Source organism: Ruegeria sp. H7, from assembly GCF_056532945.1.
This window is the reverse complement of record NZ_JBQFNZ010000001.1, coordinates 622,649-850,002: the sequence shown is the minus strand read 5'-3', so window position 1 is coordinate 850,002 and position 227,354 is coordinate 622,649. Positions and strand designations below refer to the sequence as shown.

The 227,354-nt window shown below is 57.5% G+C and carries 213 protein-coding genes and 5 tRNA genes (2 of these 218 running past the window's edge); 122 read left to right on the top strand and 96 right to left on the bottom strand.

Annotation, left to right across the window (positions count from 1 at the left end):
- Positions 1–115, bottom strand: the 5' portion of a protein-coding gene (locus ACR0AC_RS04020; protein WP_170622878.1) for a thymidine kinase. The gene continues 464 nt to the left of window position 1, outside the view; only the first 115 of its 579 coding nucleotides appear in the window; the start codon lies at positions 113–115; its stop codon lies beyond the left edge, outside the window.
- 359 nt (positions 116–474) lie between these two features.
- Here ACR0AC_RS04020 and ACR0AC_RS04015 point away from each other — a divergent pair, with 359 nt between their 5' ends.
- Positions 475–936 (top strand): hypothetical protein, encoded by a 462-nt coding sequence (locus ACR0AC_RS04015; RefSeq protein WP_170452637.1) that lies wholly within the window; start codon positions 475–477, stop codon positions 934–936.
- A gap of 141 nt (positions 937–1,077) precedes the next feature.
- Here the strand turns inward: ACR0AC_RS04015 and ACR0AC_RS04010 are convergent, their stop codons facing one another.
- A complete protein-coding gene (locus ACR0AC_RS04010; protein ID WP_170452635.1) occupies positions 1,078–2,202 on the bottom strand; it encodes a beta-ketoacyl-ACP synthase III in 1,125 nt (374 codons plus the stop codon).
- Between the two features lie 165 nt (positions 2,203–2,367).
- Between ACR0AC_RS04010 and ACR0AC_RS04005 the strand changes: the two genes are divergently transcribed.
- Genes ACR0AC_RS04005 through ACR0AC_RS03995 form a run of 3 tightly spaced genes read left to right on the top strand, consistent with a single transcriptional unit; the run spans position 2,368 to position 6,931 of the window.
- Positions 2,368–2,835, top strand: coding sequence for a MarR family winged helix-turn-helix transcriptional regulator (locus tag ACR0AC_RS04005; protein WP_480707756.1), 468 nt, complete (start codon positions 2,368–2,370; stop codon positions 2,833–2,835).
- On the top strand, positions 2,832–3,869 hold the full coding sequence (locus ACR0AC_RS04000; protein ID WP_170452633.1) for an efflux RND transporter periplasmic adaptor subunit: 1,038 nt from the start codon (positions 2,832–2,834) through the stop codon (positions 3,867–3,869). The genes ACR0AC_RS04005 and ACR0AC_RS04000 overlap by 4 nt, the downstream gene beginning before the upstream one ends.
- An 11-nt stretch (positions 3,870–3,880) precedes the next feature.
- Positions 3,881–6,931: an efflux RND transporter permease subunit gene (locus tag ACR0AC_RS03995; RefSeq protein ID WP_480872032.1), complete on the top strand. Its 3,051-nt coding sequence runs from the start codon at positions 3,881–3,883 to the stop codon at positions 6,929–6,931.
- A gap of 58 nt (positions 6,932–6,989) precedes the next feature.
- On the opposite strand, the gene carB is transcribed toward ACR0AC_RS03995, so the two are convergent.
- The gene (gene carB / locus ACR0AC_RS03990; RefSeq protein ID WP_480872030.1) at positions 6,990–10,334 is read right to left on the bottom strand and encodes a carbamoyl-phosphate synthase large subunit; all 3,345 of its coding nucleotides are present in this window, start codon (positions 10,332–10,334) and stop codon (positions 6,990–6,992) included.
- A 177-nt stretch (positions 10,335–10,511) separates the two neighbouring features.
- Here carB and ACR0AC_RS03985 point away from each other — a divergent pair, with 177 nt between their 5' ends.
- The 4 genes from ACR0AC_RS03985 (at position 10,512) to aspS (ending at position 14,762) form a co-directional block, all read left to right on the top strand.
- Complete coding sequence (locus ACR0AC_RS03985; RefSeq protein WP_170453143.1) at positions 10,512–11,639, top strand: aminodeoxychorismate synthase component I; 1,128 nt, start codon at positions 10,512–10,514, stop codon at positions 11,637–11,639.
- A complete protein-coding gene (locus tag ACR0AC_RS03980; RefSeq protein WP_170452619.1) occupies positions 11,594–12,241 on the top strand; it encodes an aminotransferase class IV family protein in 648 nt (215 codons plus the stop codon). The genes ACR0AC_RS03985 and ACR0AC_RS03980 overlap by 46 nt, the downstream gene beginning before the upstream one ends.
- Complete coding sequence (locus tag ACR0AC_RS03975) at positions 12,238–12,909, top strand: CPBP family intramembrane glutamic endopeptidase (RefSeq protein ID WP_480872028.1); 672 nt, start codon at positions 12,238–12,240, stop codon at positions 12,907–12,909. The genes ACR0AC_RS03980 and ACR0AC_RS03975 overlap by 4 nt, the downstream gene beginning before the upstream one ends.
- Positions 12,910–12,986: 77 nt before the next feature.
- Entirely contained in the window at positions 12,987–14,762 is a 1,776-nt protein-coding gene (gene aspS / locus ACR0AC_RS03970; protein ID WP_480872027.1) for an aspartate--tRNA ligase, read from the top strand.
- Positions 14,763–15,034: 272 nt separating this feature from the next.
- On the opposite strand, the gene ACR0AC_RS03965 is transcribed toward aspS, so the two are convergent.
- Complete coding sequence (locus ACR0AC_RS03965; RefSeq protein ID WP_480872025.1) at positions 15,035–15,754, bottom strand: response regulator; 720 nt, start codon at positions 15,752–15,754, stop codon at positions 15,035–15,037.
- Positions 15,755–15,889: 135 nt separating this feature from the next.
- Here ACR0AC_RS03965 and mce point away from each other — a divergent pair, with 135 nt between their 5' ends.
- A complete protein-coding gene (gene mce / locus ACR0AC_RS03960; protein WP_480872023.1) occupies positions 15,890–16,294 on the top strand; it encodes a methylmalonyl-CoA epimerase in 405 nt (134 codons plus the stop codon).
- 24 nt (positions 16,295–16,318) lie between these two features.
- The gene (locus ACR0AC_RS03955) at positions 16,319–16,591 is read left to right on the top strand and encodes a DUF1467 family protein (protein WP_170452611.1); all 273 of its coding nucleotides are present in this window, start codon (positions 16,319–16,321) and stop codon (positions 16,589–16,591) included.
- Between the two features lie 6 nt (positions 16,592–16,597).
- On the opposite strand, the gene ACR0AC_RS03950 is transcribed toward ACR0AC_RS03955, so the two are convergent.
- The 3 genes from ACR0AC_RS03950 to ACR0AC_RS03940 form a co-directional block, all read right to left on the bottom strand.
- Positions 16,598–17,296 (bottom strand): EI24 domain-containing protein, encoded by a 699-nt coding sequence (locus ACR0AC_RS03950; protein WP_170453141.1) that lies wholly within the window; start codon positions 17,294–17,296, stop codon positions 16,598–16,600.
- A complete protein-coding gene (locus ACR0AC_RS03945) occupies positions 17,293–17,871 on the bottom strand; it encodes a nitroreductase family protein (protein ID WP_170452610.1) in 579 nt (192 codons plus the stop codon). Before ACR0AC_RS03945 ends, ACR0AC_RS03950 begins: the two co-directional genes overlap by 4 nt.
- A gap of 221 nt (positions 17,872–18,092) precedes the next feature.
- Positions 18,093–18,341, bottom strand: coding sequence for a hypothetical protein (locus tag ACR0AC_RS03940; RefSeq protein ID WP_170452608.1), 249 nt, complete (start codon positions 18,339–18,341; stop codon positions 18,093–18,095).
- 121 nt (positions 18,342–18,462) lie between these two features.
- Between ACR0AC_RS03940 and ACR0AC_RS03935 the strand changes: the two genes are divergently transcribed.
- The 5 genes from ACR0AC_RS03935 to ACR0AC_RS03915 all read left to right on the top strand — a co-directional run bounded on the left by ACR0AC_RS03935 (position 18,463) and on the right by ACR0AC_RS03915 (position 20,417).
- Complete coding sequence (locus ACR0AC_RS03935) at positions 18,463–19,170, top strand: M48 family metallopeptidase (protein ID WP_170622885.1); 708 nt, start codon at positions 18,463–18,465, stop codon at positions 19,168–19,170.
- A complete protein-coding gene (locus ACR0AC_RS03930) occupies positions 19,167–19,535 on the top strand; it encodes a YigZ family protein (RefSeq protein ID WP_170622887.1) in 369 nt (122 codons plus the stop codon). Before ACR0AC_RS03935 ends, ACR0AC_RS03930 begins: the two co-directional genes overlap by 4 nt.
- Before the next feature lie 69 nt (positions 19,536–19,604).
- On the top strand, positions 19,605–19,856 hold the full coding sequence (locus ACR0AC_RS03925; RefSeq protein WP_170452601.1) for a DUF6455 family protein: 252 nt from the start codon (positions 19,605–19,607) through the stop codon (positions 19,854–19,856).
- Between the two features lie 13 nt (positions 19,857–19,869).
- The gene (locus ACR0AC_RS03920; protein WP_480872021.1) at positions 19,870–20,139 is read left to right on the top strand and encodes a DUF6455 family protein; all 270 of its coding nucleotides are present in this window, start codon (positions 19,870–19,872) and stop codon (positions 20,137–20,139) included.
- A complete protein-coding gene (locus ACR0AC_RS03915) occupies positions 20,139–20,417 on the top strand; it encodes a DUF6455 family protein (protein WP_480872019.1) in 279 nt (92 codons plus the stop codon). Before ACR0AC_RS03920 ends, ACR0AC_RS03915 begins: the two co-directional genes overlap by 1 nt.
- Here ACR0AC_RS03915 and ACR0AC_RS03910 read toward each other — a convergent pair.
- Positions 20,400–20,642 (bottom strand): CDGSH iron-sulfur domain-containing protein, encoded by a 243-nt coding sequence (locus tag ACR0AC_RS03910; RefSeq protein ID WP_170622891.1) that lies wholly within the window; start codon positions 20,640–20,642, stop codon positions 20,400–20,402. The two genes, ACR0AC_RS03915 and ACR0AC_RS03910, sit on opposite strands and share 18 nt — an antisense overlap.
- Positions 20,643–20,871: 229 nt before the next feature.
- Here ACR0AC_RS03910 and ACR0AC_RS03905 point away from each other — a divergent pair, with 229 nt between their 5' ends.
- A complete protein-coding gene (locus tag ACR0AC_RS03905) occupies positions 20,872–21,057 on the top strand; it encodes a hypothetical protein (protein WP_480872017.1) in 186 nt (61 codons plus the stop codon).
- 126 nt (positions 21,058–21,183) lie between these two features.
- Here the strand turns inward: ACR0AC_RS03905 and ACR0AC_RS03900 are convergent, their stop codons facing one another.
- Together ACR0AC_RS03900 and rimO are read right to left on the bottom strand one after the other, a co-directional pair.
- Complete coding sequence (locus tag ACR0AC_RS03900) at positions 21,184–21,534, bottom strand: hypothetical protein (protein WP_170622894.1); 351 nt, start codon at positions 21,532–21,534, stop codon at positions 21,184–21,186.
- A gap of 110 nt (positions 21,535–21,644) precedes the next feature.
- A complete protein-coding gene (gene rimO, locus ACR0AC_RS03895) occupies positions 21,645–23,033 on the bottom strand; it encodes a 30S ribosomal protein S12 methylthiotransferase RimO (protein ID WP_170622896.1) in 1,389 nt (462 codons plus the stop codon).
- A gap of 95 nt (positions 23,034–23,128) precedes the next feature.
- Here rimO and ACR0AC_RS03890 point away from each other — a divergent pair, with 95 nt between their 5' ends.
- Positions 23,129–25,081 (top strand): AsmA family protein, encoded by a 1,953-nt coding sequence (locus ACR0AC_RS03890; RefSeq protein ID WP_480872014.1) that lies wholly within the window; start codon positions 23,129–23,131, stop codon positions 25,079–25,081.
- Between the two features lie 30 nt (positions 25,082–25,111).
- Here the strand turns inward: ACR0AC_RS03890 and ACR0AC_RS03885 are convergent, their stop codons facing one another.
- The 4 genes from ACR0AC_RS03885 to ACR0AC_RS03870 are packed head-to-tail and all read right to left on the bottom strand — an operon-like array spanning position 25,112 to position 29,686.
- Positions 25,112–26,608: a phosphomannomutase/phosphoglucomutase gene (locus ACR0AC_RS03885; RefSeq protein WP_480872012.1), complete on the bottom strand. Its 1,497-nt coding sequence runs from the start codon at positions 26,606–26,608 to the stop codon at positions 25,112–25,114.
- Between the two features lie 15 nt (positions 26,609–26,623).
- Positions 26,624–27,457, bottom strand: a complete 834-nt coding sequence (kdsA, locus tag ACR0AC_RS03880) for a 3-deoxy-8-phosphooctulonate synthase (RefSeq protein WP_480872010.1) — start codon at positions 27,455–27,457, stop codon at positions 26,624–26,626.
- 5 nt (positions 27,458–27,462) lie between these two features.
- Positions 27,463–29,049 (bottom strand): KpsE/RkpR family capsule polysaccharide export protein, encoded by a 1,587-nt coding sequence (locus tag ACR0AC_RS03875; RefSeq protein ID WP_480872008.1) that lies wholly within the window; start codon positions 29,047–29,049, stop codon positions 27,463–27,465.
- Positions 29,027–29,686, bottom strand: coding sequence for an ATP-binding cassette domain-containing protein (locus tag ACR0AC_RS03870; RefSeq protein ID WP_170452578.1), 660 nt, complete (start codon positions 29,684–29,686; stop codon positions 29,027–29,029). The genes ACR0AC_RS03875 and ACR0AC_RS03870 overlap by 23 nt, the downstream gene beginning before the upstream one ends.
- A gap of 151 nt (positions 29,687–29,837) precedes the next feature.
- Here ACR0AC_RS03870 and ACR0AC_RS03865 point away from each other — a divergent pair, with 151 nt between their 5' ends.
- Together ACR0AC_RS03865 and ACR0AC_RS03860 are read left to right on the top strand one after the other, a co-directional pair.
- Positions 29,838–30,425, top strand: a complete 588-nt coding sequence (locus ACR0AC_RS03865; RefSeq protein ID WP_480872006.1) for a uracil-DNA glycosylase family protein — start codon at positions 29,838–29,840, stop codon at positions 30,423–30,425.
- Entirely contained in the window at positions 30,418–31,206 is a 789-nt protein-coding gene (locus tag ACR0AC_RS03860; protein ID WP_480872004.1) for an SseB family protein, read from the top strand. Before ACR0AC_RS03865 ends, ACR0AC_RS03860 begins: the two co-directional genes overlap by 8 nt.
- A gap of 57 nt (positions 31,207–31,263) precedes the next feature.
- On the opposite strand, the gene yghU is transcribed toward ACR0AC_RS03860, so the two are convergent.
- Positions 31,264–32,142: a glutathione-dependent disulfide-bond oxidoreductase gene (yghU, locus tag ACR0AC_RS03855; protein ID WP_170632048.1), complete on the bottom strand. Its 879-nt coding sequence runs from the start codon at positions 32,140–32,142 to the stop codon at positions 31,264–31,266.
- 239 nt (positions 32,143–32,381) lie between these two features.
- On the opposite strand from yghU, the gene ACR0AC_RS03850 reads away from it, so the two are divergent.
- Positions 32,382–32,900, top strand: coding sequence for a YHS domain-containing (seleno)protein (locus ACR0AC_RS03850; protein WP_170452571.1), 519 nt, complete (start codon positions 32,382–32,384; stop codon positions 32,898–32,900).
- Positions 32,901–32,959: 59 nt separating this feature from the next.
- Here ACR0AC_RS03850 and ACR0AC_RS03845 read toward each other — a convergent pair whose 3' ends face one another.
- Together ACR0AC_RS03845 and metF are read right to left on the bottom strand one after the other, a co-directional pair.
- Positions 32,960–33,610, bottom strand: coding sequence for a J domain-containing protein (locus tag ACR0AC_RS03845; protein ID WP_170453140.1), 651 nt, complete (start codon positions 33,608–33,610; stop codon positions 32,960–32,962).
- A 234-nt stretch (positions 33,611–33,844) separates the two neighbouring features.
- Positions 33,845–34,711, bottom strand: coding sequence for a methylenetetrahydrofolate reductase [NAD(P)H] (gene metF / locus ACR0AC_RS03840; protein WP_170622907.1), 867 nt, complete (start codon positions 34,709–34,711; stop codon positions 33,845–33,847).
- Between the two features lie 94 nt (positions 34,712–34,805).
- Between metF and ACR0AC_RS03835 the strand changes: the two genes are divergently transcribed.
- Together ACR0AC_RS03835 and ACR0AC_RS03830 are read left to right on the top strand one after the other, a co-directional pair.
- Complete coding sequence (locus tag ACR0AC_RS03835; protein WP_170452567.1) at positions 34,806–35,711, top strand: LysR family transcriptional regulator; 906 nt, start codon at positions 34,806–34,808, stop codon at positions 35,709–35,711.
- 98 nt (positions 35,712–35,809) lie between these two features.
- On the top strand, positions 35,810–36,595 hold the full coding sequence (locus ACR0AC_RS03830; RefSeq protein ID WP_170622909.1) for an inositol monophosphatase family protein: 786 nt from the start codon (positions 35,810–35,812) through the stop codon (positions 36,593–36,595).
- A gap of 7 nt (positions 36,596–36,602) precedes the next feature.
- Here the strand turns inward: ACR0AC_RS03830 and ACR0AC_RS03825 are convergent, their stop codons facing one another.
- Both ACR0AC_RS03825 and putA read right to left on the bottom strand, forming a co-directional pair.
- Positions 36,603–37,346, bottom strand: coding sequence for a rhomboid family intramembrane serine protease (locus ACR0AC_RS03825; protein ID WP_480872001.1), 744 nt, complete (start codon positions 37,344–37,346; stop codon positions 36,603–36,605).
- Positions 37,347–37,388: 42 nt separating this feature from the next.
- Positions 37,389–40,787, bottom strand: a complete 3,399-nt coding sequence (gene putA, locus ACR0AC_RS03820; protein WP_480871999.1) for a bifunctional proline dehydrogenase/L-glutamate gamma-semialdehyde dehydrogenase PutA — start codon at positions 40,785–40,787, stop codon at positions 37,389–37,391.
- A gap of 103 nt (positions 40,788–40,890) precedes the next feature.
- Here putA and ACR0AC_RS03815 point away from each other — a divergent pair, with 103 nt between their 5' ends.
- Together ACR0AC_RS03815 and ACR0AC_RS03810 are read left to right on the top strand one after the other, a co-directional pair.
- A complete protein-coding gene (locus ACR0AC_RS03815; RefSeq protein ID WP_170622915.1) occupies positions 40,891–41,376 on the top strand; it encodes a winged helix-turn-helix transcriptional regulator in 486 nt (161 codons plus the stop codon).
- A 30-nt stretch (positions 41,377–41,406) separates the two neighbouring features.
- A complete protein-coding gene (locus ACR0AC_RS03810) occupies positions 41,407–41,973 on the top strand; it encodes a tetratricopeptide repeat protein (RefSeq protein WP_170452557.1) in 567 nt (188 codons plus the stop codon).
- Here the strand turns inward: ACR0AC_RS03810 and ACR0AC_RS03805 are convergent.
- Positions 41,970–42,794 carry an IclR family transcriptional regulator gene (locus tag ACR0AC_RS03805; protein ID WP_480707766.1) on the bottom strand — a complete coding sequence of 275 codons (825 nt, stop codon included), beginning with the start codon at positions 42,792–42,794 and terminating at the stop codon, positions 41,970–41,972. The two genes, ACR0AC_RS03810 and ACR0AC_RS03805, sit on opposite strands and share 4 nt — an antisense overlap.
- 111 nt (positions 42,795–42,905) lie before the next feature.
- Positions 42,906–43,679, bottom strand: coding sequence for a FadR/GntR family transcriptional regulator (locus tag ACR0AC_RS03800; RefSeq protein ID WP_170622919.1), 774 nt, complete (start codon positions 43,677–43,679; stop codon positions 42,906–42,908).
- A 336-nt stretch (positions 43,680–44,015) separates the two neighbouring features.
- Between ACR0AC_RS03800 and ACR0AC_RS03795 the strand changes: the two genes are divergently transcribed.
- The 4 genes from ACR0AC_RS03795 (at position 44,016) to dld (ending at position 50,145) form a co-directional block, all read left to right on the top strand.
- Positions 44,016–45,065 carry a TRAP transporter substrate-binding protein gene (locus tag ACR0AC_RS03795; RefSeq protein WP_480871997.1) on the top strand — a complete coding sequence of 350 codons (1,050 nt, stop codon included), beginning with the start codon at positions 44,016–44,018 and terminating at the stop codon, positions 45,063–45,065.
- Between the two features lie 118 nt (positions 45,066–45,183).
- The gene (locus ACR0AC_RS03790; RefSeq protein WP_170622923.1) at positions 45,184–47,247 is read left to right on the top strand and encodes a TRAP transporter large permease subunit; all 2,064 of its coding nucleotides are present in this window, start codon (positions 45,184–45,186) and stop codon (positions 47,245–47,247) included.
- A gap of 12 nt (positions 47,248–47,259) precedes the next feature.
- Positions 47,260–48,411: an alpha-hydroxy acid oxidase gene (locus ACR0AC_RS03785; RefSeq protein ID WP_170452549.1), complete on the top strand. Its 1,152-nt coding sequence runs from the start codon at positions 47,260–47,262 to the stop codon at positions 48,409–48,411.
- Between the two features lie 18 nt (positions 48,412–48,429).
- Positions 48,430–50,145, top strand: coding sequence for a D-lactate dehydrogenase (gene dld, locus ACR0AC_RS03780; RefSeq protein ID WP_480871995.1), 1,716 nt, complete (start codon positions 48,430–48,432; stop codon positions 50,143–50,145).
- 263 nt (positions 50,146–50,408) lie between these two features.
- Here the strand turns inward: dld and gph are convergent, their stop codons facing one another.
- Positions 50,409–51,071 (bottom strand): phosphoglycolate phosphatase, encoded by a 663-nt coding sequence (gph, locus tag ACR0AC_RS03775; RefSeq protein ID WP_480871993.1) that lies wholly within the window; start codon positions 51,069–51,071, stop codon positions 50,409–50,411.
- Between the two features lie 224 nt (positions 51,072–51,295).
- Here gph and hemP point away from each other — a divergent pair, with 224 nt between their 5' ends.
- Positions 51,296–51,469 (top strand): hemin uptake protein HemP, encoded by a 174-nt coding sequence (gene hemP, locus ACR0AC_RS03770; protein ID WP_170452542.1) that lies wholly within the window; start codon positions 51,296–51,298, stop codon positions 51,467–51,469.
- Positions 51,466–51,942, top strand: coding sequence for a hypothetical protein (locus ACR0AC_RS03765; protein ID WP_170452540.1), 477 nt, complete (start codon positions 51,466–51,468; stop codon positions 51,940–51,942). The genes hemP and ACR0AC_RS03765 overlap by 4 nt, the downstream gene beginning before the upstream one ends.
- A gap of 41 nt (positions 51,943–51,983) precedes the next feature.
- On the opposite strand, the gene ACR0AC_RS03760 is transcribed toward ACR0AC_RS03765, so the two are convergent.
- From ACR0AC_RS03760 to ACR0AC_RS03730, 7 genes are all read right to left on the bottom strand, one after another.
- Positions 51,984–55,082, bottom strand: a complete 3,099-nt coding sequence (locus tag ACR0AC_RS03760; RefSeq protein WP_480871991.1) for an aminotransferase class III-fold pyridoxal phosphate-dependent enzyme — start codon at positions 55,080–55,082, stop codon at positions 51,984–51,986.
- A 69-nt stretch (positions 55,083–55,151) separates the two neighbouring features.
- Complete coding sequence (locus tag ACR0AC_RS03755; RefSeq protein ID WP_170452538.1) at positions 55,152–56,024, bottom strand: NAD(P)-dependent oxidoreductase; 873 nt, start codon at positions 56,022–56,024, stop codon at positions 55,152–55,154.
- A gap of 96 nt (positions 56,025–56,120) precedes the next feature.
- Positions 56,121–56,510, bottom strand: coding sequence for a Cu(I)-responsive transcriptional regulator (gene cueR, locus ACR0AC_RS03750; RefSeq protein ID WP_170452536.1), 390 nt, complete (start codon positions 56,508–56,510; stop codon positions 56,121–56,123).
- Complete coding sequence (locus ACR0AC_RS03745; RefSeq protein ID WP_480871989.1) at positions 56,507–58,978, bottom strand: heavy metal translocating P-type ATPase; 2,472 nt, start codon at positions 58,976–58,978, stop codon at positions 56,507–56,509. The genes cueR and ACR0AC_RS03745 overlap by 4 nt, the downstream gene beginning before the upstream one ends.
- 141 nt (positions 58,979–59,119) lie before the next feature.
- Positions 59,120–59,281 carry a hypothetical protein gene (locus ACR0AC_RS03740; protein ID WP_480871987.1) on the bottom strand — a complete coding sequence of 54 codons (162 nt, stop codon included), beginning with the start codon at positions 59,279–59,281 and terminating at the stop codon, positions 59,120–59,122.
- Between the two features lie 48 nt (positions 59,282–59,329).
- Positions 59,330–59,965 (bottom strand): pyridoxamine 5'-phosphate oxidase family protein, encoded by a 636-nt coding sequence (locus ACR0AC_RS03735; protein ID WP_480871986.1) that lies wholly within the window; start codon positions 59,963–59,965, stop codon positions 59,330–59,332.
- Complete coding sequence (locus tag ACR0AC_RS03730; protein WP_170632085.1) at positions 59,962–60,426, bottom strand: nuclear transport factor 2 family protein; 465 nt, start codon at positions 60,424–60,426, stop codon at positions 59,962–59,964. The genes ACR0AC_RS03735 and ACR0AC_RS03730 overlap by 4 nt, the downstream gene beginning before the upstream one ends.
- Positions 60,427–60,729: 303 nt before the next feature.
- On the opposite strand from ACR0AC_RS03730, the gene ACR0AC_RS03725 reads away from it, so the two are divergent.
- From ACR0AC_RS03725 to ACR0AC_RS03715, 3 genes are all read left to right on the top strand, one after another.
- On the top strand, positions 60,730–61,293 hold the full coding sequence (locus tag ACR0AC_RS03725) for a TetR family transcriptional regulator (protein ID WP_170452525.1): 564 nt from the start codon (positions 60,730–60,732) through the stop codon (positions 61,291–61,293).
- Between the two features lie 112 nt (positions 61,294–61,405).
- On the top strand, positions 61,406–62,563 hold the full coding sequence (locus ACR0AC_RS03720) for an acyl-CoA dehydrogenase family protein (protein ID WP_170452523.1): 1,158 nt from the start codon (positions 61,406–61,408) through the stop codon (positions 62,561–62,563).
- Positions 62,564–62,778: 215 nt separating this feature from the next.
- Positions 62,779–64,050: an NAD(P)/FAD-dependent oxidoreductase gene (locus tag ACR0AC_RS03715; RefSeq protein WP_170452513.1), complete on the top strand. Its 1,272-nt coding sequence runs from the start codon at positions 62,779–62,781 to the stop codon at positions 64,048–64,050.
- Positions 64,051–64,054: 4 nt separating this feature from the next.
- Here the strand turns inward: ACR0AC_RS03715 and ACR0AC_RS03710 are convergent, their stop codons facing one another.
- A complete protein-coding gene (locus ACR0AC_RS03710) occupies positions 64,055–64,759 on the bottom strand; it encodes an SDR family oxidoreductase (protein ID WP_170622931.1) in 705 nt (234 codons plus the stop codon).
- Between the two features lie 104 nt (positions 64,760–64,863).
- Between ACR0AC_RS03710 and ACR0AC_RS03705 the strand changes: the two genes are divergently transcribed.
- From ACR0AC_RS03705 to ACR0AC_RS03685, 5 genes are all read left to right on the top strand, one after another.
- Positions 64,864–65,715, top strand: coding sequence for a LysR substrate-binding domain-containing protein (locus ACR0AC_RS03705; RefSeq protein ID WP_170622933.1), 852 nt, complete (start codon positions 64,864–64,866; stop codon positions 65,713–65,715).
- A 162-nt stretch (positions 65,716–65,877) separates the two neighbouring features.
- Positions 65,878–66,744, top strand: a complete 867-nt coding sequence (locus ACR0AC_RS03700) for an FAD binding domain-containing protein (protein ID WP_170622934.1) — start codon at positions 65,878–65,880, stop codon at positions 66,742–66,744.
- The gene (locus tag ACR0AC_RS03695; RefSeq protein ID WP_170622937.1) at positions 66,741–67,220 is read left to right on the top strand and encodes a (2Fe-2S)-binding protein; all 480 of its coding nucleotides are present in this window, start codon (positions 66,741–66,743) and stop codon (positions 67,218–67,220) included. Before ACR0AC_RS03700 ends, ACR0AC_RS03695 begins: the two co-directional genes overlap by 4 nt.
- Entirely contained in the window at positions 67,220–69,475 is a 2,256-nt protein-coding gene (locus ACR0AC_RS03690) for a xanthine dehydrogenase family protein molybdopterin-binding subunit (protein WP_170622938.1), read from the top strand. Before ACR0AC_RS03695 ends, ACR0AC_RS03690 begins: the two co-directional genes overlap by 1 nt.
- Positions 69,468–69,713 (top strand): MoaD/ThiS family protein, encoded by a 246-nt coding sequence (locus ACR0AC_RS03685; protein WP_170521810.1) that lies wholly within the window; start codon positions 69,468–69,470, stop codon positions 69,711–69,713. Before ACR0AC_RS03690 ends, ACR0AC_RS03685 begins: the two co-directional genes overlap by 8 nt.
- Here the strand turns inward: ACR0AC_RS03685 and ACR0AC_RS03680 are convergent.
- Positions 69,710–70,417, bottom strand: a complete 708-nt coding sequence (locus ACR0AC_RS03680) for a DUF374 domain-containing protein (RefSeq protein ID WP_170622939.1) — start codon at positions 70,415–70,417, stop codon at positions 69,710–69,712. The two genes, ACR0AC_RS03685 and ACR0AC_RS03680, sit on opposite strands and share 4 nt — an antisense overlap.
- 142 nt (positions 70,418–70,559) lie before the next feature.
- Here ACR0AC_RS03680 and ACR0AC_RS03675 point away from each other — a divergent pair.
- Positions 70,560–70,635, top strand: a tRNA-Trp gene (locus tag ACR0AC_RS03675).
- A 482-nt stretch (positions 70,636–71,117) separates the two neighbouring features.
- Here ACR0AC_RS03675 and ACR0AC_RS03670 read toward each other — a convergent pair.
- Both ACR0AC_RS03670 and ACR0AC_RS03665 read right to left on the bottom strand, forming a co-directional pair.
- Positions 71,118–71,513, bottom strand: coding sequence for a hypothetical protein (locus ACR0AC_RS03670; RefSeq protein ID WP_170622941.1), 396 nt, complete (start codon positions 71,511–71,513; stop codon positions 71,118–71,120).
- Positions 71,514–71,933: 420 nt separating this feature from the next.
- Entirely contained in the window at positions 71,934–73,118 is a 1,185-nt protein-coding gene (locus tag ACR0AC_RS03665; RefSeq protein WP_480582521.1) for a hypothetical protein, read from the bottom strand.
- Between the two features lie 393 nt (positions 73,119–73,511).
- Between ACR0AC_RS03665 and lptF the strand changes: the two genes are divergently transcribed.
- Positions 73,512–74,651 (top strand): LPS export ABC transporter permease LptF, encoded by a 1,140-nt coding sequence (lptF, locus tag ACR0AC_RS03660; protein ID WP_480582519.1) that lies wholly within the window; start codon positions 73,512–73,514, stop codon positions 74,649–74,651.
- A gap of 2 nt (positions 74,652–74,653) precedes the next feature.
- On the opposite strand, the gene ACR0AC_RS03655 is transcribed toward lptF, so the two are convergent.
- Positions 74,654–75,481, bottom strand: coding sequence for a LysR family transcriptional regulator (locus ACR0AC_RS03655; RefSeq protein WP_480871981.1), 828 nt, complete (start codon positions 75,479–75,481; stop codon positions 74,654–74,656).
- Between the two features lie 100 nt (positions 75,482–75,581).
- On the opposite strand from ACR0AC_RS03655, the gene ACR0AC_RS03650 reads away from it, so the two are divergent.
- Complete coding sequence (locus ACR0AC_RS03650; RefSeq protein ID WP_480872218.1) at positions 75,582–76,172, top strand: HD domain-containing protein; 591 nt, start codon at positions 75,582–75,584, stop codon at positions 76,170–76,172.
- Here the strand turns inward: ACR0AC_RS03650 and speB are convergent.
- The 10 genes from speB to ACR0AC_RS03600 form a co-directional block, all read right to left on the bottom strand.
- Positions 76,169–77,011 (bottom strand): agmatinase, encoded by an 843-nt coding sequence (gene speB, locus ACR0AC_RS03645; protein ID WP_480871979.1) that lies wholly within the window; start codon positions 77,009–77,011, stop codon positions 76,169–76,171. The two genes, ACR0AC_RS03650 and speB, sit on opposite strands and share 4 nt — an antisense overlap.
- Complete coding sequence (gene nspC, locus ACR0AC_RS03640) at positions 77,008–78,177, bottom strand: carboxynorspermidine decarboxylase (RefSeq protein WP_480871977.1); 1,170 nt, start codon at positions 78,175–78,177, stop codon at positions 77,008–77,010. Before nspC ends, speB begins: the two co-directional genes overlap by 4 nt.
- A 76-nt stretch (positions 78,178–78,253) precedes the next feature.
- The gene (locus ACR0AC_RS03635; protein ID WP_480871976.1) at positions 78,254–79,465 is read right to left on the bottom strand and encodes a saccharopine dehydrogenase family protein; all 1,212 of its coding nucleotides are present in this window, start codon (positions 79,463–79,465) and stop codon (positions 78,254–78,256) included.
- 19 nt (positions 79,466–79,484) lie between these two features.
- Positions 79,485–81,374, bottom strand: coding sequence for a biosynthetic arginine decarboxylase (gene speA / locus ACR0AC_RS03630; RefSeq protein ID WP_170452481.1), 1,890 nt, complete (start codon positions 81,372–81,374; stop codon positions 79,485–79,487).
- Between the two features lie 100 nt (positions 81,375–81,474).
- Positions 81,475–82,560, bottom strand: coding sequence for a DUF1513 domain-containing protein (locus ACR0AC_RS03625; RefSeq protein ID WP_480871974.1), 1,086 nt, complete (start codon positions 82,558–82,560; stop codon positions 81,475–81,477).
- Between the two features lie 3 nt (positions 82,561–82,563).
- Positions 82,564–83,577: an imelysin family protein gene (locus ACR0AC_RS03620; RefSeq protein ID WP_480871972.1), complete on the bottom strand. Its 1,014-nt coding sequence runs from the start codon at positions 83,575–83,577 to the stop codon at positions 82,564–82,566.
- A gap of 1 nt (position 83,578) precedes the next feature.
- The gene (locus tag ACR0AC_RS03615) at positions 83,579–85,141 is read right to left on the bottom strand and encodes a di-heme oxidoredictase family protein (RefSeq protein WP_170622961.1); all 1,563 of its coding nucleotides are present in this window, start codon (positions 85,139–85,141) and stop codon (positions 83,579–83,581) included.
- Positions 85,101–85,586 (bottom strand): bacterioferritin, encoded by a 486-nt coding sequence (gene bfr / locus ACR0AC_RS03610; RefSeq protein WP_170452473.1) that lies wholly within the window; start codon positions 85,584–85,586, stop codon positions 85,101–85,103. The genes ACR0AC_RS03615 and bfr overlap by 41 nt, the downstream gene beginning before the upstream one ends.
- Entirely contained in the window at positions 85,534–85,827 is a 294-nt protein-coding gene (locus tag ACR0AC_RS03605) for a (2Fe-2S)-binding protein (RefSeq protein WP_170452471.1), read from the bottom strand. The genes bfr and ACR0AC_RS03605 overlap by 53 nt, the downstream gene beginning before the upstream one ends.
- A 134-nt stretch (positions 85,828–85,961) precedes the next feature.
- Entirely contained in the window at positions 85,962–87,233 is a 1,272-nt protein-coding gene (locus ACR0AC_RS03600) for an imelysin family protein (RefSeq protein WP_170622962.1), read from the bottom strand.
- A 270-nt stretch (positions 87,234–87,503) separates the two neighbouring features.
- Between ACR0AC_RS03600 and ACR0AC_RS03595 the strand changes: the two genes are divergently transcribed.
- Positions 87,504–88,040, top strand: a complete 537-nt coding sequence (locus ACR0AC_RS03595; RefSeq protein WP_480871970.1) for a ZrgA family zinc uptake protein — start codon at positions 87,504–87,506, stop codon at positions 88,038–88,040.
- Positions 88,041–88,111: 71 nt separating this feature from the next.
- On the opposite strand, the gene ACR0AC_RS03590 is transcribed toward ACR0AC_RS03595, so the two are convergent.
- The 6 genes from ACR0AC_RS03590 to ACR0AC_RS03565 form a co-directional block, all read right to left on the bottom strand.
- Positions 88,112–88,188, bottom strand: a tRNA-Met gene (locus ACR0AC_RS03590).
- 73 nt (positions 88,189–88,261) lie between these two features.
- Positions 88,262–89,248, bottom strand: coding sequence for an alpha/beta fold hydrolase (locus ACR0AC_RS03585; protein WP_480871969.1), 987 nt, complete (start codon positions 89,246–89,248; stop codon positions 88,262–88,264).
- 4 nt (positions 89,249–89,252) lie between these two features.
- On the bottom strand, positions 89,253–90,722 hold the full coding sequence (locus tag ACR0AC_RS03580) for a flavin-containing monooxygenase (RefSeq protein WP_480871967.1): 1,470 nt from the start codon (positions 90,720–90,722) through the stop codon (positions 89,253–89,255).
- Between the two features lie 133 nt (positions 90,723–90,855).
- Positions 90,856–91,095 (bottom strand): hypothetical protein, encoded by a 240-nt coding sequence (locus tag ACR0AC_RS03575; RefSeq protein WP_170632158.1) that lies wholly within the window; start codon positions 91,093–91,095, stop codon positions 90,856–90,858.
- A 10-nt stretch (positions 91,096–91,105) separates the two neighbouring features.
- Positions 91,106–92,260 (bottom strand): aromatic ring-hydroxylating oxygenase subunit alpha, encoded by a 1,155-nt coding sequence (locus ACR0AC_RS03570; protein ID WP_170452462.1) that lies wholly within the window; start codon positions 92,258–92,260, stop codon positions 91,106–91,108.
- Between the two features lie 99 nt (positions 92,261–92,359).
- Positions 92,360–93,265, bottom strand: a complete 906-nt coding sequence (locus ACR0AC_RS03565) for a LysR substrate-binding domain-containing protein (RefSeq protein WP_480871965.1) — start codon at positions 93,263–93,265, stop codon at positions 92,360–92,362.
- A gap of 451 nt (positions 93,266–93,716) precedes the next feature.
- Here ACR0AC_RS03565 and ACR0AC_RS03560 point away from each other — a divergent pair, with 451 nt between their 5' ends.
- The 5 genes from ACR0AC_RS03560 (at position 93,717) to ACR0AC_RS03540 (ending at position 99,886) form a co-directional block, all read left to right on the top strand.
- Positions 93,717–95,543: a BCCT family transporter gene (locus ACR0AC_RS03560; RefSeq protein WP_480871963.1), complete on the top strand. Its 1,827-nt coding sequence runs from the start codon at positions 93,717–93,719 to the stop codon at positions 95,541–95,543.
- 146 nt (positions 95,544–95,689) lie between these two features.
- On the top strand, positions 95,690–97,237 hold the full coding sequence (locus ACR0AC_RS03555; RefSeq protein ID WP_480626308.1) for a trimethylamine methyltransferase family protein: 1,548 nt from the start codon (positions 95,690–95,692) through the stop codon (positions 97,235–97,237).
- Between the two features lie 69 nt (positions 97,238–97,306).
- On the top strand, positions 97,307–98,410 hold the full coding sequence (locus ACR0AC_RS03550) for a mandelate racemase/muconate lactonizing enzyme family protein (protein ID WP_480871961.1): 1,104 nt from the start codon (positions 97,307–97,309) through the stop codon (positions 98,408–98,410).
- 13 nt (positions 98,411–98,423) lie between these two features.
- Entirely contained in the window at positions 98,424–99,155 is a 732-nt protein-coding gene (locus tag ACR0AC_RS03545) for an SDR family oxidoreductase (protein ID WP_170452454.1), read from the top strand.
- Positions 99,152–99,886, top strand: coding sequence for an SDR family NAD(P)-dependent oxidoreductase (locus ACR0AC_RS03540; RefSeq protein ID WP_480626307.1), 735 nt, complete (start codon positions 99,152–99,154; stop codon positions 99,884–99,886). The genes ACR0AC_RS03545 and ACR0AC_RS03540 overlap by 4 nt, the downstream gene beginning before the upstream one ends.
- A gap of 11 nt (positions 99,887–99,897) precedes the next feature.
- Here the strand turns inward: ACR0AC_RS03540 and ACR0AC_RS03535 are convergent, their stop codons facing one another.
- Genes ACR0AC_RS03535 through ACR0AC_RS03520 form a run of 4 tightly spaced genes read right to left on the bottom strand, consistent with a single transcriptional unit; the run spans position 99,898 to position 104,367 of the window.
- Positions 99,898–101,238: an NAD(P)/FAD-dependent oxidoreductase gene (locus tag ACR0AC_RS03535; protein ID WP_480871958.1), complete on the bottom strand. Its 1,341-nt coding sequence runs from the start codon at positions 101,236–101,238 to the stop codon at positions 99,898–99,900.
- Positions 101,235–102,731, bottom strand: coding sequence for an aldehyde dehydrogenase (locus ACR0AC_RS03530; RefSeq protein WP_480871956.1), 1,497 nt, complete (start codon positions 102,729–102,731; stop codon positions 101,235–101,237). Before ACR0AC_RS03530 ends, ACR0AC_RS03535 begins: the two co-directional genes overlap by 4 nt.
- A gap of 3 nt (positions 102,732–102,734) precedes the next feature.
- Positions 102,735–103,652: a dihydrodipicolinate synthase family protein gene (locus ACR0AC_RS03525; RefSeq protein ID WP_170622983.1), complete on the bottom strand. Its 918-nt coding sequence runs from the start codon at positions 103,650–103,652 to the stop codon at positions 102,735–102,737.
- 7 nt (positions 103,653–103,659) lie between these two features.
- A complete protein-coding gene (locus ACR0AC_RS03520; protein ID WP_480626305.1) occupies positions 103,660–104,367 on the bottom strand; it encodes a GntR family transcriptional regulator in 708 nt (235 codons plus the stop codon).
- A gap of 156 nt (positions 104,368–104,523) precedes the next feature.
- On the opposite strand from ACR0AC_RS03520, the gene ACR0AC_RS03515 reads away from it, so the two are divergent.
- A complete protein-coding gene (locus tag ACR0AC_RS03515; protein WP_170452443.1) occupies positions 104,524–105,474 on the top strand; it encodes a GlxA family transcriptional regulator in 951 nt (316 codons plus the stop codon).
- Positions 105,475–105,767: 293 nt separating this feature from the next.
- Here ACR0AC_RS03515 and ACR0AC_RS03510 read toward each other — a convergent pair whose 3' ends face one another.
- Together ACR0AC_RS03510 and ACR0AC_RS03505 are read right to left on the bottom strand one after the other, a co-directional pair.
- Positions 105,768–106,775 (bottom strand): endonuclease/exonuclease/phosphatase family protein, encoded by a 1,008-nt coding sequence (locus ACR0AC_RS03510; protein ID WP_480871954.1) that lies wholly within the window; start codon positions 106,773–106,775, stop codon positions 105,768–105,770.
- 265 nt (positions 106,776–107,040) lie between these two features.
- A tRNA-Thr gene (locus tag ACR0AC_RS03505) sits at positions 107,041–107,115 on the bottom strand.
- A gap of 83 nt (positions 107,116–107,198) precedes the next feature.
- On the opposite strand from ACR0AC_RS03505, the gene ACR0AC_RS03500 reads away from it, so the two are divergent.
- The 17 genes from ACR0AC_RS03500 (at position 107,199) to ACR0AC_RS03420 (ending at position 118,118) form a co-directional block, all read left to right on the top strand.
- Positions 107,199–107,354 (top strand): hypothetical protein, encoded by a 156-nt coding sequence (locus ACR0AC_RS03500; RefSeq protein ID WP_480871952.1) that lies wholly within the window; start codon positions 107,199–107,201, stop codon positions 107,352–107,354.
- Between the two features lie 6 nt (positions 107,355–107,360).
- Positions 107,361–108,629, top strand: a complete 1,269-nt coding sequence (murA, locus tag ACR0AC_RS03495; protein WP_480871950.1) for a UDP-N-acetylglucosamine 1-carboxyvinyltransferase — start codon at positions 107,361–107,363, stop codon at positions 108,627–108,629.
- Complete coding sequence (locus ACR0AC_RS03490) at positions 108,626–109,102, top strand: DUF2948 family protein (protein ID WP_170452417.1); 477 nt, start codon at positions 108,626–108,628, stop codon at positions 109,100–109,102. Before murA ends, ACR0AC_RS03490 begins: the two co-directional genes overlap by 4 nt.
- 40 nt (positions 109,103–109,142) lie before the next feature.
- Positions 109,143–109,619: a GNAT family N-acetyltransferase gene (locus ACR0AC_RS03485; protein WP_480871948.1), complete on the top strand. Its 477-nt coding sequence runs from the start codon at positions 109,143–109,145 to the stop codon at positions 109,617–109,619.
- 53 nt (positions 109,620–109,672) lie between these two features.
- Positions 109,673–110,974 (top strand): histidinol dehydrogenase, encoded by a 1,302-nt coding sequence (gene hisD / locus ACR0AC_RS03480; protein ID WP_480871946.1) that lies wholly within the window; start codon positions 109,673–109,675, stop codon positions 110,972–110,974.
- Between the two features lie 99 nt (positions 110,975–111,073).
- Positions 111,074–111,553 (top strand): UPF0262 family protein, encoded by a 480-nt coding sequence (locus tag ACR0AC_RS03475; RefSeq protein ID WP_170452413.1) that lies wholly within the window; start codon positions 111,074–111,076, stop codon positions 111,551–111,553.
- Between the two features lie 3 nt (positions 111,554–111,556).
- Positions 111,557–112,009: an arsenate-mycothiol transferase ArsC gene (locus ACR0AC_RS03470; RefSeq protein WP_170452411.1), complete on the top strand. Its 453-nt coding sequence runs from the start codon at positions 111,557–111,559 to the stop codon at positions 112,007–112,009.
- Positions 112,010–112,012: 3 nt separating this feature from the next.
- The gene (locus ACR0AC_RS03465; RefSeq protein WP_170452409.1) at positions 112,013–112,411 is read left to right on the top strand and encodes a ketosteroid isomerase-related protein; all 399 of its coding nucleotides are present in this window, start codon (positions 112,013–112,015) and stop codon (positions 112,409–112,411) included.
- Entirely contained in the window at positions 112,404–112,997 is a 594-nt protein-coding gene (locus tag ACR0AC_RS03460; protein WP_480871945.1) for a GNAT family N-acetyltransferase, read from the top strand. Before ACR0AC_RS03465 ends, ACR0AC_RS03460 begins: the two co-directional genes overlap by 8 nt.
- Before the next feature lie 167 nt (positions 112,998–113,164).
- Positions 113,165–113,428: a hypothetical protein gene (locus ACR0AC_RS03455; RefSeq protein ID WP_170452405.1), complete on the top strand. Its 264-nt coding sequence runs from the start codon at positions 113,165–113,167 to the stop codon at positions 113,426–113,428.
- A 126-nt stretch (positions 113,429–113,554) separates the two neighbouring features.
- Positions 113,555–114,430 (top strand): carbon-nitrogen hydrolase family protein, encoded by an 876-nt coding sequence (locus tag ACR0AC_RS03450; protein WP_480780246.1) that lies wholly within the window; start codon positions 113,555–113,557, stop codon positions 114,428–114,430.
- Between the two features lie 90 nt (positions 114,431–114,520).
- On the top strand, positions 114,521–114,739 hold the full coding sequence (infA, locus tag ACR0AC_RS03445; RefSeq protein ID WP_005978431.1) for a translation initiation factor IF-1: 219 nt from the start codon (positions 114,521–114,523) through the stop codon (positions 114,737–114,739).
- An 11-nt stretch (positions 114,740–114,750) separates the two neighbouring features.
- Positions 114,751–115,329, top strand: a complete 579-nt coding sequence (locus ACR0AC_RS03440; RefSeq protein WP_480780247.1) for a Maf family protein — start codon at positions 114,751–114,753, stop codon at positions 115,327–115,329.
- Positions 115,326–116,348: a ribonuclease E/G gene (locus tag ACR0AC_RS03435; protein ID WP_480871942.1), complete on the top strand. Its 1,023-nt coding sequence runs from the start codon at positions 115,326–115,328 to the stop codon at positions 116,346–116,348. The genes ACR0AC_RS03440 and ACR0AC_RS03435 overlap by 4 nt, the downstream gene beginning before the upstream one ends.
- Positions 116,345–116,527, top strand: coding sequence for a DNA gyrase inhibitor YacG (locus tag ACR0AC_RS03430; RefSeq protein WP_170452396.1), 183 nt, complete (start codon positions 116,345–116,347; stop codon positions 116,525–116,527). Before ACR0AC_RS03435 ends, ACR0AC_RS03430 begins: the two co-directional genes overlap by 4 nt.
- 79 nt (positions 116,528–116,606) lie before the next feature.
- Positions 116,607–116,681: transfer RNA gene (locus tag ACR0AC_RS03425), tRNA-Phe, on the top strand.
- Between the two features lie 372 nt (positions 116,682–117,053).
- Positions 117,054–118,118, top strand: a complete 1,065-nt coding sequence (locus ACR0AC_RS03420) for a hypothetical protein (protein WP_170622999.1) — start codon at positions 117,054–117,056, stop codon at positions 118,116–118,118.
- Positions 118,119–118,179: 61 nt separating this feature from the next.
- Here the strand turns inward: ACR0AC_RS03420 and ACR0AC_RS03415 are convergent, their stop codons facing one another.
- The 3 genes from ACR0AC_RS03415 to ACR0AC_RS03405 form a co-directional block, all read right to left on the bottom strand.
- A complete protein-coding gene (locus ACR0AC_RS03415) occupies positions 118,180–118,998 on the bottom strand; it encodes a hypothetical protein (protein ID WP_170623001.1) in 819 nt (272 codons plus the stop codon).
- Between the two features lie 69 nt (positions 118,999–119,067).
- Complete coding sequence (locus tag ACR0AC_RS03410) at positions 119,068–120,732, bottom strand: sulfatase-like hydrolase/transferase (RefSeq protein WP_480871939.1); 1,665 nt, start codon at positions 120,730–120,732, stop codon at positions 119,068–119,070.
- Positions 120,733–120,743: 11 nt separating this feature from the next.
- A complete protein-coding gene (locus ACR0AC_RS03405) occupies positions 120,744–121,949 on the bottom strand; it encodes a DUF3179 domain-containing (seleno)protein (RefSeq protein WP_480871937.1) in 1,206 nt (401 codons plus the stop codon).
- A gap of 491 nt (positions 121,950–122,440) precedes the next feature.
- Between ACR0AC_RS03405 and ACR0AC_RS03400 the strand changes: the two genes are divergently transcribed.
- Complete coding sequence (locus tag ACR0AC_RS03400) at positions 122,441–123,790, top strand: tetratricopeptide repeat protein (RefSeq protein WP_480871935.1); 1,350 nt, start codon at positions 122,441–122,443, stop codon at positions 123,788–123,790.
- 135 nt (positions 123,791–123,925) lie between these two features.
- On the opposite strand, the gene ACR0AC_RS03395 is transcribed toward ACR0AC_RS03400, so the two are convergent.
- The 3 genes from ACR0AC_RS03395 to ACR0AC_RS03385 all read right to left on the bottom strand — a co-directional run bounded on the left by ACR0AC_RS03395 (position 123,926) and on the right by ACR0AC_RS03385 (position 128,099).
- Positions 123,926–124,132 carry a type 2 periplasmic-binding domain-containing protein gene (locus tag ACR0AC_RS03395; protein ID WP_170452383.1) on the bottom strand — a complete coding sequence of 69 codons (207 nt, stop codon included), beginning with the start codon at positions 124,130–124,132 and terminating at the stop codon, positions 123,926–123,928.
- A 631-nt stretch (positions 124,133–124,763) separates the two neighbouring features.
- Positions 124,764–125,903: a hypothetical protein gene (locus ACR0AC_RS03390; protein WP_480871933.1), complete on the bottom strand. Its 1,140-nt coding sequence runs from the start codon at positions 125,901–125,903 to the stop codon at positions 124,764–124,766.
- Positions 125,904–126,407: 504 nt separating this feature from the next.
- Entirely contained in the window at positions 126,408–128,099 is a 1,692-nt protein-coding gene (locus ACR0AC_RS03385) for a glycosyl hydrolase 108 family protein (RefSeq protein WP_170452379.1), read from the bottom strand.
- Between the two features lie 265 nt (positions 128,100–128,364).
- Here ACR0AC_RS03385 and ACR0AC_RS03380 point away from each other — a divergent pair, with 265 nt between their 5' ends.
- The 9 genes from ACR0AC_RS03380 (at position 128,365) to ACR0AC_RS03340 (ending at position 142,304) form a co-directional block, all read left to right on the top strand.
- Positions 128,365–129,555: a helix-turn-helix domain-containing protein gene (locus ACR0AC_RS03380; RefSeq protein ID WP_170452376.1), complete on the top strand. Its 1,191-nt coding sequence runs from the start codon at positions 128,365–128,367 to the stop codon at positions 129,553–129,555.
- A complete protein-coding gene (locus ACR0AC_RS03375; protein ID WP_170452374.1) occupies positions 129,552–129,911 on the top strand; it encodes a DUF1304 family protein in 360 nt (119 codons plus the stop codon). Before ACR0AC_RS03380 ends, ACR0AC_RS03375 begins: the two co-directional genes overlap by 4 nt.
- Before the next feature lie 271 nt (positions 129,912–130,182).
- Positions 130,183–131,670: a patatin-like phospholipase family protein gene (locus ACR0AC_RS03370; protein ID WP_170452371.1), complete on the top strand. Its 1,488-nt coding sequence runs from the start codon at positions 130,183–130,185 to the stop codon at positions 131,668–131,670.
- A 24-nt stretch (positions 131,671–131,694) separates the two neighbouring features.
- A complete protein-coding gene (locus ACR0AC_RS03365; protein WP_480871930.1) occupies positions 131,695–135,081 on the top strand; it encodes a hypothetical protein in 3,387 nt (1,128 codons plus the stop codon).
- 439 nt (positions 135,082–135,520) lie between these two features.
- Positions 135,521–137,878 carry a hypothetical protein gene (locus ACR0AC_RS03360; protein ID WP_170452365.1) on the top strand — a complete coding sequence of 786 codons (2,358 nt, stop codon included), beginning with the start codon at positions 135,521–135,523 and terminating at the stop codon, positions 137,876–137,878.
- A gap of 78 nt (positions 137,879–137,956) precedes the next feature.
- Complete coding sequence (locus ACR0AC_RS03355) at positions 137,957–138,112, top strand: hypothetical protein (RefSeq protein ID WP_170452363.1); 156 nt, start codon at positions 137,957–137,959, stop codon at positions 138,110–138,112.
- A gap of 768 nt (positions 138,113–138,880) precedes the next feature.
- Positions 138,881–139,513: a tyrosine-type recombinase/integrase gene (locus tag ACR0AC_RS03350; RefSeq protein WP_050687576.1), complete on the top strand. Its 633-nt coding sequence runs from the start codon at positions 138,881–138,883 to the stop codon at positions 139,511–139,513.
- Between the two features lie 469 nt (positions 139,514–139,982).
- Complete coding sequence (locus ACR0AC_RS03345; protein ID WP_050687573.1) at positions 139,983–141,215, top strand: aminopeptidase P family protein; 1,233 nt, start codon at positions 139,983–139,985, stop codon at positions 141,213–141,215.
- A 135-nt stretch (positions 141,216–141,350) separates the two neighbouring features.
- Positions 141,351–142,304, top strand: a complete 954-nt coding sequence (locus ACR0AC_RS03340) for an IS481 family transposase (RefSeq protein ID WP_050687571.1) — start codon at positions 141,351–141,353, stop codon at positions 142,302–142,304.
- A gap of 7 nt (positions 142,305–142,311) precedes the next feature.
- On the opposite strand, the gene ACR0AC_RS03335 is transcribed toward ACR0AC_RS03340, so the two are convergent.
- From ACR0AC_RS03335 to ACR0AC_RS03285, 11 genes are all read right to left on the bottom strand, one after another.
- The gene (locus ACR0AC_RS03335) at positions 142,312–143,340 is read right to left on the bottom strand and encodes a GlxA family transcriptional regulator (protein WP_050687621.1); all 1,029 of its coding nucleotides are present in this window, start codon (positions 143,338–143,340) and stop codon (positions 142,312–142,314) included.
- Positions 143,341–143,367: 27 nt separating this feature from the next.
- A complete protein-coding gene (locus ACR0AC_RS03330; RefSeq protein WP_050687569.1) occupies positions 143,368–143,811 on the bottom strand; it encodes a nucleoside deaminase in 444 nt (147 codons plus the stop codon).
- Complete coding sequence (locus tag ACR0AC_RS03325) at positions 143,808–144,701, bottom strand: polysaccharide deacetylase family protein (RefSeq protein WP_050687567.1); 894 nt, start codon at positions 144,699–144,701, stop codon at positions 143,808–143,810. The genes ACR0AC_RS03330 and ACR0AC_RS03325 overlap by 4 nt, the downstream gene beginning before the upstream one ends.
- 4 nt (positions 144,702–144,705) lie before the next feature.
- The gene (locus ACR0AC_RS03320) at positions 144,706–145,791 is read right to left on the bottom strand and encodes an ABC transporter ATP-binding protein (RefSeq protein WP_050687565.1); all 1,086 of its coding nucleotides are present in this window, start codon (positions 145,789–145,791) and stop codon (positions 144,706–144,708) included.
- The gene (locus ACR0AC_RS03315) at positions 145,788–146,588 is read right to left on the bottom strand and encodes an ABC transporter permease (protein WP_171327813.1); all 801 of its coding nucleotides are present in this window, start codon (positions 146,586–146,588) and stop codon (positions 145,788–145,790) included. Before ACR0AC_RS03315 ends, ACR0AC_RS03320 begins: the two co-directional genes overlap by 4 nt.
- Positions 146,585–147,448, bottom strand: a complete 864-nt coding sequence (locus ACR0AC_RS03310; protein WP_050687562.1) for an ABC transporter permease — start codon at positions 147,446–147,448, stop codon at positions 146,585–146,587. Before ACR0AC_RS03310 ends, ACR0AC_RS03315 begins: the two co-directional genes overlap by 4 nt.
- Before the next feature lie 82 nt (positions 147,449–147,530).
- Positions 147,531–148,670, bottom strand: coding sequence for an ABC transporter substrate-binding protein (locus ACR0AC_RS03305; protein ID WP_050687560.1), 1,140 nt, complete (start codon positions 148,668–148,670; stop codon positions 147,531–147,533).
- Between the two features lie 147 nt (positions 148,671–148,817).
- Positions 148,818–149,702 (bottom strand): LysR family transcriptional regulator, encoded by an 885-nt coding sequence (locus tag ACR0AC_RS03300; RefSeq protein WP_050687558.1) that lies wholly within the window; start codon positions 149,700–149,702, stop codon positions 148,818–148,820.
- Between the two features lie 73 nt (positions 149,703–149,775).
- On the bottom strand, positions 149,776–150,708 hold the full coding sequence (locus ACR0AC_RS03295) for a ribose-phosphate pyrophosphokinase (RefSeq protein WP_050687556.1): 933 nt from the start codon (positions 150,706–150,708) through the stop codon (positions 149,776–149,778).
- A gap of 52 nt (positions 150,709–150,760) precedes the next feature.
- Positions 150,761–151,381, bottom strand: coding sequence for a phosphoribosyltransferase family protein (locus ACR0AC_RS03290; RefSeq protein WP_050687554.1), 621 nt, complete (start codon positions 151,379–151,381; stop codon positions 150,761–150,763).
- Between the two features lie 12 nt (positions 151,382–151,393).
- Positions 151,394–152,131, bottom strand: a complete 738-nt coding sequence (locus tag ACR0AC_RS03285) for a BtpA/SgcQ family protein (RefSeq protein ID WP_050687546.1) — start codon at positions 152,129–152,131, stop codon at positions 151,394–151,396.
- A 291-nt stretch (positions 152,132–152,422) separates the two neighbouring features.
- Here ACR0AC_RS03285 and ACR0AC_RS03280 point away from each other — a divergent pair, with 291 nt between their 5' ends.
- Entirely contained in the window at positions 152,423–153,106 is a 684-nt protein-coding gene (locus ACR0AC_RS03280) for a DUF1989 domain-containing protein (protein ID WP_050687544.1), read from the top strand.
- A gap of 717 nt (positions 153,107–153,823) precedes the next feature.
- Here ACR0AC_RS03280 and ACR0AC_RS03275 read toward each other — a convergent pair.
- Complete coding sequence (locus ACR0AC_RS03275; protein WP_480627416.1) at positions 153,824–154,162, bottom strand: winged helix-turn-helix transcriptional regulator; 339 nt, start codon at positions 154,160–154,162, stop codon at positions 153,824–153,826.
- 268 nt (positions 154,163–154,430) lie between these two features.
- Between ACR0AC_RS03275 and ACR0AC_RS03270 the strand changes: the two genes are divergently transcribed.
- From ACR0AC_RS03270 to ACR0AC_RS03235, 8 genes are all read left to right on the top strand, one after another.
- Positions 154,431–155,669: a hypothetical protein gene (locus ACR0AC_RS03270; RefSeq protein WP_480627417.1), complete on the top strand. Its 1,239-nt coding sequence runs from the start codon at positions 154,431–154,433 to the stop codon at positions 155,667–155,669.
- A gap of 7 nt (positions 155,670–155,676) precedes the next feature.
- On the top strand, positions 155,677–156,513 hold the full coding sequence (locus ACR0AC_RS03265; protein WP_480871927.1) for an Ig-like domain-containing domain: 837 nt from the start codon (positions 155,677–155,679) through the stop codon (positions 156,511–156,513).
- Positions 156,514–156,539: 26 nt separating this feature from the next.
- Positions 156,540–157,154: a glutathione S-transferase family protein gene (locus ACR0AC_RS03260; RefSeq protein ID WP_480627419.1), complete on the top strand. Its 615-nt coding sequence runs from the start codon at positions 156,540–156,542 to the stop codon at positions 157,152–157,154.
- A 2-nt stretch (positions 157,155–157,156) separates the two neighbouring features.
- On the top strand, positions 157,157–157,732 hold the full coding sequence (locus tag ACR0AC_RS03255; RefSeq protein WP_480627420.1) for a hemerythrin domain-containing protein: 576 nt from the start codon (positions 157,157–157,159) through the stop codon (positions 157,730–157,732).
- Positions 157,725–158,171 (top strand): SgcJ/EcaC family oxidoreductase, encoded by a 447-nt coding sequence (locus tag ACR0AC_RS03250; RefSeq protein WP_480871925.1) that lies wholly within the window; start codon positions 157,725–157,727, stop codon positions 158,169–158,171. The genes ACR0AC_RS03255 and ACR0AC_RS03250 overlap by 8 nt, the downstream gene beginning before the upstream one ends.
- Positions 158,172–159,001: 830 nt before the next feature.
- On the top strand, positions 159,002–160,351 hold the full coding sequence (locus ACR0AC_RS03245) for a site-specific DNA-methyltransferase (protein ID WP_480780265.1): 1,350 nt from the start codon (positions 159,002–159,004) through the stop codon (positions 160,349–160,351).
- Positions 160,344–160,709: a DUF5681 domain-containing protein gene (locus tag ACR0AC_RS03240; RefSeq protein ID WP_170449314.1), complete on the top strand. Its 366-nt coding sequence runs from the start codon at positions 160,344–160,346 to the stop codon at positions 160,707–160,709. Before ACR0AC_RS03245 ends, ACR0AC_RS03240 begins: the two co-directional genes overlap by 8 nt.
- Positions 160,710–160,797: 88 nt before the next feature.
- Entirely contained in the window at positions 160,798–161,202 is a 405-nt protein-coding gene (locus ACR0AC_RS03235) for a DUF5681 domain-containing protein (protein ID WP_480871923.1), read from the top strand.
- A 29-nt stretch (positions 161,203–161,231) separates the two neighbouring features.
- Here ACR0AC_RS03235 and ACR0AC_RS03230 read toward each other — a convergent pair whose 3' ends face one another.
- Both ACR0AC_RS03230 and ACR0AC_RS03225 read right to left on the bottom strand, forming a co-directional pair.
- Positions 161,232–161,609 carry a restriction endonuclease gene (locus ACR0AC_RS03230; protein WP_480871921.1) on the bottom strand — a complete coding sequence of 126 codons (378 nt, stop codon included), beginning with the start codon at positions 161,607–161,609 and terminating at the stop codon, positions 161,232–161,234.
- On the bottom strand, positions 161,606–162,199 hold the full coding sequence (locus ACR0AC_RS03225; protein WP_480871919.1) for a hypothetical protein: 594 nt from the start codon (positions 162,197–162,199) through the stop codon (positions 161,606–161,608). The genes ACR0AC_RS03230 and ACR0AC_RS03225 overlap by 4 nt, the downstream gene beginning before the upstream one ends.
- Before the next feature lie 88 nt (positions 162,200–162,287).
- Here ACR0AC_RS03225 and ACR0AC_RS03220 point away from each other — a divergent pair, with 88 nt between their 5' ends.
- Positions 162,288–162,491, top strand: coding sequence for a helix-turn-helix domain-containing protein (locus tag ACR0AC_RS03220; protein WP_170452299.1), 204 nt, complete (start codon positions 162,288–162,290; stop codon positions 162,489–162,491).
- A gap of 466 nt (positions 162,492–162,957) precedes the next feature.
- Here ACR0AC_RS03220 and ACR0AC_RS03215 read toward each other — a convergent pair whose 3' ends face one another.
- Complete coding sequence (locus ACR0AC_RS03215) at positions 162,958–163,320, bottom strand: hypothetical protein (protein ID WP_480871918.1); 363 nt, start codon at positions 163,318–163,320, stop codon at positions 162,958–162,960.
- 251 nt (positions 163,321–163,571) lie between these two features.
- Between ACR0AC_RS03215 and ACR0AC_RS03210 the strand changes: the two genes are divergently transcribed.
- The 7 genes from ACR0AC_RS03210 (at position 163,572) to ACR0AC_RS03180 (ending at position 172,302) form a co-directional block, all read left to right on the top strand.
- The gene (locus ACR0AC_RS03210; protein ID WP_170510936.1) at positions 163,572–164,666 is read left to right on the top strand and encodes a helix-turn-helix domain-containing protein; all 1,095 of its coding nucleotides are present in this window, start codon (positions 163,572–163,574) and stop codon (positions 164,664–164,666) included.
- A gap of 457 nt (positions 164,667–165,123) precedes the next feature.
- Positions 165,124–165,699 (top strand): hypothetical protein, encoded by a 576-nt coding sequence (locus tag ACR0AC_RS03205; protein ID WP_480627415.1) that lies wholly within the window; start codon positions 165,124–165,126, stop codon positions 165,697–165,699.
- Between the two features lie 103 nt (positions 165,700–165,802).
- The gene (locus tag ACR0AC_RS03200) at positions 165,803–166,363 is read left to right on the top strand and encodes a hypothetical protein (RefSeq protein WP_171208903.1); all 561 of its coding nucleotides are present in this window, start codon (positions 165,803–165,805) and stop codon (positions 166,361–166,363) included.
- 186 nt (positions 166,364–166,549) lie between these two features.
- A complete protein-coding gene (locus tag ACR0AC_RS03195) occupies positions 166,550–167,023 on the top strand; it encodes a LamG domain-containing protein (RefSeq protein WP_170521913.1) in 474 nt (157 codons plus the stop codon).
- 76 nt (positions 167,024–167,099) lie between these two features.
- Positions 167,100–168,248, top strand: a complete 1,149-nt coding sequence (locus tag ACR0AC_RS03190) for an efflux RND transporter periplasmic adaptor subunit (protein WP_480871916.1) — start codon at positions 167,100–167,102, stop codon at positions 168,246–168,248.
- An 8-nt stretch (positions 168,249–168,256) separates the two neighbouring features.
- On the top strand, positions 168,257–171,400 hold the full coding sequence (locus ACR0AC_RS03185; protein WP_480871914.1) for an efflux RND transporter permease subunit: 3,144 nt from the start codon (positions 168,257–168,259) through the stop codon (positions 171,398–171,400).
- Positions 171,401–171,819: 419 nt separating this feature from the next.
- Complete coding sequence (locus ACR0AC_RS03180) at positions 171,820–172,302, top strand: hypothetical protein (RefSeq protein ID WP_480627412.1); 483 nt, start codon at positions 171,820–171,822, stop codon at positions 172,300–172,302.
- A 249-nt stretch (positions 172,303–172,551) separates the two neighbouring features.
- Here the strand turns inward: ACR0AC_RS03180 and ACR0AC_RS03175 are convergent, their stop codons facing one another.
- Together ACR0AC_RS03175 and ACR0AC_RS03170 are read right to left on the bottom strand one after the other, a co-directional pair.
- Positions 172,552–173,604, bottom strand: coding sequence for a TRAP transporter substrate-binding protein (locus tag ACR0AC_RS03175; RefSeq protein ID WP_170624443.1), 1,053 nt, complete (start codon positions 173,602–173,604; stop codon positions 172,552–172,554).
- Between the two features lie 713 nt (positions 173,605–174,317).
- On the bottom strand, positions 174,318–175,157 hold the full coding sequence (locus ACR0AC_RS03170; RefSeq protein WP_170452289.1) for an alpha/beta fold hydrolase: 840 nt from the start codon (positions 175,155–175,157) through the stop codon (positions 174,318–174,320).
- 185 nt (positions 175,158–175,342) lie between these two features.
- Between ACR0AC_RS03170 and ACR0AC_RS03165 the strand changes: the two genes are divergently transcribed.
- Complete coding sequence (locus tag ACR0AC_RS03165; RefSeq protein WP_480871911.1) at positions 175,343–175,975, top strand: tyrosine-type recombinase/integrase; 633 nt, start codon at positions 175,343–175,345, stop codon at positions 175,973–175,975.
- Between the two features lie 351 nt (positions 175,976–176,326).
- Here ACR0AC_RS03165 and ACR0AC_RS03160 read toward each other — a convergent pair whose 3' ends face one another.
- On the bottom strand, positions 176,327–176,989 hold the full coding sequence (locus ACR0AC_RS03160) for a beta-phosphoglucomutase family hydrolase (RefSeq protein WP_170451108.1): 663 nt from the start codon (positions 176,987–176,989) through the stop codon (positions 176,327–176,329).
- A 137-nt stretch (positions 176,990–177,126) separates the two neighbouring features.
- Between ACR0AC_RS03160 and ACR0AC_RS03155 the strand changes: the two genes are divergently transcribed.
- Positions 177,127–178,284: a sugar-binding transcriptional regulator gene (locus tag ACR0AC_RS03155; RefSeq protein ID WP_170451110.1), complete on the top strand. Its 1,158-nt coding sequence runs from the start codon at positions 177,127–177,129 to the stop codon at positions 178,282–178,284.
- A gap of 51 nt (positions 178,285–178,335) precedes the next feature.
- Here the strand turns inward: ACR0AC_RS03155 and ACR0AC_RS03150 are convergent, their stop codons facing one another.
- From ACR0AC_RS03150 to ACR0AC_RS03125, 6 genes are all read right to left on the bottom strand, one after another.
- The gene (locus ACR0AC_RS03150; RefSeq protein WP_480871909.1) at positions 178,336–180,813 is read right to left on the bottom strand and encodes a glycoside hydrolase family 65 protein; all 2,478 of its coding nucleotides are present in this window, start codon (positions 180,811–180,813) and stop codon (positions 178,336–178,338) included.
- Positions 180,719–181,702: a carbohydrate kinase family protein gene (locus ACR0AC_RS03145; protein ID WP_170451114.1), complete on the bottom strand. Its 984-nt coding sequence runs from the start codon at positions 181,700–181,702 to the stop codon at positions 180,719–180,721. Before ACR0AC_RS03145 ends, ACR0AC_RS03150 begins: the two co-directional genes overlap by 95 nt.
- Positions 181,703–181,762: 60 nt before the next feature.
- The gene (locus tag ACR0AC_RS03140) at positions 181,763–182,746 is read right to left on the bottom strand and encodes a substrate-binding domain-containing protein (RefSeq protein WP_480871907.1); all 984 of its coding nucleotides are present in this window, start codon (positions 182,744–182,746) and stop codon (positions 181,763–181,765) included.
- Between the two features lie 167 nt (positions 182,747–182,913).
- Positions 182,914–184,074, bottom strand: coding sequence for a sugar ABC transporter permease (locus ACR0AC_RS03135; RefSeq protein ID WP_217354249.1), 1,161 nt, complete (start codon positions 184,072–184,074; stop codon positions 182,914–182,916).
- Between the two features lie 12 nt (positions 184,075–184,086).
- Entirely contained in the window at positions 184,087–185,619 is a 1,533-nt protein-coding gene (locus tag ACR0AC_RS03130; protein ID WP_480871905.1) for a sugar ABC transporter ATP-binding protein, read from the bottom strand.
- Positions 185,620–185,786: 167 nt separating this feature from the next.
- Entirely contained in the window at positions 185,787–186,836 is a 1,050-nt protein-coding gene (locus tag ACR0AC_RS03125) for a sugar ABC transporter substrate-binding protein (RefSeq protein ID WP_480627353.1), read from the bottom strand.
- Between the two features lie 641 nt (positions 186,837–187,477).
- Between ACR0AC_RS03125 and ACR0AC_RS03120 the strand changes: the two genes are divergently transcribed.
- The 6 genes from ACR0AC_RS03120 to ACR0AC_RS03095 all read left to right on the top strand — a co-directional run bounded on the left by ACR0AC_RS03120 (position 187,478) and on the right by ACR0AC_RS03095 (position 194,033).
- Positions 187,478–187,732, top strand: a complete 255-nt coding sequence (locus tag ACR0AC_RS03120; RefSeq protein ID WP_170452284.1) for a DUF3489 domain-containing protein — start codon at positions 187,478–187,480, stop codon at positions 187,730–187,732.
- A 5-nt stretch (positions 187,733–187,737) separates the two neighbouring features.
- Complete coding sequence (locus ACR0AC_RS03115) at positions 187,738–188,154, top strand: DUF2924 domain-containing protein (protein ID WP_170452282.1); 417 nt, start codon at positions 187,738–187,740, stop codon at positions 188,152–188,154.
- A complete protein-coding gene (locus tag ACR0AC_RS03110) occupies positions 188,154–189,782 on the top strand; it encodes a recombinase family protein (RefSeq protein WP_480871901.1) in 1,629 nt (542 codons plus the stop codon). Before ACR0AC_RS03115 ends, ACR0AC_RS03110 begins: the two co-directional genes overlap by 1 nt.
- Before the next feature lie 1,320 nt (positions 189,783–191,102).
- Complete coding sequence (locus ACR0AC_RS03105; RefSeq protein ID WP_480871899.1) at positions 191,103–192,506, top strand: hypothetical protein; 1,404 nt, start codon at positions 191,103–191,105, stop codon at positions 192,504–192,506.
- Positions 192,507–192,861: 355 nt separating this feature from the next.
- The gene (locus ACR0AC_RS03100) at positions 192,862–193,338 is read left to right on the top strand and encodes a hypothetical protein (protein WP_480871897.1); all 477 of its coding nucleotides are present in this window, start codon (positions 192,862–192,864) and stop codon (positions 193,336–193,338) included.
- Between the two features lie 59 nt (positions 193,339–193,397).
- The gene (locus ACR0AC_RS03095; RefSeq protein ID WP_480871895.1) at positions 193,398–194,033 is read left to right on the top strand and encodes a tyrosine-type recombinase/integrase; all 636 of its coding nucleotides are present in this window, start codon (positions 193,398–193,400) and stop codon (positions 194,031–194,033) included.
- Positions 194,034–194,240: 207 nt separating this feature from the next.
- Here ACR0AC_RS03095 and ACR0AC_RS03090 read toward each other — a convergent pair.
- The 3 genes from ACR0AC_RS03090 to ACR0AC_RS03080 form a co-directional block, all read right to left on the bottom strand.
- A tRNA-Gln gene (locus tag ACR0AC_RS03090) sits at positions 194,241–194,315 on the bottom strand.
- A 94-nt stretch (positions 194,316–194,409) separates the two neighbouring features.
- Entirely contained in the window at positions 194,410–195,399 is a 990-nt protein-coding gene (locus tag ACR0AC_RS03085; RefSeq protein ID WP_480871893.1) for an NADPH:quinone reductase, read from the bottom strand.
- Between the two features lie 116 nt (positions 195,400–195,515).
- Positions 195,516–195,980, bottom strand: coding sequence for an SH3 domain-containing protein (locus ACR0AC_RS03080; protein ID WP_170453126.1), 465 nt, complete (start codon positions 195,978–195,980; stop codon positions 195,516–195,518).
- Positions 195,981–196,175: 195 nt separating this feature from the next.
- On the opposite strand from ACR0AC_RS03080, the gene ACR0AC_RS03075 reads away from it, so the two are divergent.
- The 5 genes from ACR0AC_RS03075 to ACR0AC_RS03055 all read left to right on the top strand — a co-directional run bounded on the left by ACR0AC_RS03075 (position 196,176) and on the right by ACR0AC_RS03055 (position 203,626).
- Complete coding sequence (locus ACR0AC_RS03075) at positions 196,176–197,162, top strand: 2-hydroxyacid dehydrogenase (RefSeq protein WP_170453125.1); 987 nt, start codon at positions 196,176–196,178, stop codon at positions 197,160–197,162.
- 20 nt (positions 197,163–197,182) lie between these two features.
- Positions 197,183–197,557, top strand: a complete 375-nt coding sequence (locus ACR0AC_RS03070) for a GFA family protein (protein ID WP_170452277.1) — start codon at positions 197,183–197,185, stop codon at positions 197,555–197,557.
- Between the two features lie 113 nt (positions 197,558–197,670).
- Positions 197,671–199,464, top strand: a complete 1,794-nt coding sequence (ggt, locus tag ACR0AC_RS03065; protein ID WP_170452275.1) for a gamma-glutamyltransferase — start codon at positions 197,671–197,673, stop codon at positions 199,462–199,464.
- Between the two features lie 83 nt (positions 199,465–199,547).
- A complete protein-coding gene (locus tag ACR0AC_RS03060) occupies positions 199,548–200,954 on the top strand; it encodes an FAD-binding oxidoreductase (protein WP_480871890.1) in 1,407 nt (468 codons plus the stop codon).
- Positions 200,955–201,118: 164 nt separating this feature from the next.
- On the top strand, positions 201,119–203,626 hold the full coding sequence (locus ACR0AC_RS03055) for a GcvT family protein (RefSeq protein WP_480871888.1): 2,508 nt from the start codon (positions 201,119–201,121) through the stop codon (positions 203,624–203,626).
- 267 nt (positions 203,627–203,893) lie between these two features.
- Here ACR0AC_RS03055 and ACR0AC_RS03050 read toward each other — a convergent pair whose 3' ends face one another.
- Both ACR0AC_RS03050 and ACR0AC_RS03045 read right to left on the bottom strand, forming a co-directional pair.
- A complete protein-coding gene (locus ACR0AC_RS03050) occupies positions 203,894–204,538 on the bottom strand; it encodes a DUF938 domain-containing protein (RefSeq protein ID WP_480871886.1) in 645 nt (214 codons plus the stop codon).
- Positions 204,535–205,608 (bottom strand): NAD(P)/FAD-dependent oxidoreductase, encoded by a 1,074-nt coding sequence (locus tag ACR0AC_RS03045; protein ID WP_480871884.1) that lies wholly within the window; start codon positions 205,606–205,608, stop codon positions 204,535–204,537. Before ACR0AC_RS03045 ends, ACR0AC_RS03050 begins: the two co-directional genes overlap by 4 nt.
- 185 nt (positions 205,609–205,793) lie before the next feature.
- Here ACR0AC_RS03045 and ACR0AC_RS03040 point away from each other — a divergent pair, with 185 nt between their 5' ends.
- Complete coding sequence (locus tag ACR0AC_RS03040; RefSeq protein WP_170453124.1) at positions 205,794–206,192, top strand: hypothetical protein; 399 nt, start codon at positions 205,794–205,796, stop codon at positions 206,190–206,192.
- A gap of 3 nt (positions 206,193–206,195) precedes the next feature.
- Positions 206,196–207,428, top strand: a complete 1,233-nt coding sequence (locus tag ACR0AC_RS03035; protein ID WP_480582385.1) for an HlyD family secretion protein — start codon at positions 206,196–206,198, stop codon at positions 207,426–207,428.
- A 138-nt stretch (positions 207,429–207,566) separates the two neighbouring features.
- Here the strand turns inward: ACR0AC_RS03035 and ACR0AC_RS03030 are convergent, their stop codons facing one another.
- Together ACR0AC_RS03030 and ACR0AC_RS03025 are read right to left on the bottom strand one after the other, a co-directional pair.
- On the bottom strand, positions 207,567–208,736 hold the full coding sequence (locus ACR0AC_RS03030) for an acyl-CoA dehydrogenase family protein (protein ID WP_480625678.1): 1,170 nt from the start codon (positions 208,734–208,736) through the stop codon (positions 207,567–207,569).
- A 24-nt stretch (positions 208,737–208,760) separates the two neighbouring features.
- Complete coding sequence (locus tag ACR0AC_RS03025) at positions 208,761–209,405, bottom strand: TetR/AcrR family transcriptional regulator (protein WP_170452262.1); 645 nt, start codon at positions 209,403–209,405, stop codon at positions 208,761–208,763.
- Between the two features lie 62 nt (positions 209,406–209,467).
- Between ACR0AC_RS03025 and ACR0AC_RS03020 the strand changes: the two genes are divergently transcribed.
- The 12 genes from ACR0AC_RS03020 (at position 209,468) to ACR0AC_RS02965 (ending at position 224,073) form a co-directional block, all read left to right on the top strand.
- Positions 209,468–211,087, top strand: coding sequence for an acyl-CoA carboxylase subunit beta (locus tag ACR0AC_RS03020; RefSeq protein WP_480871882.1), 1,620 nt, complete (start codon positions 209,468–209,470; stop codon positions 211,085–211,087).
- Entirely contained in the window at positions 211,087–211,899 is an 813-nt protein-coding gene (locus ACR0AC_RS03015) for an enoyl-CoA hydratase-related protein (RefSeq protein WP_170622326.1), read from the top strand. The genes ACR0AC_RS03020 and ACR0AC_RS03015 overlap by 1 nt, the downstream gene beginning before the upstream one ends.
- Entirely contained in the window at positions 211,892–213,871 is a 1,980-nt protein-coding gene (locus ACR0AC_RS03010) for an acetyl/propionyl/methylcrotonyl-CoA carboxylase subunit alpha (RefSeq protein ID WP_480871880.1), read from the top strand. Before ACR0AC_RS03015 ends, ACR0AC_RS03010 begins: the two co-directional genes overlap by 8 nt.
- Positions 213,868–214,995, top strand: a complete 1,128-nt coding sequence (locus ACR0AC_RS03005; RefSeq protein ID WP_480871878.1) for an NAD(P)H-dependent flavin oxidoreductase — start codon at positions 213,868–213,870, stop codon at positions 214,993–214,995. Before ACR0AC_RS03010 ends, ACR0AC_RS03005 begins: the two co-directional genes overlap by 4 nt.
- Positions 214,995–215,780 carry a TIGR03084 family metal-binding protein gene (locus tag ACR0AC_RS03000; RefSeq protein WP_170523153.1) on the top strand — a complete coding sequence of 262 codons (786 nt, stop codon included), beginning with the start codon at positions 214,995–214,997 and terminating at the stop codon, positions 215,778–215,780. The genes ACR0AC_RS03005 and ACR0AC_RS03000 overlap by 1 nt, the downstream gene beginning before the upstream one ends.
- 26 nt (positions 215,781–215,806) lie before the next feature.
- Positions 215,807–217,618 (top strand): AMP-dependent synthetase/ligase, encoded by a 1,812-nt coding sequence (locus ACR0AC_RS02995; protein WP_480871876.1) that lies wholly within the window; start codon positions 215,807–215,809, stop codon positions 217,616–217,618.
- 69 nt (positions 217,619–217,687) lie between these two features.
- A complete protein-coding gene (locus tag ACR0AC_RS02990; protein WP_170523158.1) occupies positions 217,688–218,545 on the top strand; it encodes a beta-keto acid cleavage family enzyme in 858 nt (285 codons plus the stop codon).
- A gap of 159 nt (positions 218,546–218,704) precedes the next feature.
- Complete coding sequence (locus ACR0AC_RS02985; protein WP_170453123.1) at positions 218,705–220,279, top strand: lysine--tRNA ligase; 1,575 nt, start codon at positions 218,705–218,707, stop codon at positions 220,277–220,279.
- A 48-nt stretch (positions 220,280–220,327) separates the two neighbouring features.
- Positions 220,328–220,729, top strand: coding sequence for a DUF4864 domain-containing protein (locus tag ACR0AC_RS02980; protein ID WP_170452248.1), 402 nt, complete (start codon positions 220,328–220,330; stop codon positions 220,727–220,729).
- 137 nt (positions 220,730–220,866) lie between these two features.
- A complete protein-coding gene (locus tag ACR0AC_RS02975) occupies positions 220,867–223,152 on the top strand; it encodes a glycosyl hydrolase family 28-related protein (protein WP_480871872.1) in 2,286 nt (761 codons plus the stop codon).
- Between the two features lie 122 nt (positions 223,153–223,274).
- Positions 223,275–223,601 carry an antibiotic biosynthesis monooxygenase family protein gene (locus ACR0AC_RS02970; protein WP_170452244.1) on the top strand — a complete coding sequence of 109 codons (327 nt, stop codon included), beginning with the start codon at positions 223,275–223,277 and terminating at the stop codon, positions 223,599–223,601.
- Positions 223,602–223,665: 64 nt separating this feature from the next.
- Positions 223,666–224,073 carry a universal stress protein gene (locus ACR0AC_RS02965; protein ID WP_170452242.1) on the top strand — a complete coding sequence of 136 codons (408 nt, stop codon included), beginning with the start codon at positions 223,666–223,668 and terminating at the stop codon, positions 224,071–224,073.
- Positions 224,074–224,076: 3 nt separating this feature from the next.
- On the opposite strand, the gene ACR0AC_RS02960 is transcribed toward ACR0AC_RS02965, so the two are convergent.
- Positions 224,077–224,559 carry a pyridoxamine 5'-phosphate oxidase family protein gene (locus ACR0AC_RS02960; protein ID WP_170452240.1) on the bottom strand — a complete coding sequence of 161 codons (483 nt, stop codon included), beginning with the start codon at positions 224,557–224,559 and terminating at the stop codon, positions 224,077–224,079.
- Positions 224,560–224,679: 120 nt separating this feature from the next.
- Between ACR0AC_RS02960 and ACR0AC_RS02955 the strand changes: the two genes are divergently transcribed.
- Positions 224,680–225,096 (top strand): hypothetical protein, encoded by a 417-nt coding sequence (locus ACR0AC_RS02955; RefSeq protein WP_170452238.1) that lies wholly within the window; start codon positions 224,680–224,682, stop codon positions 225,094–225,096.
- Between the two features lie 24 nt (positions 225,097–225,120).
- Here ACR0AC_RS02955 and ACR0AC_RS02950 read toward each other — a convergent pair whose 3' ends face one another.
- On the bottom strand, positions 225,121–225,549 hold the full coding sequence (locus ACR0AC_RS02950) for a hypothetical protein (RefSeq protein WP_480625686.1): 429 nt from the start codon (positions 225,547–225,549) through the stop codon (positions 225,121–225,123).
- 695 nt (positions 225,550–226,244) lie between these two features.
- On the opposite strand from ACR0AC_RS02950, the gene ACR0AC_RS02945 reads away from it, so the two are divergent.
- Both ACR0AC_RS02945 and ACR0AC_RS02940 read left to right on the top strand, forming a co-directional pair.
- Positions 226,245–226,604 carry a hypothetical protein gene (locus ACR0AC_RS02945; protein ID WP_170452235.1) on the top strand — a complete coding sequence of 120 codons (360 nt, stop codon included), beginning with the start codon at positions 226,245–226,247 and terminating at the stop codon, positions 226,602–226,604.
- A complete protein-coding gene (locus tag ACR0AC_RS02940) occupies positions 226,597–227,124 on the top strand; it encodes a hypothetical protein (protein ID WP_170452233.1) in 528 nt (175 codons plus the stop codon). The genes ACR0AC_RS02945 and ACR0AC_RS02940 overlap by 8 nt, the downstream gene beginning before the upstream one ends.
- A 6-nt stretch (positions 227,125–227,130) precedes the next feature.
- On the opposite strand, the gene uvrB is transcribed toward ACR0AC_RS02940, so the two are convergent.
- A protein-coding gene (uvrB, locus tag ACR0AC_RS02935; RefSeq protein WP_170633691.1) for an excinuclease ABC subunit UvrB crosses the window boundary here: on the bottom strand, positions 227,131–227,354 show its 3' end. The gene runs 1,963 nt beyond the window's last position; 224 of the gene's 2,187 nt are visible here — the last part of the coding sequence; the start codon falls outside the window, past its right edge; the stop codon is at positions 227,131–227,133.

Below are 227,354 nucleotides of genomic sequence, written 5' to 3'. Positions count from 1 at the left end.
CGGCAGTCATCAGGTAGGTGTCCATGCCGCGCTCGCGATAATTGTGCGAGGCCTGCAGCAACACGGTCGATTTGCCCGCGTTCATAGTAGAGTAGTTGAAATACAGCTTTGCCATGCGCCGGGTCTAAAACGCATCCGCCAAACGGACAAGGGTTCAAAATGCCTGAAAAGAATCGACGTCGCCATTGCAGTTGCGAAGGCCGAGCACATGCTCTTTGGGGATGGAACCACCACTCTCACAACAGCGACGCCGTCGGCCAACATGCGGCCTTAACGGTGTGAGGCTAAACAATCCTGCCCCACGATCACTCATTACCGGCAGGAACTGCCGCCACTCACTCACAAAATCCCTCGCATATCTGAGGGATAGCCAATGTATGACATTTCAATTATGACTCTGTTATGGGAAATTTCCCGAGGCTTTCCCCCAACAACAGGGGTGGAACAGCGCGTGCAGGTAACAAAGGTAAAACAATGGCAGAGATCGGGGCTTATCTGAAGAAACACACCGAGGCGCTTGTCAAAGACGTCGGGATCGAAGCGGCGTGCGAGATTACGGGTAAATCAAAGGCGACTCTGGGCCGGTATTATTCTGACAATGCGGAACATGCCGACAGGTTCATGCCAGTTGACGCTGTGGCCCGGCTAGAGAATGCGGCGGCCTATCCGCATGTGACCTCGGCTTTGGCCGATCTCAAGAACATCACCCTGTCCTATGACGGGCGCAACACAGACAAGCCACGAACCGGCGGCGTGAATTCGGATGTCATTGCCCTGAGCCAGCGCTTTGCGATGCTGATGACAGAATATCAGGCCGCGATTGAAGACGGCATCATCACGGTGAACGAAGCCAAGCGTTTGCTGAAAGAGACCAGCCTGCTGCAACAGGTTCTGATCGAGATGAAACTGCATCTCGAGGAAGAAAGCGTCAGCTAAGGCTCAACCAATCGGGCGTTCATCTGCGCCTTGTCTCGCGCGCTTGCCGTTGGCCAAGTTGACCTGAGGATGCGCAGCGATCCTTTGGCGTCAGCGCATCATCCCGGAGTGCAAAAGGCACACGGCGCGCTGTCAGGCCAATCAAACGTGCCGCTTCACGATCACCGATCCGACCGAATAGCCAGCCCCGAAGGAACAGATCAGCCCGACGTCTCCGTCCTGCAAGTCATCCGAATACTTGGAGAACGCGATGATCGATCCGGCGGATGAGGTGTTGGCATAGTCCTGCAGGATGTTCGGCTGCTCACCGGCTTCCGGCTCGCGGCCCAGCACTTTCTTGCCAATGAAATCATTCATCGTCTTGTTGGCCTGATGCAGCCAAAGGCGTTTCAGGTCATCGCTGCTGACGCCCTCGGCGTCCATGTGGTCGCCGATATGCTTGCTGACCATCGGCAGCACTTCTTTGAACACTTTCCGACCGTTCTGCATGAACTGCATATCGCGACGGTCCACCATGCCTGCCGGGCGCGACCGGCGCAGGAAGCCGTTATTGTTGCGGATATTGTTCGAGAAGGCGGTGGCGCAACGGGTCGACAGGACCTCGAAATGCGGGCCTTGGGCGTCTTCGATCCGTTCGATCAGCGTGGCGGTGGCAACGTCGCCGAAGATAAAGTGGCAATCGCGGTCGCGCCATTCCAAATGGCCCGAGCAGATCTCGGGGTTGACCACCAGCGCCGCCCGGACCGAGCCGGACCGCACCATGTCCGCCGCCGCCTGAATGCCGAAAGTGGCCGAGGAACAGGCCACATTCATGTCAAACCCGAACCCGTCAATGCCCAGGGCCTGCTGAATCTCGATCGCAATCGCCGGATAGGCGCGTTCGTGGTTCGACGCGGCACAGATGACCAGATCCACATCCGCGGCCGTACGACCGGCCTGCGCCAGCGCCTTGTTGCAGGCGTCCACTGCCATCTCGGTCATGATCCCCGGCTCGTCATCGCTGCGCTGACGCAGGGCAGGGAACATCATGTCCGGATCCAGAACGCCGGTCTTGTCCATCACATAGCGGTTTTGAATGCCCGAGGCCTTGACGATGAACTCTTCCGAGGAATGCTGCATCGGTTCCATCTGACCGGCGGCGATGGCCTCGGCGTTTTCGGCATTCTGCTTATCGGCATAGGCGTTGAATGCTTCCACAAGCTCAGCGTTTGTGATGACGTTTTCTGGCGTGAAAACACCGGTACCGGTGATGGCGGGCGTATACATGACGGGTCCTGAAGGTTTCGAATCCGCCTAAAATGCAGTCACAGCGGCATTTGATCAAGAGTTGTTAACCTAAGGGAATACACTCGGAGGGGTCGATTTCAACTTCATATCTTGAATAGTTCAAATTTTGAAGTATATGGCCAGAAATCACGCAGGAGACGCACCGTGCAGGACGACATTAGCACAAGGTTGGGCCGCCTTAGCCCCGAGATACAGGCGATCATGGGCGTCTATGCGCTGTACTGGAAACTCGAAGAAGTCTTCGATTCGATGGAGACCGATCTGAGCCATCCGGAATGCCATATGCTGATCAAACTGGATCGGCCCAAGCGCATGGGGGTGCTGGCCACGGACATGCTGACCGTTCCCTCGACCATTACGGCGACGGCGGACGGTCTGGAAAAGGCGGGGTATCTGACACGCGAACGTGACCCGCAGGATCGGCGGGCCTGGTTGCTGGTGCTGACCCAACAGGGCGAAGATGCCCGCAATATGCTTGTGGCCGAAGCGGGGGCGCTGTTTCATCGCGCGTCTGGCCTGAACGAAGAAGAAACCGCTCAATTCGCGCATCTGGCGTGTAAGATACGTGACACCATTCTGAAAACGGGAATTCCCGAGGGATTGAAGAAATGAAACTGCTGACTTCTCTGGGCCTTGCTTTGGCTGTTCTGGCATCGCCGATGGCCGCGCAAGAGGTTGCAAAACCGGTCAAACTGATGCTTGTGCAGGAAACCACGCCGGGGTTTTCGCGCCAGTTCTTTGGCCGTGTGGCGGCGCGACAGACAGTTGATCTGGCGTTTCAGGTGTCAGGCCAGATTATCGAAATGCCTGTCACCGAGGGCTTCGTTATTCCCAAAGGCGGGCTGATCGCCCAGCTTGATTCCGAGCCGTTCCAGCTGCGCCTGGACCGGGCGCGCCTGCAAAAGGAACAGGCAGACCGGACCGAGGCCCGATTGTCGCGCCTGCGGGGAACCACGGCAAGCCAGGTCGCCGTGGATGACGCCGAGACCGAGGCGCAACTGGCCGCAATCGCCGTACGCGATGCGGAATACGAACTGGAACACGCCACGCTGACCGCCCCGTTCGATGCGCTGGTCTCCAGCCGTACGGTCGAGGCGTTTACGACCGTCTCTGCAGGCACACCAATCGTGCGCATCCACGATATGTCCGAGTTGCGGATCGAAGTGGATGTTCCTGAAATTTTGTTCCAACGCACCGGCCAGCAGGACGACATCACGATCACTGCCAAGTTTCCCGCCAGTGACGAGGTCTTTCCGCTGGAAATCCGCGAATTCGATGCTGAAACCTCCAGCGTGGGTCAGACCTTCCGCATCCAGTTCGGCCTGACCCCGCCAGAAGGGCTGCAGATTCTGCCCGGATCATCCGTCACCGTGAATGTACAGGTTCAGGACCAGCGCGTTGGCATCATCGTACCCACCACCGCCATCGTCGCAGACGCGGGCGGAGAGTTGGGCGTCATGGTCTATTCACCGGTTGGTGCAGAAGAGGGCACCGTTCGCCGCGTCCCCGTGACCATCGAGCCGACCCAGTTGGGTGGTGTTCGGGTGTTGACCGGCCTGTCTGGCGGGGAAGAGATTGTTGTCGCAGGTGGCGCCGCCTTGGCCGACGGTCAAACCGTGCGCCGGTTTTCCGGCTTTGGGAACTGAGGGGCTGAGATATGAACATCGCGCGCGCCTCGATCGACAGGCCACTATATACGTGGTTGATCATCCTGATTGCCCTGTTTGGCGGTATCTGGGGCTTTCTGTCTCTGGGTCGTCTCGAAGACCCGGCATTCACCATCAAGAACGCCGTCATCATCACCCAATATCCCGGCGCAACAGCTGAACAAGTGGCGCTTGAGGTCTCGGAACCGCTTGAATCCGCCATCCAGCAAATGGGCGAGGTGGACACGATCACCTCGGTCAACCAACCCGGTCGGTCGCTGATCGAGGTCGAGATCAAGTCCACCTATGACGGTGACGAACTGCCCGCCATCTGGACCCGTTTGCGCGCCCAGATCCGCGATGCGGCGCGCGGCCTGCCCTCGGGCGTCGGCCAGCCTTACGTGAATGACGGCTTCGGTGACGTCTTTGGCCTGTTCTACGCGGTGACGGCCGAGGGTTATTCGGACGCGGAAAAACACGAACTGGCTACGTTTCTTCGGCGTGAGCTGCTGACCGTCAGCGGCGTCGCCGATGTCGAGGTTCAGGGCCTGCCGCAAGAGGCGATCTTTATCGAGCCCGACCTTGCCATCTCGGTGAATCAGAACGTGCCGATTCAGGCAATTAACGAGGCGATCTCGAACGCGGATTCGGTGAATTCATCCGGCTCGCTGCGGTCTGCTGATGATCGAACCACAATCCTGACCGCCGAAGGTTCGGACAGTGTGTCCGCCATTGCCGGGCTTTCGGTCGGCTCTCAGGGGCAGGTGATCAACCTGTTCGATATGTCCAACGTCTACCGCGCGCGCCAGACCGACCCGGACATCATGATCCGCTTTGACGGGGTCGAGGCGTTCACCCTGGGCATCGCCGGATTGTCGAGCGAGAACATTGTCGAAGTCGGCAAGCGCGTGGATGCCAAGTTTGACGAGTTGGACACCGCGATCCCCTTTGGCGTCGAAATCCTGCCGATCTACCAGCAGCATGTGGTGGTCGAACAAGCCTCGACCGACTTTCTGGTGAACCTCGCCATGTCCGTGGCCATCGTGGTCGCGGTTCTGGGCCTTTTCATGGGCTGGCGTGCGGCGGTTGTCGTGGGTTCGACGCTGCTGTTGACGGTGGTCGGAACGCTGCTGTTCATGGCGATGTTTTCGATTGAGATGGAGCGGATTTCGCTTGGTGCACTGATCATCGCCATGGGGATGCTGGTCGATAATGCCATCGTCGTGGCCGAGGGGATGCAGATCGCCATGCTGTGCGGCAAATCCTCGCGCGATGCGGCGGAAGATGTGGCTTCGAAAACGCAAATTCCCCTGCTGGGGGCCACGGTGATCGGTATCATGGCTTTTGCGGGCATCGGTCTCAGCCCCGATGCAACCGGTGAGTTTTTGTTCTCGCTGTTCGCGGTGATCGGCATCTCGCTGCTGCTGAGTTGGGTGTTGGCCATCACGGTCACGCCGATGCTGGGGCACTACTTCTTCAAACAGGGCAAGGAAGGCGAAGTGGACGCCTATAGCGGCATTCTGTTCCGCATCTACGGCTCGGTTCTGCGCGGCGCGCTGCGGTTTCGCTGGCTGGTGGTTGTGGGGCTGGCTGCGGTTACGGTGGTTTGCTACGCGGGCTTCGGGCTGATGAAGCAGCAGTTCTTCCCGGACTCGAACACGCCCCTGTTCTTTGTGCATTACAAGCTGCCGCAGGGCACCACCATCGCCCGCACCGCCCAAGATATGGCCGTGTTTGAGGAGTGGCTGAATGACCGTGACGACGTTGTGTCGGTCACCACCTTCGTGGGGCAGGGCGCCACCCGTTTCATGCTGACCTATGCCGCCGAAGATCCGAACCCCAGCTACGGCCATATGATCATCCGCACCGAAACGCTGGACGATATCCCTGCTTTGCAGGCGGATCTTGAGGCGTTTGGCTCGGTGCAGTTTCCCGAAAGCGAGTTTCGCACCAGGCGGCTGGTCTTTGGCCCCGGCGGCGGCGATCCGATCCAGGCGCGGTTCTCGGGCAGCGATCCGGAAGTTCTGCGGCGACTGGCGGATGAAGCGGTGCAGCGCATGGCCGCCGCCTCGCCCAACGCGCTGCATGTCCATCACGACTGGCGTGAAAAGGAACTGGCGGTGCAGCCGATCTATGCGACCGAACGCGCCCAGACCGCTGGCGTGTCCCGCGAAGATATTGCTGCCACGCTGCAATTCTCGACCGATGGGATCACCGGCGGGGTCCTGCGCGAGCGTGACCGCCTGATCCCGATCATCCTGCGCCGCCCGGCGGACGGGGATTATTCAATCGTCGATCAGGTCGTCTATTCGGATCAATCGCAACGTTTCGTGCCCATCGAACAGATGGTGGACGGGTTTGAATACCAGGCCCTGAACACGCTGGTCCACCGGCGCGACCGGGTTCTGACCATCACGGTCGGAGCCGACATCCCGGCGGGCTTTACCGCCGCTCAGGTCCATACCGAGGTGCGCGCCGCGATTGAGGCAATCGATCTGCCGCCCGGCTACAAGATGGAGTGGGGGGGCGAGTTCGAAAACTCGCGCGACGCGCAGGAAAGTCTGGGCAGGCAATTGCCGCTAAGCTTACTGATCATGGTGCTGATCTCGGTCCTGCTGTTCAATGCGATCCGTCAGCCGATCATCATCTGGCTGCTGGTGCCGATGTCGGTCAACGGTGTGGTGATTGGCCTGCTGGGAACCGGCTTGCCGTTCACCTTCACCGCCCTGCTGGGCCTGCTGAGCCTGTCGGGGATGTTGATCAAGAACGGCATAGTTCTAGTCGAGGAAATCGATCTGGTCCGGGCCACCGGTAAACCCCTGCAAGAGTCGATCATCGAAGCCTCGGTCTCGCGTCTGCGCCCGGTCATGCTGGCCGCGATCACCACGATCCTTGGGATGGCCCCGCTGCTGACAGACGCGTTCTTCGTCTCGATGGCCGTGACGATCATGGGCGGTCTGGCCTTTGCCACAGTCCTGACCATGGTCGCCGCGCCAGTGTTCTACCTGCTGTTCTTCAGGCGGGAGGAGGCAAGGCAAATGGCCGCGCAATCCGCTGTTTAATTGAAAAACCCCCGGTCACGGACCGGGGGTTTTGCTTTGTTCCCTTTGGGGTGAAGGATCACCCCTGCAGCGACATCACCTCAACATCCCCTTCGGCCTGCGCCTTGATGGCCAGCGCGGCGGCGTGGCTGGCGGCGGCGGTGGTGAAGTAGGGGATCTTGTCATAGAGCGCGATGGAGCGGATGACCTTGCTGTCTTCGACCGCCTGCGCGCCTTCGGTGGTGTTCATCACCAGCTGCACCTGACCGTCTTTCAGCATGTCGGCCACATCCGGGCGGCCTTCGTAGACCTTGTTGACCAGATCGCAGGCAACGCCTTGTTCGGCCAGCCAGCTTTGTGTGCCACGGGTTGCCACAAGGACAAAGCCCTGCGCGGCCAGAACCTGTGCGGCCTCAAGCATCGCGGGGGTCTTGTCGGCATCTTTGATCGAGATGAACGCACGACCCGAGGACGGCAGGACCATACCCGCGCCCATCTGCGCCTTGAGGAAGGCGCGCGGGAAGTCGCGGTCCCAGCCCATGACCTCGCCGGTCGAACGCATTTCCGGGCCCAGGATCGTGTCGACGCCGGGGAAGCGGGCAAAGGGCAGGACCGCCTCTTTCACCGAGAACCACGGCATGTTCGGGTCGGCCAGCGTCATCTGGTCGGCAATTTTTGTATCCTGACCTTCCTGATAGGGCGGGCGCATCGGGAAGTTCGACAGCTTCTCACCCGCCATGACACGCGCGGCGATGGAGGCAATCGCGCTGTCGGTCGCTTTGGCCACGAAGGGCACGGTGCGGCTGGCGCGCGGGTTCACCTCGATCAGGTAGATCTCATCATCCTTGATGGCGAACTGTACGTTCATCAGGCCGACGACGTTCAGCGCCTTTGCAAGTTTGAACGCCTGATCCTTGATTTGTTCGAGGATCTCATCCGACAGCGAATAGGGCGGCAGCGAACAGGCCGAGTCGCCCGAATGCACACCTGCCTCTTCGATATGCTGCATGATGCCTGCGACGTGAACATCGGTGCCGTCGCACAGCGCATCCACATCCAGTTCCACTGCGCCTGCCAGATAACTGTCCAGCAGAACGGGGCTGTCGCCCGAGACCACCACGGCCTCGTTGATATATCGCCGCAGCTGATCCATATCGCGCACGATCTCCATCGCCCGGCCACCCAGAACGTAAGAGGGGCGGATCACCAGCGGGAAGCCGATCTCGTCGGCAATCTCCAACGCTTGCGCGTCGGTCGAGGCGATGCCGTTTTTGGGCTGTTTCAGACCCAGATCATTGACCAGCGCCTGGAACCGCTCACGGTCTTCGGCCAGGTCGATGGCGTCGGGCGTGGTGCCGAGGATCGGGATGCCTTCGGCCTCCAGCGCGTTGGCCAGTTTCAGTGGGGTTTGACCGCCGAACTGCACGATCACACCATGCAGCGTGCCGTTTTCCTGCTCTTTCGTCAGGATTTCCATGACGTGCTCAAAGGTCAGCGGCTCGAAATACAGCCGGTCCGAGGTGTCATAGTCGGTCGAGACTGTCTCGGGGTTGCAGTTGACCATGATAGTCTCATACCCCGCCTCGGTCAGTGCGAAGCAGGCGTGACAGCAGCAATAGTCGAACTCGATCCCCTGACCGATCCGGTTCGGACCACCGCCAAGGATGACGACCTTTTTGCGGTCGCTCGGACGCGCTTCGCATTCGACCTCGCCCATCATCGGGGCCTCGTAGGTCGAGTACATATAGGGTGTCTGCGCCTCGAACTCGGCGGCGCAGGTGTCGATGCGTTTGAAGACAGCATTGACGCCCAGATTGCGGCGGGCGCGGCGGACGTTGTCTTCGTCGCGGCCGGTCAGATTGCCCAGACGCGCATCGGTGAAGCCCAGCATTTTCAGCTTGCGGATACCATCCTCGGTCATGGGCAGGCCGTCTTTGCGGACCTGACGTTCAGCGTCGATGATCTCGCGGATGCGGGCCAGGAACCACGGGTCGAACTTGGTGACACCAAAGATTTCGTCGTCGGTCAGGCCGTGGCGCATGGCTTGCGCGATGGTGCGCAGGCGATCGGGCGTCTGCTTGCTGATCGCCTTGATCACGGCGGCCTTGTCGGTGGCCTCGTCCCAGACACCGACATTCAGGCCGGGGATTTCGACCTCGTCAAAACCGGTCAGCCCGGATTCCATCGAAGCCAGCGCCTTTTGCATCGATTCGTGGATGGTGCGGCCGATGGACATGGCTTCACCCACCGACTTCATCGCGGTGGTCAGGTAAGGTTCCGAGCCCGGGAATTTCTCGAACGCGAATTTCGGGATCTTGGTGACGACGTAGTCGATGGTCGGCTCGAACGAGGCGGGCGTGACCTTGGTGATGTCGTTGTCCAGCTCGTCCAGCGTGTAGCCCACTGCCAGCTTGGCCGCGATCTTGGCAATCGGGAAACCGGTCGCCTTGGACGCCAGCGCCGAAGAGCGCGACACGCGGGGGTTCATCTCGATCACAACCATGCGACCATCGACCGGGTTGATCGCCCATTGCACGTTCGAGCCGCCAGTTTCCACGCCGATCTCGCGCAGCACGGCAATCGAGTGATTGCGCATGATCTGGTATTCTTTGTCGGTCAGCGTCAGGGCTGGGGCCACGGTGATCGAGTCGCCCGTATGTACGCCCATTGGATCGACGTTTTCGATGGAACAGACGATGATGGCGTTGTCGGCAGTGTCGCGCACCACCTCCATCTCGTATTCTTTCCAGCCCAGCAGGCTTTCGTCGATCAGGATCTGACCCACGGGGCTGGCATCCATGCCCGAGCGGCAAATATGGATATAATCCTCGCGGTTATAGGCCACGCCGCCGCCGGTGCCGCCAAGTGTAAAGGCAGGGCGGATGATCGCGGGCAGACCCACCGTTTTCAGGGTTTCCAGCGCCAAGGCGACACCGGCATCCAGGTCTTTCTTGCCGTCTTCGTCCTTGGGGGCGGTCACGATCTCGGCCTTGGGGTTTTCGATGCCCAGCCGGTCCATCGCCTCGCGGAACAGGGCGCGGTCCTCGGCCATTTCGATGGCGTCGCGCTTGGCGCCGATCATCTCGACGCCGAACTTCTCAAGCACGCCCATCTCTTCCAGCGCCAGCGAGGTGTTCAGGCCGGTCTGTCCGCCCATCGTGGGCAGCAGCGCGTCGGGGCGTTCTTTCTCGATGATCTTGGCGACAACCTCGGGCGTGATCGGCTCGATATAGGTGGCATCCGCCAGACCGGGGTCGGTCATGATCGTCGCGGGGTTCGAGTTCACCAGAATGACCCGATAACCTTCCTCGCGCAGCGCCTTGCAGGCCTGAGCGCCGGAATAGTCGAACTCACACGCCTGCCCGATGACAATGGGGCCCGCCCCGATGATCATGATCGACTGGATGTCGGTTCTTCTCGGCATGGCCTTGTTCCTTCGATTGTCCGCGAGTCAGGGCACCGCCCCAGCGCCCAAATTGTCCTGCGTTATAGGGACCGCGCGAAAAGGTGCAAGAGGTATCGGAAACAGGTGCGAAATTGCCGCTTTCCCCTCTTTCCCTTGGCGGCGTATTCTCTATATCGCGCAGCACGGGTTATGAGGATGCACTTGCGTATTCGTTTCGATCAGGGGCCAGCCGGTCCGGGAACCCGGTTCGACCGGCCATCCCACATCATCCGCGCGGACACGGCGGACGAGGTGCCCCAGGCGCTGGCGGCATTGGATGAGGCGCGCGCGGCGGGTGGCTGGCTGGCGGGGTACGCCTGTTACGAGCTTGGTTATGCATTGGAGCCGCGCCTGTTGTCCCGTCTGCCGGGCGACCGGACACTGCCGTTGCTGTGTTTCGGGGTCTATGACCAACCGGATCATAGCGATCTGCCCAAAGCGTCGGGCGGCATTGCCCAGTTCCAGCCGCGCTGGGATGAGACCCGATACAGTCGGGCGTTTCAGGCCGTGCATGATGCCATCGGGGCCGGGGACATTTATCAGGCCAATCTGACCTTCCCAATCGATCTAAAGGTCGAAGGGGACAGCGTGGCGCTTTACGCGGCCCTGACCTCCGGTCAACCCGTGGGCCACGGCGCTTTGATCCAGCAAGAGGGGTTGCCCGATTTGCTCAGCCGCTCGCCCGAGCTGTTCTTCCGCACGGATGAATCCGGGCGCATCGAGACCCGACCGATGAAGGGCACCCAGCCCCGCAGTGAGGATATGGCCGAGGATGCCCGCCGCCGAAACTTCCTGTCCAGCGACGAAAAGAACCGGGCCGAGAATCTGATGATCGTCGATCTGCTGCGCAACGATATCAGCCGCGTGGCCTTGCCCGGATCGGTTCATGTGCCCGAACTGTTCAAGGTCGAAACCTATGCCACCGTGCATCAGATGGTGTCGCTGGTGCGGGCGCAGTTGCAGATCGGGGCCGGGTTGTCCGATATCCTGACCGCTTTGTTCCCCTGCGGGTCCATCACCGGCGCACCCAAGATCCGCGCGATGGAGATCCTGTCCGACCTCGAACCCTGGCCCCGCGACATCTATTGCGGCACGATCGGCTGGGCTGCGCCGGACGGGCGGTCCGAGTTCAACGTTGCCATCCGCACGCTGATGGTGGACGGTGCCGCTGCAACGCTGAATGTCGGCGGTGGGGTGGTCTGGGACAGCACGGCCCCGTCTGAATACGAGGAAGCCCTATGGAAAGCCCGCTTTGCCCACCAGTTGAGCCTGATTTCCGCCTGATTGAAACGCTGGGCTTCAGGCCCGGGCAGGGGTTTGTCCGACAGGACCGGCATCTGAACCGAATGGCGCGCACTGCCAAGACCTTGGACCTGCCCTTCGACCGATCTGCCGCTGTGGCGATGTTGTCCGAAGGGGCCAGTGAGGCCCCCTTGCGCTGTCGTCTGACCATGGATGTTGCGGGTCAGTTCGAATTGACCAGTGCGGCACTGGCCGACAGCCCGCCGATCTGGCGGTTGGGGGTGTCGGAGACCCGGTTAACCTCTGACGACATATGGCTGCGCCACAAAACCACCCGGCGTGATCTCTATGACACCGCCCGCGCTGCGATGCCTAAGGGTGTCGATGAATTATTGTTCCTGAACGAACGGGATGAGCTGTGCGAGGGCTCCATCACCAACCTGTTTATCGAAACGCGCGAAGGGCAACGGCTGACTCCGCCCCTGTCCAGCGGGCTTTTGCCGGGTATCCTGCGCGAAGAATTGCTGGAACAAGAAGAGTTTGCCGAGGCGGCTCTGACCTTGAATGATCTGAAAGAGGCCCAATCTGTTTTCATGGGAAATTCGTTACGCGGCCTGATACCGGTGGAGTTGGTGAACCTGTGAGCAAAGACAGCACGATGGTCGCCCCGCCGGTGGCGGCAGCGCGATTACGGATTGAGTTTGGCCTGTTTTTCATCATTGCCCCGCTGGTGATCGCGGTGCTTTTTCCGCCCAACTGGATGTTCCCGGCGCTGTTTGCCTTTACCGGTTTGGGCATCGTTCTGCTGCACGCAACGCCCGGCTTTCAGTGGGCGGAACTGCGATACGAATGGGCAAACTGGTCATTTTGTGAACTGGCGGTAATCACACTGGTGACCACTGCATTCTGTACCGTGCTGATCTACCTGACCCGGCCAGATGCGGCCTTTTTTCTGCTGAGAAACCGACCCGAGATGCTGGCCTTCATCTGGATCGGCTATCCGCTTCTGTCCGCCCTGCCGCAAGAGCTATTATTCCGCCCGCTGTTTTTCCGCCGCTACCACGCCATCCTGCCGGACGGGCGCAGGGCCGACCTGCTGAACGCGGCCATCTTCGCCTTCGCGCATCTGATGTATTGGAGCTGGATTGTCGCCATCATGACCTTTGTTGGCGGGTTGCTGTTCAGCTGGGCCTATCGCAAGCGCGGCTCGTTCTTTTACGCCGTTCTGCTGCACGCGATTGCGGGGAACATCATCTTTGCCGTGGGGCTGGGTGTTTATTTCTATTCAGGCAATGTGCAAAGGCCGTTTTGACGGCGCGACCTGCCTTGACTTTCCGGGCCTGACAGGGTGTATCGGCGCGACGAATTCTGCGCCCGAAGGGATATTCCATGCACGCCTATCGCAGCCACACCTGCGCCGCTCTGACCGCCGCCAATGTCGGTGAAACCGTTCGCCTGTCCGGTTGGGTGCATCGGGTCCGAGATCACGGCGGCGTGCTGTTCATCGATCTGCGCGACCATTTCGGAGTAACACAGGTATTGTGCGACGGCGACAGCGCGGCCTTTGCCGAGCTCGAGAAGGTGCGTTCGGAATGGTGCATCCGCATCGACGGAACCGTCAAAGCGCGTGACGCGGATCTCGTGAACCCGAAGTTGCCGACCGGTGAGATCGAGGTTTACGTGCGTGAATTGGAAGTGCTGGGTGCCGCCGACGAACTGCCGCTGATGGTGTTCGGCGATCAGGAATACCCCGAGGAAACCCGCCTGCGCTATCGCTATCTGGACCTGCGCCGTGAGGCGATGCAGCGCAACATGACGCTGCGCTCGGACGTTGTGGCCTCGATGCGCAAGCGCATGTGGGATCAGGGCTTTCGCGAGTATCAGACGCCGATCATCACGGCATCCTCGCCCGAAGGCGCGCGTGACTTTCTGGTGCCCTCGCGCCTGCATCCGGGCAAGTTCTACGCCCTGCCGCAGGCCCCGCAGCAGTTCAAGCAGCTGATCATGGTGTCGGGCTTTGACAAGTACTTCCAGATCGCGCCCTGCTTCCGCGACGAAGACCCGCGCGCCGACCGCTCGCCCACCGATTTCTACCAGCTTGACCTTGAGATGTCGTTTGTCGAGCAGCAGGACGTGTTCGACACCATCCAGCCCGTTCTGACCGGCGTGTTCGAAGAGTTCGGAGGTGGCCGGAAGGTTGACCAAGAGTGGCCGCAGATTTCCTACAAGGACGCGGCCTTGTGGTATGGCACCGACAAGCCCGACCTGCGCAATCCTATCAAAATGCAAGTGGTCTCCGACCACTTCCGCGATAGTGGCTTTGCGATTTTCGCGAAGCTGTTGGAGCAGGACGGCACCGAAATCCGCGCCATCCCTGCGCCGACCGGCGGCAGCCGCAAGTTCTGCGACCGCATGAATGCATTCGCCCAGAAAGAGGGTCTGCCCGGCATGGGCTATATCTTCTGGCGCGATCAGGGGCAGGGGATGGAGGCAGCCGGTCCGCTGGCCAAAAACATCGGCCCCGAACGCACCGAGGCAATCCGGCAGCAACTGGGTCTGGGTGTCGGTGATGCGGCGTTCTTCCTGGGCGGAAAGCCGAAAGCCTTTGAAAAGGTCGCAGGCAAGGCCCGCGATGTGATTGGCGAAGACCTTGGCCTCACCGAAAAAGACCGCTTTGCCTTTGCCTGGATCGTGGATTTCCCGATCTATGAACAGGACGAGGAAACCGGCGCGATCGATTTCGAACACAACCCGTTTTCGATGCCGCAGGGCGGTATGGAGGCGCTGCAGGGCAATCCGCTGGACGTGCGCGGCTATCAGTACGATCTGGCCTGTAACGGGTACGAGCTGGTCTCGGGCGCGATCCGGAACCACAAGCCGGAAATCATGCTGAAAGCCTTCGAACTGGCTGGCTACGGCGCGGATGAGGTCAAATCGCGCTTTGGCGCCCTGTTCAACGCGTTCCACTACGGCGCGCCGCCGCACGGGGGCTGTGCTGCGGGCATCGACCGGATCGTGATGCTGTTGGCGGACGAGGCCAATATCCGCGAAGTCATGATGTTCCCGATGAACCAGCGCGCCGAAGACCTGATGATGGACGCGCCCTCTGATCCGACCTCGGATCAGTTGATGGAACTGGGTCTGCGGATCATCCCGCAGGATTAAGCCCGTCGGTCGCGGCTTGCCGTTTGTCTGGTGATGAGCGCACGTATTGCGCGGCGCAAACCGTATGACGACTGAACCGTCCGCTACGCGCGGGCGGTTTGCGTTTGTCACCTGTGTCTAAGGCAGACCGGCAAACGCAACGTCAAGGGATTCAATCAATCCCTTTGCCCAGCTTCTGCCGGTTCACGCGAATGGATCGGGCGCTCTGCCGGGTTTGCCGGTACATCCACCCGAACACCAGGGATGCGGTGATGAAATAGGCGGTGGCCATGTCAGATCGCCTCCCGCTGTTCCAGCCGGTTTTGAACTAGCCCGGCAACCTGCGCGGCCTGAGCGGTGATCGGACTGCCTTGCGCCCGGGAGAGTGATAGTTTCCGCGCCGCATCCGCCAACACCGTATCGTTGGCCTCACGCGCAACGCCGTGAAGAAACTGGGCAGCATAATCCAGCATGCGCGGATCGGTCGGCCCTGCCAGAACGTCCGCGATATGGGCCATGTCGTCCTGATAGGCCAGTAGATCGGGGTGAATGACTTCGTCCCGAACGGCGTGCAACCCGCTGGGCCGACGGTCCTCGGGGAGTCGTTCCATAATGGCTTTTTGAAAATAAGACATGGATTTTAGGGGTTTGGGCAAAAAACCGTCAGCCCCGGCCCCAAAGGCCGCAGACTCGGTGCATGTATCACCGGACATCGCCAGAATGACACTGATCCGGGGCGAGGCCTGGGTCAGCTCAGCAATCAGATCGGCCCCGGACCCGTCCGGCAGACCCATATCCACAAGAATGACCGAGGGGCGATAGATCTGAAGGTGACGCCGCGCGGATTTCAGGCAATCGGCACGTCGGATCCTTGCCCCGCTGTGCAGGCACATCAGGCGGATCGCGTCGCAGGCATAGCGGCTGTCCTCGACAACCAGAATGGTCTGTCCCAGCAAAGGCCGCGTCGCTGTGGGCGTAGCGATAGTTGTGGCGAAAGGAACCGAATCGTCCATGTCAGATCTCCTATCCAGCAGATGCCTCACGCTAGGAACTTCTGGCTAACACAGGGTTAACGGGCGATTTGGCGCACTTGTCCTTTGCCGGAACTGCCCCCATAACCCACTCAACGTAGGACAGAGGAGTTTACTATGATCGGACGACTAAACCACGTCGCCATCGCCGTTCCGGATCTTAAGGCCGCATCCGAGCAGTATCGCAGCGCGCTGGGCGCCAAAGTGGGCGCGCCGCAGGACGAACCGGATCATGGTGTGACGGTGGTGTTCATCGAACTGCCCAACACGAAGATCGAGCTTCTGTACCCGCTGGGCGATGACAGCCCGATCAATGGCTTTCTTGAGAAAAACCCGGCCGGTGGCATCCACCATGTGTGCTATGAAGTCGAAGACATCATCGCGGCCCGCGACCACCTGAAGGAAAGTGGTGCACGTGTGCTGGGTAGCGGAGAACCCAAGATCGGCGCGCATGGCAAGCCCGTTCTGTTCCTGCACCCCAAGGATTTCAACGGCTGCCTCGTCGAACTGGAACAGGTGTAACGCCACAAGCTCGGAGGGCCCGAAATGACCATCACTGCCGCATTGGTGCTGTTTGCAGTCATCTGGTTTCTGACCCTGCTGATCGTTCTGCCCATTCGCATCAAGACGCAGGGCGATCTGGGCGAGATCGTTCCGGGCACCCATGCGGGTGCGCCGGAGGTGCATCACATGAAGAAGAAGATGTGGATCACCACGGGCATTTCGATCGTTTTATGGGCCATCATCGCCGGGATTATCCTGTCCGGGGTGATCTCGGTTCGGGATTTCGACTGGTTGAACCAGCTTGAGCCGCGCTGAGCCGTGTCAGGCCGCGCGGCCTGACACATTGTGATAGATATGGGTGAAGGTGGCGACACCGATAATCGGGATCACCAGATTTACCAGCGGAACTGAAAGCGGGATCGCCATCAGCGTCCCGGCAAGCCAGATAGTTGCCGTGTGTTTCGCACGCAGCTGGCGCGCACGCTCACGCCCCAACCTGCGCATCGCGGCCAGCGTGAAATATTCCCGGCCCAGCAGAAACCCGTTCATGCCCCAGAATATAAACAGAGCAAGGGGCGTGAAGATCGCATACAGGATCAGCGCCAGCAGGTTTGCCACGATCAGAACGCCCATAAAGCTGAGACCATCCTGAATGGACTCGCCAAGCGGGATTTTTGGGGCCGGGGGCAGGTGCGCGTAGTTTTTGTCTTCGACCGCCTGCGCGACCTCTTCCAAAAAGATCGACGTGATGGCCGAGGCGACGGGCACCATCAGGAACACCGGCAACACCAGAACCAGCAGGATGCCGGAATAGTTCAGCACATCGTTCAGCCACGACACGGTGCCAACAAAGGGCAGTGAAATCTCGTCACCGGACAGCGCATTGATGAACCAGATCGCGGCAGCACAGGCGAGGATCAGCAACAGGATCGTCAGACCTATGCCGCGAAACAGGACTGAGCGGAACTTGGGGTCTCCGATCTGACCAAGGGCCGCGAAGAACGCGTTCAGGATGATCATTCCGTGAGCCATTCAGTCAGGGCGGCAACGTCCGGCCGGGGGCGTTCTGGCGGGGCGGTCCCTTCGGTTGCGATATGGATCACGCCGGCCAGTCGTTCGTTTTCGGCCAACCCAAAAGCGGATTTGCAGAAATCCCGGTCATGCGATTGCCAGCCAGACAGCCAGTTCGCGCCCCATCCGGCGGCGAGGGCCGCGTTCAGCAGGGCCAGACAGACGGCACCGGCAGAGTAGGTTTGTTCAATCGCCGGGATCTTTTCCGACGGTTTCTGAACCTCGATCACGGCCACAGCCAGATGTCCCATGTCGAACTGGCTGCGGGCCTTGGCAATGTCTTCCGGCGATTTGTTCAGCGCCTTGCCACAGACTTCGGTCAGGTCAGCAAGACGCGCCATCGCGCCCTTTTCGATCACGATAAACCGCCAGGGTTCCAGTTTGCCATGATCCGGGCTGCGGGCGGCGGCGGTCAGCAAAGGCAAAAGCTCGTCCCGTGTCGGGGCCGGAGCAATCAGTGTTTTGGCCGGTCTGGACCGGCGCGACTGTAAAAACTCCAGGGCGGCAGGGTTTTTCAGGGACATATGTTAACTTCCTTTACATCGGCCATCTGTATCTTGGGCGGTACGGCTGGCGATTCAAGGGCGGGCCGTTGGATTTTTGGGGATCATTTTCATTCCGGCACGCCGGGTGCAAGCGCAATGACACTGGATGGGGGGCTTGGCGACTTACGAAAATTCAATAAACCATTGGTCACGGATTTTAGACTCCGCGTCGCTTGGCCAGAACCGCCACAGCTCGAACCCTACGAGCCCTGATCCTGCGTTTCGCGAATCTGATAGACACCTTCTGGCAAATCCAGCGCCGCAGCCAGATCGCGGACCTGTTCGGGCGACAGGGTGATCTTCTGGATCTGATCCGTGCGGGGGTCCATTTGTTCCAGCGTCACGCATTCGGCGAAGCTGTTGATCACCACATCCTCTTGCAAAGGCTTGGGGCCTTCATCCACGAGGGTAATGACTGTCGAGTCGAATTCATGCTCAATCGAAAACATGGGGCCAGAGTGCAGGCCACCGCCCGCCAATGCAACCCGTCACAGGCCGAAACCGCAGTGGTACTGCCCGGTTGGTCCGGCTATGTTGGGATCAACGCCTGATCGGCTAATAGGACCTTTGATGCGCCTTCTCTTATTTCTGGTTTTTCCCCTGCTTCTGTCGGCCTGTGCAACAGACAGATTGCGCGTGATTCCTGCAGAAGACTGGCGTGGGCTCACGGCAGAAGAAGCCGCCAGCGCCGCAGCTTTTCGCAAGGTCAGCCGCGAGGTCGGGCGCGAGGCGCGGGCCCAGTGTCTGAGGTCTTCCAAACCGCAAAGCTGCGATTTCAGAATTCTGGTCGATCTGAACCCGACCGCGCCTGCAAACGCCTTTCAGACTCTGGATGACAAGAAACAGCCCGCGATCATCTTCACGCGATCCTTGATCCGCTCGACCCGGAATGCGGATGAATTGGCCTTTGTGATGGGGCACGAGGCTGCGCATCACGTTTTGGATCACATCGGACGGCAAAGCGAAAACGCCCGTGTTGGCGCAGCCAAGTTTGGAGAGGCCGAGCGGCAGCGTGGCAAAAGCGACGCCGCTGTTGAAAAGGCGCAGAAACTGGGGGCAAAGGTGGCCGTGCAAGCCTATGCGAAAGACTTTGAGCTTGAGGCGGATCAGTTGGGAACCCTCATCACACACAATGCCGGATACAACCCGCTGATCGGTGCGAAGTATTTTGCCCGCATTCCCGATCCGGGTGACCAGTTCCTGGGATCGCACCCACCCAACGCGCAGCGGGTCGAAATTGTACAGCAAACCGCGCGAAAGCTGGGTGTCACAGAATGACTGAACTGGTGCGGCTGGGCGTGATTCTGACCGATCGCGGATCGAAATACGCGGTGTCTGGGGCAACTGTGACATCGCGGGATCAGGTTGACGCGGTGCTTGCCGAGCTGAAGACGGATAAAGCCTATGCAAAGGCCACGCACAATACCTGGGCGGCGACGTTGCCAACCGGGGCGCTCAAGGCCGACGATGGAGAAAGCGGGGCGGGCATGGTCATCCTTCGCATGATGGAGCGTGAGGGGTTAGAGAACCACGTCATCATCGTTACGCGCTGGTATGGCGGCAAAAAGCTGGGCGGGGACCGTTTTCGCCGCGTTCAGGACGCAACGCGTGCTTATCTCGACCAAATTGGGGCCTCTGCTTGACCTGAATCAAGGATTCCCCCTGTCCACCAACTACGCTCTGACCAAAGCGCGACAGGGAAAGGACAGGACATGCCCAGCCGAGAGACTTTGCGATTGCACGCCGGTTTGGTCGATGACATGGCGCGGATGCTGGATATCGATTTGCAGGAATCCGCCATCGAGGGTGCCGTATCAATCGACCAGATTTCAGACGCCGTGGTCCGGTGCACAGATTGCCCGAACCCCGGACATTGCCAATCCCTGTTGAAAGAAGCGTCTGCGCTTAGCCGCGCCCCGGAATACTGCCGCAACTACACTTTGCTGGAAAAACTCAGACCGTAAACGCGAGGGGCCTATGCCACGTCTCGGAGATATCATGACCCATATGCGTCTGGTTCTGCGAATGGGTCAGGCGACGGGCGCGGATATCGTTGCAGCACATCACGCTTGCCAACTGAGCCAGGAAGACTGGGCCGAGATGGTGCAGTTCTGTCGTGGTTGCGCATGGGCAAAGGACTGTCCCGAATGGCTGGATCAGCATCAGGCTATCGCAAATGCGCCTGAAACCTGCCCGAATCGGGCGCGATTCGCGGCCCTGAAATCCGCTCAGGTCGGGGGCGGTTGATGCCACAGGTCGCCCTTGGAGAGATCGAAAAATACTTTTGGCTGACGCGTTCAGTGGCCCGTTGCCTGGGTATTTCGCTGACCGAGGCAATGGCCGAGGGGCAACTTTCCGCCGAAGGCTATGCCGAACTCGTCACCCGATGCCGGGCGTCAAATTGCTGTGGGCAATGTGCGATCTGGTTGTCCCAGCAACAACAACTTGCCGATGCTGCCCCCGAGTTTTGCGCCAATGCCAAAGCCTTGAACCGGCTTCGCCGCCCGTCAAATTCGCGCGTGTGATCCGTCGCATAACGGCGCCTTGCCGGTGTGCTTGCAGCAGCAGAAGAACACTTTTTTACTTGCTTCAGCCGTGTATTTTAAGGGTTCAAAGTCGGTGTCTTTGTGCGACCCATCACAAAACGGCTGCTTCTTGGATCGGCCGCAAGCGCACCAGAAATAACTCTTTCCTTCGACAACTTCGACCGCCATGGGCTCTTTCTGGGCGATGATGGGGGCGTCGGACATGTGGCTTCTCCGTTCTTGGCTGATGTCAGGTCACGAGTTTAGGGCAATGCGCCAAAAAAGGTAGCGCGCGTCGCTGACGGTGCTGCGATCCAGGGCGTCCCAAGCGTGGTTTCGCCTTCGTTCACAAGGATGTGATCGATTCTGTTGCCAGATTGCCGATCAACCCGTATCCTGAACCCGGCCCCGAAAAACTGGGCAATATCAGAAAAGTAATAGAGGATTGACGGACATGAAAATCAAACTCGCTGCTGTTGGAGCCTTTGCGCTGATCCTGACTGCCTGCGCGCAGCCGGAACCCACCCCTGTTTATGTTTCGCCCAGCTATGACAAAGCCGGTACCCCAAGCTGTGCCGCCGGGTATGAACTGGCGACCACCGAAGCAGGCGAGACTGTCTGTAACCCGGTTGCGGGATAAACCCTTTGCAGGCGGTCCCGATTTGGGACCGCCTGCCCAAGATTTGAGAATGTGATGCCGCCCTAGGGGCGGTTTTTTTTGATTGCCGGACGCGTTGCTGCGAACCATTACATATAGGTCGGGCGTTTAGTGTTTTCTAAAGCGAAACCCGTGCCTGTATTTGAAGGCGTGATGCCTGTGCCCGCGGAAGGATCGATGCGGCTGGTACCTGTAAACCTTGCGTTTGTGACCCGCGTGGACATGCGGTTTGTGCGCCCTTTTGCGGTGTTTCTTGATGTGATGCCCGGATTTGGGCGCAAAATAGGGGCGGTGATGCGGGTGAACACCCCGGACATGGAAATTGAATTTCTTGCCGCCGACATAGACGATTTCAGCCGACGACCGGCCAAAACCCTCAGCGATAGCGGGGGTCGAAAGCATCATGGCCGACAGGGCGACCACCATGCTGCGTTTGGCAAAATGAGTTACTCGAAACATGAAAACCTCCGTTTGGCTTCATGTTCAAGGTGAGAGCGGGGGCGCCTGTTCTCCAATAAACTCGGGTCACGCTTTACCGATGGGCCGTGTTCCGACACGGCCCGAAGCGGTCAGGCAAGCTGTCCCCAGAGGTCGTAATCACCAGCCTCGTCCACGGTGACCGAGACGATATCGCCGGGTTTAAGCCCCTCGAATCCTTCGTCAATGAACAGGTTTCCGTCGATCTCGGGCGCGTCTGCCTTGGTGCGGCAGGTGGCGGCCTCATCGTCAATTTCGTCAACAATGACGTCAATCGTCTGTCCGACTTTGGCCTGCAGCTTCGCCTCGGAAATTGCCTGCGCCTTTTCCATGAAGCGATCCCAACGCTCTTGCTTGACCTCGGCGGGCACATGATCCGGCAGATCGTTCGAGCGTGCGCCATCGACGTTTTCGTACTGAAAACACCCGACGCGATCCAGTTGCGCCTCGTCCATCCAGTCCAGCAAGGTCTGGAATTCGGCCTCGGTCTCACCCGGATAACCCACGATGAAGGTCGACCGCAGGGTGATGTCCGGGCACACCGCGCGCCAGGCGCGGATTTCATCCAATGTTTTGGCGGCAGCGGCTGGCCGAGCCATGCGTTTCAGAACGTCCGGGTGCGCGTGCTGGAAGGGGATGTCGAGATAGGGCAGAATGTTGCACCCGGAATCCGCCATCAACGGGATCAGATCGCGCACATGCGGGTAGGGGTAGACATAGTGCAGGCGCACCCAGGCCTCCAACTGCCCCAACTCGCGCGCCAGATCGGTGATGTGGCTGCGCACCTTGCGGTCTTTCCACGGGTTCACATCGTATTTCCGGTCAAGCCCATAGGCCGAGGTATCCTGCGAAATCACCAGCAACTCGCGCACGCCGTTATCGACCAGCCTTTCGGCCTCGCGCAGAACTGCATGGGCCGGACGGCTGGCCAGTTTCCCGCGCATATCGGGAATGATGCAGAACTTGCACTTGTGGTTACAGCCTTCCGAGATTTTCAGGTAGCTGTAGTGGCGCGGGGTCAGTTGAACGCTGCTGGCGGGCAGCAGATCGACAAACGGGTCCGGGTCCGGTGGCACCGCTGTGTGCACCGCATCCAAGACCTGTTCGTATTGGTGTGGCCCGGTCACCGCCATGATGCGGGGGTGGTGTTCACGGATGTAGTCGGGCTCGGCCCCCAGACAGCCGGTCACGATCACCTTGCCGTTTTCAACCAGAGCTTCACCAATTGCATCCAGCGACTCGGCCTTGGCGCTGTCCAGAAACCCGCAGGTGTTCACGATTACGGCATCGGCCCCGGAATAGTCGGGCGAAATGCCGTAACCTTCTGCCCGCAGGCGAGTCAGGATACGCTCACTATCGACCAAAGCTTTCGGGCAGCCCAGCGAGACCATGCCGATGGTCGGCTGGTTTGCACGGGACGTCTCGGGCATCCGGGCGGCGGGCGCCAGGTCGGGGCGGAGATTTGGCGGGTTCGTGGTCATGGCGCGGCATATAGTGGGGAACGCTTCCCCTTGCAAATGTCACGGTGCGTTTGGATGATGATTTCAATCAAGCCAAAAAGGCGGAGAGCAGATAGATGAAATGGCTGATACGCATTCTGTTCATTGTGGTGGCCGTGGTCGGGCTGGTCATTGGGGCGTTGCTGCTGATGCCCGGGGACAAGCTGGCCGCGATCCTGTCTGAGCAGGTCAAGGCCAACACGGGGCGCGAGCTGACGCTGTCGGGGGACGTCAACCTGTCCTTCTGGCCGGTTTTGGGCATGGAAACCGGGCCCGTGACGTTCGGCAACGCACCATGGGCCGGGCCTGATCCGATGCTAAGCGCGGACAGTCTGGCTGTTGGTGTGGATGCTGCCGCAATGCTGGCGGGCGATCTGAAGATCAAGCGGGTCTTTGCGCAAAACCCGGTTCTGCGGTTGGAATTGTCAGAGGGTCGCGGAAACTGGGTCATGGGCGCGGCTGAGACCACGCCGTCAGCGGGCGCTACAGGCGGCGCGCCCTCGGGCGAAACCGGTGCCGTGACGCTGGAGCGGTTGGAACTGATGGATGCGCGGCTGATCTACGTCGAAAACGGCGTAACGCAGATGGATTTTGCGGGTGTGACCCTGTCCGCCAGTTGGCCGGACGTATCCGCGCCCATGGTGATGCAGGCCAGTATGGCAGTGCCGGGCGGTGCGATGCAGGTGGACCTGAAACTGCCCGATTTGCCCGCCTTTTCGTCGGGCGCTGTGACGCCGCTGGATGTGGCGCTGACCGCCCCGGGCGGAGAGATCGGGTTCAACGGCAATGTCAATCTGTCCGGCGAGATGGATGGCAAGATGCAGATCATCACGCAAAGCACGGAAATGATGTTGACCGCGTTTGGGCAAGGCGGTGTGGCGGTTCCCCACGGTTTGGGCCGGACGGCAAATATCTCGGGGCAGATGACCTATACCAAGGATGGCCGTGTGTCCCTGCGCAAAATGGTGGCGCAGCTTGATGACAATCGGCTGGCCGGAGAGGCCGACATCACCATCGCCGATCCCCCTCAGATCGTGGCGCGCCTGAATACCGATGCGCTGGACCTGTCGCGCGTGACCGATGCCGAGCCCGGATCGGGGGGCGGGACAGGGGCCGCGTCATCTGCGGCGGACGGGTGGTCCAAGGCACCGATTGATGCGTCGCCGCTGTCATTGGCCAACGGCAAAATCCGCCTGACGGCCAAGTCTATTGCCGTTCCGGGGATGCAATTCGGGGCCTCTGACCTGACGCTTGGTCTGGATCGTTCGCGTGCGGTGCTGGAAATGCACCCGGCAACGCTGTTCTCCGGCCAGCTCAACGGTCAGGTGGTTGCGAATAACCGCAACGGATTGTCGGTGGGCGGCGATCTGAAAGCCAGCGGCATCAACCTGAAGCAGGCGTTATCGACACTTGCAGATGTAGACCGTCTGTCCGGCACCGCATCCGGCGCGTTTCAGTTTCTTGGCGTCGGGCAGAGTGAAGACCAGATCATGCGCTCGCTCAGCGGCAAGGGGAATGTGGATGTCGGGTCCGGGGTGATTTCGGGCTTCGATCTGGATCGGCTGATGGGCCGGGGAACCGGGTCGGGCGGTACGACGGTGTTTGACAGCCTGACCGCAAGCTTCTCGATCGACAAAGGCGTGCTGACCAACTCTGACCTGCTGATGTCCCTGAAAAACTTCCGCGCCGATGGTGAGGGCAAGGTCAATCTGGGTGCGCGTACGTTGGACTATCTGTTCACGCCAACCGCGCTACGGGCGAATGCGGGGCAGGGAATTTCGGTGCCCGTGCGCATCCATGGTCCGTGGAGCAGCCCGTCGATCACGCCTGACCTGACCAAAGTCATCGAGGCGGCGGCGGAAGGCAAAGTCAAAGAGCTTGAGGATGACGCCAAGCAGAAGGTGCTGGACAAGGTCGGCAATGAGTTGGACACGACCATAACCGACAGCGATCAAATCGAAGACGCGCTGAAGAAAAAGCTTGAGGATGAGGCGAAGAAGGGTCTGCTGAAACTGTTTGGCGGCGATTGATGAAAGGGGCGTCCAGCGACGCCCCCTGGTTCAAATCGTCTGGTCGTAATCGCCAACACTCGGTTCGGTGCGGATAACGGCGTCGATATCGGCAAAGATCGCACGCATTTCCGCCTCGCTTTCACTGCTTTCGCACACCACCACAAGGTTCGGCGTGTTCGAGGAGGCGCGCACCAGACCCCAGCTGCCATTGTCCAGAATGACCCGCGCGCCATTGACAGTGACCACCTCTTTGATGGCGCGACCGGCAAAGCTTTCTCCTGCGTCCGCCTTGGCCACCAGTTTGTCGACCAGTCGCTGGAGTATATCGTATTTCTCGGTATCAGCCGCGTAGGGCGACATGGTCGGGGTGGACCAGGTCTTGGGCAGGGCCTTGCGCAGATCGGACATGCTTTGACCGGGGTTGCGGTCCATCAGCTTGCAGATCTCAACCGCGACCCGCATCCCGCAGTCATAGCCACGCCCGACCGGCTCGGCCAGGAAGTAGTGGCCGGATTTCTCGAACCCGGCCAGCGCGCCGATTTCCTTCACGCGCCGCTTCATGTGGCTGTGACCGGTTTTCCAGTAGTCGGCTTTGACGCCGAGGGCTTGCAGTTCAGGGTCGCTGGCGAACAGACCGGTTGATTTCACGTCTGCCACAAAGGTCGAGCCCGGGTGCAGCTTGGCCAGATCGCGGGCCATGATAACGCCAACCTTGTCGGCGAAAATCTCCTCGCCCTCATCATCGACAACACCGCAGCGGTCGCCATCCCCATCAAACCCAAGCGCCAGATCCGCGCCGCTGGATTTCACACTGTCCGACATGTCGTGCAGCATTTCCATGGCTTCGGGGTTGGGGTTGTAGTTGGGGAAAGTGTAATCCAGACGATTGTGGCTGGGTACGACTTCAACCCCGATCCGTTCGAAAATCTCGGGCGCAAAGGCCGAGGCGGTGCCGTTTCCCGTGGCGCAGACCACTTTCAACGGACGGGACATTTTGAAATCCCCGACCAGATCGTCGATATAGGCCTCTTTCACGCCATCGACGAATTCATAGGACCCGCCTTGATGCGGCTGGCCTTCGCCGTTCAGGACGATATCGCGCAGTTCGGACATCTCGTCCGGGCCGTGAGTCAGCGGACGCTCAAAGCCCATTTTCACTCCGGTCCAGCCATTTGGATTATGGCTGGCCGTCACCATCGCCACGGCGGGAACGTTCAGATGAAACTGCGCGAAATAGGACATCGGGCTAAGCGCGGGGCCGATATCCTTGACCTGAATCCCGGCCTGCATCAGCCCCAGGATCAGGGCGTTCTTGATCGACAGGGAATAGTCGCGATAGTCGTTGCCCACTGCGATGACCGGGTCAATCCCGCGCCGCCGCATCTGAGTGCCCAAACCCAGACCAAGTGCGGTCATGCCGGGCAGGTTGATCTCGTCGGGGTACTTCCAGCGTGCATCATATTCGCGAAAGCCCGTGGGCTTGATCATCGCGTCACGCAAAAAGCTCCAGGTGTTTGGCGTCACCTCGGGGAATGGTTTGGTCATAACAAGTCTCAATCGTTAAATCTGAATAGGATTCGCTTTCGCAAGCGCATCAAAACGCATCAATGTGTCAACAAGTTGGGGCATCTGGTCCAGCGGAATCATATTGGGCCCATCGGACGGGGCCGTGTCTGGATCCTGATGTGTCTCGATGAAAACCGCTCCAACCCCCAGTGAGACCGCGGCGCGGGCCATGACAGGCGCGAACTCACGTTGGCCGCCGGAAGACCCGCCCTTGCCGCCGGGCTGTTGCACGGAATGCGTCGCATCCATGACGACAGGGTAGCCTGTTTTGGCCATCTGCGGCAGGCCGCGCATATCCGCCACCAAAGTGTTGTATCCAAATGACGTCCCGCGTTCTGTCAGCAAGATGTTCTGGTTTCCGGTGCTCTCAACCTTGTCGACGATATTGCCCATTTCCCACGGCGCGAGAAATTGACCTTTCTTGACGTTAACGGCCTTTCCGGTCGCCCCGGCAGCCAGCAGCATATCCGTCTGACGGCACAGGAAGGCCGGGATTTGCAAAATATCAACAGCCTCAGCCGCAATGGCGCATTGGGCCTCGGTATGCACGTCGGTCAGAACCGGAACGCCGATGGTCTTGCGAATGTCGTCCAGAACCTTGAGCCCCGCATCGATTCCCATGCCGCGTTTACCGGACAGAGAGGTGCGGTTGGCCTTGTCATACGAGGCTTTGAATACATACTGCGCGCCCGCAGCATCGCAGGCTTCTTTCATGGTGCCCGCAATCATCTGGGCGTGGTCCGCTGTCTCAAGCTGGCAGGGGCCGGCAATAATGGTCAGCGGAAGATCGTTGCCGACGGTAACGTCGGAGATTTTTACATGTTTCATGGGTCTTATGAGGATACCTGTTCACGAAGGACCGACGCGGTAAGCGAGATCATCAGGTAGATACCAGCAAACAACAGGAAAGCCAAAATCGTATTTTCGAACTTGCGCGGATAGGACGGATCCTGGCTGGGAACCGGGTTCACCGAGACGGTCAGATACCGCACCTGCCTGTTGGCCTCGGTGCGCGTGGTTTCCATGTATTGCATAGCGTTTTGCAGCATCATGTCCCGCGCGACCAGATCGGCCTGCGCCATCTGAATCCTCACACTCAACCGCGCCAGCGAGTTTTCGCCTGCCGAAACATCCAGCATCTCGGCATTCAGGTTGTCCAGAACCACTTCCAGCCGTGCGATATCGGCTGTGACCCCGTCGACCTTGGCCTTGTTGGGCCGAAGATTGTCAAGAAGGGCCGCCAGCTCCAGGTTTTTGTCCTGCAACAGAATTTCGATTTCGTTGATCCGCCCGCGTAGCCCGGCGATCACATTTTCGGGGTCCAGAATCGCGCCCTGAAGCTGCAACTCGATCAGGTCTTCCTGCGCCTGACGGCGCGCCTGTTGCGCGGATTCAAAGCTTTCCAGCGCGTCACGCATCTGGTCGTCGCGCTTTTCACCCGACAGTTTGTTCACCCGACCTTCTGCGTAAGAGATCAAGCGATCGGAAAACTCGGCCGAGGTTTGCGGGTCAGGGGCAATCACCTCCATCCGGATGATCCCGTCCGTGGGGTCATAGCCGATCGTGACGATGCGGCTGTATAGCTTATAGGCTTCCTCAAGCGTGGCGTCGGCTGCCAGCCTTTGGATCGGATCAATCCAATCCTGTTGAAAGACTTCGGTAAAGCTTGCGTCATTGTCCAGCAGCAGCAACGCCTCTTTCGATTCCAGAAAATCCTGAACCGAGACCGAATCCTGTGCCGTGGCAAATTGCGTACCGGAGAGCAGGCCGCCGACGGCCCCACCCGCACTATCTGCCTGCAGGATCGAGAAGGACGAATTGCTGGCATACATCGGGGTCGCGATTCGATAGAAATAAAACCCCACAACAAAGGTGGGCAGCAGTACAAACGCTGCCAGCCGGGCGAACAGCGTGAACAGCTTGACGCGCCGCCTGCGCGCGATGTCCTTCTGGATTTGACCGATTTCAAGGTTTCGGCGTTCTGCCGGGCTCATCTCGGGGCCTGGCGGGCTGAATTCCTTGTGCTGGACGGTTTGTGGCAGCTGTATCCTGACCTTGTCCTTGGGCTTTTTCGACGCTGTGCCCCTTTGGGAGGTTTTGGCGGCGGCAAGGTCCAGCAGGTTTGTCCGCTCGAACGGGTCGATCCCCTTTTTCCGCAACAGACGAACGGCATCGTAATCGGACGAGGCCGCAAGCCCGTGTTTCTGCGCCAGCCGACGGGCAATGCGTAGCTGCCGACCGGTCAGCCCCTCACGCTTGATGTCATCCAGTTCGGTTCCGGGCTGCGGGGCGTTTGCGGCAGATGGTCCTTCGGTCGCGCTGCGAATGCGCGAGATCGCGTCCGCGCGCGCCTCGGCCGAGCCTTCGACCGGCTGCTTGCGGCGCAAGTTGTATTTTCTAACCTTGGGTTTCGTAGTCATATAACTGTTTTGCCTCTTCCAAGGTTTCAAACATGTAAAGCTGCCCGTCCAAAAGAACCGCGGCTTGCTGTGCAAATTTTTCCAGCGTCGATGGGCTGTGTGACACGATCACAAGGGTTGTCGTGCGCAGCCTTTCCCGCAGGATGTCACCGGCCTTCTTGTTGAATTCAACATCCGTGGACGAGGGCATCCCCTCATCAATCAGGTACATGTCGAAATCCAGCGCCAGCATCAGCGAGAAGGTGAAACGCGAGCGCATGCCGGAAGAATAGGTCGACAGGGGCTGGTTGAAATATTCGCCCAGATTGCATAACCAGCTGCAATACGCCTCGACATAGTCAGGATCCATGCCGTAGATTTTTGCGATATAGCGCGCGTTTTCCAGCGCGGACATCTTGCTGGAAACGCCACCTGTGAAACCCATCGGGAAAGACACCCGGCAATCGCGGCGAATGACGCCTTCATCCGGCTTTTCCAGCCCGGCCATCATATTGATAAGCGTGGTTTTTCCTGTGCCATTGGGCGCAAGAATGCCAAGGGATGTACCCAGTTCGACCCGGAACGAGACCCTGTCCAGGATCACCTTGCGGCGCGTCCCGGTCCAAAAGGATTTGCTGACATTCTCGAACTCAAGCATGGGTGGCCTGCTGCTCAATCCAGTTTTTGTGTCGCTCTTGTCGGGCGATGAGGGAGGGTGTTCCCTATCGGCCCATGTTGGCTACATTATGTCGAATTATGAAACAAATCATCAATATGCGCCAGCGGCAGGAAGGCTTACGTAACATTCCATGACCAGCCTGATGGAGGATATTCGATCCTGTCGCCTGTGCGCCGATCAGTTCGCACAGACGGCGACAGCGCATGCGCCGCGCCCTGTGGTCTGGTTTCAGCCGGGCACACCGATTCTGGTCGCGGGGCAGGCACCGGGGGCGCGGGTTCATGCCTCGGGGCGGCCGTTTACCGATCCATCCGGGGATCGCCTGCGTGACTGGCTGGGGATTGATGAGACTGTGTTCTACGACCGGGCCAGGCTGTCCATCGTGCCCATGGCCTTTTGCTTTCCGGGCTATGACGAAAAGAACGCGGACCTGCCGCCGCCGGCCCTTTGCCGGAAGACCTGGCATGATCGCGTCATGCAGGCCCTGGGGCAGGTACCGTTGACCGTTCTGGTCGGCGGTCACGCGCATAAATTCCACCTTGGTGTTCGCAGTTCGGTCACCGAGACGGTCAAAGACTGGAAAACCCATGCCCCGCGCGTCTTTGCCTTGCCTCATCCGTCGTGGCGGAATACGGCATGGTTGAAGAAAAACCCGTGGTTCGAGGCCGATCTGCTGCCGGTTCTGCGCGCGCGGGTGCAAGAGGTGTTGAATGACTGAGACAACCGCGCTGGATACAGCCCATGCCGCAATGCAGGCCGCCCCGCAGGACGACACCGCCCGGCTGAGGTTTTTCGAACGTCTGGCGGATAGTGAACTGTTCCTGATGCTGACCGAAGAAGCACGGGGCGAAAACATCTCGCCCGAGGTGTTTGATGTGGCAGACGGGCAGTTCGTCCTGGCCTTTGATCGCGAGGACCGGCTGGCGCAGTTTGCGAGCCGTCCGGTGCCCTATGTGGCGCTGTCCGGTCGGGTGCTGTCATCCATGCTTGCGGGGCAGGGGATTGGCTTGGGTCTGAACCTCGAAGTTGCACCTTCGTCGATGCTGATCCCGTTCGAGGCGCTGGGGTGGTTGGCGTCAACCCTTCAACACGCCCCCGAAGAAGTACACGAGAAGCTGGCCGAGTTTCTGCCACCTGCGGGCCTGCCTGATATGCTGTTGACCGCGCTGGACGCCAAGCTGGCCACCGCCGGGGGGCTGGCACAGGCGGCCTATCTGGTGGCGACCAAATCGCATAGCGGTGTGTCGGGTCACTTGCTGGGATTTGTCGGGGCGGTTGAGGGCGCAGAACCTGCGCTGGCCAAGGCCGCGTCCGAGGCGCTGACCTTTTCGGGGATCGAGGCCGGGGCGATGGATGTGGGCTTTTTTGCCACGGACGACGTGGCGGCAGGATTGCTGGCCAAAACCGGACTGAGGTTCGATCTGCCGCAGCCCGAGATGCCCGAAACTGTCCGGCCCATACCGGGAAGCGACCCGGCCAAACCTCCGATCCTGAAATAGGCCCCGCCCAAAAGGAAAACGCGGCGCAAACCAGCGCCGCGTCGTCTTTTTCGCCGGTTATTCGGCAGCTGGTTCCAGCTTGTCCTGCGTGCGGGTCTCGAAATCGCTGGCCTCGTGCCGTTCGTGAAGCTGCATATGCGGCTCGCCAAACGGGCGGTTGACCATGCGTCCCCGCAGCACAGCCGGGCGTTCGTCGATGGCCTTGGCCCAGCGCATGACATTCTTATAGGATTCGACATCCAGAAACTCGGCGGCGTCGTACAGACGACCCAGCACAAGCTGACCGTACCAGGGCCAGATCGCCATATCGGCAATCGTATAATCCTCACCCGCGATAAAGGTTTTCCCGGCCAGTTCCCGATCCAGAACGTCCAACTGGCGCTTCGCCTCCATGGCAAAGCGATTGATCGGATATTCCCATTTTTCAGGTGCATAGGCGTAGAAATGACCGAACCCGCCGCCCAGATAGGGCGCGCTGCCCATCTGCCAGAAAACCCAGTTCATCACCTCGGTCCGCTCTGGCCCCGATTTGGGCAGGAAGGCGTCAAATTTCTCGGCCAGATGGAACAGGATCGAGGCGCTTTCAAAAACGCGCACAGGCTCATCACCTGACCGGTCCCACAGCGCAGGAATTTTCGAGTTTGGATTGGCACCGACAAAGCCGGAACTGAACTGGTCGCCTTCGCCGATATTGACCAGCCAGGCATTGTACTCAGCCTCTTCATGGCCCAGGGCCAACAGCTCTTCCAGCATGATCGTGACCTTGACGCCATTGGGCGTGGCCAGCGAATACAGTTGCAGGGGATGGCGACCTACGGGCAGATCCTTGTCGTGGGTGGCACCTGCAATCGGCCGGTTGATATTGGCAAACCGCCCGCCGCTTTCGCTGTCCCAGGTCCAGACTTTCGGAGGGGTGTAAGTGGATTGATCGCTCATCTCGTGCCTTTCTGTCCAATGCCGGGGGTCCGCGCACCCAATCGTCTAACAGCTAATGTTGCAGTATCCAGAGTCCAACCCCGTGTTGTTGTAATAAATTCAGACAAACCTCTCACGTTTTCTCGTTCTTGGTCACAGCGGCGCGAGGGGGACTACGCAGCGCCAAAAAATAGCATATTGTCTCGACAGTCCCGCCAACACGGCACCCTTGGGCAGATGACTTGAAAAGGATTGACCACATGAAACGCTTTGCTTTGACCTTTGCCGCGGCCATGGCCCTGGCAGTTCCAGCTTTCGCTGGCCCGCAATATGTCGACGGCACCGGTTTTGCTGTCTCTGGGTATGACGTTGTTGCCTATCGCAGCCTGGATCAGGTTGCTGTTGGTCAGTCGCAACCCGAAGGTGTGCGCGGAAATGCAGACATCACCGCCGAATATAACGGTGCCACCTGGGCCTTCGCGACCGAAGAAAACCGCGACAAGTTCCTGGAAAACCCGGCCTATTACGCGCCGCAATATGACGGCCACTGCGCGTATGGCGTATCCAAGGGCGGTAAGGTTCCGGCCAACCCGAACCTGTGGCGCATCGTCGATGACAAGCTGTACCTGAACATCACCGATGTTGTTGTCGGTTTCTGGGAAGAAGATGTTCCGGGCAACATCAACATCGCCGAAGGCAACTGGCCGGGTATCGAAGGGGGTGACGCCTCCACCAGCGTCATTCCGAAGTTCACTTCGGAAGGCCCGATCACAAACTAAGGCCACTCACGACCCACAGCCCGGCTCTCACCCCCTCAAGAGCCGGGCTTTCCGCGCGGTTAACTCGCCAGCCAGTATTCGTTGCGAATGGCCTGATCGGCCTCAAACCGGATGCGCACACTTTTCGCCCCCGGAAATTTGCGTTCGCAGATTGTGTCCGGGATCACGACCTCTCCGGCCCCTTTGTCATTTGACTGGAAGCTCAGAACTTCGGTCTCGGTATTGCGCGAAGCGCTGAGGACAGAGGTCGGCAGAGCGACCCGATTGGCCCCCTGGCAGACCGGTGTTGTGACGAAATACGTCAGATGACGCCCATAACATCCAACCGCATCCGGAACGTGGTCGGACGCGACATAGTTGGACTCATCCCGCTGCGACATATGCGGCAGAGCGCGACCGGGATCCAGCATCGCCTGACAGGTTGCGATATCTTCGGGCGCAAGCTCGATGATGCGCTTTCTCAGGCGTGGCCGTTTCGGCTTGCGCGGTCCGGTATCGGCCTCTTTCGCGGTGTAGCCCTTTTTGCGCAGATAATCATAGGCCGCCTTGGCCCGCGCGAAATTTGTTGAATCCCCACCTGTGTGATCAGGATGGGCATGAAAGGCGATCCGCCGCCATGCGTCTCGGATGTCTTCTGAATCGGCGTCCGGGTCCAGTCCCAGATCCGCCAAAGCGTCCTTGCGAGCCTTGAACTCGTCGACGTGCTCCATACTCATTTCACTCTTTACAACCACACATCCTCAGTTTCCCGAGTGTCGTGTTTTTGTCAATTTTTACAGAGTATTGAGTTGGGCTGGGGTGACAATGCGAAGCCAGAATGCGGATTGTTCCTGATTTCGGGCGAACCTTTGGGTGCAGTGTCAGCACCAGCTTTCCGGCGGTTTGCGAACACAAAAAAGCCCGGGCCAGTTTTGGACCCGGGCAAGGTGCAATGAATGGTTGAATTAGGCGACGTTCTGCAATTCGGCCTTGGGTGTGATGCCCAGCGCAAAACACACGTCACGGGTCAGTTCCGGGCGGTTCAGCGTGTAGAAATGCAGCTTGTCCACGCCGCCTTCGATCAGGTCAGAGCACAACTCGGTGCACAGCGCCGTGGCCAGAAGATCTTCACGATCATCGCGAATGGCTTTCTCGAACGCCTGATCGATCCAATCGGGAACGTGGGTGCCGCAGCGCTGGGCAAAGCTGCGCGCGCCCTTCCAATTTTCGATCGGCAGAATGCCGGGGACGATGGGCTTGTCGATACCCGCTTTCTCACAGGCATCACGGAACCGGAAAAAGGTCTCGGCCTCGAAGAAGAACTGGGTCAGCGCCTCATCGGCACCCGCGTCCAGCTTGGCTTTCAGCCAGTCCACATCCGCTTGCGTATTGCGGGCTTCGGGATGTTTGTCTGGATAGGCTCCAACGCGGATGCTGAACATCTCGGTCTCGGCCAGTGCCTCGATCAGTTCCACAGAATGCGCAAAGCCGTCGGGGTGGGGGATGAACTTGTCCTGTCCTTTTGGCGGATCGCCACGCAGGGCAACGATGTTTTCGACACCGGCGCGGGCGAACTTGTCAGCGATCTCAAGCGTTTCCTGACGCGAGGCATCGACGCAGGTCAGATGCGCCGCAACCGGCAGGCCAGACGACTTGTGCAGCGTCGCAACCGCATCCCGCGTCAACTCGCGCGTGGTGCCGCCTGCGCCATAGGTGACCGAAACAAACCGGGGCTCTAGCGGGGCCAGTGTTTGCACCGTGTCCCAAAGGCGGAATGAGGCCTCAAGCGTTTTGGGCGGAAAGAACTCGAACGAAATTTCAGGTTTGGTCATCATGGCCTCACAGGATCAATTGAGCCTCTTGTGCCATGTGGGGCGATGTGAGACAAACTCATATTCTTCAAGAACAACATGAGGTGCGCGACATATGCACATCGAGTTCCGGCACCTGCGAACCATCAAGGCCATCCATGAATGCGGCGGGCTGGCGCGTGCGGCGGATCAGCTGAACATCACGCAATCCGCGCTGAGCCACCAGATCAAAGGGCTTGAGGATCAGGCTGGGGTCGAACTGTTCCTGCGCCGGTCGAAGCCGATGAAACTGTCCGCCGCCGGACTGCGCCTGTTGCGTCTGGCGGAACAGATTCTGCCGCAGGTCGAAGCTGCCCAGCAGGAGTTCACTTCGCTGCGTGACGGTCGCACGGGCCGGATGCATATCGCCATCGAGTGTCACGCCTGTTTCGAATGGCTGTTCCCGGTGCTGGAATCCTTCCGGAAGTCCTGGGGTGACGTGGATGTCGACATTCGCCCCGGTCTGGCTTTTGATGCTTTGCCCGCATTGCAGAAGGAAGAAGTTGATCTGGTCGTCTCATCCGACCCCGAAGATCTGCCGGGTGTCGAGTTTGTCGAACTGTTCGACTACAACGCGGTGTTTGTCGCCGCCTCATCCCATCCACTGGCCGAGAAGGATTATATCGAGGCCGAGGATTTTCGTGGTCAGACCCTGATCACCTATCCGGTTGAGCGCACGCGTCTGGATGTCTTCAGTCAGCTGTTGATCCCGGCGCGGGTCGAACCGGCCGCCATCCGGCAGGTCGAACTGACGGCGGTGATCCTGCTGCTGGTTGCGTCGAACCGGGGCATTTCGGTCCTGCCCGACTGGGTCGTGCGCGAGGTCAAGTACAACTCGGATTACGTCACCCGGCCACTGACGAGTGAGGGGATCACGCGCCGTCTATATGCCGCCGTCCGCTCGGAAGATCTGGAAAAACCCTTTGTGCAGGAACTGGTCAAACTGGCCCGCGACGAGGCGCGCAAGCTGCAGGCCCAGTAGCGGCGTTTTGCGCGGGGCTGCTATGCGCATCATTCCTCTTGGCAAGGGCGCATTGCATCAGTATACGCGCGGTTTGACCGGACAGGAGCCTTTTCACAATGGTTGGCAGTGCAAATCTCAACATCATGATCAAAGCCGCGCGCAAGGCGGGGCGGTCTCTGGTCAAGGATTTCCGTGAAGTCGAGAACCTGCAGGTGTCGATGAAGGGCGCGGGCGACTTTGTGTCCAAGGCCGATATCGCCGCCGAGGCCATCCTGAAAGAAGAACTGCTGGGTGCGCGCCCGACCTATGGCTGGCTGGCCGAAGAGGGCGGTTCGATTGACGGCGAGGACCCGACCCGCCGCTGGATCGTCGATCCGCTGGACGGCACCACCAACTTCCTGCACGGTTTGCCGCATTGGGCGGTGTCCATCGCACTGGAACACAAGGGTAAGATCGTGTCCGGTGTGATCTACGACCCTGCCAAGGACGAGATGTTCTTTGCCGAAAAGGGCGAAGGCGCATGGATGAACGATATGCGTATCCGCGTGTCCGGTCGTCACCGCATGATTGAATCGATCTTCTCGACCGGTCTGCCCTTTGGTGGCCGTTCCGATCTACCTGCAACCCTGCAAGACCTTGCGCGCCTGATGCCCGCCTGCGCCGGTGTGCGTCGCTGGGGCGCTGCCGCCTTGGACATGGCCTATGTGGCGGCTGGCCGCTACGAAGGGTTCTGGGAACGTCGCTTGAACGCATGGGATCTGGCCGCTGGTATGATCATCGTGAAAGAAGCGGGTGGCTTTGTGCAGCCTTTGAACCCCGAAGGCAGCGTGCTGGAAGACGGCGAGGTTATCTGCGCCAACGAGCCGATCTTTGACAGTTTTGCCAAGGTAATCCGGGGCTAAGACACGCCTACTTGCGCGGCACGCGCGGGATGCGTGATTGCGATAGCTTGTATTTCGTCTCGGGGTGTGGCGGATGGCCATGGGTGCGATCCCAGAACGCTGTGCCGCCGCGTTTCAGCCATAGCGGGATACACAGGATCAGCCCGACGACGAACCCTCCGGTATGGGCCCAATAGGCCACGCCGCCTTCGTCGGGGTTGCTGTTCAGGCTGCCGTAGAACTGCATCACCAGCCAGACGCCCAGCATCACAAAAGCCGGGATCGAAAAGACCCTGAAATAGACGATCAGGATCAGCAGAATATCGACGCGGGCCTTTGGGAACAGCAAAAGATAGCCGCCCATCACCCCGGCAATCGCGCCCGAGGCTCCGATTGTCGGCACCACCGAATCCGGCGCAGTAATGACGTGGATCAGCCCGGCTCCGATACCGGCAACGAGATAGAACAGCAAAAAGGGCAGGTGGCCCATTTCATCTTCCAGATTGTCCCCGAAGATCCAAAGAAACAGCATGTTCCCGGCCAGATGCATCCAGCCGCCATGCAGAAACATGGATGTCACGAATGTCTCGAACGCGTAGCCATCCGCGATGCGCGCGGGAATGATCGCGTAGTCGAAATAGAACCGCTGGATCAGTTGCGGGTTATCCATGATCCCCACATAGCTGAGGAAGATCAGGATATTCGCCGCCATCAGCGTGTAAACGACATAGGGCGTGCGCCCCGAGGGGTTATGGTCGCGGATCGGAAACATGGCGCGACGCTGGGCTTTTCAGGGCCCAGCGTCAAGGTCAGCTTATGCCGCACCGCCCAACAACGCGGCGTTGCCGCCTGCGGCTGTGGTATCGACGCAAACGTGACGCTCGCCCAGCACGCGGGCGCGGTCCGGCAGGCCGGGGATCAGCGGCAGGATCGGACCGTCGCGGCGGGACAGATGCTGTTCGACCTGACGTGCCGTATCCTCATCGCCCCACCACAGGACGCCTGAGATGTCAGTCAGGTTCTCAAGCCGGTGCAGGTCAAGCGAACCGGTTGCCTCAATCGCGGTTCCACCCAAGGCCAGAACCGCATCGGCCTGCGCGCGTGATGCTGTCGAACCGGGGCCAAGGCACAGGACCGGCGGTCGTGCAAACTCGGACAACCGGTTCGATTCCCCTGTCGGGCCGGGCAGGGATTGCGTCTGTACCGGGGCGGGTTTGCCTTTGGGTGCGGGCAACTCTGCCGGTGCATTCCAAGCCTCGGACGCCGTCTGACGATCCGGTGCGCAGAACCGGGCCATATAGTTGGGACCCCCCGCCTTGGGCCCGGTGCCCGACAGCCCCTCGCCACCGAAGGGCTGAGAGCCGACAATGGCCCCGATCTGGTTGCGGTTCACATAGACGTTGCCCGCATGGATCGCCTCGGTCACGTGCTGGACGCGGTCGTCGATACGGGTGTGCAGGCCGAAGGTCAGGCCATACCCTGTGGCGTTGATGTCCGCGATCACCTGATCGATCTCTTGCGCCTTAAAGCGGGCCACGTGCAGAACCGGGCCAAAGATTTCACGCTCAAGATCGGCGATGCCGCTGATTTCGATCAGGGTCGGGGCAATAAACACCCCCTCGGGCGGGGTACCGAGTTCCTTGAGAACGCGCCCCTCGGCCCGCGCTTTGGCGACGTGATCCGCAATGCCCTGACGCGCGGTTTCGTCGATCACCGGGCCGCAATCGGTTGAAATCAGCCACGGGTCGCCGACGCGAAGTGCGTCCATCGCGCCTTTCAGCATCGTCAAGACGTCGTCGGCGATGTCCTCTTGCAGATACAGGCAACGCAGGGCGGAACACCGCTGGCCTGCGGATTGAAACGCGCTTTCGATGATCGATTGCACCGCCTGTTCCGGCAACGCGGTGCTGTCGACGATCATCGCATTCAGCCCGCCGGTCTCGGCGATCAACGGCGTGCCGGGTCGCATGTTCTGCGCCATGGCCGAGCGGATTTTCAGCGCCGTTGCCGTCGATCCCGTGAAGGCCACGCCCGAGATGCGCGCATCTGAGGTCAGCGCCGCGCCCACCTCTGGCCCGCCGGGCAGCAGTTGCAGCGCATCACGGGGCACCCCGGCCTCGTGCAGCAGTTGAATGGCGCGATGCGCGATCAGCGGGGTTTGCGGCGCAGGTTTTGCCAGAACCGCGTTTCCGGTTGCCAGCGCTGCGGAAATCTGGCCGGTGAAGATCGCCAGCGGGAAGTTCCACGGGCTGATGCAGGTGAAAATCCCGGCAGGTTTGGCCGCAGGGATGTTGGCCGCATAGTAGCGCAGGAAATCCACCGCTTCGCGTAGCTCAGCCACCGCATCAAGCAGCGATTTCCCGGCCTCGCGGGCCAAAAGGGCGAACAGCTCACCGAAATGGGCCTCGTACAGATCAGCGGCCTTGTTCAGAACCTCAGTGCGTTGCGCGGCAGGGGCCTGCCAGGGGCTGGCCGAGGCCAAAGCCAGTTCGACATCTGCGGTGCTGGCGGGGGCAACCGCGCCGGGCTTGTCCTGAGGGTGCGCCGGATTGATCACAGGTTGATCCGCCGCGGGTTTGGCCTGTTCGGACAGCAGGGGCTGCGCATACCAGTGATGCGCCCGGAACCGGTCCCGCGCCGCGTCGATCTTGTCGAGCGTCGGTGTATGCCGCAGGTCAAACCCCTTGGAATTCGGGCGTTCCGGCAGAAACAGCTCCGGCCCGGTCGGAAGCGGTGTCGAGGCCGCCTGAACAGCGGTGAACGGGTCGGCGGCAACCTCTTCCGGCGGCACGGCCTCATCCACGATCTGGTTCACGAAGGACGAGTTCGCACCGTTTTCCAGCAAGCGCCGGACCAGATAGGCCAGAAGGTCACGATGCGCCCCGACGGGAGCATAGATGCGGCAGCGGGTCTTGTGCTTTTCCATGACCAGTTGATGCAGTGTCTCACCCATGCCGTGCAGGCGTTGGAATTCGAACGGCTGGTCCTCGGCGATATGAAGAATGGCGCTGACGGTGTGGGCGTTGTGGGTCGCGAATTGCGGATAAATGCGGTCGGTCATGCCCAGCAACTTGCGCGCATTGGCGACATAGGACACATCGGTTGCGGCCTTGTGGGTAAAGACAGGGAACCCATCGACCCCTTCGACCTGCGCACGCTTGATCTCGGTATCCCAATAGGCGCCTTTAACCAGACGGACCATCAGCTTGCGGTCATGGCGCTGTGCCATGTCATAGAGAGTGTCCAGCACCAACCCCGCACGCGGCCCGTAAGCCTGCACAACGATGCCGAACCCATCCCATCCGGCCAGCGCAGGCTCAGCCATGACCTCTTCGATCACTTGCAACGACAAGGACAGTCGGTCGGCCTCTTCGGCATCCACGTTCAAACCCATGCCAGCGGCTTTGGCCAAAAGGGCCAATGCGCGCAGGCGCGGCACCAGCTCATCCATGACACGCTCTTCCTGTGCCAATTCATAGCGCGGGTGCAGGGCGGACAACTTGACCGAGATGCCGGGGTTTGCGCGGATGTCGTCATGGGTGCACGCCTCGGCAATGGCGGCGATGGCGCGGGAATAGGATAGGTGATAGCGGGCGGCATCTGCCTCGGTGCGCGCTGCCTCGCCCAGCATGTCATAGGAATAGGTGTAGCCCTTGGCCTCCATCCCGCTGGCGCGGCCCATGGCGGATTGAATGGTCTCTCCCTGAACGAACTGCCGGCCCATTTCCTTCATGGCGCGGCCAACGGCCGTGCGAATGACCGGCTCACCCAGCCGTTTGATCGCCCCGCGCAGGGCGCTGACGGGGGACGCCTTGCCCTCATCCAGCACCTTGCCGGTCAGCATCAAAGCCCAGGTCGAGGCATTGACCAGCGAGGATGAGGACTGACCCAGATGCTTGCCCCAGTCCGAGGGCGCAATCTTGTCTTCGATCAGCGCGTCGATCGTGTCTGCATCCGGCACGCGCAACAGCGCCTCGGCCAGACACATCAGGGCCACGCCTTCGTCGGTCGACAGGCCGTATTCGGCCAGAAACACCTCCATCATCCCCGGCGAGGTGCTTGACCGGATGTCGCGGACAAGCTGGGCGGCGGCGGCGCAAATGACGGTGCGATCTGCGTCGGTCAGGTTTGCCGTGTCGATCAGGGACTGCAGCACAGATGACTGGTCCGCATAGGTTTGAGTGTCGATTAGGGTGCGCAGGCTGTGTGACATGAATCCTCCGGGCGTTTTTAGTAGTATATTCGTAAAAAATCAGGACAATCGCTTGAAGATTGAGATATCATGGGCCATTCGCCTGAAAATTGGGGTTTGAACGATGCAAATGCACTTTCCCGAACTGGATCGGTTCGACCGGTCCATCCTGCAAGCACTGGCCGAGGATGGGCGTATCTCGGTCGCGGATCTGGCCCGGCGGATCGGGTTGTCCAAATCTCCGACACAGGCGCGGTTGAAACGGCTTGAGGCGGATGGGGTCATCAAAGGCTACCGCGCGATGCTGGATCCGATCCGGCTGGGCCTGGATCACGTGGCCTTTGTCGAGGTACGCATGACGGACACGCGGGAAAAGGCGCTGGCCGAATTCAACGCCGCGGTTCGTAAGATCGCCGAGATTGAACAGGCCCATATGATCGCGTCGAATTTCGACTATCTGCTGAAGGTCAGGACCGGTTCCATGTCGGAATACCGGGCTGTTTTGGCCGAAAAGATCTCATCCCTGCCGCATGTGGCCAGCACATCGACCTTTGTCGCGATGGAGGCTGTAAAGGAAACCGGAATGCTGGGCGCACTGGACGCAACTTGACAGAACCTCATCCCGCGCCATCCTTGGATTATGCGACATCTACTCCAGGCAGCGATCATTGGGTGTGCGGTAGCGTCTGCGGCGACAGCACAGTCTTGCCCGGACGCGCCAGATCATATCGACGGCGTCAGTGACCTGATTGCGCAGACCCAAAAGGCCGGGTCCGAGACCGAGGCGCGCGTATTCTCCAGCCAGATGTGGGAGCTTTGGACCGATGCGCCCGATGCCAAATCCCAGACTATGCTGGATCGGGGCATGGCGCGGCGCGAGGCTTGGGACCTGATCGGGGCTTTGGACGAGTTGAACGCGCTAGTCGACTACTGCCCGCAATATGCGGAAGGGTACAATCAGCGGGCCTTTGTCAATTACCTGCGGCAGGATTACGGATCGGCGCTGCGCGACCTCGACATCGCGATTGAGCTGTCTCCGAACCATGTTGCGGCGATCAGCGGGCGGGCCTTGTCGCTGCTTGGCCTGAACCGGCTGGACGAGGCAAGAACCGCGCTAAAAGACGCGCTGGACCTTAATCCCTGGTTGTCGGAACGGGCCCTGCTGGCACCCGGCGGACCGTTGGACCCGCCCGGACAGGACATCTAATCAGGGTGCATCGGCCGCCCACCAACGGCGCGCGTGATTTCACGTGCAGCGGCTGAGACCAGATCGCCGAACCGATCAATCGTTTCCGAATTAAACCGCGCGGTTGGCCCGGACACGGACACTCCGGCGCAGGGCAGGTTTTGTTCGTTGAATATCACCGCGCCGATACAGGACATCCCAAGATAGCGTTCTTCGACATCATACGACCAGCCGCGCTGCCGGATAACCTGCAAATCCGCCTCAAGAGAGGCGACATCGCTGTGCGTGTGTTCAGTGAAGGCTTCGAGCGTTGATGAAGACAGCAGTTTCCGCACGCCATCGGGCTCCATCGCGGCCAGAATCGCCTTGCCCGTGCCCGAGGCGTACATGGGCGTCCGCGCACCCGGCGGAAAAAAGGCGCGGATCGGGTTCTTCGTCTCGATCTGGCCGACAAAGACCACGTCTCCGGCGTCTGGTACGGCCAGATTTGCGGTCTCGCCGGTCTCCTGCATCAGCCTGTGCATGATGGGTCGCGAGATTTCGACCACGTTGTTGCGTTTCAGAAAGGCGGCCCCGGCGCGATACGCCTCGATCCCGACCATCCATTCCTGCCGGTCTTCGTCAAAGCGCACAAAGCCGCGATTGGCGAGCGTGGCCAGTATGCGATGGGTGGTTGCGGTCGGCACGCCGGTCTCGCGGCTCAGATCCGTCAGAGTGCAGCGTTCCAGCCGGGCAACGGCGCTGAGGGTGCCAAGGGCGCGGTCCAGAGATTGCAGCGTCCCGGCCGAGCTTTCCTTGAACAGGGATTTCGGCCTGCCGCGCGGTCGTTTCGGTGTGTCCAATCCAGCCCCCTTATTGCGTTTCGGCAAAACCATAGGGGGCAGGCGGTATTTTTCATATAGTGGAAAATATTTTTATTTTTTGGTCGTTGAGTCGATCTTGGTCTCACTCAGTCACGTTGAGAGTATCCGCCGCTTTTCAGCCATCACCTCGCGCCGCTGTTGTTCGATGCCCAGCCGGAACGAGTCTTCCACGAAATCGATATGATCGAACGCGGCCTGTTCAGCGCGCTGCTCGTCCCCATCTATGACGGACTGACCAAGTTCCAGATGTTGGTCGAGCAGCTTCTTGCCCGAACCATCAATCGATTTCAAAAAGCTGCGGTTGTAGAAAACGCCCTGTTTGGTCAACTCGTAGATCGAGGCCATCATATGGATCAACGTGGCGTTCTGGCTGGCATCGACAATTGCGGCGTGCAGCGCAAAATCAGCCTCGCGCGATGCCTTTGCGTCATTCTCATGCCAGGCTCGTTCGTTTTCGGCCAGAATCTCGGCAATACGTTCCTTATCGGCCTTGGTCGCACGACGCGCGGCGAGACGGGCGGCAAAGCCTTCTTGCTCGCGCCGGTATTCCAGATAGTCGAAAAACGCAGGCTCGTGCCGTTCATAAAGGGCCAACAGGGCTGGCAGCATCGCTTGGCCGGTCAAAGCGGCAACAAAGGTGCCTTCCCCGTGTTGCGTGGTCACAAGGCCGCGTTCTTCCAGAACCGACAATGCCTCGCGCAGCTTCGGGCGTGACACGCGCAGCATCTCAGCCAGATCGCGTTCCGACGGCAGTTTGCGCCCCTGTTTCAGGATGCCCGAAGCAATCAGATCCTCGATCTGCGCAACCACTGCGTCAGCCAGCGATTCGTGTCCGACTGGTTCGAAAATCGCTTTGGTGGACATGCGTGTCGCCTCGCTTTGGGTGTAAAGAACGGGTCTATTGGTAAATAAATATAACCATCTGTTGGAAAAACTCAAGAAAACACGCTGTGCCTGATTTTTTGGGCGCAATTCATTCATTTAAATGCGATTTTCGGCGTGGCGGACGCTGAGGAAGCGCCCGTCGTCGATCAAATTAAATTGGGAAAGCTCCTGTAATTGCCTTGATGATCTTACCCACTGGTAAACAAAATTGTTGACTGGTTTGTAATGGTAAAGTTAGTTTACCACCGGAGAGGCGCTGGAAGAGCCTGCGCCGCTGATCGAGGCACTTGCCCGACCTACCCTGGAGGAGATTTCATGAAGAAGACCCTGACGAGCCTGGCCGTTGCTGCCAGCGTTCTGGCCGCACCAGCGATTGCCGCTGACAAGTTGTTGCTGAAAACCCCGATTGCCTTCTCGACCGAATTGCCGGGCCTGGGCTCGCCGATTCCGCGCGTGGCCGAGCAGTTGGAGCTGATGTCGGGCGGTACGCTGAAAATGAAGGTGTATGAGCCTGGCAAGCTGGTTCCGCCGTTCGAAATTCTGGACGCTGTGTCCACCGGCAAGATCAACTCGGGCTACACCACTGCTGGGTATTGGGCAGGTAAAATCCCCGCCGCGCCGCTGTTCTCGGCTGTGCCCTTCGGTCCCGAGGCAGGCGAATATATGGCATGGCTGTATTACGGCAACGGCATGAGCCTGTATCAGGAGATGTACGATCAGGCCGGCTACAACGTCCACGTCATCCCTTGCGCGGTTATTGCCCCCGAAACTTCGGGCTGGTTTGCGACCGAGATCAACTCGCCCGAAGACCTGAACGGTCTGAAGATGCGTTTCTTCGGTCTGGGCGGCAAAGTCATGCAGAAACTGGGCGTTGCGACCTCGTTGCTACCGGGTGGTGAGATTTTCCCAGCACTGGAAAAAGGCGCCATCGACGCGACCGAATTCTCGATGCCCGCGATCGATGCGCGTCTGGGCTTCCACAAGCTGGTCAAGTTCAACTATTTCCCCGGCTGGCACCAGCAGGCGACCGTGTTTGAGTTGATGATCAATAAGGACGTCTGGAACGAGACCAGCGATCGGCACAAGGCAATCATCGAAAACGCCTGTAAGGCCTCGATGGCGGACAGCTTTGCCGAAGGCGAAGCCATTCAGCACGCAGCGTTGATCGACAATGTCGAAAACAACGGTGTCACCATCAAGCAATGGTCGCCCGAGATGCTGGATACCTTCCGCGCGACCTGGGAAGAGGTTGCTGCTGAGGAAGCCGCAAACGACGCCTTCTTTGCCAAAGTCCTGGCCGACATGAACGAATTCCGTGATGGCTATGACCTGTGGAAGACCAACGCCTTCCTCCCGCGTCAGTAACCTTCCTGACTGACGCAACCGGGGCGGCGGCAACCGTGGCTCCGGTTCTTTGTTTCTGAATTTCGGACTTTCTAACCTTTCACCGCCCGCGCGCCGGGCTGCTGAGCGAGGAATGACCATGGCCACGCAAAAGAACCTCAACGATCCGGTCGAAGCCTATGAGGGCATCCTGGAACATCCCGAGACTGACCGCCAGAAAATCGCCGTGGCGATCGACACCAGCGTCAAGGCCGTAGGTCACGTGGTCATGTGGGCGAACGTCCTGCTGATGGCGGCGATCTTCTCTCAGGTCTCGCTGCGTTACCTGTTCAGCCAGAACTATCCCAAGCTGGATGAGATCCAGTGGCACTTTTACGGCATCGTCACGATGATCGGCATTTCCTACGCCCTGATCACCGACAGCCATGTGCGTGTGGACGTCTTGCATATGCAGCTGTCTCGCCGGGCGCAGCGGATCATCGAAGTGATCGGCATCCTGACCCTGCTGACCCCGTTCATCTATCTGATGATCGATCAGGGCTATGACTATTTCTACGAAAGCTTCCGCGTCAATGAACGGTCTGACAGCCCCACCGGTCTGCCTGCTCGTTGGGCGTTTAAGGCGGTCATTCCGATCAGTTTCATCCTGCTGGCGCTGGCCGCGCTGGCGCGGTTGATCCACGATGGACACGCGCTGCTTTATGGGCCGGCCTCGGAACGCAAAGGCGCGCCGCTGCGCCGTATTCTGCTGGTGCTGGCTGTCTTTGCCGCCGTTTGCGTGGGCCTGACGTTCCTTGTTGAGACGACCGAGGAAAAGCTGGTCATCGCGATGTTCCTGACCTTTATCGCGCTGCTGTTTACCGGCTATCCGGTGGCTTGGGTTCTGGCCGGTGTCGGTGTGGCCTACTGTGGTTTGGCCTACCTGTTCGACAATGATCTGATGTTGTGGACCGGATTGGAAAGCACGTTTACCGGGCTCGATTACCTGACCCTCGGCGCGGTGGTAAATCGTGTCTACGCGACCATGTCCAACGCGGTTCTGGTGGCGCTGCCGATGTTCATCTTCATGGGCCTGATGCTGGACGAATCCGGTGTGGCCGAGCGTCTGATGTCTTCGATGCAGCGCCTGTTCGGCACCGTGCGCGGAGGTCTTGCGATTACCGTGACTCTGATCGGGATCATCCTTGCGGCCTCGACGGGCATCATCGGTGCGTCTGTTGTGCTGCTGGGCGTGCTGTCGCTGCCGTCGATGATGCAGCAGAAATACCAGCCGACGCTGGCGGCGGGTGTGGTGTCGGCCTCGGGCACGCTGGGCATCCTGATCCCGCCGTCGATCATGCTGGTGATCATGGCTGACCAGATGGCCTTGTCTGTCGGAGACCTGTTCATGGCCGCTGTCTTCCCCGGCGTGATCATCGGTGGCCTCTACCTGACCTATATCTTCATCCTCGCGCTGGTGAAGCGCGACGCAGCCCCGGTGCCCGAGGGCGCAAAGGCCCCCGACTGGGCCGCCGTCAAGGACGTGCTGATCGCGGTCATCCCGACGCTGATGCTGATCCTCGCGGTTCTGGGGTCGATCTTTGCTGGTCTGACCACTCCAACCGAGGCCTCAGGTATCGGTGCGTTGGGTGCGACGCTGCTGGCGCTTGGCTATCGCAAGCTGAGCTTTGCGAAACTGTGGAACGTGCTGGTCTCGACCTTCAACACCACCGCCTATATCTTCGCGATCTTCCTTGGGGCGACTGTATTCTCCTACGTCCTGCGTGAATTGGGCGGCGACGAGTTGATCGAACACGTCGTGCAATCCACCGGGTTCGGAGCCAACGGCACCATCCTCTTCATCCTGTTCATCGTCTTCCTGCTGGGCTTTGTGCTGGACTGGATCGAGATCACGCTGATCGTGCTGCCCTTGATGCGCCCCATCGTGAACGGGTTGGGCATCGACATTCCCGGTTTTGGCGTTCTGGATGAACCGGCGCTGGTGTGGTTCGTCATCCTTGTCGCGGTGACGCTGCAAACCAGCTTTCTGACACCGCCGGTTGGCTTCGCCCTGTTCTACCTGAAAGGCGTGTGCCCGCCCGAGATCAAGCTGACCCACATCTACAAAGGCATTATCCCCTTTGTCCTGTTGCAGCTGACCGGCCTGGCATTAGTCTTCCTGTGGCCAACCCTAGCCACCTGGCTACCTTCGGTCGCTTACTAAGGAGCCTGCCTGATGCGCCTGACCCAATGTCATAACTTCCACGACTTCAGGCGGCTGGCCAAACAGCGGCTGCCGGGGCCGATCTTCAACTACATCGACGGTGGCGCGGATGATGAGGTGACGTATCGCGAAAACACCAACGCGTTCGACCGTTGCGACCTGCTGCCCTCGGTCCTGCGCGGGGTGAAGGACGTGGATATGTCGGTCACGGTGATGGGGCAAAAGCTGGACATGCCGGTCTATTGTTCGCCCACCGCCCTGCAGCGCCTGTTCCACCATCAGGGCGAACGCGCGGTGGCAGCGGCGGCTGAGAAATACGGGACGATGTTCGGGGTGTCCTCGCTGGGCACGGTCTCGCTTGAGGAGTTGCGGCAAAAGCACAAGAACCCGCAGGTCTATCAGTTCTACTTCCACAAGGATCGCGGGTTGAACTCGGCCATGATGCAGCGCGCCAAAGAAGCCGGTGTCGAGGTGATGATGCTGACCGTTGACAGCATCACCGGCGGCAATCGTGAGCGTGACCTGCGCACCGGGTTTTCCATCCCGTTCCGCCTGACGCTGGGTGGCATGATCCAGTTTGCGATCAAGCCGATGTGGGGGATCAACTATGTCACGCATGAGAAATTCCGCCTGCCGCAACTGGAAGAACACGTCGACATGGGCGGCGGTGCCAGTTCCATCGGCGGCTATTTCACCGACATGCTGGACCCGTCGATGAACTGGGATGACGTGGCGCAGATGGTGCGCGACTGGGACGGTCAGTTCTGCCTCAAGGGCGTCATGACCGTCGAGGATGCCAAACGCGCCGCCGAGATCGGCTGCACCGGCATCATCCTGTCGAATCACGGCGGGCGGCAACTGGACGGGTCGCGCACGCCGTTCGATCAACTGGCCGAGATTGTCGATGCGGTGGGTGACAAGCTGGACGTGATGATGGACAGTGGCATCCAACGTGGCACGCATGTGCTGAAGGCACTGTCGATAGGGGCCAAAGCTGTGGGCGTCGGACGGCACTATCTGTACCCGCTGGCCGCTGCAGGGCAGGCGGGGGTCGAACGCTCCCTTGGCTTGATGCGGGCCGAGATTGAACGCGACATGAAACTGATGGGCGTCACCAGCATCGATCAACTGAGCCGCGAGAACATCCGTTTTCGCAACGTATAGAACGGGCCGGAGGCTGCCATGACCAATGACGCGCTGATCAAACATTTCCGTTCCATCGTCGGATCGCGCCACGTCCTGACAGGCGAACGCGCGACCGAACGGTTCCGGCGCGGCTTCCGCTCGGGCGAGGGGGAGGCGCTGTGCGTCATTCAACCCGGTTCTTTGTTGGAACAGTGGAAGGTGCTGCAAGCCTGCGTTGCCGCCGACAAGATCGTCATTATGCAGGCGGCCAATACCGGACTGACCGAGGGGTCGACCCCTTCGGGCAGTTATGATCGCGATGTGGTGCTGATCAACACGCGGCGGATGGATGCTCTGGTACCCCTGAATGATGGCGCGCAGATCGTCAGCTTTCCGGGCGCCACCCTATTTGCATTGGAGAAACTGCTGGCCCCGCTTGGGCGCGAGCCGCATTCGGTGATCGGATCATCCTGTATCGGCGCGTCGATTGTGGGTGGCGTCTGCAACAACTCGGGCGGTTCGCTGGTTGAACGCGGGCCGGTTTATACGGAACTGTCCGTCTATGCCCGGATCACCGAACAGGGCGAGTTGGAACTGGTCAACCATCTGGGCATTGATCTGGGCGAAACGCCCGAAGAAATCCTTGCCAATCTCGATGCAGGACAGTTCGAGCGCAATCCGGGGGCGACGAACAAGCGCGCCTCGGCCAGCGACTATGCGCAGATCGTGCGGGACGTCGATGCCGAAACGCCTGCGCGGTTCAACGCCGACAAGGCCAAACTGTTCGAATCCGCCGGATCCGCCGGAAAATTGGCGGTGTTTGCCGTGCGTCTTGATACCTTCCCCAAGAACAAGGCCGAACAGGTCTTCTATATCGGAACCAACGACCCCGAGGATCTGGCAGACTTGCGTCGACATATCCTGTCCGAGTTCCAGTCTCTGCCGGTATCCGCCGAATACATGCAGCGTGAGGTATTCGACATCACCGCGAAATACGGCAAGGACACGGTGGTGATGATCGACAAGCTGGGCACAGATCGGCTGCCATTCTTCTTTGCCATGAAGGGGGCCGTGGATGCCCGTTTACGCCGCATTCCGTTCCTCAGCAATTTTACCGACAGGTTCATGCAAATGGCGGTGTCGATTTGGCCGCGCGTCCTGCCCAAACGAATGACGCAATTCCGGGACAAGTACGAACACCACCTGATCCTGAAGATGAAAGAGGGTGGCATCGCCGAGGCCGCCAGTTGGTTGCCGGAATTTCTGAAAGACCGTGATGCGGATTTCTTCGAATGCGACGCGCGCGAGGCCAAGATTGCCGGTCTGCACCGGTTTGCCGCCGCGGGTGCCGCCGTGCGCTATATGGCCATCCATGCCAATGAGGTTGAAGACATCATCGCGCTGGATGTCGCCCTGCGCCGCAACGATAGGGAATGGTTGGAAAAACTGCCCCCCGAGATCGAGGATCAACTGGTCCACAAACTCTATTACGGCCACTTCATGTGCCACGTGATGCATCAGGATTACGTGGTCCGGAAGGGGGCAGATCCCAAGGCGCTTAAGGCTGCGATGCTGGAGCTGTTCGATCAGCGCGGGGCGGAATACCCGGCAGAACACAATGTTGGTCACCTGTATAAGGCCAAGCCCGATCTGGCAGCACATTACACATGCTGCGATCCGACCAACTCGTTCAATCCGGGTATCGGGAAAATGTCGAAGGCAAAACACTATCAGGATCAACGCGGTGTGAATTCTGCCGCGCAATCGGACTAAGGCTCGCAGAAGTCGCGGAACGAGCGTGAACAGCATCCTGTTCGCCGGTTCGACCTGATTGATACTGCGGGACCGTCGCAGGTATCCAAAGCAGCCTTTTTCAACTTTTTTGTTTCTCTACGGGAAACCCCCAATTTCGCCGCGAAAAGGGATTCGTTAGAACGAACCCAACCACAGGTCGCGCGCGACCAAACAGTTTTTCCCCGATGAGGGGCTGGTCACTACCCCCTCGGCCGGCCCCTCAATAATTTTTGGGCGTGGGTTTACTGTGCCTTTTCCAGCATCCGAGTAACCAGCGCCGGCAATTCTGTTGCGCTGTCATAGGCAACGGTGTGCGGAATCTCCGCGACCGGCGATTTTCGGTAGCCTTGGGTAAACAGCAAAAACGGAATCCCCGCCCGGTCCGAGGTTTCTGCATCCACTTCGCTGTCCCCGACAAACAGGCGTGGCCCTGCGACGCCTAGCGCGTCAAAGCTGGCGAACAGGTGGCTGGGGTCGGGTTTTCGTGTGTTCAGAGTGTCGCCACCAAGGATCGCATCGAAGAAAGGTGACAGGTTCAGCGCATCCAGAATGTGACGGGCCGGGACCTCAGGCTTGTTGGTACAGACGCCAAGGGTGCATCCCATGCGTTTGAGGTCGTCCAACGCCTCGGGAATGCCATCATAGGGCACAGTCGTTTTGCTGGCCCCGGCATTGTAATGGGCCAGCATCACCTTGGTCAGTTCACTATGGCGGTCCATTGGCAGGTTATAGTGCCGGATCATGCGCTCGACCAGCTTGGGCAGACCGTTTCCGACGAATCGACCGATGACCTCTGTGGGCAGGGGCGGCAGGCCGACATCGTCCAGCGTCCGGTTCGCTGCTGCCACGATATCGCCGAGGCTGTCGACCAGAGTTCCGTCGAGGTCAAATACAACCGCTGCCATCACTGAATACCTACCTAATTGCTGAATTTGTCAAAGACTTATCGTGGCTTGGCGCTGGTCGCAAACCGGCAAATGCTCGCGCGTGCAAACAGGGCACTTGACATACCTTACTAAAATAATCAGATTAAGCACAGGAACAGAGAGCCAGCCCATTCTCGGGTCAGCCAGAGTAAGAAACCGCGAACAAACAAGGCCGTTTGCCTGAAAACTTCTGGAGTTGACCGATGAACGCGCAGACCCCGACCCCGAACCCTACTCAGTCCTATGCCGTGTCCATGCTGCCTTCGCACAAAGCCGAAGAGCTGACAAAGGGCGGTAACCTGGCCCATATCGAGCTGGGCGATCAAATGTATACCCTGCGCATCACTCGCGCGGGCAAATTGATTCTCACGAAATGAGCGCGCCGACGTCGCGGGGTGGGGCGTCCGTTGGCCGGTTGTCCGACCTCGACCCGATCGAAGCAGGTGCCGTTATGTATCTGCGGCTTTGGGGCGATGGCCCCAAGGGCCGTGCCGATGCCGCAAGTGATTTCGACATTGCGCTGGGCGCGGATCAGGGCCGGGCGGCGATGCTGACGCTGGATCGGCTGTGCTCGCTTTGTGCCCATCACGGTCGCCGACCGCTGGTGCGGCATGGGTTGGGATGCGGATGCCTGGGCGCGGATGAAAACTGTTTCGCGCAAATGATCGGCGCGGCAGCCGAAGGCGCGCGCGAGGATGCGATGATGATGGCATCCCTGATCGTGCGTCCGGATTTTGCCCCGGCTCTGGCATCACTGTCCGAGGAACTGGGCCTGACCCTGCGGCGCATGATGACGGCCATTCCGATGCAGACCACCGGCCACCAGACCCCCTCGACCGTGTTGCATTAAGCGACGCGGTAAACCCCGGCTTAACGGCCGGGGTTACTTTGTCAGCAGCTGCCACATGCCGCGTGATGGTGGTCGTGATCGCAAACCTGCGCCGGGGTGAAATCACCGATCTCTGACAACACATCCCTCAGCGCGAACAGAATCATATCCACATCCTCGGCCTCGATGGTCAGCGGCGGGCGGATTTTTAGGATATTGTCCTTTGGCCCCTCACTGCCAATCAGGATGCGGTGGTCACGCATCCGGTTCTTGACGTATTTGCAGATTTCAGTGCCTTCCGAGCCGTCGGGGTTGATCAACTCCACCCCCAGAAACAGCCCCATCCCGCGAACATCTCCGACACATCCGAAATCAGATTCGATCTGGCGCAACCCGTCGATCAGCCGCGCACCCATCAGGCGCGCATTCTCCTGCAGGCCTTCGTCATCGACGATATCCAGCACCTCTTTGCCGATCCGGCAAGACAGGGTCGAGCCGCCAAAGGTCGAGAAAAACTCGATCCCGTTGTCAAAGCTTTGGGCGATCTCTTTGGTGGTGACCACAACGCCCAGAGGGTGGCCGTTTCCGATGGGCTTGCCCATCACCACGATGTCCGGCAACGCGCCCTGATGCTCAAAACCGAAATAGTAGTCACCCAGACGACCCAGCCCGGTTTGCACCTCATCCGCGATGCAAACACCCCCAGCAGCGCGAATTTTCTCATAAACGGCAGGCAGATAGCCCTTGGGCGGAATGATCTGCCCCCCGACCGAGGGGAAGGTTTCTGCGATGAACCCGGCAAGCCCATGGCCTTTGCTTTGCAACGCGGTGATCGCCGGATCGACGAAATCGGCGAACTTCTGGGCGCGGTCCGGATCATCGCGCCGGAACGATCCGCGATAATCATCCGCGACCTCGACCAGTTCAACCCAATCCGCCTGACCAACCCCGCCGGGTTTGTTGAACTTATAGGCCGAGATTGCCACCGCCGCGTTGGTATTGCCGTGATAACCATGATCCGGCGTCACGATCCCCTTGGCCCCGGTATGGGCGCGGGCCAGCCGCAGGGCCAGTTCGTTGGCCTCGGTGCCGGAATTGACGAAGAAACAGACCTCAAGGTGATCGGGCAGTTTCGACAAGACCTTATCGGCAAACGCCGTCTGTGCCGGATGCAGATACCGCGTGTTCGAGTTCATGCGCTTCAACTGATCCGCCGCAACGGCCTGAATGCGAGGATGCGCATGGCCCACATGGGGGACGTTGTTATACGCGTCCAAATAGGGGCGACCCCATTCGTCGAACAGATGGTGCTTCCACCCGCGCACCAGCATGACCGGATCATCATAGGTCAGCGACAGGTTGCCGCCGAAATGATCATGGCGGCCTTGCAGAATGGCCTGCTTGTCGGTCGGTTGATAAAGCACCTTGTCATCCGGCAAGTTCAACAACGCGGCGGGGTTCGGGCAGACCGCGTGCCACAGGAACATCTCGTCCGGGTCGCCCACGCCGGGCCAGTCGGCCTCCATCCCAACCGTTGTCAGCGCCAATTGGAAATGCACATGCGGGGCCCAGCCGCCATTCTGGCTGGCATCGCCAAGCTGTGCGAAGGCCGCGCCCTGCGCCACGGGATCGCCCGGTTTCAGCCGATCACAGACCTCGGGGTCCAGATGACCGTAGAGGGTGTAGAACGGATCGCCTTGGGGCGTTTCATGGCGCAGGATCACCACGCCGCCATAATCCAGATGGCTGTCCCGCTTTTCGACCACTTCGACCCGCCCACTGACAGGCGCGTGCAATGCGGTGCCTGCCGGGGCAAAGACATCCACCGCCAGATGCACTGTCCGCCGGTCGGACGCCTTCCACGGGCCTTTGCGAAACCCCGGTTCCGCATAAATCAGCCGCGGTTCGTTGTAATATCCGAGCCAGAACCCGTCTCCGAACTCTTCCCCGACCCGCGCTGCCTCTTCCAAAGGCATGTGGAACGGGTTTTGCGGCCAGGTCGAGTTTTCCACCGACAGCGAGCCCATGGGAACCTCGCCAAGGTCCTGTCCGAACATCTGGGCAAAGTGACCGCGATGTGCCGCCAGATAGGCGTGAACACGTTCGGCCCCGTCGGTGACCGGCACGTGACATGCGGCGCGCAGACGTGCTGGCATCAAGCCGCCATTGACCGCAGCGTTTTCCAGAAACCGCCACGCCGGAGCCTGTGAAATCGTCACATAGGGATCATCCGGGTTTTCCGCCGCCATCAGGGTCGAGTTCACCACGGACACAGCCAGCCGCATCCGCAGAAGTGGCCAGATCAGATCAAGCTCCTGCGGGCTCAGACGGTTCGCGGCGTGATAGCCGCGCACCAACGCTGTCAGGGCGCGTTCGGGTTTCGGGTGATCCAGCACGACATAGGCACCGGCAATGGCCAGGTCGCACACGCGGGGCGCTGCGCACATATCACCCAGATCGATCAGGCCCGTGACGGTCTGGCCCTGACCCAGCGCGCCATCGACCAGAACATTGTAATCGTTGGCGTCGTTGTGAATGGCCTGTCTCGGCAGGCTCGCAAGCGTGTCCGAAATGGCGTCGAACCCGGCGACGATTTCGCCTAGCAATCTGCGCCGGTCTTCATCCTGAATGACGCCCAGTTGATCCGCGATCCAACCGGTCTGCGTCAGATCCCACTTGAACCCTGCCCGATCCAACCCGTCATGCGCGAAGCCTTCCAACGCCCGATCCGTCGCGCCAAGAACGCGCCCCAACCTCAGGATCAATTCCTCGCTTTTGGGCGCGGCTTGCGCGTAACACTCGCCGGGCAAGCACTCAAGCAGCCAGACCAAACGGGATGCACCGGTTTCGTCCTGAATCTCCGGCAAAACGTCGCCATTCAAATCCGCAAAGACCTTTGGGAAGGGCAGGCCCGGGGCCGTCGCGGCAATATGCTCCAACGCCTTGATCTGCAGATCCACCAAACCGCGAGCGCAGCCGGGGCGCATGACCTTCAGAATGTAATCCTGACCGTTTTTCGCCTGCACCAGAAAGTTCAGATCATACTCACCATCCAGCCGCGTCAAACGCGCCTCAAGCCCCCAGTGCAGCCGCAACGCAGTTGCCCAGAACACAGTCATATCGCTCATACCCTGTTCGTCCGACACCAGGATCCCCTTCATCTGGCTGAAAATATCTTCGGGGGGAGACGCGCCCTCAGGCGCGGCGGGGGGCAGACAGCCCCCCTGACCTCAGTCCAGCGCGCGCAAACGCTTGAACAGCGAGGACGTGTCCCACCGACCGCCGCCCAGCTTTTGCACATCCTTGTAGAACTGGTCGACCAAAGCCGTCACCGGCAGGGAGGCCCCGGTTTCATTCGCCGTCTCCAGACAGATCCCCAAATCCTTGCGCATCCAGTCCACCGCAAATCCATGATCGAAATGATCGTCCAGCATGGTTTCATAGCGGTTCGCCATCTGCCAGCTGCCCGCAGCACCCTGGCTGATCACCTCAACGACCGAGCGCCCATCCAAGCCGGCCTTTTCGGCAAAATGCAACGCTTCGCTCAGGCCCTGAACCAGACCGGCAATGGCAATCTGGTTGCACATCTTGGTCATCTGCCCCGCGCCGCTGTCACCGATCCTGCGGCAGATCTTGGAATAGACCTGCATGATTGGTTCAGCCGCATCGTAAGCCACCTGATCGCCGCCACACATGATCGACAATGCGCCATTCTCGGCACCCGCCTGACCGCCCGAGATCGGGGCGTCCACAAAGGCAATCCCCTTGCTTTGCGCCGCGGCATACAGCTCGCGTGTGACCTTGGCGGACACGGTGGTGTGATCAACGAATGTTGCACCTTCGGCCATGCCGTGAAAGGCGCCGCCCTCGCCGGTGCAGACCATGCGCAGGTCGTCGTCATTGCCGACGCAGGCCATCACGAAATCTGCGCCCTTAGCAGCGTCTTGCGGGGTGATCGCCATCGCGCCGCCATGTTGGGCAACCCAGGCTTCGGCCTTTGCGGCTGTCCGATTGAAAACGGTCACCTCATGACCCGCCGCCTGCAAATGTCCGGCCATTGGATAGCCCATGACGCCCAAACCCAGAAACGCAACTTTTGCCATTTGGTGATCCTCTCTGCTGACCGGCCCCGTATCATTCAGCGGGCCGGAGTGTTGGTCAGAGACAAAGCAAAGCTGCGCCCAAAGGGCAACCCCGCGTCATGCCTTGCCGCCCAGATCCTGAAGGATCGGGCAGTCGGGGCGATCATCCCCTGCACAGGCGTCGATCAGGTGACTCAGCGTGTCGCGCATGGCCTTCAGGTCCGCGATCTTGGCATCGATCTGCGCCAGATGATCGCGGGCCACCCGTTTGACATCCGCACTGGCCCGCGTTTCGTCTTCGTAAAGCGCCAGCAGGGTGCGGCAGTCTTCGATGGTGAACCCCAAAGCGCGGGCGCGGCCCAGAAAGGTCAGCTTGTGCAGGTCCTGAGGGCGGAAGACCCGGTACCCATTGTCGTCGCGCAGGGGTTTGATCAGAGCAATCTCTTCGTAGTAGCGGATGGTTTTGGCGGGCAGGCCGGTTTGGGCAGCGACATCTCCGATATTCATGCGCGGACCTCCTTGGATGTCGCCTTTGCGTTATCAGGCAGATCCGCGCGCACCCGCCGCAGGCGCAGCGCGTTCGAGACGACAAAGACACTGGACAAGGCCATCGCCCCTGCGGCCAAGGCCGGGGACAGCAAGTGACCCCCAAACGGATAGAGAACCCCCGCTGCAACCGGGATCAGAAGGATGTTATATCCAAAGGCCCAGCCCAGATTCTGCCGGATGTTACGCATTGTGCGGCGACTGATTTCAACGGCATTCGCAACACCGCGCAAATCGCCGGACATCAGAACGACGTCCGCAGTCTCAATCGCTACGTCTGTGCCGGTGCCTATGGCGACACCTATGTCGGCTGCAGCAAGGGCAGGGGCGTCGTTGATGCCGTCGCCGACGAAAGCCAGGGAGCCAAACCGGTCCTGCAATGATTGTATCGCGTCCCGTTTCCCATCCGGCAGGACTTCGGCCGTGACATGGTCGATACCCAAACGGTTCGCCAATGCCCTCGCCGTACGGGTGTTGTCGCCGGTGACCATCGCCAACGTCAAACCGGCCTCGCGCAGACGCGCCAAAGCCTCGGGCGTGCCGGGTTTGATTGGGTCGGAAACATACAGCGCTGCCGCCAGCCGCCCTTCAATCGCCACGAAAAGCGGCGTTGCGCCTTCGGTGGCGCGGGCGTCGGACTCGGCTTGCAGGTCGTCAAGGTCAAGGCCTTGCTGCTGCATCAGGGTCTTGGATCCGATCAGAACGCGCCGACCTTCGACCACGCCCCGCACCCCGAGGCCCGTCAGGGATTGAACCTCGGAGGCATCGGGCAAATCTGCGGGACCGGCGCGCGTGATTGCCGATGCGATCGGATGCTCTGAACGTGCTTCCAGCGCCGCAGCCAAACGAAGCACCTGGGTCGGATCGAATCCGGTTGTCGTTGTAATGTTGTCGAATTCTGGACGGCCCAGTGTCAACGTACCGGTCTTGTCCAGTGCGATCACCTTTGCCTGTTGCAATTGCTGCAACGCATCGCCCTTGCGGAACAGCACGCCCAGCTCGGCTGCACGGCCGGTGCCGACCATGATCGAGGTCGGTGTTGCCAGACCCATGGCGCACGGGCAGGCGATGATCAGGACCGAGACCCCGGCCACCAGCGCCAGCGGCAAAGAGGGCGCAGGCCCGAATAGCAACCACATAAGGACGGTCAGAACAGCGACAGTAATGACGGCCGGAACAAAGCGATAGGTGATCCGGTCCACCAGCCCCTGAATTGGCAGTTTGGCCCCCTGCGCCTGTTCCACCAAACGAATGACCTGCGCCAGAACTGTATCGGCCCCGACACGCGTGGCCTGCACCCGCAGAGCACCGGTTCCGTTCACGGTGCCCCCAACAACCGGATCGCCGGGTGATTTGCCGACCGGAACGGGCTCGCCTGTGATCATGCTTTCATCCACAAACGTAGAGCCCTCCAACACCTGCCCATCGACCGCGATGCGTTCACCGGGTCGAATTTGCAGGATGTCGCCCACAGTGATTTCGGCAATGGGGCGGTCGACAGCAGCGCCGCCCTGTTCAACTCGCGCGGTTTTGGGCTGCAGCCCGATCAGCTTGCGAATGGCTGCGCCGGTTTTGCCTTTGGCGCGCGCCTCCATCCAGCGGCCCAGAAGGATCAGAACCACGATGACGGCGGCGGCTTCGAAATACACATTTGCTGTGCCCTGCGGCAGCACGCCTGGGGTAAAGGTCGCGGTCACCGAATAGAGGTAGGCGGCACCGGTTCCCAACGCGACCAGCGCGTTCATATCCGGCGTTCCGCGCAGCAGGGACGGGATGCCTTTTCGATAGAACACCCGCCCGGGACCGATCAGCAAAACCGTTGTCAGCGCGAATTGAATCAACTGACTGGTTTGCGCGCCAATGGTGCCGTGCACCCAGTGGTGGAAGGCGGGGATCATGTGCCCGCCCATCTCAAGAATGAACACCGGTGCCGCAAGCAGCGCGGCCAGCAGCGTGGTCTGTTTCAGCTTCTGCGCCTCATCATCCTGCGTCGCGGGGGCAGTGCCATTCTGCCCCTCGATCCGGGCCGGATAACCAAGATCGGCCGCGACCCGTGCCAGTGTCGCGGGCGTGGTGGCATCCTCAAGATAAGTCACCCGAGCCGCCGCGGTCGCCAGATTGACATCAGCAGTCAAAACACCTGCGGTCGCGGCAAGCGCACGTTCGATTTTTGCCACGCAAGAGGCGCAGTTCATCCCGGTGAACGCAAGGACAGTCTGTTCGATCGCCGCAGGATAACCGGCATCATCCAGCGCTGCGGTCAGCGCCGTAACCGGACCCGTGGTTACGACCTGCGCAGTGTGGGTTGCAAAGTTGACCGAGGCGGACTCGACGCCTGTAACACCGTTCAACGCAGCTTCGGCCCGCGCAACGCAGGAGGCGCAGTTCAGTCCGGTGATCTTGATCTGTATTGGTTCAGGCTGTGCCATGCGACTCGTCTCGGAACTATCTTTGCCCTCCACATGAGGGTTCCAGTGACTGGAAGGTCAAGGGGCGCGCCATGGATTTTCGCGGAAATCAGGCGTCAATGCAGTTGGGGCATTCGGAAGTGCGTCTGACGAGGTGCACCGTCAGTTTTCCAGCAAACGGTCCAGCAACAATGTCTGTTCGCCCGTCGCAGGCTGTGTCCGGACCGCATTCGGGGAGGCAAAAAAACCATAGAGGACAACAAGCAAGGCGCAGCCGACACCTGCAAGCGCGATCAAGGCGATATTCATCGTTGAACGTAGCATGGTAGTCCGTCCTCCGTCAGCGAAGGTGATTTGAAGGGTTTCTGCGACCTAATCCGATTGGGCCAGTGCTTGTTTCAGCCGTTCATTTTCAGCCTGCAACTGCGCCAGTTGCTGTCCCAAAGCGTTCAGATGCGGGCGCAGTTCAGCCTCGGTATAACGGGGCGTGATATGGCTGGGGCAATTCCAGTCCAGCGCCTCGACCCGGATGATCACGGCGCGTTCGGCGCGTGTGGTGGCCCCGTCGGGATACAGGCTGGTTGTGGCCGCCTCGCCTTCGGTAAACTCCACACGCCCCAGAATCTTAAGACGGCGCTGATTGGCGTATTCCATCAGGATCATCGCAATGCGGTCGTTCCCGTCCAGATTCCCGCGCGAGATATACTGTTTGTTGCCGGAAAAATCGGCGTAGCCGATGGTCTGAGCCCCCAGCACCTTCAGGAACCCGACAGGGCCGCCGCGATACTGAACATAAGGCCATCCGGTCTCGGACACGGTGGCCTGATAGAACCCGTCCCGCGCTGTGATAAACGCTTTTTCCGCATCGCCGATCAGGTGGCCTTGCTGTGGGCCACCTTCGGTAAACTTGGCATAGGTTGTTGCCGATCCCATCCGTTCCTGATGAGCGCGAACGGCTGGGGTGAAGGTCAGTTCGGAAAAGGCGCGCGGCATGGTTTGTACTTTCACAAACCCAAGTCTGACAGCCCCGGATGGTCTTCTGGGCGTTCACCCTGCGGCCAGTGAAACAGGCGGTCATCCTCTGTGATCGGCAAATCGTTTAACGAGGCGTGACGATGCGACATGCGCCCGTCCTCGGCAAATTCCCAATTCTCATTGCCATAAGACCGGAACCACTGACCGCTGTCATCGTGCCATTCATAGGCATAGCGCACCGCAATGCGATTGCCGGAAAAGGCCCAAAGCTCTTTGATCAGGCGATAGTCCAGTTCCTTGCGCCACTTGCGGGTCAGGAAAGCGTGGATGTCGGCGTGGCCGGACAGGAATTCGGCCCGGTTCCGCCATTGGCTGTGTTCGGTATAGGCCGGGGTCACGACATCTGCGTCACGGGAATTCCAGGCGTTTTCGGCCATACGAACCTTTTGCGTGGCGGTTTCGACGGTGAAGGGCGGCAGCGGTGGTCGGGACATTTTCGGGTGCTCTTTCAGACGAGTGCTGCGGCGATCATCGCCAGGGTCAACAGGACCGGCAGATATTGTGGCGGAACAAGGTTGGCGTGTCGTTTCATCGGTCAAATCCTTGGGTGAACTGATCGGTAAGAATACCTCTAAAGTGTACCGATCTGTCAATAAACTCAAGTATTATTTTGCGACTTGATGTAATTCCTTAAGAAACGGGGCGAAAAGCTATGTATTTCAACGGGGTAGGCAAGGTGGATTGAACCGCGCGGCCAAGTTTAATATGTACAGGTCAGTACATGCAGGAGCGGGATCATGCGCCCAAACAAACGAGATGAGCTTGTACGCAAGGCGATGCAGGTGTTCTATCGCGACGGGTTTCACGCGACTGGCATGGACAAGCTGGTGGTGGAAACGGGCGTGTCGAAAACCTCGATGTACAAGCATTTCCGCACCAAGGAAGAGTTGATCCTGGCCGTCCTGCGCCTGCGGGACGAAAGCTTTCGCGAGTGGGTTCTGGGGCGTATGTCAGACAGGGCCGACACGCCGGCGGGGCAAATCCTGGCCAGTTTCGACGCCCTCAAGGAATGGTTCGAACAGGACGAGTTTCGCGGCTGCATGTTCATCAAGGCGGGGGCCGAGTATCAGGAAGCCGATCATCCGATCCATGTTCAGGCCGCCAGACACAAGCAGGTGATGCTGGATCATTTCACGCACCTTGCACAAAAGGCGGGCGCCCCTGCACCTGAAACGCTGGCACGACAGATTGTCTTGCTGCAGGAAGGTGCAATAGTCTCTGCCGTGCTGTTGAAAAGCGGCGACCCTGCCGAAGACGCCAAAGAGGCTGCCGCATTACTGCTGAAAACCGCCTTGGCCTAACCCGCCGGGAAAGAACGTTGCGTTGTTCAGGGGCCCAACGCCACGTCACATGGATTGGCGGGAAGCGCTGGGCTAGGTAGCCTATAACAAACGCTTATCCGGAGATCTGAAGATGTCGCTTTTCACCTCGTCCGCCGCCTGGGTTACAGATGAACACCGCATGTTTGCCGATATGGCAGGCCGGTTCATGGATGATGAACTTTCCCCGAATGTTGAAACATGGGCCGACAACGGCGTTGTCGACCGCGCGTTTTGGCACAAGGTCGGCGAAGCAGGGCTGATGGCGGGTTCGGTCGCCGAAGAATATGGCGGCGTTGGTGGCGGCATGGGCTTTGATGCCGTGACGATCTATGAACAGGCCGCGCGCGGTGATGCGGGTTGGGGGTATGGGATTCAGTCCATCGTGACCCACTACATCGCGACCTATGGCAGCGAAGACCAAAAGCAAAAATGGCTGCCCAAGCTGATCTCGGGCGAAATGGTAGGCGCGCTTGCAATGACTGAACCGGGCACCGGGTCCGATGTTCAGGCCGTGCGGACGACGGCCGAGAAGGATGGCAACTCTTACAAGCTCAACGGGTCCAAGATTTTCATCACCAACGGTCAGTCGGCGGACCTGATCGTTGTTGCGGCGAAAACGGATAAGTCCCTTGGGGCAAAAGGCGTCTCCCTGATCGCGGTCGAAACCGAGGGCGCGGATGGGTTTCGCCGGGGTCGCAACCTCAAGAAGCTGGGCATGAAGGGCAACGACACCGCCGAGCTGTTCTTTGAGGATGTCAAAGTGCCGTTGACGAACCTGCTGGGTCCGGATGAGGGGCAGGGGTTTTATCAGTTGATGAAGCAATTGCCCTGGGAACGTCTGACCATCGGTCTGATGGCCCTTGGGGCAATCGATTTCGCCATCGCCGAGACGGTGAAATACGTGCAAGAGCGTAAGGCCTTCGGTCAGCGTGTCATGGACTTCCAGAACACGCGTTTCAAACTGGCCGAGTGCAAGACCAAGGCCGAAGTGCTGCGCAGCTTTGTGAACGACTGTATCGCCAAGCTGGAGGCTGGAGAACTGGACGCCGCGACAGCCTCGATGGTCAAATACTGGGGGTCCGAGGTGCAGAACGAAATCATGCACGAATGCCTGCAACTGTTTGGCGGCTATGGGTTCATGATGGAATACCCGATTGCCCGTCTTTACGCGGATGCACGCGTGCAGATGATCTATGGCGGCACTAACGAAGTTATGAAAGAACTGATCGCGCGGTCACTCGACGTCTAAGGGGCTCCCGCCCATCTTTGTCGTTTCTGTCGAAACGACTGTGCTGGTTGGGCCGCGCAGTTTGCAGAGGGCGTTTGTTCAGGCCCGAAGGGTCATATTCACCGCTGCCACCGAAATTTGCGCCGACACGACCCCGACAGGCCGTTCCTCTTTCCTCATCTTGAGTTGCTGCCACCTTGCGCGCTAATGCTGCGGACAAGGATGAAAGGTGACCCGTGACCAACCCCGAACACTCTCTGTGGCGCGAGACATGCCGTGAAGACCTGAACGCCGAGCCCCTCTCAGCCGATGTGACGGTGGATCTGGCCATTATCGGTGGCGGATACACCGGGTGTTCCGCTGCGCTTTACGCTGCGAAATCCGGCGCGTCGGTCTGTCTGTTGGAGGCGCAGGACATCGGCCATGGCGGCTCGGGGCGGAATGTCGGGTTGGTCAATGCGGGCCTTTGGTTGCCCCCCGACGACATTCGCAAGCACTTGGGTCAGGCAACTGGTGACCGCCTGATTGACCTTCTGTCCCAAGCTCCGTCCGAGGTCTTTGCCCTGATCGAAAAGCACCAGATCGATTGCGAGCCGGTGCGGAACGGAACACTTCACTGCGCGCACTCACCTGCCGGGTTGCGCGATCTGCAAACCCGCCACGCGCAGCTTAGCACGGCGGGCGCTCCGGTCGAGCTGTTGTCGGCCCGGACCGCAGCGCAAAGAACCGGTAGCGAGGCGTTTCATGGGGCGCTGTTTGATCCTCGGGCCGGTACTATCCAGCCACTGTCCTATGTGCAGGGTATGGCGCGAGTGGCGCGTGAGTTCGGCACGCAGATCTACACCAACAGTCCGGTTCGCAACCTGCGCCGGGAAGGTGAGGTTTGGGTTCTGGAAACCCCCGGCGGATCGGTGCGCGCAAGGGCGGTCATTCAAGCCACAAACGCCTATCATCAAGGTATTGAGGACACCGCGCCCGCCTATGTGCCGGTCTACTACTTTCAATATGCGACCGCGCCTTTGTCCCACAATCTGCGCAACAGCATTCTGCCGCAGGGCGAAGGATGCTGGGATACCGGCCTGATCATGACATCGTTCCGGCTGGATCAGGACGGACGCATGATCATTGGCGGGATGGGGGATCTAAGCCATGCTGGCCGCGCGGCCCATACAGGATGGGTCAGTCGCAAATTGGCCGAACTGTTTCCGCACCTATCGGATCAACCATTGGTTCAGGGCTGGCACGGGCGGATAGCCATGACGTCGGATCATATTCCCAAGATCACTCAGCTTGGCCCAAACGCCCTGTCCGCCCATGGGTTTTCCGGGCGCGGCATCGGGCCCGGCACGATGTTCGGGCGGTTGATGGCTGAAAGCCTTTTGACAGGGGATTTCTCATGCCTGCCGGTGCCAGTCGTATCCGAGCACCGCGAAAGCTGGACGCGCCTGCGCCGTGCTTATTTCGAAACCGGCGCGGCGCTGACGCATCTGATCAAGGCGCGGCTCTGATACGTCAGACCGAGCGGGTGATACCACCATCGACCCGGATGTTTTGTCCGGTGATGTATCCGCCTCCCTCAGAAGCCAGCAGAGAAATCACCGGCGCGATTTCGTCGCGACTGCGCCCATAGCGGCCCATCGGAATCCTGTCGCGGAAGTCCTGTTTCTCGGGCAGGCTGTCGATGAAGCCGGGCAGCACATTGTTCATGCGGATGTTGTCTGCCGCGTATTTGTCGGCATAGAGCTTGGTGAAAGCCGCGAGGCCAGAGCGAAATACGCCCGAGGTCGGAAAGGCCGGGTCCGGTTCGAATGCGGCGAAGGTTGAGATATTGATGATCGATCCACCGCCTTGGGCCTGCATGATCGGGGTCACCAGCCGGGTCGGGCGGACGGCGTTTAGAAAATACACCTCCATCCCCAGATGCCAGTCGTCATCCGACAGATCCAGCACCGCGCCTTTTGGGCCATGCCCGGCTGAATTGACCAGAACGTCGATCCGCCCCCAATGGGACATGGCCGCATCCACCAGCCGTTGCAGATCGTCGTTGGATTGGTTGGACCCGGTTATACCGACGCCACCCAGTTCCCGGGCCAATGCCTCGCCTTTGCCGGATGAGGACAGGATACCGGTTTTGAACCCGTCAGCGGCCAGCCGACGGGCCGCGTCAGCGCCCATCCCGCTGCCGCCGGCTGTGATCAGGGCAACTTTTTCGGTCATTTTCGCGCTCCAATTTGCATCTTTCCTGAGAATGAGCCGCGGCGCTGCGTTTGACCAATCAGTTCTTCTGCTCTAAGCCTGTAGAAAATCTACTGTGTGCGGATATGCCAGCCCTTCCACCTCTGAACGCTTTGCGTGCTTTTGAAGCTGCGGCCCGACATCTGAATTTTCGCCTTGCGGCGGAAGAACTGGGCGTTACGCAAGGGGCTGTGGCGCAGCAGGTTCGAGGGCTTGAGGCGCGCTTGGGCATTGCCCTGTTCGATCGGATGCCGCGCGGTCTGCACCTGACGGAAGAGGGCCGCAAACTCAGCGCGCCTCTAAAACGCGCGTTTCGCCTGATCGAAAACGCGGTGGAAGAGGCGGCAGACCAGCGTCGGATCACGATATCCGTGACACCCAGTTTTGCGTCGAAATGGCTGGTGCCCAGGCTGTCGGATTTCACGGCGAAGCACCCGGAAATTCAGGTTCAGATCGATGCGCAGGAACATCTTGCCGAATTTGGAAAAGACGGTGCCGACATCGCTGTGCGCCACGGTCAATCGCATCTGACATCCGATCTGCGGGCCGAGCCCTTGTTTTCGACCGAGCTTATTGTCGTCTGCGCGCCAGATCTGGCCGGGCGCGTGTCTGATGTGCGGGATTTGATGGGGCAGACGTTGCTTAGCGATTCACATGGTCTTTGGCCGCTGTTTCTGGAACATGCCGGGGTGGACGGAAGGCCGCGCATGATGACGTTCAACCACACCAGCCTTGCAATTGACGCGGCTGTGGCGGGGCAGGGGTTTGCCCTGGCAGATGCGGCGCTTGTCGGGTCCGAACTGACCTTAGGCCAGTTGGTCAAACCCTTCGAACAGGTGCTAAGCGGTGATCCGGGGTTTTACATCGTGACCCCGAGGAAGCCGCGCCAGCCCAAACTGGTCGACGCGATGCGGCGTTGGTTGCTGTCACAGGTCTAAGCGCCCATAGCACGCTCGGCGGACCAAGCGTTTGCTGTTCCCCCGACCGTGCAAAATGGGACCGCGAAAATTTACCATTCCAGCCATAGACGCGGGCATTAGGCTCCTCTAACGTCGCCCCGATCCCCAGTGAACCCTGACAAACAGGCGCGAGGTAAATTCATGGATTATCACAGTCCTGCCAGCTTTGCCGAAGCATCGGCCCTGGCGGCAAACGCAACGGGCATAACACGATTTCTGGCAGGCGGCACCGATGTTTTGGTGCAGTTGCGCGCCGAGCTGGTGACGCCCGACACGCTGATCGATGTCAAGAAAATCAACGGTGTGCATGACATCACCCGCAACGCGGATGGCAGTTGGACGCTGGGCGTGGCAACCACCGGCGCGGAAATGAGCGAGCATGCCGAACTCGGCCGCGACTGGCCCGGCGTGGTCGAGGCGATGGATTTGATCGGCTCGACTCAGGTTCAGGGGCGCGCGACGCTGACCGGCAATCTGTGCAACGGGTCGCCTGCGGCGGACTCGGTGCCTGCCATGGTGGCTGCGGGTGTGACGGTCACGGTCACCGGACCGGATGGCACCCGAGAGGTCGCGGTTGAGGATATTCCGACCGGACCGGGCAAAACCTCGCTGGCGAAGGGAGAGTTGGTTTCAGCGGTTAACATCCCTGCCCGTGGTGACAACGCAGGCGACGCCTATCTGCGGTTCATTCCGCGGACCGAGATGGATATTGCGGTTGTCGGCGTCGGTGTCAGTCTGCGTCTGGACGGCGATACCATCACCGAAGCGCGTGTGTCTTTGGGTGCTGTGGCACCGACTGTTCTGCTGGTGGAAGACTGCGCCACGGCGATCATTGGCAGCACGCTGGACGATGCAGCGCTGGACGCGCTGGCCGCTGCGGCCTCTGCCGCCTGCAACCCGATTGACGACAAGCGCGGCACAATTGAATTCCGCACCGAGGTCGCAGGCGTTCTGGCCAAGCGCGCCGCGAAAATCGCCTATGCCCGTGCGAAGGGAGAAAATGTATGAGCAAGCTCCACGTATCCACATCCGTGAATGGGGACACGGTCGAATACCTTTGCGACCCGCGCGAAACACTGCTGGACTGTCTGCGCGACAAACTGAACCTGACCGGCGCGAAAGAGGGCTGCGGCACCGGAGACTGCGGGGCCTGTTCGGTGACCGTTGACGGTCGTCTGGTCTGTTCCTGCCTTGTGCTGGGGGTCGAAGCGGACGGCAAACAGATCGAAACCGTCGAGGGGATTGCAGACGGTGACGTACTGCATCCATTGCAGCAGAAGTTCATCGAGCACGCTGCCCTGCAATGCGGCATCTGCACGCCCGGCATTCTGGTGGCGGCCAAATCGCTGCTGGAAAAGAACCCGGACCCGACCGAGGAAGAGGCGCGGTATTGGCTGGCAGGCAACCTCTGCCGCTGCACCGGGTACGACAAGATCATTCGCGCCGTGATGGAAACGGCAGCAGACCTGCGGGAGGCGTCATAATGGCTCTGGACGATCGCAAATCTGATTTCACCTTTGTTGGCACCCGCCCGAACCGCCCCGATGGTTTGGACAAGGTCACGGGCCGCGCCAAGTTCGGCGCGGATATGTCGGCACCTGGCATGTTGCACGGCGCGGTTCTGCGCTCGCCCCATGCCCATGCGCGGATCGTGAAGATCGACACCTCAAAGGCCGAGGCGCACAAGGACGTCAAAGCCGTCGTGACACGCGCCGATTTCGCCGACGTGCCCTTTGCCCCCGGTCTGGCGGGCGAGTTCTGGAACGTGCTGGAAAACGTCATGGCCGGTGAAAAGGCGCTGTATGACGGTCATGCCGTGGCGGCAGTCGCCGCAAGTTCGGCTTTGGCGGCCCGCGATGCGCTCAAGCTGATCGAGGTTGAATACGAGGTCCTGCCCCATGTCACCGATGTAGACAAAGCGATGGCAGCGGACGCGCCGGTGATCCGCGAAGGGGCTGCGGATTACTCGGTGCCGCAAGGCATGCATACGAACGTTGTCCGCTATCACGAAAGCGGCCATGGCGATGTCGAGGCTGGCTTTGCCGAGGCTGATCTGGTCATCGAGGACAGCTTTGTGACCGAGGCGACGCATCAGGGCTATATCGAACCACATGCCTGTCTGGGTATGTTGGGCAATGACGGCAAGGGTGAGTTGTGGTGCACCACCCAAGGCCACTGGATCGCACAGAAAACCTGCGCCGCGCTGTTGGGCATAGAGACCTCGCAATTGCGCGTAACCGCGTCGGAAATCGGCGGAGGGTTCGGCGGCAAAACCACCGTTTTCATCGAGCCCGTCGCGCTGGCGCTGAGCCGCAAGGCCAACCGCCCGGTCAAGATCGTGATGTCCCGGTCCGAGGTGTTCCGGGCCACCGGCCCGACCTCATCCGCGTCGATGGATGTGAAAATCGGGATGAAGAAGGACGGCACCATTTCGGCGGCGCAGGGCGTGTTCCGTTTGCAAGGCGGGGCCTTCCCCGGTGCGCCGGGCGACATGACTGCCATGTGCGCCTTTGCGCCCTACAACCTGACCAACGTCAGGCAGATCGGTTACGACGTTATGGCCAACCGCCCGAAGCAGGCGGCCTATCGCGCGCCGGGGGCTCCGATGGGGGCCTTTGCCGTCGAATCGGTGATCGATGAGCTGTGCAACAAGCTGGGCCTCGACCCGGTCGAAGTGCGCCTGAAAAACGCCGCGCATGAGGGCACAAGGGCCAGTTACGGGCCAACCTATGAACGCATCGGTCTGGTTGAAACGCTGGAAGCCGCCAAGGCGCATCCTCACTACGCGGCCCCGCTGAAACCGGGGCAGGGGCGTGGGATTTCTTGCGGGTTCTGGTTCAACCACGGCGGCGAAACCTCGGTATCGCTGGCGCTGTCCGAGGACGGCTCGGCCCAGTTGATGGTCGGAACGCCCGATATTGGCGGCTCGCGCGCGTCCATGGCGTTGATGGCGGCCGAAGTGCTGGGCATTCCGTACGAGAACATCCGCGTCACCATCGCTGACACGGCAACGCTGGGCTATAACGACGTCTCGCACGGAAGTCGCGTGACCTATGCCAGCGGTCTGGCGACCATCAAGGCGGCGAAACACGCGGTTGAAAAGCTGTGCGAACGCGCGGCGGCCAAATGGGGCATCCCTGTGGACGCGGTGAAATGGGAAAACGGCTGCGCGGTTCCTTCCGGGCCCAATGCGGGCGATTTCGATCCCTTACCGCTGGCCGATATCACGGCGAACATGGGTCGCACCGGCGGTCCGATCTCGGGGCATTTCGAGGCCACCCCCGAAGGCGCGGGCGTGTCCTTCGGCACCCATATCGTCGATGCCGAGGTCGATCCGGAAACCGGCAAAACCTCGATCACCCGCTACACGGTCATTCAGGACGCAGGCAAGGCGATCCACCCGGCATATGTCGAAGGCCAGTATCAGGGCGGGGCTGCACAAGGCATCGGCTGGGCGCTGAACGAGGAATACATCTATGGCGAGGATGGACGGTTGCAAAACTCGGTCTTCCTCGACTACCGCATCCCGGTCGCCAGCGACCTGCCGATGATTGACACAGTGATCGTCGAGGTTCCGAACCCCGGCCATCCGTTTGGTGTGCGTGGGGTCGGCGAGACAGGCATCGTGCCGCCCCTCGCTGCCATCGCCAATGCGGTGTCGAACGCGGCAGGGGTTCGGATGAAACAACTGCCCATGTCACCGCCGCGCATTCTGGCTGCGTTGAAGGACAATGATTGACGTCCACCTCTGGTCTAGCCTCCGGTCACTGACCGGGGGCAGGCAAGTGGTGACGGTCGAGGCCACCACCACCGGAGAGCTGTTGAGCGCCCTGGTGCGCGCCTACCCGCAATTGCAGGCCCCCATCGACGCGGGGGTGTCCATCGCCATCGACGGGCGCGTCATTGCCACCGGCCTGACCGAACCCATCCCGGAAGGCAGCGAAGTCTATCTGATGCAGAGGTTGCGGGGCGGCTAGCCCTTTGGCGTCCACGGCGCGCGCCCGACCATACGGTCAGCCTCGGCTGTGATGTCGTTCATATGCGCCTCAAGGCTGAGGCGAAGGGTCTCAAGGGTGTCTTCGCTGGCCTTGCGCGGTACGGTTTCCGTCCACTCACGGCACAGAAACACGCCTTCGTTGCGCCACGGGCGCGGCATCAGCAACCGGTCCCAGGTTCCCGCCTCGCGCCCGTGTTTGGCGGAAAAAGTGATGCCGAACACGCGCTTGCCCGAGGTGCGCGCCCATACCAGAGGCACGGTCGACAGAACCCGTTCCGGCCCTCGCGGACCGTCCGCGGCGATTCCGATGGAAATGCCCTGCTTCACCTTTCCGATCACTTCGCGCGACACGGCAATATTGTTGGAATTTTTGCTGGTCATGGCGATCGTGTCCATGCCGAACAGCTTCTGCACCCGACCTACCATGCTGCCTGCCCGCGCCGAGGACGTAATTGAACAGATGCGCCCTTTATCCAGCGGAAAGAAATAAGGGGATTGGGCCAGCCGCTGGTGCCAGAGGACGACAATGACCGGCTCACCCTGTTCGGCCAGCTGGTCCAGCTCCTCATACCCGATGCGCTGCCAGCGCGTGTTGCGGTTGACCATCCGGATATAGCTGGCAATCCGCCGCGCGGTCCAGTTCAGTACGGCTTCGCTGTCTGCGATCTTCTTGCGGAGGCTCACACCGGGTTCCTTTTGCTGACCAGACCTTGTCTTACCCAACTGCACGGCCCGCGCAACTTGTTTGTCAGATTGCGAAGTATGAGAGATTGTAAAAAAGCCTCTTGAGTCCGCCGCGCGGCTGGCCTATTTGGGGCCTCACCATAGGGGTATAGCTCAGTTGGTAGAGCGACGGTCTCCAAAACCGTAGGTCGCGGGTTCGAACCCTGCTGCCCCTGCCATTTCCAAACCAATCACGTAACTGTATCACCGCGCTCGTCACTGACCTCGGCGCGTTTTTTGTGCGTTTGAAAGAGCGTGTGAAGCAGGGTTCAAATCAAGCCCGGCATCGTTTCCACCTTATTAGGTGGTCGGCCAGGTTTCAGGGAGAACCTTTGCGGCCAGCGAGCAGGACCCAGCAAAATGCGGGGTTTGTACACGTCATTGCTGAAAGAGCTGGGCCACAACAACGGTAAGGACAAAGAAACTGCCATCACCATTTGGTCTGTAGGTCAGCGTAACATCCTGGGCTCTCGCTGTTAGTCCCTGTTGATTAGAGCGAAAGAGGGGTTGCAAACTTTGCCAACCCAGCGACAGCAATTGGGGTCGCAAATACTGATACCCCGGTGGGCGTAGTACATAGGCCATAGGTCGGCAAACAGGAAACTGCCTTAACGCGTCTGACGAGCGAATTTAGGGCCGGTGCGGCGAAATGCCGAGCAAATTAATCGGCCAGACCTTCTTTCTTGGCGTCAGCCTCAAGGTCTTTCCAGAATTTCAGCGTGGACTTGAAAGTGGATTCCAGTTCTTTTTCGACGGCCTGCGCCGGTTTCGGTGGCAGTTTGGCCAAGGCTTTTTTGACACGCTGTTTGGCCTTCTGAATTTGACCCACCCTCTGTTTGATCCGCGCCTTTACTTCCTTTTTTGCCTTTTCCACTTTTGCGTCGGACATTGCTTTTTGCACTTCCTCCAGCCCTTCTTCAGCGCACATTTCCACGACCGCTTGCTCTACTTCGGCATAGGCTTTTTTCTCGGGTGCTGGCGCTTGTTTCACGGACCATTTCGCTTTTGCTAGGGCCGTTTCGGCACGTTTCTTCGCTTTTTTCGCGCTGTGTTTCACGGCTGCCGGCTTTTTCTTTTTTCAGAATGCGTTGACCTTCTTTTGCGTTTGAGGATCAAGTTTAGGCATGGGTTACTCCATTGAACGGACTATGAAATTTGAGGTGGGCGCCAGGGCTTGAAATATCTGGGTATCGTTCAGGCGCGCCATATTTGAAACAATCTTAACTCGAGTCCGCATTCCGACAAAGGAACCAATTCACATAGGAAATACACGAAGGCTAGAGAGGCTGGGTGAGCCCTTGCCTAAACCTTGCTGTTGGGACGCAGGCCACGAGCAGCCTGCCACCGGATGGGGCGAGTTGCTTTCCTGCATTGAGGGAAGGGTGGGGCAAGATGTGCCGGGGGCCTAACCTTCGCGAACAGCACCTGCAACCACGTAAGGCACTGGTTTCGCTGAGTAGAGTTGCAGAAAGTCGCTCTAAAGCCGTTTGACGACTCTGTGGTACAACTTTTTCAATGGATGTCGCCGAAGGTTGGCAAGCTTTGTCTCCAACAAATTTGTCTTTCTTGTTTCTACCTCAAGGCGCTCTTCCAACTCCTTGCGACTCAACCTTGCATGCTTGGTGCCAGCTGGGTTCAATCCCCGGAAATCACGTCTTTTTTCATTTTCAACGTATCTAAAGAAGACGGCCATAATTCGCATTAGGGTTTGAGTTTCGTCTTCTTGGTTGTCCTGTTCTGCCGTTGGCTCGGTGAGTGGGCTTCCCTTGATTTGTTGATTAATAAGTGCCGTTTGTTTTGCAAATTTCTGATTGACGATAGCAATGTCATCCGGTGATGGACCATGACTAAATTCGAGTTCCGGGGAAGCCTCGATCAGACGATCCGCAATCAGCGGATAAGTTGCATGATCAAATACGCCGTTTATCATTCGAAGAAACTGACTTTCGCGTTCAGTTAACGATCGATTGACCCTGAGAGGGCTCACTGTTGGCCAGTTCCCAGGTGGTAGGTTCAGAACCTTTTCCAAGAAGAAGCTGCATATGTCGCGTTTGGCATCGTCGTAGTTAAAGACATCAAAGGTCAAACCCAATCTTTGGGCGGCTAAAATCTCTTCCATAGTTGCGCCCATAGTGTCTTCTGCGGCTTCAATAAACTGACGAAAGTCACCGGTAAATCGACCGCGTTTGATGCCTTGCTGCCAGCTTGAAAATAATAGCTCACTGTAGTTTCTGGCAAAAAACACGATGTGAGTTGCAAAGCCCAAGTTTTGCAACTCCAACGCAAATTCTTTCAAACGCTTGCTGTCAAAAGCCTGCAGGAATTCGCTTGAGATCAGGACATGCGGCTCATTCCTTTGAAACACCGCCAAATTTCGAGCGACAAAGTCGCCTACCGTTTCTCGAACAGCCTCTTTTCTTTTGAAGATACTTGTTTCTTCGATGTCTTTTGCCAGGACGGAACCCAGGGGCGTACCGTTGCCGCCTGTGGCCTTTCCCTTGATAGCATCGGTCAAATCGACCAGAGGTGGATAGTAGATTCCCGCTTGAGATAGCTCTTCAGTGTGTCGGGCAAAAAACGTCTGAAGTGCGGACGTGCCTGTTTTGGCGTGCCCCACGTGCAAATAGACTATCTTCTTATTAGCTTCTTCCTGATTTGCCACGTCGCCCTCTGCTATGTGTTGAACCTTGTTCCCACGTGGAAATTTGGCCCTGCTTCTTATTTTGCCACCAATCGCGCGACCGAACCGCGTTTTCATGGCATTGCCGACAATCAGATACCTGACCAAGAATTCAACTTTGTTTAAACAGCGTCACAGTTGGAAAGCCAAGCCAGTGAGGGCTGCCGCCGTTGGCTAGCCTCAGATCGGCCACTTGGCTACTGCTACATGTTACAAGTCTATTGGTAAGCCCGAAGCGTGCAGATTGGCTGCCTGCCGCTGTCACTTCCCCTAAACAGGTATCTTGGGCGCGGGCGTTCATCGCGCGGAACCCGGTTTCCTCTGGCGGATGAATGGCCTAATGTCCCGGCAGAACAGAAACCGGAAAGAGGGCCCATGTCGCGTTTCGATGGATATTTCCTGCGGCAATTGCTGATTCTGTTCGGCTTTTTCACTCTGGTCCTTGTCGGGGTCTTCTGGATTACCCGGTCTGTCAGCCTGTTTGACAGCGTGATCAGCGGCGGGCAGTCGGCCATGGTGTTTCTGGAATTCACTGCGCTGACCTTGCCAACTCTGATCCGCACCGTGATGCCAATGGCGGTGTTTGCGGCGGCGGTGTACGTCACCAACCGTCTGAGCCGGGAAAGCGAGCTGACGGTGATGCTGGCGACCGGGTCCAGCCCCTGGCGGCTGGCGCGGGCGGTGGTTCTGTTCGGCTTGATCACAGGCTTGATGATGGCGGTGATCAGTGTGTTTCTGCGCCCGGCCTCGGTCGAACAGCTTGAGATCAGACAAGCCGAGGTTGCAGGCGATGTGACCGCTCAGTTGCTGAATGAAGGCGAGTTCCTGCATCCGGCCGAGAATGTGACCGTCTATATCGGGCGCATCGATCTGGACGGCACGCTGAAAGAGGTTTTTGTCTCGGACCGGCGTGATCCGGAAAATGCGGTGAGCTATTCCAGCGCGACCGCCTATCTGGTCAACAATAGCGCGGGCATCCATCTGGTCATGGTGGACGGGGTCGCGCTGCGCCTGAACCAAGAGGGTCGGACCCTGTCGTCGACCCTGTTTCAGGATGCGTCCTACGACATCTCGGACCTTACGCGATCCGGTGGCATGACTCGCCGCAGTCTCGAGGCGATTTCAACCGCCGAGCTGATCTATGACATGAAGTCGGTGGAAGTGGCCGAACGGCACAGCCGGGGCCATTTGGTCGAAGAGTTGCACCAGCGATTCTCATGGATTGCCATCTGTATCGCGGTGTCGCTGGCAGGGTATTCGACCCTGATGCTGGGCAGCTTTTCCCGCTTTGGCCTTTGGCCCCAGATTCTGGGCGCCTTTACTATCCTGGTCCTGCTCGAAGGGGTTCGAGGTTTCGTGTCACCAGTTGTCATCGATGATCCAAGGCTGTGGGGTCTGCTTTACGTTCCCGCTGTTATCGGAGTGATCGTGTCGGCGCTGTTCCTGCTGATCGCGGGCAGGCCTTTGTTGCGCAAACGGACCCGAGACGGGACGCCATTGCCCTCGCCAGCCTGAGATCACTGGCGGAGGTCAGACAGGCATTGCAGGATGTTCTCGACCTCTTCATTGTCCGCGCGCACCACCAGATACACCGGCAGCATCAAATCGCGCGCGCCCGTCACGCGCAATAACTCGCCCGAGTTCAAATGCTGCGTGATGACATAGTCGGGGAAATATCCATAGCCGCCGCGCTGTAGAAGATAGCGCAGGGCCATCAGGCAATTGCCCAGAAAAATCGTCTGCCCGGATGCGCGGCGCGCGGTGGATCTGACGTGATCCTGATAGGCCTCGCCCAGTTCTATGTTGACGAAAACCTGATCGGATTTCGTGTTCGCCTTGCTTTCAACCAGACACAGGCGTTCTGGCGGAAGTTCGTGACAGATCACGCGCCGGTCCACGGGTCTTTCGTGGGTCAGAGCCGCATCCAGAACATGGGTTGCAACCGCATCGACCATATTCAGGTCGTGATCATAATTCAGGGTCAGCAGCAATTGCCCGAACCGCTGTTCGAAGCGCACGGCCAAATCAACAAGCAACGGGTCCCAGACGCTAAGTTGGGCACCCAGGCGCAGCGCCAGCCGGTTGTGAACCTGATCGGGCAGATCATTGGCTGCAAAGGACCACAGGGACAGCATCTGCTCGGCATACGGTTTGAACTGACGGCCATACTCGGTCAAAGCCGTCCCTCCGGCCCCGCGCGAGAACAGGGGCTTGCCCGTCGCCTCTTCAAGCGCGCGTATCCGGGCGCTGACGGCGGTTTGTGTGACGTTCAGCTTGCGGGCGGCGGCGTGAAATCCGCCGGTCTCTGCCACACATAGAAAAGTTTCCAGAGCTTTGGTTTGCATATCGAAAGTAATTTTTGATCAATCTGATAAAATCAATTCATTTTTTTGGGTGCTCAGCGTGCAGTATTCTGATGCCAACACCCAAGCCAAAGGACATGTCATGCTGGACAAAAGCCACAAACCCACCTGGACCAGTTTTGAAGAGGCGACCAAAGCCGACTGGGACGCCGTTATGGAGTATGAAGAGGCGTATAATGCGGCCCTGCCGGATCGGATCCTGGATGCAATCCGGTCGCTGGACGAGGACTGGACGCCCTATCCGGTGAACCGTTATCAGCACTGCCTTCAGGCCGCCACGCGCGCTTATGAGGATGGGGCGGATGAAGAACTGGTGGTCGCCGCACTGATCCATGACACCGGCGATATTCTGTCGCCGTACAACCACGGTGAACTGTCAGCGGCGATGATGAAGCCCTATGTCAGCGAGAAAACCTATTGGATTCTCAAACATCATTGCGTGTTCCAAGGGTACTATTACAACCATCACCTTGGCGGCGACCGCAACGCGCGCGACAAGTATCGCGACAGCCCCCATTGGGAGGACTGCCGCTATTTCTGTCACGAATACGATCAGAAGGCGTTCGACCCTGATTACCCGACCAAACCGCTGGAGTTCTTCGAGCCCATGCTGCGCCGTGTCCTGAACAAGGGCGAAGGGCACATGGAACTGAACGAAACCGCTGAGGGTTAACAGGCGGCCATCAGGCGATAGACGATCTGCGCGGCGGTAAAATCCCAGGCGGCATTGCCGTCCGGTGCCAGTTCGACCACGTCGAAGCCCACGCATTTGCGCCCTTTCAGCGCGTGTTCGACCAGTCGCAGCGCCTGATAATAGCCCAAACCTCCGGGGACGGGCGTGCCGGTCGCAGGCATCAGCGACGGGTCCAGACCGTCGACATCAAAGCTGACATAGACCATCTCGGGGAAATCCTCGGGCAGGTCAACTGCGTGGATGTTGCCGGTGACCAGTTCCTCGGCATCCACGTGGAAGACGTGGTTCTTCAGGCGGCTTTGCGCCTCTTCGGTGGAAAAGGCACGCACGCCGAACTGGGCCAACCGAATGCCTTCTTCGGCCAGCAGATGCATGACCGAGGCGTGAGAGTGTTTTTCCCCCTGATAGGCGTTGCGCAGGTCGGCATGGGCGTCGATCTGGACGATGCCGACGGGTTGACCCAACGCCCGCGCCACCCCCATCACCGCGCCGTAGCTGAGCGAATGCTCGCCGCCCAGCGTGACCGGCACTTTGCCCGCGCGAATGGCGGAGTCGGTGCGTTGGGCGATGCGTTCCATGATCTCGGACAGGGCGGCATCGCAATCGACGGGCTCTTCGGTGAAGATGCCTTCGACGCAGGGTTCTGCGGAGCCGGTGATGCGTTCCAGTTCGCTACTGGCCTCGATGATCGCCTCGGGGCCTTTGGCGGTGCCTGATCCGTAGGAAACGGTGCGTTCCAGCGGCACCGGGATCACGCGGAACCGGGCGTCTTCGCTGCGCTCGGATGCGGTCAGTTCACTGTCGAGGAAAATGCTCATGAGAGGCGGTCCTTAAAGTCGTCATAGCCGAACTGTCTGATGATCTTCAGCGCGTCCGTTTCGCTGTTCCACAGCGCGATGGTGGGCAGCGGCACGCCGTTGAACGTGTTGGTCTTGACCATCGAGTAATGCGCCTGATCGAGGAAGGCGAAACGCTGGCCGATCTCCAGCGGTTTGTCCCATGTGTAATCGCCGATCACGTCGCCCGCCAGACAGGACGGACCGCCGAGGCGGTAAGTGTGGCCTGTTTCGGCCTCGTCCATGAGGGCAGGGCGAAAGGGGGCCTCGATCACATCGGGCATATGGCAGGTGGCCGAAATATCGGTGATCGCAAGGTTCATGCCATTGGTGGGCAGGTCGAGGATTTCGCCGACCAGAATGCCCGCGTCCAGCGCGACGGCCTCACCGGGTTCGAGATAGACGTCGATGCCGTATTTCTCGCGGATGGCCTGGATGAAAGCGACCAGCCCGTCGCGGTCATAATCGTCACGGGTGATGTGATGCCCGCCGCCGAAGTTCAACCATTTGAGCTGGTCCATGAACGGGGCGAGTTTGGGTTCGACGGCGTCCCATGTGCGCTGCAACGGTTCGAACCCCTGTTCGCAGAGCGTGTGCATGTGCAGGCCATCGACCCCGGTCAGGGTGGCCGCGGTCAGTTGGCTGACTGGCGTCCCAAGGCGCGAGCAGGGGGCGCAGGGGTCGTATTTGGGGATCTCGCCTTCGGAATGTTCCGGGTTGATGCGCAGACCCACCTGCACATTGGCGGCCTGGGCTTTGGCAAGGAAGCGGTCTTTCTGTGCCGGGCTGTTGAAGATGATGTGGTTGGACAGCGACAGGATTTCATCCATGTCGGTGTCTTTGTATCCGGCGCAGAAGGTGGCGACCTCACCGCCATATTCTTCGCGGCCCAGACGCGCCTCATAGATGCCGCTGGCGCAAGTACCGCCGAGGTGCTGGCGCACCAGTGGGGCCAGCGAGAACATCGAAAACGCCTTGAGCGCGCTGAGGACATGCGCGCCGGAGCGTGTGCCGATATCGGCGAGGATGGTCAGGTTGCGCTCGACGGCTTTTTCATCGACCACGAAGCAGGGCGTGGGAACGCGGGTGAGGTCGAAATTGCGGAAGGCGCCGGCGTCGCCGGCTTGCGTGGTCATCATGTCGGACATAACCGGCGTCTCCTGAATTGGAGAGGCCGGGGGGCCAGCCCCCCGGACCCCCCGGAGTATTTAGGAAAAGGTGAAGTTAAAATTCGACCGGGCCGTCAAGCTCGTGGACCTGCCAGGGCAGACCGTGTTCGTTCAGCATGTCCATGAAGTTGTCCGGGTCCAGCTGTTCCATGTTCCACACGCCGGGTTCGCGCCAGTTGCCTTTCAGCACCTGAGCGGCACCGATCATTGCGGGGACGCCGGTGGTGTAGCTGACGGCCTGACTGCCGACCTCGGCATAGCATTCTTCGTGGTCGCAGATGTTGTAGATGTAGTAGGTCTTCTCGCCCGAGCCGTCCTTGGCCTGACCTGTGGCGATGTCGCCGATGCAGGCCTTGCCCTTGGTTTCCGCGCCCAGATCGCCGGGATCGGGCAGCAGGGTTTTCAGGAACTGGATCGGGATGATTTCCTTGCCGTCATGCATCACCGGGTCGATGCGGGTCATGCCGACATTTTCCAGCACCTTGGCATGGGTGATATAGGCGTCGCCGAAGGTCATCCAGAAGCGGGCGCGCTCGATCTCGGGGAAGTGGGTGCTGAGCGATTCCAGTTCCTCGTGATACATCAGGTACATATTCTTGGGGCCGATGGCGGGGAAGTCGAATTCGACCTTGTGGGTCATGGCGGGGGAGTGTTTCCACGCGCCATTTTCCCAGTGGCGCACTTCGGCCAGCACTTCGCGCAGGTTGATCTCGGGGTTGAAATTGGTGGCAAACTCCTGATCGTTGCTGCCGCCATTGGCGTCCAGAACGTCGATCTGGCGGATGGTGTCCAGCTTGTGTTTCTTCAGCCATTTGGCAAAGACCGAGGTCACGCCCGGATCGAAGCCCGAACCGAGGATGGCGGTCAGGCCAGCCTCTTTGAACCGTTCCTGATAGGCCCATTGCCAGTGGTATTCAAACTTGGCCTCATCCTCGGGCTCGTAGTTCGCTGTGTCGAGGTAGTGGATACCTGCCTCAAGACACGCGTCCATCAGCACCAGATCCTGATAGGGCAGGGCGAGGTTCACGAGGATTTCCGCGCCGGTTTCCTTGATGAGCTTGACCGTGTCCTCGACCTTGTAGGCGTCGAGCTCGGCGGTTTTGATCTCCACGCCGACGCGATCCTTGACGGCTGCGGCGATGGCGTCGCATTTCGATTTCGTCCGGCTGGCCAGAGTGATTTCGGTGAAGATGTCCGAATTCATCGCCATCTTGTGCACGGTAGCGTGGGATACGCCGCCTGCGCCGACAACCAGTGTTTTGCCCATGGTGTCCTCTCCTCTCGGGTTATTCGTAATAGGTGTAGCCGTTGATGCTGTCGCGGTAGGCGGCCATCAGGGTTTTGCGGTCTTTGGCCATCAGAGTACCGGTCGAGATCGCCTCGTCCACCATTTTGCGGAAGGCGGCGACGCAGTCCTGCGGGTCGAACTCGACATAGGACAGGACTTGACTGATGGTGTCGCCCTCTTGTTCGTGCAGCAGGTCGAAACCGCCATCGGCGCGCAGGTCGATGGTGACGACATTGGTGTCGCCGAACAGGTTGTGCAGATCGCCCAGTGTTTCCTGATAGGCGCCGACAAAGAAGACGCCCATACAATATTCGCCATCCTCGGGCAGGGAATGCACCGGCAGGCTGGGCGAGACACCGTCGGCCAGAATGAAACGGTCGATCTTGCCGTCGCTGTCGCAGGTGATGTCGGACAGGACCGCGCGGCGGTCGGGGGTGTCGTTCAGCCCTTGCAGTGGCACGATCGGGTGCAGCTGATCGATGGCCCAGACGTCAGGCAGGGATTGAAACAGCGAGAAGTTGCAGTGGTAGATATCGGCCACTTTCTCAAGCTGGTCGTCTACATCCGTGTCCAGCTCGTCGCTTGCCGCCAGCGCCTTGAGGCGGGCCATCAGCGACAGATAGATGCGTTCGGCGCGGGCCATCTGGCGCAGGTCGACATAGCCGCGTCTGAACAGCGCGCGCAGTTCATTGCGATAGAAATTGGCGTCATTCCAGCATTCCTGCAGCCGGTCGCTGGACAGGTAGCCATGCACGGCGGCAAGGTCCGAGACCATGTGATGGTCGTCGGGTTCAACCTCGGGGCCGTTGGGGGCGTCATAAAGCGTGCTTTCCAGCACGTTGAACACCAGCATCGACGATGTCGCCACCACCGCGCGACCGCTTTCGGTGACCAGCGTGGGGTGGGGCACCTCGGCCTCGTCCAGCGCGTAGGCGACGGTTTCGACCACGTTGGCGCAATATTCCTCGACCGTGTAGTTGATCGAGTTTTCGGCGGCCTTTTTCTCGCCTGTATAATCCACACCCATGCCGCCGCCGAGGTCCAGATGGGTCAGCGGCACGCCCTCGCGGGTCAGTTCGGTATAATAACGACAGGCCTCGCCGACGGCGCGGCGCACGTCGTTGACGTCCTGCACCTGAGAGCCCAGATGCGAGTGCTGCAGTTTCAGGCAATGCAGCAGCCCGGCCTCTTTCAGCTTGTCCACGGTGGCCACCAACTGGTCGGTGTTCATGCCAAAGGCGGATCGGTCGCCCGAGCTTTCCTCCCATTTGCCGCTGATCTGGTTGGTCAATTTCACCCGCGCGCCCAGCAGCGGTTCGATGCCCAACTCGTTATAGACCTCGATCACGGTATCGGCCTCTTTCGGGCTTTCCAGCACGATCACCGTATTGAAGCCGATCTTGCGGCTGAGGATGGCAAGCTGGATGAACTCGGCATCCTTGACGCCGTTGCAGACGATCAGCGCGTCGCGCGACAGCCGATGCGCCAGGGCAATCACCAGTTCGGGTTTCGACCCGGCCTCGAGCCCGTAGTCGTATGTCTTGCCGAATTCGACGATCCGGTCGACCACCTGCGCCTGCTGGTTCACCTTGATCGGGAACACGCCGCGATACGCCCCTTGGTAGCCGGTGCGGGCAATCGCATCGCGGAAGCTTTCGTTCAGATGCGCGATCTCGTGTTCCAGATAGGATGTCACGCGCAGCAGCATCGGGGCCTTGATGCCGCGGTCGTCCAGATCGGTCAGGATGCCGGGCAGGCTGATCGCCTCGGCCTCGGGGGCCATCGGATTGCGCAGACCGATCTCGCCCGCCTCCGTCACCTCGATGAGGCCCTTGCCCCATTTCTCAACCCCGTAGATGGAATGCGGTGCGTCGGGCGTGTGTTTCAATCAAGTCAGTCCTTAACGTAGGGTGCCGGTTTCGCGCCCGCCAATACGGCAGCAGTTTGATTCTTCCAAGTGTAAACTATGTGACGGGGATTGCCGAATTTTATGCGAAACTGCGGATCGGGATCAGATGGTTGTCCCATTGGCAATCAGACCGGGTCAGGATCTGTGTCCGCGGCCCGTCCAGCGTGCCGACAAGGCCGGTTCCTGTAGTGAAGACCAAACCGTTCGGATCAGACCCAAGACCGCAGACATCGTTCAAGGCGAAGGCGTCTAGGAAGGTTGCGGTCTGCACATCGAACCGGTGCAAAGCGTTGCCGCGCGGGCAGGTGATGGCGATGGCCGTCCCATCGGCTGAAAACGCTATACTGCCTGCATATCCCTGTAACCGGCTTTGATCCGCTTCGGGGGCCGATAGCAGCGTCGCAGCTTCACCCCGGCGGTGCAGACCCACCAGCGGAGGATGCTCGGACGCACTGCCCTGCCATTGCATCGCAAAACCGACAAGCCCGTCATCGCGTACGGCCAGATGCCGGATCGAGTTCTTGTGCATGGCGCGCGGCAGTTCCACCTGTTCCAGCAGTTTTCCGGACAGATCGAGGTAACTCAGATTCGGGCGCATCACCGGCAGGTTCAGTTTGGTGCGTCCGGTGTCCGGATGGGTTTCAATCCCGCCATTGGCGATCACCAGCGACTGCCCGTCTGGCATCAGTCGCATGTCATGGGGGCCAACGCCGCCAGACGAGAACTCACCCAGACGTTCAAAACTGTCCGCGTCCCAGATGCTAACTTTTCCGGTACCGGCTTCATAGTCGTTTTCGGTGGCAAAGAAGTGCATGCCATCGGCCGAAAACGTGCCATGCCCGTAGAAATGTCGCCCCTCCGGGGCTTCAAGCCGGGCCAGTTCCGTGCCGTTGGCGCAATCGATCACAACGGCGAAGGTTCCGGGGCGGCGCGCGAAGGCGACAGCCTGCGCTTTGTTCGGATGTGCGGCGGCGGCGTGGCCGCGCGCGGGCAGGGGCAGGGCGAACAGGATATCTCCATCGGCGGTCAACCCCGCCAGACGGAATGAACCGTCGGGGAACAGCCCTGCAGCCAGATAGTCTGGCGCGCCAACGGAAGCCCATCCCCGGATCGGGGTGATGCTCGCCGCCGCCAACCCGGCAAGAAAACGCCTGCGACTGGTCAAGGCTCAGTCCCCGTCCAATGAGTTGAAGCCTGCGCTGATCCCAAGGGTTGGGCCAAGTTCGGTTGAGGCGATGGTGCGGATGTCGGTGATGGATTGTTGCAGGGCTTCGATCCGAAACCGCGCCGCAGGGTCCGCCACGCCGGCCAATGCCGGATCATCAATCGACCGTGCAGTGCCTATCGCGCGAGCGAAGGCGGCGTCCAGATCGGAGGCGACCTCGGGGTGATCAGAGGATAACCGCGCCGCCAGATCGCGCAGCGCGATCAGCGACAGTTCCACATGCCGCAAGGATCGTTCAGAGCGTCGCGCCTCGGCCCGCTTGGGACGCGTGCGGTCGAATGTTCCGAGCGGTCGCCCCAGCCTTGTTGATGCGGTGAACTCAAGACCGGTCGAGAGCGCCTTGAACAACTCCTGCAGTGCCTCATCCTGCGTCCTATAGCGACTGTTGACGCCGGGTTGGGTCAGGCTGGGGGCGTAGGTCTGCCAGTCATCGGCCATCGCGCGGGCATTGGCGTCAATATCCGCTGTGATCACCTGAATCAGGGCGCAGCGGTAAGCAGCACTGCCCTGATCGGCAAACGCAGGGTCAAACAGCATCCGCTCCAAAGCAAAGAACCCACGCCCAGCCACCGAGGTTTCGGCGTAGACCTCAACGCTTTCAACGGCCGCGTCTTCGGCGGTGATATGCTGCGACAGGGCCTTGGAGGTAAACCCTTTGGTGTTGGGCCAGAAGGCCATGGCAAAAGCACGGTCATCCACCTCGGTCGGTCCAAAGCGTAAATGGCTGAGGGAAATCCAGCTGTCGAAAGACGCGCCATAGGCCGCGCGCAGGGCGGGTGAGGTTGGTTCGCAGTCCTGCTGTGCAGTCTCGGCCAGCGCGTCGGCGGTATCCGCCAGTTCGGCGAACCGGGGCAGGATATGCGACTGGGTCGCATCCAGCAGGATTGCGGAACGATCCTGTGCCAAAGCGCTAACCGGTAGCATCAGTGATGCGGCGATGAGGGGCAGTATGCGCATGTCAAAGGCTCTCAAGGAAACGGATCAGGGCGTCCCGGTCGGCCTTGGGCATTGAGACGACGGCATGGCGCGCCGCCTGCGCCTCGCCCCCGTGCCACAGGATCGCCTCCAGCAGATTGCGGGCGCGCCCGTCATGCAGGAATTGCGTGTGGCCCGAGACTCGTTCGGTCAGGCCAACGCCCCACAGCGGAGGCGTGCGCCATTCGCGACCGGTTGCGCGGGCTTCGGGGCGGTTGTCGGCCAGACCTTCGCCCATGTCGTGCAGCAGCAGGTCGGTATAGGGCCAGATCAACTGAAAACTCTGTTCGGGCCGGTCGTCCATGCGGTGTGTCACATGGGACGGCGTGTGGCATGCGGTGCAGCCCGTGGTGTAGAACACCTCTTTGCCGCGCAGAACCTCAGGGTTATCTACGTCGCGGCGGCCGGGCACGCCCAGATTGCGGCTGTAGAAGGCCACAAGATCCATGCCGATCTGATCGATCTCAAACCCGCGCGTGTCATCATCGCCATGCGGCGCGTCCGTGCAGGTGATCTGCGCGTCGGTACAATCCCCGTGCGGGGCCGGGAACAGTGGGCTTGAGATGCCGATATCCCCGGCAAAGGCCGCCGCTGACTGCTCCATGATCGTTGGCATGCCCGCCTTGTGCCCAAACCGGCCCATCATGGGGACATCGTATTCTGCCGACCAGACGATGTTCGCCCGGCCCGAGATCCCATCGCCATCCGAATCTTCGGGGTCGGCTTTGGCCAGAAGATCAGCGACCGGGATCGCCTCCAGCAAACCAAGGCCGATCATCTGCGGCGCGACGCGGGGGCTGAGCATCGCATCCGGGTGCAACGGACCATAGCCCAGATCGGCGGCCCGATAGGTCGGGCGGCGCAACGACACGATTTCGCCGTCCGACAGCGCGACCGGGACCTCTTCGTAAGTGATGTCCAACTGGTATTCCGCCGGGTGTCCGGCCAGCGCGAAGTCTTGCATCTGGCCACCATATGTCGGCTCTGGCAGGGTCGCGATATAATCCTCGATCTCGGGAAAGCCGTCGTTTGGGCCGCCCGGTATGGAGACTCGCAGGAACATAGACACCGCATTGTCATCCGGCCCGTTCGGCGTGTGCCCGCGCCCGTCCTTGATGTGACACCGCTGGCAGGACCGCGCGTTGTAAAGCGGACCCAACCCGTCAGATGCCAGCGTCGATGACGGCGACGACACCCAGATTTTCTTGAACAGCCCGTTGCCGACCTTGAAATCAAGCTCTTGCTCAAAGCTTAGGTTGCCCGAGGGTTGGGAAAACGCATCCGCATCGTTGCGCACGCGAACCGTTGCGGCCCCGGCGGGCAGGTCTTCGAACCGCTGTGGCACGCTGAAGTCCTGCGGCGGTGCAGTGACCGCCTCAACGCGGGCGCGTTCGTCATCGGTGCGGGGGGTGATGTTCAGGTGAAGGTCCTGCAGGGGAAGGTTTTGGGTTTCAGCAGGCAGGGCCGGGGTGGCCGCCAGGGCGGCCACTGACAGGGCAAAAAGACTATTCGCCTTCGTCCATTTTCGATGCGTTGAGTTGCGCATAATTGGCTTCGCCGATCCTTTCGTACAGGTCGAGCTGCGTTTCCAGGAAGTCGATATGGCCTTCCTCATCTGCGATCAATCCTTCGAACAGCGTCATAGAGACGTAGTCCCCGGCTTCCCTACAATAGTCGCGCGCTTCGGCATAAAGGGCACGAGCGTCCAGTTCGGCGGCCAGATCACACTCCAACGTTTCCTTTGGGTTCTGACCGATACGCAGCGGGTCCAGCTTTTGCAGGTTCGGGTGACCTTCCAGAAAGATGATGCGCTCAATCAGCTTGTCCGCGTGCCCCATCTCCTCGATGCTTTCTTCGCGGCTTTTCTTGGCCATATGGCCAAGGCCCCAATCTTCCTGAAGCCTGTAGTGTAGCCAATACTGGCTGACCGCGGTCAGTTCATGCCGCAGGGATTTGTTGAGATATTCTATGACCTTGGGATCGCCCTTCATCAGCTTTCTCCTGTGATACTCCGCTGCGCAACGCGCGGAGTTGCATGGGGACTTCCAGATTATCGCTTGAACGCATCGTGTCTAGGAAAAGCGGCATGCACCCGCCGCAATCCGCCGACTTTCCGAGGGCGTGGTAGATTTTGCCCGGCGTGATGATGGCCTGCGAATCCGCCGCGCGCATCCAGTCAATCGCGGCGCGGATGTCGTGGTCAGAGATGTTGGTGCAGTGGCATACGATCATGGCGAATCGAGGCTCGTTAGATTTCTTACTTAAATAGTAGGTTATTTGTTTCAGGTCCAGCGCGCTTTCATACGTCTTCGTGACCAGACCGGTCGGAACCGAGGTGTCGCCCCGTTTCCGACCGACGGGGCCGTTTAGTGGAAAACCGCGTCGGGGTTGTCCAGGCTGTCCGAGCCTTCGAACTCGATGTTGTCAAGCTCAAGTGCTGTGACGATGCGTTCGATGGTCTTGGTCTGGTCGATCAGGCCGTTGACGCCGCCCATGATCAGCGCCTCGCCACCGGCATTGCCGCGTTCCAGCATCTGGTCATAGGCAAATCCGGCCTCGGCGGTCGATTTCATCACGCCAAGCGCCAGCATCGTGTTTGCCAGCTTGGTCTTCATTTCCGCGTCCAGCGCAGGATCGCTTGCGATCACCAGCTCCGACAGCGATGCGCCGCTGACCGGCGTACCGTCGATACGGGTATAGCTGCCCAGATAGACGTTCTGGATGCCAACCCCGTTATAGTAGTGGTCGTTATGGGTGTTGTCGGCAAAGCACGAATGCTCTTCTTCTGGATCGTTCAGCATCACGCCCAACCGCATGCGTTCACCTGCGGTTTCCCCATATGACAGCGAACCCATGCCGGTCAGGATTGCACTGATGCCAGCGTCTTCGTTTTGGGTCAGAGCGGCGCGGGCTTCTCCACCTTCGGCCCACTGTGCCGCCATCCATTCCAGATCGCTGACCAGCAGATCGGTGGCAGCGCTCAGATATTGCGCGCGGCGGTCGCAATTGCCGTTGGTGCAGTCATCGCCCTGCGCATAGTCGGTGGCCGGACGGTTGCCCGCGCCAGCACCGTGGCCGTTCAGATCCTGACCCCACAAAAGGAACTCGATCGCGTGGTAGCCGGTGGCGACGTTTGCCTCGACCCCATCTGCCTCGTGCAGCGTGTCGGCCAGCAGCTCCGGCGTGATCTGGGACGCGTCAACCGTGTTGCCCGACAGATCAAAGCTTGGGTTGGCAATGACGTTCAGAACGGCGAACTCGTTTTCGTCGCTGGGCCCACCGTAAGAGGCGTCAACATAGTCGATCATCCCTTCGTCCAGCGGCCATGCGTTCACCTTGCCTTCCCAGTCATCAACGATGGCATTGCCAAAGCGATAGACCTCGGTCTGCTGGTAGGGAACACGCGCCGCCAGCCAGGCCGCGCGGGCGGCGTTCAGCGTGGCATCCGACGGATCGGCGATCAGGGCGTTAACGGCCGCTTGCAGCGATTTTGCCGCGATCAGGCTGTCGTCATATTTGGCTTCGGCGATGTCGGCATAGGTGTTCAGAACATCGGCTTTTGCGGGTGCATCACCGGCCAAGGCGCTGGTTGCGGCACAAAGTGTTAAAGCGCTGGCAGCGGTCAATAATCTGGTCATGAGGGTTCAGTCTTTCCTGTCAGAAACGGCTAAGTGGGCGAGTGGCCACATAGAGTTATGTATCAATAACTGAGTGATTAAGTCAGATTTGTCAACCTGAGTTTTATTGTCGGAAATTAAGCCGGGCAAGGTAGCAATCACCCGCTTATTCCCCATATCTGGCGAGGCCTGAACGCGGGGCTTGCGTTGCGCAACAGGGGATTCGGGCTAAACTGATCGGTGTGATTCTATTTTGGTGGTACTTGGTTAATGAAATGCGCGGTTTTGGCATTGTCCCTTTTGCCGGCGGCTGTCACGGCCCAGGCAACGCAGCTGGAAAGCCAGCCTGAACGTGGGACCGGACGGTTAGCCATTCAATTTTCGGGTGCCGAGTTTGCACTGTCTCTGGCAGTTCCCAGCGCGGATATTGTCGGGTTCGAGCGGCCTGCCGCCTCGGATGAGGACCGCGCCATGGTTGCGGTGGCAATTTCGGACCTGTCTAAGCCATTGGAGTTGTTCGTACTTCCGGAAGAAGCCCGATGCTTTACTGCCTCGGCGAATGTGGCCCTGACATCTGATGCGCAGGGTGCGCCAACCCAGGCGATCGGAGCCGAAACAAGCCCATCCGAGACCCCCGAACTGTCCGAGTTTCAGGCCGATTACGTGATCCAATGTCAGAGCATCGAGGCGCTGAACACAATCGAATTCGCCTATTTTGATCGGTTCGAAGCAACTCAGAAGTTTCAGGTCAGTGTCGAGCGGTCTGATGGGCTGCACACATTCGACGTCACCCGCGCCACGCCACTGGTGGATCTGTCGGGGCTTTAGCAACAATCCCAGCGCTCAACGCCCAATGAGCCCGCCAAGGGGACATTCAAACCATCTGTTGTCGGGAATTTTGGTAGCGGAGGAGGGACTTGAACCCCCGACACGCGGATTATGATTCCGCTGCTCTAACCAACTGAGCTACTCCGCCATGAGTGAGAGGCGATTTAAGGGAGCCGCTGGGGAGGGTCAAGGGGGAAAAGACCGGATCACAGCGGATTCTTTCAGATCGTTTGCGTGTTTTCGTCCTCGCCGGAATTCGATGTGTCCGCAGCGGATTGAATGACCCTGCGGATGAAATCTGCGCACTGGTCCGGAACCGTGATTGGCGTCATGTGGCCCAAACCGTCAACCTCTTCGTAGAACAACCCAAACTCCGTCATCGGAGGTCCGTGCAGCGCCGGAGACAGGATCGTGTCCTGCGCGCCGTAGAATACGCCGCCCGGGGTTCGCAGTTCGGGGTAGCGGGCGCTTTGGGCTGCGATGCTGTCATCCACGCCGACAAGATCCTGCGAGGCGGTGACGAAGGCTGACGGTCTTAACCCCAATGCCCCGCCCGCGCGGCTTAGAAAATCGTCCGGCACCGGTTCCGGGTCAAAGGCGAAATGCAGGGAATGGGGGGCCGTTTTGGCGGCAATCGGAACCGCCAGCGTGTTGCCCACCAGATTGCGTATCCATTCCGAACGGATTTCCAGCGATTTGAAGATCACTGGCGGGGCGGGCATCTTGTGGGTCAGCGGTGCCAGCATGGCAAGGGCTGCCACCCGGTTCGGGTAATCCAGCGCGATGGCCAGTGACAGCGCGCCGCCCAGGGAATGCCCCACCAGCACCGCGTCGGATATGCCTTTGACTTCAAGAAATTCGTTGATCATCCGGGCCTGTTCCGGCAGCCGCCCGACCTCGGGCGCTTCGCGGGTCGAGTAGCCACATCCGGGGCGATCCAGGGCGATGACGTGATATTCATCGGCCAGCGCGTCGACCAAAGCATAGGTGAAATGCTGCAACTGCCCCGCCAGTCCATGGATCATGACAATGGTCTGCGCCTCGGGGTTGCCTTTTTCAACATAGTGAATGCTGCCCCCGGTGACAGGAACGATCTGCCCCAACTGCGGAACAGTTTTGAACCCCTCGTTGGTCAGATGCCGGGTCCAGAGGTGCATGACCAGCAGGACGGCCGCTAAAAGGGCGATTAGGATCAGCACAATTGTCATCTCATCAATCTCCTGCCGCGTCAGGCGCGGGCCCGTAGTGTTCCATTCCTGACCGGGCCATACGCTTTTGGAATTCTGCGACGGTTCCGGGCCACAGCGTCGTGTTGCGCCCCTTGGCATCCAGATACCAGGACGTGCAACCGCCGGATTTCCAGACACCGTCTGCGTGGCGGTCCTGCATTTCTTTGGTGAACGCCTCTTGTTTCTCGGCATGCGGCGTGATGGCGTCCAGCCCTTGATCCGCCATCGCGCTCAGCACTTCGCCAATATGGCTGACCTGCGCTTCGATCATCAGCACGACCGAGTTGTGGCCAAGCCCGGTATGTGGCCCGAGCAGAATGAAGAAATTCGGGAAACCCGCGACGGCGGTGCCCAGATTGGCCTGCATCCCGTCCGACCACGCCTGCCTCAGCGTCAACCCGTCCAGGCCGGTAATGTCCAGACGTTCGGCAATGTCGGTGACGTGAAAGCCGGTGCCCCAGACCAGAATGTCGGCCTGCGTCTCGGACCCATCGGTCGCAAGTATCTTGTCGCCGTCGATGGATGCCACGCCCGACGGGATAACGTGAACATTGTCACGTGTCAGGGTGGGGTACCAGTCGTTGGAACTGAGGATGCGCTTGCAACCGATCTGATAGTCCGGGGTCAGTTTCTCGCGCTCGGCCGGATCGGATATGGCACCGTGCAGCGATTTGCGCCACATGTTCATCGCATACGCCACCATGAGCTTTTCGCCCCGGAACACGCGGTGGCGAAACTCGAAAAAGGCGAAAATCAACCCGCGTCTGATCCGGGCCAGCAAGGGGACGCGCCGGTACAGCCGCCGGACCCAGGGCGCAATTGGACCGTCCGGGCGCGGCAGGACATAGGGCGCACTGCGTTGAAAGACCGTCACCTGTTTCGCGGTCTTTGCGATTTCGGGCACAAACTGAATGGCCGATGCCCCGGTTCCGACAACAGCAACGCTCGCGCCGGTCATGTCAATGTCGTGGTTCCATTCCGCTGAATGGAAGCTGGGACCGGGGAAGCTGTCGGCGCCGGGAATGGCCGGAATGCTTGGAATATGCAGCGCGCCGATTGCGGACACCAGAAACCGTGCCATCCAGGTCTGGCCGCTTTCGCTTTCGACATGCCAGTGATCCCCGTCCCATCTGGCGAATTTCAGGCGTTGGTTGAACTGGCACAGATCGTACAGTCCTTCATCCCGCGCGACGTTCTGCAGGTAAGCCTGTATTTCCGCACCGCCCGCATAAGACTGGCTCCAGTCCGGATTCGGATGCGTTGCCATGGAATACAGGTGCGAGGGCACATCGCAGGCAACACCGGGATAGGTGTTCTCGCGCCAGGTGCCGCCGATGTCATCGGCCTTTTCAAGAATGATGATGTCGCGAATGCCGCGTTTTCGGGCCTCCAGCGCCATGGTCAACCCGGCGAACCCCGCGCCGACGATCAGCATCTGTGTCTTTTGCGTCAAAACCTTGCCTCCCGGCACAACCATATGGAGATAACCCAAAGATAGGAAGGGGTGTGGTTTTGAGAAGCAAGTTATCGGGAATAAAAGTAAATCAGTGGGTGCTTGCGCTGTGAACAATTGGCACGTGTGCGTGTCACAGGTTCAGCCGATCGGCCCGCCCGTGTTGCACCAGTCGCAGGTTCAGCTCATCCGCCTCGGGTGCGCCGTGTTCCAGCGCAAAGACAAAGGCGTGGGTCAGGTAGAAACAGGCGGCGTCAATGTCGCCTGCCTCCTCGCGTTCATCTGCGGCCATGGTGTAGTATCGGACAAGGCCCGCGTGATCGTTGCCGGCGTGCGCGGCAAGAAGCAAATCGTCAAGCGCGGCCCTGTCCATGCCCAACGGCCTATTCTGACCGTCCATTTTCAATCTGTGTCGCGACCCAATGGTGGAAATTATGCGTGGGGCCGTCCATCGCGGGTGAAAAGCGGCCACCGTCGAACAGCATACCGTGACGCCCCTTTTGCATCCCTTCGACGACAAAGACATCCTCTTCGAACACGGTTTTCCAAAGCTGCGCGTTTGATGCCCGCAGACCGTCATGCTGGGGTGTCTCAGCCTCGCTTTTGGCATAGTAGAGCTCGATATGCTCGACGGTGTTTTCCTGATCCACCGGTTCCAGCACGATGGCAAAGCTGTGATCGCGCTGAACGCCCAACAGCACGTTGGGATACAGCGCCACATATTCCGCGCCCTCATCCCATTTGTCGCTAAGGCCTTCGAAATCCGGCAGGGTCGCACCGTCTTGATCTGTCAGTTGCCGGTAGACCAGCGTGCCCTGACCCGAGTAATGCCCGCGCTTTTCGATATTGTAGTGGTCCTCCAGCCGGGAATAGCTGTTCAGGCCGGGATGCACCCAGGGCAGGTGATAGCTTTCGCAGTAATTCTCGACCGCCAGCTTCCAGTTGGTTTTCACCTCCAGCTTGAAGGAGGATTCGTCGCCGCCGTGAAACAGCGGGGTTTCGAACTCTTTCCAACGTTCCAGCAGCTCGCCGTGGGCGTCTTCGAAAGAGGGCGCATTGCCGTCGACATTCACAAAGATCACATCGCGCCAGACATGCGAGCGGATACGGACCAGCCCGAGGTCTTCGTTCTTGACGTCTTCGTGCTTGTTCTGGCCGGGGCCGCCGACATGAGGGGTCGCACGCAGCTCACCCTTCAGGCTGTAGCACCAGCTGTGATAGGGGCAGCGGATGGCCCCGCCGATTTTCTTTGGCGCGTCCACAAGGATCATGCCCCGGTGGCGGCAGGTGTTTTGAAACACGCCAACCTCGCCATCGCGATCCCGGACGATAAGCAGCGGCATTCCCAGAAAATCGACCGGCTTGGCGTCACCGATTTCAGGCACGTCCTTGCCGAACCCGATGCCTGACCAATTCGCGTACAGGACAGATTTCCGTTCTTCCGCGAACATGGCCGGATCGACGTAATGTTCATTCGGCAGACCATTGGCTGTGTTCACATCGGTCAGAACCGACGAGAGCGGGCTGTGCTTGTTCATCGAACTCTCCTGCGGTTGGGAATTGCCTTTCAGTTTCCTATTGGCGGACAGGTTGGGGGGACATCAATATCAGAAAAGCTCATCAATGGGTGAGTTGAACTAAACCGAACCATCGCGCACCTCGTCGATGATCCAATTTTTCAGGGCTCGGGCGTTGTCGGACAACTCCTCGTCCGGGCGTCCGACAAGGTAAAACTGGTTCGGCGCTTCCAGAAAATGTGATCCGATCGGCACCAGTTTACCGGATTGCAGCATTGGCTGAATCAAGCGTTTCCACCCCAGGGCCAGACCCGCCCCCTTGCGGGCCATCTGCAATGCGACCGAATAGCTGTTGACCCGCGTTTCCATTGTGATCCGGTCTGTATGGCCGAGTTGACGAAACCAGTCGGGCCAGGTCGTCCAACTGTTGTCTTCGGAATCAAGATGTATCAGCCGCTGTTGCGCAAGGGTTCTTAGCCCTGTACCGGCCAACTGTTCGGCAAGTTCGGGGCTGCCGACCGGCATCAGGTGATCCCGAAACAGCGGCGTATGATCCAAGTTGGGATCACCATCGCGCCCGTAGCGGATAAAAAAGTCCAGATCGGATCGATCCTTGAACGGGCGATCCTGCGAGATCTGGTCGATGCTTACTTCGGGCATTTCACGCCAGAACCGGATCACGGATGGCGACAGCCACAAGGCCGCGACGGAGGTGGTCGATCCGACCGTGACCTTACCGCCATATGACCGATCCCGGATGGTCGAAAGCGATTTCGAGATGCGCCCGAAGGATGATGACAGCGCCTCGTGCAGCGCCTTGCCGTCATCCGTCAGAGCGACGCTGCGGTGTTTGCGCTGAAACAGCGGTGCTTCCAGATAGGCCTCCAACGCCTTGATCTGATGGCTGACCGCGCCGGGTGTCACCGAAAGCTCTTCGGCGGCGTTTTTGAAGCTGAGATGGCGGGCGGCCGCCTCAAAAGCCGACAGGGTTGTCAGGGGCGGCAGTTTGTAGTGGCGACGGGACATAGGGACCTGGCTGGCTTCGGGTTAGTCTTGCTCGTGCGACTATGAAAATTTTTATCGTTGAACGCCAGCATTTGATGCATTGAGAATGCGCCAAATTCTGATGTTTGCGAATTTGGAGTCGTCAATCCCCCCCGAACGGGTCGGTTTTAGTGAGCCGCTGTGGCGAAGGGCGCTTTAAACAGCTGACCTAAGAAATGTCATGTCCCACACGTTGTCAGCAACGCGTTTTGGGCCCGGCCCGAGATGTCCGCGCCTGTCGGGCTGGCTGACCTAGGCAAAGGACCAAAGGCGAACGCCCGGCAAAGGACGCAAAACCGGCGCCCACCGAGGACACCCGCGCAAGCACAGGAATGCGGACGCGAAACGCGCACTAACGAAGAAAACAAGATGAGAGGGCACTGCGCTTGCAAAAGCTCTCCGGATAATCGGATCGACAACACGGAGGAGAATTATGTCGGTACCTGAACCATTCACGGATCTAGAGATAGAAACGGCCGACGCCGGTTTCTATGAAAATTACAGCGTGCCAATCGCGCTGATCAGCAAGGGCATCATGGTGGCCTTGGTGCTGTGGGCGCTGGTGTTTCCGGCAAACGCAAACAGCACATTGGGCAGCTGGAACGGTCGGCTGCTTGAAAGCTTCAACGGCTTTTACGTGATTATTGTTGGCCTGTTCTTTTTCTTTCTGGCAATTGTCGCGATCATCCCCTCGACCGGAAAGCGGATCATGGGTACGCCGGGTGAAAAACCCGAATTCTCGAATTTCTCGTGGTTTTCGATGATGTTCGGCGCTGGTCTGGGCGTTGGCCTGATGGTGTTTGCCACCGCCGAACCGCTGGGCCTGTGGGGGTCGAACCCCGTAGTCGTGTCCGGCTCGGTCGAAGGCAACAGCCCTGAGGCGCTGCAATCGGCTTACCGGTTCACCTATCTGCACTATGGCTTCCACGCCTGGGCGATCTACGTGGTGACCGGCCTGTCGCTGGCCTATTACGCGTATACGCGCAACATGCCCCTTACCATTCGCTCGGCTCTGACGCCTTTGTTCGGTCGGCTGATGAACGGGTTCCTTGGTCATGTGGTCGACGTGCTGGGCGTTGTGGCGACGATCCTCGGTGTTTCGGTGACCATCGGCTACGGCGTCAGCCAGTTCATCGATGGGGTCTACGCCATCACCGGCATGCAGTGGGTCATGGATCTGGGCGGTGACGTGCCAACCCCAAGCAAAGTGGGTCTGATTGCAGGTCTGCTGGTCATCATGTGCCTGTCGATCATCTCGGCTGTTTCGGGCGTCGGGCGCGGGGTAAAGTACCTGTCGAACCTCAATCTGGTGCTTTCGATCATCCTGCTGGGAACGTTCGTCGTGTTCGGATCGTTCGTCTTTGCCATGACGACCTATGGTTCGGCGATGGTCGATTACATCCTGAACTTCCTGTCGCTCAGCTTCAGCGCCTATGGCCCGTTGTCTGCGGAATCCTTCGCAACGGCCTTGCCTGCCGAGGCGCAGGCCCACGCCAACGACTTGTTCGGCGGCGCAACCAACGCCTGGGGCAGCTTTGACGGCTTCAAAGGCGGCCTTGAAGGCGCCGCAGCCGAGTTGGACGAGGCCACTCTGACCGCTGCATACGCTGCTGGTGAGCAGGGCCGTCAGTTCGGATGGCAAGCCGGTTGGACCACGTTCTACTGGGCCTGGTGGATCGCGTTCTCGCCCTTCGTGGGCCTGTTCCTTGCACGTATCTCCAAGGGCCGTTCGGTGCGCGAGTTCATTCTGGGCTGTGTCTTTGCACCTGCACTGGTCTGCTTTGCCTGGATGACGGTTCTGGGTGGTACGGCGATTGATCTGGAACTGGCAGGTGCTGCAGAAGGTGCGATCATTGGGGCATCGAACACCAACAAACTGTTCGTGACCCTGTCTTACATGATCGATGGCGGGCTGCTGTCCATGCTGAACGTCATGTGCGTGATCCTGATCATGACCTTCCTCGTGACCTCGGCGGACTCGGGCATTCTGGTGATGAACACCATCATGTCGGGCGGCAGTCAGGAAACCGGCGTCAAGCACCGTATCATCTGGGGTGTGATCCTGACCGCTGTGATCGGTGCGCTGATCCTTGCAGCCGGGGACAACAACCCAATGGACGCGCTGCGCAACGCGATGATCATCGGGGCGTTGCCGTTCACGATGGTCATGGGCTTGATGTGCGTCGCACTGGGCAAGGCCCTGTTCCGCGACGGGCAGCGTGACAAACACGCGGCCTCGTCTACGCAGGCGGCTGAATAATTGCTGTTGCGATCCCTTGAAAACAACAAACGCCGCCCAAACCGGGCGGCGTTTTTCGTGTCGCTTCCTGCAAGCACATATCGCAATCAGAGAGGTGACAGCCCGGCGAATCCCCCAAAGTGAAACGCAAGATGGAGGATTGCCAAGTGAACATCCGTACGACAACGCGCGCCGGTGGGCGCTCGGCCCGCCGCGCGCTGCGCACCGCACCGAACTTTGACATGTTGCCCGGTCTGACCCGGGGCATTCCGCTATGCGAGGTTATGGACGGCAACCAAGTTGAACGCATCGACAATGCCTCGAAGGACATCCTTGAAAACGTCGGCGTTCAGTTCCGTGACCCGATTGCCCTGGAGGACTGGAAGAGGGCAGGAGCCAAGGTTGAAGGTGAGTTGGTCTATCTGGATCGGGGCCTTGTGCGCGAGTTGATCGCGACGATCCCGTCTGACTTCACATACCACGCCCGCGACCCTAACAAGAATGTACGTTTGGGTGGTAAACACTCGATCTTTGTGCCGATGACCGGCGCGCCCTTCCTGCGCGATCTGGACGATGTGCGCAGGAACCCCACGCTGGACGATCTGGCGATGTTTCACAAACTCAGCCACATGATGCCCGCGCTGCATTCCTCGGCGCATCATATCGTGGAACCGTATGACCATCCGATCAGCCAGCGGCATCTGCGCATTACCTATTCGTCGATGAAACACTCGGACAAGACGTTCATGGGCATGACCACCTCGCCCAAGAACGCCGAAGACGTGATGGAGATGTGCGCGATCCTGTTTGGCGAGGATTTCCTTGAGGATCACCCCGTTACCACCGGCAATTGCAATGGAAACTCACCGCTGGTCTGGGATGAGACGATGCTGGGCGCGATGCGGGCCTTTTGCCGCCGCAATCAGCCCGTCTTGTGTTCTCCGTTCGTTTTGGGCGGGGCCAATACGCCTGCCTCTGTTCCCGCCACGGTCGCACAGCTAAACGCCGAGGCGCTGAGCGCGCTGGCCTATACGCAGGTCATCCGCAAAGGGGCTCCGGCGATCTATGGTCATTACCTGTCGACAGTATCGATGAAATCCGGCGCACCGATGGCGGGTACGCCCGAGATCAGCCTGATGAATTTCATGATCGGTCAAATGGCGCGGTATTACGATGTGCCTTGGCGCACCTCGAACACGTTGGGCGGGGCCAAAACCTTTGACGCGCAGGCAGGGTATGAATCGGCGACGACGCTGAGTGCGGTGATGCATGCTGGGGCGAACTACATCTGGCACAGCGCCGGGTGGAACGAGGCCGGAATGCATTGTTCGGTTGCCAAGTTCATTGTCGATGCCGAGCAATGCGCGATGGCCTACCGCATGGCCGAGGGGCCCAAATGGGGCGATTTCGACGAAGCACTCTCTGCCGTCCCCGAGGTCGGGCCTGGCGGGCATTATCTGGGCCACCCCCACACGCAGGACAATTTCCAAACCGCGTTCTTCATGCCAGAGATGTTCGATAACAACTCGATCGAACAATGGGTGGCCGAAGGTGAGGTCGAAATAACCGAACGCGCGTTGACCCACGCCCGCAAACTGCTGGCCGAGTATCAGGAACCCACGCTCGACATCGCCAAGAACGAAGAGCTGCTGGACTACATCGCCCGCCGGGAACGAGAGATCCCGGCCGCCGATGAGTTGAACCAGACCTACTAAAGAACACTCCCCGTACTGGCCCGCCCCTGCACAGGCGGGCCCTTTTTTGTTCATGATCCGAAGGCCAAAATGAAGATCGCCGAAATTCACATCTACAGCCACGAACTGCCGGTCAAAAACGGCCCCTACACGATGGCAAATGCCGAAGTTTGGGCGCTGGACACGACCCTTGTGAAACTTGTGGCCGAGAATGGTCTGGTGGGGTGGGGGGAAACCTGCCCGGTCGGTCCGACCTATGCCGAAGCCCATGCCGCCGGTGCCCGCGCCGCATTGGCCACAATGGCACCGGGCCTGATCGGGGCCGAGGTGCTGCCGGTGCCGCTGCATCGCCGGATGGATGTGGTGTTGAACGGGCATAACTACGCCAAGGCGGCGGTGGATATTGCGACGCATGATCTGTTGGGCAAAGCGCTGGGCGTTTCGGTTGCTGATTTGTTGGGTGGCGCAGTGAGCCGCAGATTGCCCTCCTACTACGCGACCGGGGTCGGGGCACCGGACGACATCGCGCGGCTGGCGGGTGAGAAGCTGGCCGAAGGCTATCCTCGCCTGCAGATCAAGGTTGGTGGGCGCCCGGTCGAGCTGGATATCGAGACGATCCGCAAAGTGTGGGAGGTGATCCGGGGCTCGGGCATGAGGCTGGCGGTCGATGGCAATCGGGGCTGGACCACCCGCGATGCGCTGCGGGTCAGTCGCGAATGCCCCGAGATCCCGTTCATCATGGAACAACCCTGCAACACCATTGAGGATCTACAGAAAATCCGGCCACAGGTTCAGCATCCGATCTACATGGACGAAAACAGCACCAGCCTGAACACCGTTATCACTGCTGCGGGAACCGGTCTGGTGGACGGGTTCGGAATGAAACTCACTCGGGTCGGCGGTTTGCACCCCATGCGCGCCTTCCGTGACATTTGCGCGGCGCGCAACCTGCCGCATACCTGCGATGACAGTTGGGGCGGGGATATCATCGCTGCCGCCTGCACGCATATCGCGGCAACTGTGCGCCCGGACTTGTTGGAGGGCGTCTGGCTCGCAGCGCCTTATATTGATGGGCATTACGATCCAAAAAACGGCATTCAGATCAACGGCGGGCATATCGACCTGCCAACCGGGCCGGGCTTGGGTGTTATGCCTGACGAAAGCCTGTTCGGCGCGCCTGCCGCGTCATTTTAGATTGGGTGACAGAATGGATTTGAACGGAAAAGCAGCCCTTGTGACAGGCGCGGCAGGTGGGATCGGTACCGCACTGGTGCAGCGTTTGCGCGATGCCGGTGCGCGTGTCGCCGTGGCAGATCGCAATGTGGACGGGATCGAGGCCGAGGCGCATTTGCCAGGTGATCTTCTGAACCCCGATTACGCGGACGCTTTGCCCAAGGCGGCAGCTTCGGCTTTGGGTGGTCTGGATATCGTTCTCAACAATGCGGGCGTTATTACGCGCGGGTCTGTCACCGAGACCTCGGATGACGATTGGTCCTTGTCATTGGGCGTGAATGTCGAAGCCCCGTTTCGCATTTGTCGGGCCGCGATTCCGATCATGGCCGATTGCGGCGGTGGAGCCATCGTCAACACAGCCTCTTGCTGGGGGCTGCGTCCGGGGCCGAACCACGCGGTCTATTGCATGACCAAGGCGGCCATCGCGTCGCTAACGCAGTGCATGGGGATGGATCATGCGCATCAGGGCATCCGCATCAATGCCGTTTGCCCGAATGAGGTGAACACGCCGATGTTGCGCTCGGGCTTTGAAAAGCGGGGATTTGACCCCGACACCGCCGTGGCCGAGCTGGGCCAGACCGTACCGCTGGGCCGCATAGCCGAGCCTGAGGATGTCGCAGATGTCATTATGTTCCTTGTCTCGGACGCGTCGCGTTATGTTTGCGGCACATTGGTTGAAGTGAACGGAGGCAAGCCGGTCTCATGACGCGATTTGAAGGCAAAACCGCGCTTGTCACCGGCGGGCGCAGCGGGATTGGTCGGGCCATTGCCGAACGGCTGCGGCACGAAGGCGCGCGCGTGTTTACGGCGCAGCGTGGGGCAGACCCGGAGCTTGAATGGATCACGGCGGACTTTACCGATCCGGATAGTCCCCGGCGGGTGGTGGATGCCGTTATCGCCAAGGCCGGGCGTCTGGATGTTCTGGTCAACAACGCAGGTATGATGCAGGAATCCTCGGTCGAGGATATGAGCCTTGAGGACTGGCAGCGCACTCTGACCGTCAATCTGACAGCGCCCTTCCTGATGATAAAAGCCGCGCTGCCGCATCTGCGCAAAACGCGGGGTTGCATCGTAAATACCGGATCGATCGAAGGTTTGGGCAGCAATCCCGGTCACGCGGCCTATTGCGCGTCCAAGGCCGGTTTGCATAGCCTGACCCGCGCTGTTGCTGTGGATCACGGGGCCGAAGGCGTCCGCTGCAACGCGGTCGCGCCGGGGTGGATCGACACCGACCTGAACGAGGATTTCGTCAACGCGATGCCCGATCCCGATGCGTTTCGCCGAGATATTGCAAATATCCACCCTGTCGCCCGGACCGGACGGCCCGAGGAAGTTGCGGCGCTAGTCGCGTTTCTGGCCTCGGAGGATGCGGCATTCATCACCGGGCAGATATACACCGTTGATGGTGGGCGAATGGCAAAGCTCAGCCTGCCCTGAGACCTTCGGCGCTATTCCTTGCCCGAGCGCCATTCCTTCCAGATCAGATAGCTGTTTGCCCCGAGCGAGGCGAAGGGCTCGGGCGGCAGGCGCGGCAGGTCCGGCTGCGCCAGAAAGTGATCCGCGATTTCTGAACCGCCCTGCAGCACAAGCTCGGCAATGCCCATTCCTTGCAATGTCCCGCGGGCGATGCCGAGGCCGTTCTGGCAGCAGGCAGAAAAGATGCCGTCCTCCAGTTGTCCAAAGGCGGCTGATCCATTGCGGCTGAGGCAGAGCATTCCGGCCCAGCGATGCTCCATCCTCACATCAGGCAAATGCGGGAAGCGTTCCGTGAACTTCCGGTCATGCACCCAGCCCGCGTTGCGCAACCGCATCGGGCTGGTTTCGATGCTCGGGTGAAAGCTGGAACAGGTGCGGATCAGGATGCGATCCCCATAGCTGCCCGACACGCGCCGGACCGAGGTGCCCATCGGATCGGCCGGCGTTGCCGACCAGCGCGACTGCCCGCCTAGCGTATTGATCTGCGCCTCGGTCAGCGGGGCCGTGATCGAGGCGTAGAGGCAGATATGCATCAACTGCCGCTGGTAGAACCCAAAGCTTTCAAGATGGCCGTTATTGGCCAGAATGATCCGCCCGGTGCTGACCCTGGCCTTGGGGGTGTTGACCACCCAACCTGCACCTTGCTTTTCAAAACCGGTGACCGGAGAGTTCTCGATCACGTCTATCTGTTCCGCCAGTCGGGCCGACAGCGCCCGGATATAGGCTGCTGGCTGGATCATCACCGTTCCCGGTGCATAAAGACCCGAGGTATAATGCGGGCTGCCCGTAATCTCTTGCATCTGCTGTTGATCATAAAGCGTATGCGGCTCGCCCAGTTTGGTCAGATGCTCGGCAAATTCGTGATTATGCGCGTCACCCGCCTTGGTGGCGGCGGCGTTGTACTTGCCGCACGGGTCGAACATCTCCTGCGGCAGGTCGCACTCATCGGCCACTTCGGTCGCAAAACCGATGGCCTTGCGGTTCAGCGCGATGGCGGCGCGATCCGCCTCTAACTCTTCGCCCGCGTAATTGTCCGAGGCCAGATCATGCGGCAGGTCGATCATGAACCCCGAGTTCCGCCCTGCCGAGCTGTCAGCGAATTGGGCCGCCTCCAGCAGAACGATTTTCAGGGACGGATCCAGTTGGTGCAGCCGTCGCGCCGTGCTGAGCCCGGCAAAACCGCCACCGACAATGGTGATGTCGGCGTTTTGGTCCTGTTCCAGCACCGGCAGGGGCGTCTGGGATGGCAGGATGGCATTCCATCCCGCCGGGCCGGTCTGCCGGGGCAGTCTTTTGGCCTTGAACCGTGTCAATCCACGGCCTCGTCCGCGTCATCGGCCAGATCGATCCAGATGGTTTTCAACTGAGTGTACTGGTCATGGGCATGGACCGAGTTGTCGCGACCACCAAAACCCGATTGCTTGTAGCCGCCAAACGGGGTGGTGATGTCGCCCTCACCAAAACTGTTGACTGTGACGGTACCCGCCCGGATCGCCCGCGCGCCGCGAATGGCGCGCTTTGCGTTGGCGGTGAAGATCGAGGCGCAGAGGCCATAGTCGGTGTCGTTGGCAAGCTTGATGGCCTCATCAAAGCCCGACACTTCGATCACCGACAGAACGGGGCCGAAGATTTCCTCGCGCGCCAGAGTGGCGTCATTGCCGGGCACTTCGACCACAGTGGCTTCGACAAAGCCCCTCTCAGCTTTTCCTCCAATGACCACGTTTTCGGCCTGATCCAGACAGCCGCACACTTTGTTGTAGTGCCCTTCGCTGACCAGCGCGCCCATACGGGTTTCCGGGTCAAGCGGGTCGCCGATATTCCACTGTTTGGCGTGATGCGCGATGCGCTCCAGCAGTTCCTCTTTCACGCCCTTATGCACGATCAGGCGGGACGAGGCCGAGCAGTTCTCGCCCATATTCCAGAACGCGCCGTTCACCACATGCGCGGCCACACGATCCAGGTTTTCGGCGTCCTCCATCACGATGGCGGGGTTCTTTCCGCCCATCTCAAGCACCACCTCTTTGGCGTTGCTTTCAGCAGAGTAGGTCAGGAACCGCTTTCCGGTGACGGTCGATCCGGTGAAGGACACCATGTCGATATCCGGATGCCGCCCAATCGGTTCTCCGACGTCGGCCCCGCCACCGGGCACGATATTCAGCACGCCGCGCGGCAGACCGGCCTCCATCGCCAGTTCGGCCAGACGCAAAGCAGTCAGCGTGGTTTCCGCTGCCGGTTTGACAACGACCGAACAGCCTGCTGCCAGAGCAGGCCCGATCTTCCACGCCAGCATCAGCAGGGGGAAGTTCCACGGTAGCACCAGCCCGACAACGCCGATGGGTTCGCGCACCACCATGGCGATGTGATCGTCGCTGGCGGGTGAGACCTGATCGTAAATCTTGTCAATCGCCTCGGCGTGCCATTTCAGGCAGTGAATCGTCTCGGGCACGTCCACGGTTTCGCAGTCATAGATGGTCTTGCCGCTGTCGATGCTCTCCATCACCGCCAGTTCGCGCGCGTTGCGTGTCATCAGCTTGCACAGCCGGATCAGCACGTCCTTGCGCTCGGATGGATGCAGTTTCGACCAGCGGCCATCGTCAAATGCCTCACGCGCCTTTTCGACAGCAAAATCCACATCCGCCGCACCGCAGGCGGCGATTTCGGCCAGTTTTTCGCCGGTGGCGGGGTTCACCGTCCCGAATGTCTCACCCGAGATCGCCGGGCGGAATGCGCCATCAATGAAGGCTCCGGTCGGCAGTTCCAGATTGGCAGCGATGGATTTGTATTCGTCCTTAGTAAGCAATCCCATGCCTTAGCCCTCCGCCACGATATCTGCGATTGTCTTTTTCAATACGCGCGTCACCTGTTCTAGCGCGCGCTTGTCGTCCTTGTTCAGACCTTTCAACGGAGGCCGCATCGCGCCCGCGTCGATCCCGTTCATGGTCACACCGTGTTTGATGGTCTGGATGAATTTGCCGCCCTGTTCCAGCACCCGCATCAGCGGCATCATGGCGGACATGATCCGGCGACCCTTGGCGAAATTGCCCTCGATCACGCAGGCCTGATACAGGGCCACATGCTCTGCAGGCAGGAAGTTCGACCCGCCGCAGACCCAGAACGGTGCGCCCCAGGCAAAGAACTCCAGCGCCTGATCGTCCATGCCGCAGCCCAGCTGGATATGCGGATAGTCGCGCGCCAGCAGATGCACCCGGTTGATATCCCCCGAGCTTTCCTTGATGCCGCAGAAGTTGCGACTGCGACCCACGCGGTCGAGGAATTCCTCACCCATCATCGTGCCGGTGCGGTGTGGGTAGTTATACAGCATGACAGGCAAGTCAGCGGCTTTGTCGATGGCCAGCGCGTTCAGTGCGTTTTCGCGATCGGTTGGCACTGAATAGGGCGGGCTGGCCAGCAGGATGGCATCGGCACCGATCTCACGCGCGCCCGAGGCCAGGGCAATCGAATCCGGTGTCAGCATTGCCCCGGTTCCTACGACCAACGGCAGACGGCCCTTCAACTGCTCATGCGTGAACCGCGCCAGTTCCAGCCGTTCCTCGACAGTCTGCGCATAGTTCTCACCGGTCGACCCGCCCGAGATCAGGCCGTGCACGCCATTCTCAATCAGGTATTCGATCACCTGCGCCAGAGCGTCCCAATTCACGCGTCCATCGTCGTGATAGGGCGTGACCACCGGGGTATAGATTCCCTCAAATCTGAAAATCGGGTTCATTCCGTCCTCATGCAGGTTTCGAAAGTGGGACGCCCATCGGGACATCCAGCGCGTCGGGCATAACGAACAGCTCGATCTGATCGCGTGACAGGTTCCAGTGATCCTCAGCCAGCTGCGCAGCAGCCGCCTCATCGCCCGCCTCGATGGCGGCGATGATGGCGTCGTGCTGACGGCTGGCTTCTGACAGGTTTTCGGACATTTTGGCCGTCTGAGGCCGGTAAAAGGTCATCCCGATCCGGGCGTGATCGATCAGCAACCGGTTAAACGACGGCAGCAAGTAGACATTGCCTGACATCTCTCCGGTCACGTCATGAAAGCGGTTGTTGGCCAGCGCGCGATCCTCGGCAGACCCCGACCGCAATGCTGCCTTAAAGGCGTGTTGGGCGTCTTTCAAAGCGTCCATCTGCGCGTGCGTGGCGTTTTGCGCCGCTAGCCGCAGGATTGCGCCGTAGATCATTGGGGCTGCCAGAAAGAAGTCGCGCAATGTGGTGTAAGACATCTCGGACACCCGCGCACTGCGATTGGCGCGCAGATCCAGATAGCCCTCGCCTGCCAACTGCCTGAACACTTCGCGCAGCGGCGTCCGGGACAGGCCAAATGCATCGGACAGATGCGCCTCATCCAGATCGGTGCCGGGTTGCAGGCGCAGCGTCAGAATCGCGACCTTCAGATGCTCGGTCAGTTCGGTTTTGCGGGACTTGGCATCGTCTTTCATCAGGGCCCTCTGGCTTGGCGCGGACGAATCACAAATCCGGCCGCTGTGCACCACCTGTATTCGAAAAAAATACAACTTGTATACAGAAAAAAATCGTGCAGCATGACACTTCCTGAAAGACTCGGGCGCGAACTGCCCAATTGAACTGGAAACACCATGCGCCAAACGCGGCACATCACCTTCATCCTGGTCGAGGAGTTTTCGCACCTCGCCTTTTCCTGCGCGGTCGAGCCGTTGCGGATTGCCAATCTGGTCAGCGATGAAAAGCTATATGAGTGGACCCTGCTGTCCGAAGATGGCGAACGTGCGGTGTGCTCGAACGAGCTGGTGACTTTGGTGCATGGCGGTTTGGATGACCTGACCAAAACGGACCAATTATTCGTGTTGTCGGGCATTCACATGCGCAATCACGTCACGCGACCGTTGCTGTCCACTCTTAGGCGCGAACGGGCGCGGGGGACGCCAATTGGGGCGTTGTGTTCCGGGGCGTGGCTGCTGGCCGAGGCCGGTTTTCTGGACGGGATGCAGGCCGCAATTCACTGGGAATATCACGACGCGTTCATGGAGGCGTTTCCCGAAGTGAACCTGGTGCGCAGCGTATTTGTGGCTGACGAAAAGCACATCACCGCCTCGGGCGGCACGGCGACGGCGGACCTGATGCTGCACCTGATCGAACGCGACCACGGAGAGGAACTGGCCATCGAGGTGGCCGATCAGATGGTCTATAACGCCGTCCGAAACGCCACCGCAAAACAGCGCGTCTCGCTTCAGTCGCGCAACGGGATGCGCAATGCACATCTGGCCAAGGCAATCCAGATCATGCAGGGCAGTATCGAAACGCCGGTCTCGCCATCCGACATTGCCGAGACCTTGGGTATTTCGACGCGCCAGTTAGAGCGTTTGTTCGGCAAATACCTCAACACCTCGCCCAAGAAATACCTGATGGAGATGCGTTTGGAGCGGGCACAGAAGCTGTTGTTGCAAACCGAAGCCTCAATCACCGAGGTCGCCATTGCCTGCGGCTTTGAAAATCCCGGCCATTTCTCACGCGTGTACCGGTCAAGCTTTGGTGTGACGCCGCATTCGCAAAGAAACAAGATCGACTGAGAACGGCAAGGCGGGGGGAGCACAGCAATCATCCGAAAATTGGACAATCGCGTGCTCACCCCCTGAACCCGCCGAGATACCCCCTCGTTAAAAATCTGACTAGTCAACCGTTCGGCGGGCTTAGGTGTCGATATATATCGATATTGGCATAACTATTGCGAGATCATGTCACTTGTGCGTTAGTTTCTGCCACAATGATTAACATTTGAACTTTGAAGAGGTCAGATGCTGGGTATGAAACGCGAAATCGGGCGCTGATGATCGCGGCTAAGTTCGCCGAAATTGTCCCCAAATCAACCGCCCGCCCACATCCCGAAAGAGCTTTCGTCAAACTCGGCGACCATAGGTGCGTGATCGGATTCTGGGAATTTGCTGTCGGTTGCGAAGGCGATGCTTTCGTCATGGATAAGTTCGTTATGAATCTCGGCATTCACAAAACTTGCCATCATGCGGCGCGACACAAGCATATGGTCCAGCAGGTTGGGTTTTCCGTGGTGATACAGGGTAAAGCGGCGGCTTTGTGCGACGGATAGCGCGACAGGGTGCATGACCCGGTCATTCAACGCGGGGTTTCCAGTGTCCTCGGTCGTACCGCGAATGGCCATGATCGGCACGTCGTTGGGCTCGGCGTTGAAATCGCCGCAGATCAGGATTTTGGCGTTCGGCTCGTTCTCGAAGATACCATCGACAAACAAACGCGCCTCCAGCGCTGCACCGACCCGTTTCATGGATGAAATGAAGTACCCTTCGGCCCAGCCCGCCGCGCTGGCCCATTTGTAATTTGTTGGCCCCTGTCCCGGAATCGGAGTGGGGATTTTCGACTTGAAGTGGACGTTCAGAATGTGGATCGGATCCTCCTGACCTTTCCTCAACCGCACATAAAGGGACGGACGTTCCCATTTGACGTCCACAGGACCCGGATTGCCGGTTGCCGTAACCCGCGAATAGGACGGCGGATTCACCAGCGTGTTCTGAACCTCCCGAACCTCTTCAACGGTCATGTCGGGCGAGGACGCAACAACCAGATTGCGGTATCTTTCGACATCGGGTTTGTTTTTCAGAGTGGTAGAAGAGAGCGAAAATTGCTCGTACCTGGTGCCCGTCAGCAACGTGCCAAGCGCCCGAAGCTGCCGCGGGCCGCTGTCCATATCCTGTCCGTGAACCTCTTGAAAACAGATGACATCCGCCCGCAGTCTTTCCAGCATCGGCTGCAGGATTTTGACGCGATCATCAAAGGCGGCTGTGCTGGTTTCTGATGTGCCGTCGTCGAGGTTCTCAATGTTGAAAGTCGCAAAACGCATGGCGTGGTCCTCAATGAAATGAATACAAAAACGCTAACATATTGGGGTAGAAATGATACCGTTTTGAGACAAACGGCTGAACAGATGGCGGATATTCTGATACAGCCACATGATTGCCATTCGTGCAAAAACTGCTCCCTGAGGACAAGTTTATCGCCCGGTTCAAGGGTCATATTCGGTAGGTTTGCCCAAGGATTGCCCGAAGCGACCATTGCCGCCAGCGAAATCATGGCCTCGCTAGGATTGCACAACACTGAAAGCGGGATGGTGCTGCTGGAGAGAATTGAACTCTCGACCTCTCCCTTACCAAGGGAGTGCTCTACCTCTGAGCTACAGCAGCGCTGTGGGCGGGTGATTAGACTCAAACGAAACGGGGCGCAAGGGTGTCTGGACGGTTTTTTTCGCCTCCTGTAGAGAAAGACCATGGCAGACAAAGATACACCTAAAAAACACGGCAAATCCGGGGATGCGCGGGAAGAGCGTTTGAAGGCTGCGCTTAAGGCGAACATGGCGCGGCGCAAGGCGCAGGCCAAGGCGCGGGCGGCATCCGACGACAATGCCGGTAAGGACGAGGGATAAGAGCAGATGGATTCGATTCTGGTGACGGGCAACGGGCCGCTAAACGGTCAGATACCGATTGCGGGGGCCAAGAACGCGTGTCTGACGCTGATGCCTGCAACGCTGTTGAGCGAAGAACCGCTGACGCTGACCAATGCGCCGCGGCTGAGTGACATCAAGACCATGACCGCCTTGCTACAATCGCTTGGGGCCGAGGTGTCGTCTTTGCAGGACGGGCAGGTGATCGCGATGTCCAGCCACAACCTGACCAGCCAGACCGCTGATTATGACATCGTGCGCAAGATGCGCGCCTCGAATCTGGTGCTGGGACCGTTGCTGGCGCGGTTCGGGCAAGCAGTCGTGTCGCTGCCGGGCGGGTGTGCGATTGGCGCGCGGCCGATGGACCTGCATGTAGAAGGGCTTGAGGCACTGGGCGCCGAGATTGAGCTGAAAGACGGCTATTTGCACGCCAAGGCACCGGGCGGGTTGAAAGGTGCGGTGCACGAGATGCGCTTTGCCTCGGTCGGGGCCACCGAGAACATCGTCATGGCCGCCACGCTGGCCAAGGGCACTACGGTGCTGAAAAACGCTGCGCGCGAGCCCGAGATTGTCGATCTGGTCGATTGCTTGCGCAAGATGGGGGCGCAGATTTCCGGTGAGGGCACTTCGACCGTCGAAATTCAGGGGGTCGAGCGGCTGCACGGTGCAACGCATCAGGTTGTGACCGACCGGATCGAGCTGGGCACCTATATGCTGGCCCCGGCCATTTGCGGCGGTGAGGTAGAGTTGCTGGGCGGTCGGATGTCTCTGGTCGACTCGTTTGCGGCCAAGCTGGATGCAGCGGGCGTCAGCGTGACAGAGACCGAGAAAGGCCTGAAAGTGACCCGCAAAAATGGACCGGTGCGCGCTGTGGACGTGGTGACCGAGCCCTTCCCCGGTTTCCCGACCGATCTGCAGGCGCAGATGATGGCGCTGATGTGCACGGCCGAGGGGACTTCGGTGCTTGAAGAGCGTATCTTCGAGAACCGCTTTATGCATGCGCCCGAACTTGTGCGCATGGGCGCGAATATCGAGGTACATGGCGGCACCGCCACGGTGACGGGTGTCGAACGTCTGAAAGGTGCGCCGGTTATGGCGACCGACCTGCGCGCCTCGGTCTCGCTGATCCTTGCGGGGCTGGCGGCGGAAGGTGAGACTACGGTCAGCCGGGTCTATCATCTGGATCGGGGGTATGAACATGTGGTGCGCAAGCTGGAAGGTGTGGGTGCCAAAATCGAACGGATCAAGGGCCAATGACAGACGCAAGCTTTGAAGACGGGCGCGAGGCCCCGCTGAATCTGGGGGCCGAGGATGCGGATGACCTGCAGGTAATCTCAACCCTCGCGCAGGACGCCGTGTTTCCGGTGACAGAGATGACATGGCATCCCTCGCAGCGCCGGTTTGGCCTGTTGCTCAACCGTTTCCGCTGGGAGGACAAGGACGCAGCCACGCGCCGTGATCGCCCGTTCGAGCGGGTGCAATCGGTGTTGGTTTTCGATTCCGTGCTGTCGGTGGCCAGTCAGGGTGTCGATCGCAGCGACACGGATATGGTCATGTCCCTGCTGTCGGTCGATTTTGAACCCGGTGAAGATGGCGCGGGCCAGATCATGCTGACGCTCGCCGGAGATGGAGCGATCCGACTGACGGTTGAGGCCATTGAAGCAACGCTCAAGGACGTGACGCGGCCCTATCAGGCCCCGTCCGGTCAGGCCCCGAACCATCCGGAATAAACGCGGCATATCGCAGGCGTTCACCAACCCTGTCGAGGGGATGGTGCTGCGCCGCGCGACCGTGTTCGACGTGTTCCAGATGAGCCAGGTGTTGATCCGGTCGATCACCCATCTTTGTGCTGCGGATCATGGGAAAGACCCGCATCTTCTGTCCCTGTGGACGGCCAACAAGGATCCGCAGACCATTCGTGGATGGATTCAATCCGGGTCCGAGGTCTGGGTCGCGGAACTGGCCGGGCAGATTGCAGCCGTCGGCGGCGTGGGGCTGGGGTCCAAGATCTCTCTGCTATACGTCGATCCGTCTTATGTCCGTCGTGGGATCGGTCGGGCGCTTTTGGCGCGGCTGGAGCAGGAACTTGCAGATCAGGGATGTGAACAAGCGTCCTTGGATGCCACGCATACCGCGCGCGCCTTCTACCTGAGATACGGGTGGGTGCAGGCGGGCGAGCCGGAAGACTGGCGCGGGATGACCCAGTTCCCCATGCGCAAATCGCTGCACCCCGCCAAGAAGGGTTGAGACCTGCGGGTCCCGGCGATATGTCCCCGTGAAACGCTCCGGAGTGCCCGATCATGCCCGTATTCCTTGATACCACATCGCCCGAGTTTGAAGCCGCTTTTCAAACCCTGCTGTCCGCCAAGCGCGAGGACAGCCCGGATGTGGATGCAGTTGTAGCCGGGATCATCGAGGATGTCCGGGCACGCGGCGATGCAGCAGTGATCGAGCTGACCGCCAAATTCGACCGGCTGGAACTGACGCCGGAAACGCTGGCGTTTTCGGCCGAAGAGGTGACGGAAGCGGTTGCGCAGGTATCAGAGGTCGACCGTGCCGCATTGGAACTGGCGGCTGCGCGTATCCGCGACTATCACCAAAAACAGATGCCTCAGGATCAGCAATGGACGGATGCTGCGGGGGCAACGCTGGGCTGGCGCTGGTCGGCGGTTTCGGCGGCGGGGCTTTATGTGCCGGGCGGGTTGGCCTCTTACCCCTCATCCGTGTTGATGAACGCCATACCGGCAAAGGTGGCGGGCGTGGAGCGGCTGGCCATCGTGGTGCCGACGCCGGGCGGTCAGGTGAATCCCTTGGTTCTGCTGGCGGCGCAACTGGCAGGCGTGGACGAAATCTATCGCATCGGCGGCGCGCAGGCTGTTGCCGCGCTGGCCTATGGCACGCAGACCATCGCGCCGGTCGACAAGATCACAGGTCCGGGCAACGCCTTTGTCGCGGCTGCCAAGCGGCGGGTCTTTGGCAAAGTGGGCATCGACATGATCGCGGGCCCGTCCGAGATTCTGGTCATTGCCGACAAGGACAATGAACCGGACTGGATCGCGCTGGACCTGCTCAGCCAGGCCGAACATGACGAAAGCGCGCAGTCGATCTTGATCACGGATGATGCGGCATTCGGGCAGGCCGTGGCGCGGGCGGTTGAAAAGCGGCTGGAAACCCTGCAGCGGCGCGAGATTGCCGGGGCAAGCTGGCGCGATTTTGGTGCGATCATCACCGTGCGTGATCTTGAGGAAGCCGCTGCGCTGTCCAACCGTATTGCCCCTGAACATCTTGAGCTTTGCGTTGCAGACCCGGTGGCGCTGAGTGAAAAGACCATCCACGCGGGCGCGATCTTCCTGGGTCAATACACGCCTGAAGCCATTGGCGATTATGTGGGCGGCCCCAACCACGTGCTGCCCACGGCACGGTCTGCGCGGTTTTCGTCCGGCCTGAGCGTTATGGATTTCCTCAAACGCACGACGCTGAGCCAGATGACCCCCGAAGCGTTGCGTGCCATCGGCCCGGCAGCCGAACAACTGGCGCAATCCGAAAGCCTTGAGGCGCATGGATTGTCGGTGACGGCGCGTCTGAAACGGCTGAACGGCTGATGTGACGCAAAGACCTGTGGAATATGGCGCTTCTGTGCGTTGCCCAATGAAATGCGTTGTTATAGGTCTGAGCAGACGTGAAGGATTGTGACCGTTAAGATGACCCGCATTTCGCATATCGAACTGGACGACCGTAACCTGCCCCCGCCGACCCCCGAGATCGAGCAGGAGCGTAAGGTCGCCATCTATGATCTGTTGGAAGACAACAGCTTTGCCCTGCCAGCGCGGGACGGGCGTCAGGTGCCGGACGGGCCGTATCATCTGCAACTGTCGATCCGCGACAAGCGGCTGGTTTTCGACATTGCCACCGAAGCTGCGGAAAAAGCGGCTGAGTTCCACCTGTCGCTTGGCCCGTTCCGTCAGGTGGTCAAAGACTATTTCCAGATTTGCGAAAGCTATTTCAACGCGGTCAAAACCCTGCCGCCCAGCCAGATCGAGACCATCGACATGGCCCGGCGCGGCATCCACAACGAAGGCAGCCGGGTGTTGCAGGAGCGGCTTGAGGGCAAGGCCGATGTGGATACCGACACCGCCCGACGCCTGTTCACGCTGATCTGCGTGCTGCATTTCGGAGGCTAACGGGTGACGCCTCTGCCGCAGTCGATCCTGTTCTGTTGCGACCACAACTCGGTTCGGTCTCCGATGGCCGAGGGCATCATGAAAAAGTTCTACGGCACCGGCACCTATGTGCAGTCTGCCGGCGTGCATAATGATCTTGAGATTGACGGGTTTTGCATTTCGGTCTGCCACGAGATCGATGTTGAGTTGTCCCGCCATCGTTCACGCTCATTCGACGAGATGGAGGAATGGGGCGATGACCTTAGTTCCTTCGACCTGATCGTCGCCCTGTCCCCCGCCAGTCAGCGCAAAGCGCTGGAACTGACCCGGATTTTTCATCTGGATGTCGATTATTGGCCAATAATGGACCCTACCGGGATGGGTGAGACGCGCGAAACAAAGCTACACCACTACCGACAGACCCGCGATCAGATCATCAAGCATCTGAAAGACCGCTGGGGCGAACCAACGGAGTGACCCATGAAACAGACCGTTCAAACCTATTTCGATGCCTTCAACGCCGGGGATCTAGACGGCATGCTGGCCTGTTTGTCCGATGACGTGGCCCATCACGTGAACGAAGGCCAGATTCGCGTCGGCAAAGAGAAATTCGCGGCTTTCTGCGCCCATATGAACCGCTGCTATAGCGAGAACCTGACCGACATCGTAGTGTTCGAGGCCGAAGGCGGCACCCGTGCGGCAGCCGAGTTCATCGTCAACGGCACCTATCTGGAAACCGACGAAGGGTTGCCGGATGCCCATGGTCAGACCTATCGCTTGCCGGCCGGGTCGTTCTTCGATCTGAAAGACGGCAAAATCACTCGCGTCACCACTTTCTACAACCTTGCGGATTGGACCAAGCAGGTCTCGAATGGCTGAGGTCACCGCGGTCCGCGCCCTGACCGGAGCGGCGCTTGAGGCTGCTCTGGACGACGTGGCGCGCCTGCGGATCGAGGTGTTTCGGGCCTGGCCGTATTTGTACGACGGCGATTTGGAGTACGAGCGGACGTATCTGCAATCCTACCGCGACAGTGACAAGGCCATTGTTGTTGGCGCGTTTGATGGGAATCGTCTGGTTGGTGCGTCAACAGGCGCACCGTTGATGGATCACGCTGACGATTTCGCGGCGGCGTTCGATGGAACGGGACTGGACCTGTCGCAGATCTTCTATTGTGCGGAATCCGTCCTGTTGCCTGACTATCGCGGGCAGGGCGTCGGGCATAAGTTCTTTGACTTGCGCGAAGCTCATGCGCGCGCCTTGGGCTTCACCAAATGCGCCTTTTGCGGCGTGCAGCGCCCGACGGATCACCCGTTGAGACCCGAGAACTACCGCCCGCTGGACGATTTCTGGCGCGCCCGTGGCTATGAGCCCCTGCCGGGTGTGATTGCGCATTTTTCGTGGAAGGATATCGGGGAAGACGGTGAGACGCTGAAGCCGTTGCAGTTCTGGATCAGAAATCTTTAGGCATTTCTTGATAGGTGGGACACCTTAGGACAATCGGAGCCGACCGGATCGTCCAAGTGGCTGTTGCTTGGACCTTTTTTCCCGCCAACATCTTGTGACTTCTTGCCAGCAGACTTGTCGGCGCGGGTTTTCCCCTCAAGTTGGCCTTGAATTAACGAGGTCACAGAATGATTGAGAACGAACCCAAGCCAGCCCGCTATTATGACGAGCACGATATTTGGACATTGGACCCAACAGCGGCAGATGCTGTGGTCTATGAACGTTTCGCCTCAACCATCGTGGACCTTGTGAATGTGCTGGATGACAGTAAGCCGATGATGTCACGGGACGTGTACGCCAGACTGTTTGATTCCTTGCTGAATATGTCGCGGATTTTGGGGCAGTACGAAGAGAGTTGGGGCCTGGCTTCGGGCGGCCAACGGACCGATTGACCTGACACCGGCCAAAAGTTGAATGGCAAATCGACGGTTTTTGCGTTTCCGCGCCCATGCTCACTATACAAACTCGGACATAGACGATTAGTCTCGCCCGCGGACCGATACGCTGGGATCGCTGAAATGAAAGTCGCCACCGCCGCCTACAATCTCGACTGGCTCGACAGTTGGGCGCAGTATGAGGACAAGCTGGACCGCTGGGTCTCGGACGCCGTAGGGCAGGGGGCCGAGCTGCTGGTCTTCCCCGAATATGGTGCGATGGAGTTGTCGACACTGGACGGGCCCGAGGTGGCAGGCGATCTGGAACGCTCGATCCGGGCGGTGTCCGATCGGATGGGGGATGCGCAGGCCCTGCAACAGCGCCTTGCAGCTGAGCACAGTGCGTACATTCTGGGGGCCTCGGCACCGGTGATTACCGGGCCGGGCCGTCCTGTGAATCGCGCCGAGCTATATGCGCCGGACGGTCGGCAGGATCATCAGGACAAGCAAATCATGACCCGGTTCGAGCGTGAAGATTGGGACATCGCCCCTGGCGGTCCGCTCAAACTGTTCGATACGGCGCTGGGCAAGATCGGCATTCTGATCTGTTATGACAGTGAATTTCCCCTGCTGGGCCGGGCGCTGAGCGATGCGGATATCATCCTCGTGCCGTCCTGTACCGAGGCGCTTTCGGGCTATTGGCGGGTTCGGATTGGTGCAATGTCGCGGGCGTTGGAAAACCAGTGTGTGACGGTGATGTCCTCGCTGGTCGGCAGCAATGACTGGTCCGAGGCGGTTGATATGAACACCGGCACCGGGGGCATCTTTGGCCCGCCCGACAAGGGCTTTCCGCAAACCGGCGTGCTGGCCGAAGGTGCCCTGAACCAGCCCGGCTGGACCTATGCCGACATTGATCTGACCGCGATTGCCACTGTCCGCGCCGATGGTCATGTTCTGAACCGAACCCATTGGGACGAACAAATCCCCCGAGTCGAATCGGCCACAATCTCTCAGCTTTGATGATTCTGGCCTTGAAATAAGGCCGAAATAGGCTCATTTAAGCGCACATCCTCGCAGATTCTGCGGGTGCAACGTAACGATGGAGACAACATGGCCAAGGAAGATACGCTCGAATTTCCCGGTGTCGTGAAGGAACTCCTGCCTAATGCGACGTTTCGGGTCGAGCTGGAAAACGGCCATGAGATCATCGCACATACGGCAGGCAAGATGCGCAAGAACCGCATCCGTGTTCTGGCCGGCGACAAGGTTCAGGTCGAGATGACCCCCTATGATCTGACCAAGGGTCGGATCAACTACCGCTTCAAGTAACGCCTGCCGCAATGGCGTTTATCTTAGGATCGGGCAGCCCAAGGCGGCTGGACCTGCTGGCCCAGCTTGGCGTGCAGCCCGATGCTGTCAGACCCCCGAATATCGACGAAACGCCGCTGAAAGGGGAACTGCCGGTTCCCTATTGCAGCCGCATCGCACGCGAAAAAGTGCAGGCCGTGCAGGCCGATGCCGAGGATATCGTTCTGTGCGCGGATACCACGGTTGCTTTGGGCCGCCGCATTCTGGGAAAGCCTGAAGATGCAGGTGAGGCGGCGGCATTTCTTTTTGCCCTGTCCGGTCGGCGTCACCGCGTCATCACCTCGGTTGCCGTACGCCGTGGTGACCGTGTTCTGCAAAAGGACGTGGTTTCGCAAGTTCGGGTAAAGCGTCTGTCCGATACTGAGGTCAACGCCTACCTTGAAACAGGGGACTGGCAAGGCAAGGCTGGAGCCTATGCTATCCAAGGTCCGGCAAGTGCTTTCATCCCCTGGATTTCCGGTTCATTCACCGGCATCGTTGGTCTGCCTTTGGCCGAAACGTCGGGGCTGTTGCAAGCGATCGGTTACCCATTACATCGAGGAACGCCATGAAGGGCCGCACCATTGTTCTGGACCATATAGAAGGCCACGAAGCTGCGGCCTTGATGGTGGACGGCAAGCTGGACGACTTTCTGATCGCAGGCGACGCGCCAACCCCCGGTACGATCTACCGCGCCCGCGCGGATCGCCCGGTCAAGGGGCAGGGGGGGATGTTCCTGACCACGCCGGACGGCCCTGCGTTTCTGCGGCAGGTGAAGGGTCTGGCCCCGGGTGCCTTGGTGCTGGTTCAGGTCACGGGCTACACAGAAAACGGCAAGGCGCTGCCGGTCACGGATCGCGTTCTGTTCAAAAGCCGCTACGCCATTGTCACACCCGATGCGCCCGGCCTGAACATCTCGCGCAGTATCAGGGACGAGGATGAGCGGGACCGGCTGCTTGAAATTGCGCATGAGATGATGGGCGACAGTCCCTACGGGCTGATCCTGCGTTCCTGTTGCGCCGGGGCCGATGCTGACGAGATTGCAGAAGACATCAGTGCCATGCTCGCACAGGCCGAACAGGTGGTGAACGATCCCGGAACAGAGCCGGAAACCCTGTGCGAAGGGGATGGTCCACATCTGCTTGCATGGCGCGACTGGACCGATCCGGCAGAAGTTGTCACCCAGACCGGCGGGTTTGAAACCCACGGCGTGCTGGACGCGCTCGAAACCGCGCGCAGTATCAAAGAGCCTTTGACCGGAGGAGGGCTCCTGTACATCGAACCCACGCGGGCACTGGTGGCAGTGGACGTAAACACCGGCTCGGACACGTCCTTGGCGGCCGGAACCAAGGCCAACTTCGCCTGTGCGAAACAATTGGCCCGCGCCTTGCGTGTGCGGGGCCTAGGCGGACAGATCACGCTGGATCTGGCCCCGATGCCCAAGAAGGACCGCCGCGGCTTCGAACAAGCCCTGCGCACCGCCTTCCGGCACGACCCCGTCGAAACAACGCTGGCAGGCTGGACCCCTCTGGGCCACTTCGAACTGCAGCGCAAAAGGGGTCGTATCCCTTTGAAAGAGGTGTGGAAATGAGCTGCCCGATCTGTGGTGAAGAGACAGTGAACCGCTTCCGCCCTTTCTGCTCGAAGCGTTGCGCGGATATTGATCTGGCCAAATGGCTCAACGGCTCATACGCGGTTCCATCGCAACGCGAAGAGGACATCGAGGCCGACATTTCCGACGCGCCCGAAGCCCTTCAGCGGCCACATTGAAAAAATGTAAAAAAGCCTCTGGACACTGCTGAACGCAAGTCATAGAACGCCTCCACCCAACGGCAAACACCGTTCCCGTGCCCGGGTAGCTCAGGGGTAGAGCAGTGGATTGAAAATCCTCGTGTCGGTGGTTCGATTCCGCCCCCGGGCACCATTTCAAAGCGGTAGGATGCTATCTTTATTCAGTCTTGCTTAAAGTTTTTTAACCACCGTGCTTCCTCCAGGGCCGGTCTAAATCCTTCTCCTGCTCACCTGTGGGTTTCTCCCTTCGGGCGGCGGTTTTGAAATGGTCCCAACCATCTATGAACGATCAAATTTAGTTGTTCGCAAGCAGACCAGATCAGAAGATGGTGCGCGGCGCCAAGCACAAAAAGAAAACCAACGGAAGAATAAACGCAGGTGTCGCGCCCGGCTTCAGGCTTCTATGCGATAGCAAACAGCTCTCCTCGACAAAACCAGCTTGATTCCGCAACGGCGTAAAGCAACTGTGTGACCAACCGACAGAACACTCGGAGAATAAGGGAATATGACTTCTGCCAACTTAACGAAGCATGGGAGCAGGTTTCGGAGACTCTTCCGATGGCTCAACCACCAGCCTGAAGTCATTCTCCACATAGGGCAGCACAAAACGGCCTCTTCTACTATTCAAAACTCCCTGCAGGGGGCTGAGCGAGCGAAGCTGTTAAGTGGCGTTCGATATTGCGAATTTTCTCGGCCAAACCACTCTTTTTTGGTCGCTTCTGCCTTTGCCGACCCGGCATGTGTTCCATACCATAAAAGTTTGAAATTTGGTTCTGGTATCCCCTATCGGTTCATGAAGGCGCAGAGTGCGAAAGAACACATCAAAAACGAATTGAACACGGCGCGTGAGCAAATGGTCCCGCTTATTCTTTCTGCTGAGGATTTTTGCGCTCTTTCTTATGAGGAGTTGGCAGCCGCCAAACTATTTTTTAGCGAACTCGGAGTATCAAGGGTGCGCGTAATCGGGTACGCTCGCAGTGTAGAAAGTTGGGCAAATAGTTTTTCCCAGCAAATTATTAAACAAGGGGTGCAGACAATCGATGAGGTTTCTGAAATCGAAATCTACCCAAAGTACCGGGAGAATTTTGAAAAATTCATTGATCTATTTGGCGAAAAAAACGTTCACATAAGTGCTTTTGACAAGTCAGCGTTGAAAAGCGGATGCATTGTTGCTGACTTTCTAAGCAAATGTGATATTATTGGAGCCGAAATCCCTGTAATTAATAGAAACACGTCTATTAGTCTGTTTGAAGCTAAAGTTGCGTCTAGGGTAATCCCGCTTTGTCGGCAAAGGGCTGGTCGCAATTACAGCAAGTATCGACCGCTCGTGCAAAGCTACTGTAGTGAGTTTGGAGGGAGAAAGTTTTCCCTTCAACGTAAGACACTAGACAGATGCAGAGAAGCGGCATCAGACGACATCGAATGGGCCCGAGATACCTTGAAAATCGATGAGGATTTTCTTCTGTCGAAAGCAGCGGAAACACCTCGAGAAGAATATTGCGCACCAGTGCAGGATTGGGAGCTAATGCAGTTCTATCGGCACTGTCGAAATATGATGAGAGCGGGGTAACACCTCACTCGACATTTGACCGGGAAACATGCCGAAACTCTGAAAGCACTGGGTCCAGAGCCTAGTTCAGAAAAATCTTAACCCCGAAATAGGGCCCGTGCTGTGTGACGTCATAGGCAAAGTCGCCAGTGTCGAGTGTATCGCTGTAATCGACACTGAAAAAACGATAGCCAAACGTAATCGCCGTATTCTCCCAAGGCTGATAGTCAAATCCGATATTGGCCCCGACCTGAAGGTCGTTGCCTCCGGCCCCGAAGCCGCCAAGATCTAGTGAGGCGATGGTCGTCCAGCGCTCGTTGAGGCGCCACATGCCGCGGGCCCCTATGACTGGTTCGATCCAGTCCTGGTCTCCGCCAAGGGTGGGTGGGTTTGCTGGCCCGGTTGTGGTGAAATCGATCTCTTGCCGGATCGAGTTATAGCGGAGGCCGCCTTGCAGATCGACGGTGTAGCGTTGGTTGTTCGCTCCATAGGTTCCGTCCGCTATGCGATATGCGCCGAGGATCGCGAACCACTTCTGCCGGACATCCACGTTCACGGCTGTCGCGCGTGGGCCGGGAAGTGTTGCATCCTCTTCGATGCCCACATAATTGGCGTCGACTATAATCCCCAGATCGCCGTTCCACGCCTCGTACCGCCCGGCGGCCGCGAAATCCAGAACGCTCAGCACATCGCCGAGATCAAGGTCAATATCGGCGGAAACACCAGCAACCGTTGACGTTCCAGAGGTCCTGAGTGGCGTAAACAGATAGAAGCCCAGGGTATGTCGCCACCCTTTGTCATTCTGGCCGGGCGCGGGCAGAGATTGTGCAGATGCGCCAAAAGCAAGCAGACAGGGCAGAGCAATTGTGCTTGCGGTGCAGGCGGCTGATCTGATGGTCATGTCTCAATCTCCTTAATCTACTCCGCGGCCAGGCGGACAGTCCGTTCGTCACGAATACAGTGCCTCTGGTCACTTGCTGACCGAGGATTGTTTGAGCAGAAAGGCCTCAACAGCGGCCTGGGTTTCGGGACGCAGGTTGTCGATGCCTTCATATGGAACGCCGCGTGCGGGTTCGGTGTCGGGGTACATTTCCTTGCGTTTCAGATGCCGTCCGAGAATGCGTACAAACTCCTGCCCGCCCCAGGCGCCAACCTCGGTAGAGACCGGGTATTTTTCATGCGTGTCCCGGTAAACATCGAAGAAGTCAGCAAGGATTGCGCTTTCACCGGATCCCGGAATACGCAGCTTTAACTGATCCTTGATGATCGCCTTGGGCGTTTTGACCGAATAGACGATCAGGTGATCCCGCCGGCCTTTTGTTTCCCCCAAAAGCAACAGCGCAGATTGATCGACGCCATCTACCAACCGGTCCCTGGGGATACCTGCATCCGCCCCCGCAAACCGAGCCAGTGTTGTATACAGATCAGAGACATGGACGATATCCCCAACAATCCCGTCTGCCTCGATCATGCCGGGCCAGCGGATGAAGCTGTCGACCCGGATACCGCCTTCGGACACATCGCCTTTGCCGCCCGAGAAAACCATCGGCGTGAACCCGGACTGAGGAGCGTATTTGGTGAAGTGACCGTTGTCGCCCATGACGACGACGATGGTGTTTTGAGCGATGCCAAGTGCCTCTAATTCGGCAAAGATGTCGCCCAGCCACTCATCAAGCAGTTGCATCTTGTCGACATAAAGCCCGCCATTTGGCGATTGCGGCCCGCTTCGGCCTGCGCGTGTATTATCGAGCGGGATCAGAGGCCAGTATTGCAGGAAAAAGGGCTGATCACCGCCCGCAAGCTTGCGCAGTTGTTCCAGGGTCTGATCCTGATAACGCTGGTTCATGTCGTCGTATTTTTCTGCTGTCCAGCGTTCGCCCGCGGTCATATGAACTTCGCGCGCGGTTCCTCCTTTTTCGGCCTCTAGCCCAGTCACCATGGCCGCCGGGTCGGGGCGAAAGAAGTTGTCCAGAACAAAGCGATCATCGAAATCCGATATCCCGACAGAGACCTGTTCCCGGATTGCGTCATCATTGAAGATCGTAAGCTGCCCCTGCTGGTGCACCGGGAAACCGGCCCAGTCAAACCCCTGATTATGCGGCCAGGCTTCGGGGATATCGCCCATATGCCATTTGCCGACATGCGCTGTCGCATACCCTGCACCTGACAGGATCTCGGCCAGTGTGACCTCGTCAGCGGGCAGGCCGAACCCTGCGATGTCGACGGTGGTGTCGCCCATCCCCATCCGCACCGGCAGCCGTCCGGTCATCATCGCAACACGGGTGGGTGTGCACGAAGGCTCGGTATACATGCGCACCATACGCATCGCCTGATCCGAAAAATCGTTGATGTTCGGGGTGGAATACCCGCGCACAGCATTGAGTTCGGGAATGCCCAGATCGCCGAAACCAATATCGTCAATCAATATGTTGAGGATATTCGGCGGCTTGCCTTCGTTTGTGGCCCGGAAGTCCTCTAGCAGTTGATCGACCTCGGCATTATCCGCCGCCCATTGTTCCGCGTTTTGCGCTTCGAGGATATAGTATTCGGCGTCGTGGACAATGGGTGCGTTCTGCGCTGTTGCGACGTTTGCAGCGAGACAGATGAGTGCCGAAAGGCCAATCCGTTTTTTCATTTCGGTGCTCCTCATTGGTTCTGCTCAGGTGTTTGTTCGGTTGCGGAGTCGACAGCGGACTGCGGGCGAGTGGGCTCGGTGTGCCCTGCGGTTGTGCGGTTGATGTCGGTGCCGGGGAAGAACTCGACCCAGACGTGCCAGAACATCCCGGATCGCAGGGTTTCGACCCGGTTCAGCCTGCCGCAATTTGCATTTCCGAAGAAATCGATCTCTGTCACTGGCGTGCCGCTGTCATTGTACCAGACGCCAACGCTTTCATAGGTCGGGTCATAGGACACGACGACCTCGCGACCGCCCACCGTGGCGTTGATCAGCCCGTGATGTTCGGCAATGAAATCATCGGTCCAGCACACGGCATCGTCACCAACCGTCACGCCCCAGACGTATGTCTTGTTTGGAAGGCGGTCGTCGCTGTGGCTCATGTTGTCCATGACCGGCGCGGATTCCTGATGCTGTTTTGCGATGCCCGACGAGAACACGGTTTCGGTGAACATATCGAACAGCCTTAGAAATGGGTTCGATGACGGTTTGTTCAGAAAAACCTCTCCGTCCGGGTAGGCTTTCTGAAATCCACGAAAGCTCATCCGGAAGGTTGGCCAGGGCTGCATCGCGGACTGCCCTGAGGCATCGCTGTCGAAATGGCCATAGATCTGTTGGATCGGTTCGCCACTGGTGTTGTCGCGCAGGATCAGGTTGTTGCCGTGCTGGGCCAGCACTTCCAGGTCCAGTCTTTTGCCATCGACTAAGGGCTTGTAGGCCAGACCCAGATTGGCCATCGCGCAATAGGTCATCACGATGTCGTCTCCACCCAGCCCTTTCGCATTCCCGGCCAGATGCGGGCGCATCAACTGCGCGTCGGAATGCGCGCGTGCGTGGCCATTGTTCTCGATCACCAGAACGCTTGCCGATGGATTGATGTAATCGCGCGCTTCTGAGATCGGGAAATACTGCGCGCTGTTTTGCTGATTGCGCAGGCCGATGTGGACCCAAACCCAGGGGAAGACGAACAGGAAGATGATCAGCACGGTCACGGCCGGCATGCCCAGGAAAAACAACCATCCGGGGCCACCGCCCATTAAATGGCCAATAAGCATAAGGATCAATGCTCCGATACCGGCGGCCAGATAGGCGTTTTCGTTGCGGATAAATCGGATCATGTTGTTCCGCTTCACCTTCAACACCATCTGGCTGATGTCGCCGAGGTCGCGGAAATACATGAACCCTATCGTCAACGATACGATGAGACCCGCGTAGAATAAGAGATTTGCCAGCATTTGGATCGCCTTTGCCGTGTTCTGGTTAGCCTTCGGGAGGTTTTGATCTGGACGCGAGGTAAAGGTGAATTTCGTCCTCAAGCCCCCGAAGGCTATCGATTAAATCAGAGTAGGTCGGATCACTGGCATCGCAGGGTAACAGGGCAGCCAGGCTTTCATAATCAACGCAGATTTGGGCGAACACAGTGTCCGCGCTTCGAAGGCGTCCGATTTCATTCGCCCGGTCCGGAAACAACATCGACAGTGTGTCCATAGTGATCCTCAAATCGCATGTTCCCAAGTTCTGCCCCAGCGACGAGGCGCGCTCCCCCTCCTTTCCCATCCAATATCGCTGAAATTCATTTACATATTCAGGTATCTTAACGTATGTTACGACGTAACATGTTATTTTTCAGGGGCTTATAGGTTACCTGAAGGCTTCCAAGGCGATGTCGTTGACGAAATTGCAGACAGATCCGGGTCCTGATCCGGTTGGGTCGACTCTTTCGGATGTAGAAATCCGGCAGGCTTTGGCATCGATTCTGGAAAGCCCCGAATTTGACGGGGCAGAGCGTTTGCAGTCTTTTCTAAGCTACGTCGTCGAAAAGCTATTGACGGGGCAAGCCGAGGACATTCGCGCCAAATCAATTGCCGAGGACGTCTATGGCAGATCGCTGGAGGCAGGTGGCGACCCGATGGCGGTCGTACGTGTCGACGCGGGCCGAATGCGCCGACGGCTGGCCAGTTACTACTCGAACTCCGGGAAAGAACAGCGCCTACGTATTCATGTCGATCCCGGTGGGTATGTGCCCCGGTTCGAGTTGCTGGAGCCTGGGCGAGGAAAGAAACGGAAGCGGCCGTTGCCGAGATACCTGCTGCCCGGAATGGTCGTTCTGGCGGCGCTGGGGGTTGGGGCAGTCGTCTTTTTCTCCAAGGCTGCAGACATGCCGCAATTCACCTCTGTTCAGTCCGATGATACCTTGAAACAGCAAGCGGTCAGAGAAGCGTTGTTTTCCACCAACCCCACAAAGTTGCAGGCGGTTAACCTGGCCGCCGAGGCGCGCCCGTTGATGTTTCCGGTTCTTGATCGTGAACGGCTGCACGCAGTACGTGGTATGTTTGACCGGGCTATCGCTTTGGATGAGACATATTTCGGCGGTTTCGCAGGCTCGGCCCAAGCCATGGGAATTCTGGCAATCACCGCTCCGCCCGGTGAGGAAAAACGCGACCTGCTGAACCTCGCAAGGGTGCGCGCGATCAAGGCTGTGGAACTGGCCCCTGATGAGGGGTGGAGCCACTCTGCGCTTGCTTTGGTCTCATTCGCCAATCGCGATTTTGATGCGGCACTCAACCAATCCGCGCGGGCGATCAGCCTCGCGCCGGACGACATCCATGTCACAAATTTTGACGCTTTGTTTGCGTTGTTTGGCGGCGCGTTCGAACGCGCAATTGCCTCTGCCAAGCGCGCGCAAGAAAGCGACCCGAACAATCGAAGGTTCCCATATCGAAGCGTCCTGGCCTCTGCCAGTTTCCATTTGGGGGATTTTCAGTATTCAGTGAACCAGTTCAACGAAGCGATAAGACTGGGCGACCCGGTAAGCGCAATTTCGATTGGGTATCTGGCCGCCGGGTATCAAAGGTTGGGAGAACACGAACAAGCCGGTGCAACAATCCTGCTTTTGCAGGAAGCCTGGCCTGACTACCCCCTTGCGGCTTTGTTTCGGACTTTGTTTGCTGATCCGGCCCATGCCGAGGATATTCTGTCCGCATTGGACGAAATCGCGCCGTCACCTGTTGATCAATGATCCGGTAAACATGCGAGTCTGGAATTCAAACTCCGGAAGCAAGGCGCTCGTATTTTGCCAAAATCTGCTTTGCCAGAATGGAATAAGCAAAAAATCCAATCGGAAGCGGCTCGCTCGGCCGTCACATGGTTCAGGTTATGTTGTGCCTATCCAATCCAGGAACCGCGCGGTGCCGGGCTTTCTTGAACCTTCCGGCGTGATCGAGCAAAAATAACCACGCGATGTTGGGTGTTCGTAGCTGCAGGCAAGAGCCAGTGTTTCATTCGCAAGAAACTCATTGAGTATCGGACGCCAGCCGATCCCGATGCCCAAGCCTTTTTGGATCGCGCGAAGATACACCATACCGTCCGCCCGAAAAATGCGCACCTCCTCGAATACAGATCGTTGTTCCGCAAGCCAGTTCGCCTAAGCGTTCCGATGATCTCAGTTCCAGTTTCCTGCCGTAGGCGTTCAACAGATCAACGCAAATAGACAAGGCGCTTCATGAACTAGAAGGAGCGACCGCGAGGCTAGAGAAAAGACCCGACGCGCCTGCACCGTGGGCTACGATATTCGATTTTGGGACAGGAAGTGTGCAACCGATCTTTCGTCCCATTGTCGGGAGACTTGGATACACATCAGGTGGAACGGGAGGATTTCCCGTTTTTTTGCTGTACTTTCGGAAAATCATGGCTGTGCGGACAGTTTCCAGCTAGCCAGTCTCACTCCGATTTCCCTGAAAACAGGGAAATTTACAGGGAATACGCACCGTTTTGGCGCTATTTTATGTCTGAGGATTCAAAATATATAAGCAGGTCAGTGCCTTGTGGGTGAATTCCCTAGATGGGACAACAGGGAAACCAGACGAAGCATCAGTGAACCCCAGAGATACATCAGGGAACACAGATCAGATTTCACCTCAATTTCAACTGGTGGAGGACGGGAGTAGGAAGAAGAATGATCCGGGGATCGTCCCGATTCCCAGAGGGCATATTCAGCCGCTGTCTTCAGTGAAATCCTCAGGCTTTAGCTCCATGATTTCAAGGTACCTAGCGTTCGAAATTGGATCAATCCGATCGGCCTCTTCGCTTACGAATTCTGCCCAAGCAGTTGTGTGATCATTAGTTTCGTGGCCCCTTAACTTCAGTACGTCCTGGACCAACTGGCGCAATATCCTCGCATCTTCGAGGTCGCAGGCATGGCCAAGTAGCATGCTGCGTTTCGCTTTCTCGAATTTTTCGTCCCTGACACGGAGCGCTTCAAGCCTTGCCGCTTCGGCTTCTTTCTTTCTTCGCTCATGGTCTTGTTTACGTTCAATCAACCACTCATGCTGGCGCTCGGCATGCTCCCGGTGAAAGGTCTCGGCCAATACTACCAGCTCGATTGCAATCTCGGTAAGACGCGTTTCAAGTTTGGCGTCCGGCTTATCCGCCCAAGATAACCGGACATCTTGCCCACGAAAGTGGTTTGGAACGATCAGAGTTAGTGGTTCTTTACCTGGCCTGTGGTCGTCGGGGTTCCGATGGTAGTTGCTCCGCCTCAAATCCGCCGTCGCGAGAAGCTTAAACGGTACATGCTGTTGATGAATGGAAATCGAGATTTCGATGGCCTCTTTTCCCTGAATGCTCGGTTTGCCGCCGCATTTTGCGACGCCCAGGAAAAGTGCATTCAAGATCCTTAGCCTGCGTTGCTCTAAGGGGTTGTCGAAAAGCGGTTTGTCCCAGGAGTAAGCCCACTTGCTTTCGGCAATTTTTGCCCGTCTTTTATCGTCTGCGGAAAACAGACGTTGCAAAACATGGTGCCATGCGTGTTTGCCGTGCGGTACTGCGACTCGCCCAATTTTCTTAGCTATCCTAGCCCGGACGTCTTCAATTGGGGTGTTGAAGGACGGTGGTATAGGAAGCGGAGCCTCCAGGTCGACTTTAGAACCGTAGTACCGATCATAGCCTGATCCGCCAATTATCACTTCGTCAGACATTCCTGGGGCGCGTTCGGGCAGTGAAACACGTTTGACGGATTTTCCGGCTTTGACTTTGTTCCAGTGCCCTCTGTCGGGAATGGGGATATCGAACTTCCTGCAAGCATTCCTGACTGAAGTTGAAGACACTCCAACGACTTCGGGCATAGCTTTCAAAGGTCGACTCCACACAATTTCTAGGAGTTCTGCCCTTGTCAGCCTTCTCGCTCCCGCCATTTTCGCCCCCTGATTTGTCGAAGTACTTGCCGATATCCTCAGCTTGCGGTGAAAAAATTGATACTCAGCTCAAACCAAGATTATTAGTGAAACTACAACTACCTGTCGCAGGTTTCGAGCCTCGTTCGAGCAGATAGAGAGTGGAATTTGAAACCAGTTAAGCAAAGCTGATCTACGCGTAAGCGCCATTATGTTAAATCGGTGAACCTTAGAGTTATTTGGGGCTTGAACCAATTTTGGGGAGAAGGCTAATTTGGTGCAGTTTCAAGCAATCCAAATGCACTACAGAATAAAATGTTTCAACAAAACGAAGTGTTGAAATGGTTTCGTCAAATGTTGACCGGAAAGCCATCAGAAGCCCAGGATCGATACTTCAGGCCCAGATCATGTTGAATTGTTTCCGGCGAGCTTGTGGCCAACACAAGATCAAACCGGTACTATCGGTCACATGCTCTGCTTTAAATCTCTAAATTTTTTGTCAATTTTACCGAGAAAGCCCCAACTTGTTAACAGCGAAAACAGAGTAAACATGGTGGACTTGTCGCCATCGGCAAGCAGTTGTTGCAGTTGCGGTTGAGAGGAACTTAAGCCGAGTTGCGGAAGCACGGCAGTGGCGACCAGGCCGACGATGCCGATAATAGACTTTTTACCGTCCAGCAACTTGCCAATCATCGGTCCAAGAGCATTGTTGACGGGGGTCAGTTCTTCGAGAGCTGCAATAGGCTGAGCAGTTGCTTTTTCATCCGACGAGGCGTTGATTTTTTCGTCTAAAATCGCATTAAGTAAATTGAATTTGTCATCACCATCGTCGACTTTTTTCTCGAGTCTCTTTTTCAGAATGCCTATGGCCAATGCCTTAACGGCCACGGATTTCCCACCTGTCAAAGCCATCAGTGCAATTCTCAGGATGTCGTCAGCGTCAATGTCCAAGTCTCTTTCTTTAACTTTCATAATTTTGATAGGACGTTTGCCCTCTCCCTCCGGCAAAGTATTCAAAAAGACACGCAGCTTGTTGACACGATTTATCCAACCGGCCCCAAAGATGACAAAATCCTCGAGACCGCGCAGGCGTTGTTCGTATAGCTCAAGGTATTTCTCGGAAAGCACGGACGGATCGGTCTGATTGATCGCGCTCAACGTGATCCGACCGATTATACCGTCTTCTTCCAGCGTAGTGCCGTCGACCTTCATGCCAAGCTCATTGAAGGCCCGTTGCACAGTTCTTTGAGCCACCTTTGACCCTGAGTGAACCGCCATGTTGTAGACGACCATTGCAACGCGATCGTGCAATTTATCGCACTTACATTTGATGTAGTAATTTGTATAGAGGATCTCCTCGGCCTCTTTCTGACCCATAGCGGCAACGTCTTCTTCCGTTACGTTTGTTTCGCGCCACTCCGCCAGAGTGCTCTTAGTAATGCCAAAGTTTGTGGCACCACCTTTGTCGTGCTGATTATTTACGAATCCGCCTTCTGCGTCTTTGATGAATTCGTGGAGCTTTTGGAAACGGAGATCTCTTTCGGCCAAATTTGTCGAAAAATGAATCGGTGCCGGTGACTCAGCCTCCATGGATGCCATCAAATCCGTGTCGATTGCGGGTGCGCCCAGAATGATCGAAGGCCGGGGCGGGGAGGGCAGGTGTCCACGCCAATTGTCGATCAGTTCGTTGAGGCGATCCGCCCAGGCTTCGTCTCCGCTAACCGGGTAAACACCTTTGTACAGATCGCGAGATCTTACTCCTTGAATCTGAATGTGTGGTTTCTCGATGAGCTTGCCTTTTGAGTTGTAGATCGGCGTCATTCCATTTTCTTTTGCGAGCACATGCATCCGGTCCCACCAAGCCTCCTTGTGACCAGTGGTATCCCAACTCCATTTACCGTTCTCTTTTAGGACGAAATCGACGGCGAGCCCGTATTGATGTATCGAATGCCACGGTCCAACCCAGGTCACCTTGGTGCCTGGCTTCGTTCTGCCTTGCGCATAAAGGTCTGCTTGGCGCTCTGGGGTGCGAAATGCTTCGAAAACCTCGAATGGAATATTCTCTTTCTTTAGTTGAGCCTGTATGGCTAGGACGTTTTCCCTAATTGCAGGATGCAGATTTGAGATGTCGTTTTCTCGCTTTCTTGAATTTCCCATAACTTAATTCCTTCCTCAAAAAATATTGGCGGAAACCATCCGCCACAGACTACCAGCCCGAAATACTGCTGTATAATCCTTGAAATTTTGCACATCTGTAAGTGTACACTCTAGCATACTTGATGTAATTTTGCTGGGTTAGATACTTTTTTGTAGAACTGATTCTACGCCCGATCAAACAAAGGGCATCACCCAAATGGGCTATGCTGAAATTCGTTTTTGAGGTTAAGATGGTCTGTGATATTTGAAAAAATGGAAACTTATTGTGACCCAAGAAATTCGAAATCTTACGCTTGAAATTTATGATACAATTGCTGACCCATTGACTTGGACGAGCGTCCTTGACCAGCTGGTGGATCGCGTAGGAGCGCAGGGAAGCATAATATTTGAATGGTCTCAAGACGATGGAGATTTGTCTCTGACCGCACCGTTTCACTCTGGCTTTTATACAGGTGCTGCACTGAACACCTATCTTGTAAAGTGCCAACATCTTGAAGCCAAAGATCAGGAAATTTTACGGGAACAAACCCGAAATCACGACGAGATTGAACTTCTTGACGACACTCTTCTTGCGCCGTCGGTTAAGGAACTAAAAAGCCAAGAACACGTTCAAAAACTAATGCGTCTTGGAATATTCCATCGCGCGGCTGGAATATTGAATAAAGACAATCCATGGATATCCCTGTTTTCGGTTCAATTAAACGCCAACAGGGAGCCTCTAGACGAAGTAGAGAGGAGATACTTGGCCCAACTCCTGCCCCACATCGCAAAAGCTCTCGACCTCAGTTTTCCTATGCGGCAACTGCAGGCACGTTACCAAGGTGTACTTTCAGCCATCGACTGCTTGAACATAGGCATTTGTGTTCTTGATGGTAGAGGTATGATTGTGGCGCGAAATCAGGAGTTTCAGCGACAACAGGAAACTTATCGCACATTCCGAATTAGCCCGGACGGAAAGTTGAACATCACGGATCGTCTTGGGCAAAAGTTTTTGGAAAGCCTGATGTCCGATCTAGATCAGCACGGCAAGTTCGGCGCTCGACCACGTAAGGAGAGTATCGTTAGCCACTTGTTGGAACCCCTTTGCATCGAGCTTTCACCACTCCACAAATCTGGCGAAATCGGAACCAAGGTATTTGACGGTTTTATACTCTGTAGTACCGATACGGGGCTCCCTGTTTCGTGCAATACACGCCTGGTGCAGCAGGCATTTGGTTTGACATCAGCGGAAACATCACTGGTCGACGCAATAGGGCAAGGTTTGACCAATCCCGAAATAGCGGACCGCCGTGGTCGTTCTGTAGCGACAGTAAACGCACAAACCAAATCCATTCTTCTTAAGTCAAATTGCTCAAATAGAACTCAGTTCGTTCGTGCGATGATGCGATTTGGGGCAAGTTTTCTTTCGACAGATGATGCCTCGAAGAAGCTTAATAAACCTAAGAGGATGATATGATTTACGTTTATTGGATCGCAATAGCAATTGTCATTGGAGGGCATTTTTTCTTTGCGTATGTACAATGGTTCCGTTGGCCAGATATTTGCAAGAAGCTCACAAATTTTTCTGAAGAGGAGATTAAGGCTACGGCATTTTTGGGACGTAGTATTTCGTCTTATAATGCATCGATAGCTGTGGGGCTTTGTTTGAGTTTCTGGCTACCGGCTCCGTATCAAACTTATACTCAAAGTATAATCCTGTTTCTAATTTCGATTACAGCTGCTGTTGGTGTTTCGGGAGCTCGTGGGAATACTATCCTGATAATGCGACTGCTGCCAGCGTTGGTCGCATTTGTGGCCTCGCTTTTGGTTTGAGTAATGGCGGCTAACTGCGGTCACACCAATCACTTGCAATGGGGGGGGCATCAGTTTCGATCGTAAATAGATGTTTCTGTGAGGCAAGGAATACCTTGAAAATCCACGGCAGCTATATTTTAACATCTTCGGTTTTGAATGTCGTTTGAAAGAGAAAGTTATACAGATTCACCGGGTGACTTATTTTCGCCAAGACTTTGATGAAAAAAAGGAAAAATGTGATCGTACTAATTGAAGGCCAACAATGAAGATCTATTTTATATGAGTTAATATGCAACTTCTTATGGAACCTGAAGTCCGTAGACTTCTAATCGAAATCAAGTCAGAATTTGAATTGCAAGCTCTGGCCGGAGCAGGGGCGAACGGCCACAGTAAATTGCTTGGTATCGATCGCTTCTTTTGGCTTCGAGCAACTAAGAACGAGACCGAAATTGGTGGCCACAATATTCGTTCAATCTTTTCTGAGCCCTCACCGGACGTCCAAGAATCTTATCGACTTTGCAATCTGATCTTACAGGGCGGAGGAACACTTGGTCTGGCACATGCCGGGTTTGTCGCCGGGTTAGAGGCTGCGGGGGTGCGCTTTGCCGGATTGGCCGGGACCTCGGCAGGATCGATCATCGCCATGGGTATTGCTGCGATACGCGGCGACGATCTGACCCGCCCAACGGCCGAAAGGCTTGCAAATCTTACCGAAACAGTCCCATTGGATCAATTCATCGACGGCCCGCTACCGATCCGCAAGCTTATCAAGCAAGCGCTCAATCAACCTAAGATTTACCAATTCCGCAGTTGGTACGGTTTGCTCGCCGCCATACGCAGGCTTCGCGACCGTCGAGGTCTGAACCCAGGGCAAGCGTTTGAGAATTGGATGGAGTCCGTTTTGGACGATCTCGGCTTCAAATCTATCGAGGATTTGTACCAATCCCTCGACGAGATTTGGAACGACCTTGAGGAACTACGCACTGGAAAGGACCCTGAGGGTCAGCGCGAGGCAGAAGCCAGATTTCCTGGTCGGTTCGATGACGGTCCAATTCTCAACGCCGTGGGTTCCGAAATAGAACACCCCGGGATTGAATTGCTTCAATTGGTTGCGACGGCGATGCCAGTCGGTCTGAAGATGCAATTTCCACAAGACCTAAACTTGCTAAGCGACGAGTACAGCAAAACTTCGCCCGCGCGGTTGGTGCGAACGTCAATGTCAATTCCAGCGTTTTTCGAACCGGTGGTTATGCGTCCCGATAGAAAGACCTGGCCTGCATTCGCAAAAGCTAAACTTCATGGTTTGTTTTCGGAAGCTCAGATTCGCAGGTTCGCAGAACTGGAGAAGTTCGTTTTTCTGGATGGTGGATTGACCTCTAATCTTCCGAGCGACTCGTTTCGCAAACTGATGCCGGACGTTCCGACCGTCGTAGTGCCATTGATCAGCAGCGGCGAGAAACAAACGGTTTCGCAGCGCAGAAAGCTATCTGATCTGGCCGGTGATGTTATCGCTTGCGCAACGGCTGTCCGACTACAGCGGGACCGTGAAATCTGGCTTCAAAACACGGCTCTGCAGGATCAGTTTGATGAGCGAAAAGAGAACAAAGGCGACCTTAACCTGAAGCAACGTAAATACCCGGTGGAAATCGCGCCCATTGATCCGGGCGAGGCCAATTGGTTGAACTTTGTTATGTCGGGCCCAGAGAAGACATATCTTTATTTGGCCGGTCTTAAGCGCGCCCGACAGTTTCTGAAAGACCTGAACAAGACGGAGTAAAAGAACGGAAGAGGGGAGTTCGATATGTTACGTGAAGCATTTGATAGAATTATTAAAACTCTGGAAAAGATTATCAATTTGCAGGTTGCTAATTCCGATGCAGGCAGCCCTGAGCAACAGACAAAACACCAAGCAAAGGCTGTTCAGAAAATTCTCGAAGATCTGCTGCCGGAGGTCGACGATTTTTATCATGACTATGAAACATACAAGAACACCAACGATGAGGTTAATGAGCATCGCACGAAGATCGAAGGCTTGCGACAGAACATCCAGGCCAGTTCTGACGAACGCGCACGGATACAACGTGACGCACAACAGTTCGAAGAAATCGTCAATGAACAAAGGGAGAAGTTGGAATCCGCGGCTGAAACCGAACGCGATGCGCTTGCCGAACGACTGGATAAGGCTCAGGCCGAATTAAAAGATTGCCGACGGATCATCACCGACCTTAGCGCAACGATCAGCGAGGCAGAGCTCGAAAGAGCGACAGCGCAAAAAAAACTGGACGAAGCCGAGGCGCGCCTGAATGCGCAGGAACAACGCCGCGAGGCTGCCTATCAGAAAGCCACAGGTAAAATCCAGAACCTGCTAAACGCGCTGAACGACCTGTCCGAAAAAATCATCCTCGGCATCTTTCCGGGCGATGGCGCGCCGTTTCTCGTTGAAAACAAATCCAAACTCCCACTGCAAGAGGCGGATGATTTGCTCGACCAGGTTCGAAGTCTGGCAAGAGCGCCTCAAGAGGCAGAGAGCAAAGATGCCGATCTGTTCTTTCGTCTGAATTGCAAATCATTAGAAGAAGAAATGCAATCGCTGCTTGACCATCTGACGGCAAAGCGGGTTGCCGAAGAAATGGACGGTCAAACCTACGTGAATCGTCTGCGTGGAAACTATGACAGGATCAGTCGGAAAGCCGAAACGGACATAAAGACACTTTCGGAAGAGCAAAAAAAGGTACAATGCGCTAAGAAACAATTGCAGGACTGTCAGAGCCTCGTCGTTGCGGTGAGACAAGAATTTTCTTGGTATGCTGAGCAGATACAGACCGAAGCGGACATTGGTGAGGGCGACGACAATAACGAGAGCGACAACGTCGACCTACAAGAGATCGAAGATCTGTGCAAAAACGGTGCATCCTTTTGCGAGCGGCTTGGTGATTTTCTCAAGCAAAGCAAGGGCAATCTCAAAAACCTGCAAAGCGACTTTTGCAGCGCTCGAAACAGAGATGCGGCTGAACAGCAATCGCGATTTGTTTCGCGGGATATCGAGCGGAATCCGCTTATCAGACCGTACCCCCTCATCTGGGCAGTGTGCGTTACGCTTCTGGTCAAGATCATTCTGGGCCACAATACAACCGAACTGTTGCACGACCAATCGGTCGGAATCCTAGTCATCAGTTTTGTGGTGACCTGGGTCGCCTCGATTTGGATAGGATTTACAGCGCGCAGAAACAAGATGGAAGCACTGCGCGACCATACCTGGCATCAGATCCAACGCCTGATCAACCCAACCACCTCAAGCGACCCGAACAACCCGAAGGACGCCAGCGCCGGGTCGAAGACTGTAGTGAGTTCACAAACACAGCCCACGGAGACTATAGCCGAATTGGGACCTATTCAGCAGCGGATACAGGATTTGCGCTTAGCTGACGAAGCTACAAAATTCCTTTCCGTCCCGTATGGCGCGGCGGCAACCGGACACTCAAACTCCACTGATTTTAACTTTAAAATCAACGAACTGAGAAACAACGAGAGAGTCGTCAGGCACAATGCTTGGGCGCTGGTTATTCCCATTGCTCTGCTAGTCTTGGTGATCGCGGACAATTTGGGAGGTTCATCGCAACGGGTTTTTGTGGCTCGCTTCCCTGAGTCCCCGCCGTGCGTGTTGGCGACCGGTAGGTTGGTTTTCACCACGACAGACGACTTCTTCATCCGTGAAAAAAATATAGAAACTGACAAAACTGTAGCTCAGGGAATACAGAACTTCGTCCAAGTGGTGGCACAGCAGATATTCCCTGAAATAGGTGCTCAAGTTGTGCCTCGGGATCTGGTGATCCGTGTTATCCCCACTAACCACGCGGATGACGATCATGGCTTGCTGAATTGCACGGCAACAGATCCCAATCACAATACCTTGCGTATCCATCACGCGGGCAAGGTTCTTGATGCGCTGGGTGAAGAGGAAGTGCGCCAAGAGATTTTCTCGGGCCTTCAGAAAATTGCTGAAAATCTGAGCGGAGCACCAACTGCCGTATGGTCCCCCGATACGGATCCTGAGATTGCAGAAGCGCGCGACGAGATGGAAGAGTTGTTGGCCGTGACCGACCCAATTGAGTTCGATGGCCCTCGTTTCATTGCTGCCTTTGGCCGCATTCAACAGTCCCTGGCGGAAAAGCTTGTGATTGCCGAAAAACTGTCGATAGCGGATACCATGCGCCTGACATGGCCAAGGACAGGCTCGCTCACTCCGTCGACTAAATTCCCGAACCCGTTACAGGTGGACTTGCTCGATCAGGACGAGCTCGAGGCGCTAACTGACCTGGTGGCCAGGATTGCAGCGTCAAACGAGAAACTGGCGCAGCTTATCGAACAAGAAATACCGCTGGGAAACAGCCCGGCAGCGGTTGTCCTGCCCATCCTGCATGAGCTGCAAAAAAATACACCATCCTCAGAGGTTCAATCCAGCACTTGGATAACCAACCTTCTCCTGCCCAATGGCGCACCCGCCGGGAAGGGCTGGCCGGACACACTGATTTTGCCCTTCTTCACCGATGAAGTGAAATTCACGGAACCGAAAGACATCACAGCTTATGATGATAATCCCCTGAAAATGGCCTTTGTCTTTGGTGCGCGAAAATCGAATTTCAAAGATCCGGCGCTGGGGTCAGAAAAGGAAGACACCTATTTCAGCCGCATCGCCAAGCATCTGGGCCAATGCCTGAAAAACAATGGCGATCATAACTTGGGCGGTGACGATGCCGAACTGACTTTGGACATCATTGGGCTGGCCAGCCGCACCTGGAAAGACAAGAACCCGACGCATTCCAAAGAACAGTTGAACCTGGCTTTGGCCGAAGGCCGCCGGGCAGTCACCCTGCTCAAGCTGATCGATGCGATTTCCGACAAGGAAGTCCAGAACCGAATTCATATCATGAGCAGCAACAGCCCAACAGACACCCTGAGCCTTGCCCAAATCTCAGACATGTTAGCAGGAGAACCCGAGGACTGGTTTGATCGGCGCTTGGAATTCGATCGTTTCTCGACACATGAAGAACATGCGAAAACCCGGTCCAACTTCATTACGCCATCCGCCTCACAAGGCGACGACCGGCTACCGCTCGAAGAGCTCTTTGCGCGCTCCGTTGTCGTAAAGGTCGAACGTGTGAGAGGCGGACCATGTGCGGATATTTGACAGACTGGCAGACGGTTTTAGAACACGAACTGCAAAATATTCTGTTTGGTTGGAGCAATTCCGCCAGCCCAACGTATTAAGTGGCCAATGCCAAGAGTTGTCGAAACGAAAAGGCTTCGAGAGCTGGTTGCTTTTTTCTAACGTGTTTCTGACTTTGCTACTTGTGAGGGTTACTGCGGCCAAGGTGAAGGATTTAGGTCTCTTGATGTCACGTTTTTCTCCATTGAAAAAACTAACCATGCTTGGAATGTTTGCCTTCATTATGGGTGCAATCGGATAACCGAGGAAGGCTGCAGTCGGCTGGAATGATGATAATTGCTTTGGCGTTGGCGTAATTTTTTTGGAATGAGATAATATTAATTTCACATTTGTGTAGAGTTATTTGCCTGCTTTGTTTAGAATTTGAATAATTATTTAGTTAATTGACAGTAGGTGAAGCATGTCGACTAAAAAGACCTCACCAGACCATTTGGTTTTTTGCGTGCATGGGATTGGAAACCAACTGCCGGGCGATACAGTCGGCGATGTGCTGAGCGGTGCTCTGGAAGAGCATAATCGGAATGGTAAGCCGCCGGCGATTGCTGACGAAACTATCGTGAACCTGTTTGAAACGCACTTTGCAGAATATGATGGTTTGTCGGTCATGGAAGAACGCACCTATCCGGGCGGCAAAAAGCAAAAGGTGCAAACCCCAATTCATGATCGCCCAAAAGGCAAAGACCCTCGGCGTGAAGGGATGCAAAAGAAATTTCCGATGCACGTCAAACGCATACGCGAGCAGGGCACCCAAACAAGCGAAGTAAAAACGGTCATGGCCGAGGTCTACTGGGCCGATATTTCACCCGAGCCAAAGGGTGCTTTTGCAACAATCTTTGATCTGATCAAGGTCTTGATGTCGATCGGTTACTTAGCGCTCGACAACGCAGCCAATACCGGAGCTCGCGGCGGTTATCGTTTCGTTGCATGGTTTCTGTGGGCGCTGATCGGCGGGGTCGTTGCGCTCAACGCGGCGTTGTTGATGGGCGTTCTGGTGCTTCTGCTTGAAGGCTCGCTGGTCGATTTCAACAAGATCCAGGCAGAAGGCTTCATGGGATCTTGGGTTCAGGTAGGTCTCGCGCTGGCAATTGCCGGGTTTGCGGTCGTGGCCCTGGCGCTCGGATTTATTTGCAATCGGCGAATGGCGGAAGACCCCTTATGGAAATGGTTCGGGCGCTGTACAGTCGTGCTGATGGTGCTTGGGTTGATTGGGTTGTTCATCCTGCCAGCAGCAGAAGCCGTCGTTGCCGCCACAGGCATGCTGACGATACTTTTTGGTCGTGTAATTGGTCATACGCGATGGGAACTAAGCCTATGGCGTCAATTTAGCGTTGGGACGGGCACATGGGGTTTGTTGATCTTGTTCTTCGTTCCATTTCTGCCCGAGGCTACTTTGGCTAGTTCTATTTGCTCGACGGAGAACAGCACATTTTGCAGTCTTATTACTTCTGACAAATTTAGCGGCGAAGCAGACCAGTTGCTTTTTTTCATTGGCTGTCTGATGTTGTTACTTTCAGTCCTTTGGGCTCTATCGGTGTTGCTGTGCCTATTTGTTTACGTAGCTTGGGCGTGTGACTGCGGCGATTTACAGGGCGATTTACAGGACTCTGCGCCCTCTCAGCAACGCAGAATATATGCCCCAATCTGTTCCGCGTTATTGTTGCTTTGGATGATTGCGGCCTCGTCCTTTTGGGTGGCCATTCAGCATGCAACCGACAACCTCCGCGCCAAGACGCTCGACACAGGGCACCTTATAGGCATTGAAGAAGGCCTACCTGAGACAATCACAGTCGCAAGCCACAGTTACGGTCCAGATAGGGTATTACCCGAAGCCTTCGTGGCAATCGTCGATACGATAACTCCTACTATGGCAATTGGGGTGGCTTTCCTATTGATTTTGCTTGTTTTTGGAATTTACGTTGTGGTTAAGCGTGCGCTGAACAGGGATGTTTTGTTCGAGGCCACAACCGCCGAACCGTCGGTCGGACGGGTGCTGTTGAACGGGCTCTTTCAAGGCGTATTTGCGGCTTCAACTCTGGCGTTTGCAACCATGCTGGTGCTTCGGATTTTTGATGGGAATCTCAGTTGGATCAGCGATGGTGTCATCGGCGAAGTTTTATTGCCATTTGTGCCGGTATTTTTGTTGGGTTTGGCGTTGGTGGTTTACCAAATGCGCGATCTGGTCGCGGGCGGATTGGGTGTGTTTCGGGACATTGTAGTTTACGCGAACAACAAGGCATTGGATTCGTCGTTTGATGCCGAGAATGATCTGCTGAATTTTCCTGCCCGCAAGCAGATAGAAGGTCGGTTTGAGCGTGTCTGTGAGTTCATGATGGGTCGAGTCAAGCCCAAACGCGTTACTATAATCTGCCATTCGCAGGGAACAGTGGTGGCAACACGCGCGCTCAAACGGTTACTTGCCAAGAAAGAGAATCCGTTCAAAGACTGCGAGGTTACTTTGGTCACAATGGGTTCACCGGTCACGCATCTTTATCGCAAGTATTTTCCAAGAGGTTTTCATATTGAACCGGGTGACTTCGACAATGCAGCTAAGCCGATAAACTGGTACAATATCGGGCGAACTGATGACTTTGTTGGTACCTATATTGAGAAGCTCGACGAACTTAACGGGCTTGAACCGGCGCCGGTTAGCAAGTCAAAGAGGAACCTCTTGGTCCCGGCAGGCGGACATCCTGGCTATTTCACCGATCCATACGTGTGGCAACATTTTTCTACCAAGATAGGGTTTAACTTGCTGTAACCAAATTGCCCCGACCGAAACACAGATATGTCAGTTTGGGGTTGGCGCGGAGTGAGCCCAGCTTGCGGAGAACGCCGGGTGCAAGATGTCGTCGATCTGGCAATGCTGGCGCCTGATATTCTGGATGCCATCGCTGCGGGCGAACAACCTGATGGCCTGACCACGGATTACCTGATCAAGTCGGGCTTTCCGGCGATCTGGTCGGATCAGCATAAGCAGTTCGCTGTGCTCTGATCTACAGACACTCCCAAAGTCACCAAACTCGTACCGCCGGAATCGCGAACTGAGACTGCGGCCCGAAATCGACCATTGTTGCGCGTAAACTCGGGTCTCAGCTGGAATAGCCGGATGATAACCTGCTGAAAACACGCGGTAATAGGCGACCAAATATTCAGTGCGTGATTTAAGGGAAAATCATGGCTGTGCAGGCAGTTTGTAGCTAGCTAGTCTCGGCCCAAAATTCCCTGTAAACAGGGAATTTACAGGGAAAACTAATAGATTTAGGCCGTTTTCGGAGGTTTGGAGCTCGAAGTTACTCTTAAAAACAGTGGCTTGCGTGGATTTTCCCTAGATCGATTAACAGGGAATTTTTCTCTGATGATCAGGGAATTTCTTACGACTAACAGTGAAGAGGATAGGGGGAGCGGGCTAAACAAACCTGATCTGAATGTCGGAAGCCGACATTCACGTGAAGTGTAACCAACGGCTGTTGTGAGCCCACACCGGAAGTCCTTATTTTGTGCTGCGTGCGCTCGCAGCACGGATTGTGCTGCATTGGCGAAGGTTTTGATGCTGCAACACGGTGTAAGAAGCAGCCATTCGCGCAATCTGGAGCTTTGGTGTGGCATTCAAGGATCAGGTCGCGGAGCTTCCCACGTCAAAAAACCAAGGCAAAAAAGCTAAACACCATCGATGGGCTACAGCGTGTCGACCCGATGCTATGCTCCAGACGTCAGCGCGGCGCTGACGTCTGGGTTTGGAGGGAGGATTGGAGGGCATGTTATGCCACGAGTCCAACTTCCCGCAGTCACCCCAAAACGCAAAGCTTGGAACAAAGGGCGGATAATCGGCCAGAAACGGCCGCTGTTTCCCAAACAAGTTTGGGCAATCCGCGCTCGGCTCGAGATTGCAGGCTACCTTCGCGACCTCGCGCTGTTCAACGTCGCGATTGATAGCAAGTTGCGAGGGTGCGACTTAGTCAAACTCGCCGTGACCGATTTGGTCAGAGATGATCGCGTTCGCGAACGAGTGTCGGTGATCCAAAGCAAAACCAATCAGCCGGTTCGGTTTGAACTGACTGAAAACACGAGAGAAACGGTTACTGCTTGGGTTAGATCGCCTGAAATGATCGGCCGCCTTTTCGTGTTTCCCAGCCGATTTCATGACCGACCTCACATCTCCGCGCGGCAATATGCTCGACTTGTTCGTGATTGGGTGACTGCAATTGGACTGGAACCCAGCGGTTACGGCACTCATTCGCTCCGTCGGACCAAAGCTGCCGAGATATATCGCAAGACTGGCAACCTTCGCGCGGTGCAGCTTCTGCTTGGTCACACAAAAGTTGACAGTACGGTGCGATATTTAGGCGTTGAGTTGGAAGATGCTCTGAGTATTGCGGAGCGCATCGATATCTAAGCAATGTTGGCGAACGGTGCTTACCGTTCGCCAGATCATAAGAGATCTGAGATCACGCGACGTCGAAAACGAAATGCGAACCCATAGTCACGGATGCTGCGGTCGAAGCGGGCATTGCGGCTGTTCCCTGCGGCTGCAAAATCTGGGTTTGGTCGAATCCGCAGGGTTGTGGGACGTTCCCGTCGTCGTCAGGGTGAGCGTGCAAGAGGACGCGTCCAAAGTCAGCTAACAGCTTGCGTCTTTTCAGAAGTTCGGCGGTGAACATTCTTGATTGGGCGATGCTTTTTGTCTATTAGTGCACCATGGGATTGACGATGGCGTCGTCACTAACCGAATTCCGATTAGAGCATCCCTATCCAACCATCCTGAACGCCGGGATCTTGCTTTGCCGCTCTTGTGGTGAGGGAAGGTGCAACCGGTATGAAGCACGCTCCTCCTCGTCACACTCGGCCTGAACAGGAGTATACCGATGTCCGGAATATCCGAGTTTGGCGTTGCAGGACAGCGCCCAGATTTTTACCGTTTTCACCAAGGCGAAAAGGTGCTGCCTTTTGCCGACGCCGAATATGAAGCACGCTTGACCAAGCTGCGTGCGGTCATGGCCGATGAGGGCATTGATGCCTGCGTGTTAACCTCAATGCACAACGTCTCCTACTACTCGGGCTTTTTGTATTGTGCGTTTGGTCGGCCTTACGCTCAGGTGGTCACAGCGACCGAAACCGTCACGTTCAGCGCAGGCATCGACGCGGCACAGCCCTGGCGTCGTGGCTATGGTGACAACATCACCTACACTGATTGGCAGCGGAACAACTATTGGCGTGCGATCCAGTCTGTGACGGGGTCCGGTAAGGTAGTCGGATTCGAAGGGGATCACATTTCCTATACACAACTGGGCTTGATGGATGAATTCCTGGCACCCTCTGTCAAGAAAGACATCGCGCCGACAACCATGCGGTTGCGCATGCACAAATCTGAGGCAGAGATCGAACTGATCCGAGCAGGTGCCGCGACAGCGGACGTTGGTGGATATGCCATCAAGGACGCGATCAAAACCGGAGCGCGCGAGATCGACGTTGCCATGGCCGGACGCGATGCGATGGAATTGGAGATTTCCAAACGGTTCCCAGATTCTGAAATCCGCGACACATGGGTCTGGTTCCAGTCTGGCATTAACACCGATGGCGCGCACAACCCTGTGACCTGCCGCAAACTAGAGCGCGGTGACATCCTCAGCCTCAATACCTTCCCGATGATCTCGGGCTACTACACGGCGCTCGAGCGCACACTTTTCGTCGAGGAGGTGGATCCGGCCAGCCTCAAGGTCTGGGGAGCGAATGTCGCTGCCCATGAATACGGAATGAGCTTGCTCAAGCCGGGTGTGTCCTGCGCCGAGGTCACGCACAAGATCAACGACTTCTTTGCGGAGCGCGACATGCTGCAGTACCGGACCTTTGGATATGGCCATTCCTTTGGCGTTCTGTCGCATTACTATGGCCGTGAGGCAGGGCTTGAGCTGCGGGAAGATATCGACACTGTGCTTGAACCGGGGATGGTGATCTCGATGGAGCCAATGCTGACGATTCCTGATGGCCAGCCCGGCGCAGGCGGCTACCGCGAGCATGACATTCTGGTCATCACCGAAGACGGTAACGAGAACATCACCGGTTTCCCCTACGGACCGGAGCACAACGTCGTCGGGTAAACAGTCCTGATCCAAGGTATGAGCGGCTACAGCTGCTCATACCGGCTCTAGCTGTGAGCTTTCAGCAGGTTGTCCATTCGATCCAGACCGAGTTGGTTGGAGTTACCAAGCACCAACCTTGTTCGGAGGGATCGAATGAACGTGCACAAGAATGCCAGACTGACGCCATTGGGTCGAGAGCGGCTAGTGGGGATGATTGCATGCGGGATGAGTTTTGCGCAGGCTGGGGCGATCTGCGGCTGCTCTGCCAAGACGGCCACGAAGTGGTGGCGGCGGTATGAACAGGAGGGGCGCGAAGGTTTGCAGGATCGCAGTTCACGCCCTTATTCTCTGCGCAATCCTACGCCTGATGACGTGGCAGACCGGATCATCGCCTTGCGCCGTCAGCGTCTTACCGGGGCACATATTGCGGCAAGGACCGGCGTTTCGGCGGCGACGGTCAGCCGGGTTCTGCGCAGGGCGGGCCTTTCGCGGCTACGCGATCTGGAGCCTGCCGAGCCTGTACGCCGGTATGAACGCGATCATCCCGGCGACATGATCCACCTCGATATCAAGCGTCTTGGCAAGTTTGAGCGCGCCGGGCACCGCATCACGGGCGACAGGACAGGCCAGTCGAACAGCCGAGGGATCGGCTGGGAACATGTGCATGTCTGTGTCGATGACGCCTCGCGCCTGGCCTTCACCCAGGTCCATCCCGACGAAAAGGCGGTGAGCGCGGTGGCGCACCTGAATGCGGCGGTGGCCTGGTATGCGTCCATCGGGGTGAAGGTTGCGCGGGTGATGACAGACAATGGGTCGTGCTACAAATCTCATGCTTTCAAGGCCGCCTGTGCCGAGCTTGGCATCCGCCACATCCGCACCAAACCCTACACGCCCAAAACCAACGGAAAAGCCGAGAGGTTCATCCAGACTGCTCTGCGTGAATGGGCCTACGCCCGAGTCTATCAGACCTCAGACGACCGCGCCGCCGATCTGCCGGTCTGGACCCACCTCTACAATTGGCACCGCCCACACACGGCGCTAAAATCAAAACCACCCATCAGCCGGCTAGACTTTGATCGGAACAACCTGTTGAGGTTCCACATCTAGCGCGACACTATTTGTTGTTGCCCACCGTTTTGAGCCGCCCTCGGTGCCCATAGGGTGTTTCGCCGTATCGCTCTTTGTAATGCCGTGAGAATACGTTGTTCGAGTTGAACCCTGACGCCATGGCAACTTCCATGACACTCAGGTTGGTTTCTGTAAGCAATGTGCGCGCGCGTTCCAATCTGATGTTGCGATAGGTTTGCGCCGGAGCCTCGTTCAGCAATTGTCTGAACTGACGTTCAATCTGACGGCGCGAAATACCCGCGCTTGTGGCAAGTTCATCGAGCGTCAGCGGGTCCTCGATATTGTCATACATGGCCCGCAGAACAGCAAGGATACGAGGATTGCGAGAGCTGATGGCCTTGGCGATTGAGGAGCGCTGTTCGCTGCGGGTCGCGACATCGGGGCCGTTCAAACACATATCCGAAACGGCGATTGCAAAGTCTTCGCCATAGTCTTCGGCGATGATCGAAATCATCATTTCAGTTGCCGCAACACCACCACCGCAAGTCAGCAGACTTCCGTCCCTTTCGAACCTCTGTGGTGTGGGCTCCAGATCGGAAAATGCCTCAACAAATCCGGGCTGGTTTTCCCAATGAAGGGTGAAAGTCTTGTCCCTGAGAAAACCCGCGCGCGCGAGGGTCGCAGCACCGGTGCAGATGCCGCCAAGCTTGCCGCCAAACCGGGCGTGGCGGCGTATGCCCCCCAAGACATCGTCGGAGGCCGCCTGAATACTATTGTTGCCCGAACAGACAAAGAGGTAGGTATCGGGGTTCAGATCGTCCAGGCTGCCATGCACATCAATATCGATGCCGGAGGATGACGAAACAGCCCTGCCGTCATCTGAGATGGCCAGCCATCCATAGAGTGGTTTTTGGGACAGCTGGTTGGCGATGCGCAGAGGATCCAGAGCAGCGCTGAACGCGAGCAAAGTGAATTGGGGCAACAGCAGGAACCCGAACCACCGGGTTGCCTTGGGATCCTTGACCGGATAGCTGAACGCCCCCGCGGGCACGAGATCCGGCCGATCTACAGTCATGCTCTCGTTTTTGATCACAGGACGCGATTACTCCGCGATGTCCTCTGCCCAGAGCTCCGGTTTTTCATCGATGAAGCGCTGCATCAGAGCAATGCAATCGGGGTCATCTGCGACTATCACTTCAACGCCTTTCGAGCGTAGGAACTCTTCGTTCCCGCCGAAGTTGGTGTTTTCGCCGATCACCACGCGCGGGATGCCGAATTGAATGATCGTCCCGGTGCACATCATGCACGGGCTGAGCGACGTATAAAGCGTCGTGTCGCGATAGGTCTTCTGGCGGCCGGCCTTGCGCAACGCATCCATCTCGCCATGGGCAATCGGGTCGCCTTTTTGGACACGTTGATTGCGCCCTTGGGCTACGACTTCGCCGCCGCGCGCCAGCACTGAACCTATCGGGCACCCGCCTTCTTCAAACCCGGCTTTGGCCTCGTCGTAAGCGATGCGCAGCAAGCGTGTGTCGTCAGCGTTCATGTCTTGTCCCCCAGGATTGGCCCGTCGTAGTAGGGCAGCCGTTCAACGCTTGGCATCCAGGTGCCATTCTCCTGCAACTGGTCCATATGATCGGCAATCTCGTCAAGGGTGGCAAACCAGACGTCTTTGGTTTCCTGCGTTTTGGCAATCCATGCTTCAACCTGCTTCCACCGCGCCAATCTCCCTGTGAGAAAAGGATGGATGATCAGCATAAAGAAACCACCGGCGTCATACTGCGCCTCGAATTCCTCCCAGAAACCGCTGAGCCCGTGCGACGGGCTTGCAACTGGCATCATGTACCCAATCTCGTCGTAATGCGCGAAGGGGGGCCAGTCGTCGGTACCCCAATGCACAGGCATTTCGTAGAGAGATCCATTGGCCGTGTCCAAACGGTACGGAATGTCGTCGGCCATCATTGAGCTGTCATAGCGAATGCCGTGTTCGATCATCAGATCGACGACTTCCTGCGTTATGTTGTAGACCGGTGCACGGTAACCACGCGGCTTTTGCCCGCAGATGCGCATATGCGCATCGAGCGTGCGCTCGAACCACTCGCGCTGCTCCCCGCGTGTCTTTATAGGGTCTTCGTGCAAGTATCCGTGGTGGCCGATCTCGTGCCCGTCTTTCAGGATCGCCTCGGCCACATCCGGGTAGGTCTCCAAACACCAGCCGGGGATGAAGAACGATTGCTTCAGGCCCAGACACCGGTAGGTGTCGAGGATGCGGGGTAGCGCGACCAGAGGGCCATAGCGGCCCATTGAAATGGGGTAGAGCCGGTCGTGGCTGTCTTCGGGCTTGGCGATGTGGATCAGGCTGTCCGCATCCATGTCGAACGTAATTGCCACGGCGCATTTGGCACCATTGGGCCAGGGGATGGGGTTGCGGATCACATCGTCAGCTTTCGTTCAGGACGTGGGCGCTTTGCGTGTCCCACGACAGCCAGATTTCATCACCAGAGTGCAGATCGAACTTGGACAGTTCGCGTTCCTGCATCTGGACCTTGAATTCATGGCCCTGCGCGTCTTCGAGGAACAGGGTGACCATGGAGCCGACGAATTCTTCAGAAATCAGCTTGCAATACGCCTTGTTCCCGCCGACGGGTTCTTCTGATGCGATGTGCACCAGATCGGCGGAGATCACGAAGCTGGCGTTGTGGTCTTCGACCAGCTGCACCTCGTTCGTGGGTACTGTGAATTCGCCAGAGGTGGTTGTGATGCGCGCCGTACCGCCGTCAACAGATTTGACTTTGCCTGCCAGAATATTGTTGCGGCCCACAAACTCGGCGACGAACTGGTTTGCAGGGGCGCGGTAGATTTCCTTGGGCGTGCCGATCTGACCAATCTCGCCTTTGCCCATGATGATGACGCGGTCGGCCATCGCAAAGGCCTCGGACTGGGAGTGGGTCACGTAGACAAAGGTAATCCCCAACTCGCGCTGAAGGTCCGTGAGGACGGCCTGCATGCGAATTACCAAATGAGCATCCAGAGCTGACAATGGTTCGTCCAAGAGCAGGATCTGTGGCTCCATCACCAGCGAACGAGCCAGTGCAACACGTTGCTTCTGGCCACCTGACAAGGTCGAAATATGGCGGTTCTCAAATTCGAGGATCCCCATTTTGTCGAGCCACTTTATCGCACGCTCTTTGCGTTCCGCCTTGTCAACGCCACGCATCTTGAGACCAAATTCGACGTTTTCGCGCGCCGTCAGGAATGGGAAGAGCGCGAGTGACTGCCAAACCAAAGGCGTGTCGCGCTCGTGCGGGGCAACGTCATTCATCACTCGATCATTTAGGCGAATCTCGCCGTGCGTCGGCGCTTCGAGGCCAGCCAACATGCGCAAAGTTGTGGTCTTGCCGCAGCCGGATGGCCCCATGATTGCGAGGAACTCACCTTCGCGGATTTCGAAATCCAGTTCTTTAACTGCAACGAAATTGCCGAAGTGCTTTTGTACTTTGTCAAAGACAACCAGCGGTTTGCTCATGCGTGCAGGCCCTTGATTTGGCGGCTGGCGAAGAAGAGCTGTGCCAGCACAACCAGCGTCATTGATGTGAGGAAGACGAATGTCCCGATGGCGTTGACCTGCGGGTCAATATTGCCCTGAACGATTTCGAGAACGACCACGGGCAACGTAGAATTCAGGCCAGAGACAAACCATGACACAGCAAATTCGTCGAAGGAGACAGCGGCCGTCAGGAACAGGCTTGAAAAAATGGCAGGCTTGCAGAACGGCACGATCACATGCCGCATGGTCTGCCATTCCGATCCGCCCAGGTTCCATGCAGCGGATTCGAGGTCCGGGTCCATTTGGTTCAGCCGCAGGCGGATCACAGCCATGGCAAAAGGTGCTGTCAGCACGCTGTGCGCAATGATGATCGAATAAAGCTGCCCGGACATCCCGATCTTGGACAGCCACGCAAGCATGGCCAGCGCCATGATGATCAGCGGAATCGTGGGCGGCAGCAGGATCAGCGCAAGGTACGGGCCTTTGAATCGGAAGTTGTACCGGAAGTCGGAATAGGCCGTGCAAAAGCCTAGGAATGTCGCGATCACAGCCGTTGAGCAGGAGACGATCAGGCTGTTGCGCGCGGCTTTCCAGATGTCCGGATCGGCCAGGACCTTAGCGTACCATTCGGTCGAAAACTCACCCAACGGGATCGTCGGGAAGCGCTGCGAGTTGAAGGAAAAGATCATGCTGAAGATGATGGGCGCAAATACGAAGGCGAAGATCAGGACGACATAGATGCCAAGGATAAAGTTGAGGGATGGGCTCTGTTTCATTTTGCGCCCTTCCCCTTGCGATAGGCCAAAGCAATGCCGGTGAAGGCGATGGCAAAGAGCGTAACCATCATCATGATCGCGACAACGGCTGCGCGCGGCCATTGCTGGCCGGACTTGGTGGTATCGAGGATCAGGATTGGCAGGGTCGGTTCCTGCGATCCGCCCAGATAGAAGGGTGCCACAAAGTCACCAAAGGACAGAATAAAGCAGAAGATCGCCGCGATGATCAGCCCGGTCTTGGACAGTGGAATGATCACCTGCCAGATCGTGCGCAGGGGCGAACAGCCAAGGTTGCGCGCCGCCTCAATCAGGTTTTTGTCGATATTGGCCATCGTGACGGTTTGCAGTATGACCACCAGCGGCAGGGTCAGAGTCATGTAGCCCACCAGCGTGCCGAAGTTGGTGTTCAGCATGGTGTAGGGGCCAAGGCCGATGTAGCCCAGCACGGCATTTACCACGCCACTTTCGGACAGAATCACGAACCATGAAAATGTGCGCACCAGATAGCTGGTGAAAAACGGAATGATCAGCAGAAAGATCGCCCAGCGTCGCGTGCTTTCAGAAGCGCGGAAGGCCAATGCAAAGGCTGCCGGAAAGGCGATACACATCGCGCAGACGGTGGACAGTGTGGCGATGCCTATCGTGTACCAATAGCTGTCCCAGAAGAACCCGCGCGTCAGCATCCGCGACCAGTTCACGAACTCGAAGGCTTCGGTCATGCGATAGTTCTTCACCAGGAAGAACGACATCGCGACCATGAACAGAACCGGCCCGACAAAGAAGATCAGCTGCCAGAAGATGATCGGCAAACGCCACGTCAGCGCATAAAGGCTTGGGCGATTTTCAGGATTGGAAGACATGGGGCTGTGCAGGGCTTTCGCGTCTTAAGGGAAAAAGGGGGCGACCTGTTGGCCGCCCTTTTTTGGTTCTTTGGGCCCTAGATCAGGCGCTCTTGTACTCGGACCAGAAGTCGTTCCAGTCCTCCAGCGTCTGCTGCTGAGGAATGTCGCGGTAATGGACCCGGCCTTCCTTGATCAGTGCGATCGGATCTTGCGGATCACCATCGACCTGGTGCGACCGCTTGGCTTCCGCCATGTCAGCCTCGATCAGGGCGGCGCGGCCAGCCTTGGTCACGCAGAAGCCGGGATAGGCCGCCATCTGTGCAGATTTCACCTGACCTGCAGGGGACATCATGTACTGGATGAACTTCTTGGCCTCTTCGGCCTTTTCGCTGCCCTTGCCGATGGAATAGCTTTCAGTGAACTGAATGCCGCCTTCCTTCGGGATCACGGACGCGACAGGCGCGCCGTCTTTTTCTAGAACGCCGGTGATCCAGTCACCGATGCCAACCATCGCCTGCATCTCGCCGTTTTTCAGGCCATTGAACGTGCCGCCATAGTCAAAGAAGCCGCCAACCTGCGAGCGCAGGCTCATGGTGGTCTCCTGAACCTTGGACCACTGATCGTCGTTCAGGTTCCAAAGGTCAGCGCCATTCCCATCATAAAGGCTCATCTGACCTAGGGTCGGCAGGTGCCAGTCAAAATGGCCCACTTTGCCCTGAAGCTCCGGCTTCCAGAAGCAGGAATAGCTTTCCGCTTCTTTCGCTGTCACGGAGTTCTTGTTGTAGGAAACACCCAAGTGCCCCCCGCGCAGGATCATGGAATACATCTTGCCGTCCGCCCAGTGGCCGGGGAACTGCGAGAAGTCTTCGTGCAGCATGTCATCCAGCGGATAATCTGCCGGGTTCATTTCTTCGATGTAGCCAGCTGCGTTCAGCTGCTGCACGAATTCTGCGTCAGACAGGATCAGATCGTAAGTGCCCGGAGGGGATTGGGCGATCAGCGCCAGCATGTTGTCGCCACCAGCATAATACTTTGGCACGAACTTCACGTTGTTTGCAGCCTCATACTCCGCAACCACATCAGCCTCTCCATGGCCGTACCACGCAAGCATGTTGATTTCGGTCGTTGCCGCCCAGGCGCGGCTGACAAATGGTGTTGTCAGAACGGCTGCGCCGCCAGCTTTCAGCAGTTGGCGGCGGTTCAAGCCCAATAGTGATGAAGTTACGGTTGGTCTGTACATTTGTGTCTCCCGGTTGGTCACTCTTTCCCAGCAAAAGAGCATTTGATTTTTCGCCGAACCATAGTGTTCAGTCTGATTTTTGTAGAATGGTATGGTAAAATGAGACTTTTAGGAAATTTATCGTTGATATGCCTTCATAATGAGCAGTTATGCGTCAATAGCGCTCGATGAGCGTTGCTCCAAGGTGTTGATCATGGCATCCATGGCCGCGTATCCGCCCGCACCCAACTGAGCCTGTCGTGCGAAAAGCCCGATGTGCAAAGGGGCAAGAACCGGCAGGCCGTCTTGTTCAGAAAAAGTGCGCATGCCGCTTTGGACCGTCGGAGCAGTCAGGCACGAAAGGCCAAGGCCATCCTGGACCGCGCGTTGAACGCCACCAATGCCGGGACTGGAGTAAGCGATGCGCCAGCTTTTTCCCACCAACTTCAAAGCGGTAGCCATACGGTCGCGGTACACACAACCAAAGGGGTGCGCGACAAGGGGGATGTCAGCATGTTCCGGGATCTCGAACCCGTTGGCGCCAACCCAGGTTGGTTGTTCTTTCCAGTTGCGGAATAGGAACTGCTGGTCGTCCCCGTCGAACAATGCCACGGCGATATCGATTTCGTTGCTCCGCATGGCCGCCAGCAGATGCTTGGACAGATCACATCGAATTTCGATCTGTGTATCGGGGAATTGTCGGACAACGTCCGTCAAACAGGCTTGCAGGGTGTTGACCGCATAGTCCACAGGCAACCCCACCCGCAATCTTGCTGCGGGATCACGCTGCTCAAACTCCGCCATTGCCAGATCGTTCAGGCGCAGAATCTGGCGCGCATGTATGGCCAGAGCCTCCCCCCGCTCCGTGAGCGATATCTCTTTGCCCTTCCGCGCAATGAGCGGATAGCCAACCGCTTCTTCCAAGCGCTTCACTTGCAGGCTGATGGCAGGTTGCGTCCGACCAAGTATCTCGGCCGCGCGCGTGAAACTTGCCACCTCAATGACAGTGATGAAAGCTCTGAGGAGCTCTGTTGAAAGGTTGACCGCGCCCATACGAGAACATTAGCGCTGAAAATGTATAGCGAACAACGATAAAGTTGCTTTATGCAAATCGTATGATCACCCTCTATTCGAACAAGACGCTGACGGACTCTCCATTCGCGATCCGTGTGATCGCCTTGGCGAACATTGGCGCAATCGAAATCTCGCGAATTTTCGATGATGCGGTGACCGCTTCGGTAGCGCAAATTGTGTCGGTGATGACCAGGGACGTCAGATCAGATGCATTGATCCTGTCGACAGCCTTGCCGGACAGGACCCCATGGGTGATGTAAGCAGAAACTTCCGCCGCGCCATTTTCGAGCAGCGCCGTCGCGGCATTACAGAGCGTACCGCCAGAGTCGATAATGTCATCGACCAACATGCAGGACTTGCCAGAGACGTCCCCGATTATGTTCATGACTTCAGACGAGCCGGGCTTGTCGCGGCGCTTGTCTACAATTGCGAGGCCAGTCGAGAGACGTTTCGCCAAAGCGCGTGCGCGCACTACACCGCCTACGTCCGGGGATACGACCATCACATTGTCGCGGTCCTTTTGCTTTTCGATATCCCGCACGATTTCGGGCACCGCGTAAAGATTGTCGGTGGGAATGTCGAAGAAACCCTGAATTTGCCCTGCATGCAGATCCATAGTTAGCACCCGATGCGCGCCCGCCTGCGTGATCATGTTCGCCACAAGCTTTGCCGTGATCGGCGTGCGCGGGGCTGATTTGCGGTCCTGACGGGCATAGCCGAAATAGGGGATCACGGCGGTGATCCGCCCGGCAGAGGATCGGCGCAGCGCGTCGATCAACACCAGCAGCTCCATCAGGTTGTCGTTGGCTGGATAGGACGTTGATTGGATGACATAGACGTCATCGCCGCGCACGTTTTCCTGTATCTCGACAAAGACTTCTTCGTCGGCAAACCGACGCACGTTACACTCAGCCAGAGGGACACGCATATGCGCGGCAATCGCTTCAGCAAGCGGACGGTTACTGTTTCCACAGATCAATTTCATCTGTCGAGCCCCTCTGGTCAGAGTTTGATTGGATGTGCGCCGGGTTCAGGCCTTAGACCGGGAACGCCATCTCGGGTTTGTAGGTCTTGAAGCTTTCCAGATACTGCGCATTGGCCTGGCGCTGCCATTCGGTGCCGGGCTGGATCGCGGTGACGACCTTGTACTTTTCGCGATAGGACTTCGTATTGTCATTCTCTTCCATGACAATCGCCACCATGCCCGCAACTTTGCCCTTCTGCTGTTCAACCAGCTGGACAGCACCATGCATCGTGCCGCCGGTTTCAACCCACTGATCCACCAGCAAAACCCGCGTTCCGGGTGCAAAGGCGGGCGTGCGCATTTCCATCGACTGGGTTTGACCGGAGTAGTTGGTCATAGACGCGCTGTCTGTATCCACACAGAGCTTTCCGGGTTTGCGAATGGGCAGAAACCCCTTCCCGATACGGGCCGCGATGCCCGCCGCCAGAACAAAGCCCATCGCATCAAGGCCCGCGACGACGTCAATCTCATCGGCATCTAGATCAGCCACCAGATCATCCAGCAGATCATGATACGCCTTGCCGTTGATGTAGATTGAGGTCGGGTCAAGCCATGCAAACTTGTCGCCTTTGGTGTTCGGGGCCATCAGCGAGAAGTACCAACGGTCGTCTCTGGGTCCTTTGTCTTGAGCCATCTTTTCTCTCCCTTATGTCTGTGTGAGGTCCATGAGCCGCTTCAGGCGCTCAGGATCAATATTGTAGAAATCGCCGTCAAAATTGATGCCGGTCGCGACCATGAAAAGATCAACCGCATCTGCATATTGCGCTGCGTTTTCAGGTGTGATGCCGGATGCAAGGCCAAGTGCCGTGTCGCCGCAATGCGCGCGAAACGTGTCGATCTTGCCAACATCGGCTGCGTGGCCAGTCGCCACGCCGGAGGTCACAACGACGTCCATGTAGTGCGTCGCGATGCGCGCGCTTTTGCCATACTGTGCTGGATCAACGTCGCGCTGCTTTTTGAATGCGGTGCCGCCGATATAAAGCCCGGTCCAACCGCTTCCTTCGCGGATGGCCGCGATCTCATCTGCTTCGGGCTGATCATCTTCCGCACGGCGTTCATCCATACGTGCGTCATCGGCCCAGTAACCATCGACCTTGCACCCTTCAGCTTGCATCTCTCCCAGAATTGGGAAGGCAAACTTGCCGGTGACCGCCAGAAAATTCACCCCGAGCCAAATGTCCGGGAACGCCTGCCGCATCTCCTTGATGATCGGGACTAGTTTCTCTTTCTCGAAGTCGTGGTTGATCAGAAAAACCCCCGGACACCCGCCAGCAATGGCTGCTTTGATGTTCCGCTCGGCCTGTTCGCTGTCAAGCACATGAATGACAGGAAGAATGACAGGACCAGTTGCGCCAAAGGTCTTTTTGAAGTCGTGTCGATCCATCTCAATTCTCAATCCCGGTTATTGCGAGGACGCTATCATCGGCAATGGAATTTAGAAAATTTATTGTGCTTATTAGTTCATTTAGCTTGGAAATGAATGCATCTCGATGAGAACGCCTGCGGTTCTTTGCAAAACCAGCCGATGTCAAAGCGGAGCTAATCTTCGGCACGTCTCCGACGAGAAGCACGTAAGCTTCATTCCAATATGCCGAGAACTGTCTATGCTCCTTTGCGAATGGCCCCTCGCCAAACAATGCAACTACCCAGACATAATCCACGAAAGCCCGTGCCCATGGCCTCGTTCGACCCCTCCCGACCCGATGGTACCAACCGCAGTCTTGAGATTGCCGTTTCCGCTGACGGCACACCCAGAATGAACCACACCTACACAATCGACGCGCGATGCGGCGTGGCGGTGCGCGTCGGCGCAGGTCAACAGCTAACCGTGATGAACCCCAGCGGCCATCAAGTCTGCGATTTCTGGATTTTTGCAGCAGATGATGTGGGTGAGTATTCTTCGATGGAGCATTTGCACACAGCCCTAGGCTCGATATTCCCCAAAGTAGGTGACAGTGTGACCTCCAACCTGCGTCGCCCCTTGATGACAATCACGGAAGACACATCCGATGGTGTGCATGACACGATAATCGCCTGCTGCGATCATGCCCGGTACCAGCAATTGGGCTGCACGGAATACCACGACAATTGCGCTGATAATCTGCGGATGGCGCTGATGGCCATTGGCCTCAAAGCGCCAGCTGTTCCCGCCCCTTTCAATCTTTGGATGAACGTCCCTGTGCAAGCCGACGGCAGCACAAGTTTCGTCGCACCCGTGTCAAAACCGGATGACCAAGTGACCTTCCGCGCCGATATGGACGTCATCGCCGTCATGTCCGCCTGCCCTCAAGACGTCACGCCAGTCAACGGCGTGGGTGTCGCGCCAGACATTCTGAAGTTCTACGTCGCGGACACCTGACGTATCCGACCAATTCAAAAGCAGTTGATTGATACCCTCGCCGAAGTTGCGCTGTCATTGTGTCAGGAGCTTACGGGGAAAGATCTCAGCTCCGATGGCGATCGTTAACCTTGAAGTGGCGACGTCTAGCGGTTGTTCGAGCAAGGTACAGGGTTGGAACTACGGGCTCCCCTCCGTCATTCGGTAGTGGAACAGATTTTTGGGGCCCGACGAACTCTGAATGTCCGCTCCCGCGGCTCGCGGCCGCAACGCAGCGATGGTTGTGCTGCAAGAGAAAACAAATGCTGCGTCAGCAACATGGCTAAACATCAATGTCGGCAAAGTCCGCATTGCTGTCGTCCATGTGCCATGCAGCTAAGGTCTGGAGCGAGCCCAACCTGTAAGTTCGCTTCAAAGACACACGCACACTCGCAGCATGATTATTGCTGCATCTGCGAAGTTCCTAGCGCTGCGAGGCGGCAGATAGACCAGCCATTGGTACGCAATGCAGTTTCTTTTTACCGTTTGTTTGAGGGCCGATATCCCATTGCCTGTCTTTGGGAAACGCCGCAGTTTCATTGGACCGCTGTGAACTCATTTTTGACCGATGTTGCATTTTGATCGAATGGCAGAAATCAAATCGTTTGCGCCGAAATTTCGACGACTTAGAGCGTTGAAAAATAGCAAGGACGCGGGCCTTTCAACCCAAGCACGTCGCAGAAACTGAATGGCCGACTCTTAATTTCCTTCATTTGTCCACTCTCGTGACCAGCGTTCCAGCTCACTCAGGACGGCGTCCAGAGACTTCCCTTTTTTTGTGAGAGAGTATTCGGTTTTTGGCGGCACCTCCGCATAGACCTTGCGGTGGATAACGCCATGGTCTTCCAGTTCCCGCAGCTTTCGTGTCAGGACTCGCTGCGTAACATCGGGCATTTCGCGGCGCAATTCGCCATACCGCTTGGTTCCCGTTTGCAGCGTGTGCAGTATCTGGCATTTCCATTTGCCACCTATGATCTCAATCGCGACCTCGGCTGGGCAATGGTGATCGGTCATGTTCTGCTTTGCATCATTTGCCATTCCGGACCTCATTTACGGTGCGCATCACAGCTTTGGAAGGAAGCATGGCAAAACCTTGCTCCACATTTTGCAACAGATGCCTACGCTTATTTGCACAGAATTTCCCCGTGGTATCCATTTGGTTCCTACTAACATCAATCGTAGGTAGATGTCATGTTGTTACGACAGTCAATGAAGCGGCCTGATCTGATCCGGGAAATCTGAAAATTCCAGATGACAGAAAAAGGCCTTCTACCACTGCACCCCGCCGAACCAGACAGGAGGCCCCATGAAACCGAACTTCATTATCCCACTCGCCACAGGCGCGCTTTCTCTTGCGCTTGCAACCGGTGCAGCCGCATCTGACAACCCACAATCCACCACCGTTCTTGAGTTTGCGGATGCCAACACCTTGTTCGTTGCAGATTCCGATGGTGCAAAGATTTACGCTTATACGCTGCCGGATGCCGTTCCAGCCACAGAATCTCGCGGCTATAACCTCATTGGGCTCGGCGCGCAGATCGTCGAGCAGTTGGGGGTGAACCCCTTTGCGATCAGCTATCACGATATTGCCGTGAACCAGGTCTCGAAGGAAACCTACATTTCCCTGTCGATCCGTGCAGGCGATGAGAAATCCCCAATGGTCATCCGGGTCGATCAGGATGGGACCATTGTTCCACTCGACCTTGCGGCTCTGAACAGCACATCCTTCGCGCTGAGCGATACCCCGGATGATAGCGTGACGTTCTGGCGTGACATCCCGGCTTCGACCTTCACTGTCACCGATATGGATTATGTCGACGGCTCGCTGTTTGTGGCGGGGCTATCGACGGGGGAGTTCGCCTCGACCCTGCGGCAGGTGCCGTATCCGTTTGACAGCAGCGCCGCCGCTTCCAGTATCGAGATGTTCCATACGGTTCACAATCAGACCGAAACCCGCGCCCCGATCCGCGCGATGAGCGTAGTGGACCTGAACGGGACGCAGACCGTTGTGGCGGCCTATACCTGTACGCCATTGGTCACGATCCCTTCAGCTGATCTGGTCGATGGCAGCCACGTCATTGCTAAAACTGTCGCTGAGCTTGGCTATGGCAATACCCCGCTTGAGGTGCTGCATTTCACCGCGCCCAATGATGAGTTCCAGCCCGAAGAATATGTGCTGGTCATCAACAAGGAACGCGACGCCGACCTGATGCGCGTGACCGACCTTGCGACCGCATCGGCAAGCGAAGGCCTGTCGCAACCTGTATTGTGGGGGGATGCCGGTGTGGAAACCACAGCGCGTCCGTTGGGCGCCGTGTTGCAGGCCGATGATCAGGATGAGCAGTATCTGCTGACGCTGAAACGGAACCTCGATACCGGCGACGTTGATCTCGTGTCCTACCGAAAAGGTGCGTATTTCCGCCTGAATGACTTTGTGAGCGAATACAACTTCCCTGATTACGCCTATTCCGATGAGCAGGAGTTCTACCGCACATTCCAGAACCTGCTGAAAGCGGATGCAGGCTATCCAGATCTGCAAAGGTAGGATGCATATGCGAAGCCTGATTGTATCTGCGGGCGTCGCACTGGTCGGTTTCATATCGGCCAGTGCAGCCGCATATGCTTGTGAAGCAGACAGTTCGCCGACAGCCAAGGTCGAGCAGGTTTACCCGTCAGCGAATATTCTGCCCGAAAACCTGCTACGCTTTTATATCTACTTCTCTGAGCCCATGGCTCGTGAGGGGATATGGAACTCGGTCGTTCTGTTGGATGCAGATGGGGAAGTCGTGCCTGGTGCATTCATCGAGAACAAGTTCGACCTCTGGTCTCCCGATGACAAGCGCTTGACGGTTCTGTTCGACCCGGGTCGGGTCAAAACAGGTTTGGTGGCACATAATACATTGGGCCGGGCACTGGAGGCGGGAAAGAGCTATACCTTACAGGTCGGTGCAAGCGCCGAGACTCGTAGCGGATGTAGCATCGGTAGCGATTACGGCAAGAGCTTCGAAGTTGCTGAGGCTGATTTCGATGCGCCGGATTTGGCGGCGTGGCAAGTTATCGCGCCGCTTGCAGGTACAAAAGAGCCTTTGCGTGTTGAGCTGGATGGTCCAACCGATCACTTGTCAATGGCCTATCTTATTCGGGTCAAGGATGCTGATGGCAGTTTCGTGCGTGGCGCACTGCAGTTGGACGACAATGAACAGGCATGGGTGTTCACACCTCAAAAACCCTGGACGGAGAAATCGCACCAGATTGAAGTGAGCACGATGCTGGAGGATATTGTCGGCAACCGCCTGACTGGATTGTTTGACCGCCCCGTAGTGAAAGACGGCTTTAGTGAGCCGGGTTCTGAGGTTGAAACCCTACCCTTCACGCCGCACCCGAACTGAGAATTAACACAAGAAAGAACACCAAAATGAAACTCTTCTACGCGCCCGGAACCTGCGCACTTGCCCCTCATATCGCGCTGGAATGGACCGGTACATCCTATGAGGCTGAACGCGTCGAACTGGGATCAGACGACTATCTCAAAATCAATCCGCTCGGCATGGTGCCTGCGCTGAAAGATGGTGATCACCGGATTATGACGCAGGCGGATGCGATCTTAAAATATATCGAGACGAAGTTCCCCAATGCCGATCTTGGTGTTGCAAAAGATCCACTTAGCCAGTTTGAACTGGATGAAGCATTGGCTTTTCTGACCGGGGATTTCCATCCGGCATTCTGGCCCTTCTTTGTGCCGGACCGATTTACAGCCAGCACTGAAGAAGCCGCACAGAATGATGTGCGCGAGGCCTCTTTTGCCCGGATTGTCCGGGTCATGAACCACCTTGAGATGCTCCTGGAAAGCGGCACGCATGTGGTTGGTGGCAAGCGTACAATTGCTGATCCCTACGCCTTCGCCATGACCCGTTGGACGGCGCACACGCCAAAGCCATGGCAGGAATATCCTGCTGTAAAACGGTTTATGGAAACTATGTTGGAAGACAATGGTGTGCAGAATGCCATGAAAACCCAAGGCTTGGATTAGCCATGGCACAGTATGACTACAATGCCCCCCAATACCATGTCGCAACACGCGACAAGGTGAACACAGAGCTTCTGCGGGGCATCTTTCCCGCGGATCGTTCTGCTTGGGACAACGATCCGCAGTTTCTGGGCTGGCCTGCCCATCTGCAACGCTTGCATGCCTCAATATCCGAGGCCAGCGCACGGTTGGTCGGGGGGCTGGAGGCCGTTCTGGACGAACCCGAAGGTAGCGTTCAGGAGGTGATGGGGCTGACCGGCATGAACCGTCTGGGCATTGATCTGGTTGTACATGTTCATGGGCATCACGGGTTTGAGGATGCCAATGTCCTGCCGGGTTTCCTTGGGCGGTTTCCCCAATTGTCACAGGCGATTGATCTTCTGGAAAACGACCACACATTCCTGGACCAGGCGCTGGATCAGTCGGAATTGGTCTTTGCCAAGCTTAATGGAGAGGGCACATCAAAAGCCACGGTCGGAAAGGCGCTTGAGCAGGCCAAGGTACTGAACAAGATATTGCACCGGCACACCTATGACGAAGAAGATATCCTGATCCCGGCGGTGCTGCGTGCCTATGCCTGAGACCCCCGAAGACATCCCCCGGCTCTTTGCCGAAGCCTGGAATGCCCGCGACGCGCAGGCGCTTGCGTCGCTCTTTGTCGAAGATGCGGATTTCGTGAATGTCGTGGGCCTCTGGTGGGACAACCGCAATGAGATCGAGCGCGCGCATCTCTACGGCTTGACGACTTTTTTCCGCTATTCGGAGATTGCGGCGCGGCGCGTCAAGGTGCGGCAGGTCGGTGACGACGTCTCAATCATCCACACACGCTGGAAGTTAACGGGTCAGATCGATAAAAACGGCCTGCAACTTGATACGCGTTTCGCGATCATGGTGTTTGTGGCGCAACGAAAGCAAAGCGGGTGGGCCGTTCTGGCCGCACAAAATACCGACATCGTACCCGGTGCAGAAACCAATGTCGTCAGTGACGGTGTGATGAGAGCTGCGGACTATCGAAAGTAAGACGAATTTTGACAGTGTTTGCTCAAGTGTTGTCGAATGATGGTCAACAAGAGCATCGCAGACAATTTCCAGCCCATAACCTGAAGTCCGCCGTACCGCCAATTTCGAACAGAACTAATTGGTTTGGCGCCACGGAGTGGCTATTCAATAGCCGCTCTAGCGGTAAATGTTGCTTCACGGCAAGAACCATGCCGAGCCCGCGAGTGTTTTCTGCGTCAGCAAAGGGCGGGTTTGTCCTGCGTCGGGCTTTTCGGAACAAGCCGCGGCGAAAACCTGATCTCCGAGCCGGCCAAATCAACGTTGTCGAACGTCTGGTTCGGTGATGCTCGCTGCAGGGCGGCGGTCGACCTGCCGCAACCGCAAAACTATGCCGCGTCAGCGAAGGTCGAAAATCCAATGGCGGTTTTGTCCCGACAGCGGTAATTGTGAACCTCTGTGAGGATCGTCGGCTTTGGACCCTTCTAGAGCTTTTGATTGGCTCTGATATTTGTAGTCCGGATTTAGCAATAACAATGCTTCTTGAACGAGAGTGTATCGGGTTAAAGTTGAGTTTCCCGGCGTTCTGAATCTCTTCGGTTTGCCTGGAGTTCGACGTGGATGCACCGGTTGATATTGAATCTTTCACTGCAATAGTTACATTGATCTTAACAATAAAATGGCCGGAATGATCTTGACGCTGTCTGAGATTGAACCGGGACAGCGCCTGGCTGAAACAAGTGCCCAGACATATAACACGTTAGAATGCGCTTGCGTGGACCCGAAGTGAAACCCGGGGCCGCATTGTATCTGACGTTCTGAATTCGGCTCCGCCTATGTGAGGAGCCACGTCATTGACTGCGCTGAAGTTAGTTTATCAATCTCCCAACGCTCTTAAGCCAAGGAACAGAAATCCCAGAACGCATTCGAAAAGCCAGATCCGGCAGGTGATGCGCTCAATCGAGCACTTTGGGTTTACCAACCCCGTTCTTGTTGATGATGACAATCAGCTCATTGCGGGACATGGCCGTGTCGAGGCAGCCAAACTCTTGGGGTTGGAGCAAGTCCCAACGATCTGTTTGTCAGGCATGAGCCAAGAGGACATTCGGGCTTATGTCATCGCGGACAACAAGCTTGCTGAAAATGCGGGTTGGGATGCAGGCCTTCTGGCGCTCGAATTCCAGTACCTCGATGAGTTGGAAATCCCATTTGATCTCACACTAACGGGTTTCGAGTTGCCTGAGATCGATCTGAGCATCCAGGCGCTGAGACTGGATGGTGAGGAAGGGCAGGATCCGTTGGATCAGGTTCCGACACCAACTGGGAATTCGCCGGTAACCCGGGAGGGTGACATCTGGCACATTGGCCCTCATCGCCTGATCTGCGGGGATAGCACCAGGGCGGAGACCTATGCCGCTTTGCTCGGATCGGAACGTGCTCAGATGGTCTTCACAGATCCCCCTTACAACGTGCCCATACGGGGACACGTCTCGGGCTTGGGATCGGTTCAGCATCGAGAGTTTGCCATGGCGTCCGGTGAAATGTCGCCAGAAGACTTTCAGTGCTTCTTGACGACTGTATTCAAACACCTTGCCGCCTATAGTGAAGACGGTTCCATTCATTTTCAGTGTATGGACTGGCGCCATATAAGAGAAATCCTTGGGGCAGGGGACGTGGCTTACTCCGAGCTCAAAAACCTTTGTGTTTGGTCTAAGACCAATGGCGGAATGGGATCGCTGTACCGCTCACAGCACGAGTTGGTGTTTTTGTTCAAATCGGGGGCCGGCAAACACATCAACAATGTCGAACTTGGAAAGAATGGCAGGAACCGGACGAATGTCTGGACTTATGCCGGAGCCAATAGTTTTGGTGAAGGGCAGGGCGGCCTTGAGATGCACCCTACAGTTAAGCCTGTGGCATTGGTGAGGGACGCCATTCTGGACTGCTCACATCGTGGCGGGTTGGTGTTGGACCCATTCTGTGGGTCGGGATCCACACTTGTAGCGGCTGAGCAATCGGGTCGCCGTGGATATGGGGTCGAGCTTGATGCAGCCTACTGTGACGTGATCCTGCGCCGTTTGACGGAAACATTCGGCCTGATCCCACGTCTTGGTGAAGACGGTCCGGTGTTTCATGAGGTCGCGGCTGATCGTGCAAGCGAAGGTGTCAGTGCGATAGCTGAATCGGAGGCAGCAGATGCGTGACAAAGACTACCAAGTTGGCTTCGGTCGTCCTCCTCGGGATACTCAGTTCCAAAAGGGACAATCCGGAAATCCAAAAGGCAGGCCCCGTAAAAAAGGGTCCATTGAACTGGATCTGGATCAGGTCCTGGATCAGCAGGTCAGAGTTCGTTTGCCCGGCGGCAGCAAAAACATGGACGCGCGCGAAGCCACACTGCGTGTGCAGGTTGATAAAGCGCTCAAGGGAAACATCCAATCGGCAAGGTACGTGCTAAAGCAGTTTGAAAAATATGAAGCCATAACACCCCCGCGATCGAAGATACAAACAGGCGTGGTGATCGCACCAAGAGCCCCCGTGCAAGAACATGAAAACGACACCTAATGGCTATCTTCAACGCTCAAAGACTGGGGCAAGCCGCGAGGTGCAAAGTATGGCCAAGCACCTAATTTATGTATCAAGGAATTAGCCTATGACCGATGGTGCTGGCCCGCTTGAGGATTTCAATCCTCTTTATCCCACCAGGTTCCAAAGAGGAAAATCTGGCAATCCCAAGGGAAGACCGCGCGGTGCGAAAGGGATGAAGCCTATTGTCCAGAGAGTTGCGCATGAAACACATGTTGTCAGCGAAGACGGCGAACGCAAGCGCTACTCGACTGTGGAATTGGTGTTGAAGATGATTCAGCGTGAAGCGCTGAAGGGTAATCTGAAAGCCAAAGTTCTACTTGATGAACTACAGGAAAAATACAGCCCGCAGGAGGTCAATAACATGGGCTACGGCTGTCTTGTTGCGCCTGAAGGTTGCACGCTTGAGACCACGCTGCTCAGGGTCGAATACGTTAAGGAGGATGAACAACCCTGGCACCGTCCGACATAGGCAGCACTGGAATGGCGTAGCTAAGTGAGTCAGACCATCCTGTCGGACAGCCACTTAAAAAGCCCGGACTCCAAAGTTCTTGAGGCCAGCTCGTTGCCTGTCCAAATGTCCAGGTTCAAATCCCTTTGCGTTGGAAGGGCCAATGCGCCGCGTGGATCGGCACATGCAAATATGAAACGGTCCCAGGACCCATCGGCTAAGAATCGTTCAATATAGCTGTCGAGCTCAGCCTGACGTGCCTGGCTCTTGACCTGAACCCAGGCCGTTTCCCCGGTCAGGGGTTGCTCGAGCACCAGGTCCACATCAGGCATGTTGCCACCCAGCAGGCTGGTACGCCGCCAGCCGTTTCGCAGGAAGATGAGATCAATCAATGTTTCAAATTCTGCCCAATGCAGGGTCCTGATCATTTGCTCTGCCAGACTATGCATCTCGTCGGTGAGCGCGCAGGCGTGGTGTTGTAGCGGATGGCGCTCTCCCCGGATGGATCGCAACAGGTAGTCCTGAGCCTCGACCTTACAATTGTCCGCCTGTATGATGCTGTCTTGGTGAGCGCTGAACTCAGGGTGTTTAGTTGGAGAGGGGTGCCAGCAAGCGATATTTTGGACCAGCCACTTTGTGTTGATCGCCAACGCACCGGGCCCGACGATTTTACCTTGGATAGTTCGATCTTGTCGCCCGCAAGCGCCCACCATAGGTGCCCACGCGCCATTGTAATCCAAAGCGAGCCGTCTGGCAGGTCGTAGAAGTCTTTCAATTCCCGTATATCTTCTTTTGCGGCCTGAATTCCGCGCCCGGCCTGGGTCATCGTTGTTAGCAACATCTCCCAATCGCCTTCCAGACACAGCGAGTGGTCGGCCAGGTCAAAGTCGACAGGAATGACCGCATTCTCCAGGGCATAATCAACATGTTTGCCGCCAGAGCCCAGCTTTACATATCGCACATCTGATGGGTTCAACTGGTCTTTCATCTGCCGCGCCTTGTCGTCGATCGGTGACATACCAGCGCTTCGTTTAGGACGGAAGTCAACAGAATATGTCACTGATCGTCTGTAGACTGATCATCTGTGTCGATGTCCAACACGCTGTATGGATGTGCGCGACCGCCTTGCCAAAAACCTGCGACGCTTGCGGCAGATAAAAGGCTGGTCGCAAGAGGAGTTCGCGCATCAAGCGGATGTTCACAGGACGTACATTAGCGATCTCGAGCGCAGTGCCCGCAACCCAACGATTACCGTTGTGGATAAACTGGCTACCGCGCTTGGTGTCTCGCTGGGTGAGTTGTTGGACTAGTTCTTCGGATTGACTGACTACCGATCCTGTGCAGGCTCATACGCCCGCTTTGCGCAATCCAAAGTTGGTGCTTCGCTTCATTTTCGCCCGTTCTGACGGGCTAAGAGCTCAATCGCCCGCATACGCGCGGCGGCGTGTTGCAGCGGGACCTGGAGGGACTGAACAAGCTCTATTGCTTCTTTTGGGCTAATCTTCGATCGCTGGCCTCTGAGAGCTTGCGATGCCGCGTCCTCCAAACTACCCGTTAGCTTTGCAAAAACGAAACTGAGCTGTTCACGGGTTGTGTTGTCCATGCCAGCAGTGCCGCTTGCCAAGCCATGGAAGTCGAGCAATTTCTTTACTATCATCGGATGTACGACAAAAAACGCTTTGAGGAATCCACATCAATTTATGGGACATGGCACAACTAATTGAGGTCCCAAACTTGTGGGCCCAATGTCCCATGACATGAAGCATCAGTCGTGGGTCAAGAAAATGCGACGCCGGAACCGGCCCATAAGAGACCTTCGCCCATAGTCTCGATGCTGCGGCGCAGCCCGTCGCACCTGCCGTTCGCTGCGAGCGCAGTATCAAATGCTGCCTGAACTTGCGAAATGCGGACTTTGCTGCCTTTTGACAGCACGGCGAATGCTGACGCAGAAAATCCTCGCTCCCGCAGCGGATTGCTTTCTGCGCCGCGGCGAAATCCCCTATAGCAGTCATTCATCATGACAAACCTAGGTGAATCCCAAACCATCATTTCGCCGCGAGCGAATTCAAATCTCGAGTTGCGGGAAAATGTTCGGAATTGCCGCCGTGCGGCCTGCGAAACCGGAAATTCGTAGGGCACTGTATTTTTTGGTAAGACACTGTCAAAACGGATCTTCCGCTAGTAGAAAAAAGCAGTGTCGAAGCATAGGAACCAGACAGGACCCGACAACTTTTAGCAATCCTTCGCCTCATTGCTTGAAAGTTGGAGGTTTTGGCGGAGATGCTCTACGAAGTAAATTTTAGAATGAGTCCACGTTGATCGGCTCAACCTTAAGATAGTATGATGCGAACAAGTATGTTAGCTTAACCGATGCGGAAACGAGATCGAAGATGAATGGCCTCGAACCAGACCTGAATATCTCGATGCTCCCGGAAAAGGCGCGTCGGGATGCGTGGGACGATTTCATGGCGGACTTTTGGCGCGTGGGAAGACCCTTGGTTTCTCGTCGGAATCTGGAACTCAGCGTGTCGTCTCGTCAGTTGGAAGACGCCGTGTTCTGCCAATTGGCCATGTCTCCGGCGGAACTCGTAGGCAATAATCACGAGTTCGATTGCGTCGTGATCCGTTACCAGAATGAGGGGCACACGGTCGCAAAAGTGAACGGAGAAACCACCCGGGTGGCACCTGGCTCTCTCACTGTAATGGACTTGTCTGCGACCCGATATTGCTACTGCGACCGCTCTAAGGTCACGTATCTTGCCCTCAGGAAATCGGCCCTTCAAGTCACGCGCCATCCTCTGCGACCGATGACGCATTTTGACAATAGTACACCAGTCGGACGGTTGATGATCGCCAATTTCCTACATCTGGCGAACGAAATTTCGCACAAACCGGAAACAGGCAATGCTTCAGCGATCAACCTGTTCGCGTCTCTGCTCGTCGCCGCGATTACGGATCGCGAGGAACTCAATTCGGAAGACCTGCATACCGAAAGAGCCAAGCGTATTCGCGCAGAACAATACATTTTCTCGCGATCGCTCTCGCTGCCTTTGAACGTTGACGAGATGTGCGCCGCTGTAGGAATGTCGCGATCGACGCTGTATCGCTTGTTTCGCGCAGATGGCGGATTGCAGGCCTATTTGGCCAACCTCCGCCTGGAATACGCACGTGACACGCTTGCCAGTAGTCAGCCAACACGAGGGGCGGTCACATCTGTCGCAACTCGTTTGGGCTTTCTCGACACGTCAAGCTTTGTTCGAAGTTTCCGGCGCCGGTACAACTGTAAACCGGGCGATATCTTGGGCTCCGAATACATCGAACCGGACAACGTAGATGCTAGTCGTAATTCGACCCACCTGCATCCAACTCTGACCAGAGAAAGCTCAATCAAACCAAACAAAGGCTTCTTTGAGAACCTGGGCGCGTTGGCAAGAACGAGTGGGACCTTCGACGTAGCACACACATCTAACCATCATGCAATTTAGTGCGCTAGAGCCTCCGAATAAAACGTCCAGCGAGCGCCATTTGCGCTAAGTCTCACTGCAATTCGCACCCGCTGACTTTCCGCTGGTTCTCAATATCCACAATGCCGCGGGGTATTGTGACCGCGCCCGCATCTCAGAGCTTCGTCGCGGAGGTAGCATGGTCGGCTCGGTTCATTGCCGCAGCGACGACGATCCTTGGTTCGGCTAGTGGCACTCTGTGACAGCGAACTTGAGACGTCATGCACGTGAGTCAAAAAGTTCAAGCTGATACCGCATAGTTAACCGGCGTTGTGTTGTTTGCTGGCTTGAAGGGTCGCTAAGGGGAAATGGTTTCTCTCTTTTCGGAGATGCAAAGCTTGGTGCGATGCGTGGACGAGAGCTTAGTTGAGTACCCTCTGGCGAAGGTCGAGCGGACTGCAAACAAACCAACAGAAAATTTGAATAGGATGGAAACCCTATGAAACAGGCACTCAAGGCGCTCCGGAGTTCGCTTGCTGCACTTGTTGTCGGACTGGCACCTGCAATTGCAACTGCAGAAGAAAAACCTGCTCAGGAAACCTTCTTTTTCGTTCAACATGCGCCCTCCGCATCTCTGGATGACGGCACGTTGACGCTTCATGACGCAGACGAAAATATGATCGTTTTTGCGGATCGTCCGCACCGCCTTGCAGTTGCGGTACCAAGCTCGGAATTGATCAAGATCTGGGGCAAAGGGCAAAACAGCTTTGCCGAGGACCCGCCGAATGCAGCGCTTGTCGGGCAATCCGCAGGCCAACCTGTTTCGATAATCGTTGAACTGACCAACCCAAAGAGGAAAGACGGAAACTTGGTCTTCGATTACACCGTGTTGGAAGGTACTGGGGTCCAATCCATAGAACAGAGCTATTTGGTGATCGACGACAACCCGTTCGCGGAGTTTTACAAAACCATGGCAGATCTGGCAGCCGTTTCCACCGGGGACGCGGGACAATCGACACAGCTGAACGGCGATGTGGGTATGGGTATTCTTTCGCAGGGCGTTTCGTCGAACTGAGATATTTGAGTGCGCTCACCTATCGCGGTGCCCTTCGTAAAGGGGTGCCGCAGTCACGTCATATAGCGTTTGAAGCACTTTGCGCGTCGAAAAGGGAATAGGCATGACTAAGGCAGGCATCTTGAGCACAGGCATTGCCACCACTCTGGCAGCGGGGGTTATTGCGGCTTCTGCATCTGCTGAACAAACGAAAGACCAAGCCAGCTTTCTATTTGTTCAGCACGCCAGCGTGGCAACGCTGCACAACGGGATCCTGACACTTGAAAACCCGGACGCGAACATGATCGTATTTGCAGATCGCCCGCACCGCGCCGCTGGGGTCATACCAAGTTCCGAACTGCTCAAAGTCTGGAGTGAAGGGCAGGATAGTTTTGCTGACGATCCACCAAACGCTGCGCTGATGGGCCAAGCGGATGGCAAACCTGTCGCGCTGGTCGTCGAACTATCGGACCCTCGGCAATCTGGTGACACACTGACTTTTTCCTACACCATCCTGCAAGGTTCCGCAGTACCTGCCCTTGAGCAAAGCTATCTCGTTATCGATGAGAGTCCGTGGGCAGATATCGAAGGTGGGTGGGATCTTGCGGCAGATGCATTCACAGGTGGCGGCAATACAATTCAGCTGGATGCAGATTCTGGAGTGTTGGGTTCTCAATCAGATTGAGAAAAACAATCAATCTGGCCCGACGCCGGTTGAATCCGCTGTTTGGTCCTAAGGCTATGATTTCAAATACATTTTTTGAGGGAAATAAGAAACTTCCACCAATTGGACTAAATACTTCCTGGGTTGGCCGCCGGATATCTGGCACCGTTCACGCCTGACTGACATGATGGACCAAGGAGAAAGACAGTGAAAAAGATACTTCTTGTTCTGGCCGGAATCAGCGCTTTGGCTGCACCACTTGCTCTGGCCGAAGAAGCAGATAACAAGACCTACTTGTTTGTTGAAACCGCCACAAAAGCTGAGCTCCAAGATGGGAAACTCGTTCTGTACGGTGTCGACGACGAGGTGTCGGTGTTTTCTGACCGACCGTACCGCAGCGCCGGTGTCATCAGCCGAGATCACTTCTTTGATGTTTGGAGCCAAGGTGAAAACAGCTTTGACGTTGACCCGCCAAATGCAGCTTTGTCGGGTGAGATTGATGAGGAGTCTCATGTATTGATCATCGAGATATCATCCCCGACGGTCGACGGTGAAAAAGTTTCATACAGCTACGATACAATACAGGGGGATGAGGTTCAGGCGATGGACAATGTGATTATGTTCATCGACAGCTTTTCTTGGCGTCCCCCCTATACCGGGCCAGATGGTGGACTGCCATAAGTGGTTTATGTTGTAGAGTCCCGTCAATTCGATCAATCGTGCAGGCTAAATTTCCGTTGCGCCGATTTGAAGGGCCATGAATAGTAGTCTTGCAGACATCAAATTGCGGATAAGCGAGCATCGGATGACGATAACGAACCAGCTACTCTGCACTTTGTTCGCCATCGGTTTGGTGGGTTCCGCAGCTGCGCAGTCTGACCCGTCGGCACCCAGTGTCGTTGTTGCTCCCGCAACACGGCAGGAGTTGCAGAAACAGGATGAATTTGTGGGTCGTGTCGTCGCTGATCAAAGTGTCGACCTTCAGGCCAGAGTGGATGGTGTCCTGCAAGAGGTCAGCTTCACCGAAGGTGGGGCTGTCAAAAAGGGCGACGTGCTGTTCCGCATCGAGAAAAGGAAATATGCGGCAAGTGTTGATGCCGCTCAGGCTACTTTGAAAAGCGCTCAGGCTTCTGCGCTCAGCGCCAAAACGGAACTCGACCGGCAACAGACATTATTCGACAAAGGTGATGTTCCCCAGTCCGTTCTGGACACAGCCAAGGCGACGTTTGACGAGGCCCAAGCCTCAGTGGATGAGGCACAGGCCGAACTTGAAATAGCGCAGATCGATCTGGATCATACAGAGATCATCAGCCCTCTGGATGGACGCATCGGGTTGTCTGTAGTCGATGCGGGCAACATCGTGGATTCCGACAGCGGTGTCCTAGCAACGGTCACAAGCGTTGATCCCATGCTGGTGAGCTTTTTTGTTAGTGAACCCGTATTGCTGCGTGAACGACGCAATGGATCGATTTCGCCGCAGGGCATCAAACTGGCAACGCAGATTACACTAGCCGACGGTCAGACTTACGATACGGAAGGCAAGGTAACCTATGTGGGCGACAGCGTCAGTCAGGATACCGATACAATCGAGCTAAGGGCCACATTCTCAAATCCCGAAGGGCTTCTCATTCCTGGTCAGTTTGTCATCGTCACGCTCAGTGGCTCGGACGACACCAAGGTTTTGACCGTGCCGCGCAATGCAGTTCAGTTCGACAAGCAGGGCTATTTTGTGTTTGTCGTGGATGACAAAAACACGGTTCACCGAACTGATATCGAAATCGGCACTCAGACCGCAACCAGAACCCAAGTGAACTCTGGCCTGAAAGACGGCGATCGAGTTGTCGTGCAAGGGCTGCAGAAAATTCACGACGGGTTGGTCGTAAAAGCGGTCGATAGTCAGAGTTAGGGCTTGACTTGATCTCTCACTACTTCATCAATCGCCCGCATTTCGCTGCTGTCATCGCGATTTTAATGGTTCTTTTTGGCGCGGTCTGCGTCCGGCTCATGCCTTTCTCGGAATATCCGAACATTACACCTCCGCAGATATATGTGACAGCGACATACCCGGGCGCGGATGCGCAAGTCATTCAGGAATCCGTGGCCACACCCATTGAGGAACGCGTGAACGGGATCGACGGCATGCTGTACATGCAGTCCAAAAGCTCGAATGATGGCAGCTATGACCTGAGTGTTTCGTTCGACTTGGGAACCGACCCCAATGTTGCGGCGGTGGAGGTGCAAAACCGCATCGCCCTTGCCAGTGCCGAGTTGCCATCCATTGTGCAACAGCAGGGGATCGAGGTTACCAAACAATCCGGAAATATGATCCTGGTGATCAACCTCACATCTCCTGACGGGTCACGAGATGAGTTGTACCTCAGCAATTACGCGGCCGATTTCCTGCATGATCCACTGCAGCGCCTGCAAGGGGTGGGTGGGGTCTCGCAATTCGGCCAGTTGGAATACAGTATGCGGGTCTGGATCAACCCGGTTCGTATGGCCGCGCTGAATATCACCGCGTCAGAGATTGCCGATGCGATTGAAAGCCAAAATGTTGTAGCAGCCGCCGGACAAGTCGGAGCCCCGCCATTTGGCGATGCCCGCACAGATTTTCAGTTCAAGCTACGCGCCGAGGGTCTACTGCGGGACGCTGAAGAGTTCGGCCGGATCATCATTTCAACGGGCGACGATGGATCGGTCACCCGACTGGAGGATGTGGCACGGATTGAGCTTGGTTCAGCCACCTATGCCGGGTCCTCGCAACTGAACGGCAAGGATACGGCGGCGATTGCGGTGCATCAGGAAAGCACGGCCAACGCGCTAGAGATTTCAGATAACATCCACAACCTGATGGGTGAGCTTTCGAAGAAATTTCCCGAAGGTGTCTCATATGAGATCACCTATGACGTAACAGATGCTGTGCGTGTTTCGATCGAAGACATTCTGAAAACTCTGGCGCTGACAGCAGGCTTGGTGATCGCAGTCACGTTTTTCTTTCTGGCCAGTTTCCGAGCGACAGTCGTTCCCGCGATTGCAATCCCGGTTTCTTTGCTGGGAGCAGTCGCGCTGATCTATGCGATTGGGTTCAGCGCAAACATGATCACGCTGTTTGCTTTGGTTCTAGCCATCACTTTGGTGGTCGATGACGCCATTATCATCATTGAAAACGCCGAACGGATCATGACCGATGAGGGGCTTGAGCCGCGCGACGCCACGCTCAAGGCGATGTCACAGGTCAATCGCCCGATCATCGCGACCACTTTTGTGCTGGCGGCCGTATTTGTTCCGGTGTGTTTCTTTCCCGGAGTGACGGGAACGATCTATTACCAGTTCGCCGCGACGATCATCTTCGCTTTTGTGCTGTCTGCCGTGAACGCACTGACCCTGGCCCCAGTGCTTTGTGCCATGGTACTGAAAGCAGGAGTGAAACCAATTGGCCCCTTGCAGTTTGTGCCTGCGGCGGTGTTTTGGATCAGGCGGCAATACATGCGGCTTGTCTCGCTGATGTTGAGGTACATCGCGTTCTCGCTGCTTGTCTTTGCCGCTTCTGTCGGGGCTACCATTTACCTCTTCAAAACCGTTCCTACCGGTTTGATCCCGCAAGAGGACAACGGTGTTTTGCTGGCCGCCATGGCGCTGCCAGATGGTGCTTCCCTACAGCGAACCCAGGCCTTTATGGCCAAAGCCGGCGAGGTGATCGAAAAAGCGCCCGGCGTGGACACCGTGACAACAGTGTCCGGCGCCAGCATGCTGACGGGCGTCCGCTCCAATGCCGGAATGGCCATCATCACTCTCAAGCCGTGGGACGAACGCGCCAGCCCGGAGTTGCATTGGGATGCGATTATGCAGGATCTGGACCATAAACTGGCCACTCTGCCCGAGGCCGAAAGCTATGTGTTTCCCTTCCCAACCATCCACGGGCTTGGATCGACGGGTGGTATCTCGGTCGAGCTTTTGGATCTTGAAAAGGGCGATGGCGCGCAGCTTGACTCCGTCATGAATGCCTTCGTCACAGCCCTGAACGCCGCGCCAGAATTCGTTCGCGCCCATGGCAGCTTTTCCGGTCAGACCCCGCAATACCGATTGTCCATGGATCGGGATCGCGCTGAAACGCTGGGCGTAAGCGTTTCGGACATCTTCACCGCATTGCAGGCCAATCTCAGCACCTTCTTCGTGGATAATTTCATTCTGTCGGAACGGGTCTATTGGGTCGTCATCTCGGCCGACGCGCGGTTTCGGCAAACGCTGGATGATGTGGACAATATCTACGTCAAAAACAGCGCGGGAGAGTCTCTGCCTTTGCGCAATTTCGTGAGCAGCGAACCGGTTCTCGCACCGGATGCGATCCCGCGTTACAACCTATTCACCGCAGCCTCTGTCAGTGCGCAGTTGACAGACGGTGTTAGTTCGGGTGCGGGCATCAACGCGATGCAAGAGATTGCCGACAAAACGCTGCCAGACGGCTTTCGGATCGAATGGTCGGGTGTGACCCAGCAAGAGGTCAAGTCACAGGGCATGGTACCCTTTATCATGCTGTCGGCCCTGGTTTTGGCTTACCTGTTTCTTGTGGTTTTGTATGAGAGCTGGATACTGCCGCTGTCGATTGTCACTTCAGCCATATTTGCGTTGCTGGGTGCGCTCATACCCATTGCCTATTTCCCGTTTCTCACCAGCAATATTTTTGCACAGATTGGAATGGTGTTGCTAATCGGACTGGCAGCCAAGAAAGCCATCATGGTCGTTGAATTCGCAAATCAAGAAAGGTTGTCCGGAGCAAGCATCCGTGAAGCCGCCCAGAAAGCGGCAGAAATCCGGTTCCGTCCAGTCACCATGACGGGTCTGTGCTTCATCGTCGGTGTATTGCCTCTGGTATTGTCCAGCGGCGCTGGAGCTGCGGCACGTGTATCTATTGGCTATCCTGTACTCTTTGGCATGATTGTCGATAGTACCTTGGGTCTTATAATGATCCCGGTCCTTTACGCGGCGTTCCAGACGCTGAGAGAATTTCTGATTCACTCTACCAAACAACGTCAAATTACTTCCTCTTCCCTTAGGTAGCTTGCCGCAAAGCAAAGCTTGGTAGTGCGAGCGATAGCTGCCATCGTGATAGTTCGCATTGGCGCGCAAGTATGTGAGTTTGTTCCGGCAAATTCGCTGCGCCACGTGAGTGCGGTGCATTGCTACCACTAGATCGATCTGTGGAATTGCAAGCCACCAAACTTGAGACGTCTGGCACGTGAGCCATGCGCCTTAAATTGGTAACCAGTAAGCCATCCGTGTCGTTTTGTTTCCCAGGTTCATGGATCCCAAAAGGAAAAAGCGTATTCTTGATTAGTTGTATTCTTGCCAGGAAAATTGGGGCGAGAAGAAAGCTGAACAGCGCCACGTTTCCACTTCACGTATCTGGCGCCAACTGTGCGAGCCGGCATCTAAATTCAACTTCATACATAACGACCATCCCAACTCTGGAGGTAACTATGAGAGTTTCGGCCAAGCTTTTCGGAGCAGCAACTATATTGAGTGCTCTCGCAGTCTCTGCAATCGCACAAGCCACCAACAATGCATCAGAAGCCGAGAGTTATCTTTTTATTGAAACCGCTGATCGCGCCACGCTAACGGACGACACTATGACTTTACACGGAGTAAGTTCCGATGTCCCCATTTTTGCGGATCGGCCCTACCGTAGTGCGGTGCAAATCAGTCGCGCTGACTTGTTAGACGCGTGGAGCAAGGGGCAGGACAGCTTTGAGTCGGATCCACCTAATGCAGCGATTACAGGTAGTATTGACGGAAAGCAGATTGTCCTAATCGCCGAAATCAAACAGCCCAAAGCGGATGGTGACTGGGTCAGCTATGAAGTTAACATTCTAGAGGGATCCAGATTCTCCGAGCTGAATAACCTGGTCATGGTGATAGATGATAACTTCATACAGGATCTCTTATGCTGGCCTTATTGCTGATAAGACCTTTTGCCCTGACGGATGAGACTATTGAGTAAAGTCTGGGATTTTGACTCACGTCGCCGGCAAGGCAGACATCAGCACAAGACGGTCAATGTGCCTTAACTATGATTGCTCAAGATCTGGCCTGTCAGGGAAACGCTGGGGGTGCATTGGGCTGCTCTGAGCCCTTTGAGGCCCGGCCCATGTTGTGCAAGGCACGTCTCGGCCCCAGGCGCTATGGCCCAAAGATCACGCTGGGACGACCGATCATGGGCGCTGCATAGGTGTTTCGGTCAAAGCGTCCCAGGCGTCTTCTTGCGTTCGTGCGGCCTGTAAACTGTCCCAGACCTCGGCCACAAAAGGATCAGCCGCAGCCATCTCGGAGACAAGCGCATCCCAGGCAACTCGGAGGCTGTCCAGGGTCTCTGGGCTGTAAAGGCGGACGTCCACGCCCTGTTCTGCCATTTGCGCGACGGCGGCGGCCTGTGAGAATTCCATCTGCAGGACCGAACGCATCGCGTTGGTTCTGGCCGCCATGTCGATGATCGTGCGCTGGCTGTCCGTCAGGCCGTCCCAAACGTCGCGGTTGATGACCAACTCAATCATCGTCGAGGGTTGGTGCCAGCCGGGGAAATAGTAGAAAGAAGCCACGTCCGGAAAATTCAGAGCAAGATCCACCTGGGGAAAGCTGAACTCGGTCCCGTCGATGGTGCCACTTTCAAACGATGGAAAGATCTCTCCGCCTGCGATCAGCACGGTATCCGCGCCCAGGCTTGCCAGCACTTCTGAGGCCAGCCCGGTCCAACGCAGTTTGAGCCCGGCAAAATCGTTGGTCCCTTCGATGGGTGTGTTGAACCAGCCGCCCGATTCCATGCCGGTGAAGGTTACTGGCATTGTCACTAGGTCAAAGCCCGCATCGTCATACATGCGCTGATTGAGCTCGAGCCCACCGCCTTCGTAGAACCAAGCCATATAATCGAGCGCCTGCGGCCCAAACGGCATCGACGTGAAAAACGACGCAACAGGCAAGGACCCATGAAGGTAGGCCGCAGCGGTATAGCCCGCTTCGATCTCGCCGTCAGAGACCGCCTGTTGAATGTCGAACGGTGGGACAATTGCGCCAGGTTCCGCCAGCTCGATCTGGATAGTCCCGCCGGAGGCTGCCTCGACGTCTGCTTCGAACTGCCGGATCGTATTGACGACCGGAAGGCTGGTCGGAAAAGCCGATTGCACGGTGATTGTGACATCCTGCGCAAGGCTCGGCCCACTCATGGCCATAAAGAGTAACGCAGCTAGGGCCAGTTTGATCATCTTTATCATTTTGTCCTCCGAGGCTGTTGCGTCAGTGTTTTAGGTTGCGCGATTGTCGATACGGCGCATTGGATCATGCTATTTCGAAGAGCTGGCTGGTGAACTAGATCTCGCCACGGATGCCCGGATTTCTGTCCTGAATCTGACCTCGTTTGATTGTTCTTATCATCTCGATCCGGCTCAGTTTCGCTTTTGCAGATTCTAAAGATTGAAAGCTCTGACGACACCCAGGCAGTCGCTTCATAGCTGCATAATCGCACTCGATCAGGTTGCTCCGCGACTTTTTGTCGATGTGCCGGGTGCTTTCGAAATGTGGATCAAAGATGCCTCCAATATCCGTGAACTTACACGTACTCGTTCAAGATCAATCTGCAGCTTTGTCCGCTACCTGTAAATTGCCTGATGAAATTTCTTTGCGCCCATCTCGAATAGCCGCTCTTCTCGCTGTATCGCAATCTTCAAGGTAATGCGCACGCAGAAAATGTTCGCTGCGAGCGCGTGTGGCGTAAATTAGAGACTTCCGTTTTGGGCTCCGAGCGGACCTCATAGGCGGCGCGGCATCGGAACGATCTCAAACACCTAGAAAGAGACAAGGGCGGCCCAGTCCTGCCATTGCCGATGTAGTCAATTTCTGCGCCGCAGCTTCACCAGACCGGACACTCGCTGCCACCGCATGATCGAGAGGGTTTAGAACTCACAGACGCCGACGAAGCAGACGCTGGTCAAAGTGCGGCTGGCACATCAGCCGGTGCCCTTGTCTTTCCTGCTCTCTGGATTGTGCGTTCGATCAGTTCTATCACTTGATCGGGTGTCTCGATCGACGAGGAATGACCAGCTCCCTTGAACAGGACGAGTTCGGACTCATCGATGTTGCGGTGCATTCGCTCGGATTTTTCCGGAGTGGTCGCGACATCCTTATCGCCAGCGCCGATGCCCACGGGTACGCGGATGTCGCCAAGAAGATCGACGCAACCCGCCCTGTCGATCACCCCGTTGACCGCGCGCGTGATACCGATCCGGTGGTTGCTCGTGATGGCCATTGACCAGCGTCGACGTTCGTCCGCGCGACCAGGGTCAGTGAGGAAGGTCCGCCCAAACATGATCGGCATCACCTGTCCGATTGCGGCCCACAAGCCAATCCAACGCGCAATGATATTCAAAATCTTATATTTCGGTGCGTTCTTCGGATCTTCCGGCTCAGCGCTTGTTTCAAGGAGTGTCAACGACTTCAGCAACTCCGGTCTTTGGGCCGCCAATCTCATGCCGACAAACCCGCCCATGCTCAGACCGACAAAGTGACAAGGCGCAGCGTCGAGAGCTTTGATCAATGCGGCAGCATCTTCGGTCAAGGTCTCCATGTCGTACCCACCTTTTGTGACGCCGCTTTGACCCTGACCCCTATGATCGAAAGTGATGCACCTGAAGTGTTTCCTGAGATGGGCGACTTGCGCCTCAAACATGGCACCGCTGAATAAAAGGCCATGCGAGAAGACGATTGGATCGCCATCGCCGCCCGTATCTTCGTAGTGAATGCTCGCCCCGTTGCAGTGAGATTTCGGCATGATACCCTCCGCCCGCCAAGCTGCTGCGACACTATCACAGGTTTGGCATTCGTCGATGGTTTACCTTCAAAGTCAGCGTTGGGCTCTCTGCAGAACCCTGAGGCAGCGCAGCAATCCTCTGATATGGTGCCACGTCAACGTCGGGTTGTCGCTTTGGGAGGGCATGGCGGATCGGAGGATCAGTCATGGAAACACCAAACTTACCATCCATTCGCGCGCTTCGCCCAGCGTGGAACAAAGGACGTATCGTTGACCAGAAAAGACCGCTGAAGCCAAAGCACGTCTGGGCGATCCGAGTTCGACTTGAACTGGCCGAGAACCATCGCGACCTCGCGCTGTTCAATATGGCAATCGACAGCAAACTTCGCGGCTGTGATCTTGTGAGGATGAAAGTCGTTGATGTGATGGCATCGGGGCAGATCAAAGAGCGCGCCTCCGTCCTGCAAAGCAAAACTCACAAACCAGTCCGCTTCGAGATTTCCGAGGGCACGCGTACTTCTGTCGAGAGGTGGATGGAGGATCAACTCATGGTTGGCTCGGATTATCTTTGGCCTGGCCGCTTCCATGAACGCCTGCACATCTCAACACGCCAGTATGCGCGGATCGTCCGTGATTGGGTCACATCCATCGGCCTTGAGGCAAGCGCATACGGAACGCATTCAATGCGTCGTACCAAAGTAACCCAGATCTACAAGAAGACTGGCAGCCTGCGCGCCGTGCAGTTGCTTCTTGGACATACAAAGATGGACAGCACAGTTAGATATCTGGGCGTCGAACTTGAAGACGCTCTAGCTATTGCCGAAGCCATTGAAATCTAGTGCAGTTGGGTCGCTTTCACAGGCGGCCCATTCCTGCCGTCCAGCGGACACCTTCGATGCTGCGGTGCAGCCCGTCAAACCTGCCGTTCGCTACCAGTACAACATAGGGTATCGGTCGAGCGAACAGTTCGCGGATTTTCTGGACCTTCAGCCCAACGCCTCACACGCGCGTAAACGGTCCCAACCGTGCCTTCCCAGCAGAGTCAAGCGCCGCATCGGAGCTTGACCGAAGCGGCCAATAGTCAAACTCGGGCACACGGAGTTGTGAGAGGTTGAGCACACGATACTGAAATTTAGGTGAAGTCTGTTATCTGTCCCTAGAAAATCCAGTTCTATGTCGCAAAAAAGTATTTAGACAGGCAATTCCGACTTGGATTCGTCTATCTGCTCAATGTCAACCTCGGCCAGCGAAGAAATGACGCAATCCGCAGCCGTTAGTTCACTCTCGTGATCTTCATGAAGAAGACCTACGCAATAGAAACCACCATTCTTTGCCGCTTCGACACCGGAAGAGGAATCCTCGATCACGATACATTCATCCACATTAAGCCCCAGCCCGCTGGCGGCGGTGAGGAATATATCAGGGTTGGGTTTCCCTTTTTCGACATCGTCGCCTCCGATAACAACCGGAAAGGCATCCAACAAACCAGCTTTTTCGAGAACGGCTCGGACATTGGCGCTGCTGGAAGCGGCCGCCAGCCCGTAACCCTCCGACTGGCATTGTCTTACGAGGTGCACAGCAGCATCGAAGACACGAAATTCGCCTCGCTCGATCATTTCAACATAATAGTCATTTTTTTTGTCTGCGGCGGTTCTGACTTCATTCTCCGAATGCCGGGTCATGACCGCGCGCGCGCCGTCATAACGAGGGCGCCCATCGACAAGTCGCCGGTATTCCGCCCTTCCAAACTCATACCCGTATTCTTCGAACATGCGTTTCCAAGCAGCAAAATGCGCCGGTACGGTGTCGACCAAAACACCATCGAGGTCAAAGATCAGTCCTTTGATCGGCATGCTGAATCTCCTGGTTCGAGCCTGTGCAAGAAACACGTAGCATGTAAGGATTTTTCTTCAATCGGCTGGCATGTGAATGTTTATATGGCATAGTTATTCACGCTGTCAGGATCCTGCTAACGAACAATATTGAACAAATGATCGACGTTAAAAAACTTCCATTTGAAGAACGCGCCCAGTGCGCTGCCTATATGCGCGCAACGCACAACATGTCGCAGGTAGAGATAGGAGCAATTCTTGGTGGCCTGTCTCAACCGCATGTATCGCGGTTACTGAAACACGCTGAACGCCAAAACTACTTGGTCATCGAACAACGCTTCGTCAAAGAACAATTCTCAGACGAGTGGATTGCCCAGATGGACGAAATGCTGGCTCCTTCAGGGTTGAATTCTGATCTGAAGCGATATTGCAACAGGAACAAGCTTAGACCGCCTCGGCTTGGGGTGTTTGAAAGCGGCCCGGGGAACACCGAGGCTGCGCTGTCACAGCGCCGTACCAGGTTTGGACGAACCGCATCCGGACGATTGATAGAACTGATCGAGAAATCGAACGTCATCGGCGTTGCGTGGGGTCGAACAATCAAGTCTCTGGCAGAAGGGATTGCAGCCTCAAGGCAGCCCATAGATAAGTCGCAAAAGACTGAGTTTGCAGCGGTTTGCGCAGAATTGATGTCGCTGGCTCAGCATGGATACTCTGCCAGCCGGCTTGCCGGAACGTTTGATGAGCTATTTAACGATCAGCCGGAGGATAGCCCTCAGCTCACTGGTTTCCCGGCATACATACCCCGTCACTACGATGAGACCATGCGCCGTTCCATTTGGCAGTACATCTCTGACACCCCGGGATTTCACCGCGTGTTTTCGGGTCCAGACGCATTGATTGATAAAATGGATATGTTGATTTCCAGCGTCGGGTCTTCAAGCACTCCGGTTCTGGGCAGTTTTGAAGAGCTGGTTCAGGCTGGCGGGTTAAGGGCTGACGATCTCCGGCAATTGGTCGTCGGGGACCTTGGCGGTATTTTGATCCCGAGAACCGAAATTTCACAGGCCAAGATGGACCTGATTGACGAGCTGAACGGGCTGTGGACCGGGATCAAAACAGAGCATGTCAAAGCCATCGCAGATCGGGCATTTGACGATCCTGATCAAAGTGGTGTTGTGGTCGTCGCGATTCAGAAGGAACGAGGCGATACGGTATTCGAACTGATCACCCGGGGACTTGTTAACGAATTGCTCATCGATCACGCGGCAGCGGAACAACTGCACACGCGCGTTGCTGAGGCTCTTGCAGACTGACGATAGCACCTCGGCACACCTTGACCATTCCTGCGAGAAAAATCTTGGTTGTCACGCAGGCTGCGGTGCTAAGACCGCTTCCTCTCCGGCAATCAAAGTAACAGGATGGCCCATCACCTCGATATCCTCTTTCGTGCCGGACGGAGCAATCAGCTTAAACCGACACTCGTCATGAGAAATCAGAACTTCGACGTCATTCCCCTGCCACTTCAGATTAAACCGGATGCCGGACCATGCCTCGGGCAGCCAGGGTTTGAACGTCATCTTGCCGTGCTTGACCCGGAACCCGCCAAACCCACAAACAAGCGACTGCCAGGTGCCACCGGCCGATGCGATATGCATCCCGTCCTGTGTGTTTCCCTGATTGTTGACTAGATCAACAAAGGCAGAACGTTCGAAATAGTGATGGGCCGAGGAAATGTCGCCAACTTCAATCCCCATGATCGAATGAATGGCCGGGCTGAGCGATGATTTGTGCATCGTGCGTTTCTCATAAAACGCATAGTTCGCCTTTTTGATTTCGTCTGAAAACTCGTCGGGCAAGAGATAGTTCAACATGATCACGTCAGGTTGCTTGAGTAGCATCGAGCCATTCAGTGAAAAGTGATCATGCCCCTCCGGGTAGACCGGCATACGGTTTTTGTCCCATTCGGTGATGGGAATGTCCTTGAGCTGGAAATATCCTTCAAATTGCTCAATCAGATTGCGGGACGGGTCAAAGGGAACATAGATTTTTTCGGCCGTTTCCAGCCAATTATCCACTTCCTTTTCTGTTAAATCTAACCGAATCCGCAATTCGTCATGAACCGCTGACGAGGCCTCGCTGAACTCTTTGAAAACACGTGCGGATTGCTCCAGATGCCATTTCGCCATTCGGTTGGTGAACGTGTTGTTGTCGACATGCTCGTGAAACTCGTCCGGCCCAATAACGTTTGTCAGCTCGTACCGGTCCATGTCTTTGTTCCATTCCAGTCGACTGATCCAGAACCGGCTGGTCTGATACAAAACCTCGGCCCCGAAATCGCGAAGGAAATCTTTGTCTCCGGTCGCCGCAACATAACTGAGGATGCCATATGCCACACATGCGGTGACGTGAATCTCTTCTTCTCCGGTCCAGATCCGGTTCGCGCCGTCCGCTGTCCATTTTGGCGTTGTCTCCACCCCGGTATCAGCGGATTCCCACGCGTACTGCGCGCCCTTAAGCCCATTCATGCGGGCATTCTCAAGTGCGCCGTTCAACGTATTGTAACGGTATTTCAGAAGGGCTTTGGCCGTCTCCGGCTGCGTGAATATATAGAATGGCAGCAGGAAGATCTCGGTATCCCAGAAAACGTGACCTTTGTAGCCTTCCCCAGACATGGATTTGGCGCCGATGTTCGCGCGCGGGTCGTTTTCGTTGGCTGCTATAAGCAAGTGATAGATGTTGAAGCGCATCGCCCGCGTTGCTTCAGGATCACCCGTCACCACACAATCACAGGAATCCCATTTTTTGCGCCATGCTGCGGCACTTTCGCTTAGACATGCGGAGAACCCTTTGGCATGCGCGGTCTCCAGAGACGCTTCGCATTTGGCTGCCAATTCCGCGCCGTTCAGATCTCGCGATGTATAAATCGACACCAGCTTTTCGAAAGTCAGACTTTGCCCGTTGAGCGCCTCGACAGAAATGGTTTGCGAAACCTGCTCATAATCAAGGTTTGCGCCTTTGAACTCGCTAAAGGAAGGCCAATCCAAGGCAGACGACATGCCAATCGAAATGCCAGTGTCCAGAGTCAGAGCTTCGATATAGGACGCATCACTGCTTGCATGTGACTGAGTGACCTTCAGGTGTCGGCTTTTGGCCCATTTTTCCCATTTTACTTCGGGATGGAAATCCGGGTTTCCCTGATAAGCTGGCAATCGATCCAGATTGTATCGATGGGCATCAAGGGCGCTTTCGACAGTGATCTCGGACGAGTGGTTTTCCGGAGTGACGATCAGGCGAATGCCACAGATGTGCTGATCGGCAAAACTGGCAAAGCGGATGCTGGTGATGCGAGTGCGACGGCCTGTGCTATCTTCAAACAGGGTATCGCGATGCAGAAATCCGGTCTGCAGATCTAATACCCGCCTGTGTTCGACAACATTACACGTCTGGACGCCCAGAATTTCACCTTCCACACGAACCCGAAATGGCAACCAGGTCGGCACATTGACCTGATCGATCACCGTCGAGTCATGGTGATCGTAAACACCGGCCAGATAGGTGCCAGACAGCTCTCCTTTGTGGCCCTCTTCCAGAGACCCACGCGTGCCCTGATAGCCGTTGCCGACCGTGAAAATGGTTTCCTTGAAGTTCGCTTCATCCAGATTGAATTGAGTTTCTTCGATCAGCCAGTCGCTACTGCTCAGCATCGTCTGCATGTCAGGGCTCCATTCGGGTGATATTTCGGATAATTCAGTCGCCGTAGGTTTCAGCAATCTGACGTTCGGTTTCTTCCAGTGATCCGTAGACATCCAGCTCGCTGCTCGAGCAGCGCTGCGCTCCTGCACAGTTTCCGAACTGGCAGGCTGTGACGAAATCGCCAGTCTTGAGGTAGCCAAAAGCCAAACCACCAGCAAAGCTGTCACCGCAGCCCGTGGTGTCGACCACATCCTCGACAAGCACCCGCTTGACCAGATGTTCCCGCATCCGGCCAGTCGCGTCCTTGTGGTAGACGGCGCAGCCGTGTTGATCCAGCGTGACGTAGAGCGCCTTGACGCCCAGATCCAGGCAGTGTTGCGCGAACTTGGGCAACTGGTCCATCGTGAGTTCGCTTATGTCCTGCAACTCGTCAGAGCCGTATTCCCCTTTGAACCAACTGCATTGAGCCTCTTCCAGATTCATCTTCAGAAGGTCGATATGCGGAAGCCAGCGATCCCGGTCGATCCAGAACTTATGATACCGTTCTCCATGCGCTGAACACCCGCTGGTGGGACCATGCGCATCAAATACAACCAGACCATCGCTGTTGGCCTTGATGTATCGGATCGTTTCCAACGGAACCTCGAAATCCGTGATTGGAACGAAAACGAACGCGTCGCAATCCATCAGGTCTTTAATGTCTTCGGGCAGGATCGGGTTCATGAAACCCGTTTGCTTTTCGTTGCGATGGTTCTGATCGACGTAGACCAGATCGATCACCGCGCCCTGATCGGCGTCGCCTGTAACATGGCTGACATCCAGATACGGAAACTCAGACAGCAAGTTGCGAACATTGTCGACGTCCGACCTGCGCACATGGCTGACAACGTTGATCTGCGAACCCGGACCGGCCAGCGAGGACATACAGACCGCCGTATAGACTGCGCAGCCAAATTTATTGAATTTCTCACCCTGATAGCTGGTGATATTGTCCCTTGGGATCGGGCCAAGGACTGCGACGTTGATCTTGTCAGACATTTCGGTCCCTTGTTTGTATTCGCTGTTTTGCCGACGTTCGTATGCGTGACTATAGCAGCTTCAGTTCTGATAGATTTGTTCGCTGGTATAGAAACCGCCATCGATCACCGTGCTGTCGATCGTATCTTTTGACACTGGGAAAACAGGTGTGATAACCGTCGGGATTTCCGCGAAACCATTGTCGATCAGCGTATGCTCACCGATCAGTTCGCTGATTTCGGCATCTGGGGACTGCGCTATTTTCACGGCAATATCCGCCGCCTCATAGGCCAGGGGCTTGATTTGCTTCCAGATTTCCAGCGCCTGTATGTCATTGGCCACCATTTGAACATTCTTCAGATCAGCATCTGACCCGGCAACAAAGACCTGATCAGCCGATGCCAGATCCTCATCCGACAATGCTGCCAGAACCCCAAAGGCAAGCCCGCTGTTGTTGGCGATGAACGCATCGATGTCGTTGTCATATTCGACCAGTAGGTTCTCGGCAGTGTCTCTGGCCATATCGGGAGACCAGTCTACATGGCTGCGATCCGCAACAAGCTCGAGCCCAGGATGATCGGCAATCACTTTCAGCACACCGCTGCTGAGCGCTTCGGCATTGGCATCACCAGGCTGACCGCGGATCAGGGCGACCCGGCCTTTGACCTCACCGCGGGTATCATTCAACCAGTCCACCATCGCTTCGGCCTGAAGCTGCCCGACAGCCCAACTGTCCTGCATAACCATGACGTCAAGCGGCCCGTCCTGCAGCATCGAGTCGTACCCGACGACTTTGACGCCTTGATCGTGGGCCAAATCAACAAGGGCACCAGCGGTTGCAGTGTTGACGGGTTGCAGGACCAGAACGTCCACCCCCGATTCCAGCATTTCCTCAACCTGCTGCAACTGACGCAATGGATCATTGCCGCTGCTATCAAAGATCACATCTGCGCCTTGGGATTCCGCGCGTGCAATGAATAGGGATTTGTCAGTCTGGTATCTGGCTTCCTGCATGGTCTTGAGCAGGAACCCGATTTTAGCGTTGTCCTGTGCTGCCGCGATCATTGGCAGCGATGCGGATAGAAGGCCGGCCAAACCCAAAGCTTTGAGGCCATTTGTGCGTAAGGTTGCTAAAATGGACTGGACCATCGCTTACCTCCCAACTGTCATTCAAGTTTTCGGGGATTTTGGCGTTGCCCCCGGTGCGTGTGACCGGGGGCAGGCCAGCAACATTATTTCTTCTGCATCACATCGAACCAGACGGCGAGGATGATGATCAGGCCCTTGATGATCAACTGATAGAACGTGACCACACCAAGCAGGCTCATACCGTTGTTCAGGACCCCGATCAGCAGGGCACCGATGATGGTTCCACTCACCTTGCCAGAACCACCCGCCAGGCTGGTACCGCCGATAACAACCGCTGCAATCGCATCAAGCTCAAACATGGTTCCAAGGTTGGGTGAGGCACCGTTCAGACGTGAGGCCAGGATGATACCAGCCAGCGCCGACAGGACCGAAATGACCGTATAGACAATCATCTTGGTGCGGACGACGTTGATGCCGGACAGCCGAGCCGCATCCTCGTTTCCGCCAAGTGCATAGAGGCGGCGACCAAAGCGGGTGCTGTTCAGCGTATAGATCCCGGCAAACGCAATGACTGCAAAGATCGCAACAGGAACGGGGATCCCCTTGTAGCTGGTGAACACGTGGAAGGCCAAAGCAAAACCACCAATCATCACGGCCCCGTTGACCAACAGCTCTTGCATGTTCACTTCGACGCCGTGAGCTTTGCTTTGTTGGACGTCCCGGAAGATCGAATAGACAGCAAGCGCAGCACACACGATCAGTACGATACTGGACATCATCGGCGGGATATAAGCACCACCAATCAATGGAAACACATTACTCGTTACCGGTACAGAACTGCCGTTGGTCAGGGTCAGAGCCAAACCGCGTGCAATGGTCAGCATTCCAAGGGTTATGATGAATGGTGGTATGTTGAACTTGGCTATCCAGAACCCGTTCCACAGACCTATTCCGACACCCACGATCAAAAGGGTTGCAGGCACCGCCAATATTGTCGGCACGCCCCATTGCATCATGAGCGTACAGACGACCGCTGATAACCCGACGACAGAGCCAACGGATAGGTCAATACCCGCAATCAGAATGACCATAGTCATGCCTACGGCAATGATCCCGATGATGGTAACCTGACGGGACAGGTTGCTAAGGTTCCTCGCGGTGAAAAACGCGTCGTCGGCAAAGCTGAGCCCGACGACAAGCACGATCAACGCAATTAGCGTCGCGTTGTCCTTTATGAAGTTTATCAGGTGGTTTTCCTTGGCGCCATTGACGCCAACACCTGCAACGTTGCTGTCAGCACTCATTTGCTTCCTCCCTTATGCGCTGCCGGTGGCATACGCCATGATTGCTTCTTTCTTCGCGTCGTCCCGTTCAAAGTTCGACACGATCTCGCCTTCGCACATCACCAGTATCCGGTCGCACATGCCCAAAACCTCGGGCAGTTCCGATGAGATCATGATGACCGTGACACCTTGCTGGACCAATTCGTTCAGCAGCTTGTAAATCTCGACCTTGGCGCCGATATCGATCCCGCGCGTAGGTTCATCCAGAATGAACACATCTGGGCGTGAGTTCAGCCACTTACCCAGAATGACCTTCTGCTGGTTGCCGCCGCTGAGCGTGCCAATCACCGTGTCGATCGAGGGTGTTTTGACTCCAAGCTGGTCGACATATTCCTTAACGACTTTGCGCTCCTGCTGGGTGTTGATAATGCCCAGAACCTTGGAACTGATCGTCTCAAGCGAGGAAATCGTCGTGTTGAAGGAAATGGATTTGTCCAGAAACAGACCCAGCGCCTTACGGTCCTCGGTCAGCAGCGCGATGCCGGCATCAATGGCGTCCTTCGGCGATTTGATGTCCAGCTTTTGCCCGTTCAGCTTCACTTCACCGGTGGTCTGGTTTGGATAGGCACCGAATACACCGCCAACCAGCTCGGTCCGGCCAGCGCCCATTAGCCCGGAGATGCCCAATATCTCGCCTTTGCGGGCAACGAAGCTGGCGTTCTTGACCAGATAGCTGCCAGGCAGATCGGGGTTTGTGACGGACAGATCGTTGACCTCTAAAGTCACCTCACCCGGTGTGAAATCGACCTTGGGAAACATATCCTTGATGTCGCGCCCGACCATTCGGGCGATGATCTGATCAAGCGTGATATCCGCGATAGGCGTGACTTCACCGATGGTCTGGCCATCGCGCAGAACCGCAATCCGGTCGGCGATCTGCTCGATCTCTTCCATCTTGTGCGAGATGTAGCACATGCAGACGCCGTCGGCTTTCAGCTTGCGGATGATACGGAAGAGATCCTTGACCTCCTTATCCGTCAGTGCCGACGTAGGTTCGTCCAGCACCAGTATCTCTGCCTTGAGCGACAGCGCCTTTGCAATTTCGACCATCTGCTGTTTGCCCACGGTGATATTCTGCACCAGATCGGTCGGGCGAATGTCGTTGATGCCCAGTTCGGTCAGCAATTTCTGAGTCTCGGCAAAGGTTTGATTCCAGTTGATTCTGCCCTTGGCATCGGTGAACTGGCGATCCAGAAAGATGTTCTCGGCAACCGAAAGGCCGGGGATCAGGTTGAGTTCCTGATAGATGATGCCAATGCCGGCCGCCTCGGCCTCTTTCGTATTCGCGAATCGGACTCTTTCGCCGTGCAGAAAGATATCGCCTTCGTAGGTCGGATACGGCCACACGCCGCTGAGCACTTTCATCAACGTGGATTTGCCCGCTCCGTTTTCTCCCATCAACGCCAGAAGCTCGCCCGAGCGGGCTTCGAAATTGACATTGTTCAGGGCGCGAACTCCGGGAAAATCCTTGATAATACCCTGCATTTTCAGGACGACTTCAGACATGCTTTTTCCCATCACATTCAGAAAGGTGTTTCGGACATTCCCCACCCTGACCGGCAGTCTCGCCGTGAGGGGTTAAGGAAGGAGGGCACCATGAAGCCGCGCGCGGGGAGTACACGCATAGGGAGCCAAATGGCGAAACGCCCTCCTTCAGGAAACAGTCCTTGGGATCAGTTCCCGTAGACCTCTTCCTTGGAGTAGAAGCCGCCAGCGATGATCGTGTCATCGATGTTGTCCTGTGTCACAAGCGTGATCGGAGTCACGATTGTCGGCACATCGGCGAAACCGTTGTTGATAACCTTGTCCACCTCGACCAAATCGGCGGGCGCGGTGTCCGGATCAGCAGCCAGAGCAACGGCCACTTCTGCCGCGGTTTCAGCCAGAGGATCGATCTGCTTCCAGATTTCAACGGCTTGCTTGCCTTGCGCAACATATTGGATATTGGCCAGGTCGGCATCAGATCCGGCCACAAACACTTTGTCTGATGACGCCAGACCCTGTGCTTCCAATGCCGCGATAACACCACGGGCCATGCCGCTGTTGTTGGCGATAAATGCGTCGATGCCGTTGCTGTTTGAAGTAAGCGTGTTTTCCGCAGTCGCCATTGCCTTCTCGGATGACCAACCTTCATGCGCCTGATTGGTCACCAGTTCCAACCCCGGGTTCGCTTCGACAATCTCCAACACACCGCTGCTCATGGCAATCGCGTTGGAGTCGCCGGGTTGACCTTGAATCAAGGCGATCTTGCCGGACACCTCTCCGTTCTTGTCCTGAAGCCATTCGACCATGGCTTCGCCTTGCAGGCGGCCCACGGCCCAGCTGTCTTGCATCACCATCGCATCCAGCGGCCCGTCCACGAGCATCGAGTCATATCCGACGACGCGCACACCTTCGCTGTTTGCCATGCTGACCATGCTTCCGGCGGTACCGGTGTTCACAGGCTGCAACACGATGACGTCTGCGCCCTTGGCAAGCATGTTTTCAAACTTAGCCAGCTGAGTCAGCTCGTCATTGTTCGCTGAATCAAAGATAACTTCGGCGCCCAGTTCCTCTGCTTTCGCAGTAAACGCGGCGCGGTCACGTTTGTAGCGCTCTTCCTGCATGGTTTTCAGCAGAAAGCCAATTTTGACATCGCCTGCATACGCTGTCCCGGCAGTCAGTGCGACAGCGGCGACAGAAAGCAAGGCGGCTCTACGGGTAATGGTCTGCATCAGGGACATATTTCCTCCAGTGTATGTTCCTTGGCTGCCGGGCCAATTGGGCCGACAACGCGAAATGCTTCGCAAATTGTGCTGGGTGCCGGCTAACCGGTGAGAACAAGCGTCAATCTCAAAGCGATAACGCTAACATAGCGGTGAAGATTGAGAGGAGAATTTGTATATTTAGAAAGCATAAATATTCACAGCGCAGTTGGGATCCCTGCGCCCAAAGGGATTTTACATATTTAACAACACCATAATAGGTTGCCACTCACTAATCGAAAACACTGAAGTCTCTTGGTCAGGCCGCGACAGAGTTGTACCGTAATCGCGAAGCGGGTTGTAAAGCCGCGAAATCGGCAATCAAACATCCTGATGAGATCGCCAGGCCGACACCGTCTGGTGTTTTTTCTGTTGGCGTGCTCAAGCGGACCAATAGGTCAATTCATGCAACCGCTGTCGAATGGCCGCTAACCAAGAATGCGAATGGCTATTTCGCGAGAGTAGCGAAGGTCTGCTTTCCGCCCGATTCTTACAGTAAACAACTGGACTTTGGCTTGTACGGAAGTGGTACTGACGACGGTTGAGATTCGCTCGGGGCACCCGGGCTCCACTCAGTACAGGGCGCAGGATCAGCCTGTGCCCGCAAAGTGGAGACATCAATGACAACTTCATGTGATACGGAAATCAAAACACCACCCGCCAAACCCGCCCGGAACAACCCGACGCGACAGCAACAGTTGCAGAAACTGTTGTCCCGCAAGGCTGGTGCAACGATTGCGCAGATTCAGAACGCCTTTGGGTGGCAACCGCATTCCGCGCGCGCGGCGATTTCGATGTTGCGCAAGGCGGGACATACTGTTGAGCGATCTGGATCTGGCAAAGGTACGCTCTACCGGATAGTGAAGTCGGTGTGATCGCCATGGATCCTACGCGCGCGGATCGTGACCTTGCGAAGACATTTGACGACATTGAACACCTAGATCGCCTCGGCTGTCTTGACCGATGGCGGGAAGTGTTCGGTCGGTCGCCGCCAAAATACCTGTCCCCGCAGTTCATGAAACGGGTACTAATCTGGGAACTACAGAACCGGGAATTGGGAGGGTTGTCTGCGAAGACAGAACGCCGATTGCAGAATATCGCGTTGGGAAAAACGCCGCCTCCTAGTCTGAAGCCGGGTTCACATCTAGTGCGGGAATGGAACGGACGCACCTATCAGATTGAAGTGGTTGATCGCGGGTTCGTCATGGACGGCAAAACATGGCGTTCCCTGTCCGCCATAGCAAAGCACATCACCGGAGCGCACTGGTCCGGGCCGCGCTTCTTCGGGGTTCAGTGATGCGACGCATCCGCTGCGCCATTTACACTCGGAAAAGCTCGGAGGAGGGGCTGGAGCAGGATTTCAACTCACTCGATGCCCAGCGGGAAGCCTGTGAAGCATACATCGCGAGCCAGAAGCATGAGGGCTGGGAATTATTGCCGGATCACTATGACGATGGCGGTATCTCGGGCGGTCATCTTGACCGCCCGGCGTTGCAGCGGCTGATGCAGGCTGTTGACCAGAAACGCGTGGATCAGATTGTTGTCTACAAGATTGACCGGCTGACGCGCTCGCTGGCTGATTTTGCAAAGCTGGTCGAACGCCTCGACGCGGCCGACGCATCGTTTGTGTCCGTTACCCAGTCCTTTAATACGTCGACCAGTATGGGTCGCCTGACACTCAACGTGCTGCTCAGCTTCGCTCAGTTCGAACGGGAAGTCACCGCTGAGCGTATCCGGGATAAAATTGCTGCCTCAAAACGCAAGGGTCTTTGGATGGGCGGGAACGTTCCACTTGGGTATCAGGCTGACGGCCGGACGCTCAAAATCGACGAAGAAGAAGCTGAGATCATCAGGACGCTCTACGATCTCTATCTGGAGCATCAGACCATTCTTGACGTGAAAGAGCAGGCGGAAGCACTGGGTCTCCGGTCGCGCCGCCGGGAACGTTCTGGCGGACGCGTGACAGGTGGTACGTTCTTCGATCGCGGATACATCCATCATCTGATCAGCAACCCAATCTATGCTGGCCACATCCGACACAAGGGTCGGGTTTATGAGGGGCAGCATCCTGCCATCATCAACCCGGCGGTGTGGGAGCGGGTGCAGCAGCTGCTGAAAGATGGCGCAGTAAGGGAGCGCGGCGTTAAGCAGAAAGCAAAGCGATCAGCACTGGCCGGAAAGCTCTATGATGAGACCGGAGATCGGCTGACGCCCAGCCATAGTCGCAAAAATGGAAAGCTGTTGCGGTACTATATCTCTGGTCGTCTTGTGACGGATCGCAGTCAGAAGTTTCCCGATACGTGGCGACTGCCTGCAGAACAGCTTGAGAACCTCCTGGCTGAAGTGGTTAGACAACACCTAAGCCGACCGAACGCTGTGACATCAATGCTACAGGATATGTCTGCGGCCGAAATTGCTTCAGCAGCGGAGCATCTCAGAAATTGCCAGTCCGTCAGGAAATGCCTCGACCTGATTGCGCGGGCAGACATACGACAGGGGTCGCTGAGTCTGCAGCTGGATCTACAGGCACTGGCCCGGATGATCGAGTGCAGAGCGGATCAGGTCAATGCCGAAGAACTAACAATTGAAGCTCCATTCCAGATGCGCCGCAGAGGCGTGGAACTGAAATTGCACTTGGGCGATCCGCCTCCTGAGATCGATCAGACACTTGTCCGCAACATAATCAAGGCGCGCCAATTGTTGGCGATGATTATTGACGGCAGAACGTTTTCTGAGATTGCTGAAGAAGAGGGCATTTCCAAACGCCGCGTTCAGGATGTGGTCGATCTGGCCATGCTAGCGCCTGATGTTCTGGATGCCATCGCTGCAGGCGAGCAACCTGACGGCCTGACCACGGATTACCTAATCAAGTCCGGCTTCCCAGCGATCTGGTCAGAACAGCGCCAGCAGTTCGCTGCGCTCTGATCTACAGACTCTCCCAAAGTCACCAAACTCGTACCGCCGGAACCGCGTACTGAGACTGCGGCCCGAAATCGGCTATTGTTGTGCTCACGTTCGCGTCTCAGCTCGAATCGTCAAAAACTAAGTCCCTGAAAATTAGCCACAATCGGCAACCAATTATTCAGTGTGTGATTTAATGGAAAATCATGGCTGGGGTGGTAGGATTCGAACCTACGATACACGGTACCAAAATGCAATTATCGCTTACTTTGTGTCACAATTTCTTGCAATTTTTACTTTAAGTACAAGTTGTTAGCTGACCCAAGGTGCAGAGGTGTGCATATTTGCTTGCATTTTTTTGGACTGAGTCATGTTTCTCTTACAATGCACATCACAATCCATCACACGACATCGATTGCTGTGGTAAATTACCACAGTTATTAGCTTTGGAGTTTGGGCATACGCGCCGGTGAATTGAGTTTAGATGACCAAGAGTATCGATTACTGCATAGTTTGGACTTGCACATAAACTCACCCCGCATTTGAGCTGCGCGTAGTTCTGCATATGCTTTAGTGAGCCGTTTTCAAGCTGGATCAAAAAAAGTCGAAATTCAGCAAGAAAATTCAAACTGCCTTACCCTCAATCAAAGATTGAGGGTAAGGCAGTTTGGGTGAGAAGTCAATAACATAACATATTGAAAAATAATGCGTCACAATAGACTTCAGCAGCGTATTGCTGCGAAGATACCCTCTTGCAGCAATCGTTTGTTAACCTCATTTTGATCGTATGGAAGAGGTGATTGTGCAAATACGGGCCCGACAAGCGGCCATACAAAGTGAGGTCGATGACCTCAACGACGAGGCGCGCTTGTGGAAGCTCACCGAGTCACTTCAATTCAATCGCCACCTTCTCATTCCGGGTGACGCAGTAAACAAGCGAACGGCTCATAAGTTTGCAGTGCTTGGTCAACTGGCGAGTTTCTTGACCAAAAATGCATTCTATCGTGAAAGTGGGGCGTCGGCCTCCGATATCTATCGGCAGATTTCGCGCCATTTCCCGTCAATGTCACCGAGCACATTCCGTAGCCAGCTTACACGATTCAAAAGCGAAGGACGGCTGGTCTACGATGATAAGAAAGGAACCTGGAACTTGGCTAAGCGAGAGGAGGTAGAGCGAAAGTAGATTAGCGGACGGGAGGCCGGTCCAAGTTTGGCGACTACAAGCCGGCCCCCGCCTTAATTGTAACACTCGGTATGCCGAGCGCTGTCTTCAATTTGCCATTTAAGACGTTAATGTCAAGTTGATGTGGCGATCAGCATGCAGTCAGCCAAAGGATGCTGAACATGCAAATCTTAAACTATGACACGGAGTCCACTGGGCTCGAAAAGCCGTTTGAAGCGCCGCTGCAGTTCGCAGCAAAAGTCTATGATCAGACGGGAACAGAACTATCTGCCATAAACCTAAGAGGCCGCCCGCCAAGGCACGTTTTGCCAAGCCCCGCTGCACTTGTTGTCACCGGTCAGAAGATCAGTTCGGTGATGGGGCAGGCCAATAGCGCTTACACCCTTGCTCGTGAGATTCATGCATTCTTCGAGCAATACTCTCCTGCCGTAGTCACTGGGTATAACATCATCGGGTACGATGAGGAGATTCTCCGGCATACTTTCTACGCAAACCTGTTGCAGCCGTACGTGACGCAGTTCGGCGGGAATGATCGTCTAGACATTCTCCCAGTTATTAAGGCTGCGGCGATTTGTGATCCAGATGCATACAATTTGCCTATCAATGAGAAAGGGAAGCGGTCGTTTAAGCTCGAACACTTAGCTCCTGCGTTCGGGTTTGCGAACCATGATGCCCATGATGCATTGGGGGATGTGGATGCCACCATGCATGTAGCGAATACGATCCGTGCGCGTTCACCAGAACTCTGGCGTGCCACACACAGCATTCGTTCAAAGAACGCAGTCGACGAATTGCTTTCTTCGGGCCAACCAGTCGTGAAATTGGACTGGAACCATCGAGGCGATAGAGCAATGATCCGGGTCCTCATGCCAATCTGCCGCGACGCAGAGGTCTTCACAAAATGGTGGTGCGTGAACCTCGCAGCCGACCCGCAGAAAGTAATCAGCGTTCCCCCTGATCGACTTGTCCGCTCATTCAAGTCGTCGGGAGGTGTGACCCCGATTGTAGGTGTTTCTACAAATAAGATGCCCCTTGTGTTTTCCTTAGGTGACCCCGCCGTATCGCGGTTAGATATCGAGTACGACAGTGGGTTTGCGGATAGGCTGCGATTGGATGCTTCGTTGGCTTCATCCATTTGCGCAGCAAGCCAGATTATACGCGATGGCTATGATGATAGAGTCCACGTACAAGACCAGTTGTACTCTGGTGGATTTTTCCCGACGGCCGGTGACCGTCCGCTTTTTGAGGCATTTCACAGAGCCGAGCGATCGCAAAAGTGGGAAATCGTTTGTTCCTTCCAAGACCCTCGTGCTCAAGAGCTGGGAAGACTGCTGATGGGTTCAGAGTGGCCCACAGGGTTGCCGAAGGCTGAACGCACCGCATACCTTGACGAATTACAATCCCGAATGATGGCTTCTGACATGCCGTGGATGTCGATCCCTAGAGCGCTTGAAGAAATTCAAGCCTTGCGACCTGCCGTCGGTGATACAGCCGACATCTTGGATGAGTATGAAGCCTATCTGCGGGCATGGTCATCGCGCGGGGCGAGTTTCGCAGCAGCGTAGTTTCAATCATCGGATGAGGCTTCTCGTGGAAACCTGTGAGAAGCCTCCTTCACCTCGGCTGAAACCCGCCAACAAACCTCTTGGTGGGGGGAATCAATACCGGCTGGGGCGGTACTTAGTTAATGGGGCTAGTGCTAGTTTTCTATTGCAAAAGAGCTCTGAGGTGCTCTGAACATCCGCTTGAAGCAAAGATCAGCGCTTTGGTGTCAGCTACGCTTACTCGGATGCCCAAGGAAATGCGAAGCCCAGAGCGCCCATTTCTTGTATTTTATTATACTTTTCAAAAATTTAATAGCCTTCAAACCTCCCATTTTCCCTCCAAATTGGGGGCTTCCAACACATAAGGAGGATACCCATGGCTGGCTTGTATAGACGAAAGTTAGGAGAAAGAACTGTTTACCGGGTAGTCGGCAAATATACAGCGGGCAAGAGGAAGGAAAAGACGTTTCGATCTCTGAGCGAAGCGAAGAAATGTCTAGCATCGTTGATCAGAGCTGAGGGGCGCGGAGAACACTGGGTCGAACAAAAGAGTTTCGGTGAGCTGGCGGACGAGTACATGAAAGCATCCGCTGTTGGTCGTGATGGCAAACGCCCCTTGGAAACTTCGACTCTCCATGGCTACCAACATAACCTAGATGTCTTCATTCTTCCGGAGATAGGCGAAATCCCTATCGGTGATTTGAACCGAGACACACTTATTGAACTGATTATCTTTTTGAAAAGGGAGTGTCATTCAATCAAGACTGCTGAGCACGTGTTGAATCTTGTAAAAGCAATCCTGAATTGGGGAGTGGACCGGGATTTGATTTCCAGCACTTTGCCCGCAATCTGAGTATCCAGCCAGATACTCGAGCGCCGCAGAGACCTCCGGGAACATTTTCGGACGACGAAATGCGAAGGATTTTTCTGAGCCTTCACCACCTTTGCAGCTTTGGGCGCTCGCACGAGGTGGTAAGATGGCGGGACTATGCTCCGCTGATCTTATTGCTTGCGACAACGGGCGTCAGAATATCGGAGGCGCTGGGTCTGAGATGGGAGGACTTTTCGCAAGGCTTTTCACACGTGTCGATATCTAGGCGTGTCGACATTTTGAGAAGGGGCATGACCCAAGCAGATCGAGTGGGTGATTTAAAGACTGTTAATGCCTATCGTAAACTGGCAATCGTGCCGGAATTAAGAGACCTCCTTAAATCGAAACTGTTGTCTAGCAGAAGCCCTTGGGTATTTGCGTCAAAGTCTGGACATCCAAAGCACTATCATTCGGTCCGCAACCACTGTTGGGTCCCGCTTCTTGAACACGCACGTGTTGGCCATCGTGGTTTCCACGCCTTGAGGCACTACGTTGCATCATCCGTGATGTTGGAGGGAAAGTACCTAGAGGCATTCAAGATGCTCGGGCATCACAATGCGAGTTTTACGATGTCACAGTACGGTCACGTGATTGATGATGGTTCTGACAGATTCGGTGAAATATCCTGCAGTTTGTTGGAGAAGTATAAGACCAAGGCTTTCGAAGCGATAATTTGAAAGATGCGCTCGCTGTAAGAAGGATAGCGGAACCGTGATCCGCTATCCATTTTCAAGCGCAGAACTTCAGTTGGCCTTGGCAGAATTTGGGTGTTTCAATGTGCTGCACGCGAGAATCTACCACAAAAAACGTGGTAAATGGCACCAGAAAGAAGCTTTTCACCAGATCAATAATCTGGCTAAGAATTTGATTTTTAAAGATTATTTTGGCTGGGGTGGTAGGATTCGAACCTACGATACACGGTACCAAAAACCGCTGCCTTACCACTTGGCTACACCCCAACGGTGAGCGGCTATCTACGATTGTTGTTGGCGGGGTTCAAGGGCTTTTGGGTAAAAAATGCGACTGCCTTGGAAAAATATTTTTGGCCGGTCGTCAGGTGGTTTTCAACAGCACTGCGCCGTTGCGATTGCCGGTTTGGACAAGGTCATGGGCGGATGCGCAATCCTGTAGCGGCAGGATCGTTTCAACCGGGCAAATCAAGCTGCCATCTTCCAATGCTGCATGCAGCCGATTGATCGCCGCAGATCGCGGTGCAGGCGGCAGAAGGTAGATCAGGATAAGCTCAAGCGTCACAGCTTTGAACATCAGGGGGTAAAAGGGCAGGGTGGGGGACATCTCCTGCGCAGAGCCGAACGCGTTGATACGTCCATTCTCGGCGATCACGGCAGTATTTGTTTCAACATTCCGGCCAAATTCAACATCGACGATTCGGTTGATCGGAACGCCATCATTGGCGGCAAGGATTTGCTGGGCCAGATCAGGATCGCTGTAGTCCAGTACCGTTTCCGCTCCGGCCTGTCGCACGCGCTCATGGTTGCGAGGGTGTGCAGTGCTAATGACCCGGGCGCCTGCCCATTTCGCCAGTTGGACGGCCAGATAACCGACCGTGCCTGCTCCGCCGTGGATCAAAATGGTTTGGCGTTCAATTTCACCGCCTGAAAAGACAGCGTGGCTGGCCGTCAGGCCCGGAATGCCCAGAACCGCCCCGGTTTCCAGGGAGACGGCGTCAGGAAGGGCAACCGCCTGATCCGAGGGCAGTGTGATTTGGGTGGCCGCTGTTCCCAAGGCGCGATTCCACTGGCCATTCCATATCCAGACGCGCTGACCCAGCCGCGATTTTGGAACGCCTTCTCCAACGGCAGAGATTACACCGGACCCGTCGCTGTGGGGGACGATCGCCGGGAACGCTGGTTTCGTGACCCCGGGTCTGGATCCGGCACGCGCTTTGACGTCCGAGGGGTTCACACCGGAAAAGGCCAGATCAACGGTCACGTCGCCTGGGGCCGGAGGCACGTCGGGAAGGTCTTGCAGTTTCAGAACGTCTGACGCATCGCCGAATGCTGAATATGTGATGGCTTTCATGGTGTCCCCTCGGCCCTGTCAGGTCAATTTAGCTGCGTCGCGGGGCATTGCCAGAGATTCGAACCTCGGTCGCGCCCGAACGATTGCGCGGTGCAGCCAGCACAAGGCGGTGGCTCTTACTCGCGGATTTCGGAGGGTTCGACGCCCCAGAGGTTGGATTTCAAGGTCCAGCCGCGATAGCCGCCTGCGGATATACGGCACCAATCCAATGAGCAGGTGCCAAGGCGGGCGACGACTCCGGTTTCGAAATGCGCATTGATCTGAGAATTTGGGTCAGGGCGGGCGTAGACGGGCAACATATCGGATTCGATCAGAACGGTCCGAACACCTGACAGCAACGCGTAATGGACCCAGCCGCCTGCTCCGTCACGGTCCTGTACCTTGCGCCAGTTGCCATACTCTGCCGTGATCTGCAGCGGCATGCCCCGACGTTTGAACACCCAGTCGATTCGATGGGTCAGGGACGGGCCGCGCCGCACATTCCCCTCGGCCGCTTTCATCGAGACATAGCGGGGCAGGGGCAGATTCGTGACAGGGCCGCGCGCCTCTTGCGTCGCGGCGGCGATTGGGCCGAACGCCATAAGAACCACGGTAAGGATCGCCAAACAGCGGCGTTTCACCGGTAGAAGACCACTCACTGACTGTCTGCTCTTGTGCCTGTTGATCTGCTTTCGAAAAAAGGTCGACTCAATGCCTTAGGGGTTCTTGTGCCCCGCCTTATCCTGCGCCACGATGCCATGGAGCGCGCGCGTTTGCAAAGCGATGGGAGGGCTGAGGTGCCAAGAGAACGTCTGAGTGTTGTTGTAACGCGACGGTTGCCCGAGGCAGTGGAAACGCGGTTGAGCGAGTTGTTCGATGTTCGCCTGCGCGAGGATGACGCGCCCATGACACGCGAAGAACTGGTCGCGGCGGTGCAAGAGGCCGATGTGCTGGTACCCACAGTGACCGACACAATTGACGGTGGATTGTTGGGGCAGGCGGGTGAGAACCTGCGTCTGATCGCAAACTATGGCGCGGGTGTCGATAATATCGACGTGGCCACAGCCCGGCAGCGCGGCATTCTGGTGTCGAACACGCCGGGTGTGCTGACCGACGATACGGCCGACATGACCATGGGCCTTATTCTGGCGGTTACGCGCCGCATTCCCGAAGGGTTGGCCGTGATGCAGCAGGGCGATTGGGCCGGGTGGGCACCCACAGCATTGCTGGGTGGCCGGATCGGTGGTCGACGTCTGGGCATTCTGGGCATGGGCCGGATTGGGCAGGCCGTTGCCCGCCGTGCCAGCGCCTTTGGCATGCAGGTGCATTATCACAATCGCCGCCGCCTGCGCCCCGAGACCGAGGAAGAGCTTGAGGCGACCTATTGGGAAAGCCTGGATCAGATGGTGGCGCGCATGGATGTGATCTCGGTCAATTGTCCGTCAACGCCATCGACCTTTCACCTGATGAATGCGCGACGGTTGAAGCTGATGAAGCCCTCGGCAGTGCTTGTGAACACGTCGCGGGGTGAGGTGGTGGACGAGAACGCCCTGACCCGCCTGATCCGCGCGGGTGAGATCGCCGGGGCCGGGCTGGATGTTTATGAACACGGCACCAATGTGAACCCGCGCCTGCGGCAATTGCCGAACGTTGTGCTTCTGCCGCATATGGGGTCGGCCACGTTGGAAGGGCGGATCGAGATGGGCGAGAAGGTGATCATCAACATCAAGACGTTTGAGGATGGCCACCGCCCGCCGGATCAGGTTGTGCCCGCTATGCTATAGCGCATTGGGAAAGGACTGTGATGGAGGTTTATCGGGCCGGATGCCGCTGTGGCAGCGTGCGCGTAACGGCAAATGGGCCTCCGTCGCGGGTTGGGATGTGCCACTGCCTTGACTGTCGTAAGCATCACGGAGCGTTGTTTTATGCCGCTGCCATCTTTCCCAGGGACGCGGTTGAGATCAGCGGAGAGGTCCGCAGCTATGCGGGGCGGTCATTTTGTCCGATCTGCGGTTCGCCGGTATTTGCCCAAACCGGAGAAGAGGTCGAGGTTCATTTGGGCAGTTTTGACCAACCCGACCAATTGAAACCGACATATGAATGCTGGACAATCCGGCGGGAAGGCTGGCTGCCCGAATTTGAGGGCATGCAACGATACGATCGGGACCGCGCAGATTAGGTGATGAACGGTGTGGCGGAACTCTGCCGTCGTTCGGTTCTGTATCAACCGATGGTTGCGGTGTTGCGGTGGCCCGTACAGTGTTGAAAGCAATAGTTGAATTGGAGGATACGATGCGTTCCGGTTATATTTCAGGTCTCATACTGTCTGCGATCACGTTTGCTGCCCCGGCTATTGCGCAGGAAACCGCAGATGCGGTTGCGCCCGAAGGGGCAACGGAAGGTCAGGTTCAGGCCCTCACCGAAGAAGTGGTTGCCGCGCTTGAGGCGAAGGCCGCAGGCGTGCCGGTGCAATCCGACAACTGGATGGTCGCCGCCGCCAATCCGCTGGCCGTCGAAGCCGGGGCGCGGGTGCTGCGCGCAGGCGGCTCGGCTGCGGATGCGATGGTTGCTGTTCAGGTTGTTCTGGGGCTGGTCGAGCCGCAATCCTCGGGTCTTGGGGGCGGGGCATTTCTGGTTTGGTACGATGCCGCCACAGGAGAATTGAACACGCTGGACGGGCGCGAAACGGCCCCACTGGAGGCGACGCCGCGGCTGTTTCACGACGAAAACGGTGAACCGCTGAAATTCTTCGACGCTGTAGTTGGCGGGCTGTCGGTGGGTACTCCGGGAACGCCCGCGCTGTTGGAAGAGGCGCACCGCCGCTGGGGCCGGTCGCCATGGCCCGGCCTGTTCACAGATGGTATCCGGCTGGCCGAGGACGGCTTCCTTGTGTCGCCGCGCCTCGCCACGCTGGTCGAGAATGATGCCGAACGGCTTTCCCGCTTTCCGGCAACGGCCGAGTATTTCCTGCCCGGCGGAGAACCCTTGCAACAAGGGCAGCGATTGGTGAACCCCGACTATGCAGAGACGTTGCGGACACTGGCGGCCGATGGGGCTGCGGGGTTTTATGGCGGTGATATCGCTGCGGGCATCGTCAACACCGTTCGGACCGCTCCGGGCAATCCGGGCGTTCTGTCGGGCATTGACCTTGCGCTGTATCAGGTGATCGAGCGTGAGCCGGTCTGCGCGGCATACCGGTCGTTTGACGTATGCGGTATGGGGCCCCCTTCATCGGGCGCGCTGACGGTTGGTCAGATTCTGGGCAAGCTGGACAATTTCGACCTGTCCGCCATGGGGCCGGACAGCATGGAAGCCTGGCGTTTGATCGGAGACGCCTCGCGCCTCGCCTTTGCGGACCGGGGGCGGTACATGGCGGATAGTGATTATGTCCCCATGCCGACCAATGGGCTGGTGGATCCGGACTACCTGTCGGAACGCGCTGCCTTGCTGAACACCGAAAGCGCGCTGACCGAGGTCGCGCCCGGCAATCCCGAATTCGACCACGCGTTGAACTGGGCCGATGATGCCTCGCTGGAACTGCCTTCGACCTCGCATATTTCGATTGTGGACGGCTATGGCAATGTCCTGTCGATGACCACGACCATCGAAAACGGCTTTGGCTCGCGCCTCATGACCAACGGGTTTCTGTTGAACAACGAATTGACGGATTTCTCGTTCAAGACCCATTCGGACGGAGTACCCATTGCCAACCGGCTGGAGCCTGGCAAACGTCCCCGCTCGTCGATGAGCCCGACGATTGTGATGCTGGACGGCGCGCCGGTTCTGGCCATTGGATCGCCCGGTGGCAGCCGTATCATTGGCTACGTGGCCAAGTCGATCATCGCCTGGGCGGATTGGGGCATGGATGTGCAGCAGGCCGTCTCGCTGCCGCATCTGGTAAACCGGTTCGGCACCTATGACGTTGAACTGGGGACCACCGCCGAAGGTTATGTCGATGCCCTGACCGAGCTTGGGTTCGAGGTGAACCCCCGCGACCTGACCTCGGGCCTGCACGCCATCGAAATTCGCGACGGGCTGAGCGGTGGCGCGGACCCTCGGCGCGAAGGCATCGCGCTGGGCGAATAGGTCTTGGGACTTGTCCCGCGTTGCCGGGCCTTTTAGTCATGAACTGAAAGGCCCGGCACCCTGTCGGGCAGGGGAGAACCAAGATGGTGCAGGCAACCGCGCTGCCCCGCAATGACGCGGGTATTGAAACGGCGATTAGAATTCTGAAACAGCGCTTTGGCGACCGGCTTCAAACCAGCGCCGCGATCCGGGAACAGCATGGTCACACCACGACGTGGATCGCGAACCAAAGCCCCGATGCCGTCGTCTTTCCGCAGACGACCAGCGAGGTCGCCGACATCGTAAAAACCTGCGCGGCCCACAAGGTTCCGGTGATTGCCTTCGGCACCGGCACCTCGCTTGAGGGGCACGTCAATGCGCCAGCCGGTGGGGTTTGCGTTGATCTGATGCAGATGAACAGGGTGCTGGCGGTAAATGCCAGCGATCTGGATTGTGTCGTGCAACCCGGCGTCACCCGAGAGGACCTGAACACCCATCTGCGCGATCAGGGCTTGTTCTTTCCCATCGATCCGGGGGCCAACGCTTCGCTGGGTGGAATGGCCGCAACGCGGGCCTCGGGCACCAATGCCGTGCGATACGGGACCATGCGCGACAACGTGCTGAGCCTTGAGGCCGTGATGCCAGACGGGCAGGTGATCCGAACCGGGAACCGCGCCAAGAAGTCTTCGGCCGGCTACGATCTGGCCCGGCTGCTGATCGGGGCCGAGGGGACGCTGGGCATTATTACGGAACTGACGCTGCGGTTGCACGGGATACCCGAGGCGATCAGCTCGGCCCGCTGTTCTTTCCCAACCGTCGATGCCGCGTGTCAGGCGGTGATGATGACAATCCAATACGGCATCCCGGTCGCGCGGATTGAACTGCTGGATGAGATGTCGGTTCGGGCCGCGAACGCCTATTCTGGCCTGACGTTGCCCGAAACTCCGCTGTTGCTGCTGGAATTCCACGGGTCCGAGAATGGCGCGGCGGAACAGGCCGCAACCTTTGGTGAGATCGCCGCTGAATTCGGGGGTGCCGATTTCGCTGCGACCTCGACCACCGAAGAACGCAACAAGCTTTGGCAGGCGCGTCATGATATGTATTGGGCCTGCCTGCAATTGCGCCCCGGCGCACAGGGCATATCGACGGATGTCTGCGTTCCGATCTCGCGCTTGGCCGAAGCGGTTGGTGCCGCGCAGGGCAAAGCCGCCGAACTGGACCTGATCGCGCCGATTGTAGGGCATGTGGGCGATGGGAACTTCCACACGTTACCCCTGATCGATATGGACAACAAAGATGAGGTTGCCAGGGCCGATCAGTTCGTTGGCTGGCTGAACGATCTGGCAATCTCGATGGATGGAACCTGCACGGGTGAGCACGGAATTGGTCAGGGAAAGCGCCCTTATCTGGTCAAGGAACTTGGCGCTGCGACCCGGTACATGGCCACGATCAAGGCTGCGTTGGATCCGGACAATATCATGAACCCGGGAAAGATCGTTCCGGACCAATAGCCCGCTGTATCGCGGGGCCATATTCGCTGTCTCACTGCGACTTTTTAGGACACTGATTCAGCCTGCGGGTCGTTTTTTTCTTATCACCGGTCGGATGAATGTCGCGCCGCGCCCTGGATTTGCGCCATATGGGTGCAACTGAATTCAAGGGGAGACGCCCGGTTATGAAAACCCAAGTCAAAGCACTGGTTGTTGGCGGCGGTGCCGTCGGCACCTCGATTGCCTATCATCTGGCCAAAGCGGGCTGGGACGATGTGATGCTGATCGAACGGGATGAGCTGACCTCGGGCTCGACCTGGCACGCGGCGGGCCTGCTGCCGCTGTTCAATATGTCCTACGCGACGACCCATATCCACAAATACTCGGTCGATTTCTATAAACAGCTTGAGGAAGAGACCGGCCTGAACGCAGGCTTTGCCGTGGTCGGCAACCTGCGCATGGCGCAGACGCAGGAGCGTATGGATGAATACATGCTCTATGCCTCGACTGCCGAGACCTGCGATGTCGCTTATGAATGGCTGACGCCCGAACAGATCAAGGACCGCTGGCCGCTGATCGAGACCTCGGATCTGAAAGGCGCGATTTATCACACCGAAGACGGCTATATTAACCCGGCCGACGTGACGCAGGCCATGGCCAAGGGCGCGCGCCAGCGCGGCGTGGACATCGTACGCAAGATGCAGGCCGATGCCTTCCACTGGAACGGCACCCATTGGGAAGTCACCTGCACCAAGATGATCGAAAAAGGTGGTAACCTTATCCCGTCCGATGAGCAGGTGGTGATCACCGCCGAGCATGTGGTGACCGCATCAGGCAACCACGCGCAGCGCACCGCCAAGATGCTGGGCATCAAGATGCCCGCGATCCCGGTCGAGCACACGTTCATCGTCATGGACAAGGACCCCGAACTGGTCAAATGGCGCGAAGCGGGCAACCCCGAGCATCCCGTTGTCCGCGACGCCGACAACGAATCCTACGCGCGTGAGGAACGCGGCGGCTGGATTCTGGGCATCTACGAACATGGCGCGCCCGCACAGTTCGAACATGGCGTGCCCGACAGCTTCCGCGCCGACCTGTTCCCGCTGGATCTGGACCGGATCGCCGATCAGTACATGGCCATGGCCGAGCGCGTCCCCTCCTGCGCCGAATCCGGTCTGAAAGACGATTTCAACGGCCCGATCTGCTACACCCCTGACGGCAACCCGCTGGTCGGTCCGGCTCCGGGCCTGCGCAATATGTGGCTGGCTGAAGGTTTCTCGTTTGGTATCACCGCTGCGGGTGGCACCGGCTATTACCTGGCGCAGATGATGGTCGATGGCGAAGCCGAGATCGACATGGCCTCGCTGGACCCCAAGCGGTACTCGTCCAACTGGATGACCACCGAATTCGCAGCCCGCAAGAACGAGGAATGCTACGAACACGTCTACATCCTGCACCACCCGGATGAAGAGCGTGAGGCTTGCCGTCCGCTGCGCACCGTCCCTGCGTATGACCGCCAAAAGGCACGCGGCGCGCAATTCGGCTGGGTCAATGGCTGGGAACGTCCCAACTACTTTGGCCCGCTGGACGCGGCGGACAATTTCGACAAGGAAAGCCGCTCGTTCCGCCGTGGCGGCTGGTGGCAATATGCCGTCGAAGAAGCCAAGGCGATCCGCGAAGGCGTCGGCCTGATCGATGCCTCGGCCTTCACCAAGCATGTCGTCAAAGGCCCCGGTGCGACCGCGTTCCTTGACTGGTTCACCTGCAACAAGCTGCCCAAGGTTGGTCGTATCAACCTGACCTACGCGCTGACCTCGCATGGCACCACCCGCACCGAATACACCATCGTCCGCAATGGCGAGAACAACTATTACATCGTCTCTGCCGGTGCCTGGACCGAGTATGACGCCGACTACCTGCGCAAGGCGGCCGAGGACAAGATGGAGGAGTTCGGCTATATCGAAATCCAGGACGTGACCACCCAGTGGGGCGTCTTTGCCATCGCCGGACCTAAGTCGCGTGACGTTCTGAAAGAGATCATCAAGGACGCCGACCCGGACACTGCGTTGTCCAACAAGCGCTTCCCGTGGCTGTCGGCGCGCCAGATCGAACTGGGCATGTGCCCGGTCAACGCGATCCGCGTGGCCTATACCGGTGAGTTGGGCTGGGAACTGCACCACCCGATCGAGATGCAGAACTACCTGTTCGACCTGCTGGAAAAAGCCGGTGAGAAACACGGCATGAAACTGGTCGGCGCCCGCGCCCAGAACTGGCTGCGGCAAGAGAAATCCTATCGCGCTTTCGGCACTGAACTGGGCCGCGACGCGACCCCGCTCGAGGCCGACCTGCCGCGTTTTGTCGATCTGTCCAAGGATTTCCACGGCAAGGCCAAGCTGGAAGAAACCGGCGTGCGCGTGAAATGCTGCACGCTGCTGATCGACGGGCCGGACGATGCCGATCCGTGGGGCCGCGAGGCGCTCTATACGCCGGAAGGTGAGCGCGTGGGACGTCTGACCTCGGGTGGCTACTCGGTGGCGTTCGAAAAATCCATCGGTTTGGGATACGTGAAACCCGAACTGGCGGTCGAAGGCACCAAGCTGCAGGTCAATATGCAGGACAAACTGTGGGATGCGGTTGTCACTTGCGACAGCCCGTATGACCCGAAAAACGAGGTCATCCGCAAGGACGGCTAATGGGTCGCAATAAATGGGCCGCCTGCGGCGCCCCATGCCTCCGTCGGAGGTATTTTTGAACAAGAGAAGCGGGGGCTGGTCACAAGATTCAGCCCCTCTGCTTTTGGCGAGGGGGGCCTTCTCCTGTTACGGTCATCGGCGCCTCCGCCTGTACCGCAAAAACACTGTCGCCGATCAGAGTTAACGATCCGTTACTTCTTCTGTTCAAAAATACCTCCGCCGGAGGCAAGCCTGCGACAGCAGGCTTTTTGAACAAGGCCGGCTGACTTATGCCGTGGCAATGAAGGCCAGATTGTTTGCGGGCATTTCAACGGTTTCGACGCGCTTCATCCCCTTGGCAAACAGCATTGATCGAATGTCGGCATCGTTTTTGTAACCAATTTCGGGGTCCTGCAGGACAAGCGCCTCATGAAACCGTTTATCTCCGTCACTGGTCAACAGCCCGTCCCGTTTGAACGGGCCGTACAGAATAAAGCGCCCACCGGGTGAGAGCTTTTTTGCGGTTTCCGACACCAGAGTTTCCGCCTCTTCCCAACTGATCAGGTGCAGCAGATTAATCAGCACGATCAGGTCCTTCGGCGCGAATTGCTTGCTCCAACCCGCTTGCGTTGCGTTCAGTTCCAAAGCCGGCGCGATGTTGGGGTGATTGACTGCATATGCATCAATGCTGGCGCGGCGTTCGGGATCAATCTCTGTCGGCTGCCAGAACAGGTTGGGCAAACGCTCGGCAAAGGCGCAAACATGCTGGCCCGTGCCGCTGGCGATTTCGAGGGCGGAGCCGTCGGAGGGGGCCCATGCTTCCATAAGGTCACTCAGAACGTCTGCGTTCCGGGTGGCGGCGGGCGCGACCAGTTTGCCGTTTTCCGCCGGGGTGGCGACGCTGGCATTTGGCGGAGGGATGCGCTTGCTCATCTGTTCAATCGGTCCGGGGTTAGCATGTCGATGATGGTTTGATCAAATATCGGAGTGTTTCCGACAACAAGGTCTGCCAGAAACTGAGACGCGGCTGGTGCGCTTTGGAACCCGTACCCGCCCTGACCGGCGCACCAGATAAACGACCGTTCCAGCGGATCGGGACCCAGCACCAACGTCCCATCTAGCGCAAAGCTGCGCAGCCCGGCCCAGTTTGTCTCAACCCGCGTGACAGGTTCGGTCACCAAAGCCTCATACCGCGCCAGTCCTTCGGCCAGCACCATGTCATCCGCATAGGCGTCATGCGGGGCAACCGGTGTCGCGTCGGCCGGAGATACCAGCAGCTTGCCCGCATCCGGCTTGGCATACCAGCTTTCGCCTGTGCCCAGCATCATCGGCCAGCCCGAGACGTCATGCCCTCCTGGGGCCGGGATTCGCGCCATGGATCGGCGGCGCGGGGTGATGCCGATGGGCTGAACGCCAGCCAGTTGTGCAATCTCATCCGCCCATGCGCCTGCCGCGTTGATCAGGTGGCGGGCGTCGAATGCGTCTCCGGCCTCGACCCGCCAATGCGCCGCTTTGTGAATGGCTTTCACCTTTTGCTTTGTTAGCACGGCCCCGCCATTCCAGCGAATGGTGCGCGAGAAATCCTGCAGCAAGCGATCCGTGTCGATGTCAAACGCGGCTTCGCTGAGTGCGGCATAGCCAACACCTGCGGGATCAAGAATTGGTATCCGGGAAACTGCATCTTCGATCGACACCCTGCTCATGTCGAGACTGCTCAGGTCAGCATTGAAGGCTTCACGCTGATCTTTGGCTGCGACCAGCATCAGTCCACGGGGTGTAAGGTAGCCTCCGTTCTCAGTATGCAGAAACCGGGCGCTGGCTTTGTTCAGCTCTACCACCGATGGTGGGCCGTAATTCTGCTCGAACAGGGCGGCCGATCGACCGGATGCATGATACCCAACTGCATCTTCTGCCTCCAACACGGTTACGGACCCGTGCTGTGACAGCCGGGCGCCTGCGCTCAGCCCTGCAATGCCGCCGCCGATGATGAGGAAATCAATCATATCATGTGCTTTCATTTAGGCAGGTACCCCAAAGGGTTTCAGGTTTCATATCGGTGTCTGAGGTCCCTGTTCGTCTCGACAGTCGGTCCGTGGACTATAAGCAAGCTTGAATTTGTGCTTCAACCCGGTCAAAGAAGTAGCAAAACAAACAGGAGGGTAAGGTGACCGCAGCAGAGCTTCATCCAATGGCCACCGGGCATATTCCCAGATACGTCGTCGCAGCCGACGGAAGCGATTACCTTTTCTCCGCCATGGTCGTTTTCTTTGTGGTGCTTGTGGTGCTGATCGGTGTTGGCTACCTGACACTTCATTCGGTTCCCGAGAAAATGGCGCATGAAAACAACCATCCGCAGTTCCAGTTGGTGGGAATTCTGGCGCTGTTGGCCCTGTTCACGCATAACGGAATTTTCTGGATTGCGGCCATTCTGGTTGCCGGGTTCCAGTTCCCGGATTTTGCGACACCGATGAAGAACATTGCCGACGCTATACGATCTTTGGGTCGGTCACCTGTGCCAGAGACGCTACCCGAAGCGCCGCCCCCAGCCGCGCCGAGTGCGGACAAAACCGAAGCGCAGGAGCATTAAGTCATGATCGAGACGATGATCTGCGCCCTGATTACGGTGCTGCCCGACTATCTGTTCCGCCGCTTTGTCCAAGGTAAGCGGATCGGGCATGAGATTACGTTGTTTACCATGTGGTATGAATTGCGCTGGGGGCTGACCACCTGTGCCATTCTGGCCCTGACGGTAATCACCACGCTGTTCTATTTCCACCCGGCCAGCACAACCGCTGCGTCCTATTTCCGGACGGTCACCATCCTGCCGCAACTGGGTGGGCGCGTGTCCGAGGTCTACGTTCGCAACAACGAATTGGTGCAGGCGGGCCAGCCGATTTTCCGGATCGAGGATTTCACTCAGCAGGCGCAGGTTCAGGCCGCGCATGCGCAGGTTGCTCAGGTGCAGGCCTCGCTGAAAGTGGCCGAAACCGATCTGGCCGAAGCCGACGCCGGGATCGCCGGTGCCCGCGCCGCGCTGGATCAATCGCTTGAGGATCTGGAACGCAATACCACGCTGCGGGATGAAGGATCGAGCGCCGTTCGTCTGACCGAGATCGAGCGGTTGGAGAATCTGGTAGAGGAGCGCGAGGCGCAGGTCACGGCTGCGGAATCCCGGCGTGCGGCGGTGGTTCAGCAGATCGAAGAGTTGATCCCGGCCCAGCTAGCCAGCGCCAACGCCCAACTGGACGCCGCGCTGACCGAGTTGGACAAGACCGTGATCAACGCCGGAGTAACCGGTCGGGTCGAACAATTCGGGCTGCAAGTGGGGGATTACGTCAGCCCGCTTTTGCGACCTGCCGGTATTCTGGTGCCGTCGCATTTCGGGCATGACAGGTTTCAGGCTGCATTCAACCAGCTTTCTGCACAAGTCATCAAACCCGGCATGATCGGAGAGCTGGGTTGCATGACCAAACCCTTTACCGTGATCCCGATGGTCGTGGTCGAAGTGCAGGACGTGATCCCCTCGGGCCAGATCCGCCCGTCGGATGAGTTGCGGGACGTGCAGACCAACAACAACCCCGGTTCTATTCTGGTGTATATGGAGCCACTGTATAAAGGCATGACCGACGACATTCCGCCGGGCAGTAACTGTCTGGCAAATGTCTACACCGACAACCACGAACGGCTAGAGCATGAAGACCTTGGGTTTTGGGAAGGGGCCTTCCTGCATGTCGTCGACACCATCGGCGTGGTTCATGCTGCGGGATTGCGTCTGCGCCTGATCCTGATGCCGGTGAACACTCTGGTCCTGACCGGCCATTGATCTGTCTTTGACCCCGGTCGTCAGACCGGGGTCGTATGCGGACCGGTAAAATTCCAGCACGCAAAGCGGTTTGAATTGATCTGTAGGCAGGCCGATGTGCTTCAGGTGACAGATGAAACTTTGAGGATGAATGCCCCGTCAAATCCCCAGTTGTGACGCTGCCAGATTGCGCAGCACCTCATCCGTGCCGCCGCCGATGGTCATCACCTTCACTTCGCGGTAAATCCGTTCCGAGGCCGTCCCCCGCATATATCCCGCACCGCCCAGAATCTGCACCGCCTCATCGGCGCAAAATTTCAGCGCGTCCGTCGCTGTTACCTTGGCCATCGAGGTGCGGGCGACGTGGACGTTCAAGGGGTCAGCGCCCTGCATGTAGCGCCAGATGATGTCATAGGTCAGGGTTCGGGCCGCATCGATCCGGGCCGCCATGTCGATCAGCTTGTGCTGAATGGCCTGACGCGCTGTCAACGGTTTGCCGAAGGCGGTGCGTTGTCTGGCCCAGGCCAGGGCCTCGTCGTAGCAGACCTGCGCCATCGTGTAGGCGTGCACCGCCAGGGCCAGCCTTTCATTGTTGAAGTTTAGCATGGCCGCCAGAAAGCCTTCGCCTTCCATACCCACCAGATTTTCAGCCGGAACGCGGCAATTGTCGAAATGCAGATGCGCGGTGTCCGACGCCCACCAGCCCATCTTTTTCAGTTCTGTCCGGGTCAGCCCCGGCGTGTCGCCTTCGACAACCAGAAACGAGATGCCGGTCATGCTTTGATCGTCAGGATCTGTGCGCACAGCCACGGTCAGTTGATCGGCCTGCATGCCCGAGGTGATAAAGGTCTTTTCCCCGTTCACGATGTAATGGTCACCGTCCCGGATCGCCGTGGTGCGCAGGGCGGCCACGTCCGATCCTCCGCCGGGCTCGGTTATGGCCAGCGCCGCGATGCGGTCGCCTGCGATCACCGGTTTCACGAACTTTTCGAGTAGTGCCGCGTTGCCGCTTTGCGCGATCGGAGGCAGCGCAATCGAAAAAGACCCCAGCGAGGCTGCAACGCCCCCCGCACCACAGCGCGCTATCTCTTCGGTGCCAACCACTTGCATGAACAGATCACCGTTCGCACCGCCTAGATCTTCGGGGAAGGCGACGCCCTGAAATCCAACCTCGGCAGCTTTCTTGTACAGCTCGCGGGGAAGGCGACCGGCGTCTTCCCATGTGTCGATATTGGGCATGATCTCGGCCTCGACAAAGGCGCGCAGGCTGCTGCGGAAGGCCTGATGTTCTGCGCTGAAATGACGGTCGGGCCGCGTATTGTCGTACATGATGCTCTTTCCCCCGAACTGTGATCAGGTGCTTTTTCTGGACTGAACGAATTGCCAGACGATTTTTGAGAACTGGTCGATTTTGGATTGCAGGGCCATCGGGTCAGGCGCAAAACGCGCCTGAATTAACAGCCCGCGCAAATAGGTGCGGCAAAGATCCCAGACCATCACCATCAATTCCGGATCATCGGGATAGGTGGCGCGCAGTTGCTGGTTCAAATCCGCGTCCCACTGCGCCAGCATATCGTTAAGCGCGAATTCCAGATTGGGGTCGGTGCGCGCAGCCACCATCAACTCGACAAAGGCGCGCCCGGCCGAGGTGTTCACAACCCTTGACCACAGCAATTGCGCGATCTGCCCATAGTCCCCGGCGCTGTCCTGACCATGCGCGCGTCCGAAATAGCTGATCGCACCGGCGCGGGCATTGTCCAACATCAGTTCCGCAGCGGCCACGATCATGTCGTGACGGGTTGGAAAGTGATAGTTCACCGATCCGCGCGACAGGCCTGACCGGCTTTGGATCGCGCTGAAACTGGTCTCGGCATAGCCAAGTTGGTCAAGGCATTCGATCACGGAATCCAGAACCGCGCGCCGTGTCGCAACGGCGCGATCCTGCTGGCGACGGGGCGATGTGCCAGTTGCGTCAGACGAAGTCGTGTTGGTTTTCATGTTGACAGGCTGCTCTGGACTTGTGAAAAAAACAGGACGTCCTGTTTTATATGAGAGCCACAGTGCCATATCAATCATCAATTCAGACCAGCAGCGAAACTTTTCACGAAAATCAGGCGGCGATGCTGTCTCTGGTCGAAAAGCTGCGCGAGCTTGAGGCGCGGCCCGTGAAGCTGTCGGAACAGAAACGCGAGCGGTTCGAAAAGCGCGGGCAGATTTTACCGCGCGAGCGTCTGGCCCGGCTGCTTGACCCCGGCATGCCGTTTCTGGCGCTGCACACCATTGCTGGGTATCTGATCGACAGTTCGAAAGAAGAGAAATCGGTGCCGGGGTCTTCGCTGATCGCGGGGATCGGATTTGTGAACGGCGTGCGCTGCATCATCTGGGTGGATGACAGCGGCATCAAAGCTGGTGCGATGGGCGTCAAGGGGCTTGAGGCCGGGCTAAGCGTGCAGCGGTTGGCATTGCGGCACAAGCTGCCCTTTGTTCATCTGGTCGAAAGCGCGGGGGCCGACCTGACCAATTACAAGGTCGAGATGTGGGCGCAGGGCGGCACAGCCTTTGCCAATCTGGCCCGGATGAGCGCTGCAGGCATTCCCACAATCGCAGTTCTGCACGGGGCCTCGACCGCGGGCGGGGCCTATATGCCCGGCCTGTCGGATTATGTGATCGGGGTGAAAAAGAATGGCATGGCGGCTCTGGCCGGGGCCGCCTTGGTCTATGCGGCCACCGGGGAAGAGGCGGACGAGAAAGAGCTTGGCTCGGCCGAGATGCACGCCTCGGTCAGCGGACTGGTCGAGTATCTGGCCGAGGATGATGTGCAGGCGATTGCCATGGCACGCGATGTGGTCGGCAAGCTTGACTGGAACAAGGGCCAGTCCATGCCGCCGCGCCACGCGTTTGAACCTCCGGTCTATGACCCGGCGGAACTGGCCGGGATTGTGCCTGCCGACCCCAAGGTGCCCTATGACGTGCGCGAGGTGGTGGCGCGTCTGGTCGACGGGTCTGAGTTTGAGGATTTCAAACCGGATTTCGGCCCGGCCACCGTCTGTATGCGCGCCTCGATCCACGGGTTTGCCTGCGGCATCATTGGCAATAATGGTCCGATTGATACGCAAGGGGCAAACAAGGCCACGCAGTTCTTCCAGCTTTGCGATCAGGCGGACATCCCGGTCATCTTCCTGAACAACACCACAGGTTACATGGTCGGCACCGCCTATGAACAAGCGGGCATGATCAAGCACGGCTCCAAGATGATTCAGGCAGTCACCAACATGCGGGTGCCCAAGATCACTATGTATATCGGGTCCAGCTTCGGGGCCGGGAATTACGGCATGGCCGGATGTGGCTTTGCGCCCGATTTTCTGTTTGCCTGGCCGAATTCGAAATCCGGTGTGATGGGGGGCGAACAGGCTGCCAAGACCATGGGTGTCGTGCAGGCCATGACCGCTAAGCGCAAGGGCATAGACGTGCCGAAAGAGGCGTTGGAGCAGCAAGGCAAGATCATCCGCCATATATTTGACGAACAATCCGACAGCTTCGTCACCTCGGGGCGTGTTCTGGACCATGGCATCATCGATCCGCGCGACAGCCGCAAGGTTCTGGCCATGTGTCTGGAAACGGTCGAGGAAGGCCGCAATCGCCGTCTCAAACCCAACGCATTTGGCGTGGGGCGGATGTGATGGACGGCGCTGCCTATAAGCATCTGGACCTTGAACAGCAGGGCGGGTGGCTGACGGTCTGGTTCAACGAACCGGCCCGTCGCAACCCGCTGACGTTCGAGCGGATCGATGAGTTGCTGGCCCTCTGCGCCAATTTGCTGGAACGCCGTGACATTCGCGGCGTGGTTCTGCGCGGTCGGGGCGGAGTGTTCTGCGCCGGAGGGGACCTGCGGGCGTTTCAATCCGCTTTCCAAGGAGCGGATGCGCGCGATGAGGTCATCGCGGCGTCGGTCCGTGGGGCTATGGTGTTCGATGCCATCGATCAGTTGCCGCAATTCGTGGTCATCGTGGTCGAAGGGGCCGCCATGGCCGGAGGTTTTGGCATGGTCTGCTGCGGTGATCTGGTGATCGCCGAGGAAAACGCCAAATTAGCCCTGACGGAGACCCGGATCGGCATCGTTGCCGCCCAGATCGCGCCCATGGTGCAGCGGCGGCTGGGGCGGCGTCAGACACGCCGTTTGATGCTGTCTGCTGCCACTCTGACCGGCCAGCAAGCCGTTGAGGTTGGGTTGGTCGATCAGTTGGTCAGCGGCGCAGACGGGATTGATGCGGCCTTGACCGACATTCGGGCGCAGATCACCCATGTATCCCCCAATGCTCTGGCGGTGACCAAGGCGCTGTTGCGCGACATGGAAAGCCTGCCACGACAGGACCAGATTGCCCGCGCCGCCGACGACTTCACCGGGTGCCTGCTGTCGCCCGAAGGGATCGAAGGCGTCACCAGCTTTATGCAGAAACGAAATCCGAAATGGGCCGAGGCCGAAGATGTTTGACACAATTCTGATTGCCAACCGGGGTGAGATCGCCTGCCGCGTCATCGACACCGCTCGGCGGCTGGGCCTGCGGACGGTCGCGGTTTACTCGGACGCGGATCGCGACGCGCGCCATGTGAAACTGGCGGACGATGCGGTTCATATCGGTGGCTCGGCCCCGGCGGACAGCTATCTGCGCGGCGATGCCATCATTGCCGCCGCACAACAGGCGGGCGCACAGGCGATCCATCCGGGCTATGGCTTTCTGTCCGAGAATGAGGCGTTTGCCGCCGCCGTTGGCGCGGCGGGGTTGGCCTTTATTGGCGCACCGGCCAGCGCAATCGCCGCGATGGGCAACAAGGCAGCCGCAAAACGGCTGATGATCGCCGCCGGGGTTCCCTGCGTGCCCGGTTATGAAGGCGAGGATCAATCCGACGCCGCGTTGACCGAAGCCGCCGCCAAAATCGGCTTTCCGCTGATGATCAAGGCCGCCGCCGGTGGCGGCGGGCGCGGGATGCGTATCGTGCATGGTGCCGACGATTTGGCGGCGGGTCTGCAGCTGGCCCGGTCCGAGGCGGAAAACGCCTTTGGGTCCGGCGAATTGATACTGGAAAAAGCCCTCATTGCACCGCGCCATGTCGAGGTTCAGGTCTTTGCCGACGATCACGGCACAACCCTGCATCTGGGCGAACGCGATTGCTCGGTCCAGCGCCGTCACCAGAAGGTTCTTGAAGAAGCGCCATGCCCGGTGATGACGCCCAAGCTGCGCAAGGAGATGACCGACGCGGCAATCGCCGCCGCCCGAGCGGTGGACTATCGCGGCGCGGGTACGGTGGAATTCCTACTGGATGCCTCGGGTGCGTTCTATTTCCTGGAAATGAACACCCGGTTGCAGGTCGAACACCCGGTGACCGAGGCCATCACCGGCCTCGATCTGGTCGAGTTGCAGATCATCGTGGCGCAGGGCCTGCCCCTGCCGTTGACGCAAGCGGATGTGCGGCTTGACGGGCACGCCATCGAGGCGCGTCTCTATGCCGAAGACCCCGGCGCGGATTTCGCGCCCGCGACTGGCCCGATTGCCCTGTGGCAAACACCCGACGGCGAAGGGATGCGCACCGATACCGGCATCGAAACGGGGGGTGAGGTCTCGCCCTTTTACGATTCGATGCTGGCAAAGGTGATCGGCTTCGGCCCCAACCGCGACGTGGCGCGTCGTCGTCTGGTCGCCGGGCTGAAGGAAACCGCGCTGTTGGGTCTGACCACCAATCGCGGCTTTCTGATCGACGCGTTGAACCAGCCCGGTTTCGCCGACGGGTCGGCCACCACGGCCTTTATCGCCGAGACCTATCCCGATGGCGTCGACCCGGTTCAGGCCCGGCCCGCCGATTTCGCGTTGACCGCCGTTCTGATCCATTGTCAGGACCGCGACCGCCTGTTTGCGCGATCCACCGTCGTCAGCGAAGAACTGCTGGACTGGCACAGCGTTGCGCCGCTGCCGAACATGGTCACACTGATCCACGGCGAGGCCGAGGCCAAGGTCTCTGTCTCGCCGGTTGGCGATCATTTCGACGTCCGTTGCGGCGATGACAGCTTTGTCGTGACGGTTCAGGCCATGGGCGACACCAGCGCAACCCTGACGCTGGACGGGCGGCGCGTTACCGTCAGCTTCAACCGCTGGGGCAATGGCCAATTCGGTCTGCGCCGCGACACCGTTGACCTTACCTTCACGATTTTCGATCCGTTGGCCGCGTCAGGCGACGATGCGGGCGGCAGCCGGATCGTGGCTCCGATGCCGGGGGTTGTGGTCTCGATCAACGTCGCGCCTGGTGATGAGATCGAAAAGGGCCAGACGCTGGCCGTTCTCGAAGCGATGAAGATGCAGCACCAGATCACGGCCACTCGCGATGGACAGGTCCGCGAGGTTGTCACCCAGGCCGGTGCGCAGCTGACCGCTGGCGCGCTGATGATCGCGTTGGAGGAAGACACGCCGTGAATTCCGATCTGTGCAAAAATATGGGGCTGGAGTTCCCGCTGTTTGCTTTCAGCCACTGCCGGGATGTGGTCGCTGCGGTGTCGCGGGCCGGTGGGATGGGTGTGTTCGGCGCGGTAATGTACACGCCCGAGCAGTTGCGGCAGGAACTGGAATGGATTGACGCCAACGTCGATGGCAAACCTTATGGCGTGGACCTGATCGTGCCGAACAACCTTGCGGCCTCTGGCGCCGGGCTTGACCCCGACCAATTGTTGGCCGCGTTGCCCGCCGAGCAGAAACAACTGGCCGAACAGGTCCTGCAAAGCCATGGCATTGACACGTCCGGGATTGATGATGATCGGATCAGATTTCTGGATTTCGCCCGCAACATGGATGCAGAAGGCGCGCAGGCTATGCTTGAGGTTGCGTTCTCGTTCCCGATCAAGCTGATCGCAAACGCTTTGGGTGAGCCGCCGAAGATCATGATCGACATGGCGCATGAGCGGGGCGTTCCGGTGGCCGCTCTGGTCGGGGCAAAGAAACACGCCGAACGGCAGATCGCCGCCGGGGTGGATATTCTTGTGGCTGCGGGCGGCGAAGCGGGTGGTCATTGCGGTGAGGTTTCAACCATGGTGCTGACGCCCGAGATCGTCTCGGTCGCGCAGGGCAGGCCGGTTCTGGCGGCGGGCGGTATTGCCACCGGTCGGCAGATGGCGGGGGCGATGGCAATGGGGGCTGCGGGAGCGTGGTGCGGTTCGGTTTGGCTGACAACTGCCGAAGGGGAACCGGCGCAGCCGATCAAGGACAAGATGCTGGCGGCCACGTCCTCGGACACTGTGCGCAGCAAGTCGCGTACCGGCAAGATGTCCCGACAGTTGAAATCGGCCTGGACAGATGCGTGGGAGGAAAGCGAAGTTTCCCCCCTGCCGATGCCGTTCCAGACCATCGTCAGCGAGCCGGCATTGCATCTGACCGAAAAACTGGCCTCAGCCGGGCATGAGGGTGCGACCGAACTGGCGACCTATTGGGTCGGGCAGGCGGTTGGATTGATGAATGAAACAACCTCGGCCGGGCAGGTCGTTCAGGATTTCAAAGCCGATTTTCTGGACGCCGTCGACCGGCTCTATACACTGTTGGAGACATAATGGAACAGGTCACTGCCTTTCTGGAGGAAAGCGAAGCATTGGCTGCCGTAATCGAGGCGCAGTGCAACGGACGTTGGGATGCGCCCACCCAGTTCAAGGGGTGGACGGTGAATGATGTGTTGGTGCATCTGCATTTCTGGAACCGGGCTGCCGATCTGTCGCTGACCTCGGCGGATGCGTTCAATGCGATGCTGGGTGAAAGCCTGCCCAAAATCCAGACACTCGGGTTTCGGGCCATGGAAAACGCCGCCATCCCGGAACGGGGCGAGGCGCTGCTGACCCTCTGGCGGGATTACTTCCGCGATATGGCCACCCGCTGGCAGGGTGTGGATCCCAAAACGCGACTGCCCTGGGTGGGACCGTCGATGTCGGCGCGTTCGTCCATCAGCGCGCGCCAGATGGAGACCTGGGCCCATGGGCACGAGGTCTTTGACCTGTTCGGCGCGGAACGCGCCGAGAGCGACCGGATCAAGAACATCGTCATTCTGGGCGTCAACACATTCGGGTTTTCGTTCCAACTGCGCGGGAAAGAGGTTCCGCCTGCGATGCCTGCCGTCGAACTGACTGCGCCCTCGGGCGAGGTCTGGCAATTTGGCGACGCATCGGTGGGGCAGATCAGCGGTTCGGCCCTTGGGTTTGCGCAGGCGGTGACGCAGACGCGCAGCTATGTGGACACCGATCTGACCGTTTCGGGTGATCTGGCGCGGGAATGGATGGAAAACGCCCAGTGCTTTGCTGGCCCGCCTGAAACCACGCCGCCGCCCGGATCGCGGTTCCGGCAATAAACAGTCCTGACTCCGGAAAGGACGAGATGCAGCCGATCGACGCCAATACCCTGAAGCCCGTACCGCTTCACCTGATCGACACCGTCAGGCGTCTTGGGGATGCGCCCGCCTATTGGCACGAGGTTGATGGGGATTGGCAATCGCAAAGCTGGTCGGGGTTCGGGGCCGAGGTGGAACGGGCGGGTCGTGCATTGATCGCCTTGGGGCTTGACCCCGGACAGGTCGTTTGCATTCTCGGCCGCAATCGCCCGGAATGGGTGGTCATGGCCCATGCCGCAATGGCGGCCGGGTGCAATCCGACAGGGATCTATTTCACCTCATCAGCCGAAGAGGTCGATTATATCATCCGCCATTCGGATTGCCCGTTGGTCTTGTGCGACACTGACGAAAACCTGTCGCGGGTGCAATCGGTGCGGGCAGATGCCCCGGGTCTGCGCCACGTCGTGTCCATGAACCAACAGGTGGCCGAGGCCGATGTGCTATCCTGGCCTGATTTCCTTGGGCTTGGCGGGGCAGAGTTTCAGCCCGAATTGGACGCCCGCCGCAATGCGCTGACGCTGAAAGACACGGCACTTCTAGTCTATACATCGGGGACCACCGGGAAACCGAAGGCGGTTGTGCTGTCGCATCGCGCCGCGATCTGGATAACGCAGACGCTTGGTGAGTTCATGCAGGTCAAGGACGGCGCGCGTATGCTGTCATACCTGCCGCTGGCCCATATTGCAGAGTTCAACAACTCGATTTTGGGCCAAGCCGTGTTTGGAAGTCAGGTCTGGTATTGTCTGGACCCTTTGACCATGCGCGATGTGCTGCCCCTGTGCCGCCCAACGGTGTTTCTGGGCGTGCCGCGCGTCTGGCAGAAGATCGAAGAACGGATCACCACGGGTGTTGCTGCGGCAAAAGGGGCCAAAGGCGCGATGGCGCGCTGGGCATTGGGTGTTGGGCAGGAGGTGGCTCAAAAGCGGCTTGGGGGTCAAAAGCCCGGCTTTGGCCTTGCGCTGCAATACCGTCTGGCTGATCGGCTGTTGCTGAGAAGGGTGCGCCGCGCATTGGGGCTGGCGGATTGCGGTACGATCCTGTCCTCTGCGGCGCCGATCTCGGTCCAGACACTGCAGTTCTTTTCCGGCCTTGGCATCGATGTTTACGAAGGCTACGGCCAGTCCGAGGCCTGCGGCCCCAGCACGATGAACTGCGCCAGCGCCAACCGATTGGGCAGTGTCGGCAAACCTCTGCCGGGCATCGAGGCGCGTATTGCCGAGGATGGCGAGATTCTGGTGCGTGGTCCAAACGTCTTTGATGGCTATCTGAAAGACCCTGAATCCAGCAGCGAAACCCTGACCGAAGATGGCTGGCTTCACACGGGTGACTTGGGGCAGATCGACGGGGATGGGTTTGTCACCATCACCGGGCGCAAGAAGGAAATTCTGATCACCACCGGCGGCAAGAACATCTCGCCCGCCGCGATTGAAAATGACCTGACGGATATTCCGCTGGTCGAACACGCTATGTTGCTGGGAGATGGGCGCAAATTCGTGGCCGCGCTGCTGAGTATCTCGGAAGATGCGCTGGCCGCCTTTGCCAAGGCTGAAGGGTTGGACAATCCGACACCGTTGCATCCCCGCGTGCAAGAGGTTGTCGCTGCCGCCATTGCCCAGATCAACCCTCGTTATTCTCGCGTCAATCAGGTGCATGAATTCCGTATTCTGGACCGACCTCTGTCTCAGGACGCCGATGAACTGACCCCGACCCTTAAGATGAAGCGCCGGGTGATCGAGGAAAACCATGCCGCTTTAATCGATGCAATCTATGCAAATCCCCCCGAACAGGAGCCTTTATGAGCCCCCATTTGAACGACCCAACCACCCCCATCAAACCCGCTGCGTTTGGTGCCTGCCACGGCCTTGACCATGGATAAGGCGATCCTGACCTGTGCGCTGAACGGTGTGCTGACCAACCCGATGCAGCATCCCGTTCCGGTTACCCCCGAAGACTGCGCAGCCTCGGCGCGTGAAGCTTATGATGCGGGGGCGTCGATCATTCATGTCCACTACCGGGATCAGGGCCCCGGTCGCGGCCACTTACCCAGCTGGGATCCAAAAGTTGCCCGTGACATTACAGATGCAATCCGCGATGCCTGTCCGGAAGTGCTGATCAATTCGACCACCGGCTTGCCCGGTGCGGATATCAGCGCGCCGGTTGGTGTGTTGCGTGAACTCAGGCCCGAGATTGCGGCCTGCAATGCCGGGACGCTGAACTACCTCAAGCTGCGGGCCTCGGGCGATTGGGCCTGGCCACCGATGGTCTTCGATAACCCGCCCGAAAAGGTGCAGGGCTTCTTGGACGTAATGGCAGAGACCGGAAGCATCCCAGAGTTTGAGTGCTTTGACGTGGGCATTGTCCGTTCGGTCGAGATGTATGTCCGTGCGGGAATGGCCAGGCAAGCACAGTATAACCTTGTGATGGGTGTCGCATCGGGCATGCCGGTGGATGGTGATCTGCTGCGTCTGCTTCAGAAATACATGATCCCCGGATCAAAATGGCAGACAACGTTGATCGGACGGGCGGATATTTGGCCAGTGCACCAGCTAAGCGCCGAGTTGGGTGGTATGTTGCGCACCGGGGTTGAGGACACGTTCTATCTGCCGTCGGGCGACAAAACCTCGGGCAACGGGCAGTTGATCGAAGCGCTGGCCACATGTGCTGGCAACGCCGGGCGCGCAGTCGCATCCCCGGCCGAGGCGCGCGCGATCTTGGGGATTGGCTGACCAGCCAGGCCGATTTCGTCTGCGTGCGATCAGCCTGCCACGCTTGCTTGGCCGAAAAAGCATGAGCCATTATTGACTCATGCTGCACTAGCACAATAGGAGGGGTCGGTCCGGTCGCATCGGGTGACCGGCACAGCTTTCCCGATGGAGCATATCGAAATGTCTGAACTGCGTGACACCGCAATGTCGTCCAAGGCCTGGCCTTTTGAAGAGGCGCGCCGGTTGCTCAAGCGCTATCAGAAGAATGCTCCGGAAAAGGGCTATGTTCTGTTTGAAACGGGCTATGGCCCTTCGGGCTTGCCGCATATCGGCACGTTTGGTGAAGTCGCGCGGACCACGATGGTCAAGCGCGCGTTCGAGGCGCTGTCGGATATCCCCACCAAGCTGATCTGTTTCTCGGACGATCTGGACGGTATGCGCAAGGTTCCGACCAATGTGCCGAACCCTGAGATACTTGAACAGCATTTGCAGCGTCCGCTGACCTCGGTCCCGGATCCGTTCGGCGAATACGACAGCTTTGGCGCGCACAACAACGCGATGCTGCGGCGGTTTCTTGATACCTTTGGGTTCGATTACGAGTTCTACTCGGCCAAGGAATTCTACGAGTCCGGGCAGTTTGACGAGATCCTCAAGCGCGCGGTCGAACGCTATGACGAGATCATGGCAATCATGCTGAAAAGCCTGCGCGAAGAGCGTCAGCAGACCTATTCGATCTTCCTGCCGCTGCACCCGGAAAGCGGGCGGGTCATGTATGTGCCGATGAAAAAGGTCTGCGCCGAGACCTTCACGGTGACCTTTGACGATGAAACCGGCAAGGAATGGACCGTGCCCGTCACTGGCGGCCACGTGAAGCTGCAGTGGAAGCCGGATTTCGGCGCGCGCTGGGCGGCGCTGGGCGTCGATTTCGAGATGTACGGCAAAGAACACGCGACCAACGAAAAGATCTATGACGCGATCTGCCGTGCGTTGGGTGGCCGTGCGCCTGAGCATTTCAGCTATGAGCTGTTTCTGGATGAAAACGGTCAGAAGATCTCCAAGTCCTCCGGCAATGGCGTTTCGATTGACGAATGGCTGACCTATGCACCGACCGAGTCGCTTGCCTACTTCATGTACCAAAAGCCAAAAACGGCCAAGCGGATGCATTTTGATGTGATCCCAAAAGCTTATGACGAGTATCATCAACAGTTGCGTGCCTATCCGGGTCAGGACCTGAAGGCGCAGTTGAACAACCCGGTTTGGCATATCCATGGCGGAGAAGTGCCCGAGTCGACCCTGATGGTACCCTTTGCGATGTTGCTGAACCTGGCATCAGTGTCCGGGGCCGAGGACAAAGAGGCGTTGTGGGGTTTTATCCGCCGTTACGCGCCCGACGCGACTGCGGAAAGCCATCCCGATCTGGATCAGGCGGCGGGCTTTGCCGTGCGCTACTTCAACGACTTCGTCAAACCGACCCGCAAGCACCGCGCGCCAACCGATCAGGAACGCGAAGCGCTGGAGGCGCTGAAAGCTGCGCTTGAGGCCTATGACGGCCCGGTCGAGGACGAGGCGCTGCAATCAGTGGTCTATTCCATCGGACGCGAGCGGTTCGACCCGATGCGCGGTTGGTTCACGGCGCTTTATGAGGTGCTGCTGGGGGCCTCGCAGGGGCCGCGCTTTGGTGGTTTCATCGCGCTTTACGGCGTGGCCGAGACGATCGCACTGATCGACAAGGCCCTGGCCGGAGAGCTGGTCTGATTTGACCTGATCCCGCTTGGGGCTACCCTTCCGTCAGGAGGTGGCCCCATGCGTCGATTTTTGCTTGCTGTATCCCTGAGTGTCGCTCTGGCTTCGGGTGCCTATGGTCAGAGCGAAGAGATCGAGGCCAATATCGCGGCGCAGATCGAAGCGTTCGAAGCCGATGATTTCGCCACCGCCTTCACCTTTGCCAGCCCGAATATCCAGCGCCTGTTCCAGAATCCCGACAACTTTGGTGCCATGGTGCGCAACGGCTATCCGATGGTGTGGCGGCCGTCCGAGGTGCGGTTTCTGGAACTGCGCGAGATTGCGGGCGCGCTGTGGCAAAAGGTCATGATCGTGGATGGTGACGGCCGGGTTCACATTCTCGACTACCAGATGATCGAGCAGGAAAACGGTTGGAAAATCAACGGCGTGCAATTGCTGGGCAATTCCGACCCATCAGCCTGAGGCAACGCCACCGTCACGGTGGGATGAGCCGCAGTTAATCCCTTTTGGATACTCAGACTTTCGCGTTCGGGGTGGACCCGGGCTGAGGGTTTGAACGTGTCGCTGTTCTGTGCGGCGCGATTGGGAAAGGGATTTCTATGAACAAGGCAATCACCGACGGCATCGTTTTCATGCCGCCTCAATTCGCGGATGGTCTGGGGGTTTGGTCTGCGGGGGACGGGACACCGGGCTCTCCCACCTATGCCGGGTCGGGCACGGGGGCATTTGTGCCAGCGGATGCGGATTTTGGCGGCTGTCTTGAGATTCTGAAGGTCAATCCAACGCAGCAATTGCGCTATATGGGCCAGACACCGCTGCTGCCTGGTTGCTATTTGCAGATCAAGGCGCGGGTCAAAGCCGTCAGCGGTCCGTTGCCCGAGGTTCGGATTGCGGCCTGGGCCGGCGGGGCCGGGGATACAAACCTGACCGGCGTGATCGAAGAGGGGCCGGCGACGCAACTTTCAGGCTACGGGGCGGTGCATGAAATCACCGCAATCGTCGGCTCCGGGCGTCGCCCCGGGGTGGACATGCCCTGGGGTGTCGATGCGCTGTACGGCCATTTTGGTCTGGATATCCTTGGTGCCAACGGCGCACTGGTGCGGGTCGATGACATCGAGATCACGGATGTGACCGGCGTGTTCCTGCGCGAGATGATCAGCGTTGTGGATGTGCGCGATTACGGGGCCATTGGCGACGGCGTCACCGATGACTCGGCTGCGTTCGAAGCGGCGGATCAGGCTGCGGGCGGTCGTCGGGTTTATGTTCCGCAGGGCACGTATCATTTGGCCGAAAATACCAGCATGGCGTCCGAGATGGATTTCGAAGGCACGGTGACCATGCCCGACGACAAGATGCTGCTGTTGACCAAGAATTTCGATCTGCCTGCCTACATCACCGCTTTCGGGGATGAGGAACTGGCCTTCAAAAAGGCATTTCAGGCTTTGCTGAACAACTCGGACCACGACTCGCTGGATCTTGGCGGGCGCAAGGTCGCGGTGACGGGGCCGATTGATATGGCGGCGGCTGTGCCCAACAAGCAAGGCTTCTCCACCCGACGTGTGATCCGTAACGGACAGTTCGACGTCAAAAGCAGCACGGATTGGGACACCGAGACCTTCACCTCGGTCGCCACCTATGACCCTTCCGACAATACCCGCCTTACGGATGTGGCCAATGTGGCGAATATCCCTGTTGGATCACTGGTGCAGGGCGCAGGCGTGGGGCGCGAGATTTACGTGCGATCCAAGGATGTCGGTGCGGGCGAGATCACGCTGAATGCGCCGATCTATGACGCCTCGGGCACGCAGACCTATACGTTCCAGTCCTTCAAATATCTGCTGGATTTCAGCGGCTTCAGTACGCTGCGCAAATTCGGCATGGAGCAAATCGAATTCCAGTGCAACAGCCGGTGCAGCGCCATCCGTCTGGCGCAGTCGGGCAGCACGTTTTCGCTGAACGATTGTTTCATCAGCCGCCCCAAAGATCGCGGCATCTCGTCAACCGGGACCGGGTGCAAGGGGATGCTGATCGACAATTGCCAGTTCCTGTCCGCCGAGGAATCCTTCACCGTGCCCGAGCGTAACTCGATTGCGCTGAACACAAACGCGAATGACATCAAGCTGCGCCATAACCGCGTCGTAAGGTTCAAGCATTTCGCCGTGGTGGGCGGCGACAACAACATGATTTTGGGCAATCATTTCTTTCAGGGGGACAGCATTCCGCAGGGCGTTCGCACCGCTGGCCTGATCATGATTGGCACCTACAACAGCTCGACCATTGCCCAGAACTACATCGACAACTGCTTTATCGAATGGAGCAACGAGCGCGACGCAGAACCCAGCTATGTTTCGGGCAATTCGTTCAGCGCCATGAGCATCACGGACAACATCTTCTATTCCAGCGAAGCACCGCCCTGGTTCAGCTATATCGTGGTCCGCCCCCATGGGCCGGGGCATTTTCTGAACGGGCTTTCGGTAACGGGGAACGTGTTCCGGTCAAGCAGCAGCGACATTGAACGCGCCGAGCGGGTGGATACAACGTTTGCTGACCTCAATAAGGATCGCCACGTCAATGTGACGTTCCAGAACAACACCTTTCACGGTATCGACAAGAAAGTAGCGAACCCTCTTCGGCTTCGCCATACACAGAACACGGCTGCCGGGACATGGAGCGTTTGGACCTCTGCCCGCTTGCCATTTAAGGGCAAGGCGCGAAGCTGCGATTCCGTCACCGCGCTGGGGGCGCTCAGAAGTACGCTTGGCACAGTTCGCTATGCCACGCCCTATGTCGATGTCGAGCAGGGGAACAACGAAGACGGTGTTCGCCTGCGGTGGCAGGAAAACCTGAGGGGTACGGCATCTGTTCTGGTGCGAATGGAGCGGTAAGTGCTCAGGCGGTCGCCCCAAGCGGGCGGCCGTCATTCTCTTGCCAAAATTACAAGAATCCAAGGAATTGCGCGACTTATAGGTTTCCTGTGCTAGGCTGAGATCAGCCAAAGGAGGATCAGATGCCGACCATCGCCAAAACCGCAACCGTGCAGACCGTCATTACAACATTTGAAATGACACCGGGAACCTGTCAGGACCTGTTGGAAGCGCTGACGGATGCCTATTCCAGCTTTATCTCCAAGCAGCCGGGATTCGTATCAGCGGGCCTTCATGTGAACGACGCGCAGACCCGCATTGCCAACTATTCACAGTGGGAACGCCGTGAGGATTTCCTGGCCATGTTGCGCACGCCCGAGATGCGGGACCGCAACCGCAAGCTCAATGAATTATGCAAGAGTTTCGAACCGGTCATGTACGAGGTGGCCGAAACCTTTGACCGATCCTGACCTGGATCAAGGCCTCTGATTTCCGCGTGGTTTACTATGACTGCGGTTAAACGGAGGCCCTAAAATGTATCACAACATTCTTGTCCCCATTTCCTTCGACACCGAACGGGATACGTCCGGCCCGATCAAACTGGCCGAGGTATTGGCAACACCGGACGCAAAGGTCACCTTGCTGCATGTTGTCGAGCATATTCCCAACTATGCGATTTCCTACATGCCCGCCGAATATCTGACCGAAGCGCGCAAGGCCATTCAGACCGAGCTGGATGACCTTGCCGCAAAACTGCCCAATGCCGAAGGGCTGGTGATCGAGGGGCATTCGGGCCGCAGTATCCTGGACTGGGCCGAGGCACACAGCCCGGATCTGATCATCATGGCATCGCATCGGCCGGGGATGCAGGACCTGCTGTTGGGGTCTACCGCGACGCATGTGGTGCGCCACGCAAAATGCGCGGTTCACGTGGTCCGATGACGTCTAGAAATCCGCAGGGCTCAGACGGTAGGCTTTTCCGAACCCTGCGTTGAGCAGCCCGTCGGTGATGTCAAAGCGAACAAACCCGAAGTCTGCAAAATCGACATAAAGCTTGGCTTTCGGGCGCAACTCCAGATAGCGCAGGCGCAGGTCCTCATGATCGGGTGTGCCTCGGGCGACCAACTGTGCTGTGGCGTGCAACGTCAGGCGCGGATGGGTCAGCGGATCGCCCTTGTCCGCCGGTTCTCCGATCAATAGCGCACAGGCTGGGTTCGCGTGCAGAGCACGGGTGTGATCGGACAGCGTTGAAATCAACGAGATCGGTTGCCCTTGCTCATCCGTCGCCAGTGCAATGCGTGACGATGATGGCAAGCCGTTGTCCGGGCGCAGAAAGGACAGCGCGGCAAAAGTAGCGCTGCCCACCAGATCGCGCGCCAACTTGCGCGCTGCGTCGTCCGTGGGTTGGTATGGGTCGGCCTTGGGCATCGCACTCGGTTTGCTGTCGCGTCAGAGGTGACCATTTGATACGGGTTTGAGGGACACAGTTCCAGCCCGTCGGGTCGCCGCCGCCTCGGCTTTGCCACAAATCGCGTGTACAGACGGGGTATGGATTTGGATCGCCTCACGCAGGAACAGGATAACCTGAACCCGCAGCCCTCAAAGCGACACCTGCGCGCTGACGCGACGCGGCGGCGGGCTTTGTCGCCTTTTCGCATTGGGCTGATGGTCGTGGCCTTACCTCTGACAACCGCACTGATTGCGGCGAACATCTACATCCGAATGTCCGAGTTCGACCGGAACGGAGCGATCCTGCACCTCATCGCCCTGTCAGGCTGTGAAGCACCCGCAAAGCTTGGCTTTGGTCCATTCCGCAAAGGTTATGCCGGGTATCACGAACGCTATGACCCGGACCGCAACGGTGTCTCGTGCGAAAAGTCAGGTCAGGTGCGCGCCAACAAATCACCCACATCCGGCACGGCAACACAACGCGCTGTGGGGAACGCGAAATTCGTGCGGCCCTGATCCGTTCGGCCTGATTTCTTCACCTCAGGACAATTGAGCCCCGGCGCAGTCGCGAAAAATGCGGACCTGCGGCGCGGCACCGTCCAAAGGAAACTCGGCCACCCCGTCCTGAGTGAAGGCGTAGGCGGTCTGATTATATTCCAACCCGTCCAGCACATTTCCGAACCCGGTATCCGTGACAGTCAGCGAGGCCGCACCGTCCGACAACACATGGCGCGAGGTGGCAATTTCGATCGGGTTCGGCCCCTCAAACCGCATGGCAAACCATGGGGCCTGTGTCCAGGCCTCGGTCTTTTGCGTGACCGTCAGCGTATAGAGAGGTTGGGACGGGTCGTAGGTCAGGAAGATTTCGGCCTGTTCGGTGTCATGCGACAGGGTGCAGATTTGACCCACCGAGGCCTCCCATGCGGTGGCCGGGGTGGCGAGGAGTATCGTGAGCAGAAGAAGGCGCATGACGGAAACTTAGCTGTCGATGGGCCTTGGGCAAGGGTGGTGATCTGTCTTTACGACAGACGTTAGTAGTGCACGAGGCGGCCTGATTGAAGGCGCTGACGGATTTTTCATAAAACTGCGCCAGATCCTCGGCCAGCACCACGCGGGTGCCCCGTACCCGGTCAATGGCGCTTTGGAATTCGAGCAGGCTGTGTGGGGTGTTCGTCATGACAACCGTTTTGAAAACACAACCTGTTTTTTCAAACGTGGAGGAGAGGGCGTTGGGCTGTAAGGGTAGTGTCGGGCTGTAGGATGGGTGATTTCACCCATCAATGTTCATCACAAAAAAGATGGGTGCGAGCACCCATCCTACGCTTGCTGACAGATTTTCCTGAGAAGCGCGCCTGGTCCTTTGCCTGTACCACACGAGCGCCGTGCACTCGGTGAATGGCGCATTAGATCTCACGCCTAGAGAGAACGTGTTGGGGTGCGTCACGGCAACCGTTTGGAACCACAATTTGTGATCTCAAACGCGAAATAGAAGGGTTTTGGCTGCAAGTTCTTAGTATACGTTTGTGAGTAGGTAAGGGTCATATCCCCTTTTTTGAGTTTAGAGAGCATTGGAGGAATGAGTTGAAAATCCATCCAGCGCCTTTGGTAAGATTATGAGATGCCAAAAAAAGATGATAAGGTATGTTGGTTTTTGAGGGTTTGGTATGAAACGTAGTTTGTATTTGCAATCAATAGTTGTGGTATTTGCACTATTCAGCACAACCACATTCGCACAGTTTTCAGATTCAACAGCCGAAGATGAAACGGAGCAAGATGATGCATCGGCTGGCCAAAGCAGCGAGCTTGAGCAGGAAGGCGGTGGCTGTAAGCTACTTACACTAAAACGGAAATCCGGCGAGACGTTGAGTTTAGATGAATCAACACAGCTGCTAAATTGTTTCGAAAGCCCACTTGAGTTTGGTGATGACTGGGAGGGCTTCATGGCAAACCAACCATCACCAGATGCATTCGGAGATCCAAACAACTTTGCCCCGTGGCTAACACTGGATGAACTCAATGTATAAAATTGATTTGTTACTATCTTTGGAGAAAACAGCAGTATTGTTTGGGTGCAGTTTAGCACTGGCCCTAACTTCAGTCTTAGCGTTGTTTTTGTTCAATTTGGTGAGGGACAGATGCGTTAGCGCCGAAGCCAAAATGGACGTTTCTTACGGAACGATTTTAGGACTTGTTCTGGTTTTTGGATGTTTGGCAGGCGTTATCGGGTTACTTATGGGTAGTAGCCGTACTGCCGCTGCAGGTAATGTTTTGCCGGTAGCATTGACGTTTATTGGCGGGTTGGCGATATTTTTGATCACAAAGGAAGCAAACAAAGCCGTTAACGTTTCAGCTTCTGTTTTGGCATTTTCATTGATGCTTCTCTTTGGCACGGTAATCGGTTCGTATGAACGAGCGAGAGCGACTGAACAGGTAGCTCTAAAAACCTGGGATATTGAGAGACAAAAGTGGTTGGCGCAGCGAGAATTTGCGATAAATGCCTATCGAGATACCCTGGGTTTGAAGCCACTTGGCGAAAAAAAGTAGAGGCTATCACCTCTTCCGCCTTTTCACATTCCCACCCCGCTGCCCCGGCCTCCCAGCCGTTGACCGACCACGCGATTTCACCGCATCCTCGGATGCCTTCTCAACCGCCCATTGCCGCGCCATGGGGTCGTCGGCGACGGCGAGATCGACCGCTTCCAGACGTTTGATCTCATCCCGGATGTTGGCGGCCTCTTCGAATTCCAGGTTCTCGGCGGCTTTGCGCATCTGGT

Excerpts from the sequence above, each read along its gene's own strand:
- ACR0AC_RS04015 (WP_170452637.1), top strand. The coding sequence starts at position 475 with ATGGCAGAGATCGGGGCTTATCTGAAGAAACACACCGAGGCGCTTGTC.
- ACR0AC_RS04010 (WP_170452635.1), bottom strand. The coding sequence starts at position 2,202 with ATGTATACGCCCGCCATCACCGGTACCGGTGTTTTCACGCCAGAAAAC.
- ACR0AC_RS04000 (WP_170452633.1), top strand. The coding sequence starts at position 2,832 with ATGAAACTGCTGACTTCTCTGGGCCTTGCTTTGGCTGTTCTGGCATCG.
- ACR0AC_RS03995 (WP_480872032.1), top strand. The coding sequence starts at position 3,881 with ATGAACATCGCGCGCGCCTCGATCGACAGGCCACTATATACGTGGTTG.
- carB (WP_480872030.1), bottom strand. The coding sequence starts at position 10,334 with ATGCCGAGAAGAACCGACATCCAGTCGATCATGATCATCGGGGCGGGC.
- ACR0AC_RS03985 (WP_170453143.1), top strand. The coding sequence starts at position 10,512 with ATGCACTTGCGTATTCGTTTCGATCAGGGGCCAGCCGGTCCGGGAACC.
- ACR0AC_RS03980 (WP_170452619.1), top strand. The coding sequence starts at position 11,594 with ATGGAAAGCCCGCTTTGCCCACCAGTTGAGCCTGATTTCCGCCTGATT.
- aspS (WP_480872027.1), top strand. The coding sequence starts at position 12,987 with ATGCACGCCTATCGCAGCCACACCTGCGCCGCTCTGACCGCCGCCAAT.
- ACR0AC_RS03965 (WP_480872025.1), bottom strand. The coding sequence starts at position 15,754 with ATGGACGATTCGGTTCCTTTCGCCACAACTATCGCTACGCCCACAGCG.
- mce (WP_480872023.1), top strand. The coding sequence starts at position 15,890 with ATGATCGGACGACTAAACCACGTCGCCATCGCCGTTCCGGATCTTAAG.
- ACR0AC_RS03955 (WP_170452611.1), top strand. The coding sequence starts at position 16,319 with ATGACCATCACTGCCGCATTGGTGCTGTTTGCAGTCATCTGGTTTCTG.
- ACR0AC_RS03950 (WP_170453141.1), bottom strand. The coding sequence starts at position 17,296 with ATGATCATCCTGAACGCGTTCTTCGCGGCCCTTGGTCAGATCGGAGAC.
- ACR0AC_RS03945 (WP_170452610.1), bottom strand. The coding sequence starts at position 17,871 with ATGTCCCTGAAAAACCCTGCCGCCCTGGAGTTTTTACAGTCGCGCCGG.
- ACR0AC_RS03940 (WP_170452608.1), bottom strand. The coding sequence starts at position 18,341 with ATGTTTTCGATTGAGCATGAATTCGACTCGACAGTCATTACCCTCGTG.
- ACR0AC_RS03935 (WP_170622885.1), top strand. The coding sequence starts at position 18,463 with ATGCGCCTTCTCTTATTTCTGGTTTTTCCCCTGCTTCTGTCGGCCTGT.
- ACR0AC_RS03930 (WP_170622887.1), top strand. The coding sequence starts at position 19,167 with ATGACTGAACTGGTGCGGCTGGGCGTGATTCTGACCGATCGCGGATCG.
- ACR0AC_RS03925 (WP_170452601.1), top strand. The coding sequence starts at position 19,605 with ATGCCCAGCCGAGAGACTTTGCGATTGCACGCCGGTTTGGTCGATGAC.
- ACR0AC_RS03920 (WP_480872021.1), top strand. The coding sequence starts at position 19,870 with ATGCCACGTCTCGGAGATATCATGACCCATATGCGTCTGGTTCTGCGA.
- ACR0AC_RS03915 (WP_480872019.1), top strand. The coding sequence starts at position 20,139 with ATGCCACAGGTCGCCCTTGGAGAGATCGAAAAATACTTTTGGCTGACG.
- ACR0AC_RS03910 (WP_170622891.1), bottom strand. The coding sequence starts at position 20,642 with ATGTCCGACGCCCCCATCATCGCCCAGAAAGAGCCCATGGCGGTCGAA.
- ACR0AC_RS03905 (WP_480872017.1), top strand. The coding sequence starts at position 20,872 with ATGAAAATCAAACTCGCTGCTGTTGGAGCCTTTGCGCTGATCCTGACT.
- ACR0AC_RS03900 (WP_170622894.1), bottom strand. The coding sequence starts at position 21,534 with ATGTTTCGAGTAACTCATTTTGCCAAACGCAGCATGGTGGTCGCCCTG.
- rimO (WP_170622896.1), bottom strand. The coding sequence starts at position 23,033 with ATGACCACGAACCCGCCAAATCTCCGCCCCGACCTGGCGCCCGCCGCC.
- ACR0AC_RS03890 (WP_480872014.1), top strand. The coding sequence starts at position 23,129 with ATGAAATGGCTGATACGCATTCTGTTCATTGTGGTGGCCGTGGTCGGG.
- ACR0AC_RS03885 (WP_480872012.1), bottom strand. The coding sequence starts at position 26,608 with ATGACCAAACCATTCCCCGAGGTGACGCCAAACACCTGGAGCTTTTTG.
- kdsA (WP_480872010.1), bottom strand. The coding sequence starts at position 27,457 with ATGAAACATGTAAAAATCTCCGACGTTACCGTCGGCAACGATCTTCCG.
- ACR0AC_RS03875 (WP_480872008.1), bottom strand. The coding sequence starts at position 29,049 with ATGACTACGAAACCCAAGGTTAGAAAATACAACTTGCGCCGCAAGCAG.
- ACR0AC_RS03870 (WP_170452578.1), bottom strand. The coding sequence starts at position 29,686 with ATGCTTGAGTTCGAGAATGTCAGCAAATCCTTTTGGACCGGGACGCGC.
- ACR0AC_RS03865 (WP_480872006.1), top strand. The coding sequence starts at position 29,838 with ATGACCAGCCTGATGGAGGATATTCGATCCTGTCGCCTGTGCGCCGAT.
- ACR0AC_RS03860 (WP_480872004.1), top strand. The coding sequence starts at position 30,418 with ATGACTGAGACAACCGCGCTGGATACAGCCCATGCCGCAATGCAGGCC.
- yghU (WP_170632048.1), bottom strand. The coding sequence starts at position 32,142 with ATGAGCGATCAATCCACTTACACCCCTCCGAAAGTCTGGACCTGGGAC.
- ACR0AC_RS03850 (WP_170452571.1), top strand. The coding sequence starts at position 32,382 with ATGAAACGCTTTGCTTTGACCTTTGCCGCGGCCATGGCCCTGGCAGTT.
- ACR0AC_RS03845 (WP_170453140.1), bottom strand. The coding sequence starts at position 33,610 with ATGGAGCACGTCGACGAGTTCAAGGCTCGCAAGGACGCTTTGGCGGAT.
- metF (WP_170622907.1), bottom strand. The coding sequence starts at position 34,711 with ATGACCAAACCTGAAATTTCGTTCGAGTTCTTTCCGCCCAAAACGCTT.
- ACR0AC_RS03835 (WP_170452567.1), top strand. The coding sequence starts at position 34,806 with ATGCACATCGAGTTCCGGCACCTGCGAACCATCAAGGCCATCCATGAA.
- ACR0AC_RS03830 (WP_170622909.1), top strand. The coding sequence starts at position 35,810 with ATGGTTGGCAGTGCAAATCTCAACATCATGATCAAAGCCGCGCGCAAG.
- ACR0AC_RS03825 (WP_480872001.1), bottom strand. The coding sequence starts at position 37,346 with ATGTTTCCGATCCGCGACCATAACCCCTCGGGGCGCACGCCCTATGTC.
- putA (WP_480871999.1), bottom strand. The coding sequence starts at position 40,787 with ATGTCACACAGCCTGCGCACCCTAATCGACACTCAAACCTATGCGGAC.
- ACR0AC_RS03815 (WP_170622915.1), top strand. The coding sequence starts at position 40,891 with ATGCAAATGCACTTTCCCGAACTGGATCGGTTCGACCGGTCCATCCTG.
- ACR0AC_RS03810 (WP_170452557.1), top strand. The coding sequence starts at position 41,407 with ATGCGACATCTACTCCAGGCAGCGATCATTGGGTGTGCGGTAGCGTCT.
- ACR0AC_RS03800 (WP_170622919.1), bottom strand. The coding sequence starts at position 43,679 with ATGTCCACCAAAGCGATTTTCGAACCAGTCGGACACGAATCGCTGGCT.
- ACR0AC_RS03795 (WP_480871997.1), top strand. The coding sequence starts at position 44,016 with ATGAAGAAGACCCTGACGAGCCTGGCCGTTGCTGCCAGCGTTCTGGCC.
- ACR0AC_RS03790 (WP_170622923.1), top strand. The coding sequence starts at position 45,184 with ATGGCCACGCAAAAGAACCTCAACGATCCGGTCGAAGCCTATGAGGGC.
- ACR0AC_RS03785 (WP_170452549.1), top strand. The coding sequence starts at position 47,260 with ATGCGCCTGACCCAATGTCATAACTTCCACGACTTCAGGCGGCTGGCC.
- dld (WP_480871995.1), top strand. The coding sequence starts at position 48,430 with ATGACCAATGACGCGCTGATCAAACATTTCCGTTCCATCGTCGGATCG.
- gph (WP_480871993.1), bottom strand. The coding sequence starts at position 51,071 with ATGGCAGCGGTTGTATTTGACCTCGACGGAACTCTGGTCGACAGCCTC.
- hemP (WP_170452542.1), top strand. The coding sequence starts at position 51,296 with ATGAACGCGCAGACCCCGACCCCGAACCCTACTCAGTCCTATGCCGTG.
- ACR0AC_RS03765 (WP_170452540.1), top strand. The coding sequence starts at position 51,466 with ATGAGCGCGCCGACGTCGCGGGGTGGGGCGTCCGTTGGCCGGTTGTCC.
- ACR0AC_RS03760 (WP_480871991.1), bottom strand. The coding sequence starts at position 55,082 with ATGAAGGGGATCCTGGTGTCGGACGAACAGGGTATGAGCGATATGACT.
- ACR0AC_RS03755 (WP_170452538.1), bottom strand. The coding sequence starts at position 56,024 with ATGGCAAAAGTTGCGTTTCTGGGTTTGGGCGTCATGGGCTATCCAATG.
- cueR (WP_170452536.1), bottom strand. The coding sequence starts at position 56,510 with ATGAATATCGGAGATGTCGCTGCCCAAACCGGCCTGCCCGCCAAAACC.
- ACR0AC_RS03745 (WP_480871989.1), bottom strand. The coding sequence starts at position 58,978 with ATGGCACAGCCTGAACCAATACAGATCAAGATCACCGGACTGAACTGC.
- ACR0AC_RS03740 (WP_480871987.1), bottom strand. The coding sequence starts at position 59,281 with ATGCTACGTTCAACGATGAATATCGCCTTGATCGCGCTTGCAGGTGTC.
- ACR0AC_RS03730 (WP_170632085.1), bottom strand. The coding sequence starts at position 60,426 with ATGTCCCGACCACCGCTGCCGCCCTTCACCGTCGAAACCGCCACGCAA.
- ACR0AC_RS03725 (WP_170452525.1), top strand. The coding sequence starts at position 60,730 with ATGCGCCCAAACAAACGAGATGAGCTTGTACGCAAGGCGATGCAGGTG.
- ACR0AC_RS03720 (WP_170452523.1), top strand. The coding sequence starts at position 61,406 with ATGTCGCTTTTCACCTCGTCCGCCGCCTGGGTTACAGATGAACACCGC.
- ACR0AC_RS03710 (WP_170622931.1), bottom strand. The coding sequence starts at position 64,759 with ATGACCGAAAAAGTTGCCCTGATCACAGCCGGCGGCAGCGGGATGGGC.
- ACR0AC_RS03705 (WP_170622933.1), top strand. The coding sequence starts at position 64,864 with ATGCCAGCCCTTCCACCTCTGAACGCTTTGCGTGCTTTTGAAGCTGCG.
- ACR0AC_RS03700 (WP_170622934.1), top strand. The coding sequence starts at position 65,878 with ATGGATTATCACAGTCCTGCCAGCTTTGCCGAAGCATCGGCCCTGGCG.
- ACR0AC_RS03695 (WP_170622937.1), top strand. The coding sequence starts at position 66,741 with ATGAGCAAGCTCCACGTATCCACATCCGTGAATGGGGACACGGTCGAA.
- ACR0AC_RS03690 (WP_170622938.1), top strand. The coding sequence starts at position 67,220 with ATGGCTCTGGACGATCGCAAATCTGATTTCACCTTTGTTGGCACCCGC.
- ACR0AC_RS03685 (WP_170521810.1), top strand. The coding sequence starts at position 69,468 with ATGATTGACGTCCACCTCTGGTCTAGCCTCCGGTCACTGACCGGGGGC.
- lptF (WP_480582519.1), top strand. The coding sequence starts at position 73,512 with ATGTCGCGTTTCGATGGATATTTCCTGCGGCAATTGCTGATTCTGTTC.
- ACR0AC_RS03655 (WP_480871981.1), bottom strand. The coding sequence starts at position 75,481 with ATGCAAACCAAAGCTCTGGAAACTTTTCTATGTGTGGCAGAGACCGGC.
- ACR0AC_RS03650 (WP_480872218.1), top strand. The coding sequence starts at position 75,582 with ATGCTGGACAAAAGCCACAAACCCACCTGGACCAGTTTTGAAGAGGCG.
- speB (WP_480871979.1), bottom strand. The coding sequence starts at position 77,011 with ATGAGCATTTTCCTCGACAGTGAACTGACCGCATCCGAGCGCAGCGAA.
- nspC (WP_480871977.1), bottom strand. The coding sequence starts at position 78,177 with ATGTCCGACATGATGACCACGCAAGCCGGCGACGCCGGCGCCTTCCGC.
- ACR0AC_RS03635 (WP_480871976.1), bottom strand. The coding sequence starts at position 79,465 with ATGGGCAAAACACTGGTTGTCGGCGCAGGCGGCGTATCCCACGCTACC.
- ACR0AC_RS03620 (WP_480871972.1), bottom strand. The coding sequence starts at position 83,577 with ATGCGCATACTGCCCCTCATCGCCGCATCACTGATGCTACCGGTTAGC.
- ACR0AC_RS03615 (WP_170622961.1), bottom strand. The coding sequence starts at position 85,141 with ATGCGCAACTCAACGCATCGAAAATGGACGAAGGCGAATAGTCTTTTT.
- bfr (WP_170452473.1), bottom strand. The coding sequence starts at position 85,586 with ATGAAGGGCGATCCCAAGGTCATAGAATATCTCAACAAATCCCTGCGG.
- ACR0AC_RS03605 (WP_170452471.1), bottom strand. The coding sequence starts at position 85,827 with ATGATCGTATGCCACTGCACCAACATCTCTGACCACGACATCCGCGCC.
- ACR0AC_RS03600 (WP_170622962.1), bottom strand. The coding sequence starts at position 87,233 with ATGACCAGATTATTGACCGCTGCCAGCGCTTTAACACTTTGTGCCGCA.
- ACR0AC_RS03585 (WP_480871969.1), bottom strand. The coding sequence starts at position 89,248 with ATGACAATTGTGCTGATCCTAATCGCCCTTTTAGCGGCCGTCCTGCTG.
- ACR0AC_RS03575 (WP_170632158.1), bottom strand. The coding sequence starts at position 91,095 with ATGGACAGGGCCGCGCTTGACGATTTGCTTCTTGCCGCGCACGCCGGC.
- ACR0AC_RS03570 (WP_170452462.1), bottom strand. The coding sequence starts at position 92,260 with ATGAACAAGCACAGCCCGCTCTCGTCGGTTCTGACCGATGTGAACACA.
- ACR0AC_RS03565 (WP_480871965.1), bottom strand. The coding sequence starts at position 93,265 with ATGTCCCGTCGCCACTACAAACTGCCGCCCCTGACAACCCTGTCGGCT.
- ACR0AC_RS03560 (WP_480871963.1), top strand. The coding sequence starts at position 93,717 with ATGTCGGTACCTGAACCATTCACGGATCTAGAGATAGAAACGGCCGAC.
- ACR0AC_RS03550 (WP_480871961.1), top strand. The coding sequence starts at position 97,307 with ATGAAGATCGCCGAAATTCACATCTACAGCCACGAACTGCCGGTCAAA.
- ACR0AC_RS03545 (WP_170452454.1), top strand. The coding sequence starts at position 98,424 with ATGGATTTGAACGGAAAAGCAGCCCTTGTGACAGGCGCGGCAGGTGGG.
- ACR0AC_RS03540 (WP_480626307.1), top strand. The coding sequence starts at position 99,152 with ATGACGCGATTTGAAGGCAAAACCGCGCTTGTCACCGGCGGGCGCAGC.
- ACR0AC_RS03530 (WP_480871956.1), bottom strand. The coding sequence starts at position 102,731 with ATGGGATTGCTTACTAAGGACGAATACAAATCCATCGCTGCCAATCTG.
- ACR0AC_RS03525 (WP_170622983.1), bottom strand. The coding sequence starts at position 103,652 with ATGAACCCGATTTTCAGATTTGAGGGAATCTATACCCCGGTGGTCACG.
- ACR0AC_RS03520 (WP_480626305.1), bottom strand. The coding sequence starts at position 104,367 with ATGAAAGACGATGCCAAGTCCCGCAAAACCGAACTGACCGAGCATCTG.
- ACR0AC_RS03515 (WP_170452443.1), top strand. The coding sequence starts at position 104,524 with ATGCGCCAAACGCGGCACATCACCTTCATCCTGGTCGAGGAGTTTTCG.
- ACR0AC_RS03510 (WP_480871954.1), bottom strand. The coding sequence starts at position 106,775 with ATGCGTTTTGCGACTTTCAACATTGAGAACCTCGACGACGGCACATCA.
- ACR0AC_RS03500 (WP_480871952.1), top strand. The coding sequence starts at position 107,199 with ATGGCAGACAAAGATACACCTAAAAAACACGGCAAATCCGGGGATGCG.
- murA (WP_480871950.1), top strand. The coding sequence starts at position 107,361 with ATGGATTCGATTCTGGTGACGGGCAACGGGCCGCTAAACGGTCAGATA.
- ACR0AC_RS03490 (WP_170452417.1), top strand. The coding sequence starts at position 108,626 with ATGACAGACGCAAGCTTTGAAGACGGGCGCGAGGCCCCGCTGAATCTG.
- ACR0AC_RS03485 (WP_480871948.1), top strand. The coding sequence starts at position 109,143 with ATGGTGCTGCGCCGCGCGACCGTGTTCGACGTGTTCCAGATGAGCCAG.
- hisD (WP_480871946.1), top strand. The coding sequence starts at position 109,673 with ATGCCCGTATTCCTTGATACCACATCGCCCGAGTTTGAAGCCGCTTTT.
- ACR0AC_RS03475 (WP_170452413.1), top strand. The coding sequence starts at position 111,074 with ATGACCCGCATTTCGCATATCGAACTGGACGACCGTAACCTGCCCCCG.
- ACR0AC_RS03465 (WP_170452409.1), top strand. The coding sequence starts at position 112,013 with ATGAAACAGACCGTTCAAACCTATTTCGATGCCTTCAACGCCGGGGAT.
- ACR0AC_RS03460 (WP_480871945.1), top strand. The coding sequence starts at position 112,404 with ATGGCTGAGGTCACCGCGGTCCGCGCCCTGACCGGAGCGGCGCTTGAG.
- ACR0AC_RS03455 (WP_170452405.1), top strand. The coding sequence starts at position 113,165 with ATGATTGAGAACGAACCCAAGCCAGCCCGCTATTATGACGAGCACGAT.
- ACR0AC_RS03450 (WP_480780246.1), top strand. The coding sequence starts at position 113,555 with ATGAAAGTCGCCACCGCCGCCTACAATCTCGACTGGCTCGACAGTTGG.
- infA (WP_005978431.1), top strand. The coding sequence starts at position 114,521 with ATGGCCAAGGAAGATACGCTCGAATTTCCCGGTGTCGTGAAGGAACTC.
- ACR0AC_RS03440 (WP_480780247.1), top strand. The coding sequence starts at position 114,751 with ATGGCGTTTATCTTAGGATCGGGCAGCCCAAGGCGGCTGGACCTGCTG.
- ACR0AC_RS03435 (WP_480871942.1), top strand. The coding sequence starts at position 115,326 with ATGAAGGGCCGCACCATTGTTCTGGACCATATAGAAGGCCACGAAGCT.
- ACR0AC_RS03430 (WP_170452396.1), top strand. The coding sequence starts at position 116,345 with ATGAGCTGCCCGATCTGTGGTGAAGAGACAGTGAACCGCTTCCGCCCT.
- ACR0AC_RS03420 (WP_170622999.1), top strand. The coding sequence starts at position 117,054 with ATGACTTCTGCCAACTTAACGAAGCATGGGAGCAGGTTTCGGAGACTC.
- ACR0AC_RS03415 (WP_170623001.1), bottom strand. The coding sequence starts at position 118,998 with ATGACCATCAGATCAGCCGCCTGCACCGCAAGCACAATTGCTCTGCCC.
- ACR0AC_RS03410 (WP_480871939.1), bottom strand. The coding sequence starts at position 120,732 with ATGAAAAAACGGATTGGCCTTTCGGCACTCATCTGTCTCGCTGCAAAC.
- ACR0AC_RS03405 (WP_480871937.1), bottom strand. The coding sequence starts at position 121,949 with ATGTATTTCCGCGACCTCGGCGACATCAGCCAGATGGTGTTGAAGGTG.
- ACR0AC_RS03395 (WP_170452383.1), bottom strand. The coding sequence starts at position 124,132 with ATGGTGTATCTTCGCGCGATCCAAAAAGGCTTGGGCATCGGGATCGGC.
- ACR0AC_RS03385 (WP_170452379.1), bottom strand. The coding sequence starts at position 128,099 with ATGGGAAATTCAAGAAAGCGAGAAAACGACATCTCAAATCTGCATCCT.
- ACR0AC_RS03375 (WP_170452374.1), top strand. The coding sequence starts at position 129,552 with ATGATTTACGTTTATTGGATCGCAATAGCAATTGTCATTGGAGGGCAT.
- ACR0AC_RS03370 (WP_170452371.1), top strand. The coding sequence starts at position 130,183 with ATGCAACTTCTTATGGAACCTGAAGTCCGTAGACTTCTAATCGAAATC.
- ACR0AC_RS03365 (WP_480871930.1), top strand. The coding sequence starts at position 131,695 with ATGTTACGTGAAGCATTTGATAGAATTATTAAAACTCTGGAAAAGATT.
- ACR0AC_RS03360 (WP_170452365.1), top strand. The coding sequence starts at position 135,521 with ATGTCGACTAAAAAGACCTCACCAGACCATTTGGTTTTTTGCGTGCAT.
- ACR0AC_RS03350 (WP_050687576.1), top strand. The coding sequence starts at position 138,881 with ATGCCACGAGTCCAACTTCCCGCAGTCACCCCAAAACGCAAAGCTTGG.
- ACR0AC_RS03345 (WP_050687573.1), top strand. The coding sequence starts at position 139,983 with ATGTCCGGAATATCCGAGTTTGGCGTTGCAGGACAGCGCCCAGATTTT.
- ACR0AC_RS03340 (WP_050687571.1), top strand. The coding sequence starts at position 141,351 with ATGAACGTGCACAAGAATGCCAGACTGACGCCATTGGGTCGAGAGCGG.
- ACR0AC_RS03335 (WP_050687621.1), bottom strand. The coding sequence starts at position 143,340 with ATGACTGTAGATCGGCCGGATCTCGTGCCCGCGGGGGCGTTCAGCTAT.
- ACR0AC_RS03330 (WP_050687569.1), bottom strand. The coding sequence starts at position 143,811 with ATGAACGCTGACGACACACGCTTGCTGCGCATCGCTTACGACGAGGCC.
- ACR0AC_RS03320 (WP_050687565.1), bottom strand. The coding sequence starts at position 145,791 with ATGAGCAAACCGCTGGTTGTCTTTGACAAAGTACAAAAGCACTTCGGC.
- ACR0AC_RS03315 (WP_171327813.1), bottom strand. The coding sequence starts at position 146,588 with ATGAAACAGAGCCCATCCCTCAACTTTATCCTTGGCATCTATGTCGTC.
- ACR0AC_RS03310 (WP_050687562.1), bottom strand. The coding sequence starts at position 147,448 with ATGTCTTCCAATCCTGAAAATCGCCCAAGCCTTTATGCGCTGACGTGG.
- ACR0AC_RS03305 (WP_050687560.1), bottom strand. The coding sequence starts at position 148,670 with ATGTACAGACCAACCGTAACTTCATCACTATTGGGCTTGAACCGCCGC.
- ACR0AC_RS03300 (WP_050687558.1), bottom strand. The coding sequence starts at position 149,702 with ATGGGCGCGGTCAACCTTTCAACAGAGCTCCTCAGAGCTTTCATCACT.
- ACR0AC_RS03295 (WP_050687556.1), bottom strand. The coding sequence starts at position 150,708 with ATGAAATTGATCTGTGGAAACAGTAACCGTCCGCTTGCTGAAGCGATT.
- ACR0AC_RS03290 (WP_050687554.1), bottom strand. The coding sequence starts at position 151,381 with ATGGCTCAAGACAAAGGACCCAGAGACGACCGTTGGTACTTCTCGCTG.
- ACR0AC_RS03285 (WP_050687546.1), bottom strand. The coding sequence starts at position 152,131 with ATGGATCGACACGACTTCAAAAAGACCTTTGGCGCAACTGGTCCTGTC.
- ACR0AC_RS03280 (WP_050687544.1), top strand. The coding sequence starts at position 152,423 with ATGGCCTCGTTCGACCCCTCCCGACCCGATGGTACCAACCGCAGTCTT.
- ACR0AC_RS03275 (WP_480627416.1), bottom strand. The coding sequence starts at position 154,162 with ATGGCAAATGATGCAAAGCAGAACATGACCGATCACCATTGCCCAGCC.
- ACR0AC_RS03270 (WP_480627417.1), top strand. The coding sequence starts at position 154,431 with ATGAAACCGAACTTCATTATCCCACTCGCCACAGGCGCGCTTTCTCTT.
- ACR0AC_RS03265 (WP_480871927.1), top strand. The coding sequence starts at position 155,677 with ATGCGAAGCCTGATTGTATCTGCGGGCGTCGCACTGGTCGGTTTCATA.
- ACR0AC_RS03260 (WP_480627419.1), top strand. The coding sequence starts at position 156,540 with ATGAAACTCTTCTACGCGCCCGGAACCTGCGCACTTGCCCCTCATATC.
- ACR0AC_RS03255 (WP_480627420.1), top strand. The coding sequence starts at position 157,157 with ATGGCACAGTATGACTACAATGCCCCCCAATACCATGTCGCAACACGC.
- ACR0AC_RS03250 (WP_480871925.1), top strand. The coding sequence starts at position 157,725 with ATGCCTGAGACCCCCGAAGACATCCCCCGGCTCTTTGCCGAAGCCTGG.
- ACR0AC_RS03240 (WP_170449314.1), top strand. The coding sequence starts at position 160,344 with ATGCGTGACAAAGACTACCAAGTTGGCTTCGGTCGTCCTCCTCGGGAT.
- ACR0AC_RS03235 (WP_480871923.1), top strand. The coding sequence starts at position 160,798 with ATGACCGATGGTGCTGGCCCGCTTGAGGATTTCAATCCTCTTTATCCC.
- ACR0AC_RS03230 (WP_480871921.1), bottom strand. The coding sequence starts at position 161,609 with ATGATCAGGACCCTGCATTGGGCAGAATTTGAAACATTGATTGATCTC.
- ACR0AC_RS03225 (WP_480871919.1), bottom strand. The coding sequence starts at position 162,199 with ATGTCACCGATCGACGACAAGGCGCGGCAGATGAAAGACCAGTTGAAC.
- ACR0AC_RS03220 (WP_170452299.1), top strand. The coding sequence starts at position 162,288 with ATGGATGTGCGCGACCGCCTTGCCAAAAACCTGCGACGCTTGCGGCAG.
- ACR0AC_RS03210 (WP_170510936.1), top strand. The coding sequence starts at position 163,572 with ATGAATGGCCTCGAACCAGACCTGAATATCTCGATGCTCCCGGAAAAG.
- ACR0AC_RS03205 (WP_480627415.1), top strand. The coding sequence starts at position 165,124 with ATGAAACAGGCACTCAAGGCGCTCCGGAGTTCGCTTGCTGCACTTGTT.
- ACR0AC_RS03200 (WP_171208903.1), top strand. The coding sequence starts at position 165,803 with ATGACTAAGGCAGGCATCTTGAGCACAGGCATTGCCACCACTCTGGCA.
- ACR0AC_RS03190 (WP_480871916.1), top strand. The coding sequence starts at position 167,100 with ATGAATAGTAGTCTTGCAGACATCAAATTGCGGATAAGCGAGCATCGG.
- ACR0AC_RS03180 (WP_480627412.1), top strand. The coding sequence starts at position 171,820 with ATGAGAGTTTCGGCCAAGCTTTTCGGAGCAGCAACTATATTGAGTGCT.
- ACR0AC_RS03175 (WP_170624443.1), bottom strand. The coding sequence starts at position 173,604 with ATGATAAAGATGATCAAACTGGCCCTAGCTGCGTTACTCTTTATGGCC.
- ACR0AC_RS03170 (WP_170452289.1), bottom strand. The coding sequence starts at position 175,157 with ATGCCGAAATCTCACTGCAACGGGGCGAGCATTCACTACGAAGATACG.
- ACR0AC_RS03165 (WP_480871911.1), top strand. The coding sequence starts at position 175,343 with ATGGAAACACCAAACTTACCATCCATTCGCGCGCTTCGCCCAGCGTGG.
- ACR0AC_RS03160 (WP_170451108.1), bottom strand. The coding sequence starts at position 176,989 with ATGCCGATCAAAGGACTGATCTTTGACCTCGATGGTGTTTTGGTCGAC.
- ACR0AC_RS03155 (WP_170451110.1), top strand. The coding sequence starts at position 177,127 with ATGATCGACGTTAAAAAACTTCCATTTGAAGAACGCGCCCAGTGCGCT.
- ACR0AC_RS03145 (WP_170451114.1), bottom strand. The coding sequence starts at position 181,702 with ATGTCTGACAAGATCAACGTCGCAGTCCTTGGCCCGATCCCAAGGGAC.
- ACR0AC_RS03140 (WP_480871907.1), bottom strand. The coding sequence starts at position 182,746 with ATGATCGCGGCAGCACAGGACAACGCTAAAATCGGGTTCCTGCTCAAG.
- ACR0AC_RS03135 (WP_217354249.1), bottom strand. The coding sequence starts at position 184,074 with ATGAGTGCTGACAGCAACGTTGCAGGTGTTGGCGTCAATGGCGCCAAG.
- ACR0AC_RS03130 (WP_480871905.1), bottom strand. The coding sequence starts at position 185,619 with ATGTCTGAAGTCGTCCTGAAAATGCAGGGTATTATCAAGGATTTTCCC.
- ACR0AC_RS03125 (WP_480627353.1), bottom strand. The coding sequence starts at position 186,836 with ATGTCCCTGATGCAGACCATTACCCGTAGAGCCGCCTTGCTTTCTGTC.
- ACR0AC_RS03120 (WP_170452284.1), top strand. The coding sequence starts at position 187,478 with ATGACAACTTCATGTGATACGGAAATCAAAACACCACCCGCCAAACCC.
- ACR0AC_RS03115 (WP_170452282.1), top strand. The coding sequence starts at position 187,738 with ATGGATCCTACGCGCGCGGATCGTGACCTTGCGAAGACATTTGACGAC.
- ACR0AC_RS03110 (WP_480871901.1), top strand. The coding sequence starts at position 188,154 with ATGCGACGCATCCGCTGCGCCATTTACACTCGGAAAAGCTCGGAGGAG.
- ACR0AC_RS03105 (WP_480871899.1), top strand. The coding sequence starts at position 191,103 with ATGCAAATCTTAAACTATGACACGGAGTCCACTGGGCTCGAAAAGCCG.
- ACR0AC_RS03100 (WP_480871897.1), top strand. The coding sequence starts at position 192,862 with ATGGCTGGCTTGTATAGACGAAAGTTAGGAGAAAGAACTGTTTACCGG.
- ACR0AC_RS03095 (WP_480871895.1), top strand. The coding sequence starts at position 193,398 with ATGCGAAGGATTTTTCTGAGCCTTCACCACCTTTGCAGCTTTGGGCGC.
- ACR0AC_RS03085 (WP_480871893.1), bottom strand. The coding sequence starts at position 195,399 with ATGAAAGCCATCACATATTCAGCATTCGGCGATGCGTCAGACGTTCTG.
- ACR0AC_RS03080 (WP_170453126.1), bottom strand. The coding sequence starts at position 195,980 with ATGGCGTTCGGCCCAATCGCCGCCGCGACGCAAGAGGCGCGCGGCCCT.
- ACR0AC_RS03070 (WP_170452277.1), top strand. The coding sequence starts at position 197,183 with ATGGAGGTTTATCGGGCCGGATGCCGCTGTGGCAGCGTGCGCGTAACG.
- ggt (WP_170452275.1), top strand. The coding sequence starts at position 197,671 with ATGCGTTCCGGTTATATTTCAGGTCTCATACTGTCTGCGATCACGTTT.
- ACR0AC_RS03060 (WP_480871890.1), top strand. The coding sequence starts at position 199,548 with ATGGTGCAGGCAACCGCGCTGCCCCGCAATGACGCGGGTATTGAAACG.
- ACR0AC_RS03055 (WP_480871888.1), top strand. The coding sequence starts at position 201,119 with ATGAAAACCCAAGTCAAAGCACTGGTTGTTGGCGGCGGTGCCGTCGGC.
- ACR0AC_RS03050 (WP_480871886.1), bottom strand. The coding sequence starts at position 204,538 with ATGAGCAAGCGCATCCCTCCGCCAAATGCCAGCGTCGCCACCCCGGCG.
- ACR0AC_RS03045 (WP_480871884.1), bottom strand. The coding sequence starts at position 205,608 with ATGATTGATTTCCTCATCATCGGCGGCGGCATTGCAGGGCTGAGCGCA.
- ACR0AC_RS03040 (WP_170453124.1), top strand. The coding sequence starts at position 205,794 with ATGGCCACCGGGCATATTCCCAGATACGTCGTCGCAGCCGACGGAAGC.
- ACR0AC_RS03035 (WP_480582385.1), top strand. The coding sequence starts at position 206,196 with ATGATCGAGACGATGATCTGCGCCCTGATTACGGTGCTGCCCGACTAT.
- ACR0AC_RS03030 (WP_480625678.1), bottom strand. The coding sequence starts at position 208,736 with ATGTACGACAATACGCGGCCCGACCGTCATTTCAGCGCAGAACATCAG.
- ACR0AC_RS03025 (WP_170452262.1), bottom strand. The coding sequence starts at position 209,405 with ATGAAAACCAACACGACTTCGTCTGACGCAACTGGCACATCGCCCCGT.
- ACR0AC_RS03015 (WP_170622326.1), top strand. The coding sequence starts at position 211,087 with ATGGACGGCGCTGCCTATAAGCATCTGGACCTTGAACAGCAGGGCGGG.
- ACR0AC_RS03010 (WP_480871880.1), top strand. The coding sequence starts at position 211,892 with ATGTTTGACACAATTCTGATTGCCAACCGGGGTGAGATCGCCTGCCGC.
- ACR0AC_RS03000 (WP_170523153.1), top strand. The coding sequence starts at position 214,995 with ATGGAACAGGTCACTGCCTTTCTGGAGGAAAGCGAAGCATTGGCTGCC.
- ACR0AC_RS02995 (WP_480871876.1), top strand. The coding sequence starts at position 215,807 with ATGCAGCCGATCGACGCCAATACCCTGAAGCCCGTACCGCTTCACCTG.
- ACR0AC_RS02990 (WP_170523158.1), top strand. The coding sequence starts at position 217,688 with ATGGATAAGGCGATCCTGACCTGTGCGCTGAACGGTGTGCTGACCAAC.
- ACR0AC_RS02985 (WP_170453123.1), top strand. The coding sequence starts at position 218,705 with ATGTCTGAACTGCGTGACACCGCAATGTCGTCCAAGGCCTGGCCTTTT.
- ACR0AC_RS02980 (WP_170452248.1), top strand. The coding sequence starts at position 220,328 with ATGCGTCGATTTTTGCTTGCTGTATCCCTGAGTGTCGCTCTGGCTTCG.
- ACR0AC_RS02975 (WP_480871872.1), top strand. The coding sequence starts at position 220,867 with ATGAACAAGGCAATCACCGACGGCATCGTTTTCATGCCGCCTCAATTC.
- ACR0AC_RS02970 (WP_170452244.1), top strand. The coding sequence starts at position 223,275 with ATGCCGACCATCGCCAAAACCGCAACCGTGCAGACCGTCATTACAACA.
- ACR0AC_RS02965 (WP_170452242.1), top strand. The coding sequence starts at position 223,666 with ATGTATCACAACATTCTTGTCCCCATTTCCTTCGACACCGAACGGGAT.
- ACR0AC_RS02960 (WP_170452240.1), bottom strand. The coding sequence starts at position 224,559 with ATGCCCAAGGCCGACCCATACCAACCCACGGACGACGCAGCGCGCAAG.
- ACR0AC_RS02955 (WP_170452238.1), top strand. The coding sequence starts at position 224,680 with ATGGATTTGGATCGCCTCACGCAGGAACAGGATAACCTGAACCCGCAG.
- ACR0AC_RS02950 (WP_480625686.1), bottom strand. The coding sequence starts at position 225,549 with ATGCGCCTTCTTCTGCTCACGATACTCCTCGCCACCCCGGCCACCGCA.
- ACR0AC_RS02945 (WP_170452235.1), top strand. The coding sequence starts at position 226,245 with ATGAAACGTAGTTTGTATTTGCAATCAATAGTTGTGGTATTTGCACTA.
- ACR0AC_RS02940 (WP_170452233.1), top strand. The coding sequence starts at position 226,597 with ATGTATAAAATTGATTTGTTACTATCTTTGGAGAAAACAGCAGTATTG.